The organism is Rhizobium sp. K33, assembly GCF_056501445.1.
Genome location: NZ_CP096478.1, coordinates 2,879,870 through 3,108,315 on the forward strand (window position 1 = coordinate 2,879,870; position 228,446 = coordinate 3,108,315).

General features: G+C 62.2%; 221 protein-coding genes and 1 pseudogene (2 of these 222 running past the window's edge). 115 read left to right on the plus strand and 107 right to left on the minus strand.

Translation table 11 applies throughout. The features are described 5' to 3' along the window. A protein-coding gene (locus tag M1E12_RS14075; protein ID WP_136538007.1) for a response regulator crosses the window boundary here: on the minus strand, positions 1–56 show its 5' portion. The gene continues 739 nt to the left of window position 1, outside the view; 56 of the gene's 795 nt are visible here — the first part of the coding sequence; the start codon lies at positions 54–56; its stop codon lies beyond the left edge, outside the window. A 152-nt stretch (positions 57–208) separates the two neighbouring features. On the opposite strand from M1E12_RS14075, the gene M1E12_RS14080 reads away from it, so the two are divergent. After that, complete coding sequence (locus tag M1E12_RS14080) at positions 209–400, plus strand: NepR family anti-sigma factor (RefSeq protein ID WP_479562226.1); 192 nt, start codon at positions 209–211, stop codon at positions 398–400. Positions 401–457: 57 nt separating this feature from the next. On the opposite strand, the gene M1E12_RS14085 is transcribed toward M1E12_RS14080, so the two are convergent. Both M1E12_RS14085 and M1E12_RS14090 read right to left on the minus strand, forming a co-directional pair. Further along, positions 458–907, minus strand: coding sequence for a hypothetical protein (locus tag M1E12_RS14085; protein ID WP_310241266.1), 450 nt, complete (start codon positions 905–907; stop codon positions 458–460). Positions 908–909: 2 nt separating this feature from the next. Next, positions 910–1,263, minus strand: coding sequence for an ElaB/YgaM/YqjD family protein (locus M1E12_RS14090; protein WP_479562227.1), 354 nt, complete (start codon positions 1,261–1,263; stop codon positions 910–912). Between the two features lie 218 nt (positions 1,264–1,481). On the opposite strand from M1E12_RS14090, the gene M1E12_RS14095 reads away from it, so the two are divergent. Continuing rightward, positions 1,482–1,679, plus strand: a complete 198-nt coding sequence (locus M1E12_RS14095; RefSeq protein WP_113461149.1) for a CsbD family protein — start codon at positions 1,482–1,484, stop codon at positions 1,677–1,679. A gap of 62 nt (positions 1,680–1,741) precedes the next feature. Here M1E12_RS14095 and M1E12_RS14100 read toward each other — a convergent pair whose 3' ends face one another. Then, positions 1,742–2,599 carry an aromatic ring-hydroxylating dioxygenase subunit alpha gene (locus M1E12_RS14100; RefSeq protein ID WP_136538004.1) on the minus strand — a complete coding sequence of 286 codons (858 nt, stop codon included), beginning with the start codon at positions 2,597–2,599 and terminating at the stop codon, positions 1,742–1,744. Between the two features lie 89 nt (positions 2,600–2,688). Between M1E12_RS14100 and M1E12_RS14105 the strand changes: the two genes are divergently transcribed. From M1E12_RS14105 to M1E12_RS14125, 5 genes are all read left to right on the plus strand, one after another. Beyond that, positions 2,689–2,997, plus strand: coding sequence for a hypothetical protein (locus M1E12_RS14105; protein WP_246034971.1), 309 nt, complete (start codon positions 2,689–2,691; stop codon positions 2,995–2,997). Beyond that, complete coding sequence (locus M1E12_RS14110) at positions 2,994–3,665, plus strand: Rieske 2Fe-2S domain-containing protein (protein WP_479562228.1); 672 nt, start codon at positions 2,994–2,996, stop codon at positions 3,663–3,665. Before M1E12_RS14105 ends, M1E12_RS14110 begins: the two co-directional genes overlap by 4 nt. After that, positions 3,665–4,291 (plus strand): glutathione S-transferase family protein, encoded by a 627-nt coding sequence (locus M1E12_RS14115; RefSeq protein WP_479562229.1) that lies wholly within the window; start codon positions 3,665–3,667, stop codon positions 4,289–4,291. Before M1E12_RS14110 ends, M1E12_RS14115 begins: the two co-directional genes overlap by 1 nt. Positions 4,292–4,350: 59 nt before the next feature. Continuing rightward, positions 4,351–5,307 (plus strand): D-2-hydroxyacid dehydrogenase, encoded by a 957-nt coding sequence (locus tag M1E12_RS14120; RefSeq protein WP_479562230.1) that lies wholly within the window; start codon positions 4,351–4,353, stop codon positions 5,305–5,307. Between the two features lie 276 nt (positions 5,308–5,583). After that, the gene (locus M1E12_RS14125) at positions 5,584–6,657 is read left to right on the plus strand and encodes an enoyl-CoA hydratase/isomerase family protein (RefSeq protein WP_479562231.1); all 1,074 of its coding nucleotides are present in this window, start codon (positions 5,584–5,586) and stop codon (positions 6,655–6,657) included. Positions 6,658–6,664: 7 nt separating this feature from the next. Here the strand turns inward: M1E12_RS14125 and mazF are convergent, their stop codons facing one another. From mazF to M1E12_RS14145, 4 genes are all read right to left on the minus strand, one after another. Further along, the gene (gene mazF, locus M1E12_RS14130; RefSeq protein WP_310241258.1) at positions 6,665–7,036 is read right to left on the minus strand and encodes a type II toxin-antitoxin system toxin MazF; all 372 of its coding nucleotides are present in this window, start codon (positions 7,034–7,036) and stop codon (positions 6,665–6,667) included. Beyond that, positions 7,036–7,302: a type II toxin-antitoxin system antitoxin MazE gene (gene mazE / locus M1E12_RS14135; protein ID WP_310241256.1), complete on the minus strand. Its 267-nt coding sequence runs from the start codon at positions 7,300–7,302 to the stop codon at positions 7,036–7,038. The genes mazF and mazE overlap by 1 nt, the downstream gene beginning before the upstream one ends. Positions 7,303–7,378: 76 nt before the next feature. Continuing rightward, on the minus strand, positions 7,379–8,083 hold the full coding sequence (locus tag M1E12_RS14140) for a hypothetical protein (protein WP_479562232.1): 705 nt from the start codon (positions 8,081–8,083) through the stop codon (positions 7,379–7,381). Between the two features lie 101 nt (positions 8,084–8,184). Then, positions 8,185–9,594 (minus strand): helix-turn-helix domain-containing protein, encoded by a 1,410-nt coding sequence (locus tag M1E12_RS14145; protein WP_479562233.1) that lies wholly within the window; start codon positions 9,592–9,594, stop codon positions 8,185–8,187. Positions 9,595–9,727: 133 nt separating this feature from the next. Between M1E12_RS14145 and M1E12_RS14150 the strand changes: the two genes are divergently transcribed. From M1E12_RS14150 to M1E12_RS14180, 7 genes are all read left to right on the plus strand, one after another. Beyond that, positions 9,728–11,260, plus strand: a complete 1,533-nt coding sequence (locus M1E12_RS14150) for an acyl-CoA carboxylase subunit beta (RefSeq protein WP_479562234.1) — start codon at positions 9,728–9,730, stop codon at positions 11,258–11,260. A gap of 103 nt (positions 11,261–11,363) precedes the next feature. Next, positions 11,364–12,275, plus strand: coding sequence for a glutathione-dependent disulfide-bond oxidoreductase (gene yghU, locus M1E12_RS14155; protein WP_479562235.1), 912 nt, complete (start codon positions 11,364–11,366; stop codon positions 12,273–12,275). 9 nt (positions 12,276–12,284) lie between these two features. Further along, entirely contained in the window at positions 12,285–12,662 is a 378-nt protein-coding gene (locus M1E12_RS14160; protein WP_476067267.1) for a hypothetical protein, read from the plus strand. Between the two features lie 4 nt (positions 12,663–12,666). Next, complete coding sequence (locus tag M1E12_RS14165) at positions 12,667–13,080, plus strand: hypothetical protein (protein ID WP_479562236.1); 414 nt, start codon at positions 12,667–12,669, stop codon at positions 13,078–13,080. Between the two features lie 36 nt (positions 13,081–13,116). Beyond that, a complete protein-coding gene (locus tag M1E12_RS14170; protein WP_479562237.1) occupies positions 13,117–13,401 on the plus strand; it encodes a DUF2442 domain-containing protein in 285 nt (94 codons plus the stop codon). A 5-nt stretch (positions 13,402–13,406) separates the two neighbouring features. After that, entirely contained in the window at positions 13,407–15,416 is a 2,010-nt protein-coding gene (locus M1E12_RS14175; RefSeq protein ID WP_479562238.1) for an acetyl-CoA carboxylase biotin carboxylase subunit, read from the plus strand. Then, complete coding sequence (locus M1E12_RS14180; protein ID WP_479562239.1) at positions 15,413–15,808, plus strand: hypothetical protein; 396 nt, start codon at positions 15,413–15,415, stop codon at positions 15,806–15,808. Before M1E12_RS14175 ends, M1E12_RS14180 begins: the two co-directional genes overlap by 4 nt. 44 nt (positions 15,809–15,852) lie before the next feature. Here the strand turns inward: M1E12_RS14180 and M1E12_RS14185 are convergent, their stop codons facing one another. Both M1E12_RS14185 and M1E12_RS14190 read right to left on the minus strand, forming a co-directional pair. Then, positions 15,853–16,221, minus strand: coding sequence for a type II toxin-antitoxin system RelE/ParE family toxin (locus M1E12_RS14185; protein ID WP_479562240.1), 369 nt, complete (start codon positions 16,219–16,221; stop codon positions 15,853–15,855). Next, on the minus strand, positions 16,211–16,480 hold the full coding sequence (locus tag M1E12_RS14190; protein WP_479562241.1) for a ribbon-helix-helix domain-containing protein: 270 nt from the start codon (positions 16,478–16,480) through the stop codon (positions 16,211–16,213). The genes M1E12_RS14185 and M1E12_RS14190 overlap by 11 nt, the downstream gene beginning before the upstream one ends. A gap of 112 nt (positions 16,481–16,592) precedes the next feature. On the opposite strand from M1E12_RS14190, the gene scpA reads away from it, so the two are divergent. Together scpA and M1E12_RS14200 are read left to right on the plus strand one after the other, a co-directional pair. Beyond that, the gene (scpA, locus tag M1E12_RS14195; RefSeq protein WP_479562242.1) at positions 16,593–18,728 is read left to right on the plus strand and encodes a methylmalonyl-CoA mutase; all 2,136 of its coding nucleotides are present in this window, start codon (positions 16,593–16,595) and stop codon (positions 18,726–18,728) included. Positions 18,729–18,750: 22 nt separating this feature from the next. After that, positions 18,751–20,346 (plus strand): GMC family oxidoreductase, encoded by a 1,596-nt coding sequence (locus M1E12_RS14200; RefSeq protein ID WP_479562243.1) that lies wholly within the window; start codon positions 18,751–18,753, stop codon positions 20,344–20,346. A gap of 9 nt (positions 20,347–20,355) precedes the next feature. On the opposite strand, the gene M1E12_RS14205 is transcribed toward M1E12_RS14200, so the two are convergent. From M1E12_RS14205 to speB, 7 genes are all read right to left on the minus strand, one after another. Then, positions 20,356–21,156, minus strand: a complete 801-nt coding sequence (locus M1E12_RS14205; RefSeq protein ID WP_479562244.1) for an ABC transporter permease — start codon at positions 21,154–21,156, stop codon at positions 20,356–20,358. Next, entirely contained in the window at positions 21,153–22,007 is an 855-nt protein-coding gene (locus tag M1E12_RS14210; RefSeq protein ID WP_479562245.1) for an ABC transporter permease, read from the minus strand. The genes M1E12_RS14205 and M1E12_RS14210 overlap by 4 nt, the downstream gene beginning before the upstream one ends. Further along, the gene (locus M1E12_RS14215) at positions 22,004–23,038 is read right to left on the minus strand and encodes an ABC transporter ATP-binding protein (RefSeq protein WP_479562246.1); all 1,035 of its coding nucleotides are present in this window, start codon (positions 23,036–23,038) and stop codon (positions 22,004–22,006) included. The genes M1E12_RS14210 and M1E12_RS14215 overlap by 4 nt, the downstream gene beginning before the upstream one ends. 24 nt (positions 23,039–23,062) lie before the next feature. Further along, positions 23,063–23,497 carry a PIN domain-containing protein gene (locus M1E12_RS14220; RefSeq protein ID WP_479562247.1) on the minus strand — a complete coding sequence of 145 codons (435 nt, stop codon included), beginning with the start codon at positions 23,495–23,497 and terminating at the stop codon, positions 23,063–23,065. Then, positions 23,494–23,739, minus strand: a complete 246-nt coding sequence (locus M1E12_RS14225) for a type II toxin-antitoxin system Phd/YefM family antitoxin (RefSeq protein ID WP_479562248.1) — start codon at positions 23,737–23,739, stop codon at positions 23,494–23,496. The genes M1E12_RS14220 and M1E12_RS14225 overlap by 4 nt, the downstream gene beginning before the upstream one ends. A gap of 206 nt (positions 23,740–23,945) precedes the next feature. Further along, positions 23,946–24,956: an ABC transporter substrate-binding protein gene (locus M1E12_RS14230; RefSeq protein ID WP_479564889.1), complete on the minus strand. Its 1,011-nt coding sequence runs from the start codon at positions 24,954–24,956 to the stop codon at positions 23,946–23,948. A gap of 167 nt (positions 24,957–25,123) precedes the next feature. Then, on the minus strand, positions 25,124–26,179 hold the full coding sequence (gene speB, locus M1E12_RS14235) for an agmatinase (RefSeq protein ID WP_479562249.1): 1,056 nt from the start codon (positions 26,177–26,179) through the stop codon (positions 25,124–25,126). Positions 26,180–26,342: 163 nt separating this feature from the next. On the opposite strand from speB, the gene M1E12_RS14240 reads away from it, so the two are divergent. From M1E12_RS14240 to M1E12_RS14250, 3 genes are read left to right on the plus strand one after another with little or no spacing between them, the layout of a single operon-like run. Beyond that, positions 26,343–27,332 carry a LysR substrate-binding domain-containing protein gene (locus tag M1E12_RS14240; RefSeq protein WP_479562250.1) on the plus strand — a complete coding sequence of 330 codons (990 nt, stop codon included), beginning with the start codon at positions 26,343–26,345 and terminating at the stop codon, positions 27,330–27,332. Between the two features lie 17 nt (positions 27,333–27,349). Beyond that, positions 27,350–28,525: an aminotransferase gene (locus M1E12_RS14245; protein WP_479562251.1), complete on the plus strand. Its 1,176-nt coding sequence runs from the start codon at positions 27,350–27,352 to the stop codon at positions 28,523–28,525. Between the two features lie 6 nt (positions 28,526–28,531). Next, the gene (locus M1E12_RS14250) at positions 28,532–29,746 is read left to right on the plus strand and encodes a TIGR03862 family flavoprotein (protein WP_479562252.1); all 1,215 of its coding nucleotides are present in this window, start codon (positions 28,532–28,534) and stop codon (positions 29,744–29,746) included. A 3-nt stretch (positions 29,747–29,749) separates the two neighbouring features. Here the strand turns inward: M1E12_RS14250 and M1E12_RS14255 are convergent, their stop codons facing one another. From M1E12_RS14255 to M1E12_RS14285, 7 genes are all read right to left on the minus strand, one after another. Next, on the minus strand, positions 29,750–30,280 hold the full coding sequence (locus M1E12_RS14255) for a DUF3833 family protein (protein WP_479562253.1): 531 nt from the start codon (positions 30,278–30,280) through the stop codon (positions 29,750–29,752). Between the two features lie 115 nt (positions 30,281–30,395). Further along, positions 30,396–31,205 (minus strand): 5-deoxy-glucuronate isomerase, encoded by an 810-nt coding sequence (gene iolB / locus M1E12_RS14260; RefSeq protein WP_479562254.1) that lies wholly within the window; start codon positions 31,203–31,205, stop codon positions 30,396–30,398. An 11-nt stretch (positions 31,206–31,216) separates the two neighbouring features. Continuing rightward, positions 31,217–31,483 (minus strand): hypothetical protein, encoded by a 267-nt coding sequence (locus M1E12_RS14265; protein WP_136537979.1) that lies wholly within the window; start codon positions 31,481–31,483, stop codon positions 31,217–31,219. 104 nt (positions 31,484–31,587) lie between these two features. Continuing rightward, positions 31,588–32,481 carry a myo-inosose-2 dehydratase gene (gene iolE / locus M1E12_RS14270; RefSeq protein WP_479562255.1) on the minus strand — a complete coding sequence of 298 codons (894 nt, stop codon included), beginning with the start codon at positions 32,479–32,481 and terminating at the stop codon, positions 31,588–31,590. A 2-nt stretch (positions 32,482–32,483) separates the two neighbouring features. Beyond that, the gene (gene iolD / locus M1E12_RS14275) at positions 32,484–34,304 is read right to left on the minus strand and encodes a 3D-(3,5/4)-trihydroxycyclohexane-1,2-dione acylhydrolase (decyclizing) (RefSeq protein WP_479562256.1); all 1,821 of its coding nucleotides are present in this window, start codon (positions 34,302–34,304) and stop codon (positions 32,484–32,486) included. After that, the gene (locus M1E12_RS14280; RefSeq protein ID WP_479562257.1) at positions 34,301–36,229 is read right to left on the minus strand and encodes a bifunctional 5-dehydro-2-deoxygluconokinase/5-dehydro-2-deoxyphosphogluconate aldolase; all 1,929 of its coding nucleotides are present in this window, start codon (positions 36,227–36,229) and stop codon (positions 34,301–34,303) included. The genes iolD and M1E12_RS14280 overlap by 4 nt, the downstream gene beginning before the upstream one ends. Before the next feature lie 120 nt (positions 36,230–36,349). Beyond that, positions 36,350–37,168 (minus strand): MurR/RpiR family transcriptional regulator, encoded by an 819-nt coding sequence (locus tag M1E12_RS14285; RefSeq protein WP_479562258.1) that lies wholly within the window; start codon positions 37,166–37,168, stop codon positions 36,350–36,352. Positions 37,169–37,373: 205 nt separating this feature from the next. On the opposite strand from M1E12_RS14285, the gene iolG reads away from it, so the two are divergent. Beyond that, on the plus strand, positions 37,374–38,369 hold the full coding sequence (gene iolG / locus M1E12_RS14290) for an inositol 2-dehydrogenase (protein WP_479562259.1): 996 nt from the start codon (positions 37,374–37,376) through the stop codon (positions 38,367–38,369). Between the two features lie 93 nt (positions 38,370–38,462). On the opposite strand, the gene M1E12_RS14295 is transcribed toward iolG, so the two are convergent. The 6 genes from M1E12_RS14295 to M1E12_RS14320 form a co-directional block, all read right to left on the minus strand. Next, positions 38,463–39,521 (minus strand): Gfo/Idh/MocA family protein, encoded by a 1,059-nt coding sequence (locus tag M1E12_RS14295; protein ID WP_167494849.1) that lies wholly within the window; start codon positions 39,519–39,521, stop codon positions 38,463–38,465. After that, positions 39,518–40,303: a ThuA domain-containing protein gene (locus M1E12_RS14300; protein ID WP_479562260.1), complete on the minus strand. Its 786-nt coding sequence runs from the start codon at positions 40,301–40,303 to the stop codon at positions 39,518–39,520. The genes M1E12_RS14295 and M1E12_RS14300 overlap by 4 nt, the downstream gene beginning before the upstream one ends. 59 nt (positions 40,304–40,362) lie before the next feature. Continuing rightward, entirely contained in the window at positions 40,363–41,388 is a 1,026-nt protein-coding gene (locus tag M1E12_RS14305; protein ID WP_479562261.1) for an ABC transporter ATP-binding protein, read from the minus strand. A gap of 11 nt (positions 41,389–41,399) precedes the next feature. Next, the gene (locus tag M1E12_RS14310) at positions 41,400–42,227 is read right to left on the minus strand and encodes a carbohydrate ABC transporter permease (RefSeq protein ID WP_479562262.1); all 828 of its coding nucleotides are present in this window, start codon (positions 42,225–42,227) and stop codon (positions 41,400–41,402) included. Further along, a complete protein-coding gene (locus M1E12_RS14315; RefSeq protein ID WP_479562263.1) occupies positions 42,227–43,213 on the minus strand; it encodes a carbohydrate ABC transporter permease in 987 nt (328 codons plus the stop codon). The genes M1E12_RS14310 and M1E12_RS14315 overlap by 1 nt, the downstream gene beginning before the upstream one ends. A 61-nt stretch (positions 43,214–43,274) precedes the next feature. Beyond that, positions 43,275–44,534: an ABC transporter substrate-binding protein gene (locus M1E12_RS14320; RefSeq protein ID WP_479562264.1), complete on the minus strand. Its 1,260-nt coding sequence runs from the start codon at positions 44,532–44,534 to the stop codon at positions 43,275–43,277. 351 nt (positions 44,535–44,885) lie between these two features. Here M1E12_RS14320 and M1E12_RS14325 point away from each other — a divergent pair, with 351 nt between their 5' ends. From M1E12_RS14325 to M1E12_RS14340, 4 genes are all read left to right on the plus strand, one after another. Further along, entirely contained in the window at positions 44,886–45,914 is a 1,029-nt protein-coding gene (locus M1E12_RS14325) for a substrate-binding domain-containing protein (protein WP_479562265.1), read from the plus strand. Next, a complete protein-coding gene (locus tag M1E12_RS14330; RefSeq protein WP_479562266.1) occupies positions 45,911–46,765 on the plus strand; it encodes a PfkB family carbohydrate kinase in 855 nt (284 codons plus the stop codon). The genes M1E12_RS14325 and M1E12_RS14330 overlap by 4 nt, the downstream gene beginning before the upstream one ends. A 73-nt stretch (positions 46,766–46,838) precedes the next feature. Beyond that, on the plus strand, positions 46,839–47,141 hold the full coding sequence (locus M1E12_RS14335) for a DUF982 domain-containing protein (RefSeq protein WP_113461842.1): 303 nt from the start codon (positions 46,839–46,841) through the stop codon (positions 47,139–47,141). A 23-nt stretch (positions 47,142–47,164) separates the two neighbouring features. Beyond that, complete coding sequence (locus M1E12_RS14340; RefSeq protein ID WP_479562267.1) at positions 47,165–47,770, plus strand: cysteine hydrolase family protein; 606 nt, start codon at positions 47,165–47,167, stop codon at positions 47,768–47,770. Here the strand turns inward: M1E12_RS14340 and treY are convergent. Together treY and M1E12_RS14350 are read right to left on the minus strand one after the other, a co-directional pair. After that, positions 47,756–50,410, minus strand: a complete 2,655-nt coding sequence (gene treY, locus M1E12_RS14345; protein ID WP_479562268.1) for a malto-oligosyltrehalose synthase — start codon at positions 50,408–50,410, stop codon at positions 47,756–47,758. The genes M1E12_RS14340 and treY overlap by 15 nt on opposite strands. An 88-nt stretch (positions 50,411–50,498) precedes the next feature. Continuing rightward, positions 50,499–50,771 (minus strand): usg protein, encoded by a 273-nt coding sequence (locus M1E12_RS14350; protein ID WP_136537964.1) that lies wholly within the window; start codon positions 50,769–50,771, stop codon positions 50,499–50,501. A gap of 267 nt (positions 50,772–51,038) precedes the next feature. On the opposite strand from M1E12_RS14350, the gene groES reads away from it, so the two are divergent. Next, a complete protein-coding gene (gene groES, locus M1E12_RS14355) occupies positions 51,039–51,353 on the plus strand; it encodes a co-chaperone GroES (protein ID WP_136537963.1) in 315 nt (104 codons plus the stop codon). Positions 51,354–51,389: 36 nt separating this feature from the next. Next, positions 51,390–53,015, plus strand: coding sequence for a chaperonin GroEL (groL, locus tag M1E12_RS14360; RefSeq protein WP_136537962.1), 1,626 nt, complete (start codon positions 51,390–51,392; stop codon positions 53,013–53,015). A gap of 71 nt (positions 53,016–53,086) precedes the next feature. Here the strand turns inward: groL and M1E12_RS14365 are convergent, their stop codons facing one another. Beyond that, positions 53,087–53,827, minus strand: a complete 741-nt coding sequence (locus tag M1E12_RS14365; RefSeq protein WP_479562269.1) for an EAL domain-containing protein — start codon at positions 53,825–53,827, stop codon at positions 53,087–53,089. A gap of 218 nt (positions 53,828–54,045) precedes the next feature. Here M1E12_RS14365 and M1E12_RS14370 point away from each other — a divergent pair, with 218 nt between their 5' ends. Next, complete coding sequence (locus M1E12_RS14370; protein ID WP_136537960.1) at positions 54,046–54,279, plus strand: hypothetical protein; 234 nt, start codon at positions 54,046–54,048, stop codon at positions 54,277–54,279. 2 nt (positions 54,280–54,281) lie between these two features. Here the strand turns inward: M1E12_RS14370 and M1E12_RS14375 are convergent, their stop codons facing one another. The 4 genes from M1E12_RS14375 to M1E12_RS14390 form a co-directional block, all read right to left on the minus strand. Next, a complete protein-coding gene (locus M1E12_RS14375) occupies positions 54,282–55,208 on the minus strand; it encodes an ATP-grasp fold amidoligase family protein (RefSeq protein WP_479562270.1) in 927 nt (308 codons plus the stop codon). A gap of 176 nt (positions 55,209–55,384) precedes the next feature. Further along, the gene (locus M1E12_RS14380; RefSeq protein ID WP_136537959.1) at positions 55,385–56,905 is read right to left on the minus strand and encodes a tripartite tricarboxylate transporter permease; all 1,521 of its coding nucleotides are present in this window, start codon (positions 56,903–56,905) and stop codon (positions 55,385–55,387) included. 29 nt (positions 56,906–56,934) lie between these two features. Next, positions 56,935–57,393, minus strand: coding sequence for a tripartite tricarboxylate transporter TctB family protein (locus tag M1E12_RS14385; RefSeq protein WP_479562271.1), 459 nt, complete (start codon positions 57,391–57,393; stop codon positions 56,935–56,937). Positions 57,394–57,556: 163 nt separating this feature from the next. Next, positions 57,557–58,534 carry a tripartite tricarboxylate transporter substrate-binding protein gene (locus M1E12_RS14390; protein ID WP_167494848.1) on the minus strand — a complete coding sequence of 326 codons (978 nt, stop codon included), beginning with the start codon at positions 58,532–58,534 and terminating at the stop codon, positions 57,557–57,559. Positions 58,535–58,794: 260 nt separating this feature from the next. Here M1E12_RS14390 and M1E12_RS14395 point away from each other — a divergent pair, with 260 nt between their 5' ends. The 3 genes from M1E12_RS14395 to M1E12_RS14405 are packed head-to-tail and all read left to right on the plus strand — an operon-like array spanning position 58,795 to position 61,947. Continuing rightward, complete coding sequence (locus M1E12_RS14395; protein ID WP_113461850.1) at positions 58,795–59,472, plus strand: response regulator transcription factor; 678 nt, start codon at positions 58,795–58,797, stop codon at positions 59,470–59,472. Next, the gene (locus M1E12_RS14400) at positions 59,459–60,850 is read left to right on the plus strand and encodes a sensor histidine kinase (protein ID WP_479562272.1); all 1,392 of its coding nucleotides are present in this window, start codon (positions 59,459–59,461) and stop codon (positions 60,848–60,850) included. The genes M1E12_RS14395 and M1E12_RS14400 overlap by 14 nt, the downstream gene beginning before the upstream one ends. Further along, positions 60,847–61,947: an ABC transporter substrate-binding protein gene (locus tag M1E12_RS14405; RefSeq protein ID WP_479562273.1), complete on the plus strand. Its 1,101-nt coding sequence runs from the start codon at positions 60,847–60,849 to the stop codon at positions 61,945–61,947. The genes M1E12_RS14400 and M1E12_RS14405 overlap by 4 nt, the downstream gene beginning before the upstream one ends. Positions 61,948–61,999: 52 nt before the next feature. On the opposite strand, the gene M1E12_RS14410 is transcribed toward M1E12_RS14405, so the two are convergent. The 8 genes and pseudogenes from M1E12_RS14410 to M1E12_RS14445 form a co-directional block, all read right to left on the minus strand. Beyond that, a complete protein-coding gene (locus M1E12_RS14410) occupies positions 62,000–63,505 on the minus strand; it encodes a tripartite tricarboxylate transporter permease (RefSeq protein ID WP_113461853.1) in 1,506 nt (501 codons plus the stop codon). 12 nt (positions 63,506–63,517) lie between these two features. Continuing rightward, a complete protein-coding gene (locus tag M1E12_RS14415; RefSeq protein WP_113461854.1) occupies positions 63,518–63,979 on the minus strand; it encodes a tripartite tricarboxylate transporter TctB family protein in 462 nt (153 codons plus the stop codon). Between the two features lie 102 nt (positions 63,980–64,081). Beyond that, positions 64,082–65,062 (minus strand): tripartite tricarboxylate transporter substrate-binding protein, encoded by a 981-nt coding sequence (locus tag M1E12_RS14420; RefSeq protein ID WP_136537955.1) that lies wholly within the window; start codon positions 65,060–65,062, stop codon positions 64,082–64,084. A 221-nt stretch (positions 65,063–65,283) separates the two neighbouring features. After that, complete coding sequence (locus tag M1E12_RS14425) at positions 65,284–66,633, minus strand: sigma-54-dependent transcriptional regulator (RefSeq protein WP_310241189.1); 1,350 nt, start codon at positions 66,631–66,633, stop codon at positions 65,284–65,286. Further along, positions 66,630–68,401 (minus strand): annotated as a pseudogene (locus tag M1E12_RS14430) (ATP-binding protein). Before M1E12_RS14430 ends, M1E12_RS14425 begins: the two are co-directional and overlap by 4 nt. Before the next feature lie 191 nt (positions 68,402–68,592). Continuing rightward, positions 68,593–71,136, minus strand: coding sequence for a methyl-accepting chemotaxis protein (locus M1E12_RS14435; RefSeq protein WP_479562274.1), 2,544 nt, complete (start codon positions 71,134–71,136; stop codon positions 68,593–68,595). A 263-nt stretch (positions 71,137–71,399) separates the two neighbouring features. Beyond that, positions 71,400–72,242: a 5-dehydro-4-deoxy-D-glucuronate isomerase gene (kduI, locus tag M1E12_RS14440; protein WP_479562275.1), complete on the minus strand. Its 843-nt coding sequence runs from the start codon at positions 72,240–72,242 to the stop codon at positions 71,400–71,402. Positions 72,243–72,379: 137 nt separating this feature from the next. After that, entirely contained in the window at positions 72,380–73,291 is a 912-nt protein-coding gene (locus tag M1E12_RS14445; protein ID WP_479564890.1) for an AraC family transcriptional regulator, read from the minus strand. Between the two features lie 165 nt (positions 73,292–73,456). Between M1E12_RS14445 and M1E12_RS14450 the strand changes: the two genes are divergently transcribed. Genes M1E12_RS14450 through M1E12_RS14480 form a run of 7 tightly spaced genes read left to right on the plus strand, consistent with a single transcriptional unit; the run spans position 73,457 to position 81,720 of the window. Continuing rightward, a complete protein-coding gene (locus M1E12_RS14450; RefSeq protein ID WP_479562276.1) occupies positions 73,457–74,863 on the plus strand; it encodes a family 4 glycosyl hydrolase in 1,407 nt (468 codons plus the stop codon). After that, on the plus strand, positions 74,860–75,744 hold the full coding sequence (locus M1E12_RS14455; RefSeq protein ID WP_444556128.1) for a carbohydrate ABC transporter permease: 885 nt from the start codon (positions 74,860–74,862) through the stop codon (positions 75,742–75,744). The genes M1E12_RS14450 and M1E12_RS14455 overlap by 4 nt, the downstream gene beginning before the upstream one ends. Before the next feature lie 2 nt (positions 75,745–75,746). Next, on the plus strand, positions 75,747–76,655 hold the full coding sequence (locus M1E12_RS14460; RefSeq protein WP_479562277.1) for a carbohydrate ABC transporter permease: 909 nt from the start codon (positions 75,747–75,749) through the stop codon (positions 76,653–76,655). Between the two features lie 4 nt (positions 76,656–76,659). Then, positions 76,660–77,772 (plus strand): ABC transporter ATP-binding protein, encoded by a 1,113-nt coding sequence (locus tag M1E12_RS14465; RefSeq protein ID WP_479562278.1) that lies wholly within the window; start codon positions 76,660–76,662, stop codon positions 77,770–77,772. Positions 77,773–77,806: 34 nt separating this feature from the next. Then, entirely contained in the window at positions 77,807–79,063 is a 1,257-nt protein-coding gene (locus M1E12_RS14470) for an ABC transporter substrate-binding protein (RefSeq protein WP_479562279.1), read from the plus strand. A gap of 11 nt (positions 79,064–79,074) precedes the next feature. After that, complete coding sequence (gene pglA / locus M1E12_RS14475) at positions 79,075–80,586, plus strand: polygalacturonase PglA (protein WP_479562280.1); 1,512 nt, start codon at positions 79,075–79,077, stop codon at positions 80,584–80,586. A 6-nt stretch (positions 80,587–80,592) separates the two neighbouring features. Further along, positions 80,593–81,720, plus strand: coding sequence for a glycoside hydrolase family 88/105 protein (locus M1E12_RS14480; RefSeq protein ID WP_479562281.1), 1,128 nt, complete (start codon positions 80,593–80,595; stop codon positions 81,718–81,720). A gap of 47 nt (positions 81,721–81,767) precedes the next feature. Here the strand turns inward: M1E12_RS14480 and M1E12_RS14485 are convergent, their stop codons facing one another. Further along, positions 81,768–84,182: a YbcC family protein gene (locus tag M1E12_RS14485; protein WP_479562282.1), complete on the minus strand. Its 2,415-nt coding sequence runs from the start codon at positions 84,180–84,182 to the stop codon at positions 81,768–81,770. 4 nt (positions 84,183–84,186) lie between these two features. Then, the gene (locus M1E12_RS14490) at positions 84,187–85,761 is read right to left on the minus strand and encodes a proton-conducting transporter transmembrane domain-containing protein (RefSeq protein WP_479564891.1); all 1,575 of its coding nucleotides are present in this window, start codon (positions 85,759–85,761) and stop codon (positions 84,187–84,189) included. Positions 85,762–85,894: 133 nt separating this feature from the next. Between M1E12_RS14490 and M1E12_RS14495 the strand changes: the two genes are divergently transcribed. The 5 genes from M1E12_RS14495 (at position 85,895) to M1E12_RS14515 (ending at position 89,193) form a co-directional block, all read left to right on the plus strand. Beyond that, positions 85,895–86,791: a LysR family transcriptional regulator gene (locus tag M1E12_RS14495; protein WP_479562283.1), complete on the plus strand. Its 897-nt coding sequence runs from the start codon at positions 85,895–85,897 to the stop codon at positions 86,789–86,791. Between the two features lie 45 nt (positions 86,792–86,836). Next, a complete protein-coding gene (locus tag M1E12_RS14500; protein ID WP_479562284.1) occupies positions 86,837–87,826 on the plus strand; it encodes an NAD(P)/FAD-dependent oxidoreductase in 990 nt (329 codons plus the stop codon). A gap of 1 nt (position 87,827) precedes the next feature. Continuing rightward, a complete protein-coding gene (locus tag M1E12_RS14505) occupies positions 87,828–88,259 on the plus strand; it encodes a DUF3429 domain-containing protein (RefSeq protein WP_479562285.1) in 432 nt (143 codons plus the stop codon). A gap of 107 nt (positions 88,260–88,366) precedes the next feature. Then, entirely contained in the window at positions 88,367–89,002 is a 636-nt protein-coding gene (locus tag M1E12_RS14510; RefSeq protein ID WP_479562286.1) for a sigma-70 family RNA polymerase sigma factor, read from the plus strand. Further along, entirely contained in the window at positions 88,999–89,193 is a 195-nt protein-coding gene (locus M1E12_RS14515) for a zf-HC2 domain-containing protein (protein WP_479562287.1), read from the plus strand. The genes M1E12_RS14510 and M1E12_RS14515 overlap by 4 nt, the downstream gene beginning before the upstream one ends. Here M1E12_RS14515 and M1E12_RS14520 read toward each other — a convergent pair whose 3' ends face one another. From M1E12_RS14520 to pcaD, 5 genes are read right to left on the minus strand one after another with little or no spacing between them, the layout of a single operon-like run. Then, the gene (locus M1E12_RS14520) at positions 89,194–90,243 is read right to left on the minus strand and encodes a 3-carboxy-cis,cis-muconate cycloisomerase (RefSeq protein ID WP_479562288.1); all 1,050 of its coding nucleotides are present in this window, start codon (positions 90,241–90,243) and stop codon (positions 89,194–89,196) included. A gap of 19 nt (positions 90,244–90,262) precedes the next feature. Continuing rightward, positions 90,263–90,877, minus strand: a complete 615-nt coding sequence (gene pcaG, locus M1E12_RS14525) for a protocatechuate 3,4-dioxygenase subunit alpha (RefSeq protein ID WP_479562289.1) — start codon at positions 90,875–90,877, stop codon at positions 90,263–90,265. Next, the gene (pcaH, locus tag M1E12_RS14530; RefSeq protein WP_113461867.1) at positions 90,877–91,626 is read right to left on the minus strand and encodes a protocatechuate 3,4-dioxygenase subunit beta; all 750 of its coding nucleotides are present in this window, start codon (positions 91,624–91,626) and stop codon (positions 90,877–90,879) included. The genes pcaG and pcaH overlap by 1 nt, the downstream gene beginning before the upstream one ends. Further along, on the minus strand, positions 91,619–92,038 hold the full coding sequence (gene pcaC / locus M1E12_RS14535) for a 4-carboxymuconolactone decarboxylase (protein WP_479562290.1): 420 nt from the start codon (positions 92,036–92,038) through the stop codon (positions 91,619–91,621). The genes pcaH and pcaC overlap by 8 nt, the downstream gene beginning before the upstream one ends. Next, positions 92,031–92,840, minus strand: coding sequence for a 3-oxoadipate enol-lactonase (gene pcaD, locus M1E12_RS14540; RefSeq protein ID WP_479562291.1), 810 nt, complete (start codon positions 92,838–92,840; stop codon positions 92,031–92,033). The genes pcaC and pcaD overlap by 8 nt, the downstream gene beginning before the upstream one ends. 94 nt (positions 92,841–92,934) lie before the next feature. On the opposite strand from pcaD, the gene pcaQ reads away from it, so the two are divergent. After that, positions 92,935–93,858 carry a pca operon transcription factor PcaQ gene (pcaQ, locus tag M1E12_RS14545; protein ID WP_479562292.1) on the plus strand — a complete coding sequence of 308 codons (924 nt, stop codon included), beginning with the start codon at positions 92,935–92,937 and terminating at the stop codon, positions 93,856–93,858. Between the two features lie 3 nt (positions 93,859–93,861). On the opposite strand, the gene M1E12_RS14550 is transcribed toward pcaQ, so the two are convergent. Continuing rightward, entirely contained in the window at positions 93,862–94,623 is a 762-nt protein-coding gene (locus tag M1E12_RS14550) for an IclR family transcriptional regulator (protein WP_479562293.1), read from the minus strand. A 132-nt stretch (positions 94,624–94,755) separates the two neighbouring features. Here M1E12_RS14550 and M1E12_RS14555 point away from each other — a divergent pair, with 132 nt between their 5' ends. Genes M1E12_RS14555 through pcaF form a run of 3 tightly spaced genes read left to right on the plus strand, consistent with a single transcriptional unit; the run spans position 94,756 to position 97,379 of the window. After that, positions 94,756–95,463, plus strand: a complete 708-nt coding sequence (locus M1E12_RS14555) for a 3-oxoacid CoA-transferase subunit A (protein ID WP_136537941.1) — start codon at positions 94,756–94,758, stop codon at positions 95,461–95,463. Then, positions 95,460–96,161 (plus strand): 3-oxoacid CoA-transferase subunit B, encoded by a 702-nt coding sequence (locus M1E12_RS14560; protein ID WP_479562294.1) that lies wholly within the window; start codon positions 95,460–95,462, stop codon positions 96,159–96,161. The genes M1E12_RS14555 and M1E12_RS14560 overlap by 4 nt, the downstream gene beginning before the upstream one ends. Positions 96,162–96,173: 12 nt before the next feature. Beyond that, positions 96,174–97,379: a 3-oxoadipyl-CoA thiolase gene (gene pcaF, locus M1E12_RS14565; protein ID WP_479562295.1), complete on the plus strand. Its 1,206-nt coding sequence runs from the start codon at positions 96,174–96,176 to the stop codon at positions 97,377–97,379. Positions 97,380–97,418: 39 nt separating this feature from the next. Here pcaF and M1E12_RS14570 read toward each other — a convergent pair whose 3' ends face one another. Continuing rightward, complete coding sequence (locus M1E12_RS14570) at positions 97,419–98,021, minus strand: DUF922 domain-containing Zn-dependent protease (RefSeq protein ID WP_479562296.1); 603 nt, start codon at positions 98,019–98,021, stop codon at positions 97,419–97,421. A gap of 171 nt (positions 98,022–98,192) precedes the next feature. Here M1E12_RS14570 and M1E12_RS14575 point away from each other — a divergent pair, with 171 nt between their 5' ends. After that, positions 98,193–100,205, plus strand: a complete 2,013-nt coding sequence (locus M1E12_RS14575) for a putative bifunctional diguanylate cyclase/phosphodiesterase (protein ID WP_479562297.1) — start codon at positions 98,193–98,195, stop codon at positions 100,203–100,205. Between the two features lie 3 nt (positions 100,206–100,208). Here the strand turns inward: M1E12_RS14575 and M1E12_RS14580 are convergent, their stop codons facing one another. The 7 genes from M1E12_RS14580 to M1E12_RS14610 are packed head-to-tail and all read right to left on the minus strand — an operon-like array spanning position 100,209 to position 107,727. Then, the gene (locus M1E12_RS14580) at positions 100,209–100,982 is read right to left on the minus strand and encodes a copper homeostasis protein CutC (protein WP_310241162.1); all 774 of its coding nucleotides are present in this window, start codon (positions 100,980–100,982) and stop codon (positions 100,209–100,211) included. Next, positions 100,969–102,180 carry an MFS transporter gene (locus tag M1E12_RS14585; RefSeq protein WP_479564892.1) on the minus strand — a complete coding sequence of 404 codons (1,212 nt, stop codon included), beginning with the start codon at positions 102,178–102,180 and terminating at the stop codon, positions 100,969–100,971. Before M1E12_RS14585 ends, M1E12_RS14580 begins: the two co-directional genes overlap by 14 nt. 59 nt (positions 102,181–102,239) lie before the next feature. Further along, positions 102,240–103,679 (minus strand): M81 family metallopeptidase, encoded by a 1,440-nt coding sequence (locus tag M1E12_RS14590; protein ID WP_479562298.1) that lies wholly within the window; start codon positions 103,677–103,679, stop codon positions 102,240–102,242. 13 nt (positions 103,680–103,692) lie between these two features. Beyond that, a complete protein-coding gene (locus M1E12_RS14595; RefSeq protein WP_479562299.1) occupies positions 103,693–105,624 on the minus strand; it encodes a beta-N-acetylhexosaminidase in 1,932 nt (643 codons plus the stop codon). Positions 105,625–105,649: 25 nt separating this feature from the next. Beyond that, positions 105,650–106,426, minus strand: coding sequence for an SDR family oxidoreductase (locus M1E12_RS14600; protein ID WP_479562300.1), 777 nt, complete (start codon positions 106,424–106,426; stop codon positions 105,650–105,652). A gap of 31 nt (positions 106,427–106,457) precedes the next feature. Further along, positions 106,458–107,324: a MurR/RpiR family transcriptional regulator gene (locus tag M1E12_RS14605; protein WP_479562301.1), complete on the minus strand. Its 867-nt coding sequence runs from the start codon at positions 107,322–107,324 to the stop codon at positions 106,458–106,460. Between the two features lie 16 nt (positions 107,325–107,340). Continuing rightward, positions 107,341–107,727 carry a RidA family protein gene (locus M1E12_RS14610; protein WP_203017842.1) on the minus strand — a complete coding sequence of 129 codons (387 nt, stop codon included), beginning with the start codon at positions 107,725–107,727 and terminating at the stop codon, positions 107,341–107,343. A 112-nt stretch (positions 107,728–107,839) separates the two neighbouring features. Here M1E12_RS14610 and M1E12_RS14615 point away from each other — a divergent pair, with 112 nt between their 5' ends. From M1E12_RS14615 to M1E12_RS14630, 4 genes are read left to right on the plus strand one after another with little or no spacing between them, the layout of a single operon-like run. Next, positions 107,840–108,331 carry a hypothetical protein gene (locus tag M1E12_RS14615; protein ID WP_479562302.1) on the plus strand — a complete coding sequence of 164 codons (492 nt, stop codon included), beginning with the start codon at positions 107,840–107,842 and terminating at the stop codon, positions 108,329–108,331. A gap of 37 nt (positions 108,332–108,368) precedes the next feature. Next, positions 108,369–109,850, plus strand: coding sequence for a M81 family metallopeptidase (locus M1E12_RS14620; RefSeq protein ID WP_479562303.1), 1,482 nt, complete (start codon positions 108,369–108,371; stop codon positions 109,848–109,850). Then, on the plus strand, positions 109,847–110,938 hold the full coding sequence (locus M1E12_RS14625; protein WP_479562304.1) for a D-TA family PLP-dependent enzyme: 1,092 nt from the start codon (positions 109,847–109,849) through the stop codon (positions 110,936–110,938). Before M1E12_RS14620 ends, M1E12_RS14625 begins: the two co-directional genes overlap by 4 nt. 51 nt (positions 110,939–110,989) lie before the next feature. Continuing rightward, complete coding sequence (locus tag M1E12_RS14630; RefSeq protein ID WP_479562305.1) at positions 110,990–111,424, plus strand: GFA family protein; 435 nt, start codon at positions 110,990–110,992, stop codon at positions 111,422–111,424. 82 nt (positions 111,425–111,506) lie between these two features. On the opposite strand, the gene M1E12_RS14635 is transcribed toward M1E12_RS14630, so the two are convergent. From M1E12_RS14635 to M1E12_RS14655, 5 genes are all read right to left on the minus strand, one after another. Then, on the minus strand, positions 111,507–112,637 hold the full coding sequence (locus M1E12_RS14635) for an ABC transporter ATP-binding protein (protein WP_113461886.1): 1,131 nt from the start codon (positions 112,635–112,637) through the stop codon (positions 111,507–111,509). 99 nt (positions 112,638–112,736) lie between these two features. Continuing rightward, on the minus strand, positions 112,737–113,957 hold the full coding sequence (locus M1E12_RS14640) for an ABC transporter substrate-binding protein (RefSeq protein ID WP_136537926.1): 1,221 nt from the start codon (positions 113,955–113,957) through the stop codon (positions 112,737–112,739). A gap of 65 nt (positions 113,958–114,022) precedes the next feature. Next, on the minus strand, positions 114,023–114,883 hold the full coding sequence (locus M1E12_RS14645; protein WP_479562306.1) for a carbohydrate ABC transporter permease: 861 nt from the start codon (positions 114,881–114,883) through the stop codon (positions 114,023–114,025). Further along, positions 114,880–115,764, minus strand: a complete 885-nt coding sequence (locus tag M1E12_RS14650; protein ID WP_479562307.1) for a carbohydrate ABC transporter permease — start codon at positions 115,762–115,764, stop codon at positions 114,880–114,882. Before M1E12_RS14650 ends, M1E12_RS14645 begins: the two co-directional genes overlap by 4 nt. A gap of 11 nt (positions 115,765–115,775) precedes the next feature. Then, the gene (locus M1E12_RS14655; RefSeq protein ID WP_479562308.1) at positions 115,776–116,960 is read right to left on the minus strand and encodes a Gfo/Idh/MocA family protein; all 1,185 of its coding nucleotides are present in this window, start codon (positions 116,958–116,960) and stop codon (positions 115,776–115,778) included. Between the two features lie 484 nt (positions 116,961–117,444). Between M1E12_RS14655 and M1E12_RS14660 the strand changes: the two genes are divergently transcribed. From M1E12_RS14660 to M1E12_RS14680, 5 genes are read left to right on the plus strand one after another with little or no spacing between them, the layout of a single operon-like run. Further along, positions 117,445–118,212: a GntR family transcriptional regulator gene (locus M1E12_RS14660; RefSeq protein ID WP_113461892.1), complete on the plus strand. Its 768-nt coding sequence runs from the start codon at positions 117,445–117,447 to the stop codon at positions 118,210–118,212. 11 nt (positions 118,213–118,223) lie between these two features. Beyond that, complete coding sequence (locus M1E12_RS14665; RefSeq protein WP_479562309.1) at positions 118,224–119,246, plus strand: SIS domain-containing protein; 1,023 nt, start codon at positions 118,224–118,226, stop codon at positions 119,244–119,246. Next, on the plus strand, positions 119,243–120,427 hold the full coding sequence (nagA, locus tag M1E12_RS14670) for an N-acetylglucosamine-6-phosphate deacetylase (RefSeq protein ID WP_479562310.1): 1,185 nt from the start codon (positions 119,243–119,245) through the stop codon (positions 120,425–120,427). The genes M1E12_RS14665 and nagA overlap by 4 nt, the downstream gene beginning before the upstream one ends. Further along, the gene (locus M1E12_RS14675; protein ID WP_479562311.1) at positions 120,424–121,356 is read left to right on the plus strand and encodes an ROK family protein; all 933 of its coding nucleotides are present in this window, start codon (positions 120,424–120,426) and stop codon (positions 121,354–121,356) included. The genes nagA and M1E12_RS14675 overlap by 4 nt, the downstream gene beginning before the upstream one ends. 1 nt (position 121,357) lies before the next feature. Further along, entirely contained in the window at positions 121,358–121,858 is a 501-nt protein-coding gene (locus M1E12_RS14680) for a GNAT family N-acetyltransferase (RefSeq protein ID WP_479562312.1), read from the plus strand. 6 nt (positions 121,859–121,864) lie between these two features. Here M1E12_RS14680 and M1E12_RS14685 read toward each other — a convergent pair whose 3' ends face one another. The 6 genes from M1E12_RS14685 to M1E12_RS14710 all read right to left on the minus strand — a co-directional run bounded on the left by M1E12_RS14685 (position 121,865) and on the right by M1E12_RS14710 (position 127,823). After that, positions 121,865–122,698, minus strand: a complete 834-nt coding sequence (locus M1E12_RS14685) for a GNAT family N-acetyltransferase (protein WP_479562313.1) — start codon at positions 122,696–122,698, stop codon at positions 121,865–121,867. A 14-nt stretch (positions 122,699–122,712) separates the two neighbouring features. Further along, complete coding sequence (locus M1E12_RS14690; protein WP_479562314.1) at positions 122,713–123,456, minus strand: aspartate/glutamate racemase family protein; 744 nt, start codon at positions 123,454–123,456, stop codon at positions 122,713–122,715. A gap of 4 nt (positions 123,457–123,460) precedes the next feature. Continuing rightward, positions 123,461–124,279: an ABC transporter permease gene (locus M1E12_RS14695; RefSeq protein WP_479562315.1), complete on the minus strand. Its 819-nt coding sequence runs from the start codon at positions 124,277–124,279 to the stop codon at positions 123,461–123,463. Between the two features lie 2 nt (positions 124,280–124,281). Further along, the gene (locus M1E12_RS14700) at positions 124,282–125,187 is read right to left on the minus strand and encodes an ABC transporter permease (protein ID WP_479562316.1); all 906 of its coding nucleotides are present in this window, start codon (positions 125,185–125,187) and stop codon (positions 124,282–124,284) included. 225 nt (positions 125,188–125,412) lie between these two features. Then, positions 125,413–126,702, minus strand: a complete 1,290-nt coding sequence (locus M1E12_RS14705) for an ABC transporter substrate-binding protein (protein ID WP_113458931.1) — start codon at positions 126,700–126,702, stop codon at positions 125,413–125,415. Positions 126,703–126,734: 32 nt separating this feature from the next. Continuing rightward, entirely contained in the window at positions 126,735–127,823 is a 1,089-nt protein-coding gene (locus M1E12_RS14710; protein ID WP_479562317.1) for an ABC transporter ATP-binding protein, read from the minus strand. A gap of 259 nt (positions 127,824–128,082) precedes the next feature. Here M1E12_RS14710 and M1E12_RS14715 point away from each other — a divergent pair, with 259 nt between their 5' ends. Beyond that, entirely contained in the window at positions 128,083–128,796 is a 714-nt protein-coding gene (locus M1E12_RS14715) for a GntR family transcriptional regulator (protein WP_479562318.1), read from the plus strand. Positions 128,797–128,824: 28 nt separating this feature from the next. Here the strand turns inward: M1E12_RS14715 and M1E12_RS14720 are convergent, their stop codons facing one another. From M1E12_RS14720 to ytfQ, 5 genes are all read right to left on the minus strand, one after another. Beyond that, positions 128,825–129,562: a FadR/GntR family transcriptional regulator gene (locus M1E12_RS14720; protein ID WP_479562319.1), complete on the minus strand. Its 738-nt coding sequence runs from the start codon at positions 129,560–129,562 to the stop codon at positions 128,825–128,827. Beyond that, positions 129,559–130,539, minus strand: a complete 981-nt coding sequence (gene yjfF, locus M1E12_RS14725) for a galactofuranose ABC transporter, permease protein YjfF (RefSeq protein ID WP_479562320.1) — start codon at positions 130,537–130,539, stop codon at positions 129,559–129,561. The genes M1E12_RS14720 and yjfF overlap by 4 nt, the downstream gene beginning before the upstream one ends. After that, positions 130,536–131,579: an ABC transporter permease gene (locus M1E12_RS14730; protein ID WP_479562321.1), complete on the minus strand. Its 1,044-nt coding sequence runs from the start codon at positions 131,577–131,579 to the stop codon at positions 130,536–130,538. Before M1E12_RS14730 ends, yjfF begins: the two co-directional genes overlap by 4 nt. Beyond that, entirely contained in the window at positions 131,576–133,099 is a 1,524-nt protein-coding gene (locus tag M1E12_RS14735) for a sugar ABC transporter ATP-binding protein (protein ID WP_479562322.1), read from the minus strand. The genes M1E12_RS14730 and M1E12_RS14735 overlap by 4 nt, the downstream gene beginning before the upstream one ends. A 104-nt stretch (positions 133,100–133,203) precedes the next feature. Beyond that, positions 133,204–134,166, minus strand: a complete 963-nt coding sequence (gene ytfQ, locus M1E12_RS14740) for a galactofuranose ABC transporter, galactofuranose-binding protein YtfQ (protein ID WP_113458924.1) — start codon at positions 134,164–134,166, stop codon at positions 133,204–133,206. A 362-nt stretch (positions 134,167–134,528) separates the two neighbouring features. Here ytfQ and M1E12_RS14745 point away from each other — a divergent pair, with 362 nt between their 5' ends. The 15 genes from M1E12_RS14745 to M1E12_RS14815 all read left to right on the plus strand — a co-directional run bounded on the left by M1E12_RS14745 (position 134,529) and on the right by M1E12_RS14815 (position 152,959). Continuing rightward, complete coding sequence (locus M1E12_RS14745; RefSeq protein WP_113458923.1) at positions 134,529–135,254, plus strand: ParA family protein; 726 nt, start codon at positions 134,529–134,531, stop codon at positions 135,252–135,254. Positions 135,255–135,452: 198 nt separating this feature from the next. Further along, positions 135,453–135,647, plus strand: coding sequence for a hypothetical protein (locus M1E12_RS14750; RefSeq protein ID WP_310241114.1), 195 nt, complete (start codon positions 135,453–135,455; stop codon positions 135,645–135,647). Between the two features lie 245 nt (positions 135,648–135,892). Continuing rightward, positions 135,893–136,537: a LuxR C-terminal-related transcriptional regulator gene (locus M1E12_RS14755; protein ID WP_113458922.1), complete on the plus strand. Its 645-nt coding sequence runs from the start codon at positions 135,893–135,895 to the stop codon at positions 136,535–136,537. A gap of 244 nt (positions 136,538–136,781) precedes the next feature. Beyond that, entirely contained in the window at positions 136,782–138,101 is a 1,320-nt protein-coding gene (locus tag M1E12_RS14760) for a nucleotide sugar dehydrogenase (protein WP_479562323.1), read from the plus strand. 11 nt (positions 138,102–138,112) lie between these two features. Beyond that, the gene (locus M1E12_RS14765; RefSeq protein WP_479562324.1) at positions 138,113–139,588 is read left to right on the plus strand and encodes a glycosyltransferase; all 1,476 of its coding nucleotides are present in this window, start codon (positions 138,113–138,115) and stop codon (positions 139,586–139,588) included. Between the two features lie 18 nt (positions 139,589–139,606). Further along, positions 139,607–140,728 carry a pilus assembly protein PilZ gene (locus M1E12_RS14770; protein ID WP_479562325.1) on the plus strand — a complete coding sequence of 374 codons (1,122 nt, stop codon included), beginning with the start codon at positions 139,607–139,609 and terminating at the stop codon, positions 140,726–140,728. Positions 140,729–140,787: 59 nt separating this feature from the next. Beyond that, positions 140,788–142,200, plus strand: coding sequence for a mannose-1-phosphate guanylyltransferase (locus tag M1E12_RS14775; protein ID WP_113458918.1), 1,413 nt, complete (start codon positions 140,788–140,790; stop codon positions 142,198–142,200). A gap of 9 nt (positions 142,201–142,209) precedes the next feature. Further along, on the plus strand, positions 142,210–143,718 hold the full coding sequence (locus M1E12_RS14780; RefSeq protein WP_479562326.1) for a right-handed parallel beta-helix repeat-containing protein: 1,509 nt from the start codon (positions 142,210–142,212) through the stop codon (positions 143,716–143,718). Positions 143,719–143,720: 2 nt separating this feature from the next. Beyond that, the gene (locus M1E12_RS14785; RefSeq protein WP_479562327.1) at positions 143,721–145,169 is read left to right on the plus strand and encodes an MBOAT family O-acyltransferase; all 1,449 of its coding nucleotides are present in this window, start codon (positions 143,721–143,723) and stop codon (positions 145,167–145,169) included. Positions 145,170–145,182: 13 nt separating this feature from the next. Then, positions 145,183–146,310: an alginate O-acetyltransferase AlgX-related protein gene (locus M1E12_RS14790; RefSeq protein WP_479562328.1), complete on the plus strand. Its 1,128-nt coding sequence runs from the start codon at positions 145,183–145,185 to the stop codon at positions 146,308–146,310. Further along, positions 146,303–147,082 (plus strand): hypothetical protein, encoded by a 780-nt coding sequence (locus M1E12_RS14795; protein ID WP_479562329.1) that lies wholly within the window; start codon positions 146,303–146,305, stop codon positions 147,080–147,082. The genes M1E12_RS14790 and M1E12_RS14795 overlap by 8 nt, the downstream gene beginning before the upstream one ends. After that, positions 147,079–148,461: an alginate O-acetyltransferase AlgX-related protein gene (locus tag M1E12_RS14800; protein WP_479562330.1), complete on the plus strand. Its 1,383-nt coding sequence runs from the start codon at positions 147,079–147,081 to the stop codon at positions 148,459–148,461. The genes M1E12_RS14795 and M1E12_RS14800 overlap by 4 nt, the downstream gene beginning before the upstream one ends. Beyond that, positions 148,458–149,093: an alginate O-acetyltransferase AlgF gene (locus M1E12_RS14805; protein WP_479562331.1), complete on the plus strand. Its 636-nt coding sequence runs from the start codon at positions 148,458–148,460 to the stop codon at positions 149,091–149,093. The genes M1E12_RS14800 and M1E12_RS14805 overlap by 4 nt, the downstream gene beginning before the upstream one ends. A 26-nt stretch (positions 149,094–149,119) precedes the next feature. Then, positions 149,120–151,867 carry a tetratricopeptide repeat protein gene (locus M1E12_RS14810; RefSeq protein WP_479562332.1) on the plus strand — a complete coding sequence of 916 codons (2,748 nt, stop codon included), beginning with the start codon at positions 149,120–149,122 and terminating at the stop codon, positions 151,865–151,867. A 3-nt stretch (positions 151,868–151,870) separates the two neighbouring features. Next, positions 151,871–152,959: an alginate lyase family protein gene (locus M1E12_RS14815; protein WP_479562333.1), complete on the plus strand. Its 1,089-nt coding sequence runs from the start codon at positions 151,871–151,873 to the stop codon at positions 152,957–152,959. A 6-nt stretch (positions 152,960–152,965) separates the two neighbouring features. Here the strand turns inward: M1E12_RS14815 and M1E12_RS14820 are convergent, their stop codons facing one another. The 4 genes from M1E12_RS14820 to M1E12_RS14835 all read right to left on the minus strand — a co-directional run bounded on the left by M1E12_RS14820 (position 152,966) and on the right by M1E12_RS14835 (position 155,395). Next, positions 152,966–153,190, minus strand: coding sequence for a hypothetical protein (locus M1E12_RS14820; RefSeq protein WP_136537901.1), 225 nt, complete (start codon positions 153,188–153,190; stop codon positions 152,966–152,968). A 211-nt stretch (positions 153,191–153,401) separates the two neighbouring features. Then, the gene (locus tag M1E12_RS14825; RefSeq protein WP_113458937.1) at positions 153,402–153,872 is read right to left on the minus strand and encodes a chemotaxis protein CheW; all 471 of its coding nucleotides are present in this window, start codon (positions 153,870–153,872) and stop codon (positions 153,402–153,404) included. Positions 153,873–154,048: 176 nt separating this feature from the next. Then, the gene (locus M1E12_RS14830; RefSeq protein WP_479562334.1) at positions 154,049–154,936 is read right to left on the minus strand and encodes a MarR family transcriptional regulator; all 888 of its coding nucleotides are present in this window, start codon (positions 154,934–154,936) and stop codon (positions 154,049–154,051) included. A gap of 123 nt (positions 154,937–155,059) precedes the next feature. Continuing rightward, entirely contained in the window at positions 155,060–155,395 is a 336-nt protein-coding gene (locus M1E12_RS14835; RefSeq protein ID WP_479562335.1) for a protein tyrosine phosphatase family protein, read from the minus strand. A gap of 125 nt (positions 155,396–155,520) precedes the next feature. Between M1E12_RS14835 and M1E12_RS14840 the strand changes: the two genes are divergently transcribed. The 10 genes from M1E12_RS14840 (at position 155,521) to M1E12_RS14885 (ending at position 167,139) form a co-directional block, all read left to right on the plus strand. Next, entirely contained in the window at positions 155,521–155,838 is a 318-nt protein-coding gene (locus M1E12_RS14840; RefSeq protein WP_113458907.1) for an ArsR/SmtB family transcription factor, read from the plus strand. Between the two features lie 93 nt (positions 155,839–155,931). After that, positions 155,932–156,132 carry a YgaP family membrane protein gene (locus tag M1E12_RS14845; RefSeq protein WP_479562336.1) on the plus strand — a complete coding sequence of 67 codons (201 nt, stop codon included), beginning with the start codon at positions 155,932–155,934 and terminating at the stop codon, positions 156,130–156,132. 11 nt (positions 156,133–156,143) lie between these two features. Then, positions 156,144–157,121 carry an efflux RND transporter periplasmic adaptor subunit gene (locus M1E12_RS14850; protein ID WP_479562337.1) on the plus strand — a complete coding sequence of 326 codons (978 nt, stop codon included), beginning with the start codon at positions 156,144–156,146 and terminating at the stop codon, positions 157,119–157,121. A 53-nt stretch (positions 157,122–157,174) separates the two neighbouring features. Continuing rightward, positions 157,175–160,363, plus strand: coding sequence for an efflux RND transporter permease subunit (locus tag M1E12_RS14855; protein ID WP_479562338.1), 3,189 nt, complete (start codon positions 157,175–157,177; stop codon positions 160,361–160,363). Between the two features lie 138 nt (positions 160,364–160,501). Continuing rightward, a complete protein-coding gene (bchI, locus tag M1E12_RS14860) occupies positions 160,502–161,539 on the plus strand; it encodes a magnesium chelatase ATPase subunit I (RefSeq protein WP_479562339.1) in 1,038 nt (345 codons plus the stop codon). After that, positions 161,532–163,349, plus strand: coding sequence for a VWA domain-containing protein (locus tag M1E12_RS14865; protein ID WP_479562340.1), 1,818 nt, complete (start codon positions 161,532–161,534; stop codon positions 163,347–163,349). Before bchI ends, M1E12_RS14865 begins: the two co-directional genes overlap by 8 nt. Then, the gene (bchO, locus tag M1E12_RS14870) at positions 163,346–164,254 is read left to right on the plus strand and encodes an alpha/beta fold hydrolase BchO (protein WP_479562341.1); all 909 of its coding nucleotides are present in this window, start codon (positions 163,346–163,348) and stop codon (positions 164,252–164,254) included. Before M1E12_RS14865 ends, bchO begins: the two co-directional genes overlap by 4 nt. Then, positions 164,251–165,825: a phytoene desaturase gene (locus tag M1E12_RS14875; protein WP_479562342.1), complete on the plus strand. Its 1,575-nt coding sequence runs from the start codon at positions 164,251–164,253 to the stop codon at positions 165,823–165,825. The genes bchO and M1E12_RS14875 overlap by 4 nt, the downstream gene beginning before the upstream one ends. Next, on the plus strand, positions 165,822–166,982 hold the full coding sequence (locus M1E12_RS14880) for a phytoene/squalene synthase family protein (RefSeq protein WP_479562343.1): 1,161 nt from the start codon (positions 165,822–165,824) through the stop codon (positions 166,980–166,982). Before M1E12_RS14875 ends, M1E12_RS14880 begins: the two co-directional genes overlap by 4 nt. Beyond that, positions 166,975–167,139: a hypothetical protein gene (locus tag M1E12_RS14885; RefSeq protein WP_479562344.1), complete on the plus strand. Its 165-nt coding sequence runs from the start codon at positions 166,975–166,977 to the stop codon at positions 167,137–167,139. The genes M1E12_RS14880 and M1E12_RS14885 overlap by 8 nt, the downstream gene beginning before the upstream one ends. On the opposite strand, the gene M1E12_RS14890 is transcribed toward M1E12_RS14885, so the two are convergent. Together M1E12_RS14890 and crtD are read right to left on the minus strand one after the other, a co-directional pair. Then, entirely contained in the window at positions 167,136–167,915 is a 780-nt protein-coding gene (locus M1E12_RS14890; RefSeq protein WP_479562345.1) for a carotenoid 1,2-hydratase, read from the minus strand. The two genes, M1E12_RS14885 and M1E12_RS14890, sit on opposite strands and share 4 nt — an antisense overlap. A gap of 68 nt (positions 167,916–167,983) precedes the next feature. Continuing rightward, complete coding sequence (crtD, locus tag M1E12_RS14895) at positions 167,984–169,567, minus strand: 1-hydroxycarotenoid 3,4-desaturase CrtD (RefSeq protein ID WP_479562346.1); 1,584 nt, start codon at positions 169,565–169,567, stop codon at positions 167,984–167,986. A gap of 108 nt (positions 169,568–169,675) precedes the next feature. Between crtD and M1E12_RS14900 the strand changes: the two genes are divergently transcribed. The 12 genes from M1E12_RS14900 (at position 169,676) to pufC (ending at position 180,773) form a co-directional block, all read left to right on the plus strand. Next, complete coding sequence (locus M1E12_RS14900) at positions 169,676–170,542, plus strand: polyprenyl synthetase family protein (RefSeq protein WP_479562347.1); 867 nt, start codon at positions 169,676–169,678, stop codon at positions 170,540–170,542. A gap of 25 nt (positions 170,543–170,567) precedes the next feature. Next, positions 170,568–171,740: a methyltransferase gene (locus M1E12_RS14905; protein WP_479562348.1), complete on the plus strand. Its 1,173-nt coding sequence runs from the start codon at positions 170,568–170,570 to the stop codon at positions 171,738–171,740. 113 nt (positions 171,741–171,853) lie between these two features. Then, entirely contained in the window at positions 171,854–172,792 is a 939-nt protein-coding gene (gene bchC / locus M1E12_RS14910; protein WP_479562349.1) for a chlorophyll synthesis pathway protein BchC, read from the plus strand. Then, positions 172,789–173,796 (plus strand): chlorophyllide a reductase iron protein subunit X, encoded by a 1,008-nt coding sequence (locus M1E12_RS14915; RefSeq protein ID WP_479562350.1) that lies wholly within the window; start codon positions 172,789–172,791, stop codon positions 173,794–173,796. The genes bchC and M1E12_RS14915 overlap by 4 nt, the downstream gene beginning before the upstream one ends. Positions 173,797–173,811: 15 nt before the next feature. After that, the gene (gene bchY / locus M1E12_RS14920; RefSeq protein ID WP_479562351.1) at positions 173,812–175,395 is read left to right on the plus strand and encodes a chlorophyllide a reductase subunit Y; all 1,584 of its coding nucleotides are present in this window, start codon (positions 173,812–173,814) and stop codon (positions 175,393–175,395) included. Continuing rightward, positions 175,389–176,840 carry a chlorophyllide a reductase subunit Z gene (bchZ, locus tag M1E12_RS14925; RefSeq protein WP_479562352.1) on the plus strand — a complete coding sequence of 484 codons (1,452 nt, stop codon included), beginning with the start codon at positions 175,389–175,391 and terminating at the stop codon, positions 176,838–176,840. The genes bchY and bchZ overlap by 7 nt, the downstream gene beginning before the upstream one ends. A gap of 44 nt (positions 176,841–176,884) precedes the next feature. Then, a complete protein-coding gene (locus tag M1E12_RS14930) occupies positions 176,885–177,118 on the plus strand; it encodes a hypothetical protein (protein WP_113458892.1) in 234 nt (77 codons plus the stop codon). 115 nt (positions 177,119–177,233) lie between these two features. Then, positions 177,234–177,455 (plus strand): light-harvesting antenna LH1, beta subunit, encoded by a 222-nt coding sequence (pufB, locus tag M1E12_RS14935; protein ID WP_113458891.1) that lies wholly within the window; start codon positions 177,234–177,236, stop codon positions 177,453–177,455. An 11-nt stretch (positions 177,456–177,466) separates the two neighbouring features. Beyond that, entirely contained in the window at positions 177,467–177,664 is a 198-nt protein-coding gene (pufA, locus tag M1E12_RS14940; RefSeq protein WP_136537884.1) for a light-harvesting antenna LH1, alpha subunit, read from the plus strand. 103 nt (positions 177,665–177,767) lie between these two features. Then, a complete protein-coding gene (pufL, locus tag M1E12_RS14945; RefSeq protein ID WP_113458889.1) occupies positions 177,768–178,613 on the plus strand; it encodes a photosynthetic reaction center subunit L in 846 nt (281 codons plus the stop codon). Positions 178,614–178,626: 13 nt separating this feature from the next. Beyond that, entirely contained in the window at positions 178,627–179,592 is a 966-nt protein-coding gene (gene pufM, locus M1E12_RS14950) for a photosynthetic reaction center subunit M (protein ID WP_479562353.1), read from the plus strand. Positions 179,593–179,603: 11 nt separating this feature from the next. Beyond that, positions 179,604–180,773 (plus strand): photosynthetic reaction center cytochrome PufC, encoded by a 1,170-nt coding sequence (gene pufC, locus M1E12_RS14955; protein ID WP_479562354.1) that lies wholly within the window; start codon positions 179,604–179,606, stop codon positions 180,771–180,773. A 198-nt stretch (positions 180,774–180,971) separates the two neighbouring features. Here the strand turns inward: pufC and idi are convergent, their stop codons facing one another. Genes idi through bchF form a run of 15 tightly spaced genes read right to left on the minus strand, consistent with a single transcriptional unit; the run spans position 180,972 to position 197,323 of the window. Next, complete coding sequence (gene idi / locus M1E12_RS14960; protein ID WP_479562355.1) at positions 180,972–181,505, minus strand: isopentenyl-diphosphate delta-isomerase; 534 nt, start codon at positions 181,503–181,505, stop codon at positions 180,972–180,974. A gap of 55 nt (positions 181,506–181,560) precedes the next feature. Beyond that, the gene (gene hemA / locus M1E12_RS14965; RefSeq protein WP_479562356.1) at positions 181,561–182,778 is read right to left on the minus strand and encodes a 5-aminolevulinate synthase; all 1,218 of its coding nucleotides are present in this window, start codon (positions 182,776–182,778) and stop codon (positions 181,561–181,563) included. Next, on the minus strand, positions 182,778–183,677 hold the full coding sequence (gene puhE / locus M1E12_RS14970; RefSeq protein WP_479562357.1) for a putative photosynthetic complex assembly protein PuhE: 900 nt from the start codon (positions 183,675–183,677) through the stop codon (positions 182,778–182,780). The genes hemA and puhE overlap by 1 nt, the downstream gene beginning before the upstream one ends. Positions 183,678–183,687: 10 nt before the next feature. Next, the gene (gene acsF / locus M1E12_RS14975) at positions 183,688–184,737 is read right to left on the minus strand and encodes a magnesium-protoporphyrin IX monomethyl ester (oxidative) cyclase (protein ID WP_479564893.1); all 1,050 of its coding nucleotides are present in this window, start codon (positions 184,735–184,737) and stop codon (positions 183,688–183,690) included. A gap of 56 nt (positions 184,738–184,793) precedes the next feature. Next, entirely contained in the window at positions 184,794–185,099 is a 306-nt protein-coding gene (locus M1E12_RS14980; RefSeq protein WP_113376834.1) for a hypothetical protein, read from the minus strand. After that, on the minus strand, positions 185,096–185,590 hold the full coding sequence (puhC, locus tag M1E12_RS14985) for a photosynthetic complex assembly protein PuhC (RefSeq protein ID WP_113376835.1): 495 nt from the start codon (positions 185,588–185,590) through the stop codon (positions 185,096–185,098). The genes M1E12_RS14980 and puhC overlap by 4 nt, the downstream gene beginning before the upstream one ends. A 10-nt stretch (positions 185,591–185,600) precedes the next feature. Beyond that, positions 185,601–186,275, minus strand: coding sequence for a photosynthetic complex putative assembly protein PuhB (gene puhB / locus M1E12_RS14990; RefSeq protein ID WP_479562358.1), 675 nt, complete (start codon positions 186,273–186,275; stop codon positions 185,601–185,603). Then, positions 186,272–187,051: a photosynthetic reaction center subunit H gene (puhA, locus tag M1E12_RS14995; RefSeq protein WP_479562359.1), complete on the minus strand. Its 780-nt coding sequence runs from the start codon at positions 187,049–187,051 to the stop codon at positions 186,272–186,274. The genes puhB and puhA overlap by 4 nt, the downstream gene beginning before the upstream one ends. A 35-nt stretch (positions 187,052–187,086) precedes the next feature. After that, positions 187,087–188,526: a BCD family MFS transporter gene (locus M1E12_RS15000; protein WP_479562360.1), complete on the minus strand. Its 1,440-nt coding sequence runs from the start codon at positions 188,524–188,526 to the stop codon at positions 187,087–187,089. Then, complete coding sequence (bchM, locus tag M1E12_RS15005) at positions 188,523–189,239, minus strand: magnesium protoporphyrin IX methyltransferase (protein WP_479562361.1); 717 nt, start codon at positions 189,237–189,239, stop codon at positions 188,523–188,525. The genes M1E12_RS15000 and bchM overlap by 4 nt, the downstream gene beginning before the upstream one ends. Before the next feature lie 7 nt (positions 189,240–189,246). Beyond that, a complete protein-coding gene (bchL, locus tag M1E12_RS15010) occupies positions 189,247–190,176 on the minus strand; it encodes a ferredoxin:protochlorophyllide reductase (ATP-dependent) iron-sulfur ATP-binding protein (RefSeq protein WP_479562362.1) in 930 nt (309 codons plus the stop codon). Beyond that, positions 190,173–193,946, minus strand: coding sequence for a magnesium chelatase subunit H (locus tag M1E12_RS15015; protein ID WP_479562363.1), 3,774 nt, complete (start codon positions 193,944–193,946; stop codon positions 190,173–190,175). The genes bchL and M1E12_RS15015 overlap by 4 nt, the downstream gene beginning before the upstream one ends. Then, positions 193,918–195,480, minus strand: a complete 1,563-nt coding sequence (gene bchB, locus M1E12_RS15020; protein ID WP_479562364.1) for a ferredoxin:protochlorophyllide reductase (ATP-dependent) subunit B — start codon at positions 195,478–195,480, stop codon at positions 193,918–193,920. Before bchB ends, M1E12_RS15015 begins: the two co-directional genes overlap by 29 nt. Further along, positions 195,477–196,781 (minus strand): ferredoxin:protochlorophyllide reductase (ATP-dependent) subunit N, encoded by a 1,305-nt coding sequence (locus M1E12_RS15025; protein ID WP_479562365.1) that lies wholly within the window; start codon positions 196,779–196,781, stop codon positions 195,477–195,479. Before M1E12_RS15025 ends, bchB begins: the two co-directional genes overlap by 4 nt. Further along, complete coding sequence (gene bchF, locus M1E12_RS15030; RefSeq protein WP_479562366.1) at positions 196,778–197,323, minus strand: 2-vinyl bacteriochlorophyllide hydratase; 546 nt, start codon at positions 197,321–197,323, stop codon at positions 196,778–196,780. The genes M1E12_RS15025 and bchF overlap by 4 nt, the downstream gene beginning before the upstream one ends. Positions 197,324–197,610: 287 nt before the next feature. Between bchF and M1E12_RS15035 the strand changes: the two genes are divergently transcribed. The 6 genes from M1E12_RS15035 to M1E12_RS15060 are packed head-to-tail and all read left to right on the plus strand — an operon-like array spanning position 197,611 to position 203,832. Continuing rightward, positions 197,611–198,483 carry a cobalamin B12-binding domain-containing protein gene (locus M1E12_RS15035; protein ID WP_479562367.1) on the plus strand — a complete coding sequence of 291 codons (873 nt, stop codon included), beginning with the start codon at positions 197,611–197,613 and terminating at the stop codon, positions 198,481–198,483. Continuing rightward, on the plus strand, positions 198,480–199,931 hold the full coding sequence (gene ppsR, locus M1E12_RS15040) for a transcriptional regulator PpsR (RefSeq protein WP_479562368.1): 1,452 nt from the start codon (positions 198,480–198,482) through the stop codon (positions 199,929–199,931). Before M1E12_RS15035 ends, ppsR begins: the two co-directional genes overlap by 4 nt. A 60-nt stretch (positions 199,932–199,991) precedes the next feature. Then, positions 199,992–200,915, plus strand: a complete 924-nt coding sequence (gene chlG / locus M1E12_RS15045) for a chlorophyll synthase ChlG (RefSeq protein WP_479562369.1) — start codon at positions 199,992–199,994, stop codon at positions 200,913–200,915. A gap of 12 nt (positions 200,916–200,927) precedes the next feature. Next, complete coding sequence (locus M1E12_RS15050; protein ID WP_479562370.1) at positions 200,928–202,292, plus strand: BCD family MFS transporter; 1,365 nt, start codon at positions 200,928–200,930, stop codon at positions 202,290–202,292. Between the two features lie 35 nt (positions 202,293–202,327). Continuing rightward, positions 202,328–203,533 (plus strand): geranylgeranyl diphosphate reductase, encoded by a 1,206-nt coding sequence (locus M1E12_RS15055; RefSeq protein WP_479562371.1) that lies wholly within the window; start codon positions 202,328–202,330, stop codon positions 203,531–203,533. After that, positions 203,530–203,832, plus strand: a complete 303-nt coding sequence (locus M1E12_RS15060; protein ID WP_479562372.1) for a hypothetical protein — start codon at positions 203,530–203,532, stop codon at positions 203,830–203,832. Before M1E12_RS15055 ends, M1E12_RS15060 begins: the two co-directional genes overlap by 4 nt. Here M1E12_RS15060 and M1E12_RS15065 read toward each other — a convergent pair. Next, a complete protein-coding gene (locus tag M1E12_RS15065; protein ID WP_479562373.1) occupies positions 203,799–204,245 on the minus strand; it encodes a TspO/MBR family protein in 447 nt (148 codons plus the stop codon). The two genes, M1E12_RS15060 and M1E12_RS15065, sit on opposite strands and share 34 nt — an antisense overlap. A gap of 167 nt (positions 204,246–204,412) precedes the next feature. Between M1E12_RS15065 and M1E12_RS15070 the strand changes: the two genes are divergently transcribed. From M1E12_RS15070 to M1E12_RS15080, 3 genes are all read left to right on the plus strand, one after another. Next, a complete protein-coding gene (locus tag M1E12_RS15070; protein ID WP_479562374.1) occupies positions 204,413–204,799 on the plus strand; it encodes a c-type cytochrome in 387 nt (128 codons plus the stop codon). Between the two features lie 172 nt (positions 204,800–204,971). Continuing rightward, a complete protein-coding gene (locus tag M1E12_RS15075) occupies positions 204,972–206,888 on the plus strand; it encodes a 1-deoxy-D-xylulose-5-phosphate synthase (RefSeq protein WP_479562375.1) in 1,917 nt (638 codons plus the stop codon). Positions 206,889–207,008: 120 nt separating this feature from the next. Further along, a complete protein-coding gene (locus tag M1E12_RS15080; RefSeq protein WP_310243490.1) occupies positions 207,009–207,920 on the plus strand; it encodes a cobalamin B12-binding domain-containing protein in 912 nt (303 codons plus the stop codon). Between the two features lie 19 nt (positions 207,921–207,939). Here the strand turns inward: M1E12_RS15080 and treZ are convergent, their stop codons facing one another. The 3 genes from treZ to M1E12_RS15095 form a co-directional block, all read right to left on the minus strand. Then, positions 207,940–209,709, minus strand: coding sequence for a malto-oligosyltrehalose trehalohydrolase (gene treZ, locus M1E12_RS15085; protein WP_479562376.1), 1,770 nt, complete (start codon positions 209,707–209,709; stop codon positions 207,940–207,942). 78 nt (positions 209,710–209,787) lie between these two features. After that, the gene (locus M1E12_RS15090; protein WP_479562377.1) at positions 209,788–210,930 is read right to left on the minus strand and encodes a Gfo/Idh/MocA family protein; all 1,143 of its coding nucleotides are present in this window, start codon (positions 210,928–210,930) and stop codon (positions 209,788–209,790) included. Positions 210,931–210,966: 36 nt separating this feature from the next. Next, positions 210,967–211,686, minus strand: coding sequence for a GntR family transcriptional regulator (locus tag M1E12_RS15095; protein ID WP_479562378.1), 720 nt, complete (start codon positions 211,684–211,686; stop codon positions 210,967–210,969). A 93-nt stretch (positions 211,687–211,779) separates the two neighbouring features. Between M1E12_RS15095 and M1E12_RS15100 the strand changes: the two genes are divergently transcribed. From M1E12_RS15100 to glnT, 12 genes are all read left to right on the plus strand, one after another. Further along, entirely contained in the window at positions 211,780–212,937 is a 1,158-nt protein-coding gene (locus M1E12_RS15100; RefSeq protein ID WP_479562379.1) for an LLM class flavin-dependent oxidoreductase, read from the plus strand. Continuing rightward, positions 212,937–213,830, plus strand: a complete 894-nt coding sequence (locus tag M1E12_RS15105) for an aldo/keto reductase (RefSeq protein ID WP_479562380.1) — start codon at positions 212,937–212,939, stop codon at positions 213,828–213,830. Before M1E12_RS15100 ends, M1E12_RS15105 begins: the two co-directional genes overlap by 1 nt. After that, positions 213,830–214,348: an NADH-dependent FMN reductase SmoA gene (gene smoA / locus M1E12_RS15110; protein WP_479562381.1), complete on the plus strand. Its 519-nt coding sequence runs from the start codon at positions 213,830–213,832 to the stop codon at positions 214,346–214,348. The genes M1E12_RS15105 and smoA overlap by 1 nt, the downstream gene beginning before the upstream one ends. 193 nt (positions 214,349–214,541) lie before the next feature. Then, complete coding sequence (locus M1E12_RS15115) at positions 214,542–215,132, plus strand: TRAP transporter small permease (RefSeq protein WP_479562382.1); 591 nt, start codon at positions 214,542–214,544, stop codon at positions 215,130–215,132. Further along, positions 215,132–216,421, plus strand: coding sequence for a TRAP transporter large permease (locus M1E12_RS15120; RefSeq protein WP_479562383.1), 1,290 nt, complete (start codon positions 215,132–215,134; stop codon positions 216,419–216,421). The genes M1E12_RS15115 and M1E12_RS15120 overlap by 1 nt, the downstream gene beginning before the upstream one ends. Before the next feature lie 23 nt (positions 216,422–216,444). After that, on the plus strand, positions 216,445–217,500 hold the full coding sequence (locus tag M1E12_RS15125) for a TRAP transporter substrate-binding protein (protein ID WP_479562384.1): 1,056 nt from the start codon (positions 216,445–216,447) through the stop codon (positions 217,498–217,500). A gap of 155 nt (positions 217,501–217,655) precedes the next feature. Then, the gene (locus M1E12_RS15130; protein WP_377344432.1) at positions 217,656–218,645 is read left to right on the plus strand and encodes a YeiH family protein; all 990 of its coding nucleotides are present in this window, start codon (positions 217,656–217,658) and stop codon (positions 218,643–218,645) included. 81 nt (positions 218,646–218,726) lie between these two features. Further along, positions 218,727–219,386, plus strand: a complete 660-nt coding sequence (locus tag M1E12_RS15135) for a helix-turn-helix domain-containing protein (RefSeq protein WP_479562385.1) — start codon at positions 218,727–218,729, stop codon at positions 219,384–219,386. Between the two features lie 89 nt (positions 219,387–219,475). Continuing rightward, entirely contained in the window at positions 219,476–220,381 is a 906-nt protein-coding gene (locus tag M1E12_RS15140; protein WP_479562386.1) for a class II glutamine amidotransferase, read from the plus strand. 28 nt (positions 220,382–220,409) lie between these two features. Continuing rightward, a complete protein-coding gene (locus M1E12_RS15145) occupies positions 220,410–221,096 on the plus strand; it encodes a protein GlxC (RefSeq protein ID WP_479562387.1) in 687 nt (228 codons plus the stop codon). A 14-nt stretch (positions 221,097–221,110) separates the two neighbouring features. Then, positions 221,111–222,439, plus strand: a complete 1,329-nt coding sequence (locus tag M1E12_RS15150; protein ID WP_479562388.1) for an FMN-binding glutamate synthase family protein — start codon at positions 221,111–221,113, stop codon at positions 222,437–222,439. A gap of 88 nt (positions 222,440–222,527) precedes the next feature. Beyond that, on the plus strand, positions 222,528–223,835 hold the full coding sequence (gene glnT / locus M1E12_RS15155; RefSeq protein ID WP_479562389.1) for a type III glutamate--ammonia ligase: 1,308 nt from the start codon (positions 222,528–222,530) through the stop codon (positions 223,833–223,835). Positions 223,836–223,848: 13 nt separating this feature from the next. Here glnT and M1E12_RS15160 read toward each other — a convergent pair whose 3' ends face one another. From M1E12_RS15160 to M1E12_RS15180, 5 genes are all read right to left on the minus strand, one after another. Further along, on the minus strand, positions 223,849–224,925 hold the full coding sequence (locus M1E12_RS15160) for an ABC transporter ATP-binding protein (RefSeq protein ID WP_479562390.1): 1,077 nt from the start codon (positions 224,923–224,925) through the stop codon (positions 223,849–223,851). Then, positions 224,922–225,749 carry a carbohydrate ABC transporter permease gene (locus M1E12_RS15165; protein ID WP_136537848.1) on the minus strand — a complete coding sequence of 276 codons (828 nt, stop codon included), beginning with the start codon at positions 225,747–225,749 and terminating at the stop codon, positions 224,922–224,924. Before M1E12_RS15165 ends, M1E12_RS15160 begins: the two co-directional genes overlap by 4 nt. Then, positions 225,746–226,648 carry a carbohydrate ABC transporter permease gene (locus tag M1E12_RS15170; protein ID WP_113458625.1) on the minus strand — a complete coding sequence of 301 codons (903 nt, stop codon included), beginning with the start codon at positions 226,646–226,648 and terminating at the stop codon, positions 225,746–225,748. The genes M1E12_RS15165 and M1E12_RS15170 overlap by 4 nt, the downstream gene beginning before the upstream one ends. Positions 226,649–226,765: 117 nt before the next feature. Continuing rightward, positions 226,766–227,998 (minus strand): ABC transporter substrate-binding protein, encoded by a 1,233-nt coding sequence (locus tag M1E12_RS15175; protein ID WP_136537847.1) that lies wholly within the window; start codon positions 227,996–227,998, stop codon positions 226,766–226,768. Between the two features lie 62 nt (positions 227,999–228,060). Continuing rightward, a protein-coding gene (locus M1E12_RS15180) for a sugar phosphate isomerase/epimerase family protein (RefSeq protein ID WP_479562391.1) crosses the window boundary here: on the minus strand, positions 228,061–228,446 show its 3' portion. It continues 517 nt past the right edge of the window; the window shows 386 of its 903 coding nt (coding positions 518–903); its start codon lies beyond the right edge, outside the window; its stop codon occupies positions 228,061–228,063.

Sequence of the window (228,446 nt, forward strand, 5' to 3'; positions counted from 1 at the left end):
CGTGCATACCGCCTCAGATAGGGAAGATGGACGGCAACGCGGGCAGTAAGGGACATGCAGTTCTCCAATCAGTATGGAATTCGGTGCGGACTCGGCTGAAAACGCCGTGCCTGCAAAAAAGTTCCATCACCTATGGAACTTTTTTGCATCCGAAATCTTATAGGAGTAATTCTCATTTCGCCTAGGAAAACGATGGAACTGGAACAAAATGGCTGAAGGCCCTGCGGACAAGCCGGCGAAGACGAAAAAGCCCACCCAAGCACAGCGACGGAACGACAACGCGCTGATCGGCACAAAGCTCCGCGGCTATTACGACAGCATCGTGGACGAAGGCACGCCTTCTCATTTGCTGGACCTTCTCGAGCGCCTGCAGGACGCGGAAACCAAAGCGAAGAAATAACTGAGGCTCAGGTGCAGAGAGAGCCAGCGACAATCGCACTGGCTCCCTCATTTACAATCAGTCGTCGTGATCGTCCCGACCAACGCCCTGCATCTTCGCGACGCCAAAGACCAGGGCCGCAATTGCGGCAGTGGTCAATAAAGAACGCCCTCTCATCATAGCGGGTACACCGGCGAGCATCTGCAACGTCATCGGATCCGGAAGCCGGGAGCGTGCCGCACGCTGACGAGCCTCGGCCCGACGCTCGGTCGCCTTGTTCATGCCCTGCACGACCATGAGCACAATGACGGCGCAAACGGCAGTGAGAAGTGCAACGATCAAAGCTGCATAGACCGCGCCGAGTTCCGCCGAAAGGTAGAAGCCGAGCGCCAGCAACAATGCCACATAGGCCGTCAGCCCGAAGATCCCGGCAACCGCGCCCCCGATCAGGGAGCGCGTCAGACGGGTGGCTGTCGGGCGAACTTTACCGAATGCCGCGACGCCGAGATGTCTGAAGAGAGGCAGCATGATCAGCGCCGGCTGAGCAGGGCGAGCACGTAACCGACGCCAGCGGCCATGGCGAGCGACTGCAGGGGCTTCGCGCGGACATAGGCTTCAATGTCCTCTTCCGCATTCATGAAGCGCTCGCGGGCGCTGTCCATATACTGCTGCGAGGTCTCACCCGCCTGGCGGATCTTGCCGCTGCCGAAAGAAGCAACCGTCTGCGTCAGCGACGCGATGTCACGGCGCAGAGCTTCGAGATCGGCCTGCACGTCGCCGCTGGTCGCACCTGCGGTCGTGGATGCCTTGTTTTCAATGCCGGTCGCCATATCGTTTGCGATGCTTTCGGCCTTGTTCTTCGAGGCACTCGGTACCTGCGCCATAGTCGATCTCCTTCGTTGTAAAATATGGTGTCTTGTTCCCTCTCAAACGTCAGAAGTGCGCGAGTGTTCCACCGCATCGGCGAAAACTTGAACAGATCCGAACCCACTCCCGGGGCGATGATGAAGAAGATGAAGAAGATGGAACCCGAAGACGCGGCTCACGTTGTTGCAGCCGAGGACACGAGCCTCGACAACACACCAGACACGGGAGAACACCGATGAATTGGAATCAGATCGAAGGCAATTGGGAACAGTTCAAGGGCAAGGCCCAGACCCAGTGGGGCAAGCTCACGGGTGACGATCTCGACGTGATCGCCGGCAAGCGCAAGGAACTGTCGGGCAAGATCCAGGCCGCCTATGGCAAGACCCAGGAAGAAGCCGACCGCGAGATCGACGACTGGATGGCCCGCGGCTGAGACCTGAAGGTCTTGAGACATATGAAACCCGGATCCTCACGGCTCCGGGTTTTTTGTTGCCCTCATGCCGCAGCCGTCGTTGCGCCGTAAGTCACGCCCTTTTCCTTGAGCCAGCGGCGATAGGCGATGGAGGAAGCATCCGCTCGGGTCGGAATTTCCTTGCGCGGCTCGAGTGGCAGAAGCACCGGACGCTGGTTCTCAAGGATGATCCGGTCCTGCAGGAAGATCATCTGCTGGAAATGAATGAGCTCCGTCGTCGTCGAGACATCGTCGATCAGATACATGATCGGATGGGCCCGGCAGCGGCCGGGATCGAGCGGCTGGACGAAGAGACCGATGACATCCCAGCGATTGGTCGCATTGGGACAGGTCTTGTAGAGGATCGTCGTGAACGGCGTCATCACCCGGTACATGTATTGCGTGGTGATCCCGTCCTGCGCCGACAGAGCCGCCTGCGGCTGGAAGAAGGTGCAGTTGGTCGCCCAGACCTCGTCCTCCTCACGCCGGATCTCGACATCATAGCTCTGCACTTCGGTATGCGGCTCCGCACCCAGAACGTCGGTATGCACGAAGGGAAAATGCGCCATGTCGAGAAAATTCTCGACGATGCGAAGGCCGGACGCCTTCACGGTGACAACACCGCAGGGCACGTAGCGGCGATCAGGCTCGTCGGCCTCCGGCAGGGGAAAGATCTCGCGCTCGGGCTCACCCAGCGTCGCCCAGAGAAAACCGAAACGATGGCGAAGCGGCAGCGGCTCGGCTCGCCCCTCGGCAAACACCTCGATCGCCCCATCCGCCTGCTTGACGACGGTGAGATCCGTCCCAAGCAGCCGGTTCTGCGATCGGCCCACGGGGATCACCGCCTCGGTATCGAGCACATACCACTGATTGAGCGACGCCTTGTCGATACCGTTCTGCATAGTCTGTCTTTCCTCTGGAGCATGGGAGAAACCGCTTGAAACCCGATCGCGCCCGCCGCTAGATTGCCCAAAAATTAGAGCGCGCACAATTGCAAGGCAACACTGATCCCCATCCGATGACGGCGAAGGCCGGCCAGATGACCGTCGGCTTCACCTTTTCCGGAAGGCTGGAGCCGCAAGGTTTTGTCGCGTTTGCCGAACATCGTGCAGCGCGTCTCTCGCTCGGCCTGAACATTGCCTTCTGCGACAGCGAGCGCTGCCGCCTCACGCTGTCGGGCCCGGAAGCCCTGATCGACGCCTTTGAAATGGCGGTCAGCCTTGGCCCCTATGACAGCATCGTGCTCGACGTATCAAGATTTCAAACCGACGACGACCTGCCCGCAAAGGCCGCATCATGACATCAGCCTCTCCCTGGATCCCCGTTGCCCTTTCCGCCGACATCGAAGCCGGCACCTCTGCCGGAACGCTCGTCAACGGCGAGGAGCGCGTCGTCTGGCGTGACGACAAGGGCGAAATCCATGTCTGGGAGGATCGCTGTCCGCATCGCGGCATGCGCATGAGCTTCGGCTTCGTGCGCGGCGACCACATCGCCTGCCTCTATCACGGCTGGCGCTACGATACCGGTGGCCAGTGCCGCTACATTCCCGCGCATCCGGATCTGGAGGTGCCACAGACCATCAAGGTCCCGACCTTCGCCGCGATCGAACGCGCCGGCATCGTCTGGATGGCACCGGAAGGAGCGGATGCAGCGGACCTCTCGACGCTTCCCCAGACGGCTCAGGCCGTTCGGAGCCTGTACCTGGACATGACGGCGCAAGCGGCTCTTTCGGCGGTGACTTCAGCGCTGCCGGAAGGCTACAGCGTGGGCGCAACCTCAGCCTCAACGGTGACACTGCAAGGAAACGGCACGACCGTGCTGATCGCCGCCCAGTCCCGCGACGCCGAGCGCTCCGCACTCCACGTGACCGTCACCGGCGACATCTCGACCACCACCCGCCGCAGCCTCACGCTCTGGGCAACCGACCTCCGCAATCGCCTCGAAGCACGCTCGATGGAGGCCGCGTGATGATCAGGCTTTACGATTACCATCTCGACGAAAACGGCTTTCGCGTTCGCCTTCTCCTCTCCATGCTCGGGCTCTCCTTCGAGACGGTTGCCGTCGACAAGGCACCGGGGCGCGAGCAGCAGAAGCCGCATATGCTGGCGCTCAACCCGACCGGCACGCTGCCTATCCTCGAAGACGGCGACGTCAGGCTCTTCGGCACCGCGGCGATCCTGGCTTATCTCGTGCGGGCTCATGCACCGGATAGTCCCTGGCTGCCCGCCGATGCAGCAGACTTCGGACGCGTCCAGCAATGGCTGGGCTTCTCCGGTCGCGAGTTGAAGCCCGCCGTGGACGCCCGCGAGGCGGCACTCTTCACCTCCGAGGGCGCCAGCGACAGCGACCTCAGCGCCGCCCGCAAAGCCTTCCGCATCATGAACGACCATATGACGCTCAGGCAGATCGAAGGCCATGAATGGTTCGTCGGCGACACCCCGACACTCGCCGATCTGGCCCTCCTGCCAAGCTTTGCGCTCGCGCGCGACTGCGGCATCGACCATGACGAATACCCGGCGCTTCGCCGCTGGCTGCGCCGTTTCCGGGCACTGCCGGGCTTCATCACCATGCCGGGCGTACCGGACTACCACTGACCTGCCTTGCCGGCCGAAAGCGGCTCGGCTAGGTCGATGGCAACGCAGGGAGGTCCGCCATGATCCGCATCGTCTTTCTCGACCGGGACACGCTGTCGCCGGAAACCATGGTCCGTGCGCCCTCCGTGCCGCATGAAATGGTGGTCCATGCCCGCACTGCCCCGCACGAAGTGGCGGAGCGCATCCGCGACGCAGACGTGGTGATCACCAACAAGGCCCCTGTCCGTTCCGAGGCGCTTGCCGGCGCCACGAAGCTGAAGCTGATCGCCGTCTCTGCCACCGGCACCGACATCGTCGATCTCGTCGAGGCCAAGGCGCGTGGCATCGCCGTCTGCAATATCAGGAACTACGCCAAGCACACGGTGCCCGAACACACCTTCGCGCTGATGCTGGCGCTGCGCCGCTCGATCCTGCCCTATCGTCAGTCGGTCATCGAAGGACGCTGGCAGCAGGCGGCGCAATTCTGCTATTTCGATTATCCCATTGCCGATCTCGGCGGCTCGACGCTCGGCATCATCGGCCATGGCACGCTTGGCCAGTCCGTGGGCAAGATCGCCGAGGCCTTCGGCATGACGGTGCTTGCCGCCGGTCGTCGCGGAGCAACCGAGTTGAAACCCGGTCAGACGGCGTTCGACGAGGTCATGAAACGCGCTGATGTGATCACGCTGCACTGCCCGCTGACACCGGAAACGCGCGGCGTGATCGGTGCGCGCGAATTCGCCCTGATGGAGCGCCGCCCGCTTCTCATCAACACCGGCCGCGGCGGCCTCGTCGATGAACTGGCGCTGGAAAAGGCGCTCGATGCCGGCCAGGTCGCTGGCGCCGGCTTCGACGTGACCGACGGTGAACCACCCGCCCATGACAGCCCGATGATGCGGATCGCGTCACGCGAAAACGTTATCCTCACCCCGCATGTCGCCTGGGCAAGCCGCGAGGCAATCCAGGCGCTGGCCGACCAGCTGATCGAGAATATCGAGCTGTTTCTTGCGGGCACACCGCGCAATCTCGTCGGCTGATCCTGCTCAGGCAGTTCAAGGCTGTCGCGTTGGGATACCCCCCTCTGTCACTGCGTGACATCTCCCCCACAAGGGGGGAGAGCGGAGCGCCGCGTTTGCCGATCCCTTTGCGGCGCCAACGGAATGTGAGCGGGCCGGCGGTTCAGCCAGTCTCCCCCCTTGTGGGGGAGATGGCCGGCAGGCCAGAGGGGGGTCCCGTTCCATATGCGCTAGCCCACCTCTTGCCCTTTCCCCGCGACGCATATCTAACTCTCTCAAAAGACAAGGGAGGACAGCATGCGCTATCTGGAAGCGGACTATCAGGGCGAGGAAATCCTCACGGCAAAAAGAGGCGCGCTGGGGCTGATCACCCTCAACCGTCCACGGGTGCTGAACAGCCTCTCCCACGACATGATCCTGGAGTTCGGCAAGGCGCTCGATACCTTCGAGGCAGACCCGGACGTGGCTGCCGTCCTCGTCACCGGCGAAGGCGAACGCGGGCTTTGCGCCGGCGGCGATATCAGGATGTTCTATGAAAGCGGCAAGGCCGGCGACGGCAAAGCCTCCAAATTCCTCAAGGCCGAATACCGCCTGAACGCCCGCATCGCCGGCTTCAAAAAGCCTTACATCGTCGTGATGGACGGCATCACCATGGGCGGCGGTGTCGGCGTTTCCAGCCATGGCAGCCACCGCATCGTCACCGAGACGACCAAGCTCGCCATGCCCGAAACCGGCATCGGCTTCTTCCCCGATATCGGCGCCACCTGGCTGCTGTCGCGCGCATCCGGCGAACTCGGCACCTGGATGGGCCTGACTGGCGAGGCGGTGAACGGCGCGGATGCCATCACCGCAGGCTTTGCCGACTGGTATGTTCCGCAGGACCGGGTGGCCGAACTGCTGGAGCGCATCGCCGTCCTGCCCGCACCCGCCCTTGGGGCAACGATCGCCTCAATCATCCGCGACTATACGGTGGACGGCCCGACCGGCATTTTTTCCGAAGGCCGCGCCATGATCGACCGCTGCTTCGCCTTCGACACGGTCGAGGAGATCATCGCCGCCCTCGAAAAGGAGCATGGCGACCTCGCCGCCAGAACGCTTGCCGCCATCAGCGCGAAATCGCCGACCAGCCTCAAGGTTACGCTCAGGATGCTGCGCGAGGCCCGCCGCTCCAAGGACCTCGAAACCTGCCTCGAACGCGAATTCGCTGGCACCCTGCAGGTGGTGAAAGTCCCCGATTTCTACGAAGGCATCCGGGCGGCAATCATCGACAAGGACAGGAACCCGAAATGGTCGCCGGCGACGCTGGGGGATGTAGCGCCGGAGAGTGTCGAGGCATTCTTTGCGGCGCGGGATGAGCGGTTGTTTGGCTGACCGCTGATCAGCCAGCGCCTGGCAACGGATCGATAGCGCTGACGACACGCGCAACGATCTCGTCAACGGTCGCCTTATCCAGCGTCTCGATGAAACTCGCCGAACGTTGCTGAACACGGGCCGCTATATCGAAACTGCGCACTTGATTGCAAACCGCGACACCCGTCGTATCATGTCCATGGATTGGCACAGCTAGTCCGATGTCGCGTGTGAAGCCACCGCCAGTGGTCACTGGGACGGTCATGCACACACCGAATACATTGATTTCATGAGGCGTGATCACAACGAACCGGTGCCGGTTCTTCATCTCGCGCCCGGCGACCGGATTGGGATCGATCCAGTAGACATCGCCCCGGCGAGGAACACCGCTGCGGACCATCAGCCGATCTCTTGACCGACCGCATCGCCGTCCATCGTGTCGGCAAGCGAAGCGTTGAGTTGAGCAAGTTCCTCGGCGCCGACCAGCAATTCCGCCAGGGTGTAGCGCTTGACGCCGGCCCGGAGCGGCTTTGCCACCAACTCGCCATTCTGCACGTCGAGAGACAGCTGGTCACCGACCTCGACAGCCATCAGCTTGAGCAGTGCTGGCGGGATCGTGACCACGGCAGCCCCGCCCTGCTTGCGCACCTTTGTCGTCACCGTCATAGTCGCCTCCATATTGTGCTACAAATATAGCACACAAAGGCACACGGACAACATCACTTGATCATACGAGTGCCATTCACAGCGGCAATGCATCTGCCGAACGCTGAGCAACGGTCTCTTGCTCCGCCATCGCGCTTTCGCCGGACGCAAGCGGACTGCCGGAGGAAGCAAGACCATCGATCATATCGAAAATGTCATCCCAGAAAGCCGCGTCGCCACCCCTGACTTCGGCAACCCACCGAGCGGCGCTTTGAAGATCAGCAACCGTCAGCTCCCCGCCGGGATTGGAGTATCCCTGGATTGCCTTCGCGCCATCGAACACCTCCCAAGCTGCCATGATCTTGGCTTGGTCAGCCGCAGGTACACTGCGCCCGTAGTCATCGGTCACAGTCACCCCTCCACCAGCTTGGACAAGATTATAGCCCGTCATTTGACGAAAGGCTGCAAGTTCGTTCGGCGTGAAAAGAGATTCAACTTCTGCCGCCTTGTATTCATAGCCATTCTGCTCTTCGATAAGTCTGGCCAAGATGCTCACGCTATTGGAGCGCGGCCCGGATTCGACGTCGGGTATGAACTCGTATCCACCGTCAGCACGGAGCACGTAATTGTCCTGCAGTTCAGGATCCTGGAGCAGGTTCTTGAAAAGGCCATTGTCCTTGGATGCATAGTCGCCGTCGTTGAAGAACGCACCAAAGCCCTGATCCGCGCTCTTCGCCCCGGAAGCAGAGCTCGAACCGGCAAACTTTGCCGAATAGGTATTCGTAAATTGACTGATCTGCATCGCCTCACTCCGCTTCGCTCTTCTGATGCGAGAGATAGAGGCATAATCTGGCGCGAAACTTACAACCCAAAATTGCCGACAGCTTCGACAGCCAAGCCCCCTCACTCAATCTCATACGGCATCGGGTTCCGCACCCTGTGATCCACCACCAGCTTCCTTTTCAGCGGCGGCACGGCGCGGCTGGTGCATTTGATGCGTTCGCAGATGCGGCAGGAGATGCCGATCGGGTCGAAGGCGCCGCGGTTGGAGAGGTCGAGGTCGTCGGCATAGACGAAGGCGCCGGCATAGGAGATCTCGCAGCCGAGCGCCAAGGCATAGCGCGGATTGGCGGCGCGGAAGCCGGCGGAGCCTTTAGACACTTGCGTCGCGATGCAGAGATAGCGCACGCCATCGGGCGTTTCCGCCGTCTGGCGGATGATCCGGCCCGGCGTCTCGAAGGCCTGATGCGCATTCCACAGCGGACAGGCCGCCCCGAAGCGGGCGAACTGCAGGCGCGCCGCACTGTGCCGCTTGGTGATATTGCCGGCCCGGTCGATGCGGGCAAAGAAGATCGGCACGCCTTTGAGGCCCGGTCGCTGCAGCGTCGAGAGACGGTGGCAGACCTGTTCGAGCGAGGCCTCGAAGCGGGCGGCGAGCAGCTCGATGTCGTGGCGCAGATCCCGGGCGGCGGTGAGGAAGCTGCGATAGGGCAGGATCAGCGCGCCGGCGAAATAATTGTAGAGCCCCATGCGGCAGATCTCGACCGCCTCTTCGCTGCGGAAATTCGCCTGTTTCAGCACCTGGTCGATCTTCGTGGCGGCGGCGAGCTGGGCGATCTGGATGGCGATCTGGAAATCGCGGGTGGGGGCCGAGGCATAACGGCTGACGGTGAGGATGCGCCCCACCGGATCGAAGCGGCGGATCGCCTCGTCGCCCGCCTCGCCGCGCACGACGCGCACGCCGTGTTTCGCCTCAAGATGGCCTGACAGGGCCGCGTAATTCTCCCCCTCCCCGAGCCTCAGTTCCGTCGCCAACTGCTCGGCGGCAAGGTCGAGATCGTGGATGTAATTGTCGACGAAATGGAAGAAGTCGCGCACCTCGTCATAGGGCGTCACCTCCTGGCTGGGGGCTGCCCCCAGCCGATCGTCGAGGCTCGCCAGCTGCTCATTGCCGCGCCTGTAGGCTTGGTGGGCTGCAATCAGCGCATGGGCGAAGCCGGGTGCATTCTGGGTGACGAGCTTGAGCTCCTGGAGGCTCGGCGAATAGGTCTCGAACAGCGGATCAGAGAGCGCCTCCGTCAGCGCCGAGAGCAGCCGGTCGTTTTGGCCGGAGGAAAGCTCGGTGATGTCGATGCCGAACTTTTCCGCCAGCGACAAAAGCACCGAGGCCGAGACCGGGCGCTGATTGTTTTCGATCTGGTTGAGATAGCTGGTGGAAATGCCGACCATGTCGGCAAACTGCGCCTGGGTGGCCCCGTTTGCCTGGCGGATGTCGCGGACCTTGCGGCCGATGAAGAGTTTCCCGATGGCCATTTCGCAAATTCGCAATTTTCACTTTGCAAATTCATAAATCCACAGATGCACCTGTTCAACCGTTTTCTTCTGCGGCACAGTGGAATAGGTGTCACACAAGGCTTGAAGCCATCAAGATCATTCCGGAGGAAGCATGTCGACGATCCTGGACCAGCTCGAAGCGCGCCGCGCGGAGGCCCGCCTCGGCGGCGGCGAAAAGCGCATCGCCGCCCAGCACGGCAAGGGCAAGCTGACGGCCCGCGAGCGCATCGAGGTCCTGCTAGACGAAGGCTCGTTCGAAGAATACGACATGTATGTAACCCACCGTTGCGTGGATTTCGGCATGACCGACCAGAAGGTGCCGGGTGACGGCGTCGTCACCGGCTGGGGCACGATCAACGGCCGCCAGGTCTATGTCTTCTCCCAGGATTTCACCGTGCTCGGCGGCTCGCTGTCGGAAACCCATGCCCAGAAGATCTGCAAGATCATGGATATGGCGATGAAGGTCGGCGCGCCCGTGATCGGCCTCAATGACTCGGGCGGCGCCCGCATCCAGGAAGGTGTCGCTTCGCTGGCTGGCTATGCCGATGTCTTCAAGCGCAATGTCGATGCCTCAGGCGTCATTCCGCAGATCTCCGTCATCATGGGCCCCTGCGCTGGCGGTGCCGTCTATTCGCCAGCCATGACCGATTTTATCTTCATGGTGCGCGACAGCTCCTACATGTTCGTCACCGGCCCCGATGTCGTGAAGACCGTCACCAACGAGATCGTCACGGCGGAAGAGCTCGGCGGCGCCTCCACGCACACGAAGAAATCCTCCGTCGCCGATGGCGCCTATGAGAACGACATCGAGGCGCTGGAACAGGTTCGCCTGCTCTTCGATTTCCTGCCGTTGAACAACCGCGAAAAGCCGCCCGTCCGCCCCTTCCATGACGATCCGGCCCGCATCGAAATGCGGCTCGACACGCTGATCCCGGACAGCTCCAACAAGCCCTATGACATGAAGGAGCTGATCTACGCGCTGGCCGACGAAGGCGATTTCTTCGAGATCCAGGAAGCCTTTGCGAAGAACATCATCACCGGCTTCTTGCGGCTGGAGGGCCAGACGGTCGGCGTCGTCGCCAACCAGCCCATGGTGCTGGCCGGCTGCCTCGATATCGATTCATCGCGCAAGGCCGCCCGCTTCGTCCGCTTCTGCGATGCCTTTTCGATCCCGATCCTGACGCTGGTCGACGTGCCCGGCTTCCTGCCCGGCACCGCCCAGGAATATGGCGGCGTCATCAAGCATGGCGCAAAACTGCTCTTCGCCTACAGCCAGGCGACCGTGCCGATGGTGACGCTGATCACCCGCAAGGCCTATGGCGGCGCCTACGACGTCATGGCCTCCAAGCATATCGGCGCCGATATCAACTATGCCTGGCCGACCGCCGAAATCGCCGTGATGGGCGCCAAGGGCGCTGCCGAAATCCTCTACCGTTCGGAGCTCGGCGACTCGGAAAAAATCGCCGCACGCACTAGGGAATATGAAGTCAACTTCGCCAATCCCTTTAAGGCCGCCGAACGCGGCTTCGTCGACGAAGTGATCATGCCGCATTCCTCCCGCCGCCGCATTGCCAAGGCGTTTGCGAGCCTCCGCAACAAGCAGGTCGGCACGCATTGGAAGAAGCACGACACGATCCCGTTGTGAGGGGCCCGTTGTGATCATGCATTGAGAGTGGGCAAGGACAACAGGGAAGGCCTATATAACTCTCGGCGCGCCCGAGGCGCTTCACCGAGAAAGGACCCGATTCATGACCGAGACAAAATTCCCGCCCGAGAAAAACCTGCCAGCTGGCTACGTGCCCCCGAAGGTCTGGACCTGGGAGCCCGGCAATGGCGGTGCCTTCGCCAATATCAATCGCCCCATCGCGGGCGCGACACATGACAAGGAGCGCCCGGTCGGCAAGCATCCGCTGCAGCTTTATTCGCTGGGCACGCCGAACGGCCAAAAGGTGACGATCCTGCTGGAGGAGCTGCTGGCAGCCGGTCACGACGGCGCCGAATACGATGCCTGGCTGATCAATATCGGCAAGGGCGACCAGTTCTCCTCGGGCTTTGTCGAGGTCAACCCGAATTCCAAGATCCCGGCCCTGATGGACCATGCGCCCAAGGATGGCGGCGAGCCGATCCGCTTGTTCGAGAGTGCCTCGATCATGACCTATCTCGCGGAGAAATTCGGCGCCTTTCTGCCATCGGAAACCCGCGCCCGCGCTGAAACGCTGAACTGGCTCTTCTGGCAGATGGGGTCCGCTCCCTTCCTCGGCGGCGGCTTTGGCCATTTCTATTCCTACGCGCCGATGAAGATCCAATATGCGATCGACCGTTACGCCATGGAGGTGAAGCGCCAGATGGATGTGCTGAACCGCCATCTCGCCAACAACGAGTTCATGGCCGGCAAAGATTACACGATTGCCGACATGGCGATCTGGCCCTGGTATGGGCGTCTGGCCCTGCACGGCGCCTATGACGATGCCGGCACCTTCCTGTCGGTCGATGAATACGAACATGTCCAGCGCTGGACAAAGCAGCTTGCCGCCCGTCCGGGTGTGAAACGTGGCGCCATGGTCAACAAGACCTCCGGCCCGCTCTCCGAACAGCTGCATGAACGCCACGATGCCTCCGACTTCGATACGAAGACGCAGGACAAGATCGCTGCGGCGTAAGGAGAGACCATGCCAAGCCTCCCCGACATGACCAAACATCGCGGTTTCCCCGGCGGCATGCCGGGGACCGGTGTGCAGTTCACCATCCGCCGCGCCAATCCACGCGGCGTCACCCCGATCAAGGCGCTGCCCCGCAAGGCGCGCCCCGGCACCAAGGAACACCGCATCGATGCGGCCTTCCTGCATGCGCTCTGGCACCATTTCGGCACGGAACCCTTCGAGCGCGGCAATCTCGATGCCGCGCGCCTGAGCCTGCTTTTCGGCCGCGAAGTGGTGCCCGCCACCAAGGAATTCGACCCTCTGTCCTACGAGGCGATGCTGGTCATCGACGAGAAGGTGGCGCGGAAGAACTTTCCCGAATCCTTCGAAGACGTGTTCGAGGTGTGAACCCATGGCAAAAGATCCGCTCATGCCGAAACACCAGGGCTTTCCGCTCGGTCTGCCTGGAACGCAGTGGCAGTATACGATCCGCCGCGCCAATCCGAAGGTAACGCCGGTGACCAACTGGCCGCGCCACCGCACCATGGACCAGACGGTGGCACTCGCCGACCTCGGTTTCATGCAGGCGCTCTGGCAGTATTTCGGCACCGAACCCTTCGAACGCGGCAATCTCGACGGCGAACGCCTCTGCCGCCTCTTCGGCCGCGAAGTGATCGCCGCCGAACGCGGCTTCGATCCGCAATCCTACTTCGCCAAGCTGAAGATCAACGAGCCGCTGGCGCGGAAGAACTTTCCGGACGCCTTCGGCGAGGTGAAGGACGAGAAGAGCGTGGCCAAGGGCTTGAAGAAGAAGGTCAGGGAATAGCGGGCAACGGAATTCAGGGCCGGGAGGAGGCGTGGAATGACCACTTTGGACATTGATGAGCGGCAACTGCAAGTCCGCTCTGTGGACGTCACGAACGACAGCATCATCTTCGACATAATGGATGGGCGCAGGATCGTGGCGCCGCTCTGGTGGTATCCGCGCCTCGCCAAGGCCTCTCCCGAGCAGCGTGCCAAGGGTGAGATTCTCCCCTTTGGTGACGCCGTCGGCTGGGAAGAGATCGACGAATATATCAGCGCCAAGGCGCTCATCATCGGAGGTGCCGCTCCCGGCGCCGTCCCACCTGCTCAAGCTGCCGAGTGACAACAATGATCCAGAAAATCCTCATCGCCAACCGGGGCGAAATCGCCTGCAGGGTCATCAAGACCGCGAAGAAGCTCGGCATCAAGACGGTCGCCGTCTATTCCGATGCTGATCGCAATGCGCTGCATGTCGAGATGGCCGATGAGGCGGTGCATATCGGCCCGGCGCCGTCGAACCAGTCCTATATCGTCATCGACAAGATCCTCGACGCCATCCGGCAGACCGGAGCAGACGCCGTCCATCCGGGGTACGGCTTTCTTTCGGAAAACGCAGCCTTTGCCGAGGCATTGAAAAAGGCAGGCGTGACCTTCATCGGCCCGCCTGTGGGCGCCATCCAGGCCATGGGCGACAAGATCACCTCGAAGAAGCTGGCCGCCGAAGCCGGCGTCTCGACCGTGCCCGGCCATATGGGCCTGATTGCCGATGCCGACGAGGCGGTGAAGATCTCCGATGAGATCGGCTATCCCGTCATGATCAAGGCCTCCGCCGGCGGCGGCGGCAAGGGGATGCGCATTGCCTGGAATGCGGAAGAAGCCCGCGAAGGTTTCCAGTCGTCGAAGAACGAAGCGAAGAACTCCTTCGGCGACGACCGCATCTTCATCGAGAAATTTGTCACCGAGCCGCGCCATATCGAGATCCAGGTGCTCGGCGACACGCACGGCAACACGCTTTATCTCGGCGAGCGCGAATGCTCGATCCAGCGGCGTAACCAGAAGGTCATCGAAGAGGCCCCCTCGCCCTTCCTCGATGCCGCCACCCGCAAGGCCATGGGCGAACAGGCCGTGGCACTGGCAAAGGCCGTCGGTTATCACTCCGCCGGCACGGTGGAATTCATCGTCGATGGCAAAGAGAACAAGTTCTACTTCCTCGAGATGAACACCCGCCTGCAGGTCGAGCATCCCGTCACCGAGCTGGTGACCGGCCTCGATCTCGTAGAACAGATGATCCGCGTCGCTGCGGGCGAGAAGCTAAGCTTCGGCCAGGACGACGTGAAGCTGAACGGCTGGGCGATCGAAAGCCGGCTCTATGCCGAAGACCCCTACCGCAACTTCCTGCCCTCGATCGGTCGCCTCACCCGCTACCGTCCGCCGGCAGAGGGCACGACGGCAGACGGCACTGTCACTCGCAACGATACCAGCGTCTTCGAAGGCGGCGAGATCTCGATGTATTATGATCCGATGATCGCCAAGCTCTGCACCTGGGCCCCCGATCGTCTGACAGCGATTGACGCGATGAGCGAGGCCCTCGACAGCTTCGAGGTCGAAGGCATCGGCCACAACCTGCCCTTCCTCTCGGCCGTGATGAACCAGGATCGCTTCCGCTCCGGCAAGATCACCACGGCCTATATCGCCGAGGAGTTCAGGGACGGTTTTACCGGCGTCACCCCGGATCAAGCCTCGGCGGAAAAGCTCGCTGCGGTCGCGGCCATCATCAACCACCGTTTGCAGGCCCGCGCCATCCAGATCTCCGGTACCATCGGAAATCATACCCGCAAACTCGGCAAGGACTGGGTCGTCAATCTGGCAGGAAGCGACCATGCCCTTGAAATCACCGAAGGCACCGGCAACACCCGTGTCTCGCTCGCCTCCGGCACCGAGCTGGTGCTCGCGACCGACTGGCTGCCCGGCCAGACACTGGCAACCGTCGATATCGGCGGTGAGACGCTTGCGGTGAAGGTCGACCTCAAGGGACCCGCCATCCGGCTGCGCTGGCGCGGCATGGATGTCACCGCCCGCGTCCGCTCGCCGCGCGTCGCGGCGCTTGCCAAACTCATGCCGGAAAAGCTGCCGCCGGATACCTCCAAGATGCTTCTCTGCCCCATGCCGGGCGTCATCACCGGAGTTGCGGTGAAGGAAGGCGAGACCGTGGAAGCCGGTCAGGCGCTCGCCACCGTCGAGGCGATGAAGATGGAGAATATCCTGAAGGCCGAACGCCGCGGCACCGTGAAGAAGATCGTCGTCAGGCCGGGCCAGAGTCTCGCGGTCGATGAACTGATCATGGAGTTCGAGGGGTGATCGAATGGGTTAAATGGGCAGCCAAATGGCTGGGAATCTATCTGGTTTCGAACCTCATAACGGTGTTGGGGGCAATGATCGCCTTCCCCTCTATTTTCGAATACCGAGAAGTGACCGACTCTCAACTTGTCGATTTCGGGCAGAAGAATGCGATTGAGGACTACTCATCTAACTACATTGCCAAACTTGGCATTCATCCCGACAGCGTTAACTGTGAAGTCTTGGGCCGTGAATTTGACGACGTCGACGTATACGGACGGGTGATGTGTTCGGTCTTCGACGGCGGCAAAATCGTCTTGAAAAGAAGCTACCGAATGACGGTAGACGTATCCAATGCAGGTGAGGTTCTTGGATTTGAGGATCACCCAATTCCAGACCCGGAGGCGAAGTAAGTACGGCCATGTGGAGATCCTTGACAGCCGAAGGAGAGAAACAACTAGGCGCCGCCCGATCGATCGGCGATTTGCATCCGCTTCAGCATATGCCGCTGATGGTCCTGTCCGCCGAAGAAGACGGCCAGCAGGCGGAGCACCTTCTGCGTCTCCTGAATCTGAAAATAGAACACCACCTTGTTCTTGGTCACATGCCTCACAGCTTCAAATCCTGCGTAAGAGGTCACAGTTCCCTGATATGGTGCACGAGCAATCGACTGCAGATCGCGCTCAAGTCCATCCATGCGTCGCAAGGCGCGATCGGCTGCCTGCGGGAGGTCATCTCCCAGCGCAACATAACTATCAATCAGATGCCGGAATATGATCCGCAGATCTTCAGTACTCGCCTGAGAACGGACGATCCTAAAGGCCATAGGACGCCTTCACCTCGGCTATCATCTCCTCGATCTGCACCCGGCTTTCTTCTTCCGAGAGAAACGGACCTTCCATGCGTCGCAGAAGGAGAGCACGCAACGCCTCCTGATCTTCTTCCCGCATCTCTGTCTCTTCGCGCACCAGATCCAGCCCTCGCTCGACGACAGCGGCGAGGCTCGGGAAGTGGCCGTCCTCGACCAGCTTGCGGGCGAATTCTTCCTGCTGCGGCGAGAGCGAGACAGAGGCTTTCACGGTCATGGCAAGGCGCTCCGGTTAGGCTCACAAGAATAGCCCTGACCGAAAACCCCGTCAAACTGACTTCCCTCGGCGAAACGCCGAACCGCGCAGCCTTCAGATAAGGATCGCATCGATGACCAAGAAAACCATCGCCGACTGGCAGGCGCTTGCCGAGAAGGAACTGAAGCGTCCGGCAGAAAGCCTCGTCTGGAACACACCAGAGGGCATTCCGGTGAAGCCGCTTTATACGGCGGACGACATCGCCGGCATCGGCCATCTCGACAGCCTGCCGGGCTTTGCCCCCTTCGTGCGCGGTCCCCGTGCCACCATGTATGCCGGGCGCCCATGGACGATCCGGCAATATGCCGGCTTCTCGACGGCGGAGGAGAGCAATGCCTTCTACCGGAAGGCGCTGGCCGCCGGTCAGCAGGGCGTCTCCGTCGCCTTCGATCTCGCCACCCATCGCGGGTACGATTCGGATCATCCGCGCGTCGAGGGCGATGTCGGCAAGGCGGGTGTGGCGATCGACAGCGTTGAGGATATGAAGATCCTGTTCGACGGCATTCCGCTGCAGGACATCTCCGTCTCGATGACCATGAACGGTGCCGTCATTCCGATCCTCGCCAACTTCATCGTCACCGGCGAGGAACAGGGTGTTACGCGCGACAAGCTGTCAGGGACCATTCAGAACGACATCCTGAAGGAGTTCATGGTCCGCAACACCTATATCTACCCGCCCGAGCCCTCGATGCGGATCATCGCCGACATCATCGAATACACGGCGAAGGAGATGCCGAAGTTCAATTCGATCTCGATCTCCGGCTATCACATGCAGGAGGCCGGCGCGACGCTGGTGCAGGAGCTTGCCTTTACGCTGGCGGACGGTCGCGAATATGTCCGTGCAGCCATCGCCAAGGGGCTGAATGTCGATGAATTCGCCGGCCGCCTCTCCTTTTTCTTCGCCATCGGCATGAACTTCTTCATGGAAGCCGCGAAACTGCGCGCCGCCCGCCTGCTCTGGACCCGCATCATGCAGGAGTTCGAGCCGAAGAAGGCGTCGAGCCTGATGCTGCGCACCCATTGCCAGACCTCCGGCGTGTCGCTGGCCGAACAGGATCCCTACAACAACATCATCCGCACCGCGTTTGAGGCCATGTCGGCAGCGCTCGGCGGCACGCAGTCGCTGCACACCAATTCTTTCGACGAGGCGATCGCCCTGCCGACGGAGTTTTCCGCCCGCATTGCCCGCAACACCCAGCTGATCCTGCAGAACGAGACCGGCGTCACCAAGGTCGTCGATCCGCTCGCCGGCTCCTATTATGTCGAGAGCCTGACCAACGAACTGGCGGAAAAAGCCTGGGCCCTGATCGAGGAGGTCGAAAGCCTGGGTGGCATGACCAAGGCCGTCGATGACGGGTTGCCGAAGCGCCTGATCGAGGAAGCCGCGACCCGCAAGCAGGCGGCGATCGACCGCGGCGAGGAGGTGATCGTCGGGGTCAACAAATTCCGCCTGGAAAACGAAGAACCCATCGACATCCTCGAAATCGACAACACCGCCGTTCGCCTCTCCCAGGTCAAGCGCATCGAACAGACGCGCCGCCAGCGGGACCCGAAGCGGGTGAGCGAAACCCTCGCGCGCCTCACCGAAATCGCCCGCACCGGAGAGGGCAACCTGCTGGAAGCCGCCGTCGAGGCAGCCCGCGCGCGCGCCACCGTTGGCGAGATTTCGGATGCCATGCGGGCTGTGTTCGGCGACCATGCCGCAACGCCGGAAGTGGTGCACGACATCTACGGCAAGGCCTATGAAGGCGATCCGGAAATGGAGACGCTGAGCAATCGCCTGAAGGACTATGGCAAGGCGGCATCCAAGCCCAGCATCCTGATCGCCAAGCTCGGCCAGGATGGCCATGACCGAGGCGCCAAGGTGATTGCGTCTGCCTTCGGCGATATCGGCTTCGATGTCGTGGCAGGCCCCCTCTTCCAGACGCCGGACGAAGCCGCAGATCTCGCCGTCGCCAACAAGGTCCAGGTCGTCGGCATGTCCTCGCTCGCCGCAGGCCACAAGACGCTCGCTCCGCAGCTGGTTGAAGCGCTGAAGGCCAAGGGCGCAAACGACGTGATCGTCGTCGTCGGCGGTGTCATCCCGCGCCAGGACTATGACTTCCTGCTGGAGCATGGCGTCTCCGCCGTCTTCGGTCCCGGCACCAATGTGATGGATGCCGCCCGCTCCGTGCTTGACCTGCTGGAAGGCCGCCTGCGAAACAGTTGAAGCTGACGGCTCGGGGAGGAGCATGGAGACCTACGATTACATCGTCATCGGCGCCGGCACCGCCGGCTGCCTGCTAGCCAACCGGCTGTCCGCCGATCCCACGCGCCGTGTGCTGCTGCTCGAAGCCGGCGGCAGCGACAACTACCACTGGATCCATATCCCAGTCGGTTATCTCTATTGCATCAACAATCCGCGCACAGACTGGTGCTTCAAGACTGAGGCCGAGCCGGGCCTGAACGGTCGCGCCATCGGCTATCCCCGCGGCAAGGTGCTTGGCGGCTGCTCCTCGATCAACGGCATGATCTATATGCGCGGCCAGGCGCGCGACTACGACCAGTGGCGCCAGATGGGCTGCGAAGGCTGGGGCTGGGATGACGTTCTCCCCCTCTTCAAGAGAACGGAGGACTTCCATCGCGGCGCCGACGACAAACATGGCGCCGGCGGCGAATGGCGCGTGGAGAAGGCCAGGCTGCGCTGGGACGTGCTGGAAGCCTTTCGCGCGGCGGCCAAACAGGCGGGCATTCCGGAAACGGACGATTTCAATCGCGGCGATAACGAAGGCTCCGGCTTCTTCGAGGTCAACCAGCGCTCCGGCATCCGCTGGAACACGGCGAAGGCCTTTCTGAAGCCGATCCGGCACCGCAAGAACCTGACGATCCTCACTCGCGCCCATGTCAAGCGGCTGACGGTCGAGGGCGATCGCGTGACCGGCGCCGAAGTGCATCACGACGGCGAACTGAAGCGCTTTGCCGCCCGCCGCGAGGTGGTGCTGTCATCAGGCGCCATCGGTTCACCGCAGATCCTCGAACTGTCCGGTATTGGCCGCGGAGTGGTCCTGCAAAATGCCGGCATCGAGACAGTCCGCGATGTACCTGCTGTTGGCGAAAACCTGCAGGATCACCTGCAGCTCCGCCTCGTCTTCAAGGTCAAGGGCGTGCCGACCCTCAATGAGCGTGCGTCGAGCCTCTACGGCAAGGCGATGATCGGGCTGGAATATGCGTTCCGCCGCTCGGGGCCCATGTCCATGGCGCCGAGCCAGCTCGGCATCTTCACCCGCTCCGGCCCGGACAAGGAAACCGCCGATCTCGAATACCATGTCCAGCCGGTCTCGCTCGACAAGTTCGGCGACCCGGTTCACCCCTTCCCGGCGATGACGGCGAGTGTCTGCAATCTCAGACCCGAAAGCCGGGGCTCTGTACACATATCGGGTCCGGACTTCGCCGCTCAGCCGAAGATCGCGCCGAACTATCTCTCGACGCCGGGTGACCGCGACGTTGCCGTCCGCTCCATTCGGCTTACCCGCCGCATCGCGTCCCAGCCCGCCTTTGCCCGCTATCAGCCGGAGGAATACCGTCCCGGACCTGACCTCGAAAGCGATGCGGAGCTGGAAAAGGCGGCGGGCGATATCGGCACCACGATCTTCCACCCCGTCGGCACCTGCCGCATGGGGGCGGATCCGGACAGCGTGGTCGATCCACGCCTGCGGCTTCGCGCCTTGAAGGGCCTGCGCATCGCTGACGCCTCGGTCATGCCGACCATCGTCTCGGGCAATACCAATTCCCCGACCCTGATGATCGCCGAAAAGGCGGCCGCTATGATCCTCGAAGATCACCGCTAACGCCATTCATCAGCTGCGGTCGTCGGCATTCGCGCCGAGCAGTTTCGGCAGATCGCCGAAGCGGGCGACGAGACCGAACACGGTGGCGGCCACCGCCACGAACAGGATCGTCACCGACGCCATGACAGGCGTATAACCGTAGCGCAGCGCGTTGAAGATCTTGATCGGCAGCGTTTCCATCACGAAACCGACCGTCATGTAGGCGACGATATATTCGTTGAGCGAGAGCACGAAGGCAAAGGCATAGCCCGAGACCAGGTAGGGCGCGATCAGCGGCAGAACGACCGTGCGGAAGATGGTACGGTCATCGGCTCCCATGGTGGCCGCCGCCTCGACCAGCGAGCGGTCGATCGCCGAGAAACCGAGCGACAGTGTCACCAGCGGGAGCGTCACGAAGAAGATCGCGTGGCTGATGACCGCCGTCCAGGGCTGGCCGTAGAAGCCTGTCGCGGCCCAGAAGGTCAGGAGCCCCAGCGCCGTAATGACGGGTGGCAGGGTAAAAGGCGCGATGCCCAGCAACTGGAAGATCTGCGCCCAAGGCGCAAGACGCCGCCACAGGAACCAGGCGAGCGGCAGCGCGATGGCAACCGCAAGCGCCGCCGCGCATAGAGCCAGGATGACCGATGCGAAGAAGGCCGAGCGCCAGCCGGGATCGGTGAAGATCGCGCCATACCAGGAGAGCGAAAAGCCCTGCGGCGGGAAGTTGAGGCTCTGCTTGGCATTTACCGAGACACCCGCGACGACGACGATGGGCGCAGCGAGAAAGATGCCGATCAGGGTGAAGTATAGACGGGTCAGCGCCTTGTTCATGCTGCTTCTCCCTTGCGACCGATCAGAAGCGTCAGCGCCACCATGCCGAGCGTGACCAGCACGAGAAACACGGCCATGGCTGCCGCGAACGGCATGTTGGACTGGTAGATCGCCTGGTCGGTGATCAGCACGGAGAGTGTCCAGTGTGAGGGACGCCCAAGGATCTGCGGCAAGAGATAGGAGCCGAGCGCGAAGATAAAGACCATGATCAGTGTGGCAATCAGCGTGTTGCGCAGCGCCGGCACGACGACGGTGAAGAAGGCGCGCAGAGGCGAGGCTCCTAGCGTGCGGGCCGCTTCCGTCAGCGTCGGATCGAGCCGGACGAGAGCAGGATAAAGCACCAGCACGGTATAGGGCAGCGCCTGATAGGTCATGCCCGTCAGCACCGCGCCGAAATTCGGCATCAGCGCGACAGGGCTTTCCATCAACCCGACCATGACCAGGAGATTGGTGATGCCGGCGGTGCGCGAAAACAGCGTCGACCAGGCAAAACCGATAATGACTTCCGAAAGCGACAGCACAGAGAGCAGTGCCACAAGCCAGATCAACTGCGCCTTGCGGGACATGCGCGCGAGCAGATAGGTGAATGGCAGCGCCAAAGCCACACAGACCACCGCGACGGCAATCGCCAGCCCCAGCGAAAAGCCGAGCACGCCGCCGAAGAAGAACGACAGGAAGCGAGCGTAATTGTCGAAAACGAAATCCGGCGAATAGAAGCCGGTCGGATCCCGCTTGAAGAAGGAGACGGCGATCATCGTCGCAAAGGGCACGACGAAGAACAGGATCAGCATGCCCGCGGGAAAGGCGAGCGGCGCATAGTCGAGCGCAGTTTTGGGCGGTTCGCGTCTCATGCCGACAGCACCACGGCGGTTTCGGGATCGATGACGATGCCGACATCCTGGCCGATAGTCACGACCGGCCGCTCGCGCGGCGTCGAGACGGCGACGACCTCGGTGCCGGACACATCGAGGAAGGTCTCGATCGTGCCGCCGAGGTCGCGAATGAAGGTGACCTTGCCGGTGATACGGCCTTCCCCCGGGGCTGCAAGCTTGACGTCCTCCGGGCGAACCGAAAGGCTCGCCTGCGCCGAGCCTGACGGTGCCGTAATGCCGGCGACGCTATGGCCGAGAACCAGCGCGGAACCGCCCTGCACTGCCAGCGGCAGGAGATTGGTCGAGCCGATAAAGTCGGCAACAAAGCGATCGGCCGGCTTGCGATAGATCTCGATCGGGCTCGCCGCCTGGCGGATCTTGCCGCCGCTCATGACGACAACCGTATCGGCCATGGTCATCGCCTCGCGCTGGTCATGGGTGACGACGATGGTGGTGATGCCGAGCTGCTGCTGCAGCTTGCGCAGTTCCACCTGCATTGCCTCGCGCAGCTTGGCATCGAGCGCCGACAGCGGCTCGTCGAGCAGGAAAAGTTTCGGCGAAATGGCAAGCGCCCGGGCAATAGCCACACGCTGCCGCTGCCCGCCCGAGAGCTGGTGGACCGGACGGTCCGCATAACCCGGCAAATGGATCATCGCGAGCAGCTCATCGACGCGCTTCACCTGCTCTTCGCGCCCGATGCCACGGATGCGCAAGGGATAGGCGATGTTCTCGCCAACGGTCAGATGGGGAAACAGCGCGAGCGACTGGAAGACCATGCCGAGCTCCCGCTTGTGCGTCGGAACCTGCGTAATGTCCTTGTCGTCCAGCACGATCGCGCCATTGGTCGGGCTGTCGAGACCGGCAATCATCCGAAGCAGCGTGGTCTTGCCGCAGCCGGAGGGACCGAGCAGGCAGACGAAGGTGCCGTGCGGAACGGAAAGCTGGACATTGTCGACCGCCGTGAAGGGGCCGAACTGCTTGGTGACGGAATTGAGGGCGAGGCCGGACATGAGCATCCAATCGAACGAGTGTTTTCAAAACGGGGCGAGACAGTCGACACCCAAGGGCTCGAAGTCTCTGGTATTGGCGGTGACGACGGTAAGGCCGTGTGTCTGGGCGGTTGCGGCGATGAGGATATCAGCGAGCTGGCCATTGTGTCCGCGTGCACGCATCGCTCCATCAAGGGTTCCGGCGGCAAGTGCCGTTTCCGTATCAACGACCAGAATGCTGTCCGCATACTGCTCGATGAGCCTTTGCAGCCAGAGGTGCAATTGCCGCGCCCGTGTGGGGTTACTATTCTTGACCAATTCGAGCTTCGTTGCGCCCTTCTGTATTTCAAGGACAGTGATCGTCGATAGATAAAGAGATTTTTCCCCAAAGCGCTGCCGCAACCAGTCTTCGAACGCTTGCGAAGCTCTCCCGTCGTAAAGCAGGGAGACCGCATTTGTGTCGAGCAGATATCCCCTCAAAGATCCACGTCCCGGCTCGGCGAGGGATTTCGCTCAAAGACCATTCCTGGTTCTGGGAAAGTTTTGAGGAAATCGACCAGATTGGGCCTCGGCGATTGGTCCGGCGTTTCGTCGCTTTCAACCGGCACCAGCGTCGCCACCGGCTTGCCGTCGCGGGTGATCGTGACGCTGCCGCCCTTGATCACCTCGTCCACCAATTCGGAGAGATCGGTATTCACATCCCGCACACTGATCGTTGCCATGAGATTGTCTCCGCTGAGATGCCTTCAGTGATCCTATCACGTACCCCAAGATGCAGCAAAACCAACGGGAACAGCCCCTCACCCTACCCTCTCCCCGCAAGCGGGGAGAGGAGACGTTGGCGCGGCGCCTCCCGCTAGTACCCTTCTCCCCGCCTGCGGGGAGAAGGTGCCGGCAGGCGGATGAGGGGCAACCACAAAACCTATGATCAGCCGACGATCAGTTCGGTCCACTTCTGGTTCAACCAGTCCGACTTGGTCTGGTAGAGGTCGTAGCGCGGCGTGATCGGCTCGATGTCGGAGGAGACGGCGGCGAATTCCTCTGCAGTCAAGTCGAGCAGTTCGCGCTTGACCGTCGGCGCGGTACCGACCTTGCGCGACAGGGTCGCCTGGATCGAGGGCTGGCACATGTAGTCGATGAAGATATGGGCTTCTTCGGTCTTCGTCGATGCACGCGACAACGCCCAGCAACCGGAATCCTGAATGCCGCCTTCCTGCGGGAAGGTCGAGCGGACCGGCTGGCCATCGGCAGCGGCCAGACCCGTGACGTCGTGATAATACTGGCCCATCGGGATCTCGCCCGACTTCAGCGACTGCTCGAACTGCGCCTCGTCGCGATACCAGAGGCGCACATTCGGCTTCACTTCCGCGAGCTTTTCGAAAGCCTTCAGGATGCCTTCCTCGGTGTCGAGTGCATTGGTGCCGCCGAAATGGGTCTTGGCGGTGACTTCCAGCAGGAAGGAATTGGAGACGAGCGCCAGCAGGCCGAGCTTGTCGGCTTTCACCGGATCCCAGAGCGCGTTCCAGGAGGTCGGCGCTTCCTTGTAGACATCCGTGTTGGTCACGAGCGTGATGTACCAGGCAACGGCACCGACGCCGGCCACGCGACCATCCGGATACTTGTTGACGAAACGGTCGATCAGGCCGGACGCATTGCTGATTTTCGCCATGTCGATCGGCGCCCAGAGCTCGGTTGCCTGGCCTTTCAGCATCGCCACCTGCGACATCATCGAAAGATCGGCCGGAGCCTGGCCGGCCTTGGCGGCCTGCTCGAGCTGCACGAGCCAGGCTTCGCCGGTCGGTTCGGCAATCGATTCAACCGCAATGCCGGTTGCCTTGGTGAATTCCGGGAAGATGTTCTTGTCGAACGAATCCTTGAAGTAGCCGCCATAGACGCCGATCTTGATCGACTTGTCCTGGGCGCGCAGGATCGACGGCATGGCAAGCGCGCCAGCAATGGCAGCCGAGCCGGCGAGCACGCCGCGGCGGCTGACGGAGGTAGAGAGAATGTCTTTCATGGTCCTGTTCCCTTGTTGTGGTTGAGGCGTTTTCGCCCGTTCGTCTGTATCTGTGACCGGACGGCGGAAGCTGTCCGGGATTAGCGCTCTCAGCGCGGTTTGATGGCCGGACTGTAGACCATCAGGCTGAGGATTTCGAAGAGGATTTGTGCGCCGACATGGGCCGTATTGTGGTTCGCGTCATATTGCGGCGCGACTTCGACGACGTCACCGCCAATCAGGTTCACGCCCTTGAAGCCACGGATCAATTCCAGCGCCTCGCGAGACGTCAGGCCGCCGACCTCGGGCGTCCCCGTGCCGGGCGCAACACTCGGATCGAGGCTATCGATGTCGAAGGAGAGGTAGGTCGGGCCATCGCCGATGATCGCCTTTGCCTTCTCGATGATGGCAGGCATGCCAAGACCGTTGATCTCTTCGGCATGGATGACGGTCATGCCGGACTCGTAAGAGAACTCCCAGAGATATTCGGCCGGGCCACGAATGCCGATCTGGATCGTCCGGACAGGATCGAGAACACCGTCGAGCACGGCGTTGCGGAACGGCCCGCCATGGTGGAACTTCGTCTGGTCGAAAGCCCCGCCAGTATCGCAATGGGCATCGATATGGATCATGCCGACAGGGCCATGTTTCTTGGCAATCGCCTTCATGATCGGATGGGTGATCGAATGGTCGCCGCCGACGGAAAGCGGCAAGACGCCCTGGGCCACGAGCTTGGTGTGATAAGCCTCGATATCGTCATGGCTCATCTCCAGGCGGTAGCGGCTGGAAAAAGGCACGTCGCCGATGTCGGCCACCTTGAGATCGAAAACGGGTGCGCATTCGAGCACGTGATTGTAGGGCCCGATGCGATCGATGGCGCGCAAGGCCCGGGGCCCGAAGCGCGAGCCCGGTCGGTTGGTCACGCCAAGATCCATGGGCACACCGACAATCGCGACATCGAGATCGCTGACATCGGGATCACGCTGATCAACCTGGCGATAGGGAGCAGAGACGAAAGTCGGCACGCCGGCGTAAGGCGCTGCACGCGTGCCGTTCGAAAAGATCTTCTCGCCGACCTTGGCAAACTTCGGATCGAAGATCTCACCTGCCTTGTCGTTTCCGTATTTCTCACGCAGCGCCGCAAGGCGCTTCTCATCGAAAGTCATCTGACGTTCCCTGCTTGTGAACGACGAAGATGCCGTCGTCCATTTTTACGGCACGATCTGAGCATGCCTTTATTGTGAGCATTAACCTGCAACCCACTTGGAAAATCAATTCACGATGTTATAGCAATCGATGTGAGAAAAATTCACGGATCATGACGCCGCCATGGCTAGCCGCCTGCCGCCACTCAACCCCCTGCGCGCCTTCGAGGCCGCCGCCCGTCGCGGCTCGATCTCGGCTGCGGCAAGAGAACTCAGCGTGACGCATGGCGCGATTTCCCATCAGATTCGAAGCCTTGAGGAAACGCTGAAAACGGCACTGTTCGAGCGCGGCGGCAAACGGTTGAAGCTCACACCTCAAGGCGCGCTCCTCCTGCCGGCCGTCACCCAGGCCTTCGATGGGATTGCAGCGGCAACGGCCTTGATGAACCGCCCCTCGACCAGCGGCAGCCTGCGCATTTCCTGTGTGCCGGCGCTGCTCTCGCTCTGGCTGGTGCCCCGCCTCGGCTCCTTCACCGATCGCTATCCGGAGATCAGCCTGACGCTGACCTCCAGCAATGATCCGAACCTCATCTATTCGCCTGACATCGACATCGCGATCCTCTATGGCCCGGGCGGCTGGAAGGATTGCTGGACGCGGCTCTGGAGCACGTTCGAGCTCTTCCCCGTCGTCAGTCCGACCCTGCTCAACACACGCCCCCTGCGCTCCGTTCGCGATCTGCACGACCACGTGCTGCTGCATGGAGACGATGGCCGCGAATGGCGCAGCTGGCTCGCCGCCGCCGATCAGCTGGACATGCCCAAGGCCCGCGAACACTTCATGGGTGACGCACGCCTGTCGACCGAGGCTGCCCGCCACGGCCAGGGTGTAGCACTTGGTGACAGCATCACCGCATCGAGCCTGATTGCCGCCGGCGAACTCGTGATCCCCTTCGATCTCGCTGTACCCGCACCGGATGCCTTCTATGTCGCCGCCCGCAACGACGTTCGCGCGGCGCCGATCGCCAAGGTCTTCATCGACTGGATCTTCGATATGATCGAAACCGAGCGCGCCGCCCAGCCGCGCCCGGCAAGCCGCCCTTCGGGACGAGGCCTGCCCTCGACCCGCAAACGCAATACCAGTACCGTCGTTCCGCTCCTGGAAGAGAGCGAATAACCGCCGAGGAACCTGCCATGCCCGCCGCCCCCTTCAATCCGCTCGTCGCAGATCTCTCGGCGCCGCCCGTTCCCTCGGTCTTCGCCTGGGCGCGCGCCTATGACGGCGCAGCCGGCCCGATGATCGACCTGAGCCAGGCGGTGCCCGGTTATCCGCCGCATCCCGATCTCTTCGCCTGGCTGGCGGAAGCCGCTTCCGCCCGCGCGAATGCCGGCTATGGTCCGATCGAAGGCGAAGCGCCGCTACGCGAGGCCTACGCGGCAGAAGTCGCTTCCGTGTATGGCGCGCCGGTCAAGGCAGAAAACATCCACATCACGGCAGGCTGCAACCAGGCTTTCATGGCAACGGTGCAGGCGATCGCGGCGAGCGGGGATGCGGTGGCGCTGACGGATCCCTTCTACTTCAACCAGGAAACCACGCTGGCGATGATGGGCATCCGCCGCGAGCTGATCCCGCTGGATCCCGCCACCGGTTTAGTACCCACCATCGAAGGCATCGAGGCGGCCCTGGCGAAGGGCGTCAAGGCCGTGGCGCTGGTCTCGCCCAACAACCCGACGGGCGCCATCTATCCGGCGGACCTGCTGCGCCAGGCCTTCGAGGCCTGCCGCAAGGCGGGTGCCTTCCTCATCCTCGACGAGACCTATCGCGATTTTGTGCCCGGCGAGGGACGGCCTCACGATCTGCTCTCGATCCCCGACTGGGACGAGAACCTCATTCTCCTCTACTCCTTCTCCAAATCCTTCTGCATCCCTGGCCATCGCCTGGGCGCGATCACCGCCGGTCCCCACGCCGTCTCGGAAATCGCCAAGGTCATGGACAATCTGCAGATCTGCGCCCCCCGCGCGCCGCAGGCAGCTGTGGCCAAGGCGATTCCCGCACTGAAGGCATGGCGCGGCGACAACCGCATCGAAATCCTCAAACGCGCCGAGACGTTGAAGGGCGTGGTGCAGCAACTGCCCGACTGGAAGATGGACTCGCTCGGCGCCTATTTCGCCTTCATCCGCCATCCCTTTCCCGGCGAGAAGTCTGCCTATGTCGCCGAACGACTGGCAAAGAAGGCCGGCGTGCTCTGCATCCCCGGCGCCTATTTCGGCGACGATTGTCAGGATTACTTGCGCTTTGCCTTCGCCAATGCCGACAGCGCGACGATCGAGGGTCTGGTCTCGCGCCTTTCGACCTTCAAGCTGGACTGATCACGGATGTCGAAGAGCGTGGCGATCATCGGCGGAGGCCCGGCGGGCCTGATGGCGGCAGAGCATCTCGCCGGCAAGGGCCATTTCGTCACCGTCTACGACGCCATGCCGACGGTCGGCCGCAAGTTCCTGCTCGCCGGCAAGTCCGGCCTCAACATCACCCATGCCGAGGACTATGCGCGTTTCGTCACCCGCTATGGTGCGGCGAACAGCCGACTGCGCCCCGTGCTCGACCTGATGACGCCGGACGCCATCCGGGTCTGGGCAGCCGACCTCGGCACGGAAACCTTTGTCGGCACATCAGGCCGCGTCTTCCCGAAGGTGATGAAGGCCTCGCCGCTGTTGCGCGCCTGGCTGAAGCGGTTGGAAGGCATGGGCGTGACCATCCTCACCCGGCATCGGTGGACGGGTTTCGACGGAAAGCCCTTGATCTTCGACACTCCCGAGGGTCAGAAGCACGTCACCGCCGACGCAACACTTCTCGCGCTCGGTGGCGCCAGCTGGCCGAAGCTCGGCTCAGATGCCGCCTGGGTGCCGCTGCTGAAAGCAGAAGGCATCGATATTGTCCCCCTTCGCCCGGCCAATTGCGGCTTCGACTGCGATTTCTCCGAGAGCTTCGATGCACGCTTTTCCGGCCAACCGGTCAAGTCGGTCAAGGCCACGTCGGCGGCAGGCACCACCCAGGGCGAATTCGTCATCAGCCGGGGCGGCATCGAAGGCAGCCTGATCTATGCCCATTCGGCGGCACTTCGAGATGCGCTCGACCGGGACGGCCAAGCAGCACTCATGCTGGATCTCGCACCGGGCCGGACGGAGGAGAAGCTCGTCGCAGACCTCGCGCGTCAGGATCGCAAGGCAAGTTTTTCGACACGATTGAAGAAGGCCGCCAATCTCGACGGCGTGAAGATCGCCCTGCTGCGCGAAGTCGATCCGACAGCCAACCAGCGTGACGCGAGTGGCCTCGCGAACCTCATCAAGGCTTTGCCGCTCCCGGTCAAACGCCCCCGCACGATCGCCGAGGCGATCTCGACCGCAGGTGGCGTGGCCCTCGACGCCATCGACGATGGCTTCATGTTGCAGGCCCGCCCGGGCACGTTTGTGGCAGGCGAAATGCTCGACTGGGAGGCCCCGACCGGGGGCTATCTGCTCACCGCCTGCTTTGCAACCGGCATTGCCGCCGCCAGCGGCATCGACCGCTGGCTCGCAGCACAAAGCCGGTAGGTCTCAGCGGCTCGCCGTCTTGTGCGAGTAGCCCGGCTTGCGGAACTCGACAGTGGTCTTGGCGACCGGAATGCCGAACTTGGTGACGAGCGCCGTGTTCAGCACCGTCCCGTCCTCGCGCAGCACCATCTTGTCCCAGAAGCGCACCTTGTTTCCCTGCGTTTCCGGGCTCAGATAGACGAGATAGTTGAAGCGGGCGACGGCACCGTTCAGCCGCACCGTCGTCTCGCCGATCACGTCCTCGCGGGTGCCGCTATAGGTGGTCGGGCTGGTCTTGGTGAACCGCCAGGTCTTGCGGTCCTCCGTGCCATCGTCGAACACGAAATCCTCGCGAAGCGTCAGCGTTTTACCGTCCCAGTTCCCGGTGAGGTCGACGGTGAAGGTCCGCCTGACGCCATTGATGGCGCTGAACGAGCCAACGGCTTCCGTGCGTCCGGCAAAGTATTCTTCAAATGTAAACCGATCGGCTGCCTGTCCGGTGGACGGCAGCAGGCTCAGGGCAAGCCCGACAAGGGCCAAGCTGAACTTGGGCATGGGTGCGTCTCCATCATTGGCGCGTTGTGCTCCCACTACGGCGCCAATCGATGAACGGATTTGGAATTGTTCCAGAGAACGCATTCGTGAAGGCGATGGCCGCCTTCGCCCAAGCTTACTTACTGTCGCGCTGATAGATCCAGTCGTGATCCGGATGGTTCTGGAAACGCCATTTGCGCAAGGGGCCAGCCATGACGTTCAGATAATACATCTCGTAGCCATGCGGCACACCGCAGGGATGGTGCCCCTTCGGCACCAGCACCACATCGCCATCAGACACCGCCATGGTCTCGTCGAGCGAGCCGTCCTCGGTGAAGACACGCTGGAAACCGAAGCCCTGGGCTGGATTGAGGCGGTGGTAATAGGTCTCCTCGAGATAGGTCATCTCGGGATAATTGTCCTCGTCATGCCGATGCGGCGGATAGGACGACCAATTGCCCGAGGGCGTGAAGACCTCCGTCACCAGCAGGCTGTCGGCGACATCGCGATCTTCCATCGCGATCGGATAGATATGCCTTGTATTGGCGCCCTTGCCGCGCTCGACGAGTGAAATCCCATCCGGCCCGATCTGCTGCGCCTCGCGGCCCGGCATGGCCGGCGCCGTGCAAATCGCCAGCACACAATCCGTCGTCGCTTCCGCCGTCCAGTTGCTCCCGGCCGGCACATAGACGCAGTGCGGCGGCTTCTTTTCAAAGACCTTCATGCGATCGCCGAGTTCGCCGAAATCCTTGCCGGAGCCGATGATCTTCGCTTTGCCCTCGACGAGCACCAGAATGACTTCCGTCTCGCCGGTCTGTTCCGCAGCACGCTCGCCCGGCTCCAGGTGATAAAGCCCAAAGCCGACATAGCCCCAACCGGCGCTGGCAGGCGTGATGTCATGGACCTTGCCCGAGATGCCGGAAGGCTTGCGCAACAGATCGGTCATTTCCGTCTCCCTTAATCGGCGTCGGAACGTTCGGCCTCTGCCGCAATCCGCGCCCGTTCGGCTTCGGCTTTTGCCTCGGCCTTTTTCATCGTGTGGTCGTACATGAAGAGCAGCTCATAGGCCGCGTAGAGCCCGGCTGCGACAAAGATCATCGCCCAGCCGGTCGCACCGTTCGAATACTCCACCCCGGCCCAGGCCAAAGGCAGGACAACGCAGAGAATGCGGCGCCACAGCGGCTTGAAGAAGGGATGGGTCGGATCGAGGATCTGGAACTTCAAGGTCTGCTCCCGGCAGTCAGTGTTTTCAAGGCAGCCTGCAATAGAGCCCAAATCCGCGATCTGTCAAAACACGAGGCGGAGGTATGCTCCGCCCCGTGGCAACATCAGATCAGGCCGGCTTCCTTGGCAAAGCCCTTGAGCGACTTGAGACCGAGGCTTTGATACTCGAAGGGATTGCGCACATCCGGGTCCTGCTCGGCCTCGATGACCACCCAGCCCTGATAGCCATGCTCGGCCGCGATCTTCAGCACCGGAAAGAAGTTCACGCCGCCTTCGCTATCGCCGGGAACGGTGAACACGCCACGGCGCACACCTTCGAGGAAGGAGAGCTTCTCGTTCCGTACCTGCTCGGCGATGACGGGACGAACATTCTTCGCGTGGATATGGCCGACGCGGTGCATGTATTTTTTCGCGACCGCTTCCGGGTTACCGCCGCCGAAATAGCAATGGCCGGTGTCGAGCAGCAACTTGGCATGCGGGCCCGTATGCTCCATCAGCTTGTCGATCTCGGCCTCGGTCTCGACGACCGTGCCCATGTGGTGGTGATAGACGAGCGAGATGCCTTGGGCAGCCGAGAATTCGGCCAGCGCTTCGACGCCGGCGCCGAACTTGGCCCATTCGGCATCGGACAGGACAGGACGATCGGCCAGCGCCACATCATCGGCACCATGGATGGCGTTCGAGGTTTCGCAGACGATGATGACCTTGCAGCCCATGGCCTTGAGCACATCGAGGAAGGGCTGCATAGCGGCCTTTTCTTGCTCGATCGTGTTGGTGAGCAGGTTCAGCGAATGCCAGCCGGAGACAAATTTCAGGCCGCGCGGCTCGAGCACCGACTTCAATCCGGCAGGATCGGTCGGCAGCTTGTGGCCCTTTTCGATGCCGTCGAAACCGATCTTGGCGGTCTCGTCCAGGCACTGTTCGAGGCTGATATGGGCACCGAGACGGCGGTCGTCATCGTTCGACCAGGCAATCGGGTTGGTTCCGAAAAGGATCATGATCAGGTTCTTTCCTTCAGAGCCGCTTCATAGGCAATGCGGGCTTGATTGACTTCGGCGCGGGCGGAGACTTCCGGCACCGCGACATCCCACCAGGAACCGCCGGCTCCGGTGGTCGGATAAGGATCGGTGTCGATGACGATCACCGTGGTCTCGGTCGCCGCGCGGGCGGCATCAAGCGCCGTTTCCAGCTCTGAAATCGACGACACCTTGTGCGACCGCGCGCCCATCGAGGCCGCGTGTGCGGCGAAATCGATGGCGATCGGGCTGACATTCGAATGGGCATAGAGGTTGTTGAACTGCGCGCCGCCGGTGCCCATCTGCAGCCGGTTGATGCAGCCGTAGCCCCTGTTGTCGGTGATCACGACAGTGATCTTCACGCCCATGCCGACAGCTGTCGCGAGTTCCGAATTCATCATCATGTAGGAGCCGTCGCCAACCATGACGATGACGTCGCGATCGGGCTCGGCCATCTTGATGCCGAGACCGCCGGCGATCTCATAACCCATGCAGGAGAAGCCGTATTCCATGTGATAGGAGAGCGGCAGCTTCGACTTCCACAGCTGATGCAATTCGCCCGGCATGGTGCCGGCGGCACACATGACGACCGTATTGTCCCGTGAGGCGCGCTGCACCGCACCGATCACCTGCATGTCGGTCGGCAACGCATTGCTGTCGGTGGGTGCTGCTGTGACGGCATCCGCCTTGGCGAACCAGGAGGCCTTGAGACCGGCATCCGGTGCGGCGAACGTGTGATCGCCGAGCGCCGCCGAGAGCTTTTCGAGGCCGATCTTCGCATCCGCAACGAGCGGGATCGCATCATGCTTGGCGCTGTCGTAAGGCTGCACATTGAGCGCCAGGATCTTGCGATCAGGGTTCTTGAACAGCGCCCAAGAGCCGGTGGTGAAATCCTGGAAACGCGTACCGACACCGATGACGAGATCAGCCTTTTCCGAGACGACATTGGCGCTTTCGGCACCGGTCACGCCGACAGGGCCGAAGTTCAGACCATGATCCCACGCCAGTGCCGACTTGCCGGCCTGGGTCTCGACGACGGGGATCTGGTGCTTCTCGACGAAAGCCTTCAGCGTGTCTGTCGCGCCCGAAAAATGCACGCCGCCACCGGCGACGATCACAGGGTTCTTCGCAGCCTTCAGCGCCGCAACCGCTGCTTCGAATTCCACGACATCGGGTTCCGGACGACGGAAGCGCCAGGTTTTCTTCGTGAAGAAGCTTTCAGGGTAATCGTAAGCCTCGGCTTGCACGTCCTGGCAAAAGGCGAGCGTGACGGGGCCGCAATCGGCGGGGTCCGTCAGCGTGCGCATGGCGCGTGGCAACGCGGTTAGAAGCTGCTCCGGGCGCATGATGCGGTCGAAATAGCGCGAGACAGGGCGGAAGCAGTCATTCGCCGACATCGTGCCGTCGCCGAAATCCTCGATCTGCTGCAGCACGGGATCGGGGCCGCGATTGGCAAAGACGTCGCCGGGAATGAACAGCACCGGTAGCCGGTTGACATGCGCGAGTGCCGCCGCCGTCACCATGTTCAGCGCGCCGGGGCCGATCGACGAGGTCACCGCCATGGCGCGACGGCGGCCGAGCTGCTTGGCATAGGCGATCGCCGCATGCGCCATCGACTGCTCGTTCTGGCCGCGATAGGTCGGCAGTTCCTCGCGGATGCCGTAAAGCGCCTCGCCGATGCCGGCGACATTGCCGTGACCGAAGATCGCCCACATGCCGGCGATATAGGGAACGCCATCCTCATTCATCTGGTTGGCGAGGTAACGCACCATCGCCTGGGCGGCGGTCAACCGGATCATCTTCATGCTTTTCCTCCCTTGGCGGAAACCGCCTTCTGGCGTGCCGCATCCCAGATCGCGCAGAGGCTCTGGTAACGGGCCGCCATGTCCTCCACGGCCTGGGCGTCATTGATGCTGCCGGCGAGCCACTTGCGGGCAGCGTCGCCAAAGATGGTCCGACCGACGGCGAAACCTTTGACCAGATCGAAACCGGCAGCAAGCTGGAAACTCTCCTCAAGCTCCGCCTGCGGCGCATCCAGGCCGAGCACCACGATGCCGCGCGTGTTCGGATCGTTGCGTTCGATGGCGTTGCAGGCATTGGCCCAGGACGCCTTGGTCTTCATCGGCTCGAGCTTCCACCAGTCGGGATAGACGCCGATTTCATAGAAACGCTCGATGATCTTGGCCACCGTCTCGTCATCGCAGGCGCCGACCTTGGAGGGGATGACCTCCAGCAGGAATTCGAGGCGATTGCGGCGCGCCGAATGGAAGAGCCGCTGCACGGTCTTTTCCTGCTCGGCCTTCATCTCTGCGCTATCTTCGGGGTGATAGAAGCAGAGAACCTTGACCACGTGTTCGAGCGGCCATTCGACGAGGCCGCCGAAATCGGGGCCGATTTCCGGCTCCAGCGTCAGCGGGCGCGAGCCCGGCCATTCAACGGGACGACCGATCCAGAGGCCCGTGCCGGCAGCCCGATAGAGCGCCTCGCGACCGAGACGGCTGTCGCAGAGCAGGCCATGACCGGAATTGCCGCCGGAGACTTTAAGTGCTGCATCGAGGCAGAGGTTCTTGAAGGCGCCGATCTTCTCGTCGGCAACGCCGGCTTCTCTGGCCATGGCTTCGAGTTGCATGCGATGATCGAAGGCGAAGACCCGCATCGTCGACCAGTCACCCTTGCGGTTGGTCGACCAATGCACCTGCTCCAGGGCTTCGTCCTTGCGCAACGCCTTGTTCCTGATGCCGGTCTTGAAGAAATACTGCAGCTCTTCCCAGCTCGGATAGGCCGGCGTGCAGCCGTGGCGCGACACGGCGAAGGCGCCGCAGGCATTGGCGAACTTTAGGCTGGTCGGCCAATCCTGGCCGGTGAGCCAGCCTTTCAGGAGCCCCGACATGAAGCCATCCCCGGCGCCGAGCACGTTGAAAACCTCGATCGGGAAACCCTGGCCGGTCTGGCCGGCGTCGAGACTGTCGGGGATCGCACCGTCGAAGACCACGGCGCCCATCGGGCCGCGCTTGCACACCAGCGTCGCGGATGAGACCTTGCGAACCGCCTTCAGCGCCTCGATCGTGTCCGTCGAGCCGCCGGCAATGTGGAATTCCTCTTCCGTGCCGACGATCAGGTTGAAGAGATGCAGCGTCGACTGCAGCTTCGCCGTCACCTGAGCGGATTCGATGAAGCGGCTTTCGCCGTCGCCATGCCCGGCAAGACCCCAGAGGTTCGGGCGGTAGTCGATATCGAGCGCCGTCAGGCCACCCTTCTCGCGGGCAATCTTCAGGGCCTTGAGAACAGCGGCCTCCGTGCGCGGATGCGACAGATGCGTGCCCGTGGCGCAGACGCAGCGCGCCTGGGCGATGAAATCCGGATCGATATCCTCTTCGGAAAGGGCCATGTCGGCACAATTCTCGCGGTAGAAGATCAGCGGAAACTGGCGTTCGTCCCGGATACCAAGCAGCACGAGTGCGGTGAGCCGCTCCTTATCCGTCTTGACGCCGCGGACATCGACGCCCTCGCGGACCAGCTGCTCACGGATGAAGCGGCCCATATGCTCGTCACCAACGCGGGTGATCAGCGCCGACTTGAGACCCAGCCGCGCAGTGCCCGCCGCGATATTGGTCGGCGAGCCACCGATATACTTGTTGAAGGACGCCATGTCCTCCAGCCGACCGCCGACCTGGGCCCCGTAAAGGTCCACGGACGAGCGACCGATCGTGATCAGATCGAGCGAAGCCAAGCAATGTCCTCCCTTTGATGCGGGATCTTTCGCCCCGCCTCGAAACCATTCCACGATTTGGAACGGCGATACCTGGAAATGGACTATAAATTCTATTTTTCAGAATTTCAATACGGACGTTCAGCCATCCTGTCGCGCCGTCCCGACGGCAACGGAGAGCGCGATCGCCAGACAGAGCGTGGCCGAGAGAGAGCGGAAGGCGCCGAAATCGACTTCGGAAACGGAAAGCAGCGTCGCCCCCATCCGCCGGAGCGGACTGACGACCGTATCGGTAACGGCAACGACCGGAACGCCGCGCGCCCGAACCTGCTCGACCAGTTCAAGCGTCTCGGCGGAATAGGGCGAGAAGGTCACGGCAAGCAGCGCATCTCCTTCGCGGATGGCATGATGATTGTCGAGCCGCCCGACCACGCTGTGCAGCATCGCCGGCACGCCCATCTTCTCGAAGGCATAGGCCATGTAGCTTGCGACCGGAAAAGAGCGACGCAGGCCAATGATGTGGATCATGCGCGCTTCGGAAAGCTGCTTGACCGCCACTTCCATCGCCTGCGGATCAACGGTTTTGACCAGGTTTTCGAGCGAAAGCCGCCCGGCCTCGACAAATTCCGCGAGCAGGGCGGAGGGCGATCCTTCAGCCTTCTCGCGCAAATGCTGGAGACGCGTCGAATAATCGGGCCAGCCACCCACGAAGCTCTCGCGAAACAGCTTCTGCATCTCCGAAAAGCCGGAGAAACCCATGATCTGGCAAAAGCGCATGAAGGCGGACGGCTGCACGCCCGCCCCTTCCGCCATCTCGGCAACGGTCGACACGGCAATGCGATCCTTGTTGGCAGCGACATAGTCCGCGCATTGCTTCAGCCGCTTGGGCAGACTGCCAGAGACTTCCAGCAACCGGTCCTCGAACTCTTTGATCGTCTGCGGTCCGCCGTTCTCGCTCATGCCGTCCCCTACCCTCATCCGGACACACCGTCACGCTTGACAGAAACCGTGTCACGATCTAGCAAAATAGAACATATATTCCAAAACATGGCATTTGCCAGCGTAAAATGGAACATCGATCAAGCGCCTCCATCAGGAGCGCCCAACGACACCACAATCGCCTCCTCTTGACGAGAGACCAAGGCGTGACAGGGAGGAAATGAACATGGTCACGAGACTGGCACTTCTGGGCGCCGGCCGCATCGGCAAAGTCCACGCAAAAGCCATTGCCGAAGACAAGCGCGCGAAACTCGTCGCGGTTGCCGACGCCTTCGCGGACGCCGCAAACGCCATCGCCGCCCAGACCGGCTGCGCGGTCAAGACGATCGAGGAGATCGAAGCCGACAAGGACATCGACGCCGTCATCATCTGCACGCCGACCAACACCCATGCCGACCTGATCGAGCGCTTCGCCAAGGCCGGCAAGGCGATCTTCTGCGAAAAGCCGATCGACCTGGATGTTGACAGAGCCAAGGCCTGCCTCGAGACCGTGCGCGCCGTTGGCGGCAAGGTCATGCTCGGCTTCAACCGCCGCTTCGATCCGCATTTCCAGGCCGTTCGCAAGGAGATCGACAAGGGCTCGATCGGCCAGGTCGAGATGGTGACGATCACCAGCCGCGACCCGGGCGCACCGCCGGCCGAATACATCAAGGTCTCCGGCGGCATCTTCCGCGACATGACCATCCATGACTTCGACATGGCCCGCTTCCTGCTGGGCGAAGAGATCGAAACGGTCCAGGCCTCGGCCTCGGTTCTGGTCGATCCCAAGATCGGCGAACTCGGCGACTACGACAGCGCCTCGCTGATCCTGACGACGAAGAGCGGCCGCCAGGCGATCATTTCCAACTCCCGCCGCGCATCCTACGGCTACGACCAGCGCATCGAAGTGCATGGTTCGCTCGGCTCGGTCTCGGCCGAGAACCAGCGCCCGGTCTCGATCGAAGTCGCCAATAAGGATGGCTATACCCGCCCGCCGCTGCACGACTTCTTCATGACCCGCTACACGGCAGCCTATGCCGCTGAAATCTCTGCCTTCATCGACGCGCTCGACAACGGCACCCCGATGGCACCGTCCGCCGAAGACGGCCTGATCGCGCTGGCGCTCGCTGACGCCGCCGTCAAGTCTGCCAAGGACAAGTCGGCGGTCACCGTCTCCTACTGAGACCTGAAAGCTCCCGCGTGGCCGCAAGGTCGCGCAGAATGGAAACGCCGCCCGAACCTCCTCGGGCGGCGTTTTCCATCTCAGATACCGATATCAGACGACGAGCTCGCGCCGCTCGACCTCCGTCAGCATGGCGAGATCAAGGATCTTCTGCAGGTTGGCCGCATGCCGGAAGCTCGGCTCCTGCATATAGCCGGAGCGGATCGCGGTGATGAACTTCTGGTAGTTCGTCTCGACAGGATCGACCTCGATTTCGCGCCAGACGGCCTTTTCCACATCTTCCTGCAGGCAGGCCCGAAGGACCGATCCGTCGAGACGGTGGATGACCTCCAGCGCGCCCTTGTCACCATGGACACGAAGCCTGAGCTCGTTCAGATGCCCCGTCGCCCAGCGGCTGGCATGGATGACACCCATGGCCCCATTGGTGAACTCGGCAGTCATGGTGAAGCTATCGTTTGCATCGAGATCGTATTCGCCGATCCTGTTGCCCGGGGCCTTGTCGAAAGCCTTCATGCGAGCGAAGACATGGTCGATCTCTGTGACCGCGCCATAACCGACGAAGTCGAGAATGTGGATGCCGACATCGCCGAGCACGCCGTTCGACCCGTGTTTGGTCGACAGGCGCCAGAGCCACTGGCTCTCGGTCGCCCAGTCACCCCAGGCCTTGGAGACGAGCCAGCTCTGCAGATAGGAGGCCTCGATATGCCGGACCTTGCCGATCTCGCCGGCCAGAACCATCTGCCGGGCCTTCTGCACCTGCGCCACGTTGCGGTAGGTGAGGTTGACCATGTTGACGAGGCCGGACGCTTCTGCCGCCGTCGCCATTTCGTCTGCCTTGGCATAGTTCTCGGCCAATGGCTTTTCGCACATCACATGCTTGCCTGCAGCCAGCAGCTTGAGCGTCGTCGGATAGTGAACCCGGTCCGGCGTCACATTGGTGACGGCGTCGAATTCGCCCCAGGCGATCGCCTCGTCCAGCGAGGTGAAGGTGTTGGGGATGTTGTGCCGCGCGGCAAAGGCGCGGACGGTGGCCATGTCGAGATCGACGGCGGCAACCAGTTGCACATCGGTAATCGTCGAAAAGTTCATGGCATGGGTATTGGCCATGCCACCGGTTCCAAGAATCAGCAGGCGGATTGGCGTCGTGGTCATTTGTAGCCTTCCTCGCCAGCCTGATGCAGACGCGGCCCCCTCTCGATGATCGCCTCCAGCGCCTGCTCCACCGGCACATTCGGTGCGTCATGCACGGCCGAGTAACGCGGCATCGGATTGTAGGCCCATTTCACGCCGTTGCGAATGACCTGCTGCACGGTCCCATCGTGATAGGTCGGGTAGGTTTCGTGGCCCGGGCGGAAATAGAAGATGTTGCCCGCGCCGCGTCGCCAGGTCAGGCCCGATCGGAAGATCTCGCCGCCGGCAAACCAGGAGATGAACACCGTCTCAAGCGGCTCCGGCACGGAGAAGAACTCGCCGTACATTTCCTCGTTTTCCAGCACGAAGTTTTCCGGAATGCCGGCGGCAATCGGATGCCCCGGATTGACCGTCCAGATCCGCTCGCGCTCGCCGGCTTCCCGCCACTTCAGCGCACAGGGCGTGCCCATCAGCCGCTTGAACGGCTTGGCGAAATGCCCGGAATGCAGGACGAGCAGACCCATGCCCTCCCATACCCGCTTGGCGACACGCTCGACGATCTCGTCGGACACCTCGCCATGTGCCTTGTGGCCCCACCAGACGAGCACGTCCGTCTCCGCCAGCCGCTCGACGGAAAGCCCGTGCTCCGGCTCCTGCAGGGTGGCAGTCGTCGCCTCGATCTCGCTATCCTCGTTCAAGGCAGCCGCAATGGTCGCATGCATGCCATCGGGATAGATCTCCCGGACGATGGCGTTTTCGCGCTCGTGAATGTTTTCGCCCCAGACAACCGTTCTGATCGTCATCTGAATTCTCCTTAAGGTCTCGGCCCTCCGCCATGGAGAGCCGCATCACATCATGGCGCTCAAGCAGCGCCTTTCATCAGGCCGCGGCCTATGGCGCGGCCATCGCGGTCGAAACGGTGCAGTTCGTGCTCAATGGGCGAGAGCGCAATGGTCTCGCCGGGCTTTAGCGTAGCGGTACCCTCCTGCCGGACGACGATCGGCTCCGACGTCCCGATGTCGACATAAACATAGCTGTCCGATCCGAGCATCTCGGAATGCACGACAGAACCCCGCCACCGGCCCCCGTGTTCAATCAGGAGATGCTCGGAGCGAATGCCGATGGTATGGGCGCGCATTTCCTCCGAAAAGCGGCCATCGAGGAAATTCATTTTCGGCGAGCCGATGAAGCCCGCGACGAAAAGAGAATTCGGGTTCTCGTAGAGTTCGAGCGGCGTGCCGATCTGCTCGACCACGCCGTCGCGCAGCACGCAGATCCGATCTGCAAGCGTCATAGCTTCCACCTGATCATGGGTCACATAGATCATCGTCGTGTTGTGCATGCTGCGGTGAAGCTTGGCGATTTCGAGGCGGGTCGCCACGCGTAGCGCCGCATCGAGGTTGGAGAGCGGTTCATCGAAGAGAAACACGCGAGGATCGCGAACGATGGCGCGACCGATCGCCACACGCTGCCGCTGACCGCCGGATAACTGCCGTGGCAGCCGTTCAAGATAAGGCGTCAGTTGCAGCATGTCGGCCGCCTCGCGCACCCGTCGGTCGCGCTCCGCCTTGTCCTGACCGGCCAGCTTCATGCCGAAGGCCATGTTGTCGAACACGGTCATATGCGGATAAAGCGCATAGGACTGGAAGACCATGGCAATGCCGCGCTTGGCGGGCGCCAGCTGGTTCATCACCTCGCCATCGAAGGCAAGCGTGCCATGGGTGATGTCTTCGAGCCCGGCGATCAGGCGCAGCAGGGTGGACTTGCCGCAGCCGGAGGGGCCGACAAAGACCATGAACTCGCCGGAGCGGATTTCCATGTCGACACCCTTTATGACCTCGAGGGCACCGAAGGACTTGCGGATATCGGTGAGTTGAATGTGAGCCATGGGTTTTCCTCCTATCCCTTGACGCCGCCGGCGGTGAGGCCGGAGATGATCCGCCGCTGGAAGATCAGCACGAGCACGACCAGCGGAACGGTGACGATGACCGAGGCGGCCATGATGCTGCCCCAGGGGATTTCGAACTGGCTGTCGCCGGAAAGCAGCGCTATGGCGACCGGCACCGTCCGCTGGCTGTTCGACGAGGTGAAGGTGAGCGCGAACAGGAACTCGTTCCACGCCGCGATGAAGGCGAGCAGCCCTGTGGTGACGAGGGCTGGCCACATCAGCGGCATGAACACCTGTGTCACGATCACACAGGACGACGCGCCATCGACGATCGCCGCCTCCTCGATCTCGATCGGCAGATCCCGCATGAAGGTGGTGAGCACCCAGACGGTGAACGGCAGCGTGAAGATCGTGTAGGAGAAGATCAGCGCGAAGGGCGTGTTGAAGATCCCGACGAAGCGGATGAGTTCGAACAGGCCGGCAAGAACCGCGATCTGCGGAAACATCGAGACGCTGAGGATGGTGAGCAGCAGAAGCCCCCTGCCCCGGAACCGCACGCGTGCCAGCGCATAGGACGCGGTGACCGCTAGAACCAGCGAGATGGCCACCACGATGCTGGCAATCATGACGGAATTGCCGAGATTGCGCAGGAAGCTGCCGCGTGACAGCACACCCTCGTAGTTCGAGAAGGTCACCACCTTGGGCCAGTAACTGATGTCGAACAGCGAACTGCCCGGCTTCAGACTGGTGATGATCGCGTAGTAGAACGGGAAGACCGCGATCACTACGATGACGGTGACCAGCGCGTAAAAGAGGGACTGTTTGAGGATCGTCGGCATCAGCGGTCCCCTCCCGACAGGTTGACCCGCCCGAAGACGATGTAGATGACCGTGATCGAGGCGATGATCAGGAACAGCATGGTGGACGCCGCTGCCCCATAGGCGAACTTGTCGAATTCGAAGAGGTTCTCGCGCGCCATGACCGACATGGTCTTGGTCTGCGAATTGTTCGGCGTCAGCACGTAGATGAGATCGAAGATGCGCAGCGCATCGAGCATGCGGAAGATCACCGCCACCATCAGCGCCGGCCGGATCAGCGGCAACGTGATGCGCCAGAACACCTTGACCGGATGTACACCGTCGATCTTCGCAGCCTCATAGATATCCTGCGGCACCATCTGCAGGCCGGCGAGAATCAGCAGCGCCATGAACGGCGTCGTCTTCCACACATCGACGATCAGCACCGCGACCATCGCCGTATCGGGGTTGGCCGTCCACGCGATCTTCTGGCTGATCAGCCCGAGACTGAGAAAGATATCGTTCAGAATGCCGAACTGGTCGTTGAGCATCCAGGCCCACATCTTGGCAGACACGATCGTCGGGATCGCCCAGGGTATGAGGATCGCAGCCCGCACGATGCCCCGACCGGGGAAGCTGGCATTGAGCACCAGCGCAACGACGATGCCGAGGACGGTCTCGATCGAGACCGAGAGCAGCGTGAATCGCAGCGTATTCCACACCGCTCCCCACCAGGCCGGATCGACGAGCAGGCCGCGCCAGACGGTGCGCCCGCTCTGCAGCGTGATCCAGCTAAGGTAGTTCGAGAAGCCGATGAACTCGGCACCTTCGAGATTGTTGAGCGTGGCATTGGTGAAGCTGAAATAGATCGTCCGGATGAGGGGCCAACCGGCCACCATGGCGAGGACGAGAAGCGTGGGGGCGAGAAAGATCCAGGCGGAGCGGGTGCGCTGTGCGCTGAGATCCGAGCCGGGTACCGCCTTGGCCGGCAAGGGCCGGACGGTGCTCTGCATGCTGATGTCGGTCATGGGCGTTCCTCCCTGCAGGTGACGGATAGCCGGGCGGCCCGAAGGCCGCCCGGCGCCGGCATCACCAGCCGCTGCCCATGAGTTCGTTCAGCTCGATTTCGAGCAGCTCGAGGTTTTCGGCTGCAGTGCCAGAGCCCGACAGCGTATTGTGCACAGCACCCCAGAAGCGCGAGGAAACCTCGTTATACTTGACCTTGGTGGTGGCCGACGGACGCGGTACGGCATCCTGGAAAATCGGCTTCCACTGCGGCATGAAGGGATGCGCCTCGGCAATTTCCGGGTCGTCGTAGAGCGCCTGCAAAGTCGGCAACTGCGACTGCTCGATCGCGCGGCGCTTCTGGGACTCGGTCGATGTCAGGAACTTGACGAGCTCGATCGAGGCCTCCTGCTCCTCGGAATACTTGGAGACGGCAAGGTTCCAGCCGCCGAGCGTCGAGGAAGGCTTGTCGCCGGCTGCCGCAACCGGCAGGGTCGTGACGTCGAACTTGCCCTTCACGGCGCTGTCTTCGCCATTTCCGAGTGCATAGGCGTAAGGCCAGTTGCGCATGAAGACGGCATTGCCGGTCTGCCACACGCCGCGTGACTCTTCCTCCTGATAGGCAAGCACGCCCGGAGGAGAAATGGTGCCAATCCAGGACTTCGCCTGATCGAGCGCTGCTGCCGCCTTCTCGTTGTTGACCGAGATCGTGCCATCCGGCTCGACGATCTGCCCGCCGCCCGAAGACTTGATCCATTCGAGCGCATTGCAGGTCAGCCCCTCATAGGCATTGGCCTGGAAGACGAAACCCCACAGATCCTTCTGGCCCGCCTCGCGCTCCTTGTCCTGGATCTCCTTGGCGACCGCCGCCATGTCGGCCCATGTCTTCGGCACTTCCTTGCCATGTTTCTCCAGAAGGTCCTTGCGGTAGAAGAGCGCCGGCGCATCGGTGAACATCGGCATGGCGACAAGCCGTCCGTCCACGGTCTGGGATTCAATGATCGACGGGAAGAACTGGTCGATGACGTCGCTGGCCGCATCCTTCAGGTCGACAAACTGCTCGGCGAGTTGCGGCGCCCAGATGACGTCCGTCTGGTAGACGTCGACGTCGGTGTTCCCCGCCGCGAGCCACAGCCGATACTGGGCAAACTGTTCGGAACTGGATGGCGGCATAGTGACCAGCGACACCTTGTGCCCCGTCTTTTCTTCAAATTCGGCGAACATCTTGCGCAGGAAATCGAGGTTTTTGCCGGTCGAGTTGGCGGCAACGGCAATCTCGGCGGCCTGTGCCGTTCCGCACAAGGCGGTTGCTACGATGAAGGCGGCAGTCAAGAGCTTCTTCATGGATATCTCCTCCCAAAAAAACAACCAATCCGTTCACTCTCCCGATAATTTGAAAACGGTTTGGTAGACGGAAAGCTGGCAAAGATTCTGAAGCCTGTCAAACCCGATTCGAAGAATGCCAAAGTCAATCGAACCAACCTATTGAAATATTTGGTTTCATCTCGCAAGCAATGAAGCAGGTGGCCCTACTACACCCTGCCCTGCCGACGAATTATTTAATGATCGGGATACGCGAATTTCCGTAATCGCTTTAAAGAGGTGAAGTGCAAATCTTGCAAGTGCCTGCCACAGCATGGGATAAGCGTTGTCAGGGAGGAGAGACCCTCTACCGGCGGGGAAAGACAGGCTCGAATGAAGCTCAAGGAATTCGCAAGAGAGATCGGACTGTCGCCAACGACGGTAAGTCGGGCCCTAAGTGGCTATCCGGAGGTAAACGAGGCAACACGCGCCCGGGTTATGGAAGAAGCTGCCCGCCTCGGCTACCGACCCAATATCAATGCGGTGCGTCTCGCAACAGGTCGAGCCGGCGCAATCGGCGTCGTCATGACCAAGGCCGGCGACTACCAGTTCTCCGAGTTCATGAGCGGCATGGCCGACCGCCTGAGCGGAGAGGATATAGACATATTGATCACGCCGATGGCGGAACACCACACCGGCGATGAACTGCAGCTCTACCGGCGCCTGGCGGAGAGCCGCCGCGTCGATGCGGTCGTCATTCATTCGCCGCGCCCGAAAGACCCCCGCATCGCCCTGCTGCACCAGTTGAAGCTGCCCTTTATCGTGCACGGCCGATCGGCAACCGATGTACCGCATGCCTGGCTCGACATTGACAACGAGGGGGCCATCCGCCGCAGCACGGAACACCTGCTAGACCTTGGCCATCGCCGGATAGCCTTGCTCAACGGACGCGAGGGCCTGACCTTCACCATGCATCGTCTGGCAGGCTACAGGGCGGCGCTTGCCGTGCGCGGTATCGACTTCGACCCGAAACTCGTGACCCATGATAATTTCACCGACGAGATCGGCTTCCGCTATGCCCGTTCGGCGCTGGAACAGCGCCCACGCCCCACCGCCTTCGTTGCCGGATCGATGATGACGGCACTCGGGATCTATCGAGCCGCCCGCGCGAGGAACCTGGTGATAGGCAAGGACATTTCCGTAATCGCTCATGACGACGTATTCCCTTATCTCACAGCCGAGAACATGGTGCCACCGCTCTCGACAACCCGCTCCTCGATCCGAGCGGCCGGCACGCGCATCGCCGATCTGCTGCTGCAGATGCTGGCCGGTCGAGAGGCTGCTGACATTCAGGAACTCTGGCCGGTCGAGCTCATTTTGCGCGAAACCAGCCGCCCCGCACCGAAGGACGCTTCCGAATGAGCATGACAGAGAGGAAGCGGGTCATCGTCGTCGGCCACATCAACCATGATCGCATCTGGCGCCTGACCGAGCCCCTGCGCGCCGGTGGGCGTATCGCCTGGTCTTCCCGCGAAACCCGGCTCGGCGGCGGTGGATACTTCACCGCCCGCCGCCTGCTCGAGCTCGGACACGACGTGGCGCTCCTGTCCAATCTGATGACGGACGGCCACGGCAGAGAGGCACTGACCGCGCTTCAAGCGGCCGGCTTCGATACGACACTGATCACGCAGCGCGAGGGCGAGACGGACTTTGCCGACATCCTGCTCGACCCGACCGGCGAGCGCACCATTCTCTCCAGCGAGCGACGCCTGTCTCGCAGCTTTCACCTCGACCAGCCGGTCGAAGCAGACGCCTTTTACGTCAATGCGCCGAAGCTGCCGGAGGCGATACTCGCCTCCTTGCACCAGTCGCCCCTTGTGCTCTCGCAGTTTCCGCTTCGGGAAGCGGAACCGAGGCCAGCGGATGTGATGATCGGCTCGAAGGCCGATCTGGCGGGCATGGCACTTGCCGACATCTGGAGCAGGGCCTCCACCCTCGCCGGGTCGCGCCTCAGACACCTCGTCATGACGGACGGTCCGGCCGCGATCACCGTCTTCGATGGCAGTGTGGAGCACACCGTCAGCCTCGACCGCATCGTGACTGTCCGGGATACAATCGGTGCCGGCGACACCTTCAGCGGCAGCCTGCTGCATGGGCTGTTACAAGGCCGAGATGTGGTCGAGGCCGCCAAGATCGCAGGTGACGAAACCACTGCCTGGCTCGCGCAGCGCGAGGCGGAAACGCAGGCTGCAACAGAAAAATCAATATCATAACAGTTTTATTTGATCGGCCTTCGGGAACTTCCCCACCGCCCTCCGAGTTGAGGGCGGCCAAACGGAGGAAGGCATGACTGAAGCCGATTTCACCTGGAACGTGCCCGTCGAACTGGAACTGCCCTGTGGGCTCACGCGGCGCTTTCTCAATGCGTATGATGCGCTGGATTTTCTAGATGCCGAGTGGCCGACCCGCCGCGGCCCCGCCTATGAGCGTGCCTTGCGTCTTTGCAGGAACGCATTGCGCGGCGCGCGTGCAGCGGAACTCGCCCGCAGCGCCTTCATCGCAGCCGCCGACGAAGCCGGCATGCGCCAGTGCCTCAACCCGCAAAAACGCGTGAGCTTTTTGCCACGTGCGAGATCCGCCGTCGCCTGAGCGGCGGCGAAGGGAGGAGTGTCATGAGACTTGGCCAATGGCGCCATGTCTGTGTCGATGTTCAGCGCATGTTCGTGGCCGACACCCCCTGGTGCGTCCCATGGATGACAAAGGCGCTGCCCGATATCGCCGCCATCGCCGAAGCCGCACGCGCCCGCACCATCTTCACCCGCTTCATTCCTCCCACAGATCCCGAACAGGCACCGGGCGCGTGGCGGGACTACTATCGGCGCTGGTGGATGATGACCGGTCAGCACCTGCCGCCCGAGATGCTGGAACTCGCCCCCGAAATTGCAGCCATGGTGCCGCCCGCCCGCATTCTTGACAAACCGGTCTATTCCCCATGGCTGGGCAGCGCCCTGCATGAGACACTGAGGCGAGAACAGGTCGAGACCCTTGTTCTGACCGGCGGCGAGACCGACGTCTGTGTCATGGCGACGGCGCTGGGCGCCATCGACCTTGGATACCACGTCATCCTGGTGACGGATGCCGTCTGCTCCGGCGTCGACAAGGCGCATGACGCCTCACTTGCCCTGCTCAACGCCCGTTTTTCAGCCCAACTGACGACGCTGCGAACCCGCGAGGTTCTGGACCTCATTGCGGATCAGCCGACCTCATTTCACCTCTGACACGAGAAGCGCGACCGTCTGGCCGTCCATGAAGTCACGAAGGAGAAGACCGTCTGCAGAGCGAATCTCCCGTCCGGTCAAAGCATCCCTGAAGGACATGCGGGCGAGCGTCGTTGGCAATTCGACCTGCGTGTCGCCCCAAAACGCGGCCGAGCTCTGGCCTTCGCCCTCTCTCAGCATGGCGATGGGCAGGCGGCAGGCCACGGTGATGGCAGCAAGACCGTCCTTCTCGCGTGCAAAGGCGACCGCCTGGGACCGACGTGACCCCGATACCGTCAGGGGCAGATACTGGCCGTCGAGGAACAGGTCCGGGTGTCGGTTTCGCAAGGCAAGGCCACGCGCCACGACCGCCTGTTTCAGCCAGCCTTCCGCCAGCGCCCGCTCGTCGGTGAAGGACAGGGGTGCCGTGGGATCGAATTCGGCCAGCGTATCGAAGGGCGGGGGGCGGCGGTTGTCGGGATCGACGAAGCTCAGATCGAGCCTTTCGCTTCCCTGATAGATATCGGGGATGCCCGGCGCCGACAGCTTGATGACCGTCTGCGTCAGGCTGTTGACCAGGCCAGCCCAGATCAGCGGTTGGATCTCCCGAACGAAGGCCTCGACGAAGTCGTGATTGTCGATGAGCAGGCGACGAACATAATCGGTCGCGGCTTGTTCATAGTCGGCGTTGATGCCGTTCCAGTCGGTCCGGAGCTTTGCTTCGCGCAGGGATTTCTCGACGAAAGCGGCGACACGATCGGCGAAATCCGAGAGGCCTTCCAGATTGCCCGCATCGAGATCGACAGGCCAATGGCCGATCAGCGCCTGAAAGATCATCCACTCGACTTCAGGTTCCGGTGCCGGTTTCCCGTCGATCTCGATGACATCCGCATGTCTCTCCCGCCAGGCGTCGATGAGGCGGGCGAAGCGTGGCGCATCTTCGGCAAGGGCAAAGAGGCGCGCCCGGGCATCCTCGCCCCGCTTGGTGTCATGGGTGGACGAAGCCGATAGCCCCAGCGGCTGCCGCTGAGCCCTGCGCTGCATCTCGGTATGGAAATGCTGCAGCCCTCCCTCTTCGGGCTCAAGCTCGCCGCCAACTTCGTTGAGGGCCAGAAACTCGACATGGCGGAAGAACAGCGTGTCCTCGAGCGACTTTGCCATCAGCGGGCCGGTGAGCTGCTGGAACCGGCGACGAAAAACGGCGACGGCAGCCTGACGCTCCGGCGCAACGCTCTCGCCTTTGAGGAGCCTGACGATCTCCTCGGCCACGGCGGGAGTGTCGCCATCAAGTCGCGTCTTGGCGAGCGCCAGCACCTCTTCAAGAAGGGCTTGATCGGATTCCGGCATCCCCTGCTCTGCGCCATAGGTGCGGTATCGCGGGAAGGCGACGAGCAGTTCCTCCAGAGCCTTGCGAACCCCATCCTCCGGCTTTCCGGAAAGCTCCGAAGCCTGCCCCACCAGCGCCTTGACCTCGCCGGCGAAATTGATCCGGATCATCCGCAGCTCCGCTTCGCGCATCTTTTCGGAGACAGCCTGCTGCGGACCGGCAATCTGCGAATAGGCCTCGCGCATCGCCTGAAAACCCGTCTGATCGAGCAGCACGGGCACCTGGGCTGCGATGAACTCGTAACCCGTCGAGCCCTGCACCGGCCAGTCCTCGGGGAGGTGTTCTCCGGGCGCCAGGATTTTCTCGACATAGATGGGAATGTCTTCACCGACAGCGCTTCGCAGCCGCTGCAGGTAGCGACCGGGATCGGCAAGGCCGTCGACGTGATCGATCCGGAGTCCATCCACCTGGCCGGCACGCACCATCTCGAGGATTGTGCGATGCGCGTCCTCGAACACATCGTCTGCTTCAACGCGCAGACCGACAAGGCCGGCAATCTCGAAGAAGCGACGGTAGCTCAGCCCCTTGGCGGCCTCCGTCCAGAACATCAGGCGCCATGGCTGCAGGTCGTGGAGACGGACCAGAAACGCCCGGTCCGCCGCTTTGGCCTTGAGCTCTTCAAGCAGACCATCGCTCTGGCCTTCCTCACACAGAGCCGAAACGGCGCGGTGAAATTCTGCGTCCTCCGCCGGATCGGCCTGGTGCCCGAGTTCGGCGAGGCGCGCGGCCAATGGATGCGAGCAGCCGTCCAAAGCTGCGGCATAGGTGGACGGCGTCAGGGGATAGAGGCTGTCGAAATAGGCGAAGGCCAGAGACCCGTGCTCGCGGTCCAGGGTGAGTGAAATCTCACCATCCGCCACCGCCTGCTCGAATGGCTTTCCGAGAAACGGCAGGGTGAGGCGTTGGCTCCAGTCGATGTCGAAATAGTGGCCATAGCGGCTGGCCTCACCCCATTCGATGACGCTGCGCCACCAGGGGTTCTCAAGGCTCGCTGCCATGTGGTTGGGCACGATGTCGAGGATGAGCCCCAGACCTTCCGCTTTCACGACCTCTGAAAGCCGCTCTAGCCCTTCGCGACCGCCGAGCACCGGGTCGATGAGGTTTGCATCGGTCACGTCGTAACCGTGGGTCGAGCCTTCGGTTGCAGCAAAGACCGGAGACGCATAGAGATGGGTGATGCCGAGGCGCTTCAGATAGGGGACGAGACCGATGGCGCGGTCGAAATCCATGCCGTTGCGAAACTGCAAACGGTAGGTCGAAACGGGAAAGGGCATTCTGGCATCCTTGGGAGGGTGGCGGTGGCGACCAGATCCAACGTCTGCCGGCGCGCCTTGTTCCGCCGCCCCCGAGGATGCGAGGGACTCAATGGAGGTTGAATTCCCCGTCGAGTTTCCGCCATTCGTTGGGACCGATCAGCCGCTTGTGACTGAAGCGCACTGAATGCAGATCGCCATCGAGATTGGCCCGCCAGAAATCGAGAAACTTCGTCATCTGTGGAAAATCAGGCGCCAGATCGTAATCCTGCCAGAGGAAGGTCTGCAGCACGGAGCGAAAGTCGGGCAGCCGATAGAGGATGTGTGCGGTGGTGAGGCCATATCCCTCCATCTGGAGGGTGAAGTCTTTGCTGGATGTCATGCGTTTCCCTCTTGGTCATTGACGATAAAAAGTTTGACAAAACCACGTGAAATGGCAAGAGGGTCGCAAAAATTGTGATTATAAATCATGCTGTTAGCAGCAACGCGACGAGAGTGCTGATTTTTTTCGTCACTCGCTCTTGAAACAAAAAATCGGAAAAACCAGATCATCGCGCGCCGGATGCCTCTCAAGGGTCCGGCGACCCGTCCGGACCCTATCCGGTCCGGCCTTTGGGGACGTTCCATTTTGTTTGTCCAGGAGGAAAACATGAAGTTCCGTCCGCTGCACGACCGCATCGTCGTCCGCCGCGTTTCGTCCGAGGAGAAGACCAAGGGCGGCATCATCATTCCCGACACTGCCAAGGAAAAGCCGCAGGAAGGCGAAGTCCTCGCCGTCGGCTCCGGCGCTCGCAACGAGCAGGGCCAGATCGTCGCGCTCGACGTCAAGGTCGGCGACCGCGTGCTCTTCGGCAAATGGTCCGGCACCGAGATCAAGATCGACGGCGAAGAGCTGCTGATCATGAAGGAAGCCGACGTCATGGGCATCATCGAAGCCCAGGCCGCCGAGAAGAAAGCCGCTTGAGACCATCAGTCATCATTTGCCTTTGAGGAGTGAACAATGGCTGCAAAAGAAGTGAAATTCCACACCGATGCCCGCGAGAAGATGCTGCGTGGCGTCGACATCCTCGCCAATGCCGTGAAGGTGACCCTTGGTCCCAAGGGCCGCAACGTCGTCATCGACAAGTCCTTCGGCGCGCCCCGCATCACCAAGGATGGCGTCTCGGTCGCCAAGGAAATCGAGCTTGAGGACAAGTTCGAGAACATGGGCGCGCAGATGCTACGCGAAGTGGCATCCAAGACCAATGATCTCGCCGGCGACGGCACCACCACCGCAACCGTGCTCGCCCAGGCCATCGTCAAGGAAGGCGCCAAGGCCGTCGCCTCCGGCCTCAACCCCATGGACCTCAAGCGCGGCGTCGACCTCGCGGTCGAAGCCGTGGTCGCCGAGCTGAAGGCGAATGCCCGCAAGATCTCCAACAATGCCGAGATCGCTCAGGTCGGCACCATCTCCGCCAATGGCGACACCGAGATCGGCCGCTACCTGGCAGAAGCCATGGAAAAGGTCGGCAATGACGGCGTGATCACCGTCGAGGAAGCAAAGACCGCCGAGACCGAACTTGAAGTGGTCGAGGGCATGCAATTCGACCGCGGCTACCTCTCGCCCTACTTCGTCACCAATCAGGAGAAGATGCGCGTCGAACTCGACGATCCCTATATCCTGATCCACGAGAAGAAGCTGTCGAACCTGCAGGCTCTGCTTCCCGTTCTCGAAGCCGTCGTCCAGTCCGGCAAGCCGCTCGTCATCATCGCCGAAGACGTCGAAGGCGAAGCGCTCGCGACCCTCGTCGTCAACAAGCTGCGCGGTGGCCTGAAGGTTGCAGCCGTCAAGGCTCCGGGCTTCGGCGACCGCCGCAAGGCCATGCTCGAAGACATCGCCATCCTCACCGGCGGTACCGTCATATCCGAAGACCTCGGCATCAAGCTTGAGAACGTCACCCTCAATATGCTGGGCCGTTCGAAGAAGGTGTCGATCGAGAAGGAAAACACCACCATCATCAACGGCGCGGGCTCCAAGGCCGAGATCGACGGCCGCGTGGCCCAGATCAAGGCGCAGATCGAGGAAACCTCCTCCGATTACGACCGTGAGAAGCTGCAGGAGCGTCTGGCCAAGCTCGCCGGTGGCGTCGCCGTCATCCGCGTCGGCGGCTCGACCGAAGTCGAGGTGAAGGAAAAGAAGGACCGCGTAGACGACGCCCTGCATGCGACCCGTGCCGCCGTCGAGGAAGGCATCCTGCCCGGTGGTGGCGTCGCCCTGCTCCGCTCGGTCAAGGCGCTCGAGAACCTGAAGGCCCCGAATGACGACCAGCGCGTCGGCATCGACATCATCCGCCGCGCCATCGAAGCCCCCGTGCGTCAGATTGCCGAGAACGCCGGTGCCGAAGGCTCGATCATCGTCGGGAAGCTGCGTGAGACGTCTGAATTCGCCTATGGCTGGAATGCCCAGACCGGCGAATATGGCGACCTCTTCGCTCAGGGCGTCATCGACCCTGCCAAGGTGGTGCGCACAGCGCTGCAGGATGCCGCCTCCGTAGCAGGTCTCCTGATCACCACCGAAGCCATGATCGCCGAAAAGCCGAAGAAGGAAGCCGCGCCCGCCATGCCGGCCGGAGGCATGGACTTCTAAGGCCTAAGCCTCAACGTCCAAGCGAAAGGGCCGTCTTGCAGGCGGCCCTTTCTTCATCTCTCGGCCTGAGATCAAGCCGCAAGCGAGATGGGGCTCAGTCCCTCGAAGGTCGGGCGGGCGATGAAGTAGCCCTGGAGCAGATCCACACCGAGATCTCTGAGAACCTCGAGTTCGCCCGCCGTCTCGACACCTTCACAGACGGCCGTGACGCCAAGATCGCGCAGCATGTCCAGCGTGCGGCTCACCACGATCTGCTTGACCCTGTCGGTATCGATGCCCCGGATCAGATCCATGTCCAGCTTGACGATATCGGGCTGGAACCGCGTCAAAAGGTTGAGGCCGGAATAACCGGCGCCGAAATCGTCGATCGCCGTCTTGAAACCGATTTCGCGATAGCTCTTCAGGATGTTGAGCAGATGCGCGGTATCGAGCTTCTCGACTTCGGTGAATTCAAAGATGATCCGGTCGAGCGGGAAATCCGTGCGTCTGGCCGTTTCCAGCGTCTGCCGGATACAGGCCCGCGGTTCATAGACCGCATTCGGCATAAAATTGATCGACAGATGAGGCATCTCGTCCCGTGGGAAGAGCTGTGCGGCAAGCTCGATCGCGCGCACCCGACACTGCTGATCGAAGGCATAGCGGTTGTTCGGATCAACGAGAGACAGAACAGATCCCGCACCACTCCCATCGGAACCGCGGACGAGTGCTTCATGGGCGAAGACCGCACCACGACGGGTATCCATGATGGGTTGGAAAGCCATCGTGAAGCTGGAGCCAAAGGCAGCTCCGTTCGTGCAACCTTGGCAGGTCATACTTCCTCCTGGGATGAAAGCGGTAATACACCACAACCATCTTAAGGAAGCCTGAAGGCTGCTACGCGGGTGGTTTTGAATTTGGCAACCGGGCAACAGATCAATTCATGGCCTTTTTTGGTTACCTTGTTTAACGAATCTGGATAATCGAATATTGTTGAGAGAGAGGCGATTCGAGAAAGCCTCGCGGGCTAAATGACTTAGCTGGGGATGCGGACATGCAGGAACAGATCGATATCGAGACCTGGGCAATGATCAGGGCTCAGCAGATTGTAATGCAGCAAGGGGCCAATCTGGTGGTCGCCGCCCAGAGACTGGACCACAAGAAAACCACCGCCAACACCTATGCGTTGCGAACGGCGATCATGGCATCGCTGATTGAAGCCATGCAGGCGCCGCCGACAGAGGCCATGGCCGCCATGCATGCACAAGCTGGATTGCAGCCGGCCTGATATCAGCCGGCGCTCTTGCCGACCTGCCACTTGTCGCCGATGAGGCGATCATATTCCGGCGGCTCGAAAGCTTCAAAACCGCCGCCGGGATAAAGTGTGAGCTCTCCGACATAAAGATTGTCCCCCGTATCGAAGAGATCGACGCGGACGAAATCGAGATCGCGACCGATCGTTTCCGACAAGGACACCATCAGGTCCAGCTGCTCAGGCCGCGGAATTTCCTCCGGATAAGGCGGGTAATAGTCCGGATCGTAGAACGGCAGACGCTCCCATGCCCGGGAGTAGGTAGCGGAATAGCCCTGGTCGTCCGTGCGGGTGTCGATGATGATATGCGACAGTCGGCCGTTGAAGACGAAGCAGCGATAATCCCAGGGGATTCCGCCGTCCTTGCTCAGCATCTGCTCGATGACGACCTTCCGGTCGACCTGCGAGTAAGCCCATTCTCTGTTGTAGCGGGCGTGATCGATCGCAAGCCATTCGGCGCAGGGATCGTTCTGCTTGAGCCGTTGGACGTCCTCTGCCGTATAGAGGAATTCCCCGAGGCCGCTCGCATGGTTCGGCTTGATCACAGCCGGCAGCGGGATCTTCGACCAGTCGACCTCGGATAGGTTCGTGCCGGCCCAATAGGTCGGGATCACATGGGCTGCCCCGACCTTCTCAGCGACGTAGTCCTTCACCGCCAGCTTGTCGACGAGCGTGCCGTAAAGCGGATTGCGGTCATGGATCTTGCGATACTGCACCTTCTCCGAAAACGTCTTGGGGTGATCGACATCCGGCCACTCCCCCTTGATGCTCCAGAATTTCAGCTGGACGTAGGGCTTGTCCGGCAAGGGCGCAATCAGGCGCCAGAAGATGCGCTTCATCAGATAACGAAACGAGTTCTGGTCGTAACCAGCCCGGATGAAGCTTTCCTTCTGTTCCTCTGCCAAGACGCCCTCTCCGTTCCCTGTTGCGGCGAACTTTAGAGGCCTCGGTTTATCGTCGAGTTAACCGGAAGCTCTGAATTGCGGCTTCCGAACGGAAAACGCCGCGTCTGCAGAGCAGAGCGCGGCGCGTCCGGGGAGGATCAGGAGAAGGCCGGCAGAGGTTGCCGGCATCGTTTTTTTTATTGGGCTGCCGATTCCGCGGCGGCCAGGGCACGACGGCGCTTCGCACGCCAGCCAAGCAGCATCGGCAGAACCGCGACGGCGACAGCGAGCGTCCAAAGGACCAGCGAGATCTTGCTCTGGAACAGGATGGCAATGTCGCCACCGCTGATGGCCAGCGCATTGCGTAGGTTCACTTCCATCACCTTGCCGAGCACGAAGCCGAGAATGATCGGCGCCATGTCGAAACCGGCCTTGCGCAGGAGCCATCCGGCGATGCCGATCGCCAGCATCAGGTAGATCGCGAAGATCGAGGCATGGGTGGAATAGACGCCGATGACCGAGAGCACCAGGATGCCGGGCACGAGGATCCAGTTCGGCATGGTGAGCACGCGGGCGAAGATGTTCACGAGCGGCAGGTTGAGCGCCAGCAGGATGAAGTTGCCGACGAAGAGCGAGGCCACAAGACCGCCGACGATTTCCGGGCGTTCGGCGAGCAGCATCGGACCGGGCTGGATGTTGTAGAGCATCAGCGCGCCCATCATGACGGCGGTGGTGCCCGAACCCGGAACACCGAGCGTCAGCATCGGAACGAAGGCGCCAGCGGCCGTCGCGTTGTTGGCGGATTCAGGCGCTGCGAGACCGCGAACATCGCCCTTGCCGAACGTGCCTTCCGTGTCGGAGATCCGCTTTTCGGTTGTGTAGGAGACGGCACTCGACACCGAGGCGCCAGTCCCCGGCAGAATGCCGACGACGAAGCCGATGACTGAACCGCGCAGCATGGTGCCCGTGCACTTTACCACATCCGACATCCGCGCGGTCATGCGACCGAGCTCGCGGATCACGGTGGAGCCCTTGGTCTGATGCTCGAGGATCAGCATGGCCTCAGAGATCGAGAACAGGCCAATGACCAGCGTGACGAATTCGATGCCGTCGCCAAGCTCAGGCTCGTTGAAGGTGAAACGATAAGCGCCCGAGGTCGCATCGAGACCGACGGTTGCCAGCATCAGGCCAAGCGTGCAGCCGATCAGCGTCTTGACCGGCTGCGAACCGACCATGGAACCGAGGGTCGCGAAGGCAAAGACCATCAGCACGAAATATTCGGCAGGACCAAAGCCGATCGCGAGGCCCGAAAGAACCGGCGCGAAGAAGGCAAGGCCAATGACACCGAGCGTACCACCAACGAAAGAGGCGATGCCCGAGAGCGCAAGCGCCTCACCGGCGCGGCCCTGACGGGCCATCGGATAGCCATCCATCGCCGTCATGACGGCACCGGCATCGCCCGGCACGTTGAGCAGGATTGACGAGATGCGGCCACCATATTCTGCGCCGAGATACACCGAAGCGAGCAGGATCATCGTGCTTTCAGCCGGCAGGCCCATGGAATAGGCGATCGGCATCAGCAGTGCGATGCCGTTGATCGGACCGATGGCCGGAAGTGCGCCGACAAGCGTGCCGATGAAGCAACCGATGAACCCTATCAGCAGGTTCTGGCCCGTGAGGGCAACGCCGAAGCCATGCCACAGATATTCGAAACTCATGGAATTGTCCTTTCAGGTCTTGCCGACGGTCAGCCGAAAATGGCGCCGGTCGGGAGGTAGACCTCGAGCAAGAAGGAGAAGATGAACCACCAGATGGCCGCATGCACGACGCCGCCGACCAGCGAGAGCTTGGGCGATGCGCCGAAGATCCATCCGACGACCGTGGTCAACAGGAAGATCGAGATGGCAAAGCCGAGCGGCTCCATCAGGGCCACGCAGACGATGAGCGTGACGGGAACGGCAAGCACGCGCACCAGTGCATTACCGGTGGGAAAGCCTTCGGCGGTTCCCGGAAACTTCAGATAGATCAGGGTGAACAGGCCAAGCAGTATGGCGAGCATCACCGGCACGAAGCGCGGTCCGAGCGGATCGGACGAAAAGGCATATTCGATCATGCTGCCGCCGATGCCATAGGCGACGGCGAGCAGGAACAGGACCAGCGCGCTGATACCGCCGATCAACTGGTGGGTTCTCGTGTTTTCCGACATTAGTTTTCCTCGCACACGGAGCTGCGGTCGCTGGCAAGCGCCGGATCATCCAAGGACGTGATGCCTTCAGCCAAAAGCCGCGGCATGTGTTGATTTTGCTGTTCCGCAGCCACTCGGCGCGGAGAGGGCGATGCGGCCGGACACGGCCGCATCGCAAGCGGGATCAGAAGCCGGCTTCCTTCGCCATGACCTTGAACTTCGCCACATCGCTCTTGACGCGATCATCGAAGTCCTTGCCGAGCATGGTGAATTCGAACAGGCCGCGAGCGTCGCGCTCCTTGGCGAATTCAGGCGTCTTGCTCATGGCGTCGAAGGCCTTGACCCACCAGTCGTAATCCGCGTCGGAAACATCCTTGCCGACATAGTAGCCGCGCCAGACGGGCCACTCGATGTCATAACCCTGTTCCTTGGCGGTCGGGATGTCCTTCAGTTCACCCGGCAGGCGCTCGGGCGACATGACGGCGAGAATGCGAACCTTGCCGGCGAGGTGATGCTTGCCCATTTCGGCAGCGTCGCCGGAACCGACCTGCACATGGCCACCTTCGAGAGCGGTCAGAACGGCGCCGCCGCCTTCCAGCGCGACGTAACGCATGGACTTCGGATCCTGTTCTGCAGCCTTGGCGATCAGCGAGCCCTTCATCCAGTCCTGCGAACCCACGGCTCCGCCGCCGGCGATCGCAAAGGTGGTCGGGTCGGCTTTGTAGGCAGCGACCAGATCAGCCATCGTCTTGTAGGGCGAGTCGGCATTGACGACGATGACGCCGAAGTCGGCGCCGAGTGCACCCAGCCAACGGACGGCGCTTTCATCGTACTGGCCGAACTTGCCTTGGGCGAGCAGCAGAGCCGAGCCGGACGAGGCAGCCGTGATCAGGTTCGGATCGCTGGCACGCTTCGAGATGACGTGGTTATAGGCCACGGCGCCAACACCGCCTTCCATGTAGGTGACGGCCATCGGCTGGCTGATCTGCTTGGTTTCAAGCAAGGCATTGGCAGCCAGTCGGCAGGTCAGGTCGAAGCCGCCGCCCGGCTTGGCACCGGCCAGGCATTCCGGCTTCGTCGGTTCGGCGACGGCAGCGGTGGCGGCAGCAAGGCCGATCAGGGCCGCGCCGGCCAGAAATTTCATCGTGTTGCGGATCATCATTCTCTCCCGAATGTCTGAGCGTTTCTCGGACAATCCCAGCGCAAGCCATGACAAGAGCGCTCACGCAGGACCTGTGTCCGCGTGTTCCTTGTGGCGATCGCGATGGGATCCTCCCCAGTACCGGCTTAAGCTCTCTCCCTATGCCGGTGCCGACATTGATAGGCCTCAATCCTGTCACGATCCTGTCAAACCCGTTAACAGTCGCAGCAGCCTGCAGCCGGTCGCTTGATCGCGGACCCGAGACATGCCACCGTTTTTCCATGCGCATCCTTCTGGTGGAAGACACGCTCGATGTGGGCGAGGCGATCAGCCGCCGCTTTGAGACCATCGGCCATACGGTCGACTGGCAGACGGATGGCCGTGCGGCTTCCGATATCCTCGACTTCACGGAGTATGATCTCGTCATCCTCGACGTCATGCTGCCGGGCCTCGATGGCTTCTCGATCCTGAAGCGCCTGCGGCAGAACAAGAACCCGGTGCCGGTACTGGTGCTGACCGCGCGATCGGAGATCGATGACCGTGTCGGCGCTCTCGATCTCGGTGCCGACGATTACCTCGTCAAACCCTTCGATTTTCGCGAACTCGAGGCCCGCGCCCGTGTGCTTATGCGCCGGAGCAGCGGTGGCGAAGCCACGAACATCATCGTCTGCGGTGACGTGCTGCTCGACCGCTCCCAGCGCTCTGTCAGGGTCGGCAAGCGCGAGGTGCAGTTGAAGCGTCGCGAGATGACCCTGCTGGAGATCCTAGCAAGCCGTCCGGGACGCATCTTCAGCAAGGAGCAGCTTCTCGACCAGATGTTCGGCTTCGACGAGGCGGCCGGACCGAATGCGATCGAGCTCTATGTCGGCCGGCTCCGCAAGAAGCTCGAAGGTGCAAAAGCCCGGATCGTGACAGTACGCGGAACAGGGTATCAGCTGGTGTCCGATGCAGAGGACTAAGCCGTCCCTTTTCTCCCGGCTCGTTCTGCGCGTGGCTTTCGTTCTGGCTGGCGGAGCTGCCATTCTGATGACTGCCGCCTGGTTTTACGCCCGCGCGGCAGCCGATCAGGCCTATGACCGCCTGCTGCAGGGTGCAGCGATCCAGATCCTCGAATCTCTCGTCGTCGACGACGGCAGGATCGCCGTGAACCTGCCACCCAGCGCGTTCGAGCTGCTGGGCCTCGCCTCGCGCGATCGGATTTTCTACCGGGTCATCGCCCCGGATGGCAGCACCTTGACCGGCTACGAGGATCTGGGCGCGCAGACCCCGAGAGACACGGCACTGAACGCGCCGAAGTTCGAGACGAGCCGCTATCGGAACCAGCCCGTGCGTCTCGTCCAGGCCAGTCGCGCCATCTCCGATCCGAGCATCGGCGGCTGGGCGCATGTGTTGATCGCTCAGACGACGGAGGCCCGCCAGGCCCTGACGACCGAACTGACCACCCGCGCTCTGATCCTCGTGGCGATCATGAGCCTGCTTGCGCTGGCAGGCACCGTTCTTGCCGTTCGTTATTCGCTGCGCCCGCTCGATGCTCTCGGCGACACGCTGCGGCGACGGGACTCCCAGGATCTGACGCCGATTGCGGTGGAAGTGCCGCGCGAACTGGTGCCTTTCGTCGACTCGATCAATCACTTCATGCGTCGCCTCGACGAACGGTTGAAGGTGCTGCAGCGTTTCATCGCAGACAGCGCTCATCAGCTCCGGACACCGCTAACAGCCCTGTCGGCACAAGTCAGCCTGATCGACGAGAAAGCTCTCTCCGAGCCCGACCGCCGTCACTTGAACCGCGTCCGCGACCGGACGAACGAACTCGCGCGCTTCACGACGCAGCTGCTGAACCACGCCATGGTCATCCATCGCTTCGAATCCGTTCAGCTGTTTCCGCTCGATCTGACCGATGTCGCTCGCAAGGCCTTCAGAGCGGCAGTGCCGATCACCATCGACCCGGATACCGTCGTCTCCTTCGAAGCCCCCGACGAGACGCTCACCATTCTGGGCGACGGCCTCAGCCTACGGGAGGCGATCGTCAACATCATCGACAATTCCCTGCGGCACGGCACACTTTCGAAACTCGAAGTCCGGGTTGTGCGGCGGGGGAATTTTGGTCTGGTGGAGGTCGAGGACGATGGTCCGGGCATTCCGCCTTCGGATTGGTCGCATGTCACCCAGCGCTTTGTCTCATCCAAATCGGGCGAAGGCAGCTCTGGCCTGGGCTTTGCGATCGCATCCGAAGTGGCGGGCGCGCTTCGGGGCGCCCTCTCCTTCCGTGAGAAAACCGAAGAGCGCGGCTTCACCGTGGTGCTCGAACTGCCGCTCATGCAGAGGGAGGGTGCATGAGCGCTCGTCGTAATCTGAAGTCACTGCTTCTTCTCGCAGCGAGCCTTCTCGCGACCACCGCTCTGCCCGCTTTCGCCCTCGAGGGAGAGCAGACGGTATTCCCGGCATCGGCGCCCGAACGCGCGCGCCTGGTCATCCGTGGCGCGACCGATGTCGAAGCGATGAGGCCGCTCATTGTCGACTTCCAGCGTCTTGCACCTGACGTGACCGTAGAGTTCAACGACTACGTCACCAACGACCTCTTCAAGGAAGCGGAAGACGCCTGCGCAAACCAGCTCGCTTATGGCGATCTGCTGCTCTCCTCCTCGGTCGACCAACTCGTCAAGCTGGCGAATGACGGCTGTGCGCAGGAATATCGATCGCCCGAGACCGAGCGCGTGGCCGACTGGGCCAACTGGCGAGACGAGGTCTTCGGCTTCACCTTCGAACCCGCCGTGATCGTCTATGACGGCGAGCGCGTGCCGCCGGAAGACGTGCCGCGCTCGCATGTGGAAATTGCCGAACTGCTGAGGTCCAAGCCGGACGTCTACCGCAACCGCATCGGCACCTATGACGTGCGCGCCTCGGGCATCGGTTATCTCCTCGCTTTCCACGATGCTCTACAGGCACCAACGACTTACGGCCGTCTTCTGGAAAGCTTCAGCCGCGCGGATGTCGTGACCCGCTGCTGCAACAGCGAGGTGCTGGGTCAGATTGCCAGCGGCCGGCTGCTGATCGCCTACAACGTGCTCGGGTCCTATGCCTACGCAGCCGCCCAGCGCAATCCGGACCTGCGGGTTGTCATCCCGCGCGACTACGCGCTGATCCTGTCGCGCGGCGCCCTCATTCCGGATCTCGCGCCCAATCCGGCCCTGGCGCAGCGTTTCCTGGATTATCTGCTCTCGCCCCGCGGACAGAAGGTGGCGCAGGAGGAAGCCTTTTACTTCTCGGAAGATGCCCCACTGCCTCCCGGCGTCGACGGCCCCATGTCGCTCATCGAATCCGGCATCGGTCGCCCGATACGTGTCGGTCCCGCCCTTCTCGCCGCTCAGGATCGCGCAACCCGCGAGGAATTCATCCGCAACTGGACATCGCTTTTTGCACCCGGTGCGCGCTGACGACTGAAAGGCTGGCGACGCGCCAGCCTTTCAGTGCATCAGGCGACAGAACTCAGTCTTCTTCTTGGAAGACTTCTTCGCGCTTCTTCTTCACGCTCGGGAGGAAGACGACGATGAGCACTGCCAGCGCGATCAAGAGCAGCGTTGCACTGATCGGACGCGTTATGAAGGTCGTCGGATCGCCCCGCGACAGGATCATGGCGCGGCGCAGATTCTCTTCAAGCAGCGGACCAAGAACGAACCCGAGTAGCAAAGGGGCCGGCTCGCAACGAAGCTTGACCAGCGCGTAGCCAATGAGTCCGAAGAAAGCGACGGCATAGAGGTCGTAGATATTGCCGTTGACGCTGTAGACCCCGATCGAGCAGAAGGCCATGATGATCGGGAAGAGGACGTAATACGGGATGGTCAGAAGCTTAACCCAAAGCCCGATCAACGGCAGGTTCAAGACCAGCAGCATCAGGTTGCCGATCCACATCGAGGCGATGATGCCCCAAAACAACGCCGGCTGTTCAGTGGCGACATTTGGGCCGGGCACAATACCCTGGATGATCATCGCACCCACCATCAGCGCCATGACAGGATTGGCCGGAATACCGAGGGTCAGCAGAGGAATGAACGAGGTCTGCGCACCCGCATTATTGGCTGACTCGGGACCTGCTACACCTTCAATCGCACCGTGACCAAACTCCTGCGGGTTTTTCGCCATGCGTTTTTCGACGGTGTATGAGGCGAAGGAGGCGAGGATAGCGCCGCCACCCGGCAGGATTCCGAGGGCTGAGCCGATACCCGTACCGCGCAGCACCGGCCCAACCAGACGCCTGAAATCCTCGCGTGTGGGCATGAGCCCGCTGACCTTGGTCATCAGGACAGTCCGATTGCGATCACTTTCCAGGTTTCGGAGAATTTCGGCGATGCCGAAGACGCCGACCGCGACAGCGACAAAATTGAGGCCATCCGCATATTCCGTGATGCCCATCGTGAAGCGAGGCGTGCCGGAATAGATGTCCGTGCCGACGAGACCGAGCAGGAGGCCCAGTGCGACCATGGCCAGCGCCTTGATGATCGAACCATGTGCGAGCGCGATTGACGAGACGAGACCGACAATCATCAAAGAGAAGTATTCGGCGGCGCCGAACTCCAGCGCGATGGCAGTCAGCGGCGGTGCGAAGATCGCGACCAGAAAAGTGGAGACAGTGCCAGCAAAGAACGAGCCGATTGCGGCGATGGCAAGTGCTGCTCCTGCCCTGCCCTTGCGAGCCATCTGGTAGCCATCGATCGCGGTGACCGCAGACGATGACTCACCTGGCATGTTGATCAGGATCGCGGTGGTCGAACCGCCATATTGCGCGCCGTAGTAGATGCCGGCCAGCATGATGAGCGAGGAGACGGGCTCCAGCTGGAAAGTGATCGGCAGCAGCATGGCGATCGTCGCAGTCGCACCGATACCGGGAAGAACACCGATCAAGGTGCCCAGGATGACCCCGATGAGGCAGAAGAAGAGGTTCTCGATGGAGCCGGCCGTCGAAAAGCCGAGGGCCAGATTACTGATGAAGTCCATGGCTGTGCGTCCTCAGAAGCGGAACCAAGGGCCGAAGCGTTCGAAGGGCAGGCCGAGGCCGTAGCTGAACACGAGGACCGAGAAAAGCGTGATGCCCGTAGCAAGCGCAAGTGCGGCTGGTACGCGCAGTCGCTCGGAAGCGAAGCTTGCGATGAAGGCGGCAACGAACAGTGCGGGTACGAATCCGGCCCCGCGCACGAGCAGGCCAAACACGATCGGCGCTGGCAGAATGAACAACATGCCACGCCAAGCGATAGCGCCGATGACCTCGCCCGTGACCTTCACGGACTGAACAAGAATAACGATGCCGAGCAGGGTCAGGACGCCTGCAAGTACCAGCGGAAAGTAACCCGGCCCCATACGGAACGCGGTTCCGAGTTCCAACGACAAGGATTGAATGGCGAAGAAGAGGCCAAACCCGATGAACAGCAGACCACACAGGAGGTTTGCCGTGTCGAAGCGTAAGGATTTCATAATGTCCCCCGACAAAACACGCGGACGGCCAGAGGAATCCCGACCGACGCCAAAAGGCGCGGACCCGATCACGAAACCGGGTCCGCCTGAAGCTTTTCTCGATCAGTCGGCGTACTGACCAGCTGCCTCGATGACAGGCTTCCAGCGGGCGATCTCACCTTCGAGCTTGGCCTTCAGAGCCTCAGGTGTGACATCTGCCTCTGGCGACGGAGCGGTCCCGAGCTCGGCGAAGCGTGCCACGACATTCTCGTCCTTGAGCGCTTTTTGCAACGACGCGGTTAGCTTTTCGATCGCCTCCGGCGGAGTGCCCTTCGGGGTATAGACGCCGTGCCAGATACCGACCTGGAAGTCATTGAGACCGCCTTCGGCTGCTGTTGGGACATCGGGCAGGACCGACAGACGTTCCGGCGAGGTGACCGCATAGGCCTTGATTGTGCCACCCTGGATCTGCTTCGTCGTGTTGGTGGTCTGGTCACACATGATGTCCACCTGGCCGCCGAGCAGGTCGGTCATGGCAGGTCCGGTACCCTTGTACGGCACGGTGACGAGAGAGGTCTCGATCTGGCTCATGAACAGCATGCCGCACAGGTGCGAGGCAGCGCCGATGCCGGCATTCGCAACCGTGACCTGATCCTTGTTGGCCTTAACGTATTCGACCAGTCCCTTGAGATCGGCAGGCTCGAAGTCCTTACGCGCGACGATGGTCATCGGAACTTCGGTGACAAGTCCGACGTAGTCGAAAGCATTGAGCGGATCATAGGCGAGCTTGCGGTAGAGAGTTGCACTGGTCGCCATTCCGATGTGGTGCAAGAGCACGGTGTAACCGTCCGGCTCCGCACTGGCGACACGACCCGCACCCAGGGTTCCGCCAGCACCGCCGACATTTTCGACCAGCACCTGCTGACCCAGATCCTTGGACATTGACTCGGCAACGAGACGCGCGACGGTATCCGTCGGGCCGCCTGCTGCGAACGGGACCACCATGGTGATCGAACGCTCGGGATAGGTCTGGGCAGACGCGGATGCTGCGATAAAGGTTGCCGTAATAGCGGTCGCGCTGAAGAGCGACTTGAAGAAAGTCATGAAAGCCTCCCGGTTGAATATATCCTGCCGGTTCGGCTCCTCCCGCCGGCACTGGATGGGAGAGATCTTGTCCAGGTGCACTGACCTCACAATCAGGACGTATCGCGACTATCGATCTTTTCTCACACGTCGCACCGCAGCATGGGTAGATTCCCGCCCAAGCGCGAGAAAACATGTGTGGATTTCCACCCATTCCCGCACGCCGACGTCTGGCGAAATCTCTAATCCCGAGCATCAAAGGCAAGACTCTTGTCTAGCCCGTACTTCTGCATCTTTTCGTAAAGGGTCTTGCGCGAGATTCCGAGCTGCTCATAGACCGGCCGCAGCGCCCCGCCATGGGCTGTGATAGCATTCGCAATCAATTGCTTTTCATAAGCCGCAACCTTGTCCGCAAGGCGCGCATGAATAGTTTCAAAACCTGCCGAACTATCGAGCCCGGTCTCGATGCCGAGCACCAGCCGGTCGGCGGCGTTTCTAAGTTCGCGCACATTGCCCGGCCAATCGCGCTCGGCAATTTCCGACAGGATCTCCGGATCGACCTCCATGTCGTCGCGGCCGTAGCGGGCGCAGGCCTCGCGCACCAGATGGAGAAAGAGCAGCGGAATATCCGGCCGTCGCTGCGCAAGCGACGGAACGCGCAGCGTCACGACGTTGAGGCGATAGAAAAGGTCCGCGCGGAAGCGACCGGCTGCGACCTCGCTTTCGAGATCCACCTTGCTGGTCGCTAGAAACCGAACATCGAGCGGCACCGTCTCGTTGGACCCGAGCCGCGTGATCGTCCGTTCCTGTAGGACGCGCAAGAACTTCGCCTGAAGATCGAATGGCATGGAGCCGATTTCATCGAGCAGGATCGTGCCGCCACGCCCATGTTCGAACTTGCCGTAGCGGGCGCGGATTGCGCCAGGAAAGGCACCCGCTTCATGACCGAAGAGCTCGCTCTCGATCAGTGTCTCCGGCAGCGAGGCGCAGTTGATGGCGAGAAAGGGCCCCTTCGATCGCGCGCTGACATCATGAAGGCTGCGCGCCACAACCTCCTTGCCCGCACCCGTTTCGCCGATGATCAGCGCATCCGCCTCCGTCGCACCGATCGCGCGCACGCGGTAGCGCAGATCGACCATGATGGGCGTGCGTCCCGGAAGCCTGGTCTCGATATCGTCCCGCTTGCCCGCGACCGCCCGAAGCCGCCGGTTCTCCAGGACAAGTGACCGGCGGTCGAGCGCATGACGCACAACGCCGGCCAAGGCCTGGCTTGCAAAGGGCTTTTCGATGAAGTCGTAGGCACCTTCCCGCATTGCCTTGACCGCCAGCTGCACCTCGCCGTGACCGGTCACCAGGATGACGGGGATCTCGTGATCGAGCTCCCGGATCCGGTGCAGCAGCGTCATTCCGTCCATGCCTGGCATGCGAATGTCGGACACGACGACACCATCGAAGCCGAAGCCGACACGCGAGAGGATTTCTTCGCCCGAGGAAAAGGCTTTGACCTGCAGTCCGTGCAGCTCGAGCGCCTGGCTGGTGGAGAAGCGCAGCTCCTCCTCGTCATCGACGAGCAAGACCTGTCCTGAACTCATTCCGCCGCCTCGTTCAATGCTTCCGCTTCCAGGAGTTCGACGCGGAAGAGTGCCCCCCGCCCTCTCGCTGCCCGACCGTCAGGCTGCCACCGAAATCCTTGATGATGTTGTAGGAAATCGAAAGCCCAAGACCAAGTCCCTTGCCCACGCCCTTGGTGGTGAAGAAGGGATCGAAGATACGCTCGACAATGGCCGGTGGCACGCCGGGGCCGCGGTCGGCGATTTCGATCACCACCCGCCCCTGCTCCCGCCGCGCCGTGAGCGCGATCTCTCGATCGTCGAGACCTTCCACCGCGTCGCAGGCATTGGTCAGGATGTTGACCAGCACCTGCTGAAGACGAACCGGCCCGCCCTTCACCGGCGGCAAGCCCGGCTCGAAATGGAGCGAGAGGCTGGCATCGGCGGTTCCGAGCCGGGCAGAGACGATCTCCAGCGTTTCGCGCACCACCTCTTCGATCGAAATCGGCCCAAGCTTCTCGTTCGGTTTGCGCGCGAAATTGCGCAGGTGCCGCGAGATCGAAGCCATCCGGTCAATCAAGCTGGAAATCCGGCCCAGGTTGTCGCGCGCTTCCGATACCCTGTTCCGGTCGATCAGCATCGTCGCGCTGTCGGCATAGGTCTTGGCCGCAGCCAGCGGCTGGTTGAACTCGTGCGACAGGGCAGCTGACATCTGGCCGAGGCCAGCAAGCTTGCCCGCCTGAATGAGATCCGCCTGGGTCTGCCGCAATTGCAGGTTCACGCGCGCCAGATCCGCGGTCCGCTCCTCGACACGGCGCTCGAGCTCGGCCTGAGCCTCGATCTGCATGTGCATCTGTTCCTGCAACCGGGCGCGTCGCTGGATGACGACGGCAAGCCCGAGGCCGAAGAGGCAAAGCGAGAGCAGAATGGCAATGAGCGTCGTGCGGGCCTGTGCATGGATGGTGCCCGTGTCGAAAAGCACTTTCACGGTCCAGTCGGCGTCGGGCATGTATTGCTCGAGCACCAGATATTCGCGCTTTCCATCTTCCTGCGTGACGGTCATCAGGAGATGGTTGTCCAGCGCGCCGCGCTTGATCGGCAATTCCCGCAGAACGGCGTCGGAATAGCGTCGGGAAGCGCTGGTCCGCTCCAGCCGCTCGGGCGTCAGCGGCAGCACCGAGGCATAGAGCCACTCCGGATTGCCGGTCATGAAGATGATACCCTCGGGATCGTGGACGAGGATCTTGTATTCGCCACCCCGCCAGGACGTCTCGATGTCCTCGATATCGACCTTGAAGGCGATGACGCCGCGGACGGCGCCGTTCACCTCGATTGGCGAGGAGAAATAGTAGCCGCGCTTCGCCGATGTCGTTCCGAGCGCATAGAAGCGCGCCTGCTTGCCGGCGGCCGCCTCATAGAAATAAGGGCGGTAGCTGAAATTCTCGCCGACGAAGCTCGCCGTCCCTTCGAAATTGCTCGCCGCAATCGTGTTGCCGTCCATCGTCATCACATAGATGTCGGAGGATTCGAGCAGCGCGTTGATCTCCTTGAGATAACGATTGGCCGCGTCCCGTAGCGCCGGATTGGCGGGGTCGAGCACCAACTCCTTCATATCATCGTGATCCGCGATCAGCGCGGGCAAGGTTTCATACCGGCTGAGATGACCGGCAAGGGCCGAAGCCGCAAGCCGCAGGGCACTGTTGGCCTGCAGCGAGGCTTCTTCCATGACATTGCGCGTGATCAGTCGATTGCCGACGGTGAGCAAGGCAAGGCTCGCAGCCACCAGAACCACGACCAGCGCGATGATCATGCGCCGGGCTGCGGCCAGTCGCCGTGCGGGTGGTACCAATCCGATCGTCAAATCTGCGCTCCTCCGTCGGCAAAGGATAGCGGTCCGATCGCGGCTTTCCAAGCCGGCTTGCCTTTATGGTCCGCCAGACACGAAAAAGCCGCCGGCTTGAGGGGGCCGGCGGCTTGTGGCGGGATAGCGTGGCTTCGCAATCAGGCGGCGCGATGATGCACAGGCGCAGACGGCTGGCGGCGGGTTTCCGGCGCAAGCTTGAACTGGTTGACGAGCTGCATCAGCGCATCCGCCTCGTCCGCCAGCTGGCGGGTCGCGGCATTGGTTTCCTCAACCATGGCGGCATTCCGCTGGGTCATCTGATCCATCTCGTTGACGGAGGAGTTGACCTCGGCCAGCGCATTCGACTGGTCGCGGCTCGCCATGGCAATGACCGAGACGCGGTCGGCGACGGTGATGATATTGGCCGAGATCTCGGCAAGCACAGCACCTGTCTGCTGCACGAGTTTCGCACCGGAAGAGACTTCCGTGCTCGACTTGTGGATCAGGTCCTTGATCTGCTGGGCAGCACCCGCCGAGCGCTGGGCAAGTTCGCGAACTTCCTGCGCGACGACGGCAAAACCCTTGCCGGCTTCTCCGGCGCGCGCGGCTTCGATGCCGGCATTGAGCGCCAGGAGATTGGTCTGGAAGGCAATCTCATCGATCACGTCGATGATCTGGACGATCTGGCCTGAGGCATCCTCGATCCGTCCCATCGCGTCGATCGCATTCGCAACGACCGTAGACGAGGTATCGGCCCGACCCTTGGTGTCGGCCACGATGCTGTTGGCCTCTTCAGCCCGCTCCGCGGAGGACTTGACGGTCACGGTGATTTCGTCGACCGCGGCCGCCGTCTCCTCGAGCGAGGCCGCCTGCTGCTCCGTGCGCTTGGCGAGCTGGTCTGCCGCGCTGCTCATCTCGGCGGCATTGCGCTGGATCATGTAGGTGTTCGAACGGATCTGCGTCATCGTGCTCTGCAGATGCTCCAGCGACTGGTTAAAGTCGTTGCGCAGCTGTTCGAGGCGACCATGGAACGGCGTGTCGATGGTCTCCGAGATGTCGCCCTTCGCCAGGCGACCGAGACCGGACGCCAGCGAATTGACGGCAAACTCGATCTGGCGGTCGATTTCCTGCTTCTCGAGATCGTTGCGACGGCGCTCTTCATCCGCCTGGGCACGTTCGGCCTCGCTGCGGCTTTCGATTTCGATCTTCGACAGCGCATTCTGCTTGAAGACGCCAAGGGCGCGCGCCATTTCGCCGATCTCATCGACGCGGGCTTCACCAGTGATCTTGGTGTCGAGCACGCCTTCGGCGAGGCGACGCATGGCCCCGGTGATCTGGCCGATCGGCCCCTTGAAGGTGAGCACCAGACCGATGCCGGCGAAGATTGAGATGAGAATGCCGATCCCGGTGGCACCGATGGAGATCGAGTTCGCCTCCTGGCGCTCCTGGCCTGCCGAGACCTTCTGCATTTCCGCAAAGGTTGTCAGCTGCTTCCAGATTTCATTGAGCTCGGCACCGGCGCGGTCATAGCTGATCTTGCGGTCTTCGCTGACCTTGACGAATTCGGCGCTGGCCCCCGTCATCTGGTCGACGACAGGTGCGAGGGTCTGCGCCGCGGAGACGAGATCCGGCTGATCGGCTGCGGTCTTTTCAAGAGCAGCCATGGCAGCCTTGAGCGCCGCAAACTGGTTCTCGAGCAGCGCCCTGTTTTCCTCCGTCGGGGCCAGCAGGAAGCGGGCCATCATGATCTGCAGGCCATACCCGGCCGATTGCAGGCTGCGTCCATCGGCGATGACGGCCTGTGCCTTGGCAAGCGGCGCGTCCAGCTCACCGAACTTGATCGTCGCGTCCTTCATCTTCTGCTGGGCGGCAAGCCCGAGATAGGCGTTGAGCTGCGTGAAGTTGCGCAGCTTGCCGGCGACATCGGTGACGGCCGCCTCGGAACGGTCCCCGCCCGCAAGTGCGGTCTTCAGTTCGCCGCCGATCTTGTCGAGCGTCTTGGCGGCGGACTGGTTCGCCTTCGGCAGAACGGCTGCCAGCACCTGCTGACGCGCGATGATTTCATCGATCCGGCCGGCGATGACGGCAAATTTCTCGTCCGGGGTCTTGGCCTTGGTGAAGGCGGAATTGGTTTCGGTCAGGAAGGTGCCGGTGCTGCGAATGCTTTCGGCATCGCGCAGCATGGTCTTGGCGGCAGCGTCGTCGGCCTGCACGGCCTCGTCGAGCGTCACCATGGCGGTTGCGATCTGATCCTGGAAGGCCACGATCTGGCCGGTACCCGTCTGCAGCGACTGCACAAGCCCGGTTTGTGCGGCATGTAGGCTCCAAAGGGTCTCGATATGTGCAGAGACGTCATCGATCCGCTTCTGCGCCTCTTCGAGTTCGCCACGACCGTCGGCGTCGGCAGGAAGCTGGGCAAGCGTCGCCGCCAGATCCCGCTTCTGCTGCTCGAGCCGGCCCGTCAGGTCGGCCTTGGCTGCATCCGTGGTGTCGGCGAGGAAACTGTTCATCGAGGCGGAGACGTCGCGGAAGCCGCTCAGCGATTTGAGCACGCTGTTGGAAATCTCGATCCGGCCTTGCAGCAGACCGGAGGCATAGAGCCCCGTGAATCCGACGGCGGAAATGCTGATGACGAAGGGCAGAATGAAGATCAGCACCTTCGTCTGGATGTTAAAGCGCGACAATATACGGTCAATGAACACGGTTTCAGTCTCCTCCGACATTGACGAACAGCATTTTCATGTTCGTCGACGTCCATGCGTGAATCCTATGAAAGATGGACAAGGAAGACTAAAATGAGCTTAATGAGATGCGTCTTATTAAAGTCGCAGACGCAACTAATTGGCTGTGCAGACATCCCGGGATGCGCAATCTTTAGTAGCAAATACAGCGCGCGAAAATGCATCCGAGATGGATGATCCCGGATGTCACTTCAACGGCTCCTGCTCGCCGGCCGAGGGCGACGTTAGCGCATGTCCTCGATGGCCACCGCATCGACGTCAGTGTAGTCGACATTGTCGCCGGCCATGGCCCAGATGAAGGAATAATTGGCGGTTCCTGCACCGGAATGGATCGACCAGCCAGGCGAAAGCACCGCTTCCTCGTTCTTCATGATGATATGCCGCGTCTCGTCCGGCTCGCCGAGCAGATGGAAAACGCGCGTCTTTTCCGCCATGTCGAAATAGAGATAGACCTCCATACGGCGGTCATGCACATGGCATGGCATGGTGTTCCAGACGGAACCCTTGGCGAGGCTGGTCATGCCGACAACAAGCTGGCATGTCTTGACCCCTTCGGGGTGGACGAACTGAAAGATCGACCGTTCGTTGCTTGTCTCTTGGGACCCGAGATCCAACCGCTTGGCATCGTTTATGCCGATATGGCGCGCCGGATGACGTGTATGCGCGGGAGCGCTCAACAGGTAGAACTTGGCCGGCTGATCGGCAGACACAGAGGCAAAGCTGACCGACGATCCCATGCCGGCATAGACCATGTCGCGCGGGCCTGCGTGGAAACGCTCGCCGTCGACCGTCACCATGCCTGCCCCGCCGATATTGACCGCAACCAGTTCGCGGCGCGCCAGAAGCTCGGGCGTGCCGGCCGGCTTGATCGTCTCGAGCGCCAGCTCGGCAGTGACGGGGACGGCGCCACCGACGATCATGCGATCATAATTGGTGTAGTGCAGCTGGATGCGGCCCGGCACGAAGAGCGTCGGCAGCAGAAAATTCGACCGCAATTCGTCCGTTCCGAAGCCGGCAGCGGTCACTGGATCGATGGCGAAGCGATTGGTGAAATCGGTGTGCGACATCATTCCTCCCATACATGTCATTCTCACTTATCATACATGTTGAGCGGTCATCGGCAAGCGGAAATGGCAAAGGCGCGCCAATCGCCCGGGTTTTCGGAGTCATGGATCGTTGAGGCCACAACACTTATCATACAGATTCAATGCCGCGGCAGCGGATAAACCACCTGCCCGTCTTCCTCGCCACGCGGGAAGGCCCCTTCCCTATTGCGCCGCTCGGCTTCGCGATAACCCTGCGGGCTGATGCCGATATAGCGCTTGAACATGCGGGAGAAGTAATAGGCGTCGGCATAGCCGGAGAGTGCCGCAGCGCGTTTCACCGTACAGCCGCCGGCGAGCAGACCCATGGCGCGCTCCATCCGCTTGAACTCCTGGAACTTGTCCATGGTCCAGCCGACTCGCTTGCGAAACTCTCGCTTGAAATAATCCGGATTGTAGGGCGCCGCCGCGAGCACCTGCTCGCCGATCGCCTCATTCAGCGGATCGGCCGCGATCTGGCTCGCGGCTACCATGATCGCCAGTGACAACTGATCCGGATTGGCGACCGTTCCGACCGACTGCTCGCGCCAGCGAATGAAGGCCTGTTCGATGAACTCGATCAGCAGGAACATGAAGACATGATGCTGCTGCAGCATCGTTGAATAGGGCGGCGCCGTATCGTGGAAATGCCGCACCACCTTCTCCAGCATGGCCCAGCGCGCGAGCTTCACCGAAAGCGCCAACTCCATCTGGGCGATCAGATCGAGGCGACCAAAGAGATCGAGTGTGAAATGCTGCGCAATTCCGATGTAGGGTTCGACGGACGCCGAGCGCCCGACGAACCGCGTGCCGGCGGTGAGAAGCATCGCGGATCCCGGCTCCATTTCCACCGTTTGCCCCTCGACCTCATAGACGCCGCGCCCGCTGAGGCAGATGACCAGATCGTGCACCCGGTTCGCCTTGTCGATCGACCAGGTCTGGGAATGCTGCATCCGGATGGTCGAGCGTGTCAGGTTCAGCGCGAGCGCCTGCATGGGAATGCCGGCAAGAACGCTACCTTCAGTTTCGTCCATCATTTTTCCCCTCTTTGTCAATTTCCGCGCGAGACAACTCGCGGGATATTAGACACAGGACCGGTCGTCTTGGGAAGGCCGGGGAGGATAGCAGGAGGAGAAGGGACGACGCGGGACGGAGACCCGGTGAAGCCGGCCGACGCGTATCGACCCTTGGATATTGCGATGCAGAAAACCGAGTACACGCGCCCGGTCACCATCGCCTATGTCGGCGGCGGCTCGCTCAACTGGGCGACGAAACTGATGGGTGATCTGGCCCAGGACGGCACCGTGCCGGCAACCGTCCGGCTCTACGACCTCGACCATGCCGCAGCCGAGCGAAATGCGCGGATCGGCTCCCGCTATGCCACCCGATGCGCCGACGCCGCCCCAGTCACCTATACGGCGGAACGCACACTCGAAGCCGCCCTCACCGGCGCCGACATCGTCGTGATCTCGATCCTGCCGGGCTCGTTCGAGGACATGGCAAATGACATCGCGATCCCCGATCGCTATGGCATCCGCCAGTCGGTCGGCGACACCGTCGGTCCCGGCGGCTTCGTCCGTGCCATGCGCGCCATCCCCATGATCGCCGAGATCGGCCGCGCGATCGCCCGCCATTGCCCTGAAGCCTATGTCTGCAACCTCACCAATCCCATGTCGGTGCTCACGGGCACGCTCTATGCCGTCTTTCCAGAGATCCGGGCCTGGGGCTCCTGCCACGAGGTCATCAAAACCCGCAAGATCATGGCCTATCTGGCCAACCGCCGCGCCGGCGAGGTGATCTATGGCTACCGCGACGCGAAGGTAAACGTCCTCGGCATCAACCACTTCACCTTCGTCGATAGAGCGGCCGTCGGCGGCGTCGACATGATGCCGGCCTATCTTGATTTCGCTCGCGCGCATCTCACATCCGGCTGGCGGGACTCCCCGCTGGATCCCGCCAACGAGCACGACCGCTATTTCACCGATAGCTTCCGGGTGAAGTTCGACCTCTCGCTCCGCTTCGGCATCGCGGCTGCCGCCGGCGACCGCCATCTCGTCGAGTTTCTGCCGCAAGGCTGGTATCTCGATGACCATGCCGCGTGGAAGTTCGGCCTGACCCCGGTCGAGTTCCGGATGCGGGAAAGACAGGAAAAGGTCGATTATGCCGATGCGCTCGACCATGGCGGAGAATTGCCGCCGGCCATGGCCTCCGATGAAGCGATTGTCGAGCAGATCAAGGCGCTTCTTGGCGGGCCTGAGCATGTGAGCAATGTCAACCTACCCAACCAGGGCCAACTTTCGGGGTTCGCGGAAGGCACCATCGTCGAAACCAATGCCCGCTTCAGTGCACTCGGCATCCAACCCATCGTCGCCGGTCGCCTGCCACCCGCGCTCGAACTCCTCGTGAAACCACATGCCGAGCGCCAGTCTGCTCTCGTCGATGCGGTCTTGTCGAATGAAGCGGATGCCCTGCTGCCACTCTTCGTCTCCGACCCGCTCGTCGCCGCCCTGCCCCAGGACAAGGCGACCCGCCTCTTCCGCGAGATGGTGACGGCCACCCAGCATCGCCTGCCCGAGACGCTAAGCAGAGCCGGAGGTGCCGCATGAGCGGAGACAGCCGTTATCTCGGGCTCCTCTACCTGGCGCCTTACATCATCGGGCTGCTGATCTTCACGGCACTGCCCTTCGTCGTCTCGCTCTATCTGAGCTTCACCGACTACAATCTGATGAGCGCGCCGATCTTCACCGGCTTCGACAACTATGTCAGGCTCTTCACCGGTGACCGCACCTTTCGCAAGTCGCTCTGGGTGACGCTGATCTACGTTTTCACGACGGTGCCGCTGAAGCTGATCTTCGCACTCTTCGTCGCGGTGATCCTGAACTACAAGCTGAAGTTCATCAACGTCTACCGCACGGCCTTCTACGTGCCCTCGATCCTCGGCGGCTCGATCGCGATTGCCGTCCTCTGGCGCTACATGTTCGCCGATGTCGGGCTCGTCAACATGGGTCTGACGATGATAGGCCTGGAGCCGGTCAACTGGTTCGGCGACCCGACCAATGCACTCTTCACCATCACGCTTCTGCGTCTCTGGCAGTTCGGTTCGGCCATGGTGATCTTCCTGGCGGCGCTCCAGAGCATCGACAAGAGCCTTTATGAGGCGGCCGCCATCGATGGCGCCGGCAAATGGAAGAGCTTCGTCCACATCACCCTGCCGCTGATCACGCCCGTCATCTTCTTCAACCTGATCATGCAGATGGTCCAGGCCTTCCAGGAGTTCAACGGCCCCTACATCATCACGCAGGGCGGCCCGCTGAAGGCCACCTATTTCCTGCCGATCTACATCTATGACGAAGCCTTCAAGCGCTTCGACATGGGTTATGCCTCGGCCATCGCCTGGGTGCTCTTCGTCATCATCATGGCGCTCACCCTCATCGCCTTCTGGTCCTCGCGCCACTGGGTCTACTACGCCGGCGACAAGCGGAGCTGATCATGACCGACCACGCCCTCACCCCCTATGCCACAGGCGTCGACGAAGTCGACAAGGCCCATCGCCGCGATCTGCGCCGACAGAAGATCACCACTGTCTTCCGCTACGCCGTACTCACGCTGGTCGGCCTGATCATGATCTACCCGCTGGTCTGGCTGATCGGCGCCTCGTTCAAGACCAATTCCGAGATCTTCGCCAATCCGGGCTTCTGGCCGGAGAACCCGACCACGGACGGCTATGTCCGCGGCTGGCAGACCTCGACGCCCTATTCCTTCGGCACCTTCTTCCTGAACACGCTGTGGATCGTGCTGCCGAAGATCATTGGCACGGCGATCTCCTGCACGGCGGTGGCTTACGGCTTCGCCCGCTTCGACTTCCCGTTCAAGAAGCTGCTCTTCGCGACTCTGATCGCGACGCTGCTGCTGCCCAACGTCGTCACCCGCATTCCACAATACCTGCTGTTCCGCGATCTCGGCTGGCTTGATACCTATCTGCCGCTCTGGGTCCCCTCGGCCTTTGCCGGCGACGCCTTCTTCGTCTTCATGCTCGTACAGTTCCTGCGCGCCATCCCGCGCGACATGGAGGAGGCCGCCCGCGTCGACGGGGCCAATACATGGCAGGTGCTAGTCTTCATCGTCATTCCGCTCCTGATGCCGGCGCTGATCTCGGTCTGCCTCTTCCAGTTCATGTGGACGATGAACGATTTCTTGGGACCGCTCATCTACATCTCCTCCGTCGACAAGTTTCCCGTCTCCCTGGCGCTGAAACTCTCGATCGACACGACGGAGGCCTTTGAATGGAACCGGGTGCTCGCGATGTCGGTGCTGACGCTGTTGCCGGCCCTCACCGTCTTCTTCCTCGCCCAGAAATACTTCATCGACGGCATCTCCGCCGGCGGCATCAAGGGATAAAACAATGGCCCGGTTGCAACTGAAAAACCTCGAGAAAGACTATGGCGCCTTCCGTGCCGTGCACGGCATCAACCTCGATGTCGAAGACGGCGAGTTCATGGTCCTGGTCGGCCCCTCCGGCTGCGCGAAGTCGACGACGCTGCGCATGATCGCCGGCCTGGAGCGGATCACCGGCGGCGAGATTCGGATCGGCGGCGAGCTGGTCAATGATCGAGCCCCCGGCGACCGCGGCATCTCCATGGTCTTCCAGAATTACGCGCTCTATCCGCACATGAAGGTGAAGAAGAACCTCTCCTTCTCCATGCGCCTCAAGCGGCGCCCGCAGGCGGAGATCGACGAAGCGACCGACACAGTCGCAGGTACGCTGGAGATCGGCGCCCTGCTTGACCGGTTGCCCAAGCAGTTGTCCGGTGGTCAGGCCCAGCGCGTCGCTGTCGGCCGCGCGCTGATCAAGAAGCCGCAGGTCTTCCTCTTCGACGAGCCCTTGTCGAACCTCGACGCCAAGCTGCGCGCCTCCATGCGCGTCCGCATCACCGACCTGCACAAGCAGCTGAAGGCCGACGGCATGGCCGCGACCGTCATCTACGTCACCCACGACCAGACGGAAGCCATGACCATGGGCGACCGGATCTGCGTCATGAAAGACGGGCACATCATGCAGGTGGCCGACCCCGTCACGCTGTACAACCGTCCGGCCAATGCCTTCGTCGCCGGCTTCATCGGCAGCCCCGAAATGAACCTGATCGCGGCAGAGCTGACCGGAAACGGCGAACTCGTCACAGCCGGCCAGACCCTTTCAATCATGGATGGCCTGGCCCAAAGGCTCGATCGAGACGCCCCGCGCGACCTGACCATCGGCATTCGTCCGCAGCATCTGAAGATAGCTGCGCCCGAAACGCCGGGCACGCTGTCCGGGCGCATCAGCCATGTCGAGTTCATGGGCCACGAGGTCTATCTCTATGTGGATATTGGCGGCGAGCGCGTCATCGCCGTCGTCCCCTCCAGCCAGTACGACCGTTCCGCGATCCGCGACAACAGCGTCTGGCTGAGCCCGGACATCCGGTCCACGCACATCTTCAACCGCATGACGGGCGAGAACATCTCGCTCGCCGACTGAAAGCCGTCATCGTTCTAACTTGGGAGGAGCCAGAATGAGAACCTTGATCATTGCCGCCGCACTTCTTGCGGCAACCAGCCTGAGCACTGCCTATGCCGCCGATCTTCGCATGTCCTGGTGGGGCAGCGACGACCGCCATATCGCCACACAGGAAGCCTTGAAGCTCTGCGGTGGCAAGTTCGGCCACACTGTCTCGCCCGAGTTTACCGGCTGGACCGGTCATCAGGAAAAGGTGACGACGCAGCTCGCCGGCAAGACCGAGGCCGACATCATGCAGATCAACTGGCCATGGCTGCCGATCTTCTCGAAGAACGGCGACGGCTTTGTCGATCTCAATCAGTTCAAGGACGTCATCGACCTCAGCCAGTGGTCGGAGACGGACCTGAAGGGCGGCACCGTCGAGGGCAAGCTGAACGGCCTGCCCGTTTCGACCACCGGCCGCGTCTTCATGTTCAACAAGACCACCTATGACAAGGCCGGCCTTTCGATCCCGACCACCTGGGACGAACTGCTCGCCGCAGCCCCGGTCATGAAGGAAAAGCTCGGTGAGGACTATTATCCCTTCGAAGGCACAGCGCTCGACGCCCGTCTGGTCGTGATCCTGCGCACCACGCAGAAGACCGGCAAGGACCTGATCGATCCCGCGACCAACCAGGTTGCCTGGACCGTGGAAGAACTGGCCGATGGCCTGAAGTTCTACCAGACCATGGTCGACAACGGCGTCATCAAGTCCTGGAAGGACGTGGCCGCGGGCGGCAATGCCCCGCTGCATGAAAACCCGGCCTGGGCCAGCGGCAAGATCGCCGGCACCTATCAATGGGACAGCACCTACGGCAAGATCTCCGGTCCGATGGAGGAAGGCCAGCAGCTCGTGCCCGTCAAGCTCTTGCAGATCGAGGGTGCGACGACTGAAGGCGTCTATCGCAAGCCGTCCATGCTGTTCGCCATCTCCAAGAACAGCAAGGAACCGAAGGCTGCCGCCGAGATCGTCAACTGCCTGATGAACGATCCGGAAGCGATCAAGATCCTCGGCGCAACCCGTGGCGTGCCCTCCAGCAAGGTGGCGCTCGACGAACTGACAAAGGCAGGCTCGATCAAGCCGGTGCAGGTCGAGGCCAACAAGATCGTGCTGGAAAGCAACGGTGTCGGCGTCTCGCCGCTCAACGAGCATCCCCGCGTGACGGAGGCCTTCGACAGCACCTTCGAGGCCTTCGCCTACGGCCAGGCTTCCGCCGAAGACGCCGCGGCCGAGATCATCGATGGCATCAACAGCGCGCTCACCGGCATTTGAGGAGAACGATCTTGACCGACGGCCCCATCCAGCTGCTGCACCTGTCGTCGAGGACGGCAACCCTCACGATCGAGGCGGACGCGCATCTGTTCGCCCTCGACCGGGCGTTGCCCTGGGTGCTGCAGCTGGCTGACGGCACGACGGTCAAGACCGGCAGCGCGACCTCGGTCGTGCTGTCCCTCGACGGTCTCGAACCAGAGAACGAGTACCGCTTCTCGACCGCGATCGGTGGCATCACCTTTCGAACACGCGACGAGACGGCCCTCATCGATATCCGCGACCACGGCGCGCGACCAGACAGCAAGGACGATACCAAGGCGATCCAGTCCGCGATCGCCGCGGTGCCGGCGGGTGGAACACTCCGGCTGCCCGCCGGCTCCTGGACTTCAGGCCCGCTTTTCCTGAAGAGTGACATGACGCTGCTGATCGAAGACGGCGCTGTCCTGCAAGACATCGGCACCCGCGAGGGGCGCCCGATCCTATCCGCCCGGCATCCAGATGGACGCGTGCTCGGCACCTGGGAAGGGGTCGCGGAAGCCTGCTTCGCAAGCCTCCTGACCGCGATCGATTGCGACAACCTGACGATCTGCGGCAAGGGTATCGTAGACGGCGGCGGCAAGCGTGGCGACTGGTGGACCTGGCCAAAGGAAACCCGCGACGGCGCACGGCGCCCGCGCACCATCTTCCTGTCCGGCTGCAGCCAGCTCACCCTGGCTGGCATCACGGTGCAGAATTCCCCTTCCTGGACGGTCCATCCGGTGCTTTGCAAGGACGTTCTCGCGGCGGGACTGACGATCCGCAACCATCCTCAATCGCCCAATACCGATGGGCTGAACCCTGAATCCAGCCAGAACATCCGCCTTGTTGGCCTCGACATTTCCGTCGGCGACGATTGCGTGGCGATCAAGGCCGGCAAGCGCGATCCGCGCGGCGGCCCTGACAGGCCGACCAGCAATGTCGAGATCCGCAACTGCCTGATGCAGCGCGGCCATGGCGCCGTGGTCATAGGCAGCGAGATGAGCCAGGGGATCAGCGACGTCACGATCAGCCGCTGCCATTTCATCGGCACGGACCGGGGCCTGCGCATCAAGACCCGGCGTGGCCGAGGCGGCAGCGTCTCGAATATCAGCGTCCATGACTGCCGCATGCAGGATGTCGCGACCCCGATTGCCGTCAACGCCTTCTATTTCTGCGATGCCGATGGCCGCTCCGACTACGTCCAATCCCGGATCGCCCTGCCCGTCTCCGTGACCACGCCGAAGATCGAGGGCATCGACATCCGCAATCTCGAGGTTTCCGGCGCCGAGACGGCGGCTGCCGTCTTCTACGGGCTCCCGGAATCGACGATCGACGCTGTGTCGATCGACGGCATGCACATCGCCTACAGCGCCGATGCGAAAGCCGCCGTGCCGGAGATGGCCTGCCATCTGCCAGAACTGCGCCACGCCGGCATCATTGCCGAAAACACGAGGTTCAGTCGTCTGACGCGCCTCTCACCCGCTTCCATTCACCCTGACCCATGAAGACCGATGCTGATCTCCTATTTCGACGACTACGCTCGCGACTACGAACCCTACAAGGCCGGTGCCTGGTGTTATGAGGACGGCTGCCTCTATCGCGGCCTGATTACGCTGCATGAGGCGACGGGAGACCGGCGGTGGCTCGACCACCTGACCCGTCTGGTCGATGCGCAGGTGGATGCGGATGGAGGACTGTCCGACTACCGCATTACGGAGTTCAACATCGACAACATCCTGCCGGGCCGGGCGCTCCTCTATCTCCATCGCCTGACCGGCGATCAACGCTATCTCGACGGGGCGAAGCAACTCGGTCGCCAGCTTGTGCATCATCCCCGCATCGGCAGCGGCCCTTACTGGCACAAGCTGCGTTACCCGCATCAGGTCTGGCTGGATGGCCTCTATATGGCCCTCCCCTTCAAGATCGAACTCGGTCTGGCGCTCGAAGAGCCGAGTGTGGTCGACGATGCCGTCGCGCAATTCAGGGCCGCTCTCGACCTGACCCGTGACGCGGCCTCGGGGCTCTATCGGCATGGCTATGACGAGTCACGGCTGCAGGACTGGGCCGATCCAGAGACCGGCCTGTCACCCGCCCATTGGGCTCGGTCCATCGGCTGGCTAGCCATGGCGTTCGTCGATGTGATCGAGCATCTGCCGGACGGCGACAGCCGCCGCGATTTGACCCGGCGTTTGGCAGCACTCAACGAGCGCCTGACCGCACTTGTGACCATGGATCACCGCTGGCTGCAGGTGATCGATGCACCCGAAGCGGACGGCAATTATCCCGAAAGCTCGGCAACGGCGATGTTCGCCTATGCCCTGCAGAAGTCGGAGCGTCTGGGCATCGACCGACAAGGCGCGCTCGGACGGTCAGCGCTTCGAGCGCTCACCGACCTCGAAGTCCGTGAAGTGGAAGGTGGACCGCGCCAGCTGCAGAATATCTGCTGTGTTGCCGGGCTCGGGCCGTTCCAGGGTCTCTATCGCGACGGCAGCATCGCCTATTATCTGACTGAGGCCATCCGACCCGACGACATCAAGGGTGTCGGTCCCTTGATGATGGCGGAAGCCGAGCGTCTGTTGGCTGAGGGCAAGCTGGGTCATGACGAAGCCCGGCCACGACAGGCCGCCACCGCCGTCTGATCAGGGAGACAGGACCGACGGTGAAGCCGAAGGTCCTGTCGCAAAGCTCAGCTCGCGGCCTTCCGCTCTGCATCCGATGCAGCACCCGCACGGATATCCGTCCAGCCGAGATTGCCGGCATAGCGCCAGGCCATCTGCCCCTGCTCGTCGAGCGTGAAGAGATGCAGCCAGCCATTGTCGAAGAGGGCCCGCACCTGGGCATGCCGCTTCAGGATGTCTGATATCGCCTCCTTCGGAGCCTCGACGGCAACGGTCAGGCGCAGCGGCTCGTGGACGAAATTCTCCCCGTCATGCACCGACTGCCAGGGAAGCCCGGCGCGCATATTGCCGCCATTGCCCTCCACGACACCGATGCCACCGACGATATTGTGCAAGAGCTTGTTGCCTGCACCGAAGAGCGAGGGCGCAACGCAGGAGCCGAAATACTGCAGGCTGATCCAGCTCGCCACGACGACGGGAGCCGTCAGGATGAGTTCGAGGATCTTGAAGCCCTCATCCTTCTTCCAGACATAGTCGTGCAGGAAGGCCTGACCTTCCAGCGACCGGCCGGCAGTCCGCGAGCGCGGTGCCGCGATAAAGGCGCGGCAACCTGCAAGCCCAAGTTCTGGGCGAACTTCCGACCAGTCCTTGCTGCGCTCGATGACACGGCCAGCCGTCGCCCGCGGTAGGCGTCGTGCCCGCTCGGCCCGCGTCAGGCTGCCAGCCTGGGCAAGCCACTGGCGGATCCGAACGATGTCCTGAGGCAGAATGTCGTTCTCGAGGTCGTCCTCGAACAGCGTTACGGTATCGGTGGTCGTATCGTGCAAGCCGCCGACGAAGACGGTGTCGGCCGGGATGGTGATCCCGTTCACCGCCAGCTTTTCCCGCACGGCGCGATCGTTCAAGAGATCGGCCAGCAGCCGCGCATTGACGTCACCGGCATACCCGCCGCACGCGCCGCAGTGAAGCGCACTGGCATAGGGATTGTTGACCACATTCGCCCCGTGACCGGCGATCAGCACGAAGCGGCCGAACCCTTCGGTCAGCGACATGGCCTTGAGCACCGTTTCCGCGACCACGGCGCGGGTCTCTAGATCGAGGCTCGGACTGAACCGCGGCTTGGCGGCGTCCGGTCCCTTGCTCTTGTGGAAGCCGAGACCATCCCGCAGCAGCTTGCCGGCATAGACAGGTCCCATCGCCTCGACGAAGGCGAAAGACGAGACGGCAGCCAGCTTGAAACGCCCCCAGGCGCGGGTGGCACGCGCGCTGAACCGAGCCTGCTGATCGGCGTCCTGATCATGATCAACAGCGCTGCAGCTAAAGACGGAGGGCTTCAGGAGAACCGGCAGACGATGCTCCGCAACGTCGGAGGCAAAGCCCTTGTGGCTGGCACCGAGACCGAAGAAGCCGGCAAAGCCGAGCGTGCGGACAGCAGGATCAACGCTTTCGAGCGCGCGCCGGAAGACTTCCGACCGCACATCAATGCAAAAAGCCGCCTGCAGCACCGGCCGCAATTCGGCGACCTTGATCGTCGAGGGTGCCGCGAGCTTTGCAGCGAGCTTGCGTTGTGTTGCCCGCTCCGCCGCCATCTGCAGCAGCCCGTCGATGGTGGTGTCGAAATCAGGACTGACCGGCTCGGCATGAACACGCCGCACCTGCTGCCACTCGCTCTCGATCGCCGTCTTGTGCTGGGCGTAAAGCGCCTCTTCGAAGACAAGCCGGATCGCCAGCAACTCGAGCGCCGTCGTATCCGTGCGGCCTTCGATCTCCGCCTTGAACTGGATGTGCCGCGCATACTGGGCCCAGCCGCCGACGGTCAGCAGAACCTGATGGAAATAGGTGCCGGGTTCAGCGCCAAGACCAAGCGAAACGGCTGCCCGCTCGATCGCCCCATGCGGGGTCTCCGGCGTTTCGTCGACATGGATGCTGAAGCCCTTCAGCCCCAGGATTTCCGGCGTCAGGTCATGGGTGGCAAAGGCGCGCCAGGCGGCATAGAGACCGTTGCGCCGGGATGCGGCCCAGAGTGCCTGCCCCTGGTCGAAGAAGCCGGCCGCAAACGTCCCGATCCGCTCGGACACGAGCCCCGGCCAGTCCTTGCCCGTGGCCCGTGCGGCAAGCTCCGCAACGGTCGGGAGCGCGGCAACCGCCTGTGGCTCTTCGGCAAGGGCAGCCTTCAGGGCCGGCAGATCGATCTGGTTGAACAGCGTGCTCGACTGAAGTGCGGCGACCAGATCCTCATCCGTGATCTCGCCCTTGGCGATCAGGTCGGCATAGTGCTTGCGCGGCAGAGCCAGCCGGACGCCACCGATCCGGGCCAGCCGGGCTGCGGTATGATCCAGTGTCTCGCTGATCTGGCCGAGGAAGGGATTGACGGCAACGGTCGCCGTCAGCGGCCAGGCCGGCGGGATCGCCCGCACAGCCTGATCTGCCGCCCGGGCAAGCGCTTCGCCATGCAGGGTGTCCACTGTGGTCATCTCGGTCATCGGTTCACTCCTTGACGGAAGCAGGCGTTGCGGAGGTGGTGCGCGGAAGCGTCCAGCCACCCAGCAGGCGATCGAAGAGGGCATTCACATAGAGGCCGTTGGCGAGATGGACGCGCAGGCCCGCAGCCGCCGGATGATAGGCCCAGAGCGGGAAGAGCGACTGGGCGACGGCGACCACGCCGAAGGTGACGACGGCAAGCAGCATCAGCGTCCATTCCAATGGCCCTGGCTGCGGGGTGGCCGGCAGCGTGCCAAGCATCAGCTTGTCGGAGACGCGCTGCAGGGCGAAATAGGCTGTGGCCGCCGAGATCGCGTAGAGCGAGGTCCGCCATGTGAGCGCCCGGGGAGCCGCATCCGCCAAGCCTTGCGCAATGAGATAGGCGACGCCGAAGATCAGGATCGCACCCAGCGCCAGCGCCTGTGGCGGCTTGTCGGCAAAGCCGAAGAGCACACCGATAACGGCATAGATGGCGAGCGCCAGGAGGAAGGCGCGTCCCACCGCCTTGGCGTTGGGTATCGCGACCGGGCCTGGCCGCCGGATCGAGGCGACCGTTTCGATCGCCGAGCCAGAGGCGAGGAAGGCATGCGCCTTGTAGAGCGAGTGGGCGACGATGTGCAGAAGCGCGATCGGGAAGAGTGCCAGACCACATTGCAGGATCATGAAGCCCATCTGCGCGACCGTCGACCAGGCAAGCGAGGTCTTCACCGCCGACTGGGTGAGCATCACCAGACTGCCGAAGAGCGCCGTGAAGCCGCCGACCATGACCAGCACCGCAAGCACCACCGGCGCCTGCAACATGACATCGGCAAAGCGGATCAGGAGGAAGCCGCCGGCATTGACGACGCCCGCATGCAGGAGAGCCGAGACCGGGGTCGGCGTCTCCATGACTTCGGTGAGCCAGCCATGGGTCGGGAACTGGGCGGACTTCAGCAGTGCGGCGACAGCAAGCAGTGCGGCGGCCGTGATGGTCAGCGGCAGGCCCTCGCCTTCCCGTGCGGCGGCAAGGATGGTGGCGATGTCGCCGGTGCCGAAGGAAATGGCGAGCAGGATAACCGCGCCGATCAGGGCGGCATCACCGGTGCGCGAGACGATGAACTTCTTGCGCGCAGCTCGCTGGGCAGCGATCCGCTCGGGATAGAAGAGTAGAAGCTGATGCAGGAGAAGACTGGTTGCGACCCAGCCGATGACAAGCTGCAGCAGCGTACCCGACTGGACGAGCAGCAGGACGGCGGCCAGTGTCGCCGTCATCCAGCCGGTGAACGGGCCCTGCCGTGCTTCCCCGTCGAGGAAGGTGCCCGCATAGCGCAGCACCACCCAGCCGATGAAGGAGACGAGCAGCAGCATCACCAGGCTGACCAGATCGAGCCGCGAGGCAAGCGCGAAGTAGCTGTAGCCGATCGCCGGGCTCGTCCCTGGACCTTGGAGATAAAGGACCACACCGGACAGGATCGCGACGACGATCGATCCGAGCGCGGCGAATTCAGCAACGCGGATGGCGAGACGCGGGCGGAGCCCCGGCGCCTTGAATGCATAATAGGACGCACCGGCCAGCAGCAGCGGTGCAAGAAGCGGCAGCATATGGATCACTAGATGTCTCCGGGCTGGGCCACTGCTTGGGAGGAGGCAGCGGCTATCTCACGGACCTGTTATCAGCGGCGCGATCACAAGAAAAATTCATTGTTTCTCTATATTCGTTCTATAATATAGAACCATGGCTGAGCTGAACTATCACCACCTCCGTTATTTTCGCGCCGTCGCCCATGACGGCAATCTCACGCGCACGGCGGAGCGGCTTAACCTGTCGCAATCCGCTCTCTCGATCCAGATCAAGCAGTTGGAAGAGCGGTTGGGACATTCACTCTTCGAGCGGCGGGGCCGCCAGCTCTATCTGACGGAAGCGGGCCGCATCGCGCTCGACCACGCCGACACCATCTTCTCGGCCGGCGAGGAACTGGTTGAGACGCTGAAGGAAACCGGCAGAACCCGCCGTGCGATCCGCATCGGCGCGCTGGCCACCCTTTCACGCAACTTCCAGATGGAGTTCCTCCGCCCGATCTTGGGACGCTCGGACGTCGACATGATCCTGCGCTCGGGCAGCACCAGCGAGTTGTTGGGTGCGCTCGAAGCTCTGAACCTCGACATCGTCCTGCTCAACCAGGCGCCGATGGCCGATTCCGTCACGCCCTTCATTGCACAGCATGTCTATCAGCAGCGCGTCAGCCTGATCGGCAAACCATCCTACGGCAAGCCCGGCGCGAAACTCGCCGACCTGCTGGGCGAGCATCCCGTCATCCTGCCGACGCTCGAAAGCGGCGTGCGCTCGCAGTTCGAAGCGCTCGTAGCGCGCCTCGGAATAACCCCACAGATCGCAGCCGAAGTGGACGACATGGCGATGATGCGTCTTCTCGCCCGCGAAGGAGCGGGCCTTGCCGTTCTGCCGCCGATCGTCGTCAAAGGCGAGATTGAGGCTGGGGCGCTGGTCGAGTTCGATGCGCTCCCCGGCATGATCGAATCCTTCTACGCTGTCACAGTGAAGCGGCGCTTCCCAAACCCGCTGATCCGGCCATTGCTGGAAGCGAGCGAGGACGGCAAAACCGCCGGCGCCTGAGCAACGTAACGCTTTGACGTATCAGGCATTCGAGAAGGGCATCGCGTGAAGACATCCATCGCCATCATCGGGGCCGGTATTGCTGGCATCACGCTCGCCCGCAATCTCTCCGCGCACGCCGATGTCACCGTGTTTGAAAAGAGCCGCGGCCTCGGCGGCCGCATGGCAAACCGCCGCCGCGAGGGCTTCTCATTCGATCATGGCGCCCAGTATTTCACCGCGCGCTCGCCGGCATTCAAGGCGACCGCGGAAAGCGCCGCAGCAGACGGTCATGCCGGCATCTGGCCGAAGGCAGTGCACACGCTGAAGGCAGACGGCCTTGTGAGCGACACGCGCCCGCCGGAGCCGCGCTATGTCGGCACTCCCGCCATGAGCGCGTTTGCCCATGGATTGGCTGAAGGGCTCCACATCCGCAAGGAAGCCACCGTGGCGGAGATTGTCTCTGCCGACGCAGGCTGGGCGCTCGGCGACAACGACGGCAACGATCTTGGCCGCTTCGACCTCGTCATCTCCACCGCCCCCGCTCCGCAGACCGGCCGGCTGATGCCAGAGACTTTCAGCGGTCATGCCGCCCTCAAGGCTGCCGAAATGAGCGGCTGCTTCACCCTGATGATCGGCTTGCAGGCGCCACTCGACCTCGGCTTCGAGGCTGCCCGCATCGAGGATGACGTCCTGAGCTGGATCGCCGTTGAAACGAGCAAACCGGGGCGGCCTGCAAAAACTGCGCTCACCATCCACAGCCGCAATGACTGGGCCGAGGCCAATCTGGAGCGCGACCGTGATGCCGTGAAAACCGAGATGCTCCAATCTCTCGACCGTCTCCTCGGCAGGGATTTCTCGACTGCTCCATGGCTCGATCTGCACCGCTGGCGTTATGCCAATGTCGAGAAACCCATCGGCCAGCCCTATCTGTTTGACGCAAGCCTTGGCCTCGGCGCCTGCGGTGACTGGTGTCTCGGCAACCGGGTCGAGGCGGCGGTAGAGAGCGCTCAGGCGCTGTCGCAACTGCTGACCCAACGCCTGCTAGGAGCTTGATATGTACCGCGATCCGACGCTCACCAAACTCCTGACCTATTCCGGCGCCTTGCCCTTCTGGGCGCTCGGCCTCGCCCAGGTGCTCGGTTATCAACCCGCCCTCGCTGCTCAGGCCTTCATCGCCTATGGCACCGGGATCGCCTGCTTCATGGCGGGTACATTGTGGAGCCAGGCACAGATCCGCGCCCAGGATCCGAGGATCATGCTGATCGGAAGCAATGTCGCCGCACTGGTGGCAATCGGCGGACTTCTTGTCTTCCCGCTCGCGCCTCTCATCACGATGGCGCTGCACGTGACGGTCTTTCTCGGCCTGTTGGCTGCCGACCTCAACATTCACCGCAGAGGTGACCAGCCCGCCTGGTATCTGGCGCTTCGGCGCAACGTCACCCTGTTGGTGATTGCAGCCTATGCGGTGGTCATGATCCTGACATGAGATTTTTTTGTTCCATGCTGTAAGATCGGGATCGCAACGCGCGACAAAGATAAGCGTGCTGTGTGACGCACGGGATCTTGGCTGGCGCGGACGATGTCCGGGGGATCATGATGAGGAATGTGGGTGAGCACGAATTGAACGGTGGGACGAGTGCGGCGGCACCGTTTCTCGCCGATGCGGTCTATATGGCGGAACTGCGCGAGCGCATGCTGAAATTCGCAAGCCTTCAGCTGGCCGATCCGGGCCTGGCCGAAGATGCGGTGCAGGAAGCGCTCGCGGGTGCGCTGCGAAACGCCAAGGCCTTTGCCGGTCGCTCTGCCTTTCGCACCTGGGTCTTCGCCATCCTGCGCAACAAGATCGCCGATCAGATCCGCTTCAAGCGCCGACAGTCGCAGATGATTGCCATGCCGCTCGGCCATTTTCCGGATGAGGACGAACCCCGTTATTTCGACGCCAAGGGGCATTGGGCGCCGGAAAACCGACCAAGCGACTGGGGCAATCCGGAGATCGAGCTCCTGGGCAAGGACTTCTGGCGCGTCTTCGAAGCTTGCCTCGACCATCTGCCACCGGATCAGGGCCGTGTCTTCATGATGCGGGAATTCGTCGAGATGGAGACATCAGAGATCTGTGCGGAGGTCGGCATCACCACCACCAATCTGCATGTCCTCATGCATCGTGCCCGGCTGCGGCTGCGCAACTGCCTGGAAGGCCACTGGTTCGCGCCGAAGGAGAGCCTGTCATGATGTGTGAAAACGCCACGAAACTGGCTTCCGATGAGCTGGACCGGCGCCTTTCCATCCGTGAGACCGTCGGCCTCCGGCTGCATCTGATGAAGTGCGGTGCCTGCTCGGGCTTTGCAAAACAAATCGGGATCCTGCGCAAGGCGACCCGTCGCTATGTCGCGACAGACGCGTCGGATCCGGGCGAGCGCTGATCAGCGATCACCCATCTCCTCGACCGATTGGAGAAGATCGATGGCCAATCGTGTCGAAGCCCCCGCGGCGATCGCCATCTGCGGCAGGATCATCCATTCGAGCGTCCACGCAGCGCCCGATCGCTCCTGCTCATGCACCAGCGCCTGATGCAGGCCTGAGATCTGCACGGCATTGAACCGCGCTAGCGTGACGAGGACCTCGGCCTTCACGGGATTGCGCTTGTGCGGCATGGCGGAAGATGCACCGCCGCCACCGATGGTCGCCGTACCATTGTCCGCCATCAGCGCGAGATCCTGACCGATCTTGCCCAGGCTGCCGGTGACCTGGGAGAACAAGCCGCCGATCTCGGCGATCACCGCGCGCTGGCTGTGCCACTGCGGCCGGTCCGACAGCTTCAGGATGTCCGACAGTCGCGCGCGAACCGCGACAGCCTTGTCGCCGAGCTTCTCCAGCGTACCGGCGGCACCGCCGAACTGCAGCGGCAGACCGGCCAAAAGCATCTCCTGAACAGCCGACTGATGGCCGACAAGCGGCGTCTTCCAGCTCGACAACCGATCGGCAACGCGGATCGGGATCGCCGCTTGCATGCGGGTACGGCCCATCAGCGACTTGCCACCAAACCGCCCGTTCAGACCGTCAAGTGCTGCGACGACGGCGCCGAGGCGCTGATCTAGGATCGATAGCACTGTCGTCAGCCGGAGCATCAGGCCCGTATCGATGGCGTCCTGGCTGGTGGCACCGAAGTGGAGATCCTTGCCCGCCTCTCCCAGTGCCGCCCGCCATTGCCGCACGAGCTCCGGAATGACCACGCCATCACGCCCAATCGACTGCTTGAGCGCATCGATATCCGCCGTGAACGTCTCCTGCAACGCCGCGATTGTGGCAGATGCAGCGCCAGAGATCAGCCCTTCTGCGGCTTCCGCTTCGGCCAGTGCCACCTCGAAACGCAGCATGGCGGAGAGTTCGGCAAGGGCCGCAAACTGCGCGCCGATTTCCTCGTCGCCGAGCGGGCCGGAGAGGATCGGATGGTCGAAGACGGATGCGGTCATGCTGTGATCGAGGCCCTTCTCAGATATCGAAGAAGACCGTCTCCTTCTCACCCTGCAGGTGGATGTCGAAGTGATAGGTCGAACCGTCACGCTGCGCAATCAGCGTCGGCACACGCACGCGATGCTCGATGCGCGCAAGGATTGGATCCTCGGCATTGGCTGCTTCTTCATCGGCGAAATAAAGACGCGTGTTGAGACCGAGATTGATGCCGCGCGCGACGATCCAGAAGGAGATATGCGGCGCCATCAACTGGCCATCGCGAAACGGCACCCGCCCCGGCTTGATCGTCTCGAACCGGTATTCGCCGGTCGAAAGGTCACACGGGCAGCGTCCCCAGCCGGTGAAGTTCGGATCGGCGCTGCCGCGCGTCTCCGATGGGCTGTTGTAAAGCCCTTCGGCATCCGCCTGCCAGATCTCGATCAGCGCATCTTTCAGCGGCGTCCCGGAGCCATCGATGACGCGACCGGTCACTGTGATGCGCTCGCCACGCGTCTTGTCATTGACCATGGTCGTCCCAAGATCGACCGGATAGACGCCCTCGATGTCGGCGAAGTTCGGCGTGAGGCCGATATGCACGTAAGGGCCGGCCGTCTGCGAGGCGCTTTCCTTGAGGTAGCCGAGATCCTGGACCATCAGTTGCCCTCCATGCGATTTTCAAACAATGTCGAACGGCGCCCGCGCAGGACGATGTCGAACTTGTAGGCGCGCGCATCCATCGGAATGGTGGCCGACCAATCGAGCGCGGCGACGAGCTGCTCGATTGCCGCTCGGTCCGGGATCGTCAGCACGATCGGACATTTCCAGATCATCGGATCGCCCTCGAAATACATCTGGGTGATCAAGCGCTGCGAGAAGCCATGGCCGAAGATCGAGAAGTGAATGTGCGCCGGCCGCCAGTCGTTGACGCCGTTCGGCCAGGGATACGGCCCCGGCTTGATGGTGCGGAAGGCGTAATAACCGTTCTCGTCGGTGATCGTGCGCCCGCAGCCACCGAAATTCGGGTCGAGGGGTGCGAGGTAGCTTTCTTTCTTGTGGCGATAGCGCCCGCCGGCATTGGCCTGCCAGAACTCGATGAGTGCGCCGGGCACAGGCCGCCCGCGCTCGTCGAGCACCCGGCCATGCACGATGATCCGCTCGCCGATCGCGCTCTCGCCAGGCTTGGCGAAATTGTGGATCAGGTCGTTGTCTAGCTCACCCAGCATCGAGTGACCGAAGACCGGGCCCGTGATTTCGGACTTGGTACCATCGAGCGAAAGCAGCGCCTTCTGTGGCGAGCGCAGAACGGAGGTCTTATAGGTCGGCGTATAGGCTGGCGGATGCCAGTTGCGGTCGCGCGGGAAGAAGGCGCCCGTCTCCGGCTTCTTGTTCGACAGGTCAGTCATGGCTCCCTCCCCCGGTCTCGCCGGCATCCATCTTATCAAACACGTGCTTGGCGATCTTGAAAGCCCTGTTGGCGGCGGGAACCCCGGCGTAAACAGCAACATGCATCAAGGCTTCCGTGACATCCTCACGGCTGGCGCCGGTATTGGCCGTCGCCCGCACATGCATGGCGACTTCCTCGTCGTGACCGAGTGCTGCAAGAAGCGCGATCGTGATCATCGAGCGCTCGCGAGGGCTGATACCGGGGCGCGACCAAACCGTACCCCATGCCCCCTCTGTGATCATCTCCTGGAAGGGCTGATCAAACGGCGTCGCAGAGGTGGACGCACGATCGACATGCGCATCGCCGAGCACACGTCGGCGTGTTGCCATACCCTGTCGGTATCGATCGGATGGACTGCGGGCATCAGCCATGGGCTGCCTCTCCTGAGATGACGGGCGCGAGAAAGGCCTCGATGATTGTGGTAAGCATTTCCGGCTGCTCCACGCAGGGAATATGGCCGGCATCCTTGATGACCTCGTAGCGGGCGCGCGGGATGAGCTTCGCCAGCGAAAGAACAAGTTCAGGTGGCGTCGCTCCATCCTGATCGCCGACGACGCAGAGCGTTGGAACGGCAACATCACCGGCGGCAGCGGTGTAGTCGGCATCGCGGATCGCAGCACAGGTGCCGGTGTAACCCTCGACTGGTTGCCGCAGCATCATGTTGCGATAGCCTGGAAAGGAGGGATCGCTTTCGCGGAAGGCAGGGGTGAACCAGCGCTCCATCACACCATCGACGATCCCATGGAGACCGCTCTCATCGATGGCGGCGATGCGGGCGGCCCACATGTCTGCCGTGCCGATCTTGTGCGCCGTATCGCAGAGGATCAGCGCTTTCACCAGATCGGGGCGGCGGACATAAAGCCCCTGGGCGATCAGCCCGCCGACGGAGAGCCCGCAGACAACGGCATCGCTCACCTTCAGATGCTCGAGCAACCCGATCAGATCATCGACATGGTCTTCGATCGAGTACGGGGCCTGGCCGACATCCGAAAGACCATGGCCACGCTTGTCATAGGTGAGCAGCGGGTAGCTGCCGGCGAGCCGCACGATCACGTCGCGCCAGATGCGGAAGTCCGTTCCCAGCGAATTGATGAAGACGATGACGGGCTTGCTGCCCGGCCCACCAATGATCTGGTGGTGCAGGCTGACGCCGTTGACCTGAACGAACTGCACGGGATCCTCCTCCGTTGCCTCCATATTGCTCATGCGATTTGGTTAGGTAAAATGATGTTTTCCACGAAACACCTAACCGCAGGGTTATGCTTTCATGATCGACAACCGGGTGAAGTTTCGCCACCTGCAGACCTTCGTCGAAGTTTCGCGCCAGAAAAGCGTCATGAAAGCGGCGGAGCTCCTGCATGTCAGCCAGCCTGCAGTGACCAAGACGATCCGTGAACTGGAGGAGGTTTTGGGCGTCGCCGTCTTCGAAAAGGACGGCCGCGGCATCCGCATCACCCGCTACGGTGAAGCCTTTCTCAAACATGCAGGCGCCGCCCTGACCGCGCTCCGCCAGGGTTTCGATTCCGTGTCCCACGCCCTGCATGCCGACGCCCCGCCCATCCGCGTCGGCGCCCTGCCGACAGTCTCGACCCGCATTATTCCGCAGGCGATGACGCTGTTTCTGAAAGAGGACGTGCCGGCCCGCATCAAGATCGTCACGGGCGAAAACGCCGTCCTGCTCGAACAGCTTCGGGTCGGCGATCTCGATCTCGTGGTCGGGCGTCTCGCAGCCCCCGAGCAGATGACTGGCTTTTCCTTCGAGCACCTGTATTCCGAACAGGTTGTCTTCTGCGTCCGCGCCAGCCACCCGCTTCTGTCAGCGGGGTCGGATCTGTTTGGTGAACTCGAACGCTACCCTGTATTGATGCCGACACGGGCTTCGATCATCCGGCCTTTCGTGGAACGTTTCCTGATCGCCAACGGCATTTCTGGCCTGCCAACGCAGATCGAGACGGTCTCCGACAGTTTCGGCCGCGCCTTCGTGCGCCAGACAGATGCAATCTGGATTATTTCCACCGGTGTCGTCGCGACCGATATCGCGGATGGGACGCTGGCGGCACTTCCAATCGACACCAGCGAGACTAAGGGACCGGTCGGTTTGACGGTCCGGGCGGACGCCATTCCCTCCATGCCGCTCGCCCTTCTGATGCGCACCATCCGCGAGGCAGCAGCAGAAGCGGCTAAGGCCTGATGCTCACGGCAGCAGCGGCCTGAGCCTCGCCTGCATCTCCAGCATCGCCGGCAAACACTGGGAAGGCAGATCGGCGGCAGGCAGGATGGCAGCCGGCGCACCGACATTGATGGCAGCCACCACCCGGCCCCGATCGTTGCGGACGGGAATGGCAATCGAACAGAGACCGATCTCCAGTTCCTGGTCGATCACGGCGTAACCCTGCTGCCGAACCTTGGCGATTTCCTCTTTCAGCGAACGAGGATCGGTGATGGTACGCGGCGTATTGGGCTTCAGCTGGGAGGCCTGAAGGATGGCATCCACCTCGGCATCCGGAAGCGCCGCCAACAGCACTCGCCCCATCGAGGCGCTGTACGCCGGCAATCGCGACCCAGGCATCAGGTTGATCGACATGACCCTCTTCTGGGCGGCACGGGCGATGTAGACGATTTCGGTATTATCGAGGATCGAAGCCGAGGCGCTATGGCCGACGCGTTCCGACAGTTCATCGAGATGCGGCTGCAGCAGAACTGGTAGTGGTGTTGCCGACAGCCAGGCATGGCCGATCCGCAGGATCTTCGGCGTCAGCGAGAAGAACTTCCCGTCATAGTCGGCATAACCGAGCTCTGCGAGCGTCAGCAGACAGCGCCGGGCGGTTGCTCGATCCAGTCCGCTGAGGTCAGAGGCATCCGTGATGCTGAGCCGCTGACGATCGGGCCCGAAGGCTTCGAGCACCTGCAGACCCTTGGCAAAACCACCCATCAGGTCCCGCTCTCCGACCGCCATGCAGCACCTCGTGTTGTGCGATTATCGAACAAATATCAATTATCGCACAAACCGCTTGCTGTCGATGGTGGAGCGGACCTATTTGTTGGTGAGGACGCGGCATGTCCGCAGCCAGAGGAAACGGGAGTTCCCATGGACAAGACAATTGCAAGCCTGGCGGATGCGGTGGCCGAGATCGGCGATGGCGCAACCGTCATGATCGGCGGTTTTGGCGGCTCCGGCGCGCCGATCGAACTCATTCACGCCCTGATCGACAAGGGCCCGAAGAACCTGACGGTCATCAACAACAATGCCGGCAACGGCCGCATTGGCATTGCCGCGATGATCGACGCCGGTCTCGTGAAGAAGATGATCTGCTCCTTCCCGCGCTCCTCCGACCCTCGAGCCTTCACCGATCGCTATTTGGCTGGCGAGATCGAGCTGGAACTCGTGCCGCAGGGCACGCTGGCCGAGCGCATCCGCGCCGGCGGCGCCGGCATTCCCGCCTTCTACACCCCGACCGGGTTTGGCACGGAACTGGCAGAAGGCAAGGTGATCGCCGAGTTCGATGGCCGCAAATACGTCCAGGAGCGCTGGCTGAAGGCCGACTTCGCCATCGTCAAGGCGCATCTCGGCGATACCATGGGCAACCTGACCTACCGGATGGCCGGCCGCAACTTCAATCCGCTGATGTGCATGGCCGCCGCCAAGACCATCGCCCAGGTTTCCAAGATCGTGAAACCTGGCGAGATCGATCCCGAGCAGGTGATCACCCCCGGCATCTTTGTCGATGGCGTCGTTGAAGTCGCCAACCCGCAACAGGAAGAAGAGCTCATCCGAGCCGGAGTGGCCTACGCATGACCGACGCACCAGCCATCGACACCCGCGAGGACATCAAGCTCTCCAACGCCCAGATCGCCTGGCGCGCCGCTCAGGACATCGCCGACGGTGCCTATGTCAACCTCGGCATCGGCTTTCCGGAAATGGTCGCCAAGTTCCAGCCCGAGGGACGTCAGGCCATCTTCCACACCGAGAACGGCGTCTTGAATTTCGGCGAGGCACCGCCTGCCGGCGAAGAAGACTGGGACCTGATCAATGCCGGCAAGAAGGCGATCACCCTGAAGCCGGGCTCCGCCTTCTTCCACCATGCCGACAGCTTTGCCATGGTCCGTGGTGGCCATCTCGATGTCGCGATCCTCGGCGCCTATCAGGTGGCCGAAAACGGCGACCTCGCCAACTGGCGCGTCGGCTCCAAGGGCGTTCCCGCCGTCGGCGGCGCCATGGATCTCGTGCATGGCGCAAAGCAGGTCGTGGTCATCACCGAACACGTCACCAAGGACGGCAAGCCGAAGCTCGTCGAGCGCTGCACGTTTCCGCTCACCGGCGTCGGCTGCATCACCCGCGTCTATACCAGCCATGCCGTGATCGACATTGTCGATGGCAGGTTCGTCGTGCGCGAGAAGCTCACCGCCATGACCATGGACGAGCTACAGGCCATGACCGGGGCCAAGCTGCACACCGACGGCCCGGTTGCCGACCTCGTCGTGCCCGCGCTGTAAGGAGTACAATTCGTGACCGAAGCCTTTATCTGCGATTACATCCGCACGCCCATCGGCCGTTTCGGCGGTTCGCTCTCCTCCGTCCGCGCCGATGATCTCGGCGCCGTGCCGCTGAAGGCGCTGATGGAGCGCCATGCCGGCATCGACTGGGAAGCCGTCGAGGACGTGATCTTCGGCTGCGCCAACCAGGCCGGCGAAGACAACCGCAACGTCGCCCGCATGTCCGCCCTGCTCGCCGGTCTTCCCGTCTCCGTCACCGGCACCACGATCAACCGTCTCTGCGGCTCCGGCATGGATGCCGTGATCACCGCTGCCCGCGCGATCAAGTCCGGCGAGGCCGAGCTGATGATCGCAGGCGGCGTTGAAAGCATGAGCCGTGCCCCCTTCGTCATGCCGAAGGCGGAAACCGCCTTCTCGCGCAATGCCGAGATCTACGACACCACCATCGGCTGGCGCTTCGTCAATCCACTGATGAAGAAGCAATACGGCGTCGATTCCATGCCGGAGACCGGCGACAACGTCGCAATCGACTTCAAGGTCTCCCGCGAGGATCAGGATGCCTTCGCCGTGCGCAGCCAGGCCAAGGCGGCGGAAGCCCAAGCCAATGGCCGACTGGCGAAGGAAATCGTGGCCGTCACCGTGCCGCAGCGCAAGGGTGACCCCGTGATCGTCGACCGCGACGAACATCCGCGCGCGACCTCGGTCGAGGCACTGGCCAAGCTGAAGCCGGTCAACAAGATGGACGGCGCCACCGTCACCGCTGGCAATGCGTCCGGCGTCAATGATGGTGCAGCCGCCCTGATCATCGCCTCGGAAGCCGCCGTGAAGAAATATGGCCTCAACCCCATCGCCCGCATCCTGGGTGGTGCGACGGCCGGCGTTCCGCCGCGCATCATGGGCTTCGGCCCGGCCCCGGCCTCGAAGAAGCTGCTCGCCCGCCTCGGCCTTTCCCAAGAGCAGATCGAAGTCATCGAGCTGAACGAAGCCTTCGCGAGCCAGGGCATCGCCACTCTCCGCGACCTCGGCATCGCGGACGACGACCCGCGCGTCAACCGTAACGGTGGCGCGATTGCACTTGGCCACCCGCTCGGCATGTCGGGCGCCCGCATCGCCGGAACCGCTGCTCTGGAGCTCAAGGAAACCGGCGGACGCTATGCGCTATCCACCATGTGCATCGGCGTCGGCCAGGGCATTGCGATTGCCCTGGAACGGGTCTGACACAAGATTGAAGGCGCCTCATGCGGGCGCCTTTTCATGTCACGGATTGAGGAAGGTGAGGATCAGCTGATGCACCGCACCGCCCGGTGACATCTCGACCTGGTCATATTCGCTGTGGCGCGCCACATGCGCATCCGAGATCGGCTTCAGCTGCGCCTGGAGAGCCGCGCGCACCTTCTTGCAGCCCGGATCATTTTCATCCCGCAGGCCGATCGACACATCCTGGATCTGCTGGGTCAGGTCCTTCATGAACTGCCCATGCAGTTTCTCGTGCTCGACGATGCCGTTGTAGAAGGTCTCCCACTTCGCCGCCACGTCGGCCGGCAGCTTCTGAGTAGGCTTCGGCAGCGTGTACGTGATAATGAGCTTGGGCTTCGCTGTCGCCAGCACGCAAGCCGCACCCTGCTGCTGGTAGTCGCGCTGCCATGTCAGCTTGAATGTGGTGTGGGCAATCACCCGCCCAAGGCTGAGCTTCGGGCCCCGCTCGCCGATCGACTGGTAGAGCGCCATCGGCGATGTGCCGTTCACCTTGTAGTGCTCGATCTTCTCCGTCGGCTGCCATTCTTGCGCACTGACCGGCAAGGCCATCCCCAGCGCGAACAGAAAGCCTGCAAATACAGTCGAACGGGGAATGAAACGCACGCGATGCTCCTTGGTGGTCGCCTCCTGATATCCGTGCACAACTGGCACTGCAACGACGATCTGCTCTCCATTCGCCCGCCTCGCCCGAAATTGATAATCGTCGCTTTCCGTAATTTTAACGGAGTCTCATATAGAAGTTGCAACGGGGAACGACGAGGAAAGCAGGCAGGCGTGGCAGAAAACGGAACAACGCAGGACAGGAAGACCCGCCTCGGCAGGTGGCTGGATCTCCTCAAGGTACCGAACGGCAACCCCGCGTTGACGGCTGCCCAGTTCGAGGCCTTTTCCAAGCAGGTCCCGCTGCTCTATTTCATTCTCGCGACCAACATGATCTCGCTGTCCTGGACTCATCAGGGCGCGGCACCAGACTATCTGGTGGTGTATCTGCCGGTCCTCATGACATCGCTTTTTGCGCTGCGCTCGCTGATCTGGCTGCGTGGACGCAATCGCCAGGGAACACCCGAACAGGCCTATCGCCAGCTCAGAGCCACCAACATCCTCTCCTTCCCGATCGCAGTCTTCTGCACTGGCTGGTCCGTCTCGCTTCTGCCCCATGGCGACGCTTACCAGCAGGCGCATGTGGCCTTCTTCATGGCCATCACCGTCATCGGCTGCATCTTCTGCCTGATGCATCTTCGATCGGCGGCCCTGATCGTGACGGTGACCGTCAATCTACCCTTCTTTGTGGTCATGTGCCTTTCCGGCGAGCCGACCTTCATCGCAACTGGCGTGAACGTCATTCTCGTCACGATGGCGATGATCATGATCCTCGTATCGCATTACCGCGATTTCCGGCAACTGCACGAATCCCGCAATGTCCTCATGCTGCAGCAGCAGGCCTTGCAGGAGCAGAACAAGGCCATGCAGGCGCTGTCGGACGAAAACCTGCGGCTTGCCAACCTCGACAGCCTGACACTCCTCGCCAACCGCCGCAGCTTCTTCCACATGCTGGAGACAGCCTTCGGGCGCGCCCGCAACGACAGCGCCATGCTCGCCGTCGGCGTCATCGACCTCGATGGCTTCAAGCCGGTGAACGATCTCTACGGACACTCCGCCGGCGACAAGGTGCTGATCGAGATCGGCGCGCGTCTCTCCTCGATCGGTGAAAGCAAGCTCTCGGTCTACCGCCTCGGAGGCGACGAATTCGGTCTTCTGCTCGAGGGCGACTGCAGCGAAAGCGACGTGATGGCGCTGGGGCAAAAGGTCTGCGAACTGATCGCCGAGCGCATCAATATCGGCAGCGGCATGGTGCAAGTCACCGGCTCCGTCGGCTTCGCCATCTACCCGGATGTCGGCGAAACCGGCCAGGAGATCTACGAGCTCGCCGATTATGCGCTCTATACCGCCAAGCGGCACCACCGCGCCGGCACTGTTATCTTCAACGCCGTCCAGGCAAACGAGTTGAACCGTCAGAAGGTTGTCGAGGAAGCGCTTGTCGCGGCCGATCTCGAGAAAGAACTGTCGCTCGTCTATCAGCCGATCACCTGCATCAACCGACGCATCTGCATCGGCTTCGAGGCGCTCGCCCGCTGGGAAAGCCCGCGCATCGGCCAGGTGTCGCCGGCCGAATTCATCCCCGTCGCCGAGCACAATGGCCGCATCACGTTGATGACCCGGATGCTCTTGGAAAGAGCCTTGAAGACGGCCGCCCTCTGGCCCGACGACGTCTACCTCTCCTTCAACCTGTCACCGCATGACCTGACATCGCCGGAAAACACGCTGAAGATCGTCTCGATCGTGCTGAAGAGCGACTTCGATCCCCGCCGCATCAATTTCGAGATCACCGAGACGGCGGTCATGCATGACTTCGAGCAGGCAAGCGCGTCGATCCAGATGCTGCGCGAACTTGGCGCCGGCATTTCGCTTGACGATTTCGGCACCGGCTATTCCAGCTTGAACCACGTGCACAAGCTGCCACTCACCAAGATCAAGATCGACGGAAGCTTCGTGCGCAACATTCACACCCGCCGCACCAGCTTCAATATCGTCAAATCGGTGCTGGCACTGTGCGCCGAGATGGAGCTGGAAGCGATCGTTGAAGGTGTCGAGACCGAAGAAGAACTGGGGATCCTGGAAAATCTCGGTGTCCGCGCGGTCCAGGGCTATTACTTCGGCAAGCCGATGGCAGCCGAGGATACGTTGAAGCGCCTTGCCCTGCAAAAGGCCCAGGCTTTGGCATCCTGAGGCCTAGCGGGCAGCACTCATCATCTGCGCCTTCAAGGCCCGGACGGTGTCGGCATCTGTCCGCCGGGTCGTCTCCGAGGAAAAACCAAGCTCCACGAGCCGAGCGTCGCTGGCGCTTGCCTCGCTGCAGGAAGCATGCAGCTCACGAATTCCGGGCAAAGCCAGGAGACGCGCCGCATTCTGCGGCCGCACCCCACCGCCCGGCATGATCGAAATGCGGCCTGCACTGCGGCTTGCCAGCTTCGTCAGCGTCTCCATCCCCTCTTCCGCATGCCGGGCGCCGCCGGATGTCAGGATGCGGGAGAAACCCAGTTCCACCGCGAGTTCAAGCGCGGCATCCATATCCGCGACCACATCGATTGCCCGGTGCAGCGTGAGATCGAGTCCGTCTGCCGCTCGGACAAGCCGACGGATGACATCGGCATCGAGGTTCGCATCCGCAGTGGTCGCACCGATCACCACTCCTGCCAGGCCCACGTCGCGCGCTGCAGCGATATCGGCCTCCATGACTGAAACCTCAGCCGCAGAATAGGTGAAGTCTCCGACGCGCGGACGGATCAACGCATAGACCGGAATGGAAGCCTTGGCTGCAACGGCCATGAAGCCGCGTGACGGGGTCAGTCCCCCTGAGCCGAGGGCCGAGCAGAGTTCGATGCGATCTGCGCCACCGGTGACTGCGGCATTGAGGCCGGCGACGTCGTCGACGCAGATTTCGAGCAGCGGGCCTGAAGCTTTGCTGGGAGACGTTGCCACCACCTGATCCTCACCCTTGTGCATGAAACCTCGGCTTTCGATCGAGCAGCCACAGCAGGCCGACGCCGGAGAAGCCGGCGATCGAGGCGATGATCGCCGTACCTGCATAGTCGCTGATGCTGGTGCCGAGCGCAAACATCAGCGAAGCCATGCCACCGCTCAAGAAGATATTGACCGCAATCAGCGAGCTGCCGAGGCCGGCCCGGTCGGCGATCAGGTTCTGCAGATAGGTGATCGGGATCGCGATGATGCCGGCCGCGCCAAGGCCTGCAACGACGGTCAGCAGATAGACGTCCATCGGGCGGTCGGCGAGGCCGAGAAAGACGAGATAGCTGCAATAGATCAGCGCTGCCGTGACCATGGCAAAGAGGATGGAGGTTCTAGCCTCCACCCATCCCCAAAAGAGGATGAAGATGATCTCGAGGAAAGCGACGATACCGACGATCACGCCGACATCGGCCGGTGTTCCGCCGGCCTTGCCGGTGACGATCAGCGGCAGGACAGTGCCATTGGCATGCAGCATGGCCGAGATCAGCGAAATCGCCAGAAGCCTTGGCAGGACGCTCGCCGAGCCGATCTGGCGGATGGAGCGGAAGAAGGAGTAGTGCTGCCGTTCCCCCTCCTGCACCGGCGGCAGACGATCGAGCCCGAAGACGAACAGCAGGAGGCAGACGACGCAGGCGAGGCTCGCGAGCAGGAAAGCCGGCAGCATGCTGGCCTGGCCAGCAAGAAGCGCCCCGACGATGCCGGGAACGAGCACCCATGAAGCAGACAAGACAGCCCGGACGGCAGAATTCACCGCCATCAGCTCGCGCACGGCCATGCCGGAGGAGACAGTGCGGATATTCGCGAAGATCAGCGAATTGATCGTGCCGAAGACCGGGATCAAGACCAGCGTTGCGATGGCAAACATGACAGGTGTCGGCACCACATAGACCAGCCCGAAACCGCTGATGCCGAAAAGCGCTGCCAGGATCATCGGCGACCGGAAATGGCCGAGCCGATCGGCGATGATGCCAGCCGTCACGCTGGCCGTAACATTCACCACGGCGGCTAGGAAGATCAGCACTGAGTAGACGGCGTCGGACAGTCCGAGTTCGCGGATGCCGATCAACGACATGTAGGGCGACGTCGCAGCGCCCGAGAAGCCGAAGAAGAAGATCGCGGCCGCACTGACCCGGATCGGCTTGTGGCGATAGACCACCGAAAAGGAGGACAACATCAAGGGTACAATCGGGTTGGGGATCGTGCCGCCGAAGGGGCGGCACCGACATCAATGTCTCAAGGGAATCGCGTCGAGAAGAAGACCTTCGGCATATAACTGAAATCCTTGACGAAGGGATAGCTCGGCTGATGGCGTCGGTGACTGGGCAGGTTCTCGATATCCTGGTTGATCACGCCGTCCGTCAGCGCCATCAGGTTGGGATTGGCGATCGGTGCAAGCTCCGGCGAAAGATAGCCAGACTTGACGACGAGCAGCCGCACCTTGGTCGGGTCGAGCCCGAGCCGGGTGAAATCCGCGATGTTGTGATAGGGCCGACGCCGCGCCGCGAGCACCAGCGTGATGCCGCCGATCCTGACGACCGCCTGTTGCTCGGCAGCCGAGCCGGGATCATCGAGAAAGACGACATCCGCCTCCAACTCGACCGACGGGCTTGCCGGATCGAGCGAACCTCCGACCTTGAGCGATACCCGCGCGCCGGCACCAGCTGCAAAACAGCGTTCGACGGCGGGTCGGTCCGTGATGCCGGCAATCAGGACGTCATCGATCGACCGCGCCAGAAGCGCCTTCAGCACATCCGCCCGATCGCCCACCCCACCACCGGTCGGGTTGTCGCCGGAGTCAGCGAGGATAATTGGCCGTGTCTCGGTGCGCTCAGCAATATCGAGCATCTCAGCCAACGGACCCGTAACCGGTCCAAAGCGGAAGTCTTCGCGCGCATCCCAGTAGGATTGCGCGATGGCCGCCGCGACCTTTTCAGCTGCCGCCTTGTCGACAGCCGTGACGACGGCGCAGGCCGTCCCGCGTGGCTCGTCGGCCCAGACATAGCCCACCATCAGGTTGGCGTCCCAGATGCCTGGCACGGCATCATGCTCCGGCAGCTTCAGATAGAGGCTCTTGGCCGGCTCGTCCTCGGTCGAGGTCCGCTCGCCTGGCAGGAGCACCGGAACCGGCGCCCAGGCAACACCCGGCTTCTCGCCCGTCGTGAGCGCTCGCACCAGCATCGACCACGCCCGCACCATTGTCTCGCGCACATCGATATGCGGGGCCGTGCGATACCCGGCGAAGATATCCAGCTGGTCGACAATCCTCTGGGTGACATTGCCGTGCAGGTCATAGCTCGCCGCAACCGGTACATCAGGCCCGACAACAGCGCGCGCCGCCGAAATCCAGTCACCCTCGGCATCATCCATGCCCTCGACATTCATCGCGCCATGCATGGCGAGATAGAGCCCGTCGATCGGCAGTGCAGCCTTCAGCCGCTCGAGGAACTCCGCCTTGAACCCCTCATAAGTCGCGCGCGCCAAGGGACCCCCGGGAACTGCGCGGGCATGCAGCAGGGGGAGATGTTCGACACCCTCCGCTTCGAGGAAGTCGAAATACTCATGCGCCAGCAGATCCGGCCCGCGCAGCACGCGAAAATCCTCCGGCTGCATCAGGACGGGAGACGAGGTCGAGCATTCGGTATGGATACCGCCAACGGCGATGCGGAAAGTCATGGTGCTGAAATCCTCAGTAGCGCGGGCTCAGTCGGACGATGGCGGCAAACCGCAGCCAGTCCTTGTTCTCCTTTGGCGTCCAGGCGGCCTCTGCGATGGCCGGAAGCCGCGGGAAGACGAGGTGGTTGAAGTAGTCACGGGTCAGGAAATGTTCGCACCAGATGCAGGCCTGCACGCCGCGCATGCGGGCCGCAAGCTCCGCCGGAAACTCGGCGACTGCCTCGTAAGTATAGGTATGCTTCGGCGGCACGGTGCCGGCCCAGCTGGCACCCGGCTCCTGGAAGGCCTCGTCCTGCACCATGTCGAGATAATAGGCTTGGCCCGGTGTCATGACGACGTCATAGCCCTGTTTCGCCAGTTCCAGCCCGACCTCCGGCTTTTGCCACGCCATCAGCAACGTGCCCTCAGGATCGACGCCGCCGCCATGGCTGACTTCGTCCCAACCGGCGAGCTTGCGGCCACGCTCGGCCAACATCTTCTGGATGCGCTTCATGAAATAGCTCTGCAGCCCGAAGGTGCCTTCGATACCTTCCTGCTCCATCAGCTTTCGCGCGAGCGGTGACGCCATCCAGGTATTGGCCGCCACTTCGTCGCCGCCGATATGAATAAGCTTCGACGGGAAGAGCTCGACCATCTCGTCGAAGACCTTGCCCAGCACCTCATAGGTGTATTCGATCGCCGGGTTCAGCGCATTGTTCGGATAACCCTGCACGGAGCGATAGCTGTCGGGCGCTTCCTGACCGTCGACAAGCTCCGGCAGGGCCACCAGCATCGCCGTGCTATGGCCGGGGATATCGATCTCCGGCACCACCTCGACCTGAAGGGCGGCGGCATGGGCAACGATGTCGCGCACCTCGTCCTGGGCATAGAAGCCGCCGACCGGCTCAGCACCATTGCCGAGCTGCGGCAGGAGCGGCTCGTCCGGCCCGCGCAACACGCCAAGCGTCGTCAGCTGCGGGAAGGCCTTGATTTCCAGACGCCAGGCTTCGTCATCGGACAAATGCCAGTGGAAGGTGTTCATCCGGAACCAGGCCAGGATGTCGATCAGCCGCTTGACGTCAGCGACCGGGTAGAACTGACGGGAGACATCGAGATGGCAACCGCGCCAGTCGTAACGCGGCTTGTCGGAGATCGTACCTGATGCGGGGAAACGGAAGGTCTCAGGCTGGGTGCGCGCACCATGCAACATCTGGGCGAGCAGGGTCAGCGCATATTGCAGGCCCGCAACGTCACCATAGGCGAGCGTGATGCCGTCAGCGGCGAAGTCCAGCTTATAGGCGGAGGCACCAAGCGCGTCGTCGGACTTGAGCGAGATCGCCCGGCCCTGATGTACCGGCACCAGCGACAGAGGCGCATGGCCGACCGCAAAGAGCCGGCAGAAGAGGCGCAGCACATTTTCGGCGGCGCGCAGCTCGACGAGCGAGGCGCCTTCCGCCGGATAAAGCGCGACGGGAAAACCTTCTCCGGCCACGAGTTCTGCTGAGGCCGGCCAGGGCAGCATGGCAAAGGGCTGAGACACCTTGCCCTCAGGCAGCAAGGCCGGAGGTGGCGCACTATGACTACCGCCGAGCATCAGATCCGCGACCGCCACAGCCGCATGCTGGCCGGTCGAGAGAGTGATGTAGGCGGACTTCGCCCCATCCGTCCTGTGTTTGGCCGGCCGCCAGAGGCCCCCGACCCGGAAGGTCCAAGATGCACCCGGCTGCAGCACGAAGCCGGCCGGCGGCGCGAACTGATGGAAGTTGGCGTTGCGCTTCAGGAAAACGGCGTTTTCGAGGAGCGGCTCTTCCAGATCCTTCACGCGGGTCAGCGACGTATAGGCGAGCTTGAAATCGGAAAGCGCCACGTCGGAGAGATTGACCAGCGTGAAGACGAAGGCGCCGCACTCGTCGCCTTCAACCGGATGCCACGCGTTTTCGAGGCGGAACTGAACTTCTGTTGCCATGGGGAATGCTCCTGGCTTGTCGGTGTCAATAGTTGTCGGATTGCGAGAAGGTTCGCGCGAGCTCGGCCTGACCGGCCGTCAGCCCGCAATCGACCGGCAGACAAACGCCTGTGATGGCCGCCGCCTGATCACTCGAAAGGAAGAAAACGGCATTGGCAATGTCCTCAGCCGTCGCGATGCGGCGCAGCGCATACCAGCGCTTGGCCTCTTCGAAGACTTGCGGATTGGCCGCAGCGCGCGCTTCCCAGGCCTGGGTGCGCACGGTGCCGGGGGCGACCGCATTCGAACGAATACCGTATTTGCCGTATTCGACGGCAATCAGCTTGGTAAGGTGAATAAGGCCCGCCTTCGCGGCGCTATAGGCGGGGTGACCGAAGACGGCCATGCCATTGACCGAGGAAATGTTGACGAGCGCGCCTTTGGACGCCTTCAGCGCCTCCTCAAAAGCGCGGAAGCAGAGAAAAGGCGCTTCGAGGTTAAGCGCATTGTCCTTGCGCCAGATCTCGCCATCGGTATCCCCAAGGCTGACGGCCCGCGCGGCACCCGCATTGTTGACGAGCGTGTGTACGAGCCCAAGCTCAGCCACCCGCGCGGCAGTCTCGGCGAGAGAAGCCTCATCCGTCACATCACACGTGAGCGGCACGAAACGCGGATCGCTTCCAAGCTCCACGATTGCCTTGTTCAATGCCGCAGTATCGAGATCCAGGAGCACTACGACGTCATGGCTATCAGCCAGACGCTTGGCGATCGCCCGGCCGATATCGCCGGCAGCGCCGGTCACGACGGCAACCCTATGCGTCACGGCGGATCTCCGACATGAATACGGGCATGGCTCAGTCTCCGAGAAGTTGCCGATCGTCCCCGCCATCGCGGTGTTCGACCAGCTGTTGCTTGATATGGCGCAGCGTCACCTGCGACTGCTTGCGGTTGCGATAGGCGACCAGGCTCGCGATGACATCGACGACGGCGAGATAGGCAAAGCGCGTCGAGGTCGGCCGGAAGATGTTTTCGCCCTCCGGCAGATCGATGCCGATGACGAGTTCGGACGCTTCGGCCACCAGGCTGTTGCTCTGGGTCAGCGCGATCGTGGTGATGCCGTTCTCGCGGGCGAGCTTGAAGCACTTGACCAGCTCGGCGTTGCGACCCGAAAACGACGAGCCGATGAGCACATCGTTGGAGCGGGCGGCGGCTGTCAGCATCAGCTGCATATTGTGGTCGGCCGAGGCCGTCACCCGCGACCCCAGTCGGAAGAGGCGGTTCTGGATCTCGCCCGAGATCATCGACGAATTGCCGCCGGAGCCGAAGGCATAAACCATCTCTGCCCTCGCCAGCCGGTCCGCCACCTTGTCGAGGACGATAGGATCGAGCGCCCGATGCACCATGAACATGGCGTTCTGCGCCTTGGTGATGACATCGGTCGCAACGTCGGCAGGCTCGGTGCTCTGAGCCTCCGGATTGAGATAGCGCACCCCGACATAGGCCGTGCGCGCCAGGCTCACCTTGAAATCGGCGAAGTTTTGGCAGCCGAGACGACGGCAGAAGCGCGTCACCGTCGGCGGCGAGACCTCTGCCTTCTCGGCCAGCTCGATGATCGAGGCATTGACCGCGAAGTCGAAGGAGTTGAGCAGGATATCCGCGATGCGTTGCTCGGAGGCCGAAAACTGCCCTGCCTCTTCCTGAATGCGCGCGAAGATATCCAATGCCCTGCCCTCTCTCTTATTTCGAAGACTTGAAGGCTACGCAGTCGATCTCGACCTTGCAATCGACCATCATCGAGGCCTGGACGCAGGCCCGCGCCGGCGGATGCTCGCCGAAATACTGCTGGTAGATCTTGTTGAAGGTCCAGAAGTCGCGGGGGTCATCAAGCCACACGCCGCAGCGCACCACATGTTCCAGCCCATAGCCAGCCTCGTCCAGAATGGCGATGACATTGGCGATCGTCTTGTGGGTCTGCTCGATGATGCCGCCCGGAATGATCTCGCCATCTTCCATGGCCACCTGGCCAGAAACATAAAGCCAGCCATCGGCCTCGACGGCCCGGGCAAACGGCAGCCGCTGGCCACCGGCACCCGCCTTCTCGGCCCCGTAACGCTTGATCGTCATGGACACCTCTCATGCAAATTATTTTCTTCGATCGTTGACAAACGACCACAAAAAACGGATTTTGACCAGACAAAATCGACATTCATGAAAAGAATTTAAAAGCGGGGAAGAAATGCGCGACCCATTCCAGAATCCGTTTCCGGCAACGGACGAAGCCCGCCATGCCATCTGGGAGATGCTTGTCCCCCGCGATATCGATGCCTTCCTCGCCGCCGACTGGAGCATGGTCGCCCATGATTTCGTTGAAGACGGCTTTATCGGCATCAGCGGCAATCGCGAGGAAGATCCGGACAAGTGGACGCTCGCCTTCCCTGATCTCGCCGCCTATCGCGACGAGTGGCTGAAGCAGGCCAAGGACTTCGCGGCCCAGACCTATGGCGAAGATCCGCGCACCGCGATCTTCACGACGACGACGCTGGAAGAGATCGAGATCTCAGGCGAGACGGCACTGGTGCGCAAGAAGTTCGACGGCGGGATCAAGAAAGCCGACGGCACATTCGACGTCATGCGCTGGCAGACGCTCTATTATTGCCGCCTGCATGACGGCCGCTGGAAAATCTCGGGCTTTACCGGTTATCTGCCCAATCCCATGGGCAAGCGCTGAACCGCCCTCAAACCCTCAAGACCCCGGAGGTCAGCCTTTGCGCATCTTCACCGCCGCGCTTGCAACGGAAACGAACACCTTCTCCCCGATCTGCATCGACCGGCGCGCCTTCGAGGATTCGCTCTATGCACCTCCGGGTGAACACCCCGCGACGCCGACCCTTTGCACCGCCCCCATGACGGTGGGCCGCAAGGTCTGCAATGACAAGGGCTGGACGCTGATCGAAGGCACGGCGGCCTGGGCTGATCCGGCAGGCCTGATCAACCGGCAGGCCTTTGAAAGCCTGCGCGACGAGATCCTCGATCAGCTGCGTGCCGCCATGCCCGTGGATGCCGTTGTGCTCGGCCTGCACGGCGCCATGGTCGCCGACGGCTATCTTGATCCGGAAGGCGACCTCCTGACCCGCATCCGCGAGATCATCGGCCCCGACATTCTGCTCTGCGCCGAACTCGATCCGCATAGCCATCTCACGGCAAAGCGCGTCGCAGCCGCCGATTTCTTTGTCGTCTTCAAGGAATTTCCGCATACCGATTTCGTCGATCGCGCCGAGGATCTCTGGCGGATCGCGGTCGACACGCTGGAGGGCCGGGTGAAGCCGGTCATGTCGGTCTTCGACTGCCGCATGATCGATGTCTTCCCGACGTCGCGCGAACCGATGCGCAGCTTTGTTGACAGACTTGTGGCCATCGAGAAGGTCGATCCGGAGGTCTTGTCGCTCTCCGTCATCCATGGCTTCATGGCGGGCGACGTGCCGGAGATGGGCACGAAGACGATCGTGGTCACCGACGGTAATCCGGAAAAGGGCGCGATGCTTGCGCGAGAGCTTGGCCTCGATCTCTTTGCCAAACGCGGCACTTTCATGATGCCGCAGATCGACGAGAAGGCGGCGCTGGATCAGGCACTCGCCTACCCGGAGGGTCCGGTCGTCATTGCCGACATGTGGGACAATCCGGGTGGCGGCACGGCGGGTGACGCGACCGTGATCCTTGAGGAAATGCTGGCACGTGGCGTGACGAATGCCGCCGTCGGCATGATCTGGGATCCGATCGCCGTGCAGATCTGCATGGCGGCCGGCGAAGGCGCAGAAATCCCCTTGCGGTTCGGAGCCAAGTCAGCACCCGGCACCGGCCATCCGATCGACGGTCTGGTGAAGGTGGTCAAGGTCGTACCCGATGCCGAGATGCGTTTCGGCGACAGCATCGCGCCTTTCGGCGATGCGGCCCATATCAACCTCAACGGCATCGACATCATCCTGAGCTCGGTCCGGGTCCAGAGCTACGACCCGTCTCTCTTTACGGCACTCGGCATCGACCCGACAGCCAAGCACCTGCTCGTGATCAAGTCGACCAACCACTTCTACGCGGCCTTCTCGCAGATCGCCTCGGAAATCCTCTACTGTGCCGCCGGCACGCCCTATCCCAACAATCCGGCCAACACGGCCTATCGCCATGTGCGCCGCGACATCTGGCCGATCATGGCCAATCCGCATGATGCACCCGAAGGCAGCGAGGCCGCATGACGGAACTTCCCCGCCCCAGGATCGGCCAGCCGATATCTGAACTCTCGACGCCTCTGCCGCTGATCGACGAAGAGAAGCTCGCTGCAAACATCGCCCGTGTACAGGCCTATATGGACAGCCACGGCCTCGCCTTCCGACCGCACATCAAGACGCATAAGATCCCGACGATCGCTGACGCACAGGTGAAAGCAGGCGCGAAGGGCATCAACTGCCAGAAGATCACCGAAGCGGAGGTCTTCGCCGATGCTGGCTTCGAGGACCTGCTGATCACCTTCAACATTCTGGGCGCGGAGAAGCACAAACGGCTTGTGGCGCTGAACAGCCGCATTTCGGGCCTGAAGGTGGTCGCCGATAGCGAGACCACCGTGCGCGGCCTTTCCTGCGCCGTCTCGCAGACGCGTCCCCTCACCGTCCTCGTCGAATGTGATACCGGCGGCGGACGCTGCGGCGTCCAGACCCCGCAGGCCGCCATTGCGCTGGCTGAAGCCATCGCTGCCGCCCCTGGCCTCACCTTCGGCGGCATCCTGACCTACCCGAAGGCGGACACCGAGGAAGCAGTCGAAGCCTTCTTCGCCGCAACGCTCGCCGGCCTCGCCGCCCGCGGCATCCCCTGCCCGATCGTCTCCAATGGCGGAACGCCAAGCCTCTTCTCCGCCCACAAGGTGACCTCGGCGACCGAGCACCGGGCCGGTACCTATGTCTATAACGATCGCGCCATGGCGAGATCAGGTCATTGCAGCCTCGACGACTGCGCCATGCACATCCTGGCGACCGTCGTCTCCCGCCCGACCGAGGATCGCGCCATCCTCGACGCCGGCTCCAAGGCCCTGACCTCGGATCTCCTCGGCTTCTCCGACTACGGCATGATTGTCGACTACCCGGAGGCCGTCATCACTGGCCTTTCCGAGGAGCACGGCACCGTCGATCTCTCCAAGGTTCAGGGACGGCGACCGGAGATCGGCGAAAAGGTGAGGATCATCCCGAACCACACCTGCGTCGTGTCGAACCTCTTCGACATCATGACCTTCCAACGCGACGGGATCGTCACGAGAGTGGAAGAGGTCGCAGCGCGCGGGCTTGTTTGGTAGCAGCTTGCGGATTCTTCTCCTCCAGTCCTAGTTTGTAAGGGGAGGACGATCATGACTGAGAAGACCAAGGGTTCGGACGCACGCCGGCTGCGTGGGGGCTGCATGTGCGGCGCCGTAACCTACGTGGTTACGGATCGCTTCCTCTATGCGATGAACTGCCACTGCTCGAAATGCCGCCGAACCACAGGCTCGGCTTTCAAGCCGATCGCGGGTGTGGCGGTCGAGGACTTTGCCGTGACAGGAAGTTCGGAGGCTCTGTTTCGCCACGGCGATCCTGAGGGGATCCATGACATGCACTGCCGCACCTGCGGCTCCCTCATCTATTCCTGGATTGCCGAAAACGGCAGCGTGAAAGTCCATGTGCCGATGGGCACGCTCATTGACCCACCTTCAATGAAGCCTTCCATGCATATCTTTGTCGGCTCCAAGGCGCCCTGGTACGAGATCCTAGACGACCTACCGCAGTTTGAAGAATTTCCAGACTAAACGGGTTCAGTCCCCACAAACGAAAAAAGGTCCGCCCGAAGGCGGACCAGGGGATTGGCCTTTGGCGTGGCCGGGAGGAAGCTTATTCGGCCGCCGTGACGGAGGCCGGAAGATCAAGGACGCGCCAGTCGATGCGCCGTTCCAGCGCCTGACCATTGGCATCGAAGAGATGGCAGTCGGAGGCCATGATGCCCGTCGTCATGGGCTGTTCGGCGCGCACTGGCGCAGAGCCGGGCAGCAGCGCGCAATAGGGCTCGCCGTTCGGCAGCGCCGCATAGGCGATGGTGTTGATGCCGAGACGCTCGATGACGGACGGCGTCACCAGGATGTTGAGGTCGCCGTCGCTGAGGCGCGTATGCTCAGGCCGGATGCCCAGCGTCAGCGTCTGGCCGACGAGATCGGAGCGTCCGTCGACCGGGATCAGCGCGGTCTGGCCTTCATAGGATATCGTGACTCCGATCGCATCGACGCCGACACAGGTAACAGGCACGAAGTTCATCTTCGGATTGCCGATGAAGCCGGCAACGAAGGTGTTCTGCGGCTTGTGGTAAAGCTCGAGCGGGGCGCCGACCTGGGCGATATTCCCCGCATTCAACACAACGATCCGGTCGGCCATGGTCATGGCCTCGACCTGGTCGTGGGTGACGTAGATCATGGTCGCGGCAAGGTCGCGATGCAGCTTGGTCAGCTCGATGCGCATGTCGGCGCGCAAAGCCGCATCGAGGTTCGACAACGGTTCATCGAAGAGGAAGATCTTCGGTTCGCGGACAATGGCACGGCCGATCGCGACGCGCTGGCGCTGACCGCCGGACAATTGGCCGGGGCGCTGCTGCAGGCGCTGGTCGAGTTGCAGGATCTTGGAGACGGCCCCCACCTTCTCGCGGATCTGCTCCTCCGGCAGCTTCTCGACGCGCAACGGAAAGGCGATGTTCTCGAAGACGGACATATGCGGGTAGAGCGCATAGGACTGGAAGACCATGGCGATGCCGCGCTCCACCGGCGGCTTGTCGTTGACACGTTCGCCGTCGATGACGATGTCACCGTCGGTGGTGTCGTCGAGGCCTGCGATCATACGCAAGAGCGTGGACTTGCCGCAGCCCGACGGCCCGACGAAAACGACGAACTCGCCGTCCTTCACCTCGAGATCGACACCCTTGATGACCTCGAAATGCCCGTACGACTTGCGCACCTTTTTCAGAAATAGCTGACCCACGACCCTTAGTCTCCACTGCCGATCCGTCGCAGATCGGCCAAATAAGCCTGATGAAATCCGCGGGCCGAAGCCGGCCCGCGGAGCCTCGGTTGCCCGAGATTATTTGTACTGCTCGAGGTCGGCGGCTGCCTTCTTCAGCGCATCGGCCGGTTCGGCCTTGCCGGTGACAACCGACTGGACCATCTCGATCATGACGTTCTGGAAGCCCTTGTAGTCGGTGAAGAGCGGCTCAGGACCACCATAGGCGATACCGTCGATGAACGGCTTCCAGAAGGGCTCCTTGGCGACGAATTCGTCGACAACCGGGCCGGGACGGAGCGGCGTGAGGCCAGCGCCGCCCTGCAGTTCGTATTCATGCTGGATGTCGGTGGACGTGATGTACTTGGCAAACTCGATCGCCTTTTCCTCGACGCCCGAACCCGAGAAGATCGCGAGGCTGTCGGTGATCAAGAGCGTGCCTTCACCCTTGGCCGACGGACCCTGCGGCAGCGGAGCAACGCCCCAGTTGATCTGAGTGTCCTTCAGGCGATAGGCAGCGCCCGAACCGGCCTGGATCATGCCGACCTTGCCATCGAGGAAGATGGCGCGGATTTCGTTCTGCTCGTAAGCGGTCGCACCTTCGACGGAGTAAGGTGTGATGTCCTTGTAGGCCTGAAGTGCGGCCAGCACTTCCGGGCTGTCCATGACGATCGTATCGCCGTCGATGACCTTGCCGTTGTTGGTATACACCCAGTGCATGAACTGGTGCATGGTGTTGTCGAAGGTCTTGGCCGGCAGGCCGTAACCGGCAATGCCGGTCTTTTCCTTGATCTGCTTGGCGAATTCGATCTCTTCCGCCCAGGTCTTCGGCGGGGTTTCCGGGTCAAGGCCAGCCTGCTTGAAGAGGTCCTTGTTCCAGTAGAGAGCCTTGGTCGAGAAGGCGATCGGAACGCCCCATTGCGTATCGTCGAAGGTGACGGTGTCGACGATGTTAGGATAGTAGGAGGCCTTTTCCTCATCCGTCATCGGAACCGGGACGATCAGTTCGTTCTGGGCAAATTCCTTCAGCGTACGCGAGCCGACATAGGCCATGGCAACCGGGGTACCGGCAACAGCAAGCGTCGTCGCCTTGTCCTGGCACTGCTCCCAGCCGACGACTTCCGGCTTGACCTTCCAGCCTTCGTTCTTGCTCTCCCATTCGGCGATGTATTTTTCGTGGATCGGATCGATCACGTCGCCGCAGTAGATCCAGCTGATTTCCTGGTCGGCTGCAAGCGTGGTGAGCGCCGAGCTTGCGAGCAGGGCAAACGAGCCTGCGAGCATGGTCAGTTTTCTTGTCATCGGTAGTTCCCCTTTGTTGACAGGTTGAAAGCGTCCGGTTGGCCCGAATTTTTGTTTGGCAGCCTCTATTTCACGGCACCGGCGGTGAGCCCGCTGACGAGGTAGCGCTGCAGGAAGAAGATCACGATCATGGCGGGTGCGATCCCGACGAAGCTCGCCGCCATCAGCTCATTCCAGATGACCTCCTGGCGACCGAAATAGGCAAAGAGCCCGATCGGCAGCGGCATGTATTCGGTCTTGGAGTTGAAGGTCAGCGCGAAGATGAACTGCTGGGCATAGGCACCGATGAAGGTGGTGATGGCAACGACCGCGATACCCGGCATGGCGAGCGGCAGGACGACACGTCGGAAGGTGTAGAAATAGCTCGCACCATCGACATAGGCCGCCTCTTCCAGTTCCCGCGGAATACGCATCATGTAGGTGCGCAGCAGCCAGATGGCCGTCGGGATGAGGAAGGCCACACCCGGCACGATCATGGCGAAATAGGTGTTGAGGACGCCGAACGAGCGCATCAGCCGGAAGAGCGGAATGAGCAGTACGGCGCCGGAGAACATGTTGACCGCGAGGAAGGCGCCGAGCAGCTGGCCACGGCCGCGGAACTCGAACCGGGCAAAGGCATAGGACGCCGGCACCACCAGCAGCAGCACGACGAAGGTCGCGATCGTGGAAATGAAGAAGGAGTTGAAGATGTAGCGCGCAAAGCCTGGCACGCTCTCCCACATCGTGAAATAGGCGTCGAACGAGCCGTTTTCCGGCCAGAAGCGATAGGGAGAGGAGAAAAGCTGGCTGAGCGGCTTCAGCGATACCAGGAAGCCTTCGACGAAAGGCGCGAGCACGAAGGTAAGGAAAAGCGCGATGCCTGTATAGATCCCGACCAGCTCGTACCAGCGATAGCGGTTGATCAGGGCTGTCTTGTCGTAGCTCATCGGGCGTGCTCCTGCGAAAGACGGCTGGTCACGCGGAAATAGGCGACGCAGAAGATCGACAGGAAGATGCAGATCAGCACTGCGCGGGCAGCTCCTTCGCCGTATTTCTTCGAGCCGATTGCCGTGTGGTAGGTGTCGATGATCATCGTGGTGGTTTCGCCGCTCGGACCGCCACGCGTCAGGATCCAGATGATGTCGAAAGAATTGAAGGTCGAGATCAGCGAAATCATCGACATGGTGATCATTGCCGGCAGGATCAGCGGCAGGGTGATGCGGCGGAAGCGATAGAAGCGACCCGCGCCATCGGTCCAGGCGGCCTCGTACAGATCCTGCGGGATCGCCTGCATGGCAGCCAGCATGTAGAGCGTCACCATCGGCACGCCGATCCACACATCGGTGAAGATCGTCGCCCAGAAGGCGGTCGAGCCATAGGCGAGGAAGGCAACGGGGCCATCCACCACGCCCATGCGCTGCAGCACGCCGGAGATCATGCCGAACTGGCCGTTATACATCCAGCCCCACATGAAGATGCCGATGGCCATCGGCACGATCCATGGCGGCATGGTCAGCACTCGGAAGAGCGTGCGGCCCGGCACGGCGGCATTCAGCATCGCCGCGCCGAAGGTGCCTATGATCATCTTGATCGACACCGAGAAGAAGGTCCAGATGAAGGTCCTGACAATGACGGTCGCAAAGGTGTCGTTGAAGATCTTCTCGTAATTGACCCAGCCCACCCAGTTCGTCGTCTTCTTGAGCGACGCATCGGTGAACGACAGGATGAAGGTATCGACGAGCGGATAGGCGACGATCGCGGTGATATAGAGAAGTGCTGGCGCAATCAGCAGCCAGGCGAAGATGATGGCGCTTTGGCGAGCCTGCATCCGACCGCTCCTTATGCCGAACGCATGCGGGAAGGGGCGTCCGACGCGCCATGCAGGCAGGCATCGAACTTCTCCCAGACCGGCTTCAGGTCGACGACCTTGCGGCCGAGCCGCGCCTCGTCCATGGCAAGCGCCAGGATCCCGGCTTCGAGCGCATCGATGGCGGACACCGGCTGCTTGGCACCGGTCTGCACGAAGGCGATGACATCTTCGGCCATCTGCTCGTCCGCACCGTAATGCTGTGAGAGGGCAGACGGCGCCTTGTAGGTGTTTGCGATCACCTTCTCATTGGTGCGGGCGTCATGCACATCCATGAAGCCGCGGACGAAATCGCCTTCGGCCATGCCCTTGGAGCCGATCACGCAGAAACGGCGGAACTCGTCCGGAACGTTGAGATTGGTGTGGAAGGTCATCGACACGCCGTTCTCGTATTCGACGATCGCGGTCTGGTAGTCGATGATGTCGCCGTCGCTGTCGAACACCTTGTCGGAGCCCTGCCAGCCGCTCGGCTTGCGGTGATAGACGTTGAGATCATTGACGCCGGACGCCTCCGGCGCGTTTTCCGGAACGAAGCTCTTGCGGCCGCCGAAGCTTGCGACGAAACGCGGGCGGGCGCCGACGACGCCGTTGTAGAGATCGAGGTCGTGGCAGCACTTTTCCAGCATGAAGCCACCGGCATAGCGGCCGTAACGGCGCCAGTCGCGCATGAAAAAGGCGCCGTGGTAGGGCTGAATGTGCTCGGACGCCTCGATCGAGACGACATTGCCGAGCCGCCCTTCTTCCTGCGCCTTGCGCAGATCGCGGTAAAGCGGGGAGTAACGCAGAACCAGGCCGACCAGCAGCCGGTCATGGCCATAGGTATTGAGCAGAGAGGCAAGCGCATAGCTTTCCTCGATGCTGGTCACGATCGGCTTCTCGGTGAAGACCGTAAGGCCAGCCTCAAGCCCGATGCGGATATGATCGAGATGCAAATGGTTGGGCGAACCGATCATCAGAAGGTTGAAGGTTTCGCCGGCGATCAGGGCTTCGGGCGTGTCATAGGCCTTGCCGGGAGAGATGCCGAATTCGTCGAGCGTGGCCATGCCGGCGGGTGCCGGATCGACATAACCGACGATCTCGAAGCTCGGGTCGATCTCCTTGAAAACCCGACCCAGATAACCAAGACGGAATCCGAGTCCGACAATCGCGACCTTCATAATGCATTCCCCTGCTTTCGTAATTATTTTTCGCAGACTGCGTCAAATTTCCGACATCGTCAACAAGGCGAGCGAAAAACTCGCCATTGATGAAAATCGTTTTCACAGCTGTCTGCGTGATCGGATGAAGAGCTGGATCAGCGATGCCCCTGCAGCCTCGAGTGTTTCCACTGCGTACGCCATCCAGAGGTTTCGGATTGGGCTCCTCTCCAATCGTTAATTTAAGATACCAAAACTAGTCCAATCGTAAAGCGACTTCTGCCGAATTCGCGCCTAAAACACCCAAATTGCTGTTTTCATGTGAGGATTTCTGACTTCCCACCATGTCGGAGCGATAAAATTCAAAACCATTTGCGAAATAGGTTTCTGGTTGGTATTGTTTTGAGAAAGACCACGGAGGGGACGCAAGCATGCTGACGCATAAGATCGATGTCGCGGCTGCCCCTTGCTTGCGATTTGACCATCATCAGGGCAGAGGACACGCATGAGCACACCCCTACCCCTGGAACAGCTGCAATCGGTTCGCGGCGGACCGCTTTACGTCAAGCTCCGCAAGATGATTGAAGACGCGGTCGCCTCCGGCCGCCTCAAGCATGGTGAGGCCCTGCCGGCGGAGCGCGATATTGCCGAAGCGGCAGAGATCAGCCGCGTGACGGTGCGCAAGGCGATCGACGAACTGGTGGATGAGGGCCTTCTCGTGCGCCGCCGGGGATCCGGCACCTTCGTCGTCAAGCCCGTGCCGCGCATGCAGCAGCCGCTGAGCCAACTCACCTCCTTCACCGAAGACATGCGCCGCCGCGGCATGGTCGCCGGCTCCCGCTGGCTGAGCCGTGGCCTGTTCTACCCGACAGCCGAAGAAACCATGATGCTGGGTCTCGTCAGCGGTGCACGTGTGGCTCGCATCGACCGCTTGAGAACCGCCAATGATATGCCGATTGCGCTGGAGCGCACGAGCCTTCCGGACGACCTTCTGCCGGATCCCGATAAGATTGAGGACTCGCTCTATCTCTGCCTGCTCGACGCCGGCATTCGACCGGTCCGAGCCAATCAGCGCATTTCGGCCGTGCTCCTGAAGGACGAGGAAACCAAACTGCTCGGCGTTCCGCCCGGCTCGGCCGCACTCTCGGTGCAACGCATTGCCTATCTCGAAACCGGCCGCGTGATGGAAATGTCGCGCGCCCTTTATCGCAGCGACGCCTATGACCTGGTGGCCGAACTCGGCATCGGCTCGCCCATGAAGCCTCAAGACTGAAAGCGCGTGACATGACCACGAAAATGCGTGAGGAGATCGACGAGATCCCCGCAGCCGCCGCCCGATTGCTGGAGACCTCCAGAACCGTCATCGCAGAAGCCGCAACCGCCCTGCGCGACAAAGATCCCGGCGTGGTCGTGACCATCGCTCGCGGCTCATCCGACCATGCGGCACACTTTCTGAAATATGCAATCGAGTTGCAGATGGGCCTGCCGGTCGCTTCGCTCGGCCCCTCGCTCGCCTCGATCTATGAGGCGCCGATGAAGCTCGGCAAGGCAGCCGCCTTTGCCGTGTCGCAGTCGGGCGCAAGTCCGGACATCGTCGCGATGGCCAGAGGCGCCCGCCATGGCGGCGCGACCACGGTCAGCCTCGTCAACACCCTTCCCTCCCCGCTTGCAGACGCAGCAACCTTCGCTGTCGACATCAAGGCTGGCCCCGAGATCGCTGTCGCCGCGACCAAATCCTTCGTCAATTCCATCGTGGCCGGCCTCGCCATTCTCGCAAGCTGGAGCCGCGACGAGGCGCTGACGCGCGCCGTCGATACCCTGCCCGAGCACTTCGACAAGGCACTCGCTCTCGACTGGAGCGCCCTGCTCGAGCCGCTGAAATCGGCAGACTCACTCTACATGCTCGGCCGCGGTCCAGCACTTGCCATCGCTGCCGAAGCCGCGCTCAAATGCAAGGAAACCTGCGAACTGCATGCCGAGGCCTATTCCTCGGCGGAAGTCCTGCATGGTCCTGTCTCGATCGTCGGCCGTGACTTCCCGGTCGTCGCCTTTGCCGCCCGCGACAAGGCGGAAGCCTCGATCGCCGGCACTGTCTCGAAGCTTGCGGCAAGCAATGCCACCTGCTTCATCACCTCGGATCAGGCAACGGCCGGCCATCGGCTGCCTTTCATCGCGACAGGACATCCGATCACGGATGCGCTGGCGCTGATCGTTCCCTATTATGGCTTCATCGAATCCCTCTCCCGTGCCCGTGGCTTCAATCCCGACAAGCCGGTCGCACTGAAGAAAGTCACCGAGACCCAATGAGCCAAGCCTTCGCCATCACAGCAAGCCGCATCTTCGATGGGCACACGTTCCACAAGGACGCGGCGCTCCTGGTCGAAAGCGGCCGGGTCAAGGCAATCCTGCACAAGGCCGACCTGCCGACCGGTGTCCCGTGGCAGGATGCCGGCGATGCGCTGATTGCCCCAGGCTTCATCGACCTGCAGGTGAATGGCGGCGGCGGCGTGCTGTTCAACAACGATCCGACGGTCTCCGGCATCCGCACGATCTGTGAGGCCCATGCGCGTTACGGCACGACGGCTCTGATGGTCACGCTGATCACGGACGCACCCGAGATCAAGCGGGAAGCGATCGCCGCTGGCGAGGCCACCGCCAAGGCAGGCGAGCCGGGCTATCTCGGCCTCCATCTCGAAGGCCCGCATCTCTCCATCGCCCGCAAGGGCACTCATGATCCGGCCCTGATACGCGCGATGACGGAGACCGATCTCGATTACCTCGTCGCGCAAGCCCAGCGCTTCGGCATTCCGATGATCACGGTGGCGCCGGAAAGCGTCGCACCGGATCAGGTCAAGCGCCTGGTAAAGGCAGGTTACCGCGTCAGCCTCGGTCACACGGATACGACCTGCGCCGGCGTCGAAGCCTATGTTGAAGCCGGAGCAACACTCGTCACTCATCTCTTCAATGCCATGAGCCAGCTTGGCAATCGCGAACCCGGCCTCGTGGGTGCTGCCCTCACCTCACCTGCCCTGCATTGCGGCCTGATCGCCGACGGCTTCCATGTCGATCCGGTCACCATGAAGATCGCGCTGGCCGCCAAGACCGGCCCAGCCCACATCTTTCTCGTCACCGACGCCATGTCGACCATCGGTACCGACCAGACCGGCTTTGACCTCAACGGCCGCGCCGTCTACCGCCGCGACGGCCGCCTGACACTTGCCGATGGAACGCTGGCCGGCGCCGACATCGATATGCTCTCCTGCGTGCGTTACGTGCACGAGAAACTCGACCAACCCCTGGAAGAAGCGCTGCGCATGGCATCGCTCTATCCCGCTGAAGCCATCGGCGCTTCGAGCAAGGGAAGCCTCGAGGCCGGCCAGGATGCCGACTTCGTCGTGCTTGGTCCGGATCTCGACATCCACGCGACCTGGATCGCAGGAACTTGTGTCTTTGCCGCGGGCACAGAACCGAACCGGGCCTTTGCATGATCGTCTGCTTCGATATCGGCGGCACCGCCATCAAGGGTGCGCTGGCAATGAGCCCGGAAGACATCCGCCCCTTCCCGCGCAAGCCGACCCCGATCCACGATTTCGACGCCTTCGTCGCCACCCTCGCCTCGGTCATAGCCGAGGCTGAAAGCGTGGCAGGCGAACGGCCTGCCTGCATCGCGATCTCGATCGCCGGGGTTATCGACCCCGATACGGCCAACGCCGTCGTGGCCAATATCCCCTGCATCCACGGCCGCCCCCTGCAGGCGGATCTGGCAACGGCGCTCGGCCTGCCGGTCATCATCGCCAACGATGCCGACTGCTTCGTGCTGGCCGAAGCCGGCATCGGGGCGGCCCGCGGCCATCGCGTCGTCTTCGGTGTGATCCTCGGCACCGGCGTCGGCGGCGGCCTCGTCATCGATGGCAAGCTGATCAACGAGAGTGGTTTTGCCGGCGAATGGGGCCATGGACCAATCCAGCCAACCGAGGCCGGAACACCGCCGATCCATGTGCCGCGCTTTCAATGCGGCTGCGGCCAGATCGGCTGCATCGACGCGATTTGCAGCGCGCGGGGCCTCGAAAAGCTGCACAGGCACATTCATGCCAAACAGCTGACGAGCGAAGAGATCATCACGAACTGGCAGGCCGGCGACGCCAAGGCCGAGCGCACGATCGACGTCTATGTCGACATTCTCGCCGATCCCCTGTCCGTCGTGGTCAATGTCACCGGAACGACCATCCTGCCCGTCGGTGGCGGACTGTCCAACGTGCCGGAACTGCTTGCGCGGATCGACACGGCAGTGCGCAAACGCATCCTGCGCAAATTCAAGAGCCCGATCGTTGTGCCCGCAGCCTGCGGCGTCGAGCCGGGCCTCATCGGAGCCGCGATCCTGGGGCTGGATTTTGCCGGCAAGCATCTGGGAGGCTGACATGGCAGCAGACATGCTGGTGAAACTCTATGAACTCCAGGCCAATCCGGAACTCGACCGGCGGATGGAGGCGGAAGGCGTCACGATAAGGCGCGCGCTGGTGCCGGAACTCTCTGGGCTTTGCGCCTGGATCGAGCCTCGTTTCGGCGCTGGATGGGCCTCGGAAGCGACAGCGGCCATCATGCGCCAGCCCGTGACCTGCTGGATCGCCCACGAAGGTGAGACACTGCTCGGCTTTGCCTGCCACGAGGCGACGATGAAAGGTTTCTTCGGCCCGACCGGCGTGGACGAGGCCGCGCGCGGACGCGGCATCGGCCACGCGCTTCTGATCCGAACGCTCATGGACATGCGCGACCAAGGCTACGGATACGCGATCATCGGAGGCGCCGGCCCCATGGGCTTCTACGAGAAGAGCGTGGGCGCGATCGCCATTCCGGGCTCTTCGCCGGGTATTTACAAGGGCATGCTGCCGCTGGCGGCACCATCGGGCATGACCGACTGAGACGCATCAGCCGAGTTCCAGTGTGGTGATGGCATAGACGCCTGCCCTTTGCACTGAGGGCGCTTCCCCGCGATACATCCGCGCGGTCCTGAAACCCGGCTTGAAGCCGAGCCGGCCAAGGAGATAGCGGAACCCTTCCTGATAATCCGGCACGTCCAGATGGACCTCTTCGCCTCGCAGGTTTTCGAGGCAGACCTTGAGAAGATCCTCCGCCGTACGCCCGTCCGCAGCAAAGAGCGGTCCGATCTTGTAGCCGCTGAGGCAGGGACGCAGCACGGCATAACCGGCAACGACACCTTGGCGCCGGCAGACGAAGGCCCGCCGCGGGGATCGCAGCCACGTAGCGAGGAATGCGTCACGGGACTCCGGAAAGAAGGCCCGGTCGAAGGCCGAAACCTCGGCGATATCGGCTTCACCCACCACATGGCAACCGGCATCCGACCGGGTCAGAGCGGGCATACGCTCGATGCTCCAGCGCACGGTGTCATAGGCCGGCACGAAGCCCATGCGACCATAATTCGCCTGCTGCTCGACAACCCCGTCAAGCCCGATGACCCGGCCTGCGAGATGCGCCATGCCGGCATCCCAGACCTGCCGTCCGAAACCTCGGCCTCGAAAGTCCGGATGGCAGATATAAAGGCCGATGAAACCGAAACCGGAACCGTAGCGCACAGCCGAAATGCCGGCAGCGAGCCGTCCGCCAACGAAGCATCCGAGAAAGCCGTCCGGATCGGCGGATCGGAAGGCGGCCGCATCGCCATGCCCCGGGTTCCAGCCTTCCAGCGCCGCCCAGCCGATGAGGTCCTCGACCTCGCCAGCCGTCAGGACTCTGATCTGCACATCCTCCGCCACGCTCACACGCCCATGGCAGCGGGAGAGAAACGGGCGAGTTCGCCGTGATAGGCCTTGGAGACAGGCGTCGCATAGGCGCCACGCTTGGCGGTCGACAATCCCTGTGCAACCAGGCTCTCCGCCTGTTTGACGGCCGCAGCCACGCCGTCGATAACGGGCACGTCGAATTCCTGCCGAAGCGATGCCGTGAGATCCGCCATACCGGCACAGCCGAGCACGATTGCTTCGGCTCTGTCATCCTTGAGCGCTGCCGAAATCTCGCTACGAAGCCGGTCGCGGGCATTCGAGTTCGGATCCTCAAGCGAAAGAACCGGCACATCCGCCGCCCGCACCTTGCAGCGGCTACCCATGCCGTAGCGATGCACGAGATGTTCGACCGGCAGCCGCGAACGTTCCATGGTGGTCACGACCGAAAAGCGTTGGGCGATAAAGGATGTCGCCGATAGGGCCGCCTCGCAAATGCCGATAACCGGAATACCGGCCAGCGCACGGGCCGCATCGAGCCCCGTATCGTCGAAACAGGCAATCACGATCGCATCCGCCCCCTCGCGCTCGGCCTTGGCGATCTCGACCAGCAGCCCAGGCACCGCGAAGACCTCGTCGTAATAGCCTTCGATGGACACCGGCCCCATGGAGGAGGTGATCGCGAGGATCTCGGTGTCCGCATGGGCGACGCGGCGCGCCGCGTCGGCAATCGTCGCGGTCATGCTGGCAGTCGTATTCGGATTGATGACGGCAATCTTCATGTGGCTATGCTCGGCCCCGGCGGCGGTTCATGGCGATGATGAGCCCAAGCGTCCCCGCGATGACCAGGAAGGAGAAGAGCGTCGTCACCGTGCCGAGCGCGTAAAGGACGGGCGTCGTGACATTGGTCGTCATGCCGTAGATCTCAAGCGGCAGCGTGTTGTAGGTGCCCGACGTCATCAGCGTGCGGGCAAACTCGTCATAGGAAAGCGTGAAGCCGAAGAGCCCGACGCCGATCAGCGGCGGCGCGATCATCGGCAGGACGACGTAGCGGAATGTCTGCCAGGAGGTTGCGCCAAGGTCGCGCGCGGCCTCCTCGTAAGCCGGCGAGAAGCGGTTGAAGATCGCAAACATGATCAACACGCCGAAGGGCAGCGTCCAGGTCAGATGCGCGCCGAAGGCCGAGGAATACCAGGCCGGCTGGAGGCCGAGCTGGCTGAACAAGACGCCGATGCCAAGCGAGATGATGATCGAGGGCACAACCAGGCTGGCAACCGAGAGGTAGAAGAGCGCCGTTGCGCCCACGAACCTGCGCCGGAAGGCAAGGCCGGCCAGCAGCGAGACCACGACCGTCACCACCATGACCATGATGCCAAGCGCGAAGGATCGCCGGAACGAACCGCCGAAATCGCCCACCGCCTGCTGTTCGAACAGATTGCCGAACCAGTGGAACGACATGCCGTTGAGCGGGAAAGTCAGGCCCCCGTTCGGCCCCTGGAAGGAGAGGATCAGGATCGCCGAGAGCGGGCCATAGAGAAAGAGAACGAACAGGGCGAAGAAGGCCGCGAGCACATAGAACTCGCGTGGGCGCTTGTCGGAATTCATCTTCAGAGCTCCTTCCGGATATCGACGACACGGAGGATGGCGGCGACCATCAGCAGGACCAGTGCCAAGAGCACCACGGCATTGGCGGCGGCAGCCGGATATTGCAGCAGCGACATCTGGTTCTTCATCATCAGCGCAACGGACGCGCTCTGGCCGCCGGACATGACCTGGACGGTGGAGAAGTCCGCCATGACAAGCGTCACGACGAAGATGGTCCCGATCGCCATGCCGGGCTTCGACAGGGGGATGATGACATTGGTCAGGATCTGCCAGCCGCTGGCGCCAGCATCGCGCGCGGCTTCGAGCAGCGACCGGTCGATGCGCATCATCGTGTTGAAGATCGGCGTGACCATGAACAGCGTGTAGAGATGCACCATGGCGAGCACGACCGCGAAATCGGAATAGAGCAGCCATTCGATCGGCTGCGGCACGATGCCGGCATTGACGAGCGCCGAATTGATCAGCCCGTTGCGACCGAGCACCGGGATCCAGGAGATCATCCGGATGATGTTGGAGGTGAGAAACGGCACGGTGCAGACGAGAAACAGAACGCTCTGCATGGCCGATGTTCGCACGTGGAAGGCGAGGAAATACGCGACCCAGAAGCCGACGAAGAGCGTGATCGCCCAGACGATGAAGGCAAATTTCAGCGTGTTGAGATAGGTCTTCCAGGTCACCCAGGAGCCCAGCGTCTCGGTATAATTGAAGGTGACGAAGTCGGGATACATCTGGGCGAAGTCGTAGTCCCAGAAGGATACTGTCCCGATCATCATGATCGGCAGCAGCAGGAAGGCTCCGAGAATGACGATCAGCGGCGTCGCCTGCAGATAGGAGACGAACCTAAGCGGCACACGGATCACGCGTTTCGGCTTCGGCTCGCCGACGCCCAGAAATCGGACTTCCACCATGTTATCAGGTCTCCTGTCGCTCGATCAGCATTCCGCATGTGAAGATGCCCCTCATCCCCCTGCCGGGATCTTCTCCCCGCTTGCGGGGAGAAGGGGTTTTGGGGCCACCTCCCCCTTGAGGGGGGAGGTCGCGGCAAAGCCGCGGGTGGGGGTGATCCATCGCAGACGTTCACCCCACCCCGGAGCTTCGCTCCGACCCTCCCCCTCAAGGGGGAGGGTAAGACATCAGGCCGCGATGAACTCGTTCCAGCGGCGGACCATGTAGCGGTCTTCGTCCATGACGGAGTTCCAGCAAGCGACCTTGCCCATTCGCTCTTCGAAGGAGCCGCCGTCGCGGACCGCACCGGCCTTCTCCATCACCTTGCCTTCCGGCGAGAGGATGTCGCCCTGGGCGGCCTTGCCTTCGATCCAGTAGCCCCACTCGTCGGCAGACATGAATTCCTTCGCGGTCTCCATGCAGGCGGAGTAGTAACCCTGACGGTTGAGATAGCCGCCGACCCAGCCGGACGTGTACCAGTTGATGTATTCATAGGCAGCGTCGAGCTGCGCGCCGGTGAGGTGGGCGGCAAGGCCGAGACCACCGCCCCACGAGCGATAGCCTTCCTTGAGCGGCTGATACTTGCAGGCGATGCCCTTGGAGCGGACGGCGGCAACGGCCGGAGACCACATCGACTGGATGACGACTTCGCCGGATGCCATCAGGTTGACCGACTCGTCGAAGGACTTCCAGAAGGCGCGGAACTGGCCATCCTGCTTGGCCTTGATCAGGAAGTCGATCGTCGTGTCGATCTCCTCCTTCGTCATATTGCCCTTGTCGGCATATTTGATGATGCCCATGGCTTCGCAGATCATCGCGGCATCCATGATGCCGATCGACGGAATGTTCAGGATCGAGGTCTTGCCCTTGAAAGCCGGGTCCATGATGTCGGCCCAGGAGGTGATCTCACGACCGACGAGATCCGGACGGATGCCGAGCGTGTCGGCATTGTAGATGGTCGGCATCATCGTGAAGAGCTCGGTCTCGCCCGAGGCGAAGGTCTTCGCATCCTTGCTCTCGACGTAGCCGACCGTGTGCGGTGCCGTCCCCTGGGCGATCACGCTATCGGGCAGAAGCTTGCCGGTTTTGAACAGCGGGACGACCTTGTCGTAGAACTTGAGCTTCGAGGTTTCCATCGGCTGGATGACCCCGGTCGGATAGACCTTCTTCAGGATCCAGTATTCGATGTCGGCGATGTCGTAGGAGTTCGGCTGGGTCACGGCGCGCTGGGCTGCGGCGTCGGAGTCGGTCGCCGTCATCTCAAGCGTGATGCCGAGGTCGGCCTTGCACTTCTCGGCGATGGCATTGATGTTCGACACACCCGTGCCGAACTGGCGCAGCGTGATCGGGTTCTGCGCCCAGATCGTCGGGAAGCCGGTAATCGCGCCCGAACCGGCGGCGAGGCCGGCCGCGGCCGATGCGGTTTTCAGGAATGTGCGGCGGGATACGCCCTTCTTGGTCTTGCTGCTGTCTGACATTGCGCTGTTCTCCTGGCTTGTTTGTTGTTTGCTCATTTCACGATGCGTCCGAGGACGATCGAATCCGGTTGATCCCATGACAGGGTGACGCCCTCCCCGACGCGAACCGGGGAGGCAAAGAAGGCCGCGTCCGAGAGAACGGCGGTGAATTCGTCGGTAAAGGCGGTGGTGACGGTCAGCTTCACCTTGGCGCCGAGATATTCGACGTTGGAAACGATGCCGTCGAAGCCGAGACCGTCTGCTGGCGCTGGCCCAATCCGCACATGGTCGGTGCGAACAGCGATATCGGCCGTGTCGTCTGCCACCGGCGCCGCGCCGAGCGCGAAAAAGCGTCCGCCACCAACCACTTCGATGAAGAGCCCGTCAGCCGTGCGCTCGACGATGCGGCCCGAGAGCACATTGTGATCCCCCATGAAGCGGGCGACGAAGGCGGTCGCGGGCCGCTCGAAGACGGCCCGTGGCGTCGCCGCCTGCTCGATGCGCCCCTCGTTCATGACGACGATCAGATCGGCAAGCGCCATCGCCTCTTCCTGGCTGTGGGTCACATGCACGAAGGTGATGCCGAGCGAGGTCTGCAGCTTCTTGAGTTCAGCCCGCATGCGGATCTTGAGGAAGGGGTCGAGCGCCGAGAGCGGCTCGTCGAGCAACAGGGCCTCGGGCTTGGTGATAAGTGCGCGCGCCAGTGCCACGCGCTGCTGCTGTCCGCCGGACAGCTGGGCCGGCCGGCGGCTCGCATAAGGCTCGAGCTGCATAAGCTTGAGCATCTCCATCGCCTGTCCGCGACGCGTCTCCTTATCGACACCCTTCATCTTCAGGCTGAAGGCAACATTGTCGACAAGATCGAGATGCGGAAAGAGCGCATAGGACTGAAACATCATCGCCGTGCCCCGCTTCGCCGGCGGCAGGTCGGTCACGTTCGCGCTGCCGAAGACGACATCACCGGAGGAGACGCTCTCATGCCCCGCGACCATCCTGAGCGTCGATGTCTTGCCGCAACCGGACGGTCCGAGCAGGCAGCAATAGGTGCCGGCCGGGATCTTCAGACTGATGGCATGAACAGCTGTCGCAGTCCCGTAAACCTTGGATACGGCGGCAAGTTCGATGTCGGCGGCTTTCGTCATGGCGGCTCCTTGGTCTCGCTCAAGACGATGCATAAGCCGTGCCAGTTCGAGGCCGTCAGGCTAAGTGATTGATTCCCATCGCTCCGATTGCTGCGCCGCAAAAGGAATAAGCACGGACACTGACTGCATGCACAGCAAATAAGCGATTGAGATCAATTGCTGCGCACGATTGTATGCAATCATAAAGCACTTTCGTGTCCCGCAGATCTTTCCCATCCACGGGATGCGGGCTAAAAGGAATGCGACACCGGATGGATCCATGAACGCCAAGAGCTCGCTGCGCAGGCAACTCGACCCGAACCTGGAGGACCGCGCCCGCGCGATCCGCGATGCCCTGCGCGACGCAATCGTCGACCGCCGGCTTGCCCCAGGCACCAAGCTCTCCGAAGCTGAAGTCGGCACTCTCTTCGATGTGAGCCGCACGGTCGTGCGCGACGCGCTGCAGATGCTCGCTTTCGAGGGGCTGGTGAAGACGGAACGCAATCGCGGAGCCTTCGTCTCCAATCCGAGTACGGAAGAGGCTCGCCAGGTCTTCTCATCACGCCGCCTGATCGAGGCTGGCATCATTGCAGCGGCCGCCGAGCGCATCACGCCATCCGATATCGCCGCCCTGCGCGAACACCTGAAGGAGGAGGCGCGGTACCGCACGGAACGCGGTGCGAACGCACGACGTGCCGAGATAAAGGCGTCAGGCGATTTCCATCTGATGCTGGCCAAGGTGGCCGGCAACCAGGTGCTGGAAAAATTCATGGATGAGCTGGTCGCCCGCTCGTCCCTCGTCATCGCGCTCTATGGTCGGACCGGCATTTCGAGTTGCGGTCATGACGAACACGACGAAATTCTGAACGCGCTTGAAAAGGGCGACGTCAAAAAGGCGACCCATCTGATGCTGCATCACATCGATCATATCGAGGCCGACCTCGATCTGTCGGTCGCGGAAGCCCGGACCCTGAAGGACGCCCTGGCGCTCTAAGCCCCGCCGCCGGAAGCCTGAGCTGCCATTACCGCACGGCGGCCGCGATCGCCCTATCCTGCTCGATCGTGTCCAGCATCGCCTGGCGCGCGCCCGCCTCATCGCCATATTCGATGCGGTTGACCAGCAGTTTGTGGCTCTCGAGGATCTTGTCGAGCACGCAGGGATCGGGATTGTCCATCTGGGGCTTGTAAGCGAAGGCATGCGCCAGTTCGATCAGCCCATAGAGTGCGCGGACGAAAGGATTGTGCGCGGCATCCGCGATGATGCGATGAAGTTCGAAATCGGCCAGAGCGAAATTCTGCGGCGACGCGAGCGACGTCTCCATCTGATGGATCCAGTAGAGCATCAGACGGATTTGGTCGGCAGTTCGGCGTCGGGCGACCTCGGCCGCCGCCTGCGGCTCAAGCGAACGCCGAACCTCGTGGAGCCCGGACAGAAACTCGGCATCAACAGGGGCTTCCAAGTGCCAGGCGAGCACCTGGGGGTCATAGAGGCTCCAGCGGCTCTTCTTGGCCACCTTGGTGCCGACCTTCGGCCGGGCTTCGAGCAGTCCCTTGGCTTCGAGCGTTTTCAAGGCCTCACGCAAGACAGTGCGCGAGACCTCGAACTCTTCCATGAGTTCCGCATCGTTCGGCAGCGTGGTCCCGATCGCATAACGGCCGGAAATAACCCCGGCTCCGATCTCGTTGATCACATGCGAATGGTAATTACGCGCCGTCGACCGCCCGGACAGGGAGCGAAGAAGGCTCCCCGGCTCACTCATGCAGGGGCCTTCTTCAGGCGCGTACGCCCGGTCTGCGCGGTAAACACCAGCTTCTGAAGCAAGATGAACATGAACAGCAGGAACCCGATGGCGATTTTAGTCCACCAGCTGGAGAGCGTCCCATCGAAGACGATGTAAGTCTGGACTAGGCCCTGCAGCATGACCCCGATCAGGGTTCCGAAGATGAAACCATAACCGCCCGTCAACAGGGTTCCGCCTATCACCACGGCTGCAATCGAGTCAAGTTCGATGCCGACGGCCGCCAGCGGGTAGCCCGCCGAGGTATAGAGCGAATAGACGATGCCCGCGAGCCCGCCAAGGAAGGACGAAAGCGCATAGATGCCGATCGTCACGCGGCCGGTGGGCACGCCCATCAGCGAAGCCGAGGTCGGATTGCCGCCGATCGCATAGACATAAGAGCCGAAGCGCGTCTTGTGAGCGATGAAGCCACAGACCACGAAGGTGGCGAGCATCAGCAGGCCGATCGCGCTCAGCCGTCCGCCACCGGGTAGCCGGTAGTAGAGGCTGGAGATCGTGCGGTAGAACTCGTGATCGATCGGGATGGAATCCTGGCTGAGCACGGAGGCAAACCCGCGCGCCAGAAACATGCCCGCCAGCGTCACGATGAACGGCGGCACCTGCAGGAAGTGAATGACGGCTCCCATGGAGGCCCCGAAGGCGGCGGCAAGCGCCAACACGATGACAAAGACTGCCAGCGGATGAATGCCAACCCAGGAGATCAGGATGGCCGTGATGACGCCGGTCAATCCGATCACGGCGCCGACCGAGAGATCGATCCCGCCGGAAAGGATGACGAAAGTGGCGCCGACCGCAGCGATGCCGAGAAAGGCATTGTCCGTCAGGAAGTTTCCGAAAACGCGCGTCGACCACATGCCCGGATACTGGAAAATGCAGATGGCATAGGCGATCACGAAGATAAGGGTGGTCGCGGCGAGAGGGCGATAACGCGGATTCATCGTGCCTGTCCCGAAGTTTGGGTCTTGGTCTGGGGCGGGGTCGTGGCGGGTGCCTGGCGCGGCCCGAACCTGCGGCCGAGCACTTGGGCGATCCGAGCCGATTGCAGCACCAGAATAATGATGATCATGCCCGCCTTGACGATCAGGTTGAATTCCGGCGGGAAACCGGAGACCAGCACGCCCGTGTTCATCGCCTGGATAATGATGGCACCGAGCACTGACATCGGGATGGAGAAGCGTCCCCCGAGCAGCGAGGTGCCACCGATGACGACCGCGAGGATCGCGTCGAGCTCCAGCCATAGGCCGGCATTGTTCGCGTCCGCTCCGCGGATGTCGGCGGCAGCAATGATGCCGGCGGTCGCGGCGCAGAAGCCGCCAAAGGCATAGATGCACAAGATCACGAGCTTGCTGCGCAGGCCTGTATAGTTGGCGGCCGACAAGTTGATCCCGATCGCCTCGATGAACAACCCGATCGCCGTGCGTCGCATGAAGAGATGCGCAGTGATCATCAGCACGATCGCGATGACAGCCGGCATGGGCAGGCCGAACAGATTGCCTGTGCCGACAAAGATCAATGCCGGATCGGAGAAGGTGACGATGGAGCCTTCGGTAATGAGCTGCGCCACCCCGCGCCCTGCCACCATCAGAACCAGCGTCGCGACGAAGGGCTGGATGCCGAGATAGGCGACCAGAACGCCGTTCCAGAGGCCGCAAAGAATGCCCACCGCAAGCGCGGCGGCAAGCGTCACGATCAGGGGCTGCCCGGCAACCGCACAGGTCGCGGCAACAGCACCGGCGACCGCCATCACGGCACCGACGGACAAGTCCACGCCCTTGGTCGCAATGATCGCCGTCATGCCAATGGCCAGGATCGCAACCGGCGCGCCGCGATTGATGACGTCGATCAGGCTGCCGAAAAGACGACCATCCTGCCAGGTGATGTTGAAGAAGCCGGGGAACACCAGCCAGTTGAAGAACAGCACGCCGGCAAGCGCCAGAAGCTGCGGGGAAATGATGCGGGACATGGACAGCCTTTTCATGCCTCGACCTCCGCCGGCTGGGCGGCAATGGTCTGGACGATGACGCCGGGGGTGATGTCGGCGCCATGCAACTCGGCGACCATCTTGCGGTCGCGCATGACGACGACACGCGAGGAATAGCTGACGATTTCATCGAGCTCGGACGAGATGACAACGAGCGCCAGCCCATCTTCGCGCAGCCGGCTGATCATGCGCACGATCTCGGCATGGGCGCCGACATCGATGCCGCGCGTCGGCTCGTCGAGAATGAGGAAACGCGGATCGGTGGCAAGCCAGCGGGCAAGGATCACCTTCTGCTGGTTGCCGCCGGAGAGAAGCTTGACCGGCAGCTCGGCCGAAGCCGTGCGGATGTCGAGCGCCTCAATGAAATTGCCGGCGATCTCCAGTTGTTCGTCGCGGTTGAGCGCCTTGAACCAGCCAAGCCGCGCCTGCATGGCGATCACGATGTTTTCGCGGACCGAGAGGTCGCCGAAGATGCCGTCGATCTTGCGGTCTTCCGGGCAGAAGCCGAAGCCGAGTTCGACCGCTTCAAGCGGATTGCGAACCTGGCGGCTGCCGCCGTCAATCTTGATCGCACCGCTATCGGCCTGGTCGATGCCGAACATCAGCCGCGCCATCTCGGTACGGCCGGAGCCGAGCAGGCCCGCGACGCCGACGACCTCGCCGCGATGAATCTTGAGATCGAAGGGGCGAACGCTGTTCGAGAGGCCGAAGCCTTCGAATTCCATCAGCGTTTCCCCCACTTCCCCCTCTTCGCCCAGCACATCCGGATGGTGGAAGGCAAGATCCTTGCCGAGCATCATGCGCACCAGGCTCGTGCGATCGAGCGTTGCGATCGCTTCCGTGCCGACGAGACGCCCGTTACGCAGAACCGTGACCCGATCCGAAAGCTCGAAGACCTGATCGAGGAAGTGGGTGATGAAGACAATGGCAAGACCGCGATCGCGGAGTTGCCTGACGATGCCGAACAGCTTCTCAACTTCGGAGCGATCGAGACTGGCGGTCGGCTCATCCAGGATCAGCACCTTGCCGGAAAGTTCGACGGCGCGCGCGATCGCAATGATTTGCTGGACAGCGACGGAAAATGTCGAGAGCTCGGCCTTCACGTCGATGTCGAGGCCATAGGTATTGAGAATTTCGCGGGATTCGCGCTCCATCCGGCGCTTGTCGACCAGACCGAAGCGGTTGGTCGGCTGACGACCGATGAAAAGATTGTCGATGACGGTCATGTTCGGCAGGAGGTTGACCTCCTGGTAGACCGTGCCGATGCCGAGCGTCTGGGCCTGCTGCGGCGTGGTGAAATTCACGACCTCGCCGTCAAGGGTGATCGTCCCGCCATCCGGAATATAGGCGCCCGTCAGGATCTTGATCAGCGTGGATTTGCCGGCACCGTTTTCGCCGAGAAGCGCATGCACTTCGCCCCGGTGAAACGCGATATCGACGCCGTCGAGCGCCGTATGATTGCCGAATGTCTTGGTGATGCCCGCCGCCGCAAGCACGATCGATGGATGCTCGGTCATTGCCTCTTCCCCCTCTCCCATGAAGCTATCCCCGATTAAAGCCGGGAGAAAGCGACAGAGACCCCGCCACCAGGGTAGGGCGGGGTCCTGCCGGGAGGGTTACCTTAGTAACCGAGGCCCTTGCGGTTGTCATACTCGCCCTGCGGGTTGTCCGCAGGCGTGTAGAGCTTGGATTCCGTGATGATGAACTTCTCCGGCTGCGTGCCGTCCTTCAGGTAGGCTTCGAGAGCATCGAAGGCCGGGCCTGCCATGTTCGGAGTCAGTTCCACGGTCGCATTGGCTTCGCCGGCAACCATGGCGGCGAAGATATCCGGAACGGCATCGATCGAGACAACGAGGATGTCAGTGCCTGGCTTGAGGCCGGCATCCTTGATAGCCTGGATGGCGCCGACGGCCATGTCGTCATTGTGGGCATACATCGCGCAGATGTCCTTGCCGCCGTTTTCGGCCTTCAGGAAGCCTTCCATGACTTCCTTGCCCTTAGCGCGGGTGAAGTCACCGGTCTGGCTGCGGGCGATCGTGATGTTGGACTTGCCGGCAATGGCTTCTTCGAAGCCCTTCTTGCGGTTGATCGCAGGCGTCGAACCGACGGTGCCCTGAAGCTCGACCACCTTGCACGGCTTGTCGCCGACGGTATTGACCAGCCATTCGCCGGCAACGCGGCCTTCCTTCACCTGGTCGGACGCGACCGAGGTCAGGTAGAGATCCTGCGGAGCGTCAACGCCGCGGTCGAGCAGGATGACCGGAATTTCGGCTTCCTTGGCTTCCGTCAGAACGTCTTCCCAGCCGGTTGCGACGACGGGAGCAACGAGAATAGCGTCAACGCCCTGAGCGATGAAGCCGCGGATGGCCTTGATCTGGTTTTCCTGCTTCTGCTGTGCGTCGGCGAACTTCAGATCGATGCCGCGCTTTTCGGCTTCGAGCTTGGTGACGGATGTTTCTGCAGCGCGCCAGCCCGATTCGGAACCGATCTGCGAGAAGCCGACAGTCAGGTCCGCAGCGAGAGCAGACGAGCAGCCGAGTGCGATCACGCTTGCGCTTAGCGCAAGCTTGCGAAGAAATGTCATGATGTCCTCCCTTGAAAAGACACCGCCTCCACGGTGTCTGGCATTATGCATAGGCAAAGGTTGGAAACCTGTAAAGTCCAAAAGTACTATTATATGTTGTGCACTGCAGCATAGAGCGCAGATCAACTTGAACGGACTTGCACGTGCAGCCTGCTGGCCAAAGGTTAACATGGACAGGCGCAACAAGCCGAGTATAGGCGAAGGTGAATAGGGAGAAAGCCCTGAAAATCAGGGGTTGCAGCATTGCCTCCCTAAATCTCGTAATTTTCTGTTAACCAGTTTTCTTTATATTTCGCGATGCACGATGGCTGTGCCTCCGCATGAGCGATTCCGGCTCCCGCTATTCGAGACAGGAATACCCAATGGCAGTGATCACCTTCGCGAATACGAAGGGCGGCGCAGGAAAGACGACTGCGGCCCTTCTTCTGACCACCGAACTCCTGCACCGCAACTACCGAGTCTGTGTCATTGACGCCGATCCTCAGCGGTGGTTCTCGAAGTGGTACGAAGGCGCTGCATTGATGCCGAGGCTCTCCGTTGAGACCTATGTCTCCGCTCCGACCCTGCAGAAGATCGTGCATGAACGGCGGAGCCAGTGGGATTTCGTTATTGTCGACCTTCCGGGCATTCAGTCTCCCCTTCTGGCATCAGCCGTCGGCCTGTCCGACCATGTCCTGATCCCGATCCAGGGCTCGAGCATGGATGCCCAGGGCGGAGCCCAGGTGCTCGACCTGCTGCGCTATCTCGACCGCAAGGCCGGGATCCGCATACCCCACTCCGTCGTCCTGTCCCGCGTCAATCCAGCAATCACGACCCGCTCGATGCAGGCCGTCCAGCGCCTGTTGCACGAACAGCAGATCAGCGTGCTCGACACACCGATCGCAGAGCGGGCTGCTTTCCGTGAAATGTTCGATCTGAACAGACCGCTTCGAAAGCTTGAAAGCGCACAGACCGGAAGCGGAGAGAAGGCCATTGCGAATGCTCAGGCCTTCGTGAACGACGTGATGTCGGTCGTGACGCCCGGAGCAGCACAACCTCCGGCCTATTCCGCGACGCGCGGAGCACCGGTGCTTGAGACGGCGGCCTGAGCGCCCAGACACAACTTTTGCATGAACAAATCCACGAGGAGGCGAGGCGCAATTCGGCGCTCCGCCTCCTTTTGCGTGCTCGCCTTTTTGCGACATTCATGTCGCTGCTGCAATTTTGCCCGATAGCCTCTTTAGCCTTCATCAAATCACGATTCCGTCAGAAGCGGTGATGAGGAACAATGATCTGTGATTTCGGGGATGACCAAACAACGCGGCACCACGGCCGAAACCGCCACATTCTCGCCCGAATTGAACGTCGCCCAGCAGCCCAAAAGAGTAAATTTCTCATCTGTCATTCCTTATAAAGAGCCTATTGAAAGGACGCCGAGTGCCCCAAAAATCGACAGTTTTCTGCAGCGCAAAATTGAAATGGTCTCGTCCGCAACCACTTGATAACACGTGTATCAGCCCATCAAATAACTGATAATCAACGAGATATTTTTGACCAAGTGACAACCGCCGACTGACCACGATTTTGCAGGCCAACAATTTGTCTAAGATTTTCGCGGCACTGCAACATCTTGACACCTCAGACGTTCTCCCGGACCATTCGAGGCACTGGCTAGGAAAGTGAGACTTGTTCAACCGGTCGTGACCGGAGAGGGGTTTTGTGGCGTTGTCGAAAGATTGGAGCTGCAATGGATTACACTAGCAAGATCAGGGTGCTTGTTCTCGACGACAATCCCGTCCTGGTGGACGGGTTGAACTTCCTGATCAACTCGACCCGGCAACTGCATGCGATCCTGCTTGCTCAACGCGACCAGGAGTTGTGCGAGGCGATCAAGCGCCTGGAGCCGGATGTGATCGTCGCGGATCCCAATTTTCTGGATCGCACGCTGGCTGAGTGTGGACTTGAACTGCATGAGCTGCGCGCCGGCGCAAAGCTGATCGCTTACTGCGATGCGCGTGAAACCCGGTCGGGCGAGACGTATATCAACCGCGGCTATAGTGGCGTGGTGACCAAAACGGTGGCGAGCCCACGCCTTTTGCGGGCGATCAAGAGTGTCCATGCCGGGGATGTCGTGATTGACGAAACCGTGCTTGCGCTGTCTGAACGGTCGCTTCAGCCCTGCGAAGTCGATCAGCGAAAGCTGTCCACAAAGGAAGAATTCGTGCTGCGACACGTGGCTCTCGGCAAGGCGATGAAAGAGATCGCCGCCGATATTCAACTCAGCGCCAAAACTGTGGAAACCTACAAGTACAGAGCCATAAAAAAACTGGATCTGAGAACAAGATCCGATATCGTGAATTACGCAATCAGTGTAGGCTGGCTGCAGCACTAAGAATACAACAAGTCAAAACTGGAATGCCGCATCTTCTTGATTGCGGCATTTTTGCGTTGCAGCTTTATGATTACTGACATATTCTGAACAAACTCTCCCAAATAGGTAAGGATATTCCTGACAAGCGTCCGATTTTCCTGACTTTGTTCGCAGGTGCAATACTGCCAATTCTACAGCCGAGATTAACAGATGTTAACGAACGGCTGGCCCTGAGCGGGTCGCGCCGCCAGGTAGAGGGCAGCATATGGCTAGGATCAGTGTATTCGGGATTGGTTATGTCGGCGTAGTCGCCGCGGCATGCCTTGCAAAAGACGGACATGAAGTGGTGGCCGTCGACATCGATCCCGCGAAGGTCGACACGATCAACCGCGGCAAGACACCCATCGTCGAAAAGGGCCTGGAGCCTCTGATCGAGATGACCGTGGCGAATGGCAGCCTGCGCGCCACGCTCGACATCGATGAAGCCATCGCCGCCACCGACCTCTCTTTCGTCTGCGTCGGCACCCCCAGCGCACCCGACGGTTCGGTCGGTCTAACCTATGTCGTCAAAGCCTGCGAGGCGATCGGTGAGGCAATCGCCCGCAAGAAGGCCTTCCACTCGGTGGTCGTACGCTCGACCATTGTGCCGGGCACCATGGACAAGGTCTGCATCCCGGCGCTTGAAGCAGCGACCGGCCTCATCGCCGGCAAGGACTTCGGCGTCGGCTACTATCCAGAATTCCTGCGCGAGAGCACCGCGATCGAAGACTACTACGATCCGGGTCTGATCGTCTTCGGTGCGATCGACGAGACAACCGACAAGATCCTGCACGAGATCAATGCCGGCCTCCCCTGCATCTGCCATTCGGTGCCGCTCGCGACGGCCGAAATGATCAAATACACCAGCAACTCCTGGCGCGCGGTCAAGGTCACATTTGCCAATGAGATGGGCAACATTGCCAAGGCCTGCGGCGTCGACGGTCAGCAGGTGATGAAGATCCTGTGCTCGGATCTGAAGGTCAACATCTCCCCCTACTTCATGCGTCCCGGTTTTGCCTTTGGAGGCTCCTGCCTGCCGAAAGATGTGCGGGCTCTCCGTCACCTCGCCAAGGAAGCCCATGTCGAGAGCGCTCTCCTGGATGCTGTCCTCGAGGCGAACGAAGCCCAGATCGACCGCGCCGAGACCATGGTCTCGCAGATGGGTGGCCAGACCGTCGGCATGGTCGGCATCAGCTTCAAGACCGGCACCGACGATCTGCGCGAAAGCCCGCTCGCAAGCCTTGCCTCGCGTCTGATCGCCAAGGGCTATGATCTGAAGATCTACGACCCCTTCGTGCAGCAGGCCTATGCGGAAGGCATGAGCGGCGCCGGTCGCGGCAATGACACGGCGATCGACCTGAAGAACCGCCTCGTCGGCGAGCTCGGTGACCTGATCGACACCTCAGATGTCATCCTGGTCGGCAACCACTATGCCGAAGCCATGTCGGTCCTCGACCAGTCGAGCGACAAGATCCCGATGGTCGACCTCCTGCGCATCCGGCCGGACATCCGCTCGTCCGGCACCTACCAGGGCATTTGCTGGTAAGGAGCGAAAAGATGCTGGCCCACGTCATCTACATCCTTTCCATGACGATCCTGGCGCTCAGCGTGCCACACCCGACCGTTTCGGCGGTTTCCGGCACCCTGATCACCGTCGGTCTGATTGGCGCCTGGCGTTATGCCTGGGCCGGGATCAACCTGGCGCGGGCCGCCTATTTCCTCAACTTTGCCTATCCTCGGCGGCGCCGTCTTGCCGCCGAGGCCTACACGGCCCGCGGCCTCAAGGACCACGCTTACTTTCTGGTCACGACCTACAAGATCGCCCCTGAAATCTCGACCCGCGTCTATCGCTCGATCTTCGAGGCCGCTTTCAGAGCAACTGGTGGTGCCACCATCGTCGCTTCGATCGTCGACGAGGCCGATGCCCGCCTGATCCGCCGCGTTATGGCATCCGTTGCCCTGCATCATCCCGGCCGTGAAGCCATGATCGGCCTGAAGATCGACAAGATCGCCGGAACCGGAAAACGCGATGCGCTCGCCACCTCGCTGCGCTCGATCGCGAGACTGAACCCCGGCCGCAATGACATCGTGGTCTTCGTCGACGGCGACAGCTGCGTGCCCCATGACGTTGTCGACCGCAGCATTTCCTTCTTCACCGATCCATCCGTCGGCGCCGTGACCACCGACGAACTCAGCGACACCCAGGGTGGCAAGCTTTTCCGCGACTGGTTCGACCTGCGCTTCTCGCAGCGCCATGTGATGATGTCTTCGATGTCTTTGGGCGGACGTGTGCTGACGCTGACAGGCCGCATGTCGATCTTCCGCGCCAGCCTCGCCACCGATCCCGGCTTCGTCGACCTCGTCCGCAACGATTTCATCGATCACTGGCGCCTCGGCCGGGTCCACTTCCTGACCGGCGACGACAAGTCCACTTGGTACTGGCTCCTGCAGCGCGGCTACAAGATGCTCTACCTGCCGGACCTCTGCACACTTTCCATCGAGACGCAGCCCAAGGACGGCTTCTTCGAATCCGCCACCACGCTGATGACCCGCTGGTTCGGCAACATGCTGCGCACCAATGCCCGTGCACTGGCCCTTCCCGCCTCCCGCATCGGCTATTTCACCTGGTGGTCGATCCTCGATCAGGCACTCTCCATCTGGACGACGCTGGCCGGCCCCGCGAGCATCCTGCTCGCAGCCTTCTTCGTCAGCCCTTGGATCCTGCCGATCTATCTCGCCTGGGTCATGTTCACCCGCTACCTCTTCTGCACGGTCATCATGACCTTCCGCGGCAAGAGCTTCCCGATCACCTATCCCTTCCTTCTCTACTTCAGCCAGGTCGGCGGCGCGATCGTCAAAAGCTTCATCCTCTTTCGCCTCGACCGCCAGAGATGGACCCGTCAGTCGGGTTCCGGATCCGCCCGAGCCATTCCCCTCGGCCAGCGCTGGCGCGCCATGAGCTCCACCTACATGCACTGCCTCGCGCTCGGATGGCTCATCCTCGGCGTGGCCTATGTCGGCAACATCATCTAACCCCTGAAGGACGTAACCATGGACATCGAAACGAAGGCCGCACGCGACACCGCTTCCCAGGGCTACACCGGACAGGCCGAGACCTTTCCGATCCTGCTGGACACCGGCACCGAGCATCCCAAGACGAACATCCCCTTCATCGCGGTCATCGACGGTCGCCAGTTCACCGGACGCAGCCTGTCGCTGGTCTCCGCCAATGTCTCGGGCCTGGCCGGGCCGGAACTCGAAGGCAAGGAACGCATCGCCGTCCTGCGCTTCGACTTCGACGGCTACACGATCTCCCTGCAGGTCGACGTACGTGTCAGCCGAACCCATGCGGAAACCGGTGAAGTGCGCCTCGACTTCCTGGAGCCGACGGGCGAACACCTGCCGACCCTGCGCTATCTGCTGAACAGCTACATCGCAGGCGACATCACCTCCGTCGACGGCATCATCAGCCTGCGTGAACGGGCAGCCGTGTCAGGCGGCAAGAAGCAGGCCGGTCAGGCAAGCATCGGCGGACTGGTCGGCCGCGGCCTGAAGACGGTGGCGACGGTCGCCGTCAGCCTCGCGCTGGCCGGTATTGCGGCGAACCTCATCTACGAGCGCGTTTTCTCCAAGGAAGTGAAGCAGCTCGCCGTGCTCTCCGCCGGCGGGCAGCCGCTGCGCGCGATTGCCAGCGGCCAGATCTCCTATCTCGATCTCGGCGCCACCCGCGGCGAAGTGCTCTACACCCTGCAGTCGGTCTCCGGCACGACGCTCAGCGTCAACATGCCTTGCGACTGCAAGATCCTGCCGACACGTGCCGGCGAAGGCTCGACCGTCATGGCGGGCGACCCGATTGTCGAAGTGGTCGACGAGACCGCAACCCCGGTTGTTCAGGCCGTCGTCTCGGCCGAGCAGGCCAAGCAGCTGGTTTCCGGCGACATCGCCGAGCTCCGCTTCTCCGACGGCAAGGTCATCTTCGGCAGCCTCGCTCAGAACGCGGAAGCCCTGACCGCCGTGGGCAACGAGGGCGAGATGCGCGCCCTGATCGAGCCGAACACCGAGCTCGGTAGTGAAGCCGCTGGTTCTCCCGTCTCCGTTCGCATCATCAGCCAGCGCATCTTCGCCCTGCGTCAGAAGCTTGGCGAGTGGTTCAAGGAGGGCGCCGCCACCTGAAGAGCCCGTCCCGGCAGACTATCCCGCGTAATCACTCCAACGGATTCACAGGAACAGCCATGCAAGACGTTCACCCCCTCATCCTCTGCGGAGGCATCGGCACCCGACTTTGGCCTCTCTCGCGCACCGAACACCCCAAGCAGTTCCAGCGCATCGACGGCAACTCGGAAACGACCTTCTTCCACGCGACCGTCGAGCGCCACCGCGCGCCGGGCTTTGCGAACCCGATCGTGGCCGTCAGCAGCGCCCATGTCGCGACCGTTCTGCAGCAGCTGAACGACATCAAATGCCCGGCCCGCGTTCTGGCCGAGCCGATCTCCCGCAACACGGGCCCTGCCGTCCTGGCCACGGCACTCACCCTGGCAAAGACGGACCCGGCGTCCCTGATCTGCGTGATCCCCTCGGATCACATCGTCAAGGGTGACCTACCGGCCAATGTACTCGCCGCTCGCAAGGCCGCCGAGCAGGGCCACATCGTGCTCTTCGGCGTCCCCCCGGAATATCCGGAGACGGGTTACGGCTACATCGTCGATGGCGGCGCACTTGAAGATCTCACCTGCGCCCGCAAGGTGTCGAGCTTCATCGAAAAGCCGCCTGTCGAGGTCGCGACGGCCCTCATCGACGCCGGCGGCGCCTATTGGGCATCGGGTCTCAGCCTCTTCCGCGCCGACGTCCTGATCGAAGAGTTCAAGCGTCTCGATCCGAAGACCTTCGATGCGGTGAAAAATGCGCTCGACCACGGCTTCGAGACCGAGCATGCCTTTTATCTCAATGCCGAAGCCCTGCAGCCGGCGGCCAATCTGCCGACGGAATCCATCGTTTTCGAACATTCCCCGCGCACGGTCATTGCCCCGCTTCTCGTTGCCTGGAGCGATGTCGGCGCCTGGAACGCCTTGCATCACATCGCCGAGAAGGATGACGACGGCAATGTTCTGAGCGGCGACGTCATCAGCATCGACACCCGCAATTCCTATGTCCGCGCATCGAGCAAGCTGGTCGCCGTCGTTGGCATGGATGACGTCGTGGTCGTGGATACCGACGACGCACTGCTGATTACGACCCGAGATCAGGCCCAGCAGGTCAAGCAGATCGTCAAGAAGCTCGAAAGCATCAAGCGCCGCGAACTCGCCCAGCACATGCGCAACCAGATGGCCTGGGGCGAAGTGCGCCGCGTTCAGTCCGGCCCCGGCTACGAACTCCGCATGATGACCCTCAGGCCCGGTACCATGCTGCCCATGATCGAAGACGCCGCATCTCACCGCATGGTGACGGTGACGTCAGGTTCCGGCCTGCTGAAGACCGGTGCGGTGACGCGACCGCTGCGCATCGGCGACAATTTTGAAGTCCAGGCCGGGGAAGCAGCCGCCATCTATTGCGGCCCGGAGACCGAGATGCAACTGGTCGAAGTGGTCTGCGACGTCACCGTCACGGCGGCCGAAGCCGTGGCCAGCCTCCAGCTCGTGCACAGCTGAGGGATGGCGATGCGCAAGGGCCTCTCATTCCTCCTGGCCGTCTTTCTGACGTCGACGGCTCCCGGCGTTCATGCCGAGAGCCTAGGCCGTGAAGACATGGCCAGATTGACCCGAACCGTCTCTAAGATCGGGGAACGTCTGCGCTCGCCCGAGGCCCGCAAAGACGATGCCCGGCCCCTGCTGACGGGTCGTTTCGCGGCAGTCGTTCGTCAAACGGATCAGGCGCCCGTTGTTCTCGACCGTCTCGAAACACAAGGGCAACTCGGCACCGTACCGGTCGACTTCATGCTGGCACAGTTGCGTCTTCAGACGGCACAGCAGTTCAACACGGATGTCGAGCAGGCTCTGGCCGATGGCGCAGCCCCGGCACTCTTCATTCGCGGCGGCACCTTGACGCTGGATCAACTGGCGGCGGAAGCCGCCAAGTCCTATCCGGACGCTCTGGAACGCGACGGCGAAACTCTGCTTGCCCGCTGGCCGATCGTCATCTGGTCTGATGCGGCGCTCGTGATTGGATCAGGGCAAAAGCTGGAGCTCTCGACCACAGACGGAGCATTCCTCTTGAACTCCGGTCTGCTGACCCTGGACCGGGGCACACTTTCTGCCTCGCAGGACACCAATCCAGGCATCAAGAACTTCCGCCCCTTCGTCGCCACCGCGATGACCGGCGCAATGCAGGCGAACGAGGCCCGTTTTGATCGTCTGGGTTACGGCGGAACAGGCTCGACGAGCGGAGTTTCCGTTCTCGGAGCCGCCCTTTTCCCAGCCAAGATCAGCTCATTCATCGTCGACAGCACCTTCGACAATGTCGGGGGCATCAGCCTCCAGAACACGCATCGCATCCGGCTTTCCGGCAACCGCATCTCCGGCGGGGCGGGTCCAGCGATTGCGCTGAAGGGTGTCACCGGTGCTGATATCATGGACAATGTCATTACCGGCACGACGGATGCTCAGGCGATTGACGTCCAGAACACGAGCACTTCGGTTGCAGTGACCGGTAACATCCTGCTCGGCAATCGCGGCAGCGGGATCTTCGTCGCAAACGACGCCCGCGACGTCACCATCACGGGCAATTTGCTCTCCGGCAATGGTCGCGGCGGCGTCTCCGTCGTGCGCAGCGCCTGCATGACGATTGCCGACAACATCATCCTCTCGAATGGCCAGGTCGGCATCAAGGTCCGAGCGAGTGATGCGCTCACACTGTCGCACAACGATCTCATCGCCAATGCCGGCGCCGGCATCTCGATCATCGATCAGGACGCCCATGCCCGCGTCGCGATCGACGGCAATGCCTTCTCCGCCAATAAATCAGGGATTCATGGCGGATCCGCCAGCGAAGTTGCGCTCAAGGCGAACGACTTTGCCGGCCAGTCGCCCATTCTCCTGGACGGCGAATTCGCCCCTTACGTGCCCCAACTGCTGAAGACGGCAGCCTCCGCCGGTCCGCAGGCCGAGGCACTCACCATCCACGCCAACACGCAATCTGCCGCGCCGGTGGATTGCAAGACCGGGAGCTGACCATGGTTTTTTCCTCCGAGACGTTCCTGTTTCTCTTCCTGCCACTCTTCCTGGCCGCCTATTACCTCACGCCGGACCGGCTGAAGTCATGGACGATCCTGATCGGATCCTACATCTTCTATTGCTGGTGGCGCCCGGACTTCCTCATCCTCTTCGTCGGCGTCACAGCCTGGGCCTATGGATGCGGACTTCTGATCGAGCGCTGGGAAGGTCAGGCGCGGGCGAAGATCCCGCTCATCCTGGGTGTCGTCGGCTGCCTGTCCGTGCTCGGCGTGTTCAAGTACCTCAATTTCTTCATCGACAGCTTTGCCGCCCTGCTCGGCACGACACCGGATGAACTCGGCGTTCACTGGCGCCTGATCCTGCCGATCGGCATTTCCTTCTACATCTTCCAGGCTGTCGGTTACGTCATCGACGTCTACCGCAAAGACACGCCGGCGACCCGCAACTTCGTCGACTTCGCCGCCTTCATCGCGCTCTTCCCGCAGTTGATCGCAGGCCCAATCCTCCGCTTCAAGGATCTGGCCGACCAGTTCCACGAGCGCACCCACAGTCTGGCACTCTTCTCGACCGGCCTTGGCATCTTCACCATTGGCCTTGCCAAGAAGGTGCTCCTCGCGGACTCGATCGCCCCGGTCGCCGATGCCGCCTTCGCCTCCGGTCACGTCACCTTCGTCGAGGGCTGGCTGGGTGCTGCTGCATACACGCTGCAGCTCTATTTCGACTTCTCCGGCTATTCCGACATGGCCATCGGCCTTGGCCTGATGATGGGCTTCAAGTTCATCCGCAACTTCGACACGCCCTATGTCAGCGCCTCGATCACCGAATTCTGGCAGCGTTGGCACATCAGCCTGTCGACCTGGCTGCGCGACTATCTCTACATACCGCTCGGCGGCAACCGGAAAGGCCCGCTGCGCACCTACCTCAACCTCTTTCTGGTCATGTTGCTCGGCGGTCTCTGGCACGGTGCCGCCTGGACATTCGTGCTCTGGGGCGCCTGGCACGGAAGCTGGCTGGCGATCGAGCGCTACACGGGTTATGCCCGCGCTGGCTTCAACAAGGCCCTGACCGTCCCCGCCACCCTGCTTCTCGTCGTCATTGGCTGGGTCATGTTCCGCGCCACAAGCGTCGCCGAGGCCTTCTCCGTCTATGCCGGTATGCTCGGACTGAACGGAACGGCGCCGAGCCTGGAATTCCTGGCAAGCGTGAACCAGGAGCATCTCGTCTTCATCCTGCTCGCCATCGTCGCCGTCGTGATGGAGCCGCGCTTCAAGCATCTGACCGATCCGGACCGCGTGCCGCTCGCCGGTCAGCCGCAGGTCGGACCGGATGGGGCCATCGTCGCTGCCCCGTCCATCGCCTACCCGCTAGCCATGACCGCGCTGCTGGCCGTGACCATCGCACGTCTCGCCGAACAGTCCGCCTCCCCTTTCCTCTACTTCCAGTTCTGACAGGAGCAAGACAATGCCCAGTCTGCGCCAGTACACAGCTCTCTTCCTCCTCCCGAGCGCCTTCTTCGGCTATGCGCTCTACGCAAACTCGACCCTTCTGTTGAATGCGGCATCGCCGGCCGCCCAGGCCTCGGAGCGAAAGGATCTCTCCCTCTCCTACGTCATCGACGGTGAGGCGACACGCGATCTCGATAGCCTTTACAAGAACGAACTGCCGCACCGGGCAGCCTCCGTTGGCCTCTTCGGCAACGCGCGCTACGCGCTGCTCGGCGCCGGCCGCAAGGGCGTGATCGTCGGCCAGGATGGATGGTTCTTCACCGCCGAAGAATTCAAGACCGTGTCGACGAAGGATATCGATGACGCCGCCGATCGCGTCGCGTCCATAAAGCGTGACCTCGAGACCCGGGGCATCCGTCTGGTGCTAGCACCCTTGCCGGCAAAGTCGGACCTTTATGCCGAAGAAGTTCCGTCATTCGTGAGAAGCTCGGCCATGGCCGATGCCTACAGCAGCTTCTCTGCCGCCCTTGAACAACGCGGGATCGCCGTCGCCGACACGCGCGCCGCCATGTTGACGGCAAAACCCTTCGGCGAAGTGTTCCTGAAGTCCGACACTCACTGGTCGCCGGCCGGTGCCAAAGCCGCAGCCGAAGCCATCCAGTCGAGCCTCCAGAAGAACGGTGTAACCTTGCCCTCGCAGGAGCTGACGGCCCAGTGGCAGACCCCGGTTTCGCTCTGGGGAGACCTCACCAAGTTCGTGACCTCGCCGGATTACGCCCCGACCGTCGGACTATCCGAAGAAAGCGTCCCGATTTACCGCACGGCGGTCAATGCAGACGCCAGTGGCGGTGACATCTTCGGTGACGACGCTTCGGTGCCGGTCATGCTGGTCGGCACAAGCTACAGCGCCAACGAGAACTGGTCCTTCGCCGATTTCCTGCGCCAGTCGCTGCGCGCCGATGTCGTCAATGTCGCCAAGGAGGGCCTCGGTCCCGGCGTACCGATGATGGATCTTCTGGCAGGATCGGCGCTCGACGAAACCGCTCCAACGGTTGTCGTCTGGGAGTTTCCGGTGCGTTATCTCGGCACGAAGACCCTCTGGCAGCGCGAAGGCGATGCGAAGGCGGAGGGCGGCAATGTCTGATCGCCTCATCAATCTCCTCTGCGCAACAGCCCTTGCCGTGCCTCTGATGGGCTTGTCGCCCGCTCATGCGGTCAAACCCTTCTTCCCGCGCAACCCGCCGGAAACCGTGGAGCCCGCCAAGCCGGTGAAGCGCAAGACCATGGGGCCGGCCTCGCATCTGCCGATCGCCCTGCAGGAGGCGCGCAAGCGATTGCTGGCCGGAAAGCGGGTCTCCTACGGCGAGCTTCAGGCGCTTGCCGATGCTAAGGACGGGATCGGCGCCTTCAAGCTGGCCGAACGCATCCAGACACAAGGCGATCCGAAGCTGGCAACCGATGCGCTGCATTACTTCGCAATCGCTGCCTATGAGGATCGCGGCTACGCCGTGCGTCACATGATGGCGATCCTCAATGACGGCAGCCTCGAGCTCAGACCCTCGCATCTTGAAAGTGCGGAAGCCGCCCTCCGGCGCCAGGCACGCAAGGGAAACGAGCAGGCCGTTGAGGGTCTCATCCGCCTCTACAGCGAAGGCCGACTGTTCGGCGACAAGCGCGACGAGCTGGAGGCGCTGCTTGCCTCGGGTGCTGGCAAGAAGAACGGTGACACCGCCTTCAAGCTCGCCGTCCTGCTATTGTCGGATCGAGACCGGACGCCGGAAGAAACCGAACGAGCGACGCGCTTTCTCGCAATCGCAGAAGAAAACGGCAGCATCGGCATGAAGGCCGCGGCCGGCAACCTTCTCGCCCAGCTTCAGACCAAGCCCACAGAAACAACCGCGGAGGTTCAGCAATGACCCCAGTTCGCAAGACACATATTCTGGCAAGCTCAGCCCTTGCCACGATCATCATGCTGGCCGTCGGCAATCCGGCATCTGCCGAAACGACAGGCGGTAGCGATGCGGCCCCCTCCTCCGCTTATGGCTGCAAGAGCCTCGAAGAGATCGCCGAACTGCAGATGATCGAGGGCAAGGATGGCATGTTCTTCCGCATTCTGGCGGATCTGCGCCTGCAGCACGCCTTCACCGATCAAACCGTCGATCATCTCGCGGCCATGGCCAAGGCGCTGGAGAAGAATGGCACCACCCTGATCTACGTGCCGCTCCCGACTAAGTCCCAGGTACTTCCGGAGCTCGTTCCGGCCCGCGCATCTCTTTACGGTTTCGAAGCCGGTATCGCGACGGAGATCTATGACGACGTCGTTCGCCGCTTGAACGAGAAGGGTGTGGCTGCCGTCGATATCGCGACCCCGATGCGCGAAAACAACCGCAACGGTTTCGGCGAGTATTCGTTCTTCCAGGCAGACTTCCACTGGACGGCTCACGGGGCAGACATCGCCGCACGCGCCATTGGCGACAGGATCAAGAACCTGCCGGCCTATGGTGATGTCAGCCCGGTTCGTTTCGACATGAAGGAAGTGCCGCCGCCGGAGGAATTCTCCAGTATGCGTGAACTGCTGCAAAAGCACTGCATTTCGCATGTTCCGACGGTGACCGCACACACTTACGAGGCCGTCCGTGCCGAGGACGCGTCGGCCGAAGCCGGCTCCATGGATATCTTCGGCAGCGGCGACGAGGCAACGGTTGCGCTGATCGGCACCAGTTACTCGGACAAGCCGATCAGCAATTTCTCCGGCTACCTCGAGCACTGGACCGGCATCCCGGTCGAAAACTACTCGATTTCGGGTGGCAACCAGTTCGGCTCGATCCTGTCCTACATTACGTCCCGAGAATTTCAGGAGCGCCGCCCCCGCTTCCTGATCTGGGAAAACCCGATCTACAACAATCTCGGCCAGTATGGCGGCGCGCCCTGGGCAGAGATTGTTGCAGCATCGCTTGGTGAATGCAGCGCTCCCGTTCCCGCGAAGGGCAAAGGCGAGAACGCCATCGAAGCCGGTTTCTCGACGACCAAGCTGAGCCACGATGACGTCATCCTTGCCGATATCGGCAGCGATGTCAGCCGCAAGGCAACCTTCACCCTGACCGGCGCCGACGGCACCGTACGCACGCGCTCCATCGAGCGTGGCGACCGCCTGCGCTCCACCGGCCGCTATTTCTTCTCGCTCGGCGGCTTCCCGGACGGATCCTTCGACAAGGTCGAAGTGACCTTCGACGCACCGGTAAGCGAAACCACCACCCTTTCCATCTGCAAGACCAAAACTGGAGAACAGTCATGATGACCAAGACCCCGATCCGCTTTGCTGCCGTCTCGTTTGCAGCCGGCCTCGCCTTTTCGACGGCGGCCTTTGCCGATGATGGCGGGCTCTACGAAAAGCCGCTCGATCCGAACTCTGCCTTCGTGCGCGTCATTGCCCCGGGCGCGACGACGGCATCGGTCCAGAACAGTTCCTTCAACCAGCTCGATGATGGCGTTTCACCCTATGTCGCGGTTGCGCCGGGTCAGATCCCGGTCTCGTCCAGCCTCGGCGAAGGCAGCGTTGAAGCGACCGCAGGCAAGTTCTACTCCGTGATCGTCACCAAGGTTGGTGCAACGACAATGGTCGACGACATGACGAAGAACCCGTCCAAGGCCACGCTTTCGCTCTACAACCTGACGGAAAAAGCCGCGATCGACCTCTTCGTGCCCCAGGCCGGCGCCGAAGCCGTGTCGGACGTCGACAGCGGAGGCTCCAAGTCTGTGGCGCTGCGCGCGCCGCTCGCCGTCGACCTCGTCGTCCGTGACGGCGACAAGGATCTCGCCAAGCTCGACAAGGTCGAATTCAAGCGCCTCGCCGGCGTGACCATCGTCGTGACCGGCGAAGGCGACAAGGTCGACGCCGTCGCCGTTCCCAGCACCATTGCCCGATAATTGAAGACAGGTTCCGGAGGTTTATCATGACGATTGCAAGAATGGCGAAATCGCTGCTGATGGCAGGCGTGATGACGATGGCCGCCGGAACCCCGGGCCGTACGGCCGCCATCGACGTCCGGTTTGCGCCACCGGATGTCGAACTGCCGAAGTCCGCCGTCTGCACCCCGCGGGTGCGTGACGAAGACATGATCGCCGAATGGACCACCTGGGATCAGAAGGCGCTGCCGAAGCGCGCGACCTTCGCGATCACCCGCGACATGAACCGGATGCGGGATCTCGACGCCCGTCGCTTCGAGCCGATCATCACCCGCATCCAGGAACTGATGCCGACCGTCAGAAAGAACTACGGCGAAACGGACGCGTTGTTCGACCGCGTAAAGCTGATGCTGGCCAAGGGCGAAAGCGACAAGGTCCGCGAAGAGGCCTTGGTGCAGAAACTGATCGATATCGGGGGCCATCCGGCAGGCTCGCTGAACACGCTTGCCGACTACCTTATCGAAGGTAGGGGCATCGCTCAGGACAAGGAAGCCGGATTCAAGCTGAAGGTTCAGGCCGCCTATGGCGGCAATGCCGACGCCATCCTGGATCTCGCGCGTCTCACCGAAGACGGACAAGCCGTCGAGGGCTGGGAGATTGAGCCGGAACTGGCCGTGAACATGGCGTTCGGGTCGCTGGTCGGCGTCCTCGACGAGGGGATCTGCGACCGCATCAGCCGTGTGGCCCGCGAATATGACGATGGCGAGGTCGTGGTGAAGGACCCCGCACTCAGCATGGCCTGGTACCGTTTCGCCGCCGATCTCGGCGATACGGCTGCCGCATGGGAAGTCGCTGAACTGAACCTCCTCAGCGAGAAGGTCGTCAAGGACAACGATGTCCTCCTGAAATACCTGAAAAAGGCTGCCGATGGCGGCAACATGGCTGCCATCCTGGAGATGGGCCGTCTTTATGCCGAGGGCGCTCTGGTGCCGCGAGACAAGGAGAAGGCCTTCGCCTATTTTAAGCAGGCGGAGGCTGCCGGCAACCAGGCCGGTGTGATCAAGCAAGCCCAGCTTCTGGAGCAGACCAAGGACGCCTCACCGGAAGATGCTGCCGCCTATGAAGACCTGCTGCGCCGGCTGATCGCCCGCAAGGACCCGCCGCCATGGGCGTTTACCCGTCTCGCCCGTGTGATCCAGACGCGCGACGGCATCTGGAAATCGGCCCCCGAAGTGAAGCCGCTCTTGGAAGAAGCCGTGAAGCGCGGTGATATCGAGGGCGGGATCGATCTGGCCGAACTCTTGATGCGGGAGGACCTTTCCCCTGAGACCATCGCCCGCTCGACCGACCTTCTCTCGGGCGCGATCCACATCAATGGCGAAATCAACGCCATCGCCAAGCTCCAGCGGGTCTATCTCTGCATGGATCCGGCAGGCCCCGACGTCGCCGCATCCGACTACTGGGCGAATATCGAGGCCGGAGCCGGCAACAAGACGCTGGACCTTGCGCCTGAGCAGATCGACAAGCTGCCCGAGCTCAAGGATCCCATGGTGATCGCAGCGATCCAGACCCAGGCGCTATACGGTCGAGCGAGCGCTCTGGCCCTCTACCAGCGCTATCTGAAGGGGGCAGGTTACTCCGATCAGGTTCTTCGCTTCTGGGCAGAACGCGCGGAAGTGCGTCGCGGCGCAACCGTCGAGGCGGCACTGCTCGAGTTCAAGCAGAACCTCGAAAAAGGTCGTATCAACGACGCCAAGCGCAGCATCCAGATGACCGGCGAAGGCATGACCGTGGATGCCGGCCTGAGCTTCGCCCGCTTCCTCGTCAACAACTACGCGACGGATGCGGAGAGCGTTGCGCTTGCCAAGGAAATCCTGCACCCGCTGGCCGAAACCGGTTCGGGACGTGCCGTTCGCCTGCTCCAGGAACTGGAGGGCCCGGATATGGATCCGCTCTCCTCCCCGCTCACCCGTTTCGGCGATGTCATGCGGGATCGCGGCGACATGTCGGCCCAGTTGCTCCTGGCTGAAAACGCGGCATCCGCCGAAGAGCGCACCCGCTTCTATCAACAGGCGATCAGCACGCAGCGCTGCGACTATGATGACACGATGGCGCTGGCTGAATTTGCCAGCCGCCATGAGCGTCAGGACGTGCAGCGCTGGCTGTCGATTGCCGAGCATATTGCCGGCGAGGACGCCTGGAGGCAGGTCAAGATCGCCGATGTCTTCATGGCACTCAACGGTCCAGACATGCAGAAGCACGCACTCGACCTCTATGAGTCAGCGCGTGAAGGCGGTGAACCCGCCGCCTATTATCGCCTCGTGAAGCATTATGCCGACAACACCCGCGAGAGCTATGACCCGCAGAAGGCAAGCGCGATCTTTGTCGAACTCGTCGAGCGCTCGGAGTTGCAGGATGTGCCTGAAAAACTCCTCATGCTGGCCAACATGAAGCCGGAAATCCAGCGTCAGGTTTCCCAGAGCATCAACGTGCAGGCGCTCTACCAGAAGGCAGCCGAAGCCGGTCAGCCGGTCGCCATGCGCGAGGTCGCAAAGCTTCTGCGCGACGATGCCAAGGACACGCAGTCGATCATGGCTGCTTTCGGCTGGCTGAAGAAGGCGGCCGAAGCCGGCGATGCGGAGGCCATGTTCCTCCTGTCGCAATCCTACGCCTACGGGTTGGGCACACGCCCTGCCCTCGATGCCGCACAAGCCTGGATGGCAAAGGCCGCTGAGGCCGGATATCCCGCCGCCACCCAGGTCCTCAAACTCAACAACGCAGGAACGGAGGGTTGATCATTGGCCAATCGCACCAGATGGACACTGAACCGCCACGTCGCAGCCTCGCTGCTTACTCTCACCGCCGCATTGACCTCGACGTCATTCGCCAAAGCAGCCGATGAAACCTGCTTCAAGACCCCCACGCCGGTGATCAGCCTTGGGTTCGGCAGCCGATACGAGGCGGATTCGAAAACGAGGTCCGACATCGACGAAGAATCGGATGCGGCCGTCACCAAGGCCCTGAAGCCGATCGACCAGTTCATCCAGAACCTCGCCAAGATCGTCTCCAAGGCGGAGAGCGAAAAGGATGTCGCCACCCGCCGCGCCTACCAGCGTTGCGTTGTTGACTCGATCTATGCCTGGGCGAAAGCCGATGCGCTGAGTGACATGCGCACCTTCAACGCAAAGCTCTCCGTACCCTCGCGCATCGGCGGGCTGGCCATCCTTTACGCCGAAAGCCGCGACCAGGTGCCGGGACTTCATGACCGCGAACGCATCATCGAAAAATGGCTGCAAAAGAGGGCGCAGGAGATCGTCTACTTCTTCGAGAACGAAGCGACCAAGGGTGCCTCCCGCAACAACCTGCGCGCCTGGGCGAGCCTGGCGGTCGGGGAAGTGGGTGTGCTGAACCGCGACCGCGGATTGGTCGAATGGTCCATCCTCAGCAATGATAACATGATCACCAACGCAGACAGTGACGGGAGCCTGCCGCTCGAGATGAACCGGCAGAGATATGCCCTGCATTACCAGTTGCACGCCATGGCACCGCTCGTCACCTCCGTCGCGCGCAACTGCGAGGCAGGCTATGGCAAGGGCGGCGCGGATCTGGACAAGCTGACGAAAATGGCCCGCTTCTCGATCGCAGCCGTCAAGGATCCGAAGATTGTCCAGAAGATCAACGGCAAGAGCCAGACGGTCAAACCCGGGCTGAAGAACAATCTCTCGGCGATTGCCTGGCTCGAACCCTATGTGTCCGTGACCAATGACCTGGAGATGGAGAAGGAATTCGCGTCGTTCCGGCCGATGTCGAACACGAAACTCGGCGGCAATCTGACCAAGCTCTATGACGATCGCCGGATCAGCTGTACGATTTCAGTACAGAACTGAGGCGGGTTACTCTGAAGAAAGCCGGATGCGGTGACCGATCAGCGGCTGCTCGAAACGAGCAGTCACTGGCGGGCTCGCCTCCGCAGAGTGATCCATGTTCCAATCCTGGACCTCGAGCTGGACGAGCGACTTCACGGCCTCGACCGAGAGCGCGCGACCATGGGTCCCGGCCAGCGCTTCGCTGAGACGGCTCAGAAGGTCTTCTGTCAGGTTATGCGGGGACTGCGTCACCTCGGTGCTCCTCTGACGACATCCTGCTACAAACATGGGAATTGCGGAAGCCGTTCGCCACCAAAGCTGGGCTCAAACACTTAAAAAAGTCGCAATTCTCCGTGAGCGGCGCCGGCTGGCACAACTCTTTCGCGAGCCATGGAAAACAAAGTGTGACGAGGCGTCGCCAGAGGTGGGAGGGAAGTCGCCTTCCCCCGCAGTCCGCTCTGGATCAGGCAGCCATGCCCCAGGAAGACGGGTCGTCTTCGCCGAACATCCGCTCGAGGCTGAGGAAGCAGATCATGCTCTTCTCATGCGCGATGATGCCATCCGAGAAGGCCGCACTCGGACCGGTCGCCGCAGGCAGCGGCTGCAGCGTGCTGCCCGCCACCGTGAGGATATCGGACACGCCATCGACCAGAAGGCCCACCGTCATGCCATTGACTTCCGTCACCACCACGGCGCTGCGCTCGGTGGCCTGGGCCGCGGGCATGCCAAGCTTGACGGCCAGATCGACGATCGGAATGACCGTGCCACGCAGGTTCATCACGCCGAGAACTTCATAAGGAGAATGAGGAATGGGCGTCACCGGTGCCCAGCCGCGAATTTCGCGGATGGAGGTCGTCTTGACGCAGAATTCCTGATGATGAAGCCGAAAGGCGATGATTTCGAGGGCATCAGCGGCATTCGACGTCGTGTTCATCTGCATTTCCTCCTGCTGCGTGCCCGCGCTGGCACGCACCTTGTGTCAATGATCGCGGCCGCCTGGGCCCCGTGCAGATCCTGATTCTGCAATCTGTGATCAAGTTAGCGCACCAGTAATTAAAGAATATCTAAATCAATTTGGAGAATGCCCTCTGCCACGCACAATCTCGGGGCTCAGGCGGCCTGCATTCTGAAATGTGCCATCTGGCCCGCCGCCCAGCACGAGAACTCGGTGATCAAAGTCGGATCGACGTCCTGGATGGCGCCGGCATGGAGGGAGACGAGACCTCGTTTGGTCGCGATGGCCAGCACATTGCCGACATGCTGGCGGGACACCTGAAAGCGGTGTGCCAGCGCATCATAGGTTAGCGGAAGCGCCCAGTCCTCGCCCGCCTGCCGGGCGAGATAGGCGCCCATCAGCGCGCAAAGCATGGAATATCCGCTGTCGCGGTTCGTGAACTCGACGATCGTCTCGAAGGGGGCGAACAGGATGTCGCTGGACTGGAACGCCTCGGTCGATCGTGCAATGAGGCTGCTGATCCGCGACGGATCGGCACTCAGCGCTTCGAACAGTCCGTGGTCCTCCAGCATTCCGGACATTTCCAGGAAAGCCATCGGCGAGCGCGCGATTTCCGTGACCAGAGGCATTGTGGGACGCAGCCGTATTTCCCGTCTGTCCTGCGCGTTGCGATGCGCCTCCACGTAGCCGCCAGCTCTCAGACCTGCGATCAGGTCGCTGACTTGGCGGGAGCTTCCCGGAACCACGGTCTGAAGCAGTGTCATGGTCGGCGCCGGACCCTTGCCGGCGTCGAAACGGGCAGCCAGACCGATCAGCATGTAACAGGTGATATAGCGCATCTTCTGAGCGAAGATCTTGCTGACAGGCCAGCGGAAGGCACTGGGCTCGACGATCCGGCGGCAATAGGTGAGCACCGCATTGTCGAATGCGGGATGCGCAAGATAGCTGCTGGCCAGACACCAGACCGGTTCAGCCAGGAATTGCTCAATTCCTGGGTGAACTGATCGCTGCACCCGGTCGTGTTCGGCACGCAATTGATCCATCAGCGATGCTCCAGACGAGAGAGGCCATAGAAGGTCATATCGTCTGCCGCGTCGATTGGTAAATCTAGTAGCTGCCCCTAATGAAGGAAGCGCTGGTCCGAGCCGGGTTAGGCCGTCACACGGTCAAGGCGTTCTTTTCGCCAGATCATAGACCGCCGCGCAGCGCTGTCCGGAAGCGCAGTAGGCGAGGATCGGACCCGTCTGTTTGCTCAACAGATGTTTCAGCTGCGTCGCCTGATCGAGCGGCATGGAGCCCGGAACCACCGGCAGGTAATGCGCGTCGAGGCCCGCACTCTGCGCGGCATCGGCGACCTCGGTGAAGCTCGGCTGCAGGAAACCCTCGTTGTCAGGCCGCATGCAGATGACAGTCTTGAAACCGAGCCGAGCGATCTCATCCACCTGGGATGGCTTGATCTGACCCGTGACGTGGAAGTTGGGATCGATGCTGCGAATGCTCATGTAGCCTCCTGACACAGCGCACGCGGGCAAGCGTCGCCATAAAACATATATTTTATTATATATGTTGGTCGCCGCCCACCATGTCAACTCTTGCCAACCTGCTTTTCTACGATATATTCGTATCTATGAAGATTGACCCTGAACAGATGAAAGCTGGCGCCGACATGGCCAGCGAACTCCTGAAATCGCTCTCGAACCGATACCGCTTGCTGATCCTGTGCCGGCTTGCCGATGGCGAGCATTCCGTGGGGCAATTGGCGGAGTTTCTCGGCATTCGCGACAGCACTGTGTCCCAGCATCTCGCTCTCCTCCGGCGTGAGAAGATCATCGCCGGACGCCGCGATGGCCAGACCATCTGGTATCGCATCGAAAGCGAACCGGCGCGTGCCGTGATCGGCACGCTCTACAATAGTTTCTGCAAGACCTCCGACTGCGCCGCCTGACGCCTCTCGCGTGACCTAGGTCGGTGAGCGCCTTGACATCCACTCATCTAATATATACGTATTATCGTAGATATGTATCTTAAGGAGAATGTCATGTCGATTGATCGCGCCGTCCTCGCCTTTGCCGGCCTTATGGTCCTGCTCTCACTGCTACTCACTTATTTCGTGCACCCCGGGTTTGTCTGGTTCACCGCCTTCATCGGCGTGAACATGCTGCAGTCGGCATTCACCGGCTTCTGCCCGGCCGCGATGATTTTCCGCAAGTTGGGCCTGCGCCCGGGCACCGCATTCTGAGGAAAATGATTATGCACAAAGCCGCCTTCACGATCCTCGTTGCCGCCGCGACAACGCTGGGGCTGACAGCAACGCGAGCCGCCGAGCTCAAGCTCGAAGCCGTCGACATCCCGGAAATGAAGGCGGTCTATGGCCAGATCCAGCCGAGAAACAGTGTGCTGGCAAGAGCCCGGCTCGGCGGCACATTGGTTCGTCTCGATGTCACCGAAGGCGATATCGTGAAGGCGGGGGACGTGATCGCGGAGGTCAAGGACGACAAGATCGACTTCCAGATCAAGGCGGTCGATGCGCAGCTTCAGGGCCTCAACGCCTCCTTGCGCGATGCCGAGGTTGAGCTCGACCGCGCCGAGCGACTGGTTCGCAGCGGTGCCGCGAGCTCCCAACGCCTCGACCAGTTGAAGACGCAACTCGACGTGATCACCAACCAGGTTCGCCAGGCCGAGGCCCAGCGCTCCGTCCTCGTCCAGCAGGCCTCCGAAGGTGCCGTCATCGCGCCCTCCGACGGCCGCGTCATCTCCGTTCCCGTCACCCGCGACGCTGTGGTGATGGCGGGCGAGACCGTCGCGATCCTTGCCGGCGGCGGCTTCTTCCTGCGGCTCGCGATCCCTGAGCGCCATGCACAGGATCTCTCACAGGGCGCTCCCATCCGGATCGAGACCGGCGGCGAAACGCTCGAGGGTGAACTCGTCAAGATCTATCCGCAGATCGAAGGTGGCCGGGTGACTGCCGATGTCGAGGTCGATGGCCTCGATACCGATTTTGTCGCCGCGCGGGTTCAGGTCGAACTGCCCGTCGGCAAGCGTCGGGCTCTGTTGGTGCCGGCAACAGCACTCACCAACCGCTCCGGCGTCAACTTCGTCAGTGTGCGGGAAAATGATCAGGTCGTCGAACGCGCCGTCGTCGCAGGCGAGGCCCTTGAACTCGGCGGCAAGACACAGGTCGAAATCCTCTCCGGCCTCGCAGCCGGTGATGTCGTGGTGACGAAATGACGAACCCCAATCACAACACCCCTGCGGCTGGTGAGCCAGACGACGATACCCCGATGACCAATTTGGGCATCGCCGGCAACCTCACGCGCGCTTTCATCAAGTCGCCGCTGACACCGCTTTTCCTGATCGCTGCTTTCGCCTTCGGCCTCGTCGCGCTGCTCACCCTGCCGCGCGAGGAAGAGCCACAGATCTCCGTGCCCATGGTCGACATCATCGTCCAGGCCCCAGGCCTGCGCGCCGACGACGCCCAGAAGCTGATCACCGAGCCGCTCGAAACCATCGTCAAGAGCATCAACGGCGTCGAGCACATCTACTCCCAGTCCATGGACAACATGGTCATGGTGACGGCGCGCTTCCTGGTTGGCACCTCCTCGGACGCCGCCGTGCTGCGCGTCCATGACAAGGTTCGCGCCAATATCGACCGCATCCCCGTCGGCATTGCCGAACCCCAGGTGGTCGGCCGTGGCATCGATGACGTCGCGATCGTCACCCTCACCTTCTCCCCCACGACCGACGCAGGCGGCCATGTCAGCGCCAACGACCTGACGCGCATCGTGCGCGAGGTGCGCAACGAGGTTGCCAAGGTCGAAGATGTCGGCCTCACCTATGTGGTCGGAGAGACCAACGAGGTCATCCGCATCTCGCCGCAGCCGGAAAAGCTCGCCCTTTACGGCATCACGCTGCAGCAGCTCGCCGGCAAGGTCGGCGGCGCCAATACGGCCATGCCCGCCTCTCAGGTCCGCGAGGGCGGTCGCCAGATTGACGTACTTGCCGGTGAAACGCTTTCCACGCCCGCCGAGATCGGCAATCTGCTGCTGACCGCCCGCGATGGCCGGCCCGTCTATGTCCGCGATGTCGCGACGATCGATTTTGCAACCGACACGATGGAAGCGCTCGTCTCGACGCTGCGCAAGCAGGGTGAAACCGTAGAGCGGGTGCCTTCCGTGACGCTCGCCATCGCCAAGCGCGCCGGCTCGAATGCTGTCGTGGTTGCCGAGGCGATCCTTCAACGAGTCGAAGCCCTGGAAGGACGCTTGATCCCGGACGACATCCATTTCGAGGTGACCCGCGACTATGGCGAGACCGCAAACGAAAAGGCCAACGAGCTCCTCTACCACCTCGGCCTCGCCACCGTCTCGATCATCGCTCTTGTCTGGCTGTCGATCGGTCGCCGCGAAGCCCTGGTGGTCGCCATCGTTATCCCCGTGACGATCCTGCTGACGCTGTTTGCCTCACGCCTGATGGGCTACACGCTGAACCGCGTTTCCCTCTTCGCGCTCATCTTCTCGATCGGCATCCTCGTCGACGACGCCATCGTCGTCATCGAGAACATCGCCCGTCACTGGGGCATGGGCGACAGGCGCTCGCGGCGGCGCAGCGCCATCGAAGCCGTCGCCGAGGTCGGCAATCCGACGATCGTTGCGACCCTGACCGTGGTGGCCGCCCTCCTGCCGATGCTCTTCGTCTCCGGCATGATGGGCCCCTATATGAGCCCGATTCCGGCCAATGCCTCGGCTGCGATGATCTTCTCCTTCTTCGTCGCGGTCATGGTCACGCCCTGGCTGATGCTGAAGGTCGCGGGCAATGCCCCTGTGCATGCCCATGCCGATCACGAGACCGGCGGCATGCTGGGTCGGATGTATGCGGCAACCGCTCGCCCCATCCTCGCCACCAAAACTCGCAGTTGGATCTTCTTGATCCTGGTCGGCCTGCTCACTCTCGGCTCGCTCAGCCTCTTCTACACCAAGCATGTCACGGTGAAGCTCCTGCCGTTTGACAACAAGTCGGAACTGCAGGTGACGATCGACCTGCCGGAAGGCTCTTCGGTGGAGGCAACCGACGCGGTTGCCCAGGCCGTGGGACGCAAGGTGCTGGAAATGCCGGAAGTGGTTTCCGTCCAGACCCATGCAGGCACCGCAGCCCCCTTCAACTTCAACGGCCTGGTCCGCCATGCCTATATGCGCGCCGCGCCCTATCAGGGTGATGTCGCGATCAACCTGACGCCTAAGGGCGATCGCGACCGCACGAGCCATGATATTGCTCTCGATATCCGTCAGCAGATCGCGAATATCGCAATGCCTGAGGGTACCAGTCTCAAGGTCGTCGAGCCCCCGCCGGGCCCGCCGGTCATGGCAACCCTGCTGGCTGAAATCTACGGCCCGACCCCGGAAATCCGCCGCGCTGTCGCCGCCAAGGTCGAGGCCGCCTTCCGCTCGGTGCCCTTCATCGTCGATGTCGACAATTCCTATGGGGTCGAGGCCCCGCGCAAGCGGCTGGTGATCTCCACCGACGACGCGGAATTCTACCGGGTCGAGGAAGGGGATGTCTTCGATACGATCGCCATTCTCTCCAACGGCAAGACGATCGGTTATTCCCATCGTGGCGAGGGTCGCCCGCCGATCCCGATCCGACTGGAGCGCGCCAAGGGCGAAAAGGTAATTGACGAGCGCTTCCTCTCGACACCCATGCCAGCCAATGTGCTGCCCGGCGACAAGGGTGTCGTCGAACTCGGCGACGTCGTGCGCGTTCTCGACGAACAGACGACGCTGCCGATCTACCGGCATAACGGCATCAGCACCGAAATGGTGACGGCCGAACTTGCTGGTGATTTCGAGGCTCCGCTCTACGGCATGCTGGCCGTTCAGGAGGCGATCGACGCGCAGGACTGGACGGGCCTTCCCAAGCCGGTGATCTCGCTGCATGGCCAGCCAACCAACGAAGATCAGGCCACCCTGCTCTGGGATGGCGAGTGGGAAGTCACCTGGGTCACCTTCCGTGACATGGGCGCCGCCTTCATGATCGCGCTGCTGGGCATCTACATCCTGGTTGTCGCCCAGTTCGGCTCGTTCAAGGTGCCGCTGGTGATCCTGACACCGGTGCCGCTGACCTTCATTGGCATCCTCGGCGGTCACTGGCTCTTCGGCGCGCCCTTCTCGGCGACCTCGATGATCGGCTTCATCGCGCTCGCCGGAATCATTGTCCGCAACTCGATCCTGCTGGTGGATTTCATCCGTCATGCAGACCACGAGGGCAAGACACTGACCGATGTGCTGATCAAGGCCGGATCGATCCGCTTCAAACCGATCCTCCTGACGGCGCTCGCCGCCATCATCGGGGCAGCCGTGATCCTGACTGACCCGATTTTCCAGGGGCTGGCAATCTCGCTGCTCTTCGGCCTGATCTCTTCGACCCTGCTGACAGTCCTGGTGATACCGGCGATCTACCGCGTCCTCAGAACCTGATCACCTGACGCTACCGAACACGATGGCCGCACCCCGAGTGCGGCCATTTTCGTTTGCGGCAACATTCTGAAAACACCCTCTTCAAAGGGACATCAAAAAGTGTAAACTAAATTTGACACAAGAGCAGAGGCGGGACCCATGGCCCAACCATTCCCATTCGCCGCCATCGTCGCGCAGGAGGACATGAAGAAGGCCCTCCTGATGGCCGCCGTCGAGCCTCTATTGGGTGGCGTCCTGATCTTCGGCGACCGCGGCACGGGAAAATCCACCGCTGTCCGCGCCCTGACCGAACTTCTTCCATCGATCGAGACCCGTGTCGGCTGCCGCTACAACTGCCTGCCGGCCGAGCCGCAATCCGCCTGCCCTGTCTGCAGTCAGGCAACCGGCAATAAGCGGCCGCCGATCGTCAAGCACCGGGCGCCGATGATCGATCTGCCGCTTGGCGCGACCGAAGACCGTGTCTGCGGTTCGCTCGATATCGAAAAGGCGCTCGTCGCCGGAGAGAAACACTTCGAGCCGGGACTGCTCGCCGCGGCAAACCGCGGCTTCCTTTACATCGACGAGATCAACCTGCTCGAGGACCATCTGGTCGACCTTCTGCTCGATGCGGCAGCCTCCGGCGTCAATGTCGTTGAACGGGAAGGCCTGAGCATACGCCACTCCTCCCGCTTCGTTCTCGTCGGCAGCGGCAATCCGGAAGAAGGCGATCTGCGCCCACAACTGCTCGACCGCTTCGGTCTCTCGGTCGATGTCCGCACCATCGACGATCTCGAGCAACGCATCGAAGTCATCCGCCGCCGGGATGCCTATGAGACCGACCCGATCGCTTTCGGCAAGGCCTGGGCCAAACGCGATGCCGCAATCGGTCGCCGTGTGATCTCCGCCCGCAAGATCCTGCGCCAGGTGGAGATCCCGGATCATGTGGTCATGCGCATGTCGCAGCTCTGTCTCCGGCTCGGCATCGACGGCATGCGTGGCGAACTGACCCTGATGCGTGCGAGCCGCGCAGCCGCAGCACTCGCTGGCCGCAAATCCGTCACCTGGGACGACGTTGCCGACATCGCGCCGATGGTGCTCTGCCACCGCTTGAGACGCGATCCGCTCGACGATGCGGGCTCGACACCAAGGGTGGAGCGCGCTCTGGCGACAATCAGCGACAACCACGCCCATGGCTGAACTCGGAAGCCACGAAGCCTTTGAACAGGCGCTGGAGGCCCGGGCGAGCGAGCTCTGGAGCGACGCGCTGCTGGCCATCGAGCTTTTATCCATGGGACGCGCAGAGATCGGCGGTCTCTGGTTGAAGGCGCGCGCGGGCGGCGTACGCGACCTGTTTCTCGAAAGGCTGCGAGAGCGCCTCGGGAGATCATGGCAACGCCTGCCGCCCGGATCATCCATGCCGAACCTGACAGGCGGCATTGATCTCGCAGCGACCGCCAGGCGCGGCTTCCTTGTGCGCCAACGGGGGCTGCTGGCAAGAGCCGAAGGCGGCGTGCTGCTGATCCCCATGGCCGAACGGCTCGACCCCGCAATCGCGGCGCTGGTCGCCAGAACTATGGACGAGACAACCGAAGACGGAATCCTCGTCGTCGCGCTCGATGAATCCCTGGAGGACGAAGCGCCATTGTCCGGGCTGATCGGTGACCGTCTTGCCCTTCGGATCGACCTCGATGGCATCGGCTGGCACCATGTTGAGCGCTCGTCCGCAGAGACGACGGCTCCATCAAATCCGGTAGATTGGCGTGGCGTCTCGCTCGACGACCGGCTCTTGAAGGCTCTGGCGGCGCTTTCCTCAAGCGCTGGCCATCACTCGACACGAATTCTCGGCCATCTCGCCCGCACCGCGCGGCTGCTTGCTTGCCGGGAAGGTCGTAAGGCCGTCGCGGAACAGGACGTGCTGGGCGCCCTCCGCCTCTGCCTCGGCATACGCCTCGTCCCCACCCAGGAACCAACGGAAGTCGAAGCGCCACCACCCGCACAGGGCACCGATCAATCATCCAAACCCGCATCCGCGGACGAGCCGTCGGGGCATGAGCCTCAATCCGCCAGGACCACACCTGCGCAACTCGACAGCCTGACCGAAATGCTCGCCACCGTTGAGGCCGGCACCCTCTCTGCGGATCCCTGGCTCTCCATTTGTCTGCGCCCAGCACGCAGCTCGGGGCTCGCCGGCAAATCCGGAGGCCTGCGTAAGAACGCGCGCCGCGGGCGCCCCTTCGGCATTGGCCTCAGCCCCCCGCATCCGGAGGCGCGCCCAGACATTGTCGCAACACTTCGCGCGGCAGCACCTTTCCAGAAGATCCGGGCTGCACAGCGCCTCGCTCTGTCCACACCTCCACAGTCGCCCGGCGCGTCGGCTATGACACCGCGGGCCTATGTCACCCGCGATGATTTTCGCTACGTGCGGCTCCGCCACGCCGCACCGTCGACCGCGATCTTCGTCGTCGATGCCTCCGGCTCCACCGCGCTCGAGCGTCTGGGCGAAACCAAGGGAGCCATCGAACAATTGCTGGCGCGTTGCTATGTCCGTCGCGACGAGGTGGCCCTGATCGCCTTCCGAGGCACAAGCGCCGAGCTGCTACTGCCGCCCACCCGATCCCTGACTGCGGCCAAACGCAAGCTTGCCGGCCTTCCCGGCGGCGGGCCGACCCCGCTGGCATCCGGTCTGAAAGCCGGGATGGAACTGGCTCAGTCCGTCGAGCGCCGTGGCAGCAGCCCGGTTCTCGTGCTTCTGACAGATGGCAGCGGCAATATTGCTCTCGACGGCTCTCCCGACCGAACGCTTGCGGCGGAAGAACTCACGCGATTGGCCGCGACCTGCAAGGCGCGTCAGACGCGGACCATCTGCATCGACATCGCCCGCCGTCCTCGGGAGAGCGTAACCAACCTTGCCCGCATGCTGGGCGCCGATTTGCATGTCCTGAAACAGGCCGATGCCGCACGTGTGTCCCGACTGGTCGACCGTTCTATGCAGGAGGCGCGCGCATGACCATGGGGCGCGAATGGCTGGACTGGGAAACAGACGGGCGTCAGTGGCCCCATCGCGAGGCGAGCCACTTCCTTCAGACCTCGTCTTTCAACTGGCATGTGCAGATCGCGGGTCCGGAAAACGCACCCATTATTCTCCTGCTCCACGGAACGGGCGCCGCCTCCCATTCCTGGCGGCATCTCCTCCCCCGTCTCTCGGGGCGGTTTCGCATCGTGGCGCCGGATCTGCCTTGTCACGGCTTCACCCACCCACGCGGTCCTGCCGATCTGTCGCTCACCGGCATGGTGCGGGCATTGAGTGAGCTTGTGGCGAAGCTCGACCGTTGCCCCGCCGTGATCGTCGGACATTCGGCTGGCGCAGCGATCGCTGTCGCGCTGGCCGCGGATCAGGCCTCCTCCGTCCCCCGCCATGTCATCGGGATAAACGGCGCCTTCCTGCCCATCAGGGGCAACGCTCTCTTCTCGCCTCTTGCCAAGGCCCTGTTTGCCAATCCCTTTTCGGCTTCCATGTTTTCGCTGATGGCCCGCGCGACACCGCTGGGCGGCAACCTGCTCACAGCGACCGGCTCTTCCATCGATGAAGACGGCAAGGCCATCTACCGCATGCTGCTTGCGTCTCCCGCCCATGTTCGGGGCGCGCTCGGCATGATGGCAGCCTGGGACCTCACCCGTTTCGACCAGATGCTGCGCCGCCTTCCCTTTCCGATGACCGTGATCGCCGCGCGCGACGACCCGATGGTCCCGATTGAAAACTCCCGCCATGCGGCACAGCAGGCGCCAGGCAGCCGCCTGATCCTCACCGAGCGGGGTGGTCATCTGCTGCACGAGTGTCGGGCAGACGAAATCGCCCAATGGCTTGGCGAGGTTCTCGGAGATCAGAATTCGAACGGGGCGGACGCAGCATGAACATCGTGGGCCGCTTTTCCCGACCAAACCGCCAACCCGCCGACACAAGGCCGCATGCGGTCATCATCGGTGCCGGCGTCGGTGGCCTTGCAACGGGAGCCCTGCTCGGCGCCAAGGGTTATCGCGTCACGGTCCTTGATCCGCTCGATGAACCCGGCGGTCGCGCCTATGCCCACCGGCAGGACGGCTTCGTCTTTGATGCCGGACCGACGATCATCACGGCACCGTGGCTGTTCGAGAATCTTTGGCGCGATTGCGGCGGCCGCATGAGCGATGATGTGGAGCTCCGCCCCAATGCCCCCTTCTACCGCGTGCGCTATGATGACGGCACGGTTTTCGACTATTCCGGCGACCGCGCCGCGATGGAAGAGCAGATCGCCCGGATCGAACCGCGTGATGTCGCCGGTTACCGCAGCTTCCTCGATGAAAGCCGCCGCATCTACGAGGTCGCCTTCGAGCAACTCGCCCACAAGCCCTTTCACAGTCTCCTGTTCACGGCAAAGACGCTTGCCCGCCTCGTTCGGCTTGGCGGCTATCGCTCCGTCTATTCCGTTGTCTCCAAGCATTTCAGGAACGACAAGCTCAGGACCCTGTTTTCCTTCCACCCGCTGCTGATCGGCGGCAATCCTTTTTCCGCCACCTCCTTTTACTGCCTGATCGCGCATCTCGAGGGCAAATACGGCGTGCACCATGCCATCGGCGGCACCAATGCGCTCGTGCGCGGGATTGCCTCGCTGGTTACCCGGAACGGCGGCCGCATCAGGCTGAACGAACAGGTCGTCGAAATCGAGACCGAGGGACGACGGGCGACGGGCGTCCGGCTGGCCTCCGGCGAGAGCATTGCGGCTGATATCGTGGTCTCGAACGCCGATCCCGCCACCACCTATGGCCACCTGCTGGAAGCCCATCCCCGCCGCCGCTGGACGGACGCCAAGCTTGCCCGCGGCGACTACTCCATGAGCCTCTTCGTCTGGTACTTCGGCACCGACAGGCGCTACGACGATGTCCTGCACCACACCATGCTGTTCGGACCGCGTTACAAGGGACTGCTCGACGACATCTTCCGCAGCCAGCGGCTCGCCGAAGATTTCAGCCTCTATCTGCATCGCCCGACGGCAAGCGATCCGTCGCTCGCGCCACCCGGCTGCGATGCGTTTTACGTGCTGAGCCCGGTGCCCAACCTGCAAAGCGGGACAGACTGGTCAGCGGCGGCCGAACGCTATCGCCGCAAGATCGAAAAGCGCCTTGAAGAAACCGTCCTGCCGGACCTCTCGCGCCATATCGTGACGTCGAGGATCGCAACTCCGGTCGACTTCCGGGACCGCCTGCTGTCCTGGCAGGGGGCCGCCTTTGCTCTTGAGCCGAAACTCTTCCAGAGCGCCTGGTTCCGCCCGCACAACAAGAGCGAAGAGCTGGAGAACCTTTATCTCTGCGGCGCAGGCACCCATCCAGGGGCGGGCCTGCCGGGCGTTGTCTCCTCGGCACGCATCGTCGCCGATCTGGTGCCGGATCCGGCAACCATCCTGTCGGGACAATGGCAGGAACAGGCATGGCGGGAGCGGCCTCAATGACATCAGATACGACCCAGTACCCCATGTTTGCGCGCCCGCTGAGTGAACGCCCCATTGCGCTGAACTATGGCTTTTCCGGTGCCCATGAGGATGAGAAGGCCTGTTCGGACGCCATCCGGCGCGGCTCACGGTCTTTTCATCTGGCGTCGCTGCTTCTCCCGTCGCCCACGCGCCAGGCTGCCCGTGCCCTTTATGCCTTCTGCCGCCATTCGGACGACCTGATCGACGACCCGAGAAGTGGCATGCCAGCTTTGCTTCGACTGCGGCAACGGCTGGACCTCATCTATGCCGGGGATCCGGCTCCCTATTCCTGCGATCGCGCCTTTGCGCGGGTGGTGCGAGAGCATCAGATCCCCAAGCCGGTAGTCGACGCGCTGCTCGACGGCTTCGCCATGGATCTCGACGGCCGCCGCCATGAAACAATCGAGGATGTGAAGGCCTATGCGACCTGCGTGGCCTCGAGCGTCGGGCTGATGATGGCCTGCGTGATGGGCGTTCGCGACAGGGCGGCCCTCGCACGGGCGGCCGATCTCGGCATTGCCATGCAGCTGACCAACATTGCCCGTGACGTCGGCGAGGATGCGCGGAACGGCAGGCTCTACCTGCCGCTCGAATGGCTCGTCGAACACGGGATCGATCCCGCCGCCTTCCTGCGAAATCCGCGCCACTCGGATGCGCTGGGCGCAGTTGTGCAGCGTCTGCTGGCGGAGGCCGCGCGCCACTACCGGCTCGGCCATGCCGGCATCCCGTGTCTGCCGAGATCATGCCGCCACGCCATCCGCACGGCAGCACTGGTTTACGAGGCGATCGGCGAGGAAATCGCCGCCAACGGCTATGACAGCGTCTCGAAGCGCGCGAGCACGGGCTTGGCAAGAAAGATCGGCCTGCTGATCCGCGCGCGAGGCGATGACGTAAGGTGGATGGCCACATCGGCACGGGACCTTCATGCATCCACGGAACAGGTCGCACGTGATCTGGTAGGCTTGAGCGGCAAGGCCAAGGAGACGGAACCCATGCAGGCAATAGCTTCCGAACCCGCGCAGAATGCCAGGATCGGGCGCGTGACCGAAATCCTCATCCGCCTCCATGAAGACGCCCGGGTCGTGGCGCGTGAGCGGCGCCGGGCGGCGCGGGAAAGGGTGGCGAGCCTTGCTTGAGCACTATTTCGGGATCATCGAAGCGATCTTCGTCTTCAGCCTCGCGATTGCCTTCTACGTCTGGCAGATGCGCGACCTGAAGAAGGAAAAGCTCAAGGCAGAAGCACGCGCCCGAGAGGGCGAACAGCCGCAGCAACGCGACTCGGACGCAAGCTAGGCTCGACGCGGCATGCGAAACGGCAACATCAGCCTGACCAGCGGCATTGCGAGCCGTCGACAATCCAGCGTCTCATGCATCATCGAAACATGGTCGCCGGAGATCCGTGTCTCGACGAGCGAGCGGCGATAAAACGGCGTGTCTTCATAGATATTGCGCAGATAGGGCGACGCAGTCTCGTCGCAGGCAATACCGCCGCCTACCCCCCAGAACCCGCGCTTCAGTGCCCGCCGAACGGGCGGCTCGAAGAGCGAAACCGCGCCTTGGCGATCGTAGTGCAAACCGAAGCGCGGGTTCTCCCCGCTCGCGAGGACGGAATCGTAGACCACGACGGTCCGCCCGTCCGCGGTCTTGCCCCGCGCCCAATCCCAGCCCTTGAAGTCCTCCTCCAGGGGCCGGCTACCCCAGTTCATGTCGTGATAGCCCTCACCCGACCATCCGCCTCCCGCCAGTGAATCGCACGTCAGCTTCACGCGACCGGAGGGAGCGACGGGCTGCCAGAGATGAGCCCCGTCTTTGTCGAGTTCGAAAACCTGTTCGCCCACGATGTCGGGCATCAACTGGATCTCGCCGCGCATGCGCTTCGGCACCCATCGCTGCCCCGGCCATGGCAGGAAGACTTCGTTAAAGGTGAGGACCAATCCCGCATCGTCATAGCGCAGGGAACTCTCGCCGATCCGCAACTGCGAACGGCTTCGATGGAGATGGCGAGCCGAGCGTTCCGTAATGGCCCAGGATTGTCCATCGGGCCCATAAAGCGCGACATTGAAAGCCACGTGGTTTTCGGGGTTGGTTCGGCCCGCCCAGTGGTAATAGGGAGAAAAGACAGAGCCGACGAAGGCGATTACCGTGAAAGCGAAGCGCCCGCAGTCGCTCGTGCCGTCGACGTACCACCAGTGATAGCCACCGGCCGCGACCGTCTGGTCAAAGGCCGTTCCGCCATCAACTGTTCGGCTGCGAGTTTGCCCGAGAGCGCTGCCATCGGCAGGCCCGGCCCCGGATGCACGCTGCCCCCCGCGAGGTAAAGCCCCGGCACCGGCCCCTGCGATCCGGGCCGGGCGAAGGACGCCATCCACCCGTGCGACGCCATCCCGTAAAGCGCGCCGCCCGTCCCCGGATAAAGGCTCGCGAACCGGTCCGGCGTCGTGATGTCCGCCGAAGCCGGGTTCAGCGAGAGCTTGAGACCGTTCAGCTCCAACCGGTGTTCCATGCTCTTCAGACATGCGCTGACCTCGCTTTCATGGAAACGACGGCGATCGCCGTCTGCCGGCAGGTTCATCAAGGCATAGATGCGCTCGGCCCCCGTATGCCCTGCTGGCAATCGACCGGCGCTATCGCGATCCTGCGCACAGAGATAGACGGTCGGGTCGGCGGGTGGCTCGCGCCGCTTGAAGATCGCATCGAATTCGCGCTCGTAGTCCTCGGAAAAGAAGACCGTGTGGTGGGCGATAGGGACGCCAGCAGGTTCCGACAGGCTGCACGAGACCAGAGCCGACAGCGATCGCTGCGCCTGCGCACGCGCCGGATCGGGCGGCGGAGCACCGATCAGCCGCGGAAGCGCTGCAACGTCCCCATTGTAGATGATCTGCCGCGTATCGAGCCGGCGGCCGCTGCGCGTCACAACCCCACAAACACCCCACCTGGAGGGATCCATGGTTATCTCGCTGACGGCATCGCCGTAGCGAAATTCGACGCCGAGCTCGACCGCAAGACCTTCGAGCCTCTGCGCCAGCGCTCGTATGCCACCCTCGATGGTCCAGACACCCTCCTGCTCCACGTGGGCGACAAGCATCAGCGTCGCGGGCGAAAGGTAGGGAGACGAGCCGCAATAGGTCGCGTATCGCGCAAAGAGCTGCCGCAGCCGGACATCGGCAAAGTAACTGCCAAGCGCTGACCAGAGCGTGGCAAATGGCTTGATCGCCAGAAGCGCGCCCGGACGGGCAAGTCCGATCCGGCGGGAGAGCGAGACAGGATTGGGGCGGGACGCATCGATGAAGCTGTCCTTCAAGACCTCGTAGGTTCGGCGACTGTCGGCTGCAAACCGCCGGTAACCTTCAGCCTCTCGCTTACCGGCAAAGTCGGTGATCGCGCGCAGCGTTTCCTGCTGATCGGCATAAAGATCGAGCGCTGCACCGCCTCGCCAATAGTGTCTGGCGATCACGGATGATGGTGTGAGCGCGAGTTCCTGATCGATCGAACGGCCCCCAGCAGCAAACAATGCGTCGAAGACCCATTTCATCGTGAGAACCGTGGGACCGGCATCGAAGCTTTGCCCGCCGACCTCCACACGCCGCATCTTTCCGCCGGCCTCGGCCTGCGCCTCCAGAACGACCACACGATAACCCGCAGCGGCAAGCCGCACGGCGGCTGCAAGCCCTGCCATGCCGGCGCCGATCACTGCAACGCTATCATCGCTCGTGACGGCCAACTTCCTCTCCTGTGACGGTTGACTTAACCGCGACTTGTGTCAATCTTGGTTTACACATTATTCAGTTGTCTGGAATTTACAACTGCGCATTCTCTGGAGGTGAGCCTTATGGATTTCCCCGAGCGCATAGAAGCCGGCATGCAGCGTGCCCTGCGTTACGCGACCGCCAACGGATGTCCGCCCATCCTGGCCAAAGCCCTGCGGCATGCGGTGTTTCCCGGTGGTGCGCGCATAAGGCCTCGCCTGTGTCTCGCGGTCGCCGCAGCCTGCGGTGACCGCGAACCTCTTGCAGCCGATAGCGCTGCGGTCGCGATCGAACTCCTGCATTGCGCCTCGCTCGTGCATGACGACATGCCCTGCTTCGACAATGCCATGACGAGACGCGGCGCACCCAGCGTGCACGCCCAGTTCGGCGAAGAAATCGCCCTCCTGGTCGGAGACGGCCTGATCATCGCAGCCTTCGACACGATTGCACGGGAAACGCAGCAGACCCCGCTCCTGACCGCCCCCATGATCACGACCATCGCCAAGGCGGTCGGCAGCCCCTACGGCCTCGTTGCCGGACAGGCCTGGGAGAGCGAGCCCGAAATCAACATCGCCGCCTATCACCGGGCAAAGACAGCATCGCTCTTCAGTGGCGCCGTCTCGACCGGCGCCATCGCCTCGGGTGGCAACCCGCACGAATGGCTGGTTCTGGCCGATGCCCTGGGCGCCGCCTACCAGGTGGCAGATGACCTCTATGACGCTGTCGGACAGTCCGACGCCGGCAAGCCCGCAGGGCAGGACAGCCGCAATGGCAAACCCAACATCGTTGCCAGCATTGGTCTGGAGGCGGCCCTAGCCCGGCTGAAACGTCTCGTGGCAGAGGCGGTCGACAGCGTTCCCGACTGCCCCGGCGCTGAAGGCTTTCGCGCCATGATCCGCAACGAAGCGACGCGGCTGATGCCGAAGACGCTCGCAACCAGCGCGGCCTGAGGCCATGGATGCCGGCGGCCGAGGCTTGGGCGCAAGACTGCCCCTCCTCGCCGCCGCGGAGCCGCCGCAACCGGCGCCTGGTTTCTTCGGCAACATAGCGATCAGACTTCGGCTCTGGCGCAACCGACAGATCGCGTCACCCCGCTTCAGGGCCTTCGTCGCAAGCCTGCCGCTGCTCCGCCGGGTTGCAAACGGCAAAGCCAACGAGCTTTTTCGTCTGACGACCGGCTTCGTCCACACCCAGATCCTCTCGGCCTGTGTCCGCGCCGGGCTCTTCGAGGCTCTCGAGGGTCGCGCCCTCTCCACGGCCGACCTTGCGGCAAGATGCGGAATGCCGGCGGAATCCATGCGGCGCCTGCTCTCTCTCGCGCTGCGACTGGATCTTCTGGTGCGCGTCGGCCCGGACACTTGGATGCTCTCCGACACTGGAACCGTGCTTGCAGTGGATCGAGGACTGCGCGAGATGATCAGGCATCACGACATGCTCTATCGCGACCTTGCCGACGCCGAAGCCTTCTTCGGCGGCAAGACGGGCGAGACCGAACTTCGCCGATACTGGGCCTATGTCCGGGGCGGCGATCCAACCGAGATCGCAAACGAGGAGGCTGCGCCCTACTCCGCCTTGATGCGTGAGAGCCAGGCAATGCTCGCGGACTGCATCCTTGCCTCGCATGATTTCGGCCGGTACCGCTCAGTTCTCGATATCGGCGGCGGAGAAGGTGCTTTCCTCGGCGCGCTCGGGGAGCGTTATCGAGCACCGCGGCTCGCGCTCTTCGATCTGCCTGCGGTGGTCGAGCTCGCGGCGCGCCACCTTCGTGACCGCGGCTTGTCCGAGCGCTCTACCCTATGGTCCGGGGACTTCACCGCGGACACGATCCCGGCCGACATCGAATGCGTGACCCTGATCCGCATCCTCTGCGACCACGACGACGATCGAGTTCTGAAACTCCTGTCCAATCTCCACCGCCATCTGCGACCGGGAACGGATCTTGTCGTTGCTGAGGCCATGGCGGGCGACAGCGAGGGGGCGAACCTCGCGGCGATCTACTTCGACACCTATTTCGCCGCCATGGGCTCCGGACGCTGCCGGACAGCTTCCGAAATCGAAGGCCTGCTCAGCCGCAGCGGCTTCCTGCAAGCGCGGATAATCACCACGACCAACCCGCTACTGGCCGGCATGATTGTCGCGACGCGCTGAATGAACAGTGATCTGGACGGCCATCGGTGTAAATATAGATTGACACTTTGTAACGTAATCTTAAGATGACATTTGGGAGCAGCAGGCATCCCGTGTCCGGGGAGGGCACGACAATGCGCAGTGCAGCCATCGTCTTTGATAAACCGGGAGCGCTCGCCGTCAGGCGTCTGGCGCTGAATGCGCCCGATACCGCGGACGTGGTTGTCGCTTCGCATTTCAGCGGGGTCTCCAGCGGAACCGAGAAGATGCTCTATGAAGGCACCATGCCCGCCTTCCCGGGCATGCGTTATCCCCTCGTACCTGGTTACGAGACTGTGGGCACCGTCGTCGAAGCCGGTGCCACCTCCGGCCGCTCGGTTGGCGATCAGGTCTTCGTGCCCGGCGCCAATTGTTATGCCGATGCCGCAGGCCTCTTCGGTGCGAGCGCTTCCATGCTCGTCGTCCCCGGCGCCCGCACGATCAAGACCCATTTCGAACGGGAGGAAGAGGCGGCTCTCCTCGCTCTGGCAGCAACCGCGCACCACGCCGTTTGTCGCTCGTCCCGGGCTGCATCGCTGGTCATCGGCCACGGCGTCCTTGGCCGTCTGATCGCCCGCATCATTCTCGCCACCGGCAATCCGCCACCTGCAGTCTGGGAAACCCGGAACGTCCGCCGCGGCGGTGCACAAGGTTACACGGTTACCGCGCCAGAGGCTGATCGCGACCTGCGCCACGACGTGATCATCGATGCCAGCGGCGACGCCGGGGTCATCGACCAGGCGATCGCACGGCTCAATCGCGGCGGCGGACTCGTGCTTGCGGGTTTCTACGGCGAGCGCGTCCATTTTGCCTTCCCGGCCGCCTTCATGAAGGAAGCCTCGATCGCGATTGCCGCGGAGTTCACGCCGGCCGACGTCCAGGCGGTCCTAAAACTCGTCGATCAGGGCCGCCTCTCGCTCCACGGTCTGATTACGCACTTTGCCGCCCCGGCCGACGCAGCATCTGCCTACCGGGCGGCCTTCAACGACCCAGACTGCCTGAAAATGATCATCGACTGGAGGAATGCCGCATGAGCCTCGACCTCGCACAGGACGGACTGGAGCGCCTGCAGGAAAACCTCCGCGATGAAGCCGCCATCGAACCCGATGCCCCGGCGACCGGCAAGGTCACCAAGGAAACGCAGATCATCGCGATCTACGGCAAGGGCGGCATCGGCAAGAGCTTCACGCTCGCCAACCTCTCCTACATGCTGGCCCAGCTCGGCAAGAAAGTGCTTCTGATCGGCTGCGATCCGAAGAGCGATACGACCTCGTTGCTCTTCGGCGGCCGCGCCTGCCCGACCATCATCCAGACGGCCTCGCGCCGCAAGGAAGCGGGCCAGGAAGTGTCGATTTCGGACGTCTGCTTCAAGCGTGACGGCGTCTTCGCCATGGAACTCGGCGGACCGGAAGTCGGCCGCGGTTGCGGCGGGCGCGGCATCATCCACGGCTTTGAAACCCTGGAGAAGCTCGGCTTCCACGACTGGGATTTCGACTATGTCCTCCTCGACTTCCTCGGCGACGTGGTCTGCGGTGGCTTCGGCCTGCCGATCGCCCGCGACATGTGCCAGAAGGTGGTCGTCGTCGGCTCCAACGACCTGCAGTCGCTTTATGTCGCCAACAACGTCTGCTCGGCGGTGAAATACTTCCGCAATCTGGGCGGCAATGTCGGCGTGGCCGGCCTCGTCATCAACAAGGACGACGGTACGGGCGAGGCCCAGGCCTTCGCAGAGGCCGTCGGCATCCCGGTTCTGGCCTCGATCCCGCAGCACGAAGACATCCGCCGCAAGAGTGCGAATTACCAGATTATCGGCACCCCTGACAGCCAGTGGGGTCCGCTTTTCGAAGCCCTCTCGATCAATCTTGCCGAAGCTTCCCCGGTCCTCCCCCGACCGCTCGACCAGGATGGCCTGCTTGGCCTCTTCGACGCGAGCGAAACAGGCGCCGATTACAAACTCCAGCCAGCCTTGCCGGAAGACATGTGCGCCTCGGGCGCGCTGAAACGGCCATCGCTGGAAGTCGTCTACGACAACGTGTGAGATCGGGTGAAGACAATGGATGACCTGCGCAAGGAATTCGAGCCGGACGACGCCAGCGGGACTTCGCCCGTTAGCAGCGACACCGCCGTCCTTGCAGACGGCGTGGCCGCAGACACAAACGGCATCGGCTGCCATGGCGGCGTCGAACTCTCCAAGGCTGCGGCCCGCGCCGCCGGTCAGGGCGAATTGATGGACCGCTTCGAGGCGGATTATCCCAAGGGCCCGCACGACCAGCCGCAATCCATGTGCCCGGCCTTCGGCTCGCTGCGCGTTGGCCTTCGCATGCGCCGTGTCGGCACGATCCTCTCGGGCTCGGCCTGCTGCGTTTACGGCCTCACCTTCACCTCGCATTTCTACGGCGCCAAGCGCTCGGTCGGCTATGTGCCCTTCAGTTCGGAAACGCTGGTCACCGGCAAGCTCTACGAGGACATCGTCGAGGCCGTGCATCAGATGGCGGATCCGGAGAAATTCGACGCCGTCGTCGTCACCAACCTCTGTGTCCCAACCGCCTCGGGCGTGCCACTCAAGATGTTGCCGCGTGAGATCGACGGCGTCCGCATCGTCGGCATTGACGTCCCCGGCTTCGGGGTCCCGACCCACGCGGAAGCCAAGGATGTGCTTTCGGGCGCCATGCTCGCCTATGCACGCCAGGAAATCGGCGAAGGCCCGGTCCAGCGTCCGCGCGGTGGGTTGAAGGACAGGCCGACGGTCACGCTGCTCGGCGAGATGTTCCCGGTCGACCCGGTCGTCATCGGCGGCATGTTGGAGCCGATGGGGCTCGCAGCCGGCCCCACCCTCCCTGTCCGGGAATGGCGCGAACTCTATTCCGCTCTCGACTGCGCCGCTGTGGCCGCGATCCATCCGTTTTACACTGCCAGCATCCGCGAGTTCCAGGCAGCCGGGCGCCCGATCGTCGGCTCAGCTCCCGTCGGCGTGGACGGTACGGACGCCTGGCTGAAAGCCATTGGCGACAGCTGTGGTGTGGCCGCAGAGAAGACCAATATCAGCCGCAACGCCATGCGAAGCGCAATCAAAGCGGCCCTCGCAGATCACAAGATCAAGGGTCGCATCACGCTCTCGGGCTATGAGGGTTCCGAACTCTTGGTCGCCCGCCTTCTGGTCGAACTCGGCGCAGACCTGCGTTACGTCGGCACGGCCTGTCCGAAGACGCCTTACAACAACGAGGATGCCGACTGGCTGTCCGCCCATGGCGTGGAACTTCGCTTCCGCGCCTCGCTCGAGCAGGACCTTGCGGCCTTCGACGAATTCAAGCCGGATCTCGCCATTGGCACGACGCCTGTCGTGCAGAAGGCGAAGGAGAGCGCCACCCCCGCTCTCTATTTCACCAATCTGATCTCCGCCCGCCCCCTGATGGGTCCGGCAGGTGTCGCTTCGCTGCCCGCCGTCATCAATGCCGCCATCGGGAATAAAGACCGCTTCCTCGCCATGAATGCCTTCTTCGAAGGTGTCGGCTCTGGCGACGGTGCCGGCATATGGGAAACCGTACCGGAAGACCGGAGCGCCTATCGCAAGAAGTTCGCGGCCAAGGTCAAGCAGTCCCGCAACGCCGTCGATAATGGGGAGAGCGTCGGATGCTGATCCTCGACCACGACAGAGCCGGCGGTTACTGGGGCAGCGTCTACGCCTTCACCGCGATCAAGGGCCTGCAGGTGATCATCGACGGCCCTGTTGGCTGCGAGAACCTGCCCGTCACCTCAGTCCTCCACTATACCGACGCCCTGCCCCCGCACGAGCTGCCGATCGTCGTCTCCGGCCTTTCGGAAGATGAACTGGGCCAGCACGGCACGGAGGGCGCCATGAAGCGGGCGCGTCTCGCGCTTGATCCGGACCTGCCGGCCGTTGTCGTCACCGGCTCGATTGCCGAGATGATCGGTGGGGGCGTGACGCCTGAAGGCTCCAACATCGTCCGCTTCCTGCCGCGCACGATCGATGAAGACCAGTGGCAGAGCGCCGACCGCGCCTTGAAATGGCTCTGGACCGAATTCGGTCCGAAGGGCGGCAAGGTACCTGCACCGCGTCGCCGTCCGGAAGGCGCCAAGCCCCGCGTCAACATCATCGGACCGATCTACGGCACCTACAACATGCCCTCGGATCTCGCCGAGATCCGCCGACTGGTGGAAGGACTGGGTGCCGAGATCAACATGGTCTTCCCGCTCGGCAGCCATCTCGAAGACGTACGCAAGCTTGCCGATGCCGATGCCAATATCTGCCTGTATCGCGAGTTCGGCCGCCTGCTCTGCGAGACTCTGGACCGCCCTTATCTGCAGGCGCCGATCGGCATCCATTCGACCACCGCCTTCCTGCGCGAGCTGGGCGGCATGCTGGGGCTCGACCCGGAGCCCTTCATCCTGAAGGAAAAGCACACGACGCTGAAGCCGCTCTGGGATCTCTGGCGCTCCGTGACCCAGGACTTCTTTGCCACCGCGACTTTCGCGATCGTCGCCAACGAGACCTATGTGCGCGGCATCCGCAACTTCCTCGAGGAAGAGATGGGCCTGCCCTGCAACTTCGCGATCCCCCGCAAGGCTGGCTCGAAGACCGACAACATCGAGGTCGCGGACCTCACTGCGAAGAAGCCGCCGATGATCATGTTCGGCTCGTTCAACGAGCGCATGTACATGGCCGAGCGCGGCGCCCGCGGCAAGTTCGTCCAGCTCTCCTACCCCGGCGCCATCGTGCGCCGCCACACCGGCACACCGGTCATGGGTTATTCGGGGGCGGCCTGGCTGATCCAGGAAGTCTGCAACGCACTTTTCGACATGCTGTTCGACATCCTGCCGCGAGCCGGCGAGCTTGACGCGATTGAAGCGACCACGGCGCGCCCACGCAGCGAGATGACCTGGCAATCGGACGCCCAGACCACGCTTGAAACATATGTCGGCAACGAGCCGGTGCTCGTCCGCATCTCCGCCGCCAAGCGGCTGAGGGAAGCGGCGGAACGCGAGGCGCGCCGGGCCGAGGACCACGAAGTCACCCGTCAGCATGTGGAGAAGGCGGCCCGTCTCGAGGGAGCCTTCGCATGAGTGCCGGAACGAGACCCTTTCGAGGGACCATTGGAGGTGAAGCCATGATCACTGCAACCCGACCCGATCAGGACATGCGTCGAACCCGCGACCGCCAGTCCGAGCGCCAGAACATGCGGCGTCTCTACATGCTCCTTTATCCGCTTTGCCTCTTCGCCGCGGTTACGTCCCGGCTGGCAGGCCATGCCGAGGATGCCGGCGAGCGACCGGCACAATCCGTTTTCGCCGAGGCCCGCTCCGCGGCCTATGCAGCTGCCGGTTACGCCTTCCACGCGTAGCCCGATCCCTTTGCCGGTGTTCTCGACACCGGCAGAACCCGGCAGGTCCGTCAAACGGCCTTCCGAAACCCCGCCGCGGGGGCGCCGCGGTGTTCGAGACTAGGAGGTGAATTTGATGGCTGAGACATCAAATGTTTCACTTTCGGGTCTGACCGAAAGCGAAGCGCGCGAGGTCCATGGATTCTTTATCCAAGGCTTCATGATATTCACGGCGATTGCCATCGTCGCGCATATCTTGGTCTGGATGTGGCGTCCCTGGATCCCGGGTCCGGAAGGTTACAGCTCTCTCGAGGGCATCAACCAGACGGCTCAAGCGCTTCTCCCGATGTTGACCTGAGGAGGCGTGATATGTGGAGAATCTGGCTTATGTTCGATCCGCGCAAGGCGCTGGTCGCACTCTCCGTATTCCTGTTCACCCTCGCCATCCTGATCCACTTCATCCTGCTGAGCACGGAACGCTTCAACTGGCTGGAGGGCAAGCCCCTCACGACCAGTTCCATCGAGCATTCCATCTCTGAAGGCGTGGATCTCAGGCTGATCGGCTGAAAACCCAAGACGGCAGCGGGCGCAACACCCGAGGTTTCGCCCGCCGCCAATCCTGCACGACCCGACATCGCCACCTGGCTGATTACCTCTGGAGGAAACGAACATGGCGCTGCTGAGTTTTGAACGCAAATATCGCGTACGAGGCGGTACGCTGCTCGGAGGCGACCTCTTTGATTTCTGGGTGGGGCCCTTCTACGTGGGCTTCTTCGGCGTCACCACGGCATTCTTCGCAATCCTCGGCACGGCGCTCCTGATCTATGGTGCGGCGATCGGTCCGACCTGGAACATCTGGCGCATTTCGATTGCGCCGCCTGATCTCGCCTATGGTCTGGCGCTCGCGCCACTGAAGGAAGGCGGGCTCTGGCAGATCGTCACCGTCTGTGCGCTGGGAGCCTTCATTTCCTGGGCGCTGCGCGAGGTGGAAATCTGCCGCAAGCTCGGCATGGGCTATCACGTGCCCTTCGCCTTTTCCTTCGCGATCTTCGCCTATGCGACGCTCGTCGTGTTCCGTCCGCTGCTGCTCGGCGCCTGGGGCCATGGCTTCCCCTATGGCATCTTCAGCCACTTGGACTGGGTCTCGAACGTCGGCTACCAATATCTGCATTTCCATTACAACCCGGCGCATATGATCGCGGTGACCTTCTTCTTCACCACGACACTGGCGCTCTCCCTGCATGGCGGCCTCATCCTGTCGGCTGCCAATCCTGGCGCATCGATCACAGAGGCCGGCAAGCAGGCCGAGGTGAAGACGCCTGAATATGAAGACACTTTCTTCCGCGACATCATCGGCTACTCGATCGGCACGCTCGGCATCCACCGCCTCGGCCTGATCCTGGCGCTGAACGCGGGCTTCTGGAGCGCCGTCTGCATCGTCATCAGCGGACCGTTCTGGAACCAGGGCTGGCCGCAATGGTGGAACTGGTGGCTGACGCTGCCAATCTGGAACTGAGGGGGACCGGACCATGTTCTTAGCGCAGTATCAAAACATCATCACGCCCATTCAGGTGAGCGGGCCGCTGGAAGAGGGCATGCCACTGCCCGCCGGCGACAGCCCGCGAACCGGAAAGCCATTTCTGGTCCGCCTGTTCGGCATGATCGGCAATGCCCAGATCGGCCCGATCTATCTTGGCTGGCTCGGCACGCTCTCGCTTGTCTTCGGCTTCATCGCCTTCGAGATCATCGGCCTCAACATGCTGGCGTCCGTCGGCTGGGATCCGATCCAGTTCGTCCGCCAGCTCTTCTGGCTCGGGCTCGAACCGCCACCGGCCCAATATGGCCTGAAGGTGCTGCCGCCGCTCGCGGAGGGTGGCTGGTGGCTGATCGCTGGCTTCTTCCTAACGACGTCCATTCTGCTCTGGTGGGTGCGCGTCTATCGCCGGGCCCGGCAACTGGAGATGGGCACCCATGTCGCCTGGGCCTTTGCCGCAGCGATTTTCCTGTTCCTCTCGCTCGGCTTCATCCGCCCGCTGCTGATGGGAAATTTCGCGGAAGCCGTTCCCTTCGGCATCTTCCCGCATCTCGACTGGACCGCAGCCTTCTCGATCCGCTACGGCAATCTCTACTACAACCCGTTCCACTGCCTCTCGATCGTCTTCCTCTATGGCTCGGTCCTGCTCTTTGCCATGCATGGCGCAACGATCCTTGCCGTCGGCAAATACGGCGGTGAACGCGAGCTGGAGCAGATCACCGATCGCGGCACGGCCTCTGAACGCGCGGCTCTCTTCTGGCGCTGGACCATGGGCTTCAACGCCACCATGGAATCCGTCCACCGCTGGGCCTGGTGGTTCGCCATCCTCACGCCCATCACCGGCGGCATCGGCATCCTGCTCACGGGCACCGTGGTCGACAACTGGTACCTCTGGGGCATCAATCACGGGATCGTCTCCCCGCTGCCGGGCTATCCCGGTGTCGTCGATCCGGCGCTTTAAGGAGAAGGACGATGAAACTCTGGATTCCCTTCGCTGTCTCCGCCGGCTCCCTGCTGACGATCGCAAGCTTCGTCGGCGCCGGCTGGGATGCACCGCCGGTCGAGACGACGCAGATCGGCTATCGCGGTACGGGCATGTACATCCATCGGGATGTCGAGAACCAGGAAGCGCTGAAGGCGGCCAACGTCGTCCCGGCCGCGCCCTGGGAAGCCGACCCCGCCGGCGATCGCGCTCGCGACATCTACGAAAACGTTCAGGTTCTCGGTGACCTTTCGGACGATCAGTTCAACCAGTTCATGGCTTCGATCACCGAGTGGATCGCGCCGGAAGCAGGCTGCAACTACTGCCACAACCCGGAAAACCTTGCCTCCGACGAGGTCTATCAGAAGGTCGTTGCCCGCCGGATGATCCAGATGACCCAGGCGATCAACGTCGACTGGCAGAGCCATGTGGGCCAGGTGGGGGCGACCTGCTACACCTGTCACCGCGGACAGGCGATCCCGGTCAACTACTGGTACGAGGATCTCGAACCGAAGCCGGCCGGCGGCATGACCCAGAACCGCGCGGGCCAGAATGTTGTTGCCAAGTTTGGCGGCAATTCCTCGCTGCCGCAGAACGTGCTGAAGGACTACCTGCTCGACGCCAAGCAGATCCGCGTCCACTCAACGACCGCGTTACCGACAGGGACAAACCTGAACGGCACCAAGGAGACCGAAGCTACATGGTCTCTGATGATGCACATGTCGGAATCGCTCGGCGTGAACTGCACCACCTGCCACAACTCCAGAGCCTTCAACGCCTGGGATGAAAGCCCGCCGCAGCGCGTGACTGCCTGGCACGGCATCCGCATGGTGCGTGATATCAACGCCAACTATATGGTTGGCCTCACGCCGGTCTTCCCGGACACCCGCAAGGGACCGGAAGGCGATGTCTTCAAGGTTGGCTGCGCAACCTGCCACGCCGGCGTTCAGAAGCCGCTCTACGGCGTCTCGATGCTGCAGGATTACGTCGACTCGCTCGCGAAGAAGGGGCCGACCGACGTCCCGGACTTCACGACCTACCAGCCCGGCACGACGCAGCGCATGGCTCCGGCCGGCCAGAGCAGTGCGCTGCAGACCAAGCCGACCTCCGAGACGGCAGCCGTCGTCCTGCCGGAGGCGAGCCAGACCGCCAACGACTGACGGCCTCCCAAGGCAGGCCGCAATGGGAAGGGGAGCTCACGGGCTCCCCTTCTTTTTTTGGCCGTGGCCGACTGGTTCAAGCGAAAGCAAACCTGCCGGTTGCCGGTGGTCCGAAAACCCCTTCCTCACAGGCCAAGCCCGACGGCTGCGACACAGCCACCGGGCACGTTCGAGAAAGAGGCGGAAAGTAAGGGAAAATCAGGCCGCTTCGGCGAAGCTCAGGCCCGGGAAGCGCTGCAGATAGATGCGGAACCACGGCGTGAAGTCCTGCGGGCGCTCGCGCACCTCCCGGATCAGATCGCGAGGCGCGATCCAGCGAACAGCCTCGACCTCGCCCTCGACAGGTGCAACCTGCAGGCTCCGGCTGTCGACCTGGGCGCTGAACAGGGTCACGCGTTCGTGCTCCTTTAGACCTTCGCCGACATCGGCCGCGTATTCGACGGTCTGATGTCGAGTGAGCGGCAGGGTGAAGCCGAGCTCCTCGGTGAGGCGACGCTCTGCGCAATCCTCGACCGTTTCGTCCCAGTGCGGATGCGTACAGCAGGTATTGGCCCAGAGACCGGCGCAATGATACTTGGTCGATGCGCGCTTCTGGATCAGCAGCAGGTCACCGTCAAAAACGAAAACCGAGACGGCAAGATGCAGTTGTCCGTCGAGATGCGCCTGCATCTTTTCGATCGGATAAAGCGATCCGTCACCGGCGATCGCCGGGATGTAAATGCTGTCCGTCATCCTGTCAGCGTCCAAACGAGTTCCTTGCGGCCTGCCGATACGGCCTTTGCTCGGCTTAGGCAACCGCCCTGGCCAGCGCGCACTTCGACCAGAGCGAACAGAGCGCCTCTGCGAGATGCTCGATATCTGCGTCCGTGTGCAGCGGCGTCGGCGTGATCCTGAGCCGTTCCTTGCCGACGGCGACCGTCGGATAGTTGATCGGCTGCACATAGATGCCGAAATCCTCGAGCAACACGTCCGAGATCCATTTGCACTTCGCCGCATTGCCGACCATGACCGGCACGATGTGGCTCGGGTTCTGCATATGCGGGATCCCACGCACATCGAGCGCGCGCCGAACCTTGGCCACCGTCGCCTGATGCATATGGCGCTCGAACGGGCTCTCTTTAAGATGGCGGATCGACGCAGTGGCTCCTGCCGCGAGCGCCGGCGGGATCGCCGTGGTAAAAATGAAGCCGGAGGCAAAGGAGCGGACGAAGTCGACCAGAACGGCCGGGCCGGTGATGTAACCACCCATGACGCCGAAAGCCTTGCCGAGCGTGCCTTCGATGACGGTCAGCCGGTCCATCAGGCCTTCACGTTCGGCAACCCCGCCACCGCGCGGGCCGTACATGCCGACCGCATGAACCTCGTCGAGATAGGTCATCGCGCCGAACTGGTCGGCCACATCGCAGATCTCCTTGATCGGCGAGATGTCGCCATCCATCGAATAGACACTTTCGAAGGCAACGAGCTTCGGCGCTGCCGGATCGTCTGCCGCCATCAACTCGCGCAGATGCTTGTAGTCGTTATGGCGGAACTGCCGCTTGATGCAGCGCGAATGGCGGATGCCTTCGATCATCGAGGCGTGATTGAGTGAATCCGAATAGCAGATGATGCCCGGGATTTTGGCAAGCAGCGTGCCGAGTGCCGCCCAATTGGAGACATAGCCAGAGGTGAAGATCAGCGCGGCTTCCTTGCCATGCAGATCGGCGAGCTCGCGCTCGAGCAAGACGTGATAGTGGTTCGTCCCGGAAATGTTGCGCGTGCCGCCGGCACCGGCGCCGCACTTGCGCACGACCTCGATCATCCGGTCGGTGACGAGCGGGTTCTGCCCCATGCCGAGATAGTCGTTCGAGCACCAGACGGTGACGTCACGCACTGATCCATCTGCATTGTGAAACGCGGCTTTCGGAAAGGCCGAGCAGTGACGCTCGAGGTCCGCGAAAACGCGGTAATTGCCGGCGGTGTGGAGGCCGGCGAGCGCCTCTTCCATGTGCTGGAAAACATCCATCAGTCTTTCCTCTTCCCGATCGTATCTTGTCCAAGTGTTGTCCAGGAAGAGTGCGGTCCGGACACAGGCCCACTTTCCTTGAGTGCGGAGACGCCATCCGCCGCAGGGCGAATGGCAAGATTGCCCCGGTCCTGCCGCGCCATGGCCCAGCGCCACAGCGCCGTGTCGGAAACGGGAAGAACGAGAACGAGATGTTCGACGATGGCGAGTGCCATGAAGGTGGCGAGCAGCGTGTGGCCGACGACCGAATGGGCCTGGGTCGCCCTGCTGGCCCCGACCACCAGGACCGCAAAGAGACCGGCTGCGATCGCCAGGAAGATCGGAAACAGCGGCGTCATCCTATCGGTCTTGAAATAGCTCTTCAGATGCCGGATGCCCTTCGGCATCAACTCACTGACGGCATGCGGTGCACCGAGAAAGATCACCAGCTTGGCGGAAATCCGCATGCCCCAAAGCAGCCCGAAGGCGGCAAGCCCAAAGAGGTTGGCGGATCCGTCGAGCGCAAGCCAGAGTGCAATCGCCGTCACCAGAATGGCGATCTCGTGATCGCTCACCGCCTCCCAGGCAGCCCGGAAGCGGCGGAAGCCGGTCAATCCGGGTGGGCATTCGCCCGTACGTCTTCCCGTCAGTATCCCTGTCAGGAACGCGGCTTCATGCCAGGCCCAGACGAACAGTGCGCCGAAGAAGCCGACATAGGAACCGAGCACTGTCGGTTCCTGCGCGCCCCAGAGCATGAGGATGAAACCGAAGGCACCGACCAGCGTCATCAGCGCCATCAATGTGAGCCCGCTCCCCCGCGGTCCGTCGGATCGGTTGACCATGGCCAGCACCAGCCCGGTCGAAAGCCACCATACCGAGATGGCGACGAGAACGACGGCGAGCGGGTGGGTCAGGGTCATGGCGATCCCCTCACCAGACCGGTTGCAGGCGCGATGTGGCCGGGATCGTGTTCGACTTCGTCGGGATCGCATACATCCGGACAAAATTGACGGCAGCAGCGGCCGACCAGAAGCCCTTGGCGATCTTGCCCGTGAGGCCGCCCTTCGCGTCGGCTGCCATGACCTTGCGGTTGATCCGCTCCATCCGGCGGAAGCCTTCATGCAGGGCCGGATTGTCGAGATCGAGCACGAGCGGGAAGCACTGGCGCGAGATCTCGCTCGTCAGCCGGAAGACCTTCATGTCGTAGTCGTCGATGTCGACGCCGAGCCCCTTGTGGAAGGCCGGCCGCATGTGATCGCGCACATACATGGTGGCGAAGACGGCAAGCAGGAAGAACTTGATCCAGTACTTGTTCATGCCCTCCATCAGCCGCTTGTCGGAGCGGATGATCAGCGAGAAGGCCTCGCCGTGGGAGAACTCGTCATTGCACCACTGGCGGAACCACTTGAAGATCGGGTGGAAGCGCTGCTCCGGATGCTTTTCGAGATGCCGGAAGATGGTGATGTAGCGGGCATAGCCGATCTTCTCGGAGAGATAGGTCGCGTAGTAGATGAACTTCGGCTTGAAGAAGGTGTACTTCTTCGCCTTGGCGAGAAAGCCCATGTTCACGCCGATGCCGAAATCCTTCAGCGCATCGTTGATGAAGCCGGCATGGCGGGATTCGTCGCGGCTCATATAGCCGAAGAGCTCGCAGATCTCCTGGTTCTTGCCGCGCCGCTTCATCTCCTTGTAGAGCACGCAGCCTGAGAATTCCGAGGTCAGCGACGAGACGAGAAAGTCGATGAATTCCTCGCGCAGATCGTCCGGCAGGGCATCGATGTCGATGTCTTCCCATTCCTCATTGCGCTTGAAGTGTCCGCGGTTCGGATCGCTCTTCATCTGGGCGATCAACACATCCCATTCGGCCCGCACCGGCTCGACATTGATCTTGTCCATCTCGTCGAAATCGGTGGTGTAGAAACGCGGTGTCAGCATGGTCGAGACGAGCGCGCTGCGGGTCGTGTCGTTGACCCCGGCCATGCGCTCCTCGACGGTCGGCTCGTGATCGGAAAGATCAGCAGGCGAAACGTGATTGTTCATGACAATGCCCTCTCGGTGAAGCTGAATTCGCACAATTCCATCATGTCGAGATCGCCGGTCGCACGGATCCAGGCCCGTTCCAGCGCACCGGCCCGGGTGATCGTTGCCTTGCGACGAAAATTCTGGCTGGAGCCATAGGGGATCTGGACCGGCGCGCCGTGCACTTGCACCTCGTCACCGGGATGCACCACCACGCCATTGTCAAACCTCAAGTGCGCGCCCAGCGCCTCGAAGGTGTTGTTGATCTCGACGGTACAATCGACCGTCTCCTTCCGTCGCATCAAGGCAAAGACCGGGTTCATTGGCTTTCTCCTCCCTGTGAGCCCAGAAGGGCTTCGAATGCGGCCACGTTGTCGGGGCCAAAGGCATCCAGATAGATCCGTTCACCGGTACCGATATCCGACAGGCTGACGGCACCGGCCTCCCATTTGATCAGGCGGTAAGGCGTCTCAAACGGCACCTTGGCCACCTGACGCATGCGTTCGAATGCCCGCAGCGAGCCTCGAACGAAGCCGCCGGCCTGGGGCCCGTAGCTTGCGATCTCCCGGCGCGTCGCAACGTCCGTGACGACGACAAAGTCCGAGGTGCTGCGTGTAATCATCAGGTCGCGGATGGCGACCGGCGCACCAAGCTGCTGCTTGACGAGACCGAGCCCCGTCGTCTGGCCGAAGACGATTGCCCCCGCCGTAAAGGCGAGCAGACCGACCAGACCGAAGAACAGGCCGCGCGGCAGCCGGTTTGGCGTCTTGCCCTTGCGGTCCGCCCAGTAGCCGAGATGCGAGGCCGATCCCATGACGCGCTCCCTATTCTGCGGCGACGACGGAGGGCGGCATGGCGCTTCCCGTCGTTTCCTCAACGATGATCCGCGGCTGTTCGGCACGCGCACCGCGATATTGACCAACAGCAGCCGACAACACGCCCGCGACTTTCTCCGCGTCGACCAGGCAGATCAGGCTCGGCTCGGGCTTCGAGAAGCGGAAACCACGCACATGCGGCCACTGGATGAGCCAGGACAGACGCTGACCCGGCAGGAGCGCAATGGCGATGACGCCGGCCTTCTCACCGATCTTGGCGAGCGCAACGCTGTCGATCTGGCGAAACGGTAGGTTGAGCGTCATCGAGATCGCGACGCCGAAGCGCATCACGACGCGCTCGGTGGTGATCGTGTAAAGCGTGGTCTTCTCGACCGCCCAGGCGAAGAGCTCGATCATGCCGATGAGCACACCGGCGAGTGCCGTAAGCACCGCAACCGAAAAAAGGACGCCGCCCGCCGGCTGGCCGTCACTCCAGCCGGCCACGACAGCCCAGCTCGCCAGGATCAGGAAATAGCCGACGATCCAGCGGATCTTCAGAAGATGGCGGGCAACGAGAGCCGAAGAGGGACGCCCCTGCCAGAGGATCACCTCGCCAGCCGGCGGCACGCCGGGAAGCCCCGGCAGCGGCTCGATTTCATGTTCTCTGATGACGAACTGGCTCACAGCAGCGGCTCCTGACGGAAGCGATCCGCATAAAGGAGACCGGCGCCGAAATAGGCGGCGATCTTGTCTTCCTCGAGCAGGGTCACGAGTTCGGGACGGGCCGTAGCCGGGACATCGGCGAACTGGGCGGCGGTGACGGCATGCACATAGAGATGCCGGACATTGCCGCGGCCGGTCTGGAAAACAATGAAGTTGTTCGGCAGAAGCACGGAGCGTGCGCCGCCAGCAAGTTCGACCTCGTAGTAGCGGATCAGGTGCTCGGCCCGGTCGACCCAGATATCCCTCACGGTACCGGCGACCTGCTTGTCGCAACCGACGACCGCAAGGCCGCGCGGATCAATGGCACCGTCGGCCAGCCCGAAGCCCTCGGCAACCCGCATCGGCACGATGCGCGCGTCGCCATGGGCCGTCACGTCAGGCTTGTCGGCACGCTCGGCCCAGGAACCAGGTCCGATACCGGCGAGCAGCGGATTGCCGACCGGCTCCGACGGATAGCCGGGGGCCGGGGCAATGCGGCGACTGGAGAATGTGCGGGTGTCGCGTTTCAGATCCGGGACCTGCTTGATCCCCTGACCATGTGGCAGCACGAAGGTCTTCTTCGGCGGCACGAAGAGCCATGGGCTCTTGTTATAGCGACCCGAGACATCCTCTTCGAGCGGATAACCCTCCCGACGGTCTTCCTGGCGCAGATACCAGATCAGACCCGCGAAGAAGATCCAGAACGCATAAAGCACCACCTGTGCGACATCGATATTTCCAACCAGCGACCCGGTCATATCAGACCCTCCAGTGTAGAGCGTTTCCGCCGGCTTCAGCCGGGCAGCTCCGCCAATCCAAAACGCATGTCCTGCAGATAATCCCTCTGGTAGCGCCGGCCGGTCAGCGGACCGAGAACCGCCAGGCACAGGAAGAGGAGAATGATTTCAAAGCTATAGACCACGAGATAACCGGCAGCCGGCGTCATCATGGCCTCGCCCAGCGAGCCGTTCAGCGCCAAGGCATTGATCGTGTTCTTGATCACGCCGCCCGCCAGCATGGCCGCCCCGATGGCGGTCGCCTGCACGGCACCCCAGGCCCCAACCACAAGGCCACTGTCGGAGCGCTCGGCAATGCCCATCGCCGCCAGCATGGTGCCGACGGCAAACAGCCCGCCACCGAGGCCGATGCCGAAGGCACCCAGATGGAAGAGCCCGTTGACGCCAAGCGGCGAGGCAAAGATGACGGCGGAGAAGGCTGAGATCCCGATCAAGAGGCCGCGCGCGGCAACCCGGTACATCTGCGCACCATGTTGCAGGCTATGGGCCGCCCAGGCAAAACCCATCATGGTTCCGAAGGCCCACAGTCCGGTCAGGCGCGTGGTCTCACCAACCGAGAGCCCCAGGATCTCTCCGCCATACGGCTCAAGCAGGATGTCCTGCATTGAAAAGGCGGCCGACCCGATGGCCACGGCCACGAGCAGCCGCATCACGCCGGGTGCGCTGCGGTAATCGTCAAGCGCATCGAAGAAGCTCGAAAGGTCCCGGTCGACAGCCGTACGGCGCACGTCGCGCGGCTCCTGCTTCCAGATCGCGATGACATTGATCACGATAGTCAGAAGCGCCGTTCCCTGGATGACCTGGATCAGGAGCTTCGGAGAGAAATCGACGAGGAAGATGCTGTAGAAGCTGGAAGCGCCGATCATGCCCGCCAAAAGCATGAAATATAGAAGCGCCACGACCCGCGGCCGTTTCTCCTCCGGGACGAGGTCGCTGGCGAGCGCAAGACCCGCCGTCTGCGACATATGCATGCCGAAACCGGTGAGGATGAAGGCAAGGCTTGCACCCGCTGCCCCTGCCCATTCGGGCCCGACGGTCTGCGACTGCAGGAGAAGCAAGGCAAAGGGCATGATGGCAAGCCCGCCGAACTGCAGCAGGCTTCCGAGCCAGACATAGGGTACGCGCCGCCAGCCGAGCACGGACTTGTAGGTATCCGACCGGAAGCCGAAAAGCAGTCTGAGAGGAGCCGCAAGCACCGGAATGGCAACGACCGCCGAGACCAGCGCCACGGACACGTCGAGCTCAACGATCAAGACGCGGTTCAGGGTCCCTGTCAGGAGAACGAGCACGCAACCGGCAGAGACCTGAAACAGCGAGAGCCGCAACAGGCGGGACAAGGGCATCTCCGCCGTCGCCGCATCCGCAAACGGCATGAAGCGCGTTCCAAGCTTCTGCCAGAACGCGATCATTTTACGGTTGGCGGCAGCGATCGTCATGACCGGATCACCTCCATGGCTTGCGAGGTGTAGAAGCCGACGCCGACCTTGTGGCTTCGAGCAGCCTGCCAGCAGGCAAAGTCAGGATGGTTGACCATTTGTCCGACAAGCCGCGCCGGATCGACCGGATAGATCGCGGGCGCCCGGTTGCCGCGCGGGAACACCTTGCCCGCAGCCAGCATGGCCCGCAGCAGGCGCGAGCCCGGAGCGAGCGTGAAGATCATCTGACGCGAGGTGCGTTCGGCAAGCGTGTGGAGGACGCGAACGGCGTCCGCAGGGCGGTAATGGATCAGCACATCCATCGCGACCACGGCATCGAAGCGACCGTGGCGCGGATCGAGCATGTCGCCACTGTGGAAGGTGACCGCCCCCTTGAATCGGCCATGCGAGGCTTCGAGGTCATGCGCCCGTTGGCGGGCATGGGCGATCATCTGGGCCGAGAGATCGATGCCGACGACATCTGCGCCGCGTGCGATGAGCTCGAAGGAGAGAACGCCCGAACCGCAGCCTGCATCGAGGATGCGCCAGCCTGCGAGGTCCTGCGGCAGCCACGACGCAAGCGTGCCGCGCATTTCTTCACGGCCCTTGCGGACGGTGGCGCGGATACCGCTCACCGGCTGGTCACCGGTCAGACGCTTCCACGCATCGAGCGCGGTGCGATCGAAGTAATTTTCGATTTCCCCGGTGCGTCTGATGTAGTCGGCCTGGCTCATGGCAACCTCACTCGAAGCCGAGAAATTCGAAGATTTCCCGGTCTTTCATCGGTTCGGCTTCGAGCGCCGGCGTGCCCGCCCAGAGGCACTCGGCAAGCTGCATGTATTCCTTCTGGATGCCCAGTATCTCCGGGCTGTCACCCATCTCGAACAGCGTGCTCTTCTTCAGGCGGCTGAGCCGCACATGGTCACTATCCGGCACATGGGCGAGGCGCTTGAGGCCGATCGCCTCATTGTAGCGGTCGATCTGGTCCGTCTCGCGCGAGCGGTTGGCAATCACGCCGCCAAGCCTGACGTCGTAGTTCTTCGACTTCGCCTTGATGGCGGCAACGATCCGGTTCATCGCGAAGATGGAATCGAAGTCATTGGCAGCGACGATGACTGCACGCTCGGCATGTTGCAGCGGCGAGGCAAAGCCACCGCAGACCACATCGCCCAGTACGTCGAAGATCACCACATCGGTGTCGTCGAGCAGGTGATGCTCCTTCAAGAGCTTCACCGTCTGGCCGACGACATAACCACCGCAACCGGTACCGGCCGGCGGACCACCCGCCTCGATGCACTGCACGCCGTTGTATCCCTCGACCATATAGTCTTCCGGGCGAAGTTCCTCGGAATGGAAATCGACCTTTTCCAAGACGTCGATGACGGTCGGGATCAGGCTCTTGGTCAGCGTGAAGGTGGAATCATGCTTTGGATCGCAGCCGATCTGCAGCACGCGCTTGCCGAGCATGGAGAATGCGACCGAGAGGTTCGACGACGTCGTCGATTTGCCGATCCCGCCCTTGCCATAGATGGCGAAGACCTTGGCGCCGTCGATTTCCATGGTCGGGTCGAGATGCACCTGCACGCTGCCCTCGCCATCGGCCCTCTCCCGGAGCTTTTCGGCGATGCGCGCCTCGCGTTCGGCGATCTTACCATGGGTGTAGATGTTCATTGGGCAGCCTCCCTGACCAGCCCCTCGAGACGGTCTTCCAATTCTTCCCCGGCCTGTTTCAGGGCGGCCAGCGTGTCTGCATCCGGCTGCCAGTAATTGCGCTCATGCGCCTCGATCAGCCGGTTGGCGACCCGTGCGGTGGCAGCCGGATTGAGCGTCGCGAGCCGCTGGCGCATGGCGTCATCGAGCACGAAGGTTTCGGTGATCTGCTGATAGACCCAGGGATCAACGCCGCCGGTCGTTGCCGACCAGCCGAGCGTGTTGGTGACCTGCGCCTCGATATGGCGCACGCCCTCATAGCCATGCTTCAGCATGCCTTCGAACCATTTCGGGTTCAGCGTGCGGGTGCGGGTTTCGAGCGCCACCTGTTCGCCCAGCGTGCGCACACGCCCCTCGCCCTGCGTCTGGTCGGAAATGAAGACCGGCAGCGTCCCGCCGCCCTTGGCTTTCGAGACCGCCTTGGTCAGGCCGCCGAGCGTGTCGAAGTAATGCTCAATCGTGGTGATGCCGATCTCGACCGAATCGAGGTTCTGATAGGCCATGTCGACATGTTCGAGCATGCTGTCGAGCACATCGGCCTGATGGCTCGTCTTGCCCTTGTGGTTGATCGCGAAGCTCTTGCGATTGCTGTAGGTCTGCGCAATTTCGGCGTCATCGTCCCAGGCAGAGGACGAGATCAGCATGTTGACGTTCGCGCCATAGGCACCGTCGGCATTGGAAAAGACCCGGTAGGCGGCAGCCTCAAGGTCGCAGCCATGGCTCTCGCAATAGGAAAGCGCATGCTTACGGATGAAGTTCATTTCGACCGGCTCGTCCGCCGTCGCAGCCAGATAACTGGCTTCCGCCAGCATGCTCGCCTGGATCGGCAGAAGATCGCGGAAGATGCCCGACAGCGTCATGACCGCATCGATGCGCGGACGCTTCAGCTCCTCGAGCGGGATCAGCACGGCACCGCAGACGCGGTTATAGGCATCGAGCCTTGGCCTTGCCCCCATCAGCGCCATGGCCTGGGCAAGCGGCGCCCCGCCGGTCTTCAAGTTGTCCGTGCCCCAGAGCACGACGGCGACCGTTTCCGGCAGGCGACCATCAGCCTGCATGTAGCGCTCCAGCACCCGTGCCGCCTGGCGCTCGCCATCCTGAACGGCAAAAGCGCTCGGGATACCGAAGGGATCGAAGCCGTGAATGTTGCGGCCGGTGGGCAGAAGTTCGGGTGTGCGCAGCAGGTCACCCGACGGCGACGGCGGCACGTAGCGCGCATCAAGCGCCAGCACGAGACCATCGAGTTCGCGATTGCTGACAAGCTCGCTGTTCATCGCCTTCAGGCGCGCGATGCTCTCCTTCAGGTCCGGCGAACCGGCCTTTTCCGCCTGCGCGACGGCGAGATCATCGCCATCGGCAATCGCAAGAACCAGTGCCTGCCGATCGGCATGGCTGACAACGGCGGGCATGCCGGCGCCGACATGCTCCAGCATGTCGAGCCGCTCGTCGCGCTGCAGGCCGCGACCGGCAACATGCAGACCATGCGGGATCAGCGCATATTCAAGCTCGGTCATTTCAGCCACCAGCGACTGGATGATCTCGGCCTGGGTTTGGGCCAGACTGTCGCGACCAAGCTCAAGCTGCGCCGCCTGCACCTGGATCAACTCGAACAGGCGTTCGCGCTCGACAAGCGCATCAGGTGCTGCCTGCCGGTAACGGTCGAGGCTCGCCTTCAGTTCGCTCAGGCCCTTGTAGAGCCCGGCATGGGTGATCGGCGGCGTGAGATAGGAGATCAGTGTCGCGGCCGACCGGCGCTTGGCAATTGATCCTTCGGACGGGTTGTTCGCCGCGTAGAGATAGAAATTCGGCAGAGCGCCGAGAAGACGATCCGGCCAGCAGCTTTCCGACAGGCCGACCTGCTTGCCAGGCATGAATTCGAGCGCGCCATGCGTGCCGAAATGCAGAACGGCATCGGCTTTCCAGGTTTCGCGCAGATAACGGTAGAAGGTCGCGAAGGCGTGGTTCGGGGCAAAGCCGCCCTCGAAGAGAAGCCGCATCGGATCGCCCTCATAGCCGAAGGGCGGCTGGATCGCGACGAGCAGCTTGCCGAACTGGCGACCAAGAACGAAGAGGCCACGGCCATTGCTCAGCACCCGGCCAGGCGCCGGTCCCCACTGCGCTTCGATGTCGGCGAGATGCCGCTCGCCACGCACGTGGTCATCGACAGAAACCACCGTATGCACATTGGCCTCGGCACCATAAAGCGCGGCATTGCCTTCGAGGATCGCAAGCCTGAGCGCCTCGGCATCCTCGGGCACGTCGACATCGTAACCCTCGGCTTTCAGCCGCGTCATCGTCTCGAACAGGCTTTCGAAAACCGAGAGGAAAGCGGCGGTGCCGATGCTGCCGCTGTTCGGCGGGAAGTTGAAGATCGTGACCGCAAGGCGGCGTTCGGCGCGGGCTGCACGGCGCAGATCCACCATCGCCGCCAGCCGGTCGGCGAGCAGCGTCACGCGCTCCTCGTCCGGCTGCATGCAGGCGCGACCCGAGGGGCAGGCATCGAGCTGGCGCGAGCAGATGCAGGCCTTGGCCTTGATGGCACCATCGGAGCGTCCGCCGAAGACCATGGAGCCGATCGCACCATCGAGTTCCGGGATCGCGACCATCAGCGTGGTTTCGATCGGCGTCAGGCCCTGGCCCGACTGCGCCCAGGCCTCGCGCGTCTGGAATTCGGTGACGAAGGCCGAGAAATAGGGAACGTCGAGCGTCTGCAACAGAGCCGCCGCTGCGCTCGCATCGCTATAGGCCGGGCCTCCGACAAGCGAGAAGCCGGTGAGCGAGCAGAGCGCATCGATCTTAACGCCGGTTGCGCCGCCCATCATGTGGCGCTCGATTGCACCGCGCATGTCGAGACCGCTGCAGAAGACCGGGACGACGTTGAAGCCGCGGGTTTCCAGCTCGCGGATGACCCGGTCGTAGTGGCCGGTATCGCCGGAGAGGATATAGGTCCGCATCAGGAGCAGGCCGATGGTCCCACGGGCGCCAGGCTTGAACGGCAGGGCCGAAAGCTGCGTTGCCACCCTTGGCTTCAGGCGCGGATGATAGAGACCCATGTCGGGATATTCGACGGGATCGCCCACGGTCACCCGGCCCTGAAGCCCCTTGCGCTCCCCCCGGGCATATTTGCCGACCAGCAGGCGCACCATGTTGGCGATGTTTTCGTCCGAGGCGGCGATCCGATATTGCAGCGTCAGGAAATAGTTGCGCACATCCTGCGCGGTGCCGGGGATGAAACGAAGGAGCTGCGGCAGGCGGCGCAGCATCGCGAGCTGACGCTCGCCGGCGGTGCGGCCACTATCCTTGCCGCCACGCGAGCTTTTGCCGCGCAGCTTCTTCAGAAGAGCCAGCGGGCCCTTCTGCTCTTCGCTCATCTTGAAACGACCCATGGTCGTGTATTTCATGACCGTGCCGGCCGACATGCAGCAGACCATGGCATCACACTCGCGATGCCGCGATTCGAGCACGTCTGCGATGGCGCGCACATGCTCTTCGACGAAGATCATCGAAACGATGATGATGTCGCCGGCAAGGATGGCCGCACGGCAGGCTTCGAGGCTGGCTGGATTGTCGTTCCAGTCGGTCGCGGCATGGACAGAAAGCGTCAGACCGGGCAGGTCCTGGGCGAGGCTGCGGCGCGCATCATCGACGGCTGCGACAATGTGATTGTCGAGCGTCACGAACACCACCCGGACCGGGGTGCTGTCAGCGGGCGAAATGGGCTTTCGCGTCATACAGCGTCTCCACGGTGATCGGGCGGATACCCTTGCGGGCGGCGAAAAGTTCGGTGTTGCGGCGGGCCTTACCGCGCACGAAGAAGGGCACTTTCTTCAACTCGCGCTCGGCTTCCAGCGTCCAGACAGCCTCTGCAGAGGGCGCCTCGGCCATGACAAGCGTCTCGCCATCGGTCTTGTCATCCGCAGCCACCGGCTTTGCCGAGGGCGCATGGGCATGCAGATGCGAGGCCTGCGCCTGATCGTTGAATTCGAAATCGTCCCGGAACATCTGCAGGAGATGCTCCTCAAGACCCATCATCAGCGGGTGGACCCAGCTGTCGAAGATGACATTCGCACCCTCAAAGCCCATCTGCGGGGAGTAGCGGGCCGGGAAATCCTGGACATGGACGGGCGCCGAAATGACGGCGCAGGGAACGCGCAGCCGCTTGGCGATGTGCCGCTCCATCTGCGTTCCAAGAACCAGCTCCGGACGGGCATCGACGATCGCCTGCTCGACATCGAGATGGTCGTCGGTGACCAGGGCCTCGATGCCGAATTCTTCAGCGGCCTCGCGCACTTCACGGGCGAACTCGCGCATATAGGTGCCAAGGCCGCAGACCTTAAAGCCCAGTTCCCGGGCGGCGATGCGGGCAGCGGCAATGGCGTGGGTCGCGTCTCCGAAGACGAAGACACGCTTGTTGGTGAGGTAATTGCTGTCGACCGAGCGCGCGCACCAGGTAGCGCGATCCTCCGCCTCTCCGACTGGCTCGTCATTCGAAAGGCCTGCCAGTGCGCGCACTTCCGCGAGGAAGGTCCGTGTCGCACCAATCCCGATCGGTACGGTCGAGACGAAAGGCATGCCGAACTGCTTTTTCAGGTAGCGTGCAGCGCTCTCGCCGATCTCGGAATAGAGCACGATGTTGAAGGCAGCCTCCGGCAAACGCGCGAGATCGTCGACCGTTGCCCCGAGCGGCGCCACGACCCGGACATCGATGCCGTTTGCGGTAAGCAGCCGGCAGATTTCCGTCACGTCGTCGCGGTTGCGGAAACCGAGGGCGGAAGGACCGAGGATGTTGCAGCTGTTCAGGGCGACCTGCGCCGGACGTTCGCGCCCGGCGGTGAAGCCACGGACGAGCCGATAGAAGGTCTCGGCTGCACCCCAGTGCTCCTTCTTTTGGTAGGAAGGCAGCTCCAGAGGCACAACGGGGACCCGTACATCAAGCGTCCGCGCCAGACCCGCCGGATCGTCCTGCAGCAGTTCAGCTGTGCAGGAAGCGCCGACCAGAAGCGCATCCGGCTGGAAACGCTCGATGGCATCGCGGCAGGCGGTCTTGAACACATCGGCCGTCGAACCGGCGAGGTCACGTGCCTGGAAGGTCGTGTAGGTGACCGGCGGACGCGAGGGGCGCCGCTCGATCATGGTGAAGAGCAGGTCGGCATAGGTGTCGCCCTGCGGTGCATGCAGCACATAATGCACGCCCTTCATTGATGCGGCGATCCGCATGGCACCCACATGCGGCGGTCCTTCATAGGTCCACATGGTGAGTTTCATGATGCGGCCCTCCGGCTGCCGGAGCGGTCGCCCGCGATCATTGCCTTGCGCGTCAGCGGACGGGCAAAGAGTTCGGCAAGATCGCCGGCCTGCTCATAGCCCTGGATCGGCGTGAAGGCGAATTCGATCGACCACTTGGTGACGATGCCTTCCGCCTCGAAGGGATTGGCAAGCCCCATGCCGCAGACGACGAGATCGGGCTTGGCCGCACGACAGCGGTCGATCTGGATTTCGACATCCTGACCTTCCGAGATCGAGACGCCCGGTGGCAGCATGGCGAGCTCGCCGGCGACGTGTTCGCGGTGCAGATAGGGGCTGCCGACTTCGATGATCTCGGCATCGAGTTCGCGGCTGAGATAGCGGGCGAGCGATGGCTCCATCTGGCTGTCGGGGAAAAGGAAGATCCGCTTGCCTTCAAGCATGGGCCGATAATGGGCGGTTGCCTCGCGGGCGCGCCGGCGCGGCGCCTCGGTCAAGGTGGCAAACCGGGCCGGAGAAACGCCAAACGTGTCGGCAATTGCCTTCAGCCAGGCGGTCGTGCCTTCTTCGCCAAGCGGGAAGAGCGCATTGATGCGGGCGGCACCCAAGCTTTCCAGCGCGGCCGCCGTGGCGCCCAGATAGGGCTGGGCCAGGATGAAGCGCGTGTTCGGACCGATCTTCGGCAGACGCTCGCTGCTGCGTCCGGGCAGGAAGACGACATCCTCGAGGCCCATCTCGTCTAACAAGCGAGCAAACTGGTCTTCGACCACATCGGCGATGGAGCCGGCAACGACGAGCTTGGCGACCTTGTCGCTCGCCCCATGGGTCGATTGATCGCGCACAAGGGCCGCCAGGAAATTGTCCTCGCCTTGGGTAAAGGTCGTTTCGATCCCGCTGCCGGAATAGCAGAGCACCCGTGGTCTGGAGCCATATTTGCGGTCGAGCCGTTCGGCGGCACGGTTAAGATCGAATTTGATGACCTCGGACGGACAGGAGCCCACCAGCACCAGCATCCGGATGTCAGGGCGACGTTCGAGCAGACGGGCGACTTCACGGTCGAGCTCGTCATGCATGTCGACCATGCCGGCAAGATCACGCTCCTCCATGATCGCTGTGGCAAAACGCGGCTCGGAGAAGATCATCACGCCGGCGGCAGACTGGATGAGATGCGCGCAGGTGCGCGAACCGACCACCAGGAAAAAGGCATCCTGCACCTTGCGATGCAGCCAGATGATCGAGGTCAAGCCACAGAAGACCTCGTGCTGGCCACGCTGGCGAATGGTGGCTGATGGTGTATCGCAGGAGACGAGCGGCTGGTTCATGACGCGCTCCCCGAAAGCGAGGATGCACTACCAAGCGTCGGGGACGATCCCGCTCTTGCAGCCTGGTCGAGACGGGCCAGACGCAGCTTCCAGAGAAACTGTCCGGCATTGATGACATAGGTGACATAGGCAGCGAGCGCGAGCGCCATCAGCGAACCGGGATCGAGCGCGCCGGTGAAGAGAGCCACGAGATAGGAGGTGTGCAGCGCCAGTACCAGGATCGAGAAGACGTCTTCCCAGAAGAACGGGCGGGCGAACAGATAGCGGCCGAAGACCACCTTTTCCCAGATCGAGCCGGTGATCATGATCGCGTAGAGCGTCAGCGTCTTGATGACGATCGAGACCTGGGCAGCGACGAGCCCTTCTCCGGTGACGAGGAAGCGCAGGATGAGGCCGAGGCTGACGAGAAAGACCAGGAATTGTACGGGAGCGAGGATACCCTGCACCAGCGTCCACACACTCTCGTCGCGCCTGCGACGTTCCTCCGCAGTGTAGAGGGCGCGGCCTGATGCCGATGGTTTGGATATGCGCATGGCAGTCATCCCTTCTCCCATCCCCTCCCCAGGCTGATCGGGATTAAGGCAAAGACTACGCCTCGAACAATCAAAGTGTCAACTTAGATTGACGTATATTTTGATTTACAGAAATGAATTCTGGGTTCATTCTCCCCTGGCTCGTCCGACGGACCAAGATGTCTCCGCCCGACGCCGCATTGGGTCGTTTTCGCGGACGGGGGGCACGGCGCGAGATGATGGACGGATCCGTTCACGGTAGAAATGACAGGCCGAATGGTACCAATCCTTCGAGCAATGAAGGCCTAAAGCCATTCATGAAGCTTGCCGCAGCAGCCAAGAGAGCATACCTAACCGAAAGCGACGGAGAAAAACTCCGGCGCCTGATCGAGGGAACGGTGGCTTCCATGACCGCCGATAAGCTGTCGACGCGTTACGACCGGGGTTTGGAGCACGATCGTCTGTATCAGAAGGCGCTCGACGAATTTCGTTTTCTGATCCTCAACCCGCGGACCCGTCTGGCGTCGTTGCGCGCTTTCCTGGACCATGAATTGCCCCAGGGCCGCCCGTACTACGTCAAGGTGCTTTTCCTCGAGACCATCGCCCGACAACTGGGTCAGCAATGGGTTTCCGACGACTGTGACTTCGTCGATGTGACGATCGGATCCGCACGCCTGCAGGAATTGGCGACTTCGATGTCCTTCGACCTGCGCAACAACGCACCCGACCGCGACGCGCCGACGGCGCTCATCCTGACTCCGCCCGGCGAGCAGCACACCTTGATGCCCCACCTGATCGGGCTGCTCTTCGAAAGCCTGGGTTGGGCGAGCCGTGTCGTCGATCCGGCAACGATCAAGACGCCCGTTTTCGTTCAAGCCGTGGAGAGCGCCGACATCGCTTGTATCGGCTGGAGCAACATTCGCCTCGCTGCCGAGTTCAAGTCACTCGTGCAGGAGCTTCGCCGATTGCGCGGCGAGGCCCGCCTGCCCCTTCTGGTGGGTGGTGTTGCCGCGCTGGATTCCGTTGATTTTCTTGTAGGTTTGGGGATTGACTGCATCTGTGACAGCGTTTACTCCGCCGTCAGGATCTGCGAAAGTTACTATGAATTAGAAAGAATCAGCCGCCAGGCTCGCGCCGCAGGCCGAACGGCAGTGGTTACACCCAGCGGAATCGATTGGCTCACTCCATGAAGCCACTGAACGGTCATAGCGGAACGGATGGCTTTACAGTCGCAGGCAGCGTGCTGAAGTCTCTCGATCTGGATTCGATCGGTTCTCTCGTGGGCCTGGGCGCAGATGTGGTGATGCTCGTCGACCGCGCTTCGATCGTGTCCCAGATCTACTTTTCCAACAGCGATCTCGCCGATTACGGCCTTGCGAAAACCGTTGGCAAGCGGCTGCAGGACTGCGTGACGGTCGAGTCGGTCCCCAAGATCGACACCATGCTGGCTACAGGCACGGGAACCCATCCGGTGCGTGGATACCAGGTGAACCACAAATGCAGCGGCAAGCCGGACCTGCCGGTTGCCTATTCCGCCTATAGCGCGAAGGATTTCCCCTACACCATCGTCGTCGGCCGCGAGTTGCGGCAGCAAATGATCGACCAGCAGCGCCTGGTCCAGACGCAGATGGAGCTGGAAGCCGACTATCGGGAACTGAAGGAAGCCGAAACCCGGTACCGCACTGCCTTCAAAGTCGCCACGGTAGCCTATGTCATGCTCGACGGCGAACGGCGCACCATTCTGGACGCCAACCCGGCAGCCAGCACGCTTTTGTCCTCGACCGGGGCGCCTCTTTCCGGCAAGTCGATCCGCGATCTCTTCGCCAAGCAAGATCGTGACCGCGTGGGTGACGCGATCAGCGAGGCGCGCCATAGCCCCAATCCGGTGAACCTGGACGGCGTCACGATCGCCAAGGGCGAGCCGGTGTCTCTGACGATCCGGTCCTACCGCGAAAACGGCATCACCAATGTTCTGCTGTCGCTTTGGCCGGCTGATCAGATCCATGAGATCAACCGGCAGCGGATCGAAAAGCCCATCGGTGGCGCTACCCTGGAGATCACCGATCTTCCAGAAGCGATCGTGCAGACGGATGGGGAAGGCCAGATCCTCGCGGCCAACACGCTCTTTCTCGATCTGATCCACGCCCCCTCGCTGACGCAGGTGCTGGGACGCAATATCGGCGCCTGGTTCAGCAGTGCGGCCATCGACATCAGGGTTCTCTATGCCCGCCTGATGGACGAACCCTATATCCGCGGCTTCAGCTCAACCCTTACGGACAATCTCTCCGGCGAGAGTGCCGTCAGCATTTCCGCACGGCTCAATTCGTCCAACAACACGATCCAGTTGATCGTCATCCCGCAGGCAACGGGCGGCGAGCGCCTGACGATCCCGTCGCCAGGGGTGCCGGAACAGGCTGAAGGCTTCTCGGCCCTTGTCGGCAAGGTCCCGCTGAAGGACCTCATTCGGGAATCGCTCGATGTGATCGAGAAAATCTGCATCGAGGCGGCTCTCGACCAGACCAACAACAACAGGGCCTATGCAGCCGAGATCCTCGGCCTGTCGCGTCAAAGCCTTTACATCAAGCTGCGTCGTCACGGGCTGGAGGACTATCGCCCGGGGAGCAGCCGGCCGGACTGAGCGACAGAGTGACTGTCAATTTTAGTTGACACCCTGCGGCCCCAGGCATAGCCTCCGGTCATGGCCCAGATCCCTTCACATGTTCCGGCAGCCTCTTATCCGTCCGCCGCGGCGGTCGTTCAGCTTTTGAAACCGATCACCTGGTTCCCACCGATGTGGGCCTATGCCTGCGGCGCCATCGCCTCGGGCGCCGGGCTTGGTGATCGCTGGCTTCCTGTCGCCCTCGGCGTTCTTCTCGCAGGCCCCCTGCTCTGTGGCACAAGTCAGGCGGTCAATGACTGGTTTGATCGCCATGTCGACGCGATCAACGAGCCGAACCGGGTCATTCCGTCAGGACGTATGCCCGGCCAGTGGGGGCTGGCGGTCGCCATCGTCATGTCCATTCTGTCCATGCTCGTGGCGGCCCTGCTCGGCCCCCTCGTATTTGCCGCCGCGTCCATCGGTCTGGCACTCGCCTGGGGTTACAGCGCGCCCCCGTTTCGCTTCAAGCAGAACGGCTGGATCGGCAATGGGGTGGTCGGGCTGAGCTATGAAACGCTGCCATGGATCACGGCCGCAACGGCAGCGCTTGGATCGGCTCCCAGTTCGCGCACCCTGCTGGTCGCCCTGTTCTACGGATTGGGCGCGCACGGGATCCTGACGCTGAATGACTTCAAGTCGATCAAGGGTGACCGGCAGATGGGTGTGCGCACGCTCCCGGTTCTGCACGGTGCGGGAAATGCCGCCCGCATCGCCTGCCTGATCATGGCAGCGTCGCAGATCGGGGTCATCGTTGTCCTGGCAGAGGCCGATCTCATCACCGGCGCCATCCTCGTCACCGCCGTGCTCGCCCTGCAAATCCTCTGCATGATCAGTTTTCTGCGAGATCCGGAAGGCAAGGCCGTCTGGTATTCGGCAATCGGGGTCGGCCTTTACGTGAGCGGCATGATGGCCGCAGCAGTCTCGATGGGCTCCCAGCTCGTCCCTTCAGTCGCGGCCGGATAGGAGGCAACGGCGATGCCCAACATGTCGATCAAAGGCGGAAACAGCGTCGCCGTCACGTCAGGCTTGAGCTGGTTGTCAATCGTTCGGCTGGGGCTCGTCCAGGCGGCCTTAGGGGCCATCGTCGTGCTCACAACCTCGACTTTGAACCGGGTGATGATCGTCGAACTAAGTCTTGCCGCCGTCATCCCCGGCCTGCTTGTCGGGCTGCATTACGGCGTCCAGATCACGAGACCGGTCTGGGGCCACAAGTCCGACACCGGCCGCTCACGAACGCAGTGGATCCTCGGCGGCCTTGCACTTCTGGCACTGGCAGGCACCGGCGCTGCAGCCACAACGCTGCTCTTCGAGCATTCCTTCCTTCTCGGCATCTTGGCCGCCATCATCGCCTATGCCCTGATCGGCATCGGGATTGGAGCATCGGGCACTTCACTGCTCGCACTGATCGCGATGAAGACAGCCGTCGAAAGACGCGCGGCCGCCGCCACCATCACCTGGATGCTGATGATCACCGGCATCATTGTCACCTCGATCATCGTCGGCGCACAGCTCGATCCCTATTCGCATGAGCGCCTGATCGCCGTGACCGCAGCAGCCGGGATCGTGGCGTTCGGTATCGGCCTCATCGGCGTGGCCGGCATGGAGGCCAAGCCATCGGTCGACCAGAAGGACGAGGACGCATCGACATCGAGCTTCCGGGAGAGCCTTCAAGACGTGCTGCAAGACCAGGAAGCACGCCTCTTCACCCTCTTCATCTTCGTCTCGATGCTGGCCTTCGCAACACAGGATCTGATCCTGGAACCCTATGCCGGCCTTCTTTTCGGCATGACGCCGGGAGAAACGACCAGCCTGTCCGGCACTCAGCATGCCGGCGTTCTCTTGGGCATGGTTCTCGTTGGCGTTTCGACCGCAATCTTTGGCAAGCGATACCCGGGCCTGCCCCGCAGCTTCATCGTCGGAGGCTGCTTCGGCTCGGCGCTCGCCCTTGCGGCGCTCGCCGTCTCGACGCAATCAGCACCGCTCTGGCCTCTCAAGGTCAACATCTTTCTGCTGGGTGCCGCCAATGGTGCCTTTGCTGTGGCTGCCGTCGGCACCATGATGATCCTTGCCGGAAAAGGGCACAAATCGAACTATGGGATGCGCATGGGGCTCTGGGGCGCAGCACAGGCCATCGCCTTCGGATTGGGTGGCGTGCTTGGAACCGTGGCGCTCGATATCGGGCGGTGGCTGACGGCAAGCGACGCTCTGGCCTTTGCTGCCGTGTTTGCGATCGAGGCGAGCCTCTTCCTGATTTCCGCTGTGGTCGCGACCCGTATTGGCCAGCACGTCGCGACACCGACAGCCACCCAGTCAAACGCAGCCATCATGCCCGGAGAATGAACCGCAACGCCGATCCATCCGGCAGGGAGACACGCATGCCGAAGATCTATGATGTCGCCGTTGTCGGCGGAGGGCCTTGCGGCGCCATGGCGGCAGAACAACTGGCGCAGAAGGGCCATTCGGTCGTCCTGGTCGATCCGGACAACAGGATAAAGCCTTGCGGGGGCGCCATTCCATCAAGGGCGCTTCAAGATTTTGCAATTCCCGAAAGCCAACTCGTCGCGCGGGCCAATGCCGCCCGCATCATTGCCCCCTCGGGCAAGACCGTCGAGATGGCCATCGGCGATATAGGCTATGTCGGAATGGTCGACCGAGCCCATTTCGATCCCTACCTGCGCAAGCGCGCCGAAGAGGCAGGCGCCGATCGACTGACCGCAAAGCTGGACGGCATGGAAGAGAGTGATGAGGGAACTCTCGATCTCACCGTCGTCCCGACCGATGGCGAGACGGAACAGGCGTCGATCGTGATCAGAGCACGCCGTGTCATTGGCGCAGACGGCGCAAATTCCGCTGTCAGACGGATGATGTTCCCCGCAGCCAAAAAGCCACCTTATGTCTTCGCCTATCATGAAATCGTCGAAAGCCCTCAAGATGCAGCGCCGGAAATCTTCAGGGCCGACCGCTGCGATGTGGTCTATGATGGTCGCATCTCGCCCGACTTCTATGGCTGGGTCTTCCCCCATGGGGGACAGACGAGCATCGGCACCGGCACGGCCGTCAAAGGTCACAACATCCGCGAAGCCACCAAAGCCCTGAAACGCGCAGCCGGTCTGCAGGACTGTCGTGTCATCCGCCGCGAGGGTGCACCCCTGCCGCTGAAACCGATGAAGCGCTGGGACAATGGCCGCAATATACTGCTCGCCGGCGATGCCGCGGGCACGGTGGCACCATCCTCGGGTGAAGGCATCTACTATGCCATGCTGTGTGGCCGCCTTTCGGCCGAAGCGGTTCACGCGTCTCTGCTGGCCGGCAACGGGCGAGCCCTGGCGCAGGCGCGACGAAGCTTCATGCAAGCGCATGGCCGGGTCTTCTTGATCCTGGGGATCATGCAGATGATCTGGTATCGCAACGACCGGCTTCGCGAGAAGTTTGTCGCCATGTGTGCCGACCCGGATGTTCAGCGACTGACATGGGAATCCTATCTGAACAAGAAGCTGGTGCGACGGGATCCGCTGGCGCACCTGCGCGTCTTCGCCAAGGATCTCGCCCAGCTCTTCGGCATCCCCGCGGGGCAGAGATGACGGCATGGCTGACGCAGATCTTCATTTCGGGCTGGATCAGTGTGGTTGCGGTTCTCGTGCTGTGGTCGGTGATCGCCGCCGTCGCCATGCGATCGCCTCGCCCCGACCTCGTGATCAAGACACTCGCGCCCAACGCCATTTCGGGAAGCTGTCTGCTCGCGGCCTTCGGACTGGCGATGCGGCAGGCACACGTTCTTTGGCTTGCAGCCCTGCTTGCCGCGTCGCTGATTGCTTTCCTCGTCGACTTGAGGATGAGGCTCGCCGATCAGGCGTCGGGATTGAGCCGCCGGACCGAATAGTTGAGCGCGGCCGCCGCGGTGACCCAGGCGAGATAGGGCACGAACAGGAGAGAGGCGAGCGGCACCAGGGACCATGCCGTCACGATGAAGAACGCCACGGAAAGCCAGAGGACGGAAACATCGACGAGCGCGATGTCCATGCGCCGCATCCCGAAAAAGAAGTAGGACCAGAGAGCATTCGTCACCATCTGAAGCGCCCAGAGTGCCATGGGCAGGGACCAGCCGCCATTCGTCCAGACAAGCCAGCCCGCATAGCCGATCATCACATAGAGGATCGTCCAGACCACGGGGAACGCCCATTTCGGCGGCGTCCAGCTGGGTTTGCGCAGCGTTTCATACCATTCGCCGGGCTTGAACATCGCCCCGCTAAAGGCGGCGGCGAGAACGATCACAAGAAAGACGGCTGCGGCCATGATCCGGCTCCGGGGTTGGTTTCGTATAGGAAGGTCGAAGCCAGCATTGCGGTTCCATGGAGCGCACCGCCTTGTGAGGCAGACCTTCCCCGGAATCGACCGGGCTGGTCGAACGTCATGCCAGCATTACATATCAATTTCATCCGCGATGCCATGGGAGGATACACATGTCGAGGATAATTGCAGCCGCATGCACCACCGCAGCACTCCTGCTGTCTTCTAACGCCTTCGCTCAGGAAGGGGACGCGGCGGCCGGCGAGACCGTCTTCAAGAAGTGCACCGCCTGTCACAACGTGGCCGACGCGAAACACAAGGTCGGCCCCTCGCTGCAGGGTGTGGTCGGTCGTCAGCCTGGCATCGCAGAAGGCTTCAAGTATTCCAAGGCCATGACGGACTTCGGCGCGGGCAAGGTCTGGGATGACGCTCAGCTGACGGCCTATCTCGCCAATCCCCGAGGTGTCGTCAAAGGCACGCGCATGGCCTTTGCCGGTTTGAAGGATCCGAAGGAAATTGCGGACGTCATCGCCTTCCTGAAGGCGCATCCTGCTCCTTGATGACTTCAAGTTCCGCCGGGCGAAGCACGCTCGGCGGATTTCCGCGGCAAAGTGTAAAAAAAAGTTTACATAGCGCCCGACTTCTCCGAATATGCAGTTATTGAACCATACTCAGGTAAGCGCTGACTGACAGTGTCGATGTGGCACTCGATGAAGCAGGGCACCGCGGGATATGGGCTCTGCTTGGGAGGAGAGCACAGTGGACTTGTCTCGTGCAAATGACATCGCCACTCCCTTACTCGATCGAGTTCAAGGCCCTGACGATCTGAAATCTCTGGACCGCCAGAGACTCGTCCAACTGGCCGACGAATTGCGGGGCGAAACCATCCGCATCGTATCGGAAACGGGCGGGCATCTGGGCTCGAGCCTTGGTGTGATCGAATTGACGATCGCGATCCATGCCATCTTTGAAGCGCCCCGCGACACGATCATCTGGGACGTCAGTCACCAATGTTATCCGCACAAGATCCTGACCGGCCGCCGCGCGCGGATGCTGAGCCTTCGCAAGAAGAACGGCCTGTCTGGCTTTACCCGCCGCGCAGAAAGCGACTACGACCCCTTCGGCGCCGCCCACTCCTCCACCTCGATTTCGGCAGGCCTTGGATTTGCGACCGCGCGGGATCTGACGCATGAGCAGGGCCATGTCGTGTGCGTCATCGGGGATGGAGCAATGTCTGCCGGCATGGCATTCGAGGCCATGAACAATGCGGGCAGGTCCGGCCGGCCGATGATCGTCATCCTGAATGACAATGACATGTCGATTTCCGCATCGACCGGGGCCCTGTCGCAGCACCTTGCCGCCGTGCGGGACGGTTCGGGCGCAAACTCCGGCAATCTCTTCGAGAACTTCGGCTTCGACTATCACGGTCCCGTGGACGGTCATGATCTGGATACCCTCTTGCCCCTCTTGGCGAGACTGCGAGACGCCCGGAACGGCCCCGTCCTGCTGCACGCGGTCACCCGCAAGGGGGCGGGCTACGCACCCGCCGAGTCGTCCGGCGACAAATATCACGGGGTAAACCCGTTCGACGTCCACACGGGCGTTCAGGCCAAGGGCCAGCCCAAGGCGCCGAGCTACACCAAGGTCTTCGCCGATGCCCTGATCCAGGAAGCAAGCCATGACGACCGGATCGTGGCGATCACGGCGGCCATGGCGGCGGGCACGGGCATCGATCGCTTCGAGGCGAGTTTTCCCGAGCGCACCTTCGATGTCGGGATCGCCGAACAGCACGCGGTGACCTTCGCCGCCGGTCTTGCTGCGGCGGGCATGAAGCCCTTCTGCGCGATCTATTCAACGTTCTTGCAAAGGGCCTATGACCAGATCGTCCACGATGTCGCCCTGCAGCACCTTCCCGTCCGCTTTGCGATCGATCGCGCCGGCCTTGTCGGCGCTGACGGACCGACCCATGCCGGGTCCTTCGACATTCTCTGTCTCGCAAATCTGCCGGGCTTCACCGTGATGGCTGCCAGCGATGAGGCGGAACTGGTCCACATGGTCGCGACCGCCGCGGCCCATGATCATGGCCCCATCGCCTTCCGCTATCCCCGCGGCGAGGGAACCGGCGTGGCACTGCCGACCAGAGGAGAAATTCTCCCCATTGGCCGGGGAAGGATCATCGAACAAGGCAGCCAGGTGGCCCTTCTGTCTTTCGGCACAAGGCTCGCGGACTGCCTGAAGGCGCGTCGACTTCTGGCTTTGGAGGGGATCTCCGCAACCGTCGCAGACGCGCGCTTTGCAAAGCCGCTGGATACGGCACTTCTCGCGGATCTTGTCGACAATCATACGATGTTGATCACGATCGAGGAGGGCGCCACAGGCGGCTTTGGCGCCCTCGTTCTCCACCATCTCGCCAACCGGGGCATGCTGGACGGCCGCTGCGCCCTGCGCACCATGACCTTGCCGGATACATTCATCGCGCAGGCAAGCCCCGATGACATGTACGAAGAGGCGAAGTTGACCGCCCGTCACATCGCGGCCCTTGCGCGCAGTGGGCTCGGCATCGCAAGGCCCAATGCGGATCTACGCCGGTCGACAATGGCCGGCCAGGCCGAACTGCCTGCACGTCTGCACCGTGCCGAAGATCGCTGACTAAACCGTAAGGCGGTAAAACACGTATACGACCACGCGAAGTTTGGCGAAGAAGAAAGAATGAAGTACTATCCCATCGGGATGAGCGGATAAGCCCAAGCCGATGACCGGGAGGGTGATATGGCGGGTGACAAGAAGGGGGGATCGTCGGGAGGCCCTCCGTATACGGACGGTAAGCCTGAACTATCCAAAGCCGACAACAAGCTGACAAGCCTCGAGCAGCGCATTCTCGAAAGCGCGATCCGCGGAGCCGTACCACGGTTGGTGGGAGCAAGCCATCCGGACCTGTCGACGCATCTCCACGACGGCGAAATGCCGCCGGAAATCGATTTTCATCTTCACCCTGAACTGGATCCGAAGGCCCGCGAACTACCGGGAACTGACAAGGCGATCGGCTTTCGCGCGGCACTGACACAGGCCCTGATCCAGCCCGATCCGCGGGCGCATCGGGAGATCATTGAGGAGTTGCAGCGCAGCGAACTGCCGATGCATACCCTCGCGATCCAGCTTTTCTCTCCGGTGGCCGCTCACCTCGGTCGCCTGTGGTGCAATGACGAGACGGATTTCATCCAGGTCGCGATTGCTTCGACACGCCTCGGCATGATCGTCAATCATCTGTCGCAAAACCGCAGCCAGACGATCCGGGATCGCCAGAAGGCGCGCCGTGTTCTGCTCGCTCGAACGCAAGGCGCCATGCACACGATCGGGGTCTCGATCGTTGCTTCCTGTTTCCGCGACATGGGCTGGGATGTCGATGGCGGTGCCGATCTCGAACTCAACGACAGCCTCTACATGCGCCTGTCCAACTCGTCCTACAGTCTTCTCGGCATCTCGGTCGGCCAGATCGATGAAGTCGACGAATGTGCGTCTGCCATTCGCCGCATCCAGTCGAACCGCAGCCTGTCTGCCATGAAGATCGCCGTCGGCGGGCCGGCGGTCATGAAAAACCCGCAGGCCTTCGGAGGTATCGGAGCCGACATGGTGGCCCGATCCGCCCTTGAAGTCATGCACCTCGCAGATCGCATGGGCTGAGGCCCCCAGCCCAATCTCCTCATTGCTTGATGCCAAAGACCAGCGACCAGGGACCAAGACCATCCGGCTTGTGCTCCCCCTGCGCGTAGACAACATCGACCAGATCGCTTTCCATATGCGTCTCGACAGCACCGTCCGTCGGGTTGGCCACGAGAATATAGGATCGCCCGTCATTGAGCGGCCACTCGACCCGGATGGCCGCGCTATCGAGCGCGTGGCGCCCACCTTGATCCATAAGAGGAAGCAAAGGCGCGACGCGTTCCCGCCGGAGCGTGATCAACTGGCGATAACGGTCGATCCAGGTCGTGCCGGGCGCGGATGTCGCAGCCTCCCAATCGAGAATACCCGAGTGGAATGTCTCCTCCGAGGTGGGATCGAGAACATGTTCACCGTCAAAGCCCGGAAGCTTGGACAATTCCTGTCGCCGGCCTTTTCGTACGGCTGCGTTCAATTCCTCGTCGAAGTCGCAGAAATAGGGAAAAGGCCGCTGCGAACACCATTCCTCGCCCATGAAGAGCATGGGGATCTGAGGTGACAGCAGAACGATCGCCACGGCGAAGGCGAGCGCTGCCTCCGGCAGGGTCGCCATGATGCGGTCGCCATTCGCGCGATTGCCGATCTGGTCATGATTGTGGAGAAAGGAGATGAAGGCGACTGGCGCAATATGGCTGCTGGGCTGGCCCCTCGTCTCGCCACTGAAGGACATCACCTGGCCTTGGAAGACGAAGCCTTCGGCAAGCGCCCTTGCCAGCGCCGGACCCGCTTCTTCGTAATCACCATAATACCCGAAGGTCTCTCCACTGGTTGCCACATGCAGCGCGTGGTGGATGTCATCATTCCATTGTGCGTTGAAGAGAGGGGCGTCTGAGCCTGATCGCTCTAGTAGACGCGGGTTGTTCTCCTCGTTCTCGACAATGAGATGAACATGTCGATCCCCAAGACGCTGCCTGACGCGCATCGCCAACTCGTCGAGAAAATGCGGCGTGCTGTCGTCACGGATCGCATGCACCGCATCGAGCCTCAGCCCATCAATCCGATACTCCTCGAGCCAGTAAAGTGCATTTTCGATCAGAAATGCGCGAACCATCTCGCTCTGTTCATCGTCGAAATTGACCCCGTCACCCCAGGGTGTCTGATGATGCGGCGAGAAAAGTGGCGCATAGGCCGCCATGAAATTGCCGGACGGTCCGAAGTGATTGTAGACGACGTCGAGAAAGACGGAGATCCCCCTCTGATGCGCGGCTTCCACGAGCGCGACGAGATCGTCCGGCCGCCCGTAGGCGCTGTCGGGCGCGTAAGGCAGCACACCGTCATAACCCCAGTTGCGGCTTCCCGGAAAGTCCGCGATCGGCATGAGCTGGATCGCCGTGATGCCCAGGCCGGCGAGATGGTCGAGCTTCTCGATCACCGCTCGAAACGTCCCCTCTTCCGTGAAGGTGCCGACATGCAGCTCGTAGATCACCATATCGGCCCAGGGTCTGCCCTGCCAGATCGGATCTGGTCTGCGGTAGTGTGAGAGATCGACCAATTCACTCGGGCCGAAGACGTCCTCGGGCTGGTGGCGGCTGGCGGGATCAGGGACAACCAACCCGTCCGGCAGATGGAACCGGTACCGCATGCTGGGCTTTGCCTCGGCTACCAGAAGATGGAACTGGCCGTCGGACTGCCGCTCCATCTCTCTTGTTGCTGTTCCCTCTAGTTCCAGGAAAACCGTGTCACACCGTGGCGCCCATAGCCGAAACAGAACCCCGTCATCCCTGATAACGGGGCCGAAAACATATTCGTTCACCACTGGCTCTCCTTGCGCTCGCACAAGGGCTCCAACGCCGCAACGAACGAATTGTTCGCGCGCTGATCAGGCCGCCATTCAGGCCTGCAACGACAACTTCTGCTTGACGCGTGCTTCTGGCGAAAATGCGAGCGGGAAGCTCACGGCCTGCCCCGTTTCGGCCGAGTGCTGCGCGGCAAGTCCCATCGCGACCGCCCACCATCCGTCATCGAGGGCAACTTCAACGGGATGCTCGCCCCGCACCGCTTTCTGGAAGCGCTGATGCTGGTAGAAGGTCGAGCCATTGTGGTCGCCGGCCTCCAGCAATTGCGGATCGACCGGGATCTCGACAACATGCGGGCCCTTAGGATCCCGCGGCGAAACGATCACCTGGGCGATCGGAGGCTCTCCGAGGTGTTCCGGCCAGAAGCGACCCGGCCCGGGCACAAGGCATTCGATCTTGCCCTTTGGCCCCACCGCCGAGATCTCCTCCTGATAGCGTGCGCCCTCAGCAAACATGCAAAGCTCCAGCATGGCGCGCGCACCGGAGGCAAAGTCGACGATGACATAGGCATTGTCCCAGATGTCGGACCGCTTGCCGTCATAGACCTCGTCGAGGTGGTTCACCGACTGCCCGCCCGAAGCCATGATGCGGACGGGATCGGACTTCAGGATATGTCGCATCAGGTCGAAGAAGTGGCAGCATTTCTCGACCAGGGTGCCGCCGGTATTGCGGTTGAAGCGGTTCCAGTCGCCCACCTTTTCGAGGAATGGGAAGCGATGCTCGCGGATCGTCAGCATGCGGATGCCGCCGGTCGCCTCGTCCGCCTGCGCGATCATCCGCGCGACAGGGGGCATGTAGCGATATTCCATGGCGACCCAGATCGGCGCCGGATAGGCCGCCCGCAAGGCCGCCAGACGCGGTGCATCGGCGGGATCCGTAAAAAGCGGCTTCTCGACAAGGACCGGCAGCGGGCGAATGGCGGCGATCTTCTCCATCTGCTCGAGATGGAGGTAGTTGGGGCTCGCGATCAGCAGGCAGTTCACCTCTTCGACCGCAAGCAGATCCTCGACCGAGTCGACCATCCTGGCCGCAGGAACGGTCGCCGACGAGAGGGCGCGCATGCCCGGATCGGGTTCGAAGATTGCCGCAACCGATGCGTCCTGAAGCAGGGCGATGTTGCGCAGATGCTCCTGCCCCATCATGCCGCAACCGATGATCCCGTATCGAAGTCCTGTCACTATTTCCTCCTGATTGGACCGCTCCCCGCGGCCCTGTCATTTCAACCGCGCGACATAGCGCGCGACGGTGTGATCGAGCCATGTCCGCGACACTTCTGCGCGAACACCCTCCTGGTCCTGACTGATGCGTTGAATATGAACGATGGGCGCACCGGCCTTCTGGCCGAAAGCCTCAGGCGCCCAATCCGGCACCGCATCCAGTCCGATCTGGTCCTCTGCCCGCGCAATCCAGAGCGAGAGCTTGGTGCGGTAGAAGAGATAAAGGGATTCGGAGACCGCCTCCGGGTCGATGGCCTGGATATAGGAGCCATCGAGCCAGATCTCTTCCAGCGCCGCCGGCCGACCGGACAGACGGCGCAGGCGCCGGATGCGGTGGGCTTCGCTGGAGATGCCGAAAGTCGGCAGGTCCGCCGGCTTCGGCAGGCGATCGATCGACAGGATCTCCGCCGTCGGCAGACCGCCGCCCCCGAGCAGCTCCAATCGGAACATGGCGTAAACCGATTTGGGATCCGAGATCGCCCGCACGTAGTTCCCCGAGCCCTGGATGCGCTCCAGCAGCCCGCGGTTTTGAAGCTCCGCCAAGGCTTTGCGCAGGGTGCCGACGGCGATGCCGAGCTCCTCTGCCATATCCCGCTCCGGCGGCAGCCTCTCCCCATCGATCAGCCGTCCTGCTGCGATGTCACGCACCAGGAGTTCGGTGATCTGGACGTAGATCGGCAGGCTGCCGGGAGGCTGCGTTGCGGAATTCTGTGGCACTTCGGTATCGCCGGGAAAAAATTGATACACTATTGATCTACATCAATTCGAGTGTTACGCAAGAAGAAAGTTGGAGCCTTGGAGGAGACCTCAATGACTGTCGTACCCGTCACATCGGCCGATCTCGATGGCGCGGAAGTGTCGTGGTTCGCTGCACTCTGCTCTGACGATTATCAATTTCTCGGCGTGCCGGACGGCGCGCTTCGGTCGAGCTGGGAACACTGCTCGGACATCGTGAAGAAGGCCGAGCAGCTCGGCTTCCGCAACATTCTTTGCCCGTCGTCCTACCAGGTCGGTCAGGACACGCTGAGCTTCGTCGCCGGCTGCGCACCGATCACATCCAAGATCAACATGCTGGCCGCCATTCGCTGCGGCGAGATGCAGCCGATCATGCTGGCCCGCACAGTGGCGACGCTCGACCATATGCTCAAAGGTCGTTTGACGCTCAACGTCATCAGCTCGGATTTCCCTGGCGAAGTCGCCGACAGCGCCTTCCGCTACAAGCGCAGCCACGAGGTCGTCGAGATCCTCCGCCAGGCCTGGACTCGCGACACGATCGACCATGAAGGCGAGGTCTACCAGTTCCAGGGCGTTTCGACCGAGCCCGCCCGCCCATACCAGCAGAACGGCGGCCCCCTCCTCTATTTCGGCGGGTATTCACCGGATGCGCTCGAACTCTGCGGCGCGCAATGCGACGTCTATCTGATGTGGCCGGAAAAGAAGGAGCAGCTCGCCGAACGCATGAAAGCCGTGCACGCACGCGCTGAAGCCCATGGCCGAACGCTGGACTACGGCTTGCGCGTCCACATGATCGTGCGCGACACGGAGAAGGAAGCCCGCGAATATGCGGATTACATCGTCTCCAAGCTCGATGACGAATACGGCAAGCTGATCCGTGACCGCGCCCATGACTCGATCTCGCTCGGCGTCGCCCATCAGGCCCGCGCCCGCGAACTCGCCGACCAGTTCGGTTACATCGAGCCGCATATGTGGACCGGAATCGGTCGGGCCCGCTCCGGCTGCGGTGCCGCCCTTGTCGGCTCGACGGACCAAATTCTTTCGGAGCTGGAAGAATATCGGAAGATGGGCATCCGCGCCTTCATCCTGTCCGGTTATCCGCATATCGACGAAGCGGTGCATTTCGGCACCAAGGTTCTGCCGGAACTCAAGACCGTCTCGCTCCCCCACGCCTATGGCCGCGTTCCCGCAGAAATGCCTGCCACCCCTCTCGGAAATGGAGTTCGCCGCTGATGCTGCGCGTCAATCTTACCCCTGATCTCACCTTCAGCCGCCTCGTCTATGGCATGTGGCGCATCGGCGACGATGCCGACACCTCGCCGCAGCATGTGCAGGCCAAGATCGAGGCCTGTCTTGCTCAGGGCATCACGACCCTGGATCAGGCCGACATCTATGGCGGCTATACCGCTGAAGCGATTCTCGGCAACGCCCTGAAGGCCGCGCCCGGCCTGCGCGACAAGCTCGAGATCGTCACCAAGTGCGACATCGTCGCGCCCGCCGGCCGTCACTCGGCGGCACGCGTCAAGTATTACGACACCTCGGCCGCTCATATCACCGCCTCGGTCGAAGCCTCGCTGACCGACATGGGCACGGACCATGTCGACTTGCTGCTGATCCACCGCCCGGATCCCCTGATCGATCCCGACGAGACCGGACCGGCACTCGACGCGCTGATCGCCTCGGGCAAGGTGCGCGCCGTCGGCGTATCGAACTTCCGCCCCTGGGACTTCTCGCTCCTGCAGTCGTCGATGGAGAACAACCTCGTCACCAACCAGATCGAGATGAGCCTGCTCGCGACCGATAGCTTTGTGAACGGAGACCTTGCCTATCTGCAAGAGCGCATGGTTCCGCCCATGGCCTGGTCGCCGCTGGGAGGCGGTCGTCTCCTGGATGGCTCGAAGCCGGAACTGCTTGCCGCCCTCAAGCGGATTGGCGCAGAGCATGGCGTGGACGAGACGGCCGTCGCAACAGCCTGGCTGCTGCGCCATCCGGCGACGATCCTTCCGGTCATGGGCACCAATTCGCTCGACCGCATTGCAAAGATTGCCGACGCCACCAAGGTCGAGATGGACCGCCAGACCTGGTTCGAACTTTACACGCTCGCGATCGGTCGGGAGGTCGCCTGATGATGGCAGCCAATGACATTCATGCCTTGGAAGCCGTCTTCATTCCGGAGGCGGACAACCATCGCGCCTATCGCAATGCGCTTGGAAGCTTCACCACCGGTGTGACCGTGGTGACGGCAATGACCGCTGACGGCCCCATCGGCATGACGGTCAACAGCTTTGCCTCGGTGTCGCTGGACCCGCCGCTGGTCCTCTGGTCGCCGGCCAAGAGCTCGTCCAGGTACGGTGCCTTCACGGGCGCCCGGCATTTCGCGATCCACGTGCTGAGCGCAGATCAGGACCATCTGAGTGCTGCCTTCACCCGTGGCGGCAGCGGCTTTGACGGGATCGACGTCAGGTTCAACGACGAAGGCGTGCCGGTTCTGCCGGGCACGCTGGCCCGTTTCGAATGCGTCGAGCAGGCGCAACATGACGCCGGTGATCACACGATCATCATCGGCAAGGTGCTAAGGGTTGCACATCGGCAGGGAGAACCGCTGTGCTTCTCAGGGGGACGGTTCGGACGCTTCGCCGTCTGAGACGCAATGGGAGGAGGTCGTCGGCGGCATGAAACACATGCTGCGGCGGAACGATTGAGGACGATCCGGAACAAGTCCGCAAGGAGGAAATTACTCCCCGCGGACCTGAAAGGGGAACAGCCGTGTTTGCACGGCGGGCAAGAGTTTTCGATAGTTGCGCCGAATTGACCGATGACAAGTAACGGGTGGAGACATGAAGGCACTTTCGAACCTGACCAATCTGCTCGGCCGGCTGAATGCCGCCGTGCTGACGGTCGGACTATGGCTGGGGGCCGGTGCCCTCGGCATCATGCTCGTTTTCATCCTGATACAGGTCTTCTTCCGCTACATTCTGGGCAACGCCCTTCCCTGGAGCGAGGAAGCTGCCCGTTTCCTGATGCTTTGGATGACCGGTCTGATGGTGCCGACGGCGTTCCGCCAAGGCGGCTTCGTGGCCATCACCATGGTTCTCGACATCTTCCCGCGCATGGTCGGCAGCCTTATTGCCCTGCTGTTCCTGGTGCTCTCGATCGTGCTGCTATACGTCGGCATGCGCATCGGCTGGGCGGAGGTGACCGGGCTCGGGGGCCGTTTCGCCATGCCGGCAATTGCCGTCCCCACCTCTCTCGACCTCAGCACCTGGATGAAGGTACCGCGCGGCTGGATGATGGCATCGCTGGCGACGGGTGTGACCATGATGTTCGTGGTCAACATCGAGCTCATCCTGCGCAGCGTGATCGAGCTCGCCGGACATGAAAAGTCGCTGGAGCCGGTGGCCTCCCTCGGCGGGTTGGGGGCCGAGTGATGCTGAGCCTTTTCCTGCCCCTGTTCATGGTTCTCCTGCTGCTCGGTTTCCCGATCGTATTCGGCCTGATTGCAGCGCCCGGCATTCTCCTCTGGCTGAACGGCCAGGAACGTGACATCGTCCTGCTCTATCGTAATGTCTATAACGGTATGGACAGCTTCCCGCTGATGGCCATCCCCTTCTTCATGCTGGCGGGTGAGCTGATGAACCGGGCCGGCATCACCACGCGCCTGGTGGAATTCGCCCAGGCGCTGATCGGCCACCTGCGCGGCGGCCTTGCCCACGTCAACATCCTCTCCTCGATGCTGTTTGCCGGTCTTTCAGGCTCTGCGGTCGCGGACGTGTCGGCGCTCGGCTCGATGCTGATCCCGGCCATGGAGAAACAGGGCTACACGAGACGTTTTGCCACCGCCGTCACCGCCGCTTCCTCGATCATCGGCCCGATCATCCCGCCATCCGGCATCATGATCATCTATGCCTATGTGATGGGCGAGAGCGTTGCGGCACTGTTCCTGGCCGGCATCGTCCCCGGCATCCTGATCGGCCTCAGCCTGATGGTGATCGTCTACCTGCTTGCCGATCGCGAGAACCTGCCAGCGGCAACGACCCGGGCCACCTGGCCGGAACGTGGACGCGCCAGCCTCAACGCCTTCTGGCCGTTGATGACCCCCGTCATCATCATGGGCGGCATTCTCGGCGGCATTTTCACGCCAACGGAAGCCTCGGCCGTAGCGGTCGGTTACGCCATCTTCATAGGCCTCTTCGTGCTGCGCACGCTGAAGATCGGCGATATGCCGAAGATCCTGATGCGGGCTGCCATGACCTCGGCGGTCGTCCTGCTGCTGGTCGGCGCGGCCATGGCCTTCAAGACGGTCGCCAGCCTGTCGCACACCCCGGAACTGCTGGCCTCGATCATTCTGAGCCTCAGCGAAAACCCGCTGGTCCTGTTGCTGCTGATCAACCTTCTGCTCTTCGTCGTCGGCATGTTCCTGGATGCGGGCCCCGCGATCATCATTCTCGGCCCGATCCTCGGACCGATCTTCACCCAGATGGGTGTCGATTCCGTCCACTTCGCCATCATCATGGCGGTCAATCTGACCGTCGGTCTTCTAACCCCACCCATGGGCCTGGTACTCTTCGTCTCGTCTTCGGTCTCAGGTCTGAAGGTTGAAACGATTGCTAGGGCCACCTTGCCATTCCTGGCGGCGGAAATCGTCGTGATCTTCCTGATCACCTATTTCCCGGCCTTGACCCTCACGCTCCCGCGCCTCGCGGGCTTCGTCGACTAACTTGAGAACAGGGAGGAACCACAATGCTCAAGTCCATGTTGAAAACCTTGCTGCTGGCCAGCGCGCTCACCATCACCGGTGTCGCACAGGCGGCAGACATCACGCTTCGCGCCACCGCAAACTCCAACGAGAACGACGAGGACTATGACGGCCTCGTCGTGTTCAAGAACTATGTCGAGAACGCCTCGAATGGTGCGATCGCCGTCGAACTCTTCATCGGCACCCAGCTTTGCGCCACCGGCGAGGAATGCCTCCAGGGCGTCGCCGACGGCTCGATCGACATCTACATCTCCACGTCGGGTGGTGCTGCCGGCCTTTTCCCCTACATCCAGGTTCTCGACCTGCCTTACCTGATGAGCGATGACCGCGTGGCCGAAACGGTGCTGACGGGTGATTTCACCCGGAAGCTGCGCGAAAAGGCGCTGGCCGACAGCGACAACAAGATCCGCCTGATGACCATCGGCAACACCGGCGGCTGGCGGAACTATGCCAACACGCAGAAGACGGTGAAGACGCCGGAAGACCTGAAGGGTCTGAAGATGCGCACCGTGCCGGCCGACCTGCCGCAGCAGGTTGCAACCGCCGTGGGTGCCGCACCGACCCCGATCCCGTGGCCGGAACTCTTCACCTCGCTGCAGACCGGCGTGGTCGAGGGCACTGCCAACGGCATCACCGACATCATGTCGATGAAGTTCCCGGATGCAGGCCTCAAGCACCTGACGCTCGATGGTCACAGCTACATGGGCGCCTTCTGGTGGATGTCGAACGATCGTTTCCAGGGTCTAACGCCGGAACAGAAGCAGGTCGTGGTTGACGGCTTTGCCGCCCTCCAGCAGGCAACCTTCGCCTCGCCGAAGCGCAAGGAGATCGCTGCCTACCAGGACTTCGCCAAGGCCGGCGGCGAGATCTATGTGCCGACCGCCGAAGAGAAGGAAGCCTTCAAGACGGCCGTTGCTCCTGTCTTCGACTGGTTCAAGTCGAACGTAACCGGTGGCGCCGAAGTCTTCGACCTCTTCACGGCGGCCGTTGCCGATGCGCAGAAGAAGGTTGACGCAGAGCGCGCAGCCGATTTGAACTGATTACCAAGGGGATGCGCGGTCCTTCCGCGCATCCCATTCCGCCGCCCTTGGCATCATCCATGCCAGAATTCGCCGGGCGATCCCATCAGAGGTGTTCCATGCCAGATCCGTCCACTGCCTCGCCCGAGCTAGAGCGAGACAGCCGCCCCATGACCATGCGTGAGCGCTGGCAGACTTTGTTTCCGGGTCTGTCCGTCACCGTCCTGATCGCTTTGGCGTCGGCCTTTCTGTCGGAACACTACGGCGCACCGGCGATGTTGCTCGCCATCCTGATCGGCCTCGCCCTGCACTTTCTGGCTGAAGACCCGAAGACGGCTGCCGGGCTCGACTTCGCCTCGCGTACGGTGCTGAGGCTCGGCATCGCGCTGCTCGGGCTGCGCGTCAGTGTCGCGATGTTTGCGGAACTGGGTGCTGCCGTCATCGCCATGATCGTCGGCGCGGTTCTGCTCACCATCCTCTTCGGCATTCTCGCCTCGCGCCTCTCGGGACAGGGCACGCAGTTCGGCGTGCTCACTGGCGGCGCGGTCGCCATCTGTGGCGCCTCGGCGGCACTGGCGATCTCCGCGACATTGGGCAACCGGAGCAAGGAAGCCGACCAGCAAATGGTCTTCACCGTCATCGGCGTGACGATGCTGTCGACACTCGCCATGATCTTCTACCCGATCCTGGCAAGCCTCGCCGGGCTCGACGACCACCAGACAGGGATCTTCCTGGGTTCCACCATTCATGACGTCGCGCAGGTCGCCGGTGCAGGTTTCTCCGTCTCGGTACCAGCCGGTGAAACGGCGGTTTTCGTGAAGCTCATCCGCGTCACCATGTTGGCACCCGTCGTGCTGGTCGCCGCCCTCGCCTTCCGCCGCACGGTTTCCGGCGACGTCAAACGCCCACCCCTCTTGCCCGGCTTCGTGGTCGCCTTCCTTCTGCTCGCTGCCCTGAACTCGCTGGTCAGCATCCCGCCCCTAGTCGGAGAATGGGCCGGCATGATCTCGCGCTGGGCGCTGCTCGTCGCCATCGCAGCCGTCGGCGTGAAGACCTCCCTGCCGGAAGTGTTCAAGATCGGCGGACGCGCAATCGGCCTGTTGGTTGCCGACACCGTCTTCCTGGCGGCACTTGTTCTGGCTGTTCTGGTCTTCGTCGGCCTGTGACGAACGGATAGCGGAGCATTGGGCTGACGCGCAGAATCCGCTAAGGCATCGGGTGACGTTGGCGGAGTGTGAGGAGGATTTATGGCCAGGAAGACCAAGAAAGCGCCCGGTGCTTCAAAGCCTGCACTGACGCAGGATCCTCATGCCGTCCGTGAGCCTCGCGCCAACAATCTCGAAATGGCGATCGGCCACGAGGTGCGCACCTATCGCAAGAAACTCGGCATCACCGTGGCAGACCTCGCTGCTGCGACCGGCATGTCGGTCGGCATGCTCTCGAAGATCGAGAACGGCAACATCTCGCCCTCTCTGACCACGCTTCAGGCGCTGTCGAAGGCACTAGGCATGCCGATCACCGCCTTCTTCCGTGGCTTCGAGGAGCCGAAATCGGCAAGTTTCGTGAAGGCGGGTGAAGGGGTCAATCTGGAGCGACGCGGAACCCGCGCCGGTCACCACTACAGCCTGCTTGGCCATATCGAGAACAACACCTCCGGTGTTGTGGTGGAGCCCTACCTCATCACGCTGAACGCTGAATCGGACATCTTTCCGACCTTTCAGCACGAAGGCATGGAGTTCCTCTACATGCTCGAGGGCGAAGTGGTCTATCGCCACGGTGACAGCCTCTACCGGATGCAGGCAGGCGACAGCCTGTTCTTCGACGCCGATGCTCCACACGGGCCGGAAGAACTGGTGAAATTGCCGGCCCGCTACCTCTCCATCATCTCCTATCCGCAGCGACGATAGTTGCCCTTCAGGAAAACTTTATTCCTTTCGATTGATTTTCTCGGATGCCGCTGCTAGCCCTTTCTCCAGAGACTTTGGAGGGCGTGGCCATGTGCGGGATTGTAGGTCTGTTTCTCAAGGATAAGGCGCTGGAGCCCCGGCTCGGCGATTTCCTCTCGGACATGCTGATCACCATGACCGATCGCGGGCCGGACTCGGCCGGCATCGCGATCTATGGTGGCGTTGACGGGAAAAAGGCCAAGGTGACCATCCAGTCTTCCGCGCCCGAGAGCGATTTTTCTGATCTCGCCGATGACCTGGCCAAGGCCGGCATGGATACCGAAGTTGCGGTCAAGAGCACACACGCGGTGATCTCCATCGACGCCGGCCGGCTGAGCGAGATCCGGGAAACCCTCAGAGATATCCGCCCGAATGTCCGCATCATGGGCTCCGGCGAAAGCGTCGAGATCTTCAAGGAAGTCGGCCTTCCCAAGGATGTCGTACAGCGCTTCGGCGTCCGAGCCATGGGCGGCACCCACGGCATCGGCCACACCCGCATGGCGACCGAAAGCGCCGTCACGACACTCGGCGCGCACCCATTCTCGACAGGGGCCGACCAGTGCCTCGTGCACAATGGCTCGCTGTCGAACCACAACAACCTGCGCCGCGAGCTAATCCGCGAAGGCATGTCCTTCGAGACCCAAAACGACTCGGAAGTGGCCGCTGCCTATCTCACAGCCGAGATGGCCAAGGGCAAGGATCTCGGCGAAGCCCTGACCGGCGCTCTCGATGATCTCGACGGCTTCTTCACCTTCGTCGTCGGCACCAAGACCGGTTTCGGCGTGGTGCGCGATCCGATCGCCTGCAAGCCGGCCGTCATGGCCGAGACCGACCAGTATGTCGCCTTCGGCTCGGAATACCGCGCGCTCGTCAATCTGCCGGGCATCGAGACCGCCCGTGTCTGGGAGCCGGAGCCAGCCACCGTCTATTTCTGGGACCATGAAAAGGCCGCCTGATCCGCGATACACCAAGAAAGCTTGCAGAATGCCGACCTTCGATCTCTCCCATACCCCGCTACGAGAACTGAACAGCGCGCTCCACAATCTTGGCGCAGGGTCGAACGACACCCTGTTCGAAGTGGTGAATCCGCGTGGCCATCATGCTGTCGCCGTCGGCATCGATGCGCCCGTGACGGTCGAGGTGAAGGGATCGGTCGGCTACTACTGCGCCGGCATGAATGACGGCGGCACCGTCACCATCCATGGCTCGGCAGGGCCAGGTGTCGCCGAAAACATGATGTCTGGCACGGTGGTCATCAAGGGCGATGCCAGCCAGTATGCCGGCGCCACCGGTCGCGGCGGCCTGCTCGTCATCAAGGGCAATGCCGCCTCCCGTTGCGGCATCTCGATGAAGGGTATCGACATCGTGGTGTACGGCTCGATCGGCCACATGTCGGCCTTCATGGGTCAGTCCGGCCACCTCGTCGTCTGCGGCGACGCCGGCGAAGCGCTCGGCGACAGCATCTATGAGGCAAAGCTCTTCGTACGCGGCTCGGTGAAAAGCCTCGGTGCCGACTGCATCGAGAAGGAAATGCGCCCGGAGCATCTCGCAAAGCTCGCCGAACTGCTGGGCAAGGCCGGCGTGACGCATGCAAAGCCCGAGGAGTTCAAGCGCTACGGTTCGGCCCGCAAGCTCTACAATTTCAACATCGACAATGCCGACGCGTATTGAGGCGAGGACAGGCCATGAGCTACCACAACCCCTTCACCCCGCCGCGCAAGTCCTCCACCTTCGATGACCACACACTCGCCGAAATCCGCCGCGCTGCCGCAACCGGCATCTACGACATCCGCGGCGGCGGCACGAAGCGCAAGGTGCCGCATTTCGACGACTTGCTCTTCCTCGGCGCCTCGATCTCCCGCTATCCGCTCGAAGGCTATCGCGAGAAATGCGATACCTCGGTGGTTCTCGGCACGCGCTTTGCGAAGAAGCCGATCGAACTGAAGATCCCGATCACCATTGCCGGCATGAGCTTTGGCGCGCTTTCCGGCAACGCCAAGGAAGCGCTGGGCCGCGGCGCGACGCTCGCGGGCACCTCGACAACAACCGGCGACGGCGGCATGACCGACGAGGAGCGCGGCCACTCCGAAAAGCTCGTCTACCAGTATCTCCCCTCCCGCTACGGCATGAACCCTAGGGATCTGCGTCGCGCTGACGCAATCGAGGTGGTAGTCGGCCAGGGCGCCAAGCCCGGCGGCGGCGGCATGCTGCTGGGGCAGAAGATCTCCGATCGCGTTGCCCAGATGCGCAATCTGCCGATGGGCATCGACCAGCGCTCCGCCTGCCGCCATCCGGACTGGACCGGCCCCGACGACCTCGAGATCAAGATCCTCGAACTGCGCGAGATCACCGACTGGGAAAAGCCGATCTATGTGAAGGTCGGCGGCGCCCGCCCCTATTACGACACCGCGCTTGCCGTGAAGGCCGGCGCCGATGTCGTCGTGCTCGACGGCATGCAGGGCGGAACGGCCGCCACCCAGGACGTCTTCATCGAACATGTCGGCATGCCGACGCTCGCCTGCATCCGCCCTGCCGTCCAGGCGCTTCAGGACCTTGGCATGCACCGAAAGGTTCAGCTGGTGATTTCCGGCGGTATCCGCTCCGGCGCCGATGTCGCGAAGGCCCTGGCCCTTGGCGCTGATGCGGTGGCGATCGGCACGGCAGCGCTCGTCGCGATCGGCGACAACGACCCGAAATGGGAAGAGGAATACCAGAAGCTCGGCACCACAGCCGGCGCCTATGACGACTGGCACGAGGGCAAGGACCCCGCCGGCATCACCACCCAGGATCCCGAGCTTGCCGCTCGCCTCGACCCGGTCGCCGCTGGACGGCGGCTCGCCAACTACCTGAAGGTCATGACGCTGGAGGCCCAGACCATCGCCCGCGCCTGCGGCAAGAACAAGCTGCACAATCTGGAGCCGGAGGACCTCTGCGCGCTCACGATGGAGGCCGCCGCCATGGCCCAGGTGCCCCTTGCCGGCACCAGCTGGTATCCCGGAAAGGGAGGTTTCTAACCACCTGAATGGCCGCATCCTGATACCACGGATGCGGCCATTCTTCTTTCAACCGATGTGTCTCAATCCATAAAAACAGGGGAACGACGTGACACAGGATCTGGCAGGCTTCGCCAAGGAGCGGGGCATCAAATACTTCATGATCAGCTATACCGACCTCTTTGGCGCCCAGCGCGCCAAGCTGGTGCCCGCTCAGGCCATCGCCGATATGCAGAAGGAAGGCGCGGGCTTTGCCGGCTTTGCCACCTGGCTCGACCTGACACCCGCCCATCCCGACCTTTTCGCCATCCCTGACGCCTCATCCGTCATCCAGCTGCCCTGGAAGCCGGAGGTCGCCTGGGTCGCTGCCGACTGCATGATGGACGACCAGCCCGTCGCCCAGGCGCCGCGCGTGGTGTTGAAAAAGCTGGTGGCAGAAGCCGCGGATATGGGGCTTCGCGTCAAGACCGGGGTCGAGGCAGAATTCTTCCTGATCTCGGCTGACGGCGACACAATCTCTGATCAGTACGATACCGCCGAGAAGCCCTGCTACGACCAGCAGGCGCTGATGCGCCGCTACGACGTTATTGCCGAGATCTGCGACCACATGCTGGCGCTTGGCTGGAAGCCTTACCAGAACGACCATGAGGACGCGAACGGCCAGTTCGAGATGAACTGGGAATACGACGATGCCCTGAAGACGGCGGACAAGCATTCCTTCTTCAAATTCATGGTCAAATCCGTCGCCGAAAAGCACGGGCTGCGCGCCACCTTCATGCCGAAACCCTTCAAGGGCCTGACCGGCAATGGCTGCCATGCGCATGTCTCGGTCTGGGATCCCGACGGCAAGGTGAATGCCTTTGCCGACAGGGACATGCCCTTCGGCCTCTCGGCCAAGGGCAAGACCTTCCTCGGCGGCATCATGAAACACGCCTCGGCACTGGCTGCGATCACCAATCCGACGGTCAATTCTTACAAGCGCATTAACGCGCCACGCACGGTCTCAGGCGCCACCTGGGCACCCAACACCGTCACCTGGACCGGCAACAACCGGACCCATATGGTCCGCGTGCCCGGCCCCGGTCGCTTCGAACTCCGCCTGCCCGACGGCGCAGTGAACCCATATCTGCTGCAGGCGATCATCATCGCGGCGGGTCTGAGCGGCCTCAAGAGCAATGCCGATCCCGGCCCCCACTATGACATCGACATGTACCGCGATGGCCATACGGTGAAGGATGCGCCGAGGCTGCCTCTGAACCTGCTCGACGCGCTGCGCGCTCTAGAGCAAGACGATGAGTTGAAGGCAGCGCTCGGCTCTCAGTTCTCCGAGGCCTACCTAAAGCTCAAGCATGACGAATGGAACAGCTATTGCGGTCATTTCACCGCCTGGGAGCGCCAGACAACCCTCGATGTCTGACGCTTGATCCAAGTCAGGCAACCTCGATCCGCTGCTCGGTCTCGGCATCGAACAGATGCAGATGAGCCGGATCGAAGCCGAGCGCCATCGTGTCTCCATGACGCAGCGACTGGCGTTCGGAAACGACCACATTGATCTCCGGCTCGCCGGCCGAGGTAATGTAGGTCATCGACCCCGTGCTCTCGACAATCCCGACCGGCAGCCGGATCTGCGCCTCACTGTCGGGAACCAGCCGCAGATGCTCGGGCCGCAATCCGACAAGCAGCCGTGACGATGACGGGACCGGGCGATCAAGCGCGATCATCTGCGGCGTGCCGAGGTCAAGCGCCAGCGACTTGCCATCGGCGCCGACGGTCGCCGGTATGAAATTCATGGCGGGCGAACCGATGAAGCCCGCCACGAACTTGTTGACCGGACGGTCGTAGAGTTCGAGCGGTGCACCCTGCTGTTCGATCACCCCTTGCCGCATGACGACGACATGATCCGCCATGGTCATCGCCTCGATCTGGTCATGCGTGACATAGACCGAGGTCGCACCCAGCCGGTCATGCAACGAGCGGATCTCCTTGCGCATGTGGACGCGAAGCGCCGCATCGAGGTTGGAGAGCGGCTCGTCGAACAGGAAGGCCTTGGGATGCCGGATGATTGCCCGGCTCATCGCCACGCGCTGACGCTGGCCGCCGGAGAGCTCACGCGGATAGCGATGCAGGAGATTCGACAAGCCCGTCGTTGCTGCCACTTCCTCTGCGGCCTTCTTGGCTTCCGTCTTCTTCACGCCGCGAATGCGCAGCGAATAGGTTAGATTCTCCTCGACGGTCATATGCGGATAGAGCGCGTAGGACTGAAACACCATGGCAAGATCCCGCTTGCGCGGCGGCACACCATTCATCCGCTCACCGGCGATGATCAGATCGCCGCCTGAAATGCTCTCGAGCCCGGCCAATGACCGCAGCAGGGTCGACTTGCCGCAACCGGACGGCCCGACAAGTGCGACGAAGGCACCCTTCTTGATCTTTAGGTCGATATCCCGCAGCGCGTGATAGGCGCCATAGTATTTGTTGACGCCGGAAAGTTCGATCTGATGGGTCATTTGAGAGCTCCAGACGTGAGCCCGGAGACGATCCGGCGCTGCAGAAGGACAAAGGCCGCGAGAATGGGCGTCACATAGATCGAGGCGAAGGCCATGATATTGTTCCACTCGTTGGTATTCGGCCCCATGAAGGTGTTCAGACCGACGCTTGCCGGCTGAAGCTCGGCAGCCTGGATCATCGACTTCGAATAGACGAACTCGCCGAAAGCCTGCATAAAGATCAGGATAGCTGCGACCAGGATGCCGTTGCGGGCCAGCGGCAGCACGATGTTGAAAAAGGCCCCGATCCGCGAATTTCCATCGACGAGGGCCGCCTCTTCGAGCTCGATCGGCACGCTCATGAAAGTGGCGCGCACCAGGACGACGAAAAAGGGCATGCTCTTCGCGGCAATGGCGATGATGACGGCCAGACGCGGATAGTCGAGCATGCCGAGCTGCGAGAAGCCGACGAAGATCGGGGTGATCATCAGCGAGGCCGGCAAGACCTGCAGCATCAGGATGAGGAAGAGCCCGACATCGATCCAGCGGTTGCGATAACGGGCAAGCACATAGGCGCAGCCCGTGCCGAGCACCGTGATCAGGCTGACGGCACCGACGGCAATGACCAGCGAATTCCACATGTAGCGGGCGAGATTGCGGCTCTCCCAGACATAGGCATAGGTCGACCATTGCGGATCCGACGGCCAGAAGCTGGGCGGTGTAGCAAACATCGCCGAACCACTTTTCAGGGTGGTGATGTACATCCAGTAAAGCGGGAAGAGATAGATTGCGGCAAGCACAAGCGCGATCGCCAGCATCAGCCTGTTTCGGGTGGTCTCGCTCATCCGCGCACCTCGTGTCGTGTCGAACGCACGTAGACGACGGAAGCGAACATCACGAAGACGATCATGATGACCGAGATCGTGGCACCCTGAGCGAAGTCATACTGGCGGAAGGAGAGATCCCAGGCCCAGTATTGCGTGACGTTGGACGAATTGTTGGGGCCGCCGGACGTGATCGCGGCAAACAGGTCGAACTGTTGCAAGGTGAAGATCAAGCCGAGCGAGATGATCGCACCGATCGTCGAACGCATCATCGGAAGCGTGATGGTCCAGAACCTTTGCCAGACATTGGCGCCATCCAGCTCGGCGGCCTCGTAAAGGTCTTTCGGAATGGCGGAGAGGCCGACCGACAGCAGGATCATGTTGAAGGACGTCCCGAGCCAGATATTGGCGATGATGACCGCCCAGAGCGAAAAATCGGGGTCGGACCGCCAGAAGATATTGCTGGAAATGATGCCGCTCTCGCGCAGCATGTAATTTAACACGCCGAAATCGCCCGAGAGGATCCAGTTCCAGATCGCGCCGACCACAAGGCCCGGCATGACCCACGAGACGAGGAAGAGACCACGGAGCCACGAGGCGCCGGGAAAGTTCACCCAGAAGAAGAGCGCCAGCGAGAAACCGATGACGAACTGGCCGACGATGGAGGCGACCACGAAAAGCGCCGTATTCCAGAGGATTGGCCAGGTCTGTGGCTGGGAGAACAGCGTCACGTAGTTGTCAAAGCCGACAAAGGGTCGAAAGAAGGTTCCCAGCGAGAACATATCGACTTCCTGAAAGCTCATCAGCACGTTGTAGATGAGCGGCAGGCCGGACATCAGGAAAAGGAAGCCAAGCGGCAGCGTTACGAGGCCCAGGTCGAAGCCCCGCCCGTCGGTCAGGCTGGTCAGGATCTTGCGCATTCATGTCTCCGCACTACCGGTGATCTCGTCCGGGCCGGCCGCCCCCGCACCACGGCAGGGACGGCCTTCCGGGAGGTTTGTTGGGCAGGCGTGGCAATCACCACGCCTGCCGATCCTTTAGCCGAGGACGGCGTCTATGCGTTCTGCCGCCTGATCGAGAGCCTCCTTGGCGGACATCTGGCCCGTCAAAGCAGCCTGGATCGCATCCTGGATTGCCTTGGAGATCTTCGGCCATTCCGGATGAGGACCGCGCGGCTGGGCATACTGAAGCTGTTCGATGAAGACCTTCAGGGCGGCATCCTTCAGAGGCTCACCCGTCGGCGCGATTGTGATGTCGGAGCGCGGCGGCAGCTGCCCGAAATCCTTGAACATGCGGTCGTCCTGCGAGACGAAGTATTCCAGAACCTTGAACGCCTCGTCCGGATGCTCCGTGTTGGAGAAGATCGCCCAGTTGAAGTCACCCATGGCGGAGGAACGCTCCGCGCCTTCTTGCGGCACCGGCAAAAGCGCGACGCCCCAGTCGAACTTTGCCTCCTTCAGCATGCGGTCCAGTTCCCAGGGGCCGGAAATGGCCATGGCGGCGTTGCCGGAGTTGAAGGTGCCGGTCGAATCCCACTGACTGCGGGTCAGCGTATCCGGAGAGGCAAGCTTCTCGTCGATGATCTGCTTCCAGGTTTCAAGCGCCTTTACGGCCCCCTCGGAATTGATCTTGTCGTAGCCGCCGCCACCCATCTGGGCCCAGGGCAGGAACTGGAAGGTCCCCTCTTCATTGGCCTTTGCCGAGAAGGTCAGGCCATAGACGTTCTTGGAGGGATCGGTGAGCTTGCGGGCAGCCTCCACCAACGCGTCCCAGGTCTGCGGCGGGCTGTTAGGATCGAGGCCAGCCGCCTTGAACATGTCCTTGTTGTAGTAGAGCGCGATCGTGTTCGTCGCTTTCGGGATGCCGAAATACTTGCCGTCCCACATCACGGATTTCAGCGGACCGGGATAGTAGTTTTCCGGTTTCACCACATCGGATGCCGCGATCTTGTCGGTCAGGTCCAGAAAGGCGCCCCGCGAGGCGAAAAGCGCATGCTCGGGATTGTCGATCGCGATGATGTCGGGTGCCTGCCCCGTCGAGTAGGCCCGCATCGCCTCGCTGACGACGTCGTCGAACTGGATCTGACGATATTCCACCGTGATCCCGTTGTTGAGAGCGTTGAAGTCCTTGATCAGGTTCGGAGCCGGCTGAATGTCGCGGTCGAGCGACCAGACGGTGATCTTGACGTCTTCTGCCTGGGCGGAAAGCCCGAACAGGGAGACACTGGCAAGCGCCAAGGCGCCGAAGACGATATGCTTGCGAATACCCATGGTTTCCTCCTCTTGGGTTTCTGCATGGGCCTTGTCCTCCACAAGACCCATATTTCGACGGATCAGACCGGGTCGGTGACGAAATCCCCGCCCCGGCAGTTCTTGAGATAATTCAGTCCATGCACCTGCCCCGTCATTTCCAGCGCGTCGCGATAGACCGGGTCGTGCCAGCCTTCGATGTCGATGGAGCCGGACCAGCCGGCGAGGCGAAGTTCGGAGATGACGTCGGTCCAGTTGGTGTCGCCGAAGCCCGGCGTGCGCATGAAGACGAAGGGGTGCTTGCCAAAGACCCCGTGCTCACGGATCACGTCCCAGCGAATGGTCGCGTCCTTGCCATGCACGTGGAAAAACTTGTGCGCCCATTTGCGGATCTGCGGGATCGGATCGATGAGATAAACCATCTGATGGCAGGGCTCCCATTCGAGCCCGATGTGATCGTCCGGCGTCT

Coding starts and splice junctions, on each gene's coding strand:
- M1E12_RS14080 (WP_479562226.1), top strand. CDS start 209: ATGGCTGAAGGCCCTGCGGACAAGCCGGCGAAGACGAAAAAGCCCACC.
- M1E12_RS14085 (WP_310241266.1), bottom strand. CDS start 907: ATGCTGCCTCTCTTCAGACATCTCGGCGTCGCGGCATTCGGTAAAGTT.
- M1E12_RS14090 (WP_479562227.1), bottom strand. CDS start 1,263: ATGGCGCAGGTACCGAGTGCCTCGAAGAACAAGGCCGAAAGCATCGCA.
- M1E12_RS14095 (WP_113461149.1), top strand. CDS start 1,482: ATGAATTGGAATCAGATCGAAGGCAATTGGGAACAGTTCAAGGGCAAG.
- M1E12_RS14100 (WP_136538004.1), bottom strand. CDS start 2,599: ATGCAGAACGGTATCGACAAGGCGTCGCTCAATCAGTGGTATGTGCTC.
- M1E12_RS14110 (WP_479562228.1), top strand. CDS start 2,994: ATGACATCAGCCTCTCCCTGGATCCCCGTTGCCCTTTCCGCCGACATC.
- M1E12_RS14115 (WP_479562229.1), top strand. CDS start 3,665: ATGATCAGGCTTTACGATTACCATCTCGACGAAAACGGCTTTCGCGTT.
- M1E12_RS14120 (WP_479562230.1), top strand. CDS start 4,351: ATGATCCGCATCGTCTTTCTCGACCGGGACACGCTGTCGCCGGAAACC.
- M1E12_RS14125 (WP_479562231.1), top strand. CDS start 5,584: ATGCGCTATCTGGAAGCGGACTATCAGGGCGAGGAAATCCTCACGGCA.
- mazF (WP_310241258.1), bottom strand. CDS start 7,036: ATGGTCCGCAGCGGTGTTCCTCGCCGGGGCGATGTCTACTGGATCGAT.
- mazE (WP_310241256.1), bottom strand. CDS start 7,302: ATGACGGTGACGACAAAGGTGCGCAAGCAGGGCGGGGCTGCCGTGGTC.
- M1E12_RS14140 (WP_479562232.1), bottom strand. CDS start 8,083: ATGCAGATCAGTCAATTTACGAATACCTATTCGGCAAAGTTTGCCGGT.
- M1E12_RS14145 (WP_479562233.1), bottom strand. CDS start 9,594: ATGGCCATCGGGAAACTCTTCATCGGCCGCAAGGTCCGCGACATCCGC.
- M1E12_RS14150 (WP_479562234.1), top strand. CDS start 9,728: ATGTCGACGATCCTGGACCAGCTCGAAGCGCGCCGCGCGGAGGCCCGC.
- yghU (WP_479562235.1), top strand. CDS start 11,364: ATGACCGAGACAAAATTCCCGCCCGAGAAAAACCTGCCAGCTGGCTAC.
- M1E12_RS14160 (WP_476067267.1), top strand. CDS start 12,285: ATGCCAAGCCTCCCCGACATGACCAAACATCGCGGTTTCCCCGGCGGC.
- M1E12_RS14165 (WP_479562236.1), top strand. CDS start 12,667: ATGGCAAAAGATCCGCTCATGCCGAAACACCAGGGCTTTCCGCTCGGT.
- M1E12_RS14170 (WP_479562237.1), top strand. CDS start 13,117: ATGACCACTTTGGACATTGATGAGCGGCAACTGCAAGTCCGCTCTGTG.
- M1E12_RS14175 (WP_479562238.1), top strand. CDS start 13,407: ATGATCCAGAAAATCCTCATCGCCAACCGGGGCGAAATCGCCTGCAGG.
- M1E12_RS14185 (WP_479562240.1), bottom strand. CDS start 16,221: ATGGCCTTTAGGATCGTCCGTTCTCAGGCGAGTACTGAAGATCTGCGG.
- M1E12_RS14190 (WP_479562241.1), bottom strand. CDS start 16,480: ATGACCGTGAAAGCCTCTGTCTCGCTCTCGCCGCAGCAGGAAGAATTC.
- scpA (WP_479562242.1), top strand. CDS start 16,593: ATGACCAAGAAAACCATCGCCGACTGGCAGGCGCTTGCCGAGAAGGAA.
- M1E12_RS14200 (WP_479562243.1), top strand. CDS start 18,751: ATGGAGACCTACGATTACATCGTCATCGGCGCCGGCACCGCCGGCTGC.
- M1E12_RS14205 (WP_479562244.1), bottom strand. CDS start 21,156: ATGAACAAGGCGCTGACCCGTCTATACTTCACCCTGATCGGCATCTTT.
- M1E12_RS14210 (WP_479562245.1), bottom strand. CDS start 22,007: ATGAGACGCGAACCGCCCAAAACTGCGCTCGACTATGCGCCGCTCGCC.
- M1E12_RS14215 (WP_479562246.1), bottom strand. CDS start 23,038: ATGTCCGGCCTCGCCCTCAATTCCGTCACCAAGCAGTTCGGCCCCTTC.
- M1E12_RS14225 (WP_479562248.1), bottom strand. CDS start 23,739: ATGGCAACGATCAGTGTGCGGGATGTGAATACCGATCTCTCCGAATTG.
- M1E12_RS14230 (WP_479564889.1), bottom strand. CDS start 24,956: ATGCCGTCGATCCTGCGCGCCCAGGACAAGTCGATCAAGATCGGCGTC.
- speB (WP_479562249.1), bottom strand. CDS start 26,179: ATGACTTTCGATGAGAAGCGCCTTGCGGCGCTGCGTGAGAAATACGGA.
- M1E12_RS14240 (WP_479562250.1), top strand. CDS start 26,343: ATGGCTAGCCGCCTGCCGCCACTCAACCCCCTGCGCGCCTTCGAGGCC.
- M1E12_RS14245 (WP_479562251.1), top strand. CDS start 27,350: ATGCCCGCCGCCCCCTTCAATCCGCTCGTCGCAGATCTCTCGGCGCCG.
- M1E12_RS14250 (WP_479562252.1), top strand. CDS start 28,532: ATGTCGAAGAGCGTGGCGATCATCGGCGGAGGCCCGGCGGGCCTGATG.
- M1E12_RS14255 (WP_479562253.1), bottom strand. CDS start 30,280: ATGCCCAAGTTCAGCTTGGCCCTTGTCGGGCTTGCCCTGAGCCTGCTG.
- iolB (WP_479562254.1), bottom strand. CDS start 31,205: ATGACCGATCTGTTGCGCAAGCCTTCCGGCATCTCGGGCAAGGTCCAT.
- iolE (WP_479562255.1), bottom strand. CDS start 32,481: ATGATCCTTTTCGGAACCAACCCGATTGCCTGGTCGAACGATGACGAC.
- iolD (WP_479562256.1), bottom strand. CDS start 34,304: ATGAAGATGATCCGGTTGACCGCCGCCCAGGCGATGGTGCGTTACCTC.
- M1E12_RS14285 (WP_479562258.1), bottom strand. CDS start 37,168: ATGAGCGAGAACGGCGGACCGCAGACGATCAAAGAGTTCGAGGACCGG.
- iolG (WP_479562259.1), top strand. CDS start 37,374: ATGGTCACGAGACTGGCACTTCTGGGCGCCGGCCGCATCGGCAAAGTC.
- M1E12_RS14295 (WP_167494849.1), bottom strand. CDS start 39,521: ATGACCACGACGCCAATCCGCCTGCTGATTCTTGGAACCGGTGGCATG.
- M1E12_RS14300 (WP_479562260.1), bottom strand. CDS start 40,303: ATGACGATCAGAACGGTTGTCTGGGGCGAAAACATTCACGAGCGCGAA.
- M1E12_RS14305 (WP_479562261.1), bottom strand. CDS start 41,388: ATGGCTCACATTCAACTCACCGATATCCGCAAGTCCTTCGGTGCCCTC.
- M1E12_RS14310 (WP_479562262.1), bottom strand. CDS start 42,227: ATGCCGACGATCCTCAAACAGTCCCTCTTTTACGCGCTGGTCACCGTC.
- M1E12_RS14315 (WP_479562263.1), bottom strand. CDS start 43,213: ATGACCGACATCAGCATGCAGAGCACCGTCCGGCCCTTGCCGGCCAAG.
- M1E12_RS14320 (WP_479562264.1), bottom strand. CDS start 44,534: ATGAAGAAGCTCTTGACTGCCGCCTTCATCGTAGCAACCGCCTTGTGC.
- M1E12_RS14325 (WP_479562265.1), top strand. CDS start 44,886: ATGAAGCTCAAGGAATTCGCAAGAGAGATCGGACTGTCGCCAACGACG.
- M1E12_RS14330 (WP_479562266.1), top strand. CDS start 45,911: ATGAGCATGACAGAGAGGAAGCGGGTCATCGTCGTCGGCCACATCAAC.
- M1E12_RS14335 (WP_113461842.1), top strand. CDS start 46,839: ATGACTGAAGCCGATTTCACCTGGAACGTGCCCGTCGAACTGGAACTG.
- M1E12_RS14340 (WP_479562267.1), top strand. CDS start 47,165: ATGAGACTTGGCCAATGGCGCCATGTCTGTGTCGATGTTCAGCGCATG.
- treY (WP_479562268.1), bottom strand. CDS start 50,410: ATGCCCTTTCCCGTTTCGACCTACCGTTTGCAGTTTCGCAACGGCATG.
- M1E12_RS14350 (WP_136537964.1), bottom strand. CDS start 50,771: ATGACATCCAGCAAAGACTTCACCCTCCAGATGGAGGGATATGGCCTC.
- groES (WP_136537963.1), top strand. CDS start 51,039: ATGAAGTTCCGTCCGCTGCACGACCGCATCGTCGTCCGCCGCGTTTCG.
- groL (WP_136537962.1), top strand. CDS start 51,390: ATGGCTGCAAAAGAAGTGAAATTCCACACCGATGCCCGCGAGAAGATG.
- M1E12_RS14365 (WP_479562269.1), bottom strand. CDS start 53,827: ATGACCTGCCAAGGTTGCACGAACGGAGCTGCCTTTGGCTCCAGCTTC.
- M1E12_RS14370 (WP_136537960.1), top strand. CDS start 54,046: ATGCAGGAACAGATCGATATCGAGACCTGGGCAATGATCAGGGCTCAG.
- M1E12_RS14380 (WP_136537959.1), bottom strand. CDS start 56,905: ATGAGTTTCGAATATCTGTGGCATGGCTTCGGCGTTGCCCTCACGGGC.
- M1E12_RS14385 (WP_479562271.1), bottom strand. CDS start 57,393: ATGTCGGAAAACACGAGAACCCACCAGTTGATCGGCGGTATCAGCGCG.
- M1E12_RS14390 (WP_167494848.1), bottom strand. CDS start 58,534: ATGATGATCCGCAACACGATGAAATTTCTGGCCGGCGCGGCCCTGATC.
- M1E12_RS14395 (WP_113461850.1), top strand. CDS start 58,795: ATGCGCATCCTTCTGGTGGAAGACACGCTCGATGTGGGCGAGGCGATC.
- M1E12_RS14400 (WP_479562272.1), top strand. CDS start 59,459: ATGCAGAGGACTAAGCCGTCCCTTTTCTCCCGGCTCGTTCTGCGCGTG.
- M1E12_RS14405 (WP_479562273.1), top strand. CDS start 60,847: ATGAGCGCTCGTCGTAATCTGAAGTCACTGCTTCTTCTCGCAGCGAGC.
- M1E12_RS14410 (WP_113461853.1), bottom strand. CDS start 63,505: ATGGACTTCATCAGTAATCTGGCCCTCGGCTTTTCGACGGCCGGCTCC.
- M1E12_RS14415 (WP_113461854.1), bottom strand. CDS start 63,979: ATGAAATCCTTACGCTTCGACACGGCAAACCTCCTGTGTGGTCTGCTG.
- M1E12_RS14420 (WP_136537955.1), bottom strand. CDS start 65,062: ATGACTTTCTTCAAGTCGCTCTTCAGCGCGACCGCTATTACGGCAACC.
- M1E12_RS14425 (WP_310241189.1), bottom strand. CDS start 66,633: ATGAGTTCAGGACAGGTCTTGCTCGTCGATGACGAGGAGGAGCTGCGC.
- kduI (WP_479562275.1), bottom strand. CDS start 72,242: ATGTCGCACACCGATTTCACCAATCGCTTCGCCATCGATCCAGTGACC.
- M1E12_RS14445 (WP_479564890.1), bottom strand. CDS start 73,291: ATGGACGAAACTGAAGGTAGCGTTCTTGCCGGCATTCCCATGCAGGCG.
- M1E12_RS14450 (WP_479562276.1), top strand. CDS start 73,457: ATGCAGAAAACCGAGTACACGCGCCCGGTCACCATCGCCTATGTCGGC.
- M1E12_RS14455 (WP_444556128.1), top strand. CDS start 74,860: ATGAGCGGAGACAGCCGTTATCTCGGGCTCCTCTACCTGGCGCCTTAC.
- M1E12_RS14460 (WP_479562277.1), top strand. CDS start 75,747: ATGACCGACCACGCCCTCACCCCCTATGCCACAGGCGTCGACGAAGTC.
- M1E12_RS14465 (WP_479562278.1), top strand. CDS start 76,660: ATGGCCCGGTTGCAACTGAAAAACCTCGAGAAAGACTATGGCGCCTTC.
- M1E12_RS14470 (WP_479562279.1), top strand. CDS start 77,807: ATGAGAACCTTGATCATTGCCGCCGCACTTCTTGCGGCAACCAGCCTG.
- M1E12_RS14480 (WP_479562281.1), top strand. CDS start 80,593: ATGCTGATCTCCTATTTCGACGACTACGCTCGCGACTACGAACCCTAC.
- M1E12_RS14485 (WP_479562282.1), bottom strand. CDS start 84,182: ATGACCGAGATGACCACAGTGGACACCCTGCATGGCGAAGCGCTTGCC.
- M1E12_RS14490 (WP_479564891.1), bottom strand. CDS start 85,761: ATGCTGCCGCTTCTTGCACCGCTGCTGCTGGCCGGTGCGTCCTATTAT.
- M1E12_RS14495 (WP_479562283.1), top strand. CDS start 85,895: ATGGCTGAGCTGAACTATCACCACCTCCGTTATTTTCGCGCCGTCGCC.
- M1E12_RS14505 (WP_479562285.1), top strand. CDS start 87,828: ATGTACCGCGATCCGACGCTCACCAAACTCCTGACCTATTCCGGCGCC.
- M1E12_RS14510 (WP_479562286.1), top strand. CDS start 88,367: ATGATGAGGAATGTGGGTGAGCACGAATTGAACGGTGGGACGAGTGCG.
- M1E12_RS14515 (WP_479562287.1), top strand. CDS start 88,999: ATGATGTGTGAAAACGCCACGAAACTGGCTTCCGATGAGCTGGACCGG.
- M1E12_RS14520 (WP_479562288.1), bottom strand. CDS start 90,243: ATGACCGCATCCGTCTTCGACCATCCGATCCTCTCCGGCCCGCTCGGC.
- pcaG (WP_479562289.1), bottom strand. CDS start 90,877: ATGGTCCAGGATCTCGGCTACCTCAAGGAAAGCGCCTCGCAGACGGCC.
- pcaH (WP_113461867.1), bottom strand. CDS start 91,626: ATGACTGACCTGTCGAACAAGAAGCCGGAGACGGGCGCCTTCTTCCCG.
- pcaC (WP_479562290.1), bottom strand. CDS start 92,038: ATGGCTGATGCCCGCAGTCCATCCGATCGATACCGACAGGGTATGGCA.
- pcaQ (WP_479562292.1), top strand. CDS start 92,935: ATGATCGACAACCGGGTGAAGTTTCGCCACCTGCAGACCTTCGTCGAA.
- M1E12_RS14550 (WP_479562293.1), bottom strand. CDS start 94,623: ATGGCGGTCGGAGAGCGGGACCTGATGGGTGGTTTTGCCAAGGGTCTG.
- M1E12_RS14555 (WP_136537941.1), top strand. CDS start 94,756: ATGGACAAGACAATTGCAAGCCTGGCGGATGCGGTGGCCGAGATCGGC.
- M1E12_RS14560 (WP_479562294.1), top strand. CDS start 95,460: ATGACCGACGCACCAGCCATCGACACCCGCGAGGACATCAAGCTCTCC.
- M1E12_RS14580 (WP_310241162.1), bottom strand. CDS start 100,982: ATGCACAAGGGTGAGGATCAGGTGGTGGCAACGTCTCCCAGCAAAGCT.
- M1E12_RS14585 (WP_479564892.1), bottom strand. CDS start 102,180: ATGTTGTCCTCCTTTTCGGTGGTCTATCGCCACAAGCCGATCCGGGTC.
- M1E12_RS14590 (WP_479562298.1), bottom strand. CDS start 103,679: ATGACTTTCCGCATCGCCGTTGGCGGTATCCATACCGAATGCTCGACC.
- M1E12_RS14595 (WP_479562299.1), bottom strand. CDS start 105,624: ATGGCAACAGAAGTTCAGTTCCGCCTCGAAAACGCGTGGCATCCGGTT.
- M1E12_RS14610 (WP_203017842.1), bottom strand. CDS start 107,727: ATGACGATCAAGCGTTACGGGGCCGAGAAGGCGGGTGCCGGTGGCCAG.
- M1E12_RS14615 (WP_479562302.1), top strand. CDS start 107,840: ATGCGCGACCCATTCCAGAATCCGTTTCCGGCAACGGACGAAGCCCGC.
- M1E12_RS14625 (WP_479562304.1), top strand. CDS start 109,847: ATGACGGAACTTCCCCGCCCCAGGATCGGCCAGCCGATATCTGAACTC.
- M1E12_RS14630 (WP_479562305.1), top strand. CDS start 110,990: ATGACTGAGAAGACCAAGGGTTCGGACGCACGCCGGCTGCGTGGGGGC.
- M1E12_RS14640 (WP_136537926.1), bottom strand. CDS start 113,957: ATGACAAGAAAACTGACCATGCTCGCAGGCTCGTTTGCCCTGCTCGCA.
- M1E12_RS14645 (WP_479562306.1), bottom strand. CDS start 114,883: ATGAGCTACGACAAGACAGCCCTGATCAACCGCTATCGCTGGTACGAG.
- M1E12_RS14650 (WP_479562307.1), bottom strand. CDS start 115,764: ATGCAGGCTCGCCAAAGCGCCATCATCTTCGCCTGGCTGCTGATTGCG.
- M1E12_RS14655 (WP_479562308.1), bottom strand. CDS start 116,960: ATGAAGGTCGCGATTGTCGGACTCGGATTCCGTCTTGGTTATCTGGGT.
- M1E12_RS14660 (WP_113461892.1), top strand. CDS start 117,445: ATGAGCACACCCCTACCCCTGGAACAGCTGCAATCGGTTCGCGGCGGA.
- M1E12_RS14665 (WP_479562309.1), top strand. CDS start 118,224: ATGACCACGAAAATGCGTGAGGAGATCGACGAGATCCCCGCAGCCGCC.
- nagA (WP_479562310.1), top strand. CDS start 119,243: ATGAGCCAAGCCTTCGCCATCACAGCAAGCCGCATCTTCGATGGGCAC.
- M1E12_RS14675 (WP_479562311.1), top strand. CDS start 120,424: ATGATCGTCTGCTTCGATATCGGCGGCACCGCCATCAAGGGTGCGCTG.
- M1E12_RS14680 (WP_479562312.1), top strand. CDS start 121,358: ATGGCAGCAGACATGCTGGTGAAACTCTATGAACTCCAGGCCAATCCG.
- M1E12_RS14690 (WP_479562314.1), bottom strand. CDS start 123,456: ATGAAGATTGCCGTCATCAATCCGAATACGACTGCCAGCATGACCGCG.
- M1E12_RS14695 (WP_479562315.1), bottom strand. CDS start 124,279: ATGAATTCCGACAAGCGCCCACGCGAGTTCTATGTGCTCGCGGCCTTC.
- M1E12_RS14700 (WP_479562316.1), bottom strand. CDS start 125,187: ATGGTGGAAGTCCGATTTCTGGGCGTCGGCGAGCCGAAGCCGAAACGC.
- M1E12_RS14705 (WP_113458931.1), bottom strand. CDS start 126,702: ATGTCAGACAGCAGCAAGACCAAGAAGGGCGTATCCCGCCGCACATTC.
- M1E12_RS14710 (WP_479562317.1), bottom strand. CDS start 127,823: ATGACGAAAGCCGCCGACATCGAACTTGCCGCCGTATCCAAGGTTTAC.
- M1E12_RS14715 (WP_479562318.1), top strand. CDS start 128,083: ATGAACGCCAAGAGCTCGCTGCGCAGGCAACTCGACCCGAACCTGGAG.
- M1E12_RS14720 (WP_479562319.1), bottom strand. CDS start 129,562: ATGAGTGAGCCGGGGAGCCTTCTTCGCTCCCTGTCCGGGCGGTCGACG.
- yjfF (WP_479562320.1), bottom strand. CDS start 130,539: ATGAATCCGCGTTATCGCCCTCTCGCCGCGACCACCCTTATCTTCGTG.
- M1E12_RS14730 (WP_479562321.1), bottom strand. CDS start 131,579: ATGAAAAGGCTGTCCATGTCCCGCATCATTTCCCCGCAGCTTCTGGCG.
- M1E12_RS14735 (WP_479562322.1), bottom strand. CDS start 133,099: ATGACCGAGCATCCATCGATCGTGCTTGCGGCGGCGGGCATCACCAAG.
- ytfQ (WP_113458924.1), bottom strand. CDS start 134,166: ATGACATTTCTTCGCAAGCTTGCGCTAAGCGCAAGCGTGATCGCACTC.
- M1E12_RS14745 (WP_113458923.1), top strand. CDS start 134,529: ATGGCAGTGATCACCTTCGCGAATACGAAGGGCGGCGCAGGAAAGACG.
- M1E12_RS14750 (WP_310241114.1), top strand. CDS start 135,453: ATGACCAAACAACGCGGCACCACGGCCGAAACCGCCACATTCTCGCCC.
- M1E12_RS14755 (WP_113458922.1), top strand. CDS start 135,893: ATGGATTACACTAGCAAGATCAGGGTGCTTGTTCTCGACGACAATCCC.
- M1E12_RS14760 (WP_479562323.1), top strand. CDS start 136,782: ATGGCTAGGATCAGTGTATTCGGGATTGGTTATGTCGGCGTAGTCGCC.
- M1E12_RS14765 (WP_479562324.1), top strand. CDS start 138,113: ATGCTGGCCCACGTCATCTACATCCTTTCCATGACGATCCTGGCGCTC.
- M1E12_RS14770 (WP_479562325.1), top strand. CDS start 139,607: ATGGACATCGAAACGAAGGCCGCACGCGACACCGCTTCCCAGGGCTAC.
- M1E12_RS14775 (WP_113458918.1), top strand. CDS start 140,788: ATGCAAGACGTTCACCCCCTCATCCTCTGCGGAGGCATCGGCACCCGA.
- M1E12_RS14780 (WP_479562326.1), top strand. CDS start 142,210: ATGCGCAAGGGCCTCTCATTCCTCCTGGCCGTCTTTCTGACGTCGACG.
- M1E12_RS14785 (WP_479562327.1), top strand. CDS start 143,721: ATGGTTTTTTCCTCCGAGACGTTCCTGTTTCTCTTCCTGCCACTCTTC.
- M1E12_RS14790 (WP_479562328.1), top strand. CDS start 145,183: ATGCCCAGTCTGCGCCAGTACACAGCTCTCTTCCTCCTCCCGAGCGCC.
- M1E12_RS14795 (WP_479562329.1), top strand. CDS start 146,303: ATGTCTGATCGCCTCATCAATCTCCTCTGCGCAACAGCCCTTGCCGTG.
- M1E12_RS14800 (WP_479562330.1), top strand. CDS start 147,079: ATGACCCCAGTTCGCAAGACACATATTCTGGCAAGCTCAGCCCTTGCC.
- M1E12_RS14805 (WP_479562331.1), top strand. CDS start 148,458: ATGATGACCAAGACCCCGATCCGCTTTGCTGCCGTCTCGTTTGCAGCC.
- M1E12_RS14810 (WP_479562332.1), top strand. CDS start 149,120: ATGACGATTGCAAGAATGGCGAAATCGCTGCTGATGGCAGGCGTGATG.
- M1E12_RS14825 (WP_113458937.1), bottom strand. CDS start 153,872: ATGAACACGACGTCGAATGCCGCTGATGCCCTCGAAATCATCGCCTTT.
- M1E12_RS14830 (WP_479562334.1), bottom strand. CDS start 154,936: ATGGATCAATTGCGTGCCGAACACGACCGGGTGCAGCGATCAGTTCAC.
- M1E12_RS14835 (WP_479562335.1), bottom strand. CDS start 155,395: ATGAGCATTCGCAGCATCGATCCCAACTTCCACGTCACGGGTCAGATC.
- M1E12_RS14840 (WP_113458907.1), top strand. CDS start 155,521: ATGAAGATTGACCCTGAACAGATGAAAGCTGGCGCCGACATGGCCAGC.
- M1E12_RS14845 (WP_479562336.1), top strand. CDS start 155,932: ATGTCGATTGATCGCGCCGTCCTCGCCTTTGCCGGCCTTATGGTCCTG.
- M1E12_RS14850 (WP_479562337.1), top strand. CDS start 156,144: ATGCACAAAGCCGCCTTCACGATCCTCGTTGCCGCCGCGACAACGCTG.
- M1E12_RS14855 (WP_479562338.1), top strand. CDS start 157,175: ATGACCAATTTGGGCATCGCCGGCAACCTCACGCGCGCTTTCATCAAG.
- bchI (WP_479562339.1), top strand. CDS start 160,502: ATGGCCCAACCATTCCCATTCGCCGCCATCGTCGCGCAGGAGGACATG.
- M1E12_RS14865 (WP_479562340.1), top strand. CDS start 161,532: ATGGCTGAACTCGGAAGCCACGAAGCCTTTGAACAGGCGCTGGAGGCC.
- bchO (WP_479562341.1), top strand. CDS start 163,346: ATGACCATGGGGCGCGAATGGCTGGACTGGGAAACAGACGGGCGTCAG.
- M1E12_RS14875 (WP_479562342.1), top strand. CDS start 164,251: ATGAACATCGTGGGCCGCTTTTCCCGACCAAACCGCCAACCCGCCGAC.
- M1E12_RS14880 (WP_479562343.1), top strand. CDS start 165,822: ATGACATCAGATACGACCCAGTACCCCATGTTTGCGCGCCCGCTGAGT.
- M1E12_RS14900 (WP_479562347.1), top strand. CDS start 169,676: ATGGATTTCCCCGAGCGCATAGAAGCCGGCATGCAGCGTGCCCTGCGT.
- bchC (WP_479562349.1), top strand. CDS start 171,854: ATGCGCAGTGCAGCCATCGTCTTTGATAAACCGGGAGCGCTCGCCGTC.
- M1E12_RS14915 (WP_479562350.1), top strand. CDS start 172,789: ATGAGCCTCGACCTCGCACAGGACGGACTGGAGCGCCTGCAGGAAAAC.
- bchY (WP_479562351.1), top strand. CDS start 173,812: ATGGATGACCTGCGCAAGGAATTCGAGCCGGACGACGCCAGCGGGACT.
- bchZ (WP_479562352.1), top strand. CDS start 175,389: ATGCTGATCCTCGACCACGACAGAGCCGGCGGTTACTGGGGCAGCGTC.
- M1E12_RS14930 (WP_113458892.1), top strand. CDS start 176,885: ATGATCACTGCAACCCGACCCGATCAGGACATGCGTCGAACCCGCGAC.
- pufB (WP_113458891.1), top strand. CDS start 177,234: ATGGCTGAGACATCAAATGTTTCACTTTCGGGTCTGACCGAAAGCGAA.
- pufA (WP_136537884.1), top strand. CDS start 177,467: ATGTGGAGAATCTGGCTTATGTTCGATCCGCGCAAGGCGCTGGTCGCA.
- pufL (WP_113458889.1), top strand. CDS start 177,768: ATGGCGCTGCTGAGTTTTGAACGCAAATATCGCGTACGAGGCGGTACG.
- pufM (WP_479562353.1), top strand. CDS start 178,627: ATGTTCTTAGCGCAGTATCAAAACATCATCACGCCCATTCAGGTGAGC.
- pufC (WP_479562354.1), top strand. CDS start 179,604: ATGAAACTCTGGATTCCCTTCGCTGTCTCCGCCGGCTCCCTGCTGACG.
- idi (WP_479562355.1), bottom strand. CDS start 181,505: ATGACGGACAGCATTTACATCCCGGCGATCGCCGGTGACGGATCGCTT.
- hemA (WP_479562356.1), bottom strand. CDS start 182,778: ATGGATGTTTTCCAGCACATGGAAGAGGCGCTCGCCGGCCTCCACACC.
- puhE (WP_479562357.1), bottom strand. CDS start 183,677: ATGACCCTGACCCACCCGCTCGCCGTCGTTCTCGTCGCCATCTCGGTA.
- acsF (WP_479564893.1), bottom strand. CDS start 184,737: ATGGCCGGGGTCAACGACACGACCCGCAGCGCGCTCGTCTCGACCATG.
- M1E12_RS14980 (WP_113376834.1), bottom strand. CDS start 185,099: ATGAACCCGGTCTTTGCCTTGATGCGACGGAAGGAGACGGTCGATTGT.
- puhC (WP_113376835.1), bottom strand. CDS start 185,590: ATGGGATCGGCCTCGCATCTCGGCTACTGGGCGGACCGCAAGGGCAAG.
- puhA (WP_479562359.1), bottom strand. CDS start 187,051: ATGACCGGGTCGCTGGTTGGAAATATCGATGTCGCACAGGTGGTGCTT.
- M1E12_RS15000 (WP_479562360.1), bottom strand. CDS start 188,526: ATGACGATCGCTGCCGCCAACCGTAAAATGATCGCGTTCTGGCAGAAG.
- bchM (WP_479562361.1), bottom strand. CDS start 189,239: ATGAGCCAGGCCGACTACATCAGACGCACCGGGGAAATCGAAAATTAC.
- bchL (WP_479562362.1), bottom strand. CDS start 190,176: ATGAACATCTACACCCATGGTAAGATCGCCGAACGCGAGGCGCGCATC.
- M1E12_RS15015 (WP_479562363.1), bottom strand. CDS start 193,946: ATGACGCGAAAGCCCATTTCGCCCGCTGACAGCACCCCGGTCCGGGTG.
- bchB (WP_479562364.1), bottom strand. CDS start 195,480: ATGAAACTCACCATGTGGACCTATGAAGGACCGCCGCATGTGGGTGCC.
- M1E12_RS15025 (WP_479562365.1), bottom strand. CDS start 196,781: ATGAACCAGCCGCTCGTCTCCTGCGATACACCATCAGCCACCATTCGC.
- bchF (WP_479562366.1), bottom strand. CDS start 197,323: ATGACTGCCATGCGCATATCCAAACCATCGGCATCAGGCCGCGCCCTC.
- M1E12_RS15035 (WP_479562367.1), top strand. CDS start 197,611: ATGAAGCTTGCCGCAGCAGCCAAGAGAGCATACCTAACCGAAAGCGAC.
- ppsR (WP_479562368.1), top strand. CDS start 198,480: ATGAAGCCACTGAACGGTCATAGCGGAACGGATGGCTTTACAGTCGCA.
- chlG (WP_479562369.1), top strand. CDS start 199,992: ATGGCCCAGATCCCTTCACATGTTCCGGCAGCCTCTTATCCGTCCGCC.
- M1E12_RS15050 (WP_479562370.1), top strand. CDS start 200,928: ATGCCCAACATGTCGATCAAAGGCGGAAACAGCGTCGCCGTCACGTCA.
- M1E12_RS15055 (WP_479562371.1), top strand. CDS start 202,328: ATGCCGAAGATCTATGATGTCGCCGTTGTCGGCGGAGGGCCTTGCGGC.
- M1E12_RS15060 (WP_479562372.1), top strand. CDS start 203,530: ATGACGGCATGGCTGACGCAGATCTTCATTTCGGGCTGGATCAGTGTG.
- M1E12_RS15065 (WP_479562373.1), bottom strand. CDS start 204,245: ATGGCCGCAGCCGTCTTTCTTGTGATCGTTCTCGCCGCCGCCTTTAGC.
- M1E12_RS15070 (WP_479562374.1), top strand. CDS start 204,413: ATGTCGAGGATAATTGCAGCCGCATGCACCACCGCAGCACTCCTGCTG.
- M1E12_RS15075 (WP_479562375.1), top strand. CDS start 204,972: ATGGGCTCTGCTTGGGAGGAGAGCACAGTGGACTTGTCTCGTGCAAAT.
- M1E12_RS15080 (WP_310243490.1), top strand. CDS start 207,009: ATGGCGGGTGACAAGAAGGGGGGATCGTCGGGAGGCCCTCCGTATACG.
- M1E12_RS15100 (WP_479562379.1), top strand. CDS start 211,780: ATGACTGTCGTACCCGTCACATCGGCCGATCTCGATGGCGCGGAAGTG.
- M1E12_RS15105 (WP_479562380.1), top strand. CDS start 212,937: ATGCTGCGCGTCAATCTTACCCCTGATCTCACCTTCAGCCGCCTCGTC.
- smoA (WP_479562381.1), top strand. CDS start 213,830: ATGATGGCAGCCAATGACATTCATGCCTTGGAAGCCGTCTTCATTCCG.
- M1E12_RS15115 (WP_479562382.1), top strand. CDS start 214,542: ATGAAGGCACTTTCGAACCTGACCAATCTGCTCGGCCGGCTGAATGCC.
- M1E12_RS15120 (WP_479562383.1), top strand. CDS start 215,132: ATGCTGAGCCTTTTCCTGCCCCTGTTCATGGTTCTCCTGCTGCTCGGT.
- M1E12_RS15125 (WP_479562384.1), top strand. CDS start 216,445: ATGCTCAAGTCCATGTTGAAAACCTTGCTGCTGGCCAGCGCGCTCACC.
- M1E12_RS15130 (WP_377344432.1), top strand. CDS start 217,656: ATGCGTGAGCGCTGGCAGACTTTGTTTCCGGGTCTGTCCGTCACCGTC.
- M1E12_RS15135 (WP_479562385.1), top strand. CDS start 218,727: ATGGCCAGGAAGACCAAGAAAGCGCCCGGTGCTTCAAAGCCTGCACTG.
- M1E12_RS15140 (WP_479562386.1), top strand. CDS start 219,476: ATGTGCGGGATTGTAGGTCTGTTTCTCAAGGATAAGGCGCTGGAGCCC.
- M1E12_RS15145 (WP_479562387.1), top strand. CDS start 220,410: ATGCCGACCTTCGATCTCTCCCATACCCCGCTACGAGAACTGAACAGC.
- M1E12_RS15150 (WP_479562388.1), top strand. CDS start 221,111: ATGAGCTACCACAACCCCTTCACCCCGCCGCGCAAGTCCTCCACCTTC.
- M1E12_RS15160 (WP_479562390.1), bottom strand. CDS start 224,925: ATGACCCATCAGATCGAACTTTCCGGCGTCAACAAATACTATGGCGCC.
- M1E12_RS15165 (WP_136537848.1), bottom strand. CDS start 225,749: ATGAGCGAGACCACCCGAAACAGGCTGATGCTGGCGATCGCGCTTGTG.
- M1E12_RS15170 (WP_113458625.1), bottom strand. CDS start 226,648: ATGCGCAAGATCCTGACCAGCCTGACCGACGGGCGGGGCTTCGACCTG.
- M1E12_RS15175 (WP_136537847.1), bottom strand. CDS start 227,998: ATGGGTATTCGCAAGCATATCGTCTTCGGCGCCTTGGCGCTTGCCAGT.